The 229,120-nt window shown below is 56.0% G+C and carries 228 protein-coding genes (2 of these 228 only partly in view); 130 read left to right on the top strand and 98 right to left on the bottom strand.

Going from position 1 to position 229,120, the window contains the following annotated elements; translation table 11 throughout:
- The 6 genes from ACSC94_RS06075 to petA form a co-directional block, all read right to left on the bottom strand.
- Positions 1 to 1,323 carry the 5' portion of a Na/Pi cotransporter family protein gene (locus tag ACSC94_RS06075; RefSeq protein WP_435639956.1) on the bottom strand. 432 nt of this gene lie to the left of the window's left edge, so only the first 1,323 of its 1,755 coding nucleotides appear in the window; it begins with the start codon at positions 1,321 to 1,323; its stop codon lies off the left edge, out of view.
- A gap of 215 nt (positions 1,324 to 1,538) precedes the next feature.
- Positions 1,539 to 2,090: a DUF924 family protein gene (locus ACSC94_RS06080; protein WP_435639957.1), complete on the bottom strand. Its 552-nt coding sequence runs from the start codon at positions 2,088 to 2,090 to the stop codon at positions 1,539 to 1,541.
- Between the two features lie 42 nt (positions 2,091 to 2,132).
- Positions 2,133 to 2,312 (bottom strand): hypothetical protein, encoded by a 180-nt coding sequence (locus ACSC94_RS06085; protein ID WP_435639958.1) that lies wholly within the window; start codon positions 2,310 to 2,312, stop codon positions 2,133 to 2,135.
- A gap of 247 nt (positions 2,313 to 2,559) precedes the next feature.
- On the bottom strand, positions 2,560 to 3,420 hold the full coding sequence (locus ACSC94_RS06090; protein WP_435639959.1) for a cytochrome c1: 861 nt from the start codon (positions 3,418 to 3,420) through the stop codon (positions 2,560 to 2,562).
- Between the two features lie 18 nt (positions 3,421 to 3,438).
- Positions 3,439 to 4,710: a cytochrome b gene (locus ACSC94_RS06095; protein WP_435639960.1), complete on the bottom strand. Its 1,272-nt coding sequence runs from the start codon at positions 4,708 to 4,710 to the stop codon at positions 3,439 to 3,441.
- Positions 4,711 to 4,740: 30 nt separating this feature from the next.
- On the bottom strand, positions 4,741 to 5,298 hold the full coding sequence (gene petA / locus ACSC94_RS06100) for a ubiquinol-cytochrome c reductase iron-sulfur subunit (protein ID WP_435639961.1): 558 nt from the start codon (positions 5,296 to 5,298) through the stop codon (positions 4,741 to 4,743).
- Positions 5,299 to 5,452: 154 nt separating this feature from the next.
- Here petA and ACSC94_RS06105 point away from each other — a divergent pair, with 154 nt between their 5' ends.
- The 3 genes from ACSC94_RS06105 to ACSC94_RS06115 all read left to right on the top strand — a co-directional run bounded on the left by ACSC94_RS06105 (position 5,453) and on the right by ACSC94_RS06115 (position 7,762).
- Positions 5,453 to 5,908, top strand: coding sequence for a tRNA (cytidine(34)-2'-O)-methyltransferase (locus tag ACSC94_RS06105; RefSeq protein WP_435639962.1), 456 nt, complete (start codon positions 5,453 to 5,455; stop codon positions 5,906 to 5,908).
- 152 nt (positions 5,909 to 6,060) lie between these two features.
- On the top strand, positions 6,061 to 6,990 hold the full coding sequence (hemF, locus tag ACSC94_RS06110; RefSeq protein ID WP_435642156.1) for an oxygen-dependent coproporphyrinogen oxidase: 930 nt from the start codon (positions 6,061 to 6,063) through the stop codon (positions 6,988 to 6,990).
- A gap of 49 nt (positions 6,991 to 7,039) precedes the next feature.
- The gene (locus tag ACSC94_RS06115; RefSeq protein WP_435639963.1) at positions 7,040 to 7,762 is read left to right on the top strand and encodes an SIMPL domain-containing protein; all 723 of its coding nucleotides are present in this window, start codon (positions 7,040 to 7,042) and stop codon (positions 7,760 to 7,762) included.
- A 63-nt stretch (positions 7,763 to 7,825) separates the two neighbouring features.
- Here the strand turns inward: ACSC94_RS06115 and ACSC94_RS06120 are convergent, their stop codons facing one another.
- A complete protein-coding gene (locus ACSC94_RS06120; protein ID WP_435639964.1) occupies positions 7,826 to 9,058 on the bottom strand; it encodes a CCA tRNA nucleotidyltransferase in 1,233 nt (410 codons plus the stop codon).
- Positions 9,059 to 9,158: 100 nt separating this feature from the next.
- Entirely contained in the window at positions 9,159 to 9,641 is a 483-nt protein-coding gene (locus tag ACSC94_RS06125) for a DUF1285 domain-containing protein (RefSeq protein ID WP_435639965.1), read from the bottom strand.
- 140 nt (positions 9,642 to 9,781) lie between these two features.
- Between ACSC94_RS06125 and ACSC94_RS06130 the strand changes: the two genes are divergently transcribed.
- Genes ACSC94_RS06130 through ACSC94_RS06145 form a run of 4 tightly spaced genes read left to right on the top strand, consistent with a single transcriptional unit; the run spans position 9,782 to position 16,572 of the window.
- On the top strand, positions 9,782 to 10,777 hold the full coding sequence (locus ACSC94_RS06130; protein WP_435639966.1) for an AAA family ATPase: 996 nt from the start codon (positions 9,782 to 9,784) through the stop codon (positions 10,775 to 10,777).
- Positions 10,778 to 10,782: 5 nt separating this feature from the next.
- Positions 10,783 to 11,754, top strand: a complete 972-nt coding sequence (locus ACSC94_RS06135; protein WP_435639967.1) for a DUF58 domain-containing protein — start codon at positions 10,783 to 10,785, stop codon at positions 11,752 to 11,754.
- Positions 11,751 to 14,480: a DUF4159 domain-containing protein gene (locus ACSC94_RS06140; RefSeq protein WP_435639968.1), complete on the top strand. Its 2,730-nt coding sequence runs from the start codon at positions 11,751 to 11,753 to the stop codon at positions 14,478 to 14,480. Before ACSC94_RS06135 ends, ACSC94_RS06140 begins: the two co-directional genes overlap by 4 nt.
- Position 14,481: 1 nt before the next feature.
- Positions 14,482 to 16,572, top strand: coding sequence for a hypothetical protein (locus tag ACSC94_RS06145; RefSeq protein ID WP_435639969.1), 2,091 nt, complete (start codon positions 14,482 to 14,484; stop codon positions 16,570 to 16,572).
- Positions 16,573 to 16,771: 199 nt separating this feature from the next.
- Here ACSC94_RS06145 and ACSC94_RS06150 read toward each other — a convergent pair whose 3' ends face one another.
- A complete protein-coding gene (locus ACSC94_RS06150; protein WP_435639970.1) occupies positions 16,772 to 17,452 on the bottom strand; it encodes a LuxR C-terminal-related transcriptional regulator in 681 nt (226 codons plus the stop codon).
- A 140-nt stretch (positions 17,453 to 17,592) separates the two neighbouring features.
- Entirely contained in the window at positions 17,593 to 19,680 is a 2,088-nt protein-coding gene (locus ACSC94_RS06155; protein ID WP_435639971.1) for a lytic transglycosylase domain-containing protein, read from the bottom strand.
- A 60-nt stretch (positions 19,681 to 19,740) separates the two neighbouring features.
- Here ACSC94_RS06155 and dapA point away from each other — a divergent pair, with 60 nt between their 5' ends.
- Genes dapA through ACSC94_RS06170 form a run of 3 tightly spaced genes read left to right on the top strand, consistent with a single transcriptional unit; the run spans position 19,741 to position 21,931 of the window.
- Complete coding sequence (dapA, locus tag ACSC94_RS06160) at positions 19,741 to 20,661, top strand: 4-hydroxy-tetrahydrodipicolinate synthase (protein ID WP_435639972.1); 921 nt, start codon at positions 19,741 to 19,743, stop codon at positions 20,659 to 20,661.
- Positions 20,654 to 21,145 (top strand): SsrA-binding protein SmpB, encoded by a 492-nt coding sequence (smpB, locus tag ACSC94_RS06165; protein WP_435639973.1) that lies wholly within the window; start codon positions 20,654 to 20,656, stop codon positions 21,143 to 21,145. Before dapA ends, smpB begins: the two co-directional genes overlap by 8 nt.
- A 57-nt stretch (positions 21,146 to 21,202) precedes the next feature.
- Positions 21,203 to 21,931, top strand: a complete 729-nt coding sequence (locus tag ACSC94_RS06170) for a type VI secretion system-associated protein TagO (protein ID WP_435639974.1) — start codon at positions 21,203 to 21,205, stop codon at positions 21,929 to 21,931.
- A 100-nt stretch (positions 21,932 to 22,031) separates the two neighbouring features.
- Here the strand turns inward: ACSC94_RS06170 and recA are convergent, their stop codons facing one another.
- Positions 22,032 to 23,198, bottom strand: coding sequence for a recombinase RecA (gene recA, locus ACSC94_RS06175; RefSeq protein ID WP_435639975.1), 1,167 nt, complete (start codon positions 23,196 to 23,198; stop codon positions 22,032 to 22,034).
- 173 nt (positions 23,199 to 23,371) lie between these two features.
- Complete coding sequence (locus ACSC94_RS06180) at positions 23,372 to 23,836, bottom strand: hypothetical protein (protein WP_435639976.1); 465 nt, start codon at positions 23,834 to 23,836, stop codon at positions 23,372 to 23,374.
- Positions 23,837 to 24,035: 199 nt separating this feature from the next.
- Here ACSC94_RS06180 and ACSC94_RS06185 point away from each other — a divergent pair, with 199 nt between their 5' ends.
- Positions 24,036 to 24,689: a DUF882 domain-containing protein gene (locus ACSC94_RS06185; protein ID WP_435639977.1), complete on the top strand. Its 654-nt coding sequence runs from the start codon at positions 24,036 to 24,038 to the stop codon at positions 24,687 to 24,689.
- A 9-nt stretch (positions 24,690 to 24,698) separates the two neighbouring features.
- On the opposite strand, the gene ACSC94_RS06190 is transcribed toward ACSC94_RS06185, so the two are convergent.
- From ACSC94_RS06190 to fliQ, 5 genes are all read right to left on the bottom strand, one after another.
- Entirely contained in the window at positions 24,699 to 27,236 is a 2,538-nt protein-coding gene (locus ACSC94_RS06190; protein ID WP_435639978.1) for an ATP-binding protein, read from the bottom strand.
- 86 nt (positions 27,237 to 27,322) lie between these two features.
- Entirely contained in the window at positions 27,323 to 27,895 is a 573-nt protein-coding gene (locus ACSC94_RS06195) for a hypothetical protein (protein ID WP_435639979.1), read from the bottom strand.
- Positions 27,896 to 27,974: 79 nt separating this feature from the next.
- A complete protein-coding gene (flhB, locus tag ACSC94_RS06200; protein ID WP_435639980.1) occupies positions 27,975 to 29,045 on the bottom strand; it encodes a flagellar biosynthesis protein FlhB in 1,071 nt (356 codons plus the stop codon).
- Between the two features lie 6 nt (positions 29,046 to 29,051).
- Positions 29,052 to 29,828, bottom strand: a complete 777-nt coding sequence (gene fliR, locus ACSC94_RS06205; RefSeq protein WP_435639981.1) for a flagellar biosynthetic protein FliR — start codon at positions 29,826 to 29,828, stop codon at positions 29,052 to 29,054.
- A gap of 1 nt (position 29,829) precedes the next feature.
- Complete coding sequence (gene fliQ, locus ACSC94_RS06210) at positions 29,830 to 30,096, bottom strand: flagellar biosynthesis protein FliQ (protein ID WP_435639982.1); 267 nt, start codon at positions 30,094 to 30,096, stop codon at positions 29,830 to 29,832.
- 998 nt (positions 30,097 to 31,094) lie between these two features.
- On the opposite strand from fliQ, the gene ACSC94_RS06215 reads away from it, so the two are divergent.
- From ACSC94_RS06215 to ACSC94_RS06225, 3 genes are all read left to right on the top strand, one after another.
- Positions 31,095 to 31,478 carry a hypothetical protein gene (locus ACSC94_RS06215; RefSeq protein ID WP_435639983.1) on the top strand — a complete coding sequence of 128 codons (384 nt, stop codon included), beginning with the start codon at positions 31,095 to 31,097 and terminating at the stop codon, positions 31,476 to 31,478.
- Positions 31,479 to 31,509: 31 nt separating this feature from the next.
- Positions 31,510 to 31,770: a hypothetical protein gene (locus ACSC94_RS06220; protein ID WP_435639984.1), complete on the top strand. Its 261-nt coding sequence runs from the start codon at positions 31,510 to 31,512 to the stop codon at positions 31,768 to 31,770.
- A gap of 151 nt (positions 31,771 to 31,921) precedes the next feature.
- A complete protein-coding gene (locus tag ACSC94_RS06225) occupies positions 31,922 to 32,242 on the top strand; it encodes a hypothetical protein (RefSeq protein ID WP_435639985.1) in 321 nt (106 codons plus the stop codon).
- A 112-nt stretch (positions 32,243 to 32,354) separates the two neighbouring features.
- Here the strand turns inward: ACSC94_RS06225 and ACSC94_RS06230 are convergent, their stop codons facing one another.
- From ACSC94_RS06230 to flgB, 3 genes are all read right to left on the bottom strand, one after another.
- The gene (locus ACSC94_RS06230; RefSeq protein ID WP_435642157.1) at positions 32,355 to 32,642 is read right to left on the bottom strand and encodes a flagellar hook-basal body complex protein FliE; all 288 of its coding nucleotides are present in this window, start codon (positions 32,640 to 32,642) and stop codon (positions 32,355 to 32,357) included.
- 93 nt (positions 32,643 to 32,735) lie between these two features.
- Positions 32,736 to 33,155 (bottom strand): flagellar basal body rod protein FlgC, encoded by a 420-nt coding sequence (gene flgC, locus ACSC94_RS06235; protein WP_435639986.1) that lies wholly within the window; start codon positions 33,153 to 33,155, stop codon positions 32,736 to 32,738.
- A 40-nt stretch (positions 33,156 to 33,195) separates the two neighbouring features.
- On the bottom strand, positions 33,196 to 33,606 hold the full coding sequence (flgB, locus tag ACSC94_RS06240; RefSeq protein ID WP_435639987.1) for a flagellar basal body rod protein FlgB: 411 nt from the start codon (positions 33,604 to 33,606) through the stop codon (positions 33,196 to 33,198).
- 65 nt (positions 33,607 to 33,671) lie between these two features.
- Between flgB and ACSC94_RS06245 the strand changes: the two genes are divergently transcribed.
- The 4 genes from ACSC94_RS06245 (at position 33,672) to fliP (ending at position 36,446) form a co-directional block, all read left to right on the top strand.
- Positions 33,672 to 34,061, top strand: a complete 390-nt coding sequence (locus tag ACSC94_RS06245; RefSeq protein WP_435639988.1) for an EscU/YscU/HrcU family type III secretion system export apparatus switch protein — start codon at positions 33,672 to 33,674, stop codon at positions 34,059 to 34,061.
- 125 nt (positions 34,062 to 34,186) lie between these two features.
- Positions 34,187 to 35,191 carry a D-alanyl-D-alanine carboxypeptidase family protein gene (locus tag ACSC94_RS06250; RefSeq protein WP_435639989.1) on the top strand — a complete coding sequence of 335 codons (1,005 nt, stop codon included), beginning with the start codon at positions 34,187 to 34,189 and terminating at the stop codon, positions 35,189 to 35,191.
- A gap of 108 nt (positions 35,192 to 35,299) precedes the next feature.
- Positions 35,300 to 35,590: a hypothetical protein gene (locus tag ACSC94_RS06255; RefSeq protein ID WP_435639990.1), complete on the top strand. Its 291-nt coding sequence runs from the start codon at positions 35,300 to 35,302 to the stop codon at positions 35,588 to 35,590.
- A complete protein-coding gene (fliP, locus tag ACSC94_RS06260) occupies positions 35,568 to 36,446 on the top strand; it encodes a flagellar type III secretion system pore protein FliP (protein ID WP_435639991.1) in 879 nt (292 codons plus the stop codon). The genes ACSC94_RS06255 and fliP overlap by 23 nt, the downstream gene beginning before the upstream one ends.
- A gap of 90 nt (positions 36,447 to 36,536) precedes the next feature.
- Here fliP and ACSC94_RS06265 read toward each other — a convergent pair whose 3' ends face one another.
- The 7 genes from ACSC94_RS06265 to ACSC94_RS06295 form a co-directional block, all read right to left on the bottom strand.
- Complete coding sequence (locus ACSC94_RS06265; protein WP_435639992.1) at positions 36,537 to 39,569, bottom strand: hypothetical protein; 3,033 nt, start codon at positions 39,567 to 39,569, stop codon at positions 36,537 to 36,539.
- Positions 39,570 to 39,610: 41 nt separating this feature from the next.
- On the bottom strand, positions 39,611 to 40,444 hold the full coding sequence (locus ACSC94_RS06270) for a flagellar motor protein MotB (protein ID WP_435639993.1): 834 nt from the start codon (positions 40,442 to 40,444) through the stop codon (positions 39,611 to 39,613).
- Positions 40,428 to 41,201: a flagellar motor protein MotB gene (locus ACSC94_RS06275; RefSeq protein ID WP_435639994.1), complete on the bottom strand. Its 774-nt coding sequence runs from the start codon at positions 41,199 to 41,201 to the stop codon at positions 40,428 to 40,430. Before ACSC94_RS06275 ends, ACSC94_RS06270 begins: the two co-directional genes overlap by 17 nt.
- Before the next feature lie 12 nt (positions 41,202 to 41,213).
- The gene (locus tag ACSC94_RS06280) at positions 41,214 to 41,978 is read right to left on the bottom strand and encodes a MotE family protein (RefSeq protein ID WP_435639995.1); all 765 of its coding nucleotides are present in this window, start codon (positions 41,976 to 41,978) and stop codon (positions 41,214 to 41,216) included.
- A gap of 36 nt (positions 41,979 to 42,014) precedes the next feature.
- Positions 42,015 to 42,590 carry a DUF6468 domain-containing protein gene (locus ACSC94_RS06285; RefSeq protein ID WP_435639996.1) on the bottom strand — a complete coding sequence of 192 codons (576 nt, stop codon included), beginning with the start codon at positions 42,588 to 42,590 and terminating at the stop codon, positions 42,015 to 42,017.
- Between the two features lie 2 nt (positions 42,591 to 42,592).
- Positions 42,593 to 43,702, bottom strand: coding sequence for a flagellar motor switch protein FliM (gene fliM, locus ACSC94_RS06290; RefSeq protein WP_014103249.1), 1,110 nt, complete (start codon positions 43,700 to 43,702; stop codon positions 42,593 to 42,595).
- Positions 43,703 to 43,791: 89 nt separating this feature from the next.
- Positions 43,792 to 44,379, bottom strand: coding sequence for a flagellar basal body-associated FliL family protein (locus ACSC94_RS06295; protein ID WP_435639997.1), 588 nt, complete (start codon positions 44,377 to 44,379; stop codon positions 43,792 to 43,794).
- A 383-nt stretch (positions 44,380 to 44,762) separates the two neighbouring features.
- Between ACSC94_RS06295 and flgF the strand changes: the two genes are divergently transcribed.
- The 4 genes from flgF to flgH are packed head-to-tail and all read left to right on the top strand — an operon-like array spanning position 44,763 to position 48,110.
- The gene (gene flgF / locus ACSC94_RS06300) at positions 44,763 to 45,485 is read left to right on the top strand and encodes a flagellar basal-body rod protein FlgF (RefSeq protein WP_435639998.1); all 723 of its coding nucleotides are present in this window, start codon (positions 44,763 to 44,765) and stop codon (positions 45,483 to 45,485) included.
- Between the two features lie 39 nt (positions 45,486 to 45,524).
- Entirely contained in the window at positions 45,525 to 46,310 is a 786-nt protein-coding gene (gene flgG, locus ACSC94_RS06305) for a flagellar basal-body rod protein FlgG (protein WP_435642158.1), read from the top strand.
- 19 nt (positions 46,311 to 46,329) lie between these two features.
- Positions 46,330 to 47,301 (top strand): flagellar basal body P-ring formation chaperone FlgA, encoded by a 972-nt coding sequence (flgA, locus tag ACSC94_RS06310; protein ID WP_435639999.1) that lies wholly within the window; start codon positions 46,330 to 46,332, stop codon positions 47,299 to 47,301.
- 44 nt (positions 47,302 to 47,345) lie between these two features.
- The gene (gene flgH, locus ACSC94_RS06315; RefSeq protein ID WP_435640000.1) at positions 47,346 to 48,110 is read left to right on the top strand and encodes a flagellar basal body L-ring protein FlgH; all 765 of its coding nucleotides are present in this window, start codon (positions 47,346 to 47,348) and stop codon (positions 48,108 to 48,110) included.
- A 213-nt stretch (positions 48,111 to 48,323) separates the two neighbouring features.
- Here the strand turns inward: flgH and ACSC94_RS06320 are convergent, their stop codons facing one another.
- On the bottom strand, positions 48,324 to 48,689 hold the full coding sequence (locus ACSC94_RS06320; RefSeq protein WP_435640001.1) for a hypothetical protein: 366 nt from the start codon (positions 48,687 to 48,689) through the stop codon (positions 48,324 to 48,326).
- Here ACSC94_RS06320 and ACSC94_RS06325 point away from each other — a divergent pair.
- On the top strand, positions 48,676 to 48,849 hold the full coding sequence (locus ACSC94_RS06325; protein WP_435640002.1) for a hypothetical protein: 174 nt from the start codon (positions 48,676 to 48,678) through the stop codon (positions 48,847 to 48,849). The two genes, ACSC94_RS06320 and ACSC94_RS06325, sit on opposite strands and share 14 nt — an antisense overlap.
- 50 nt (positions 48,850 to 48,899) lie before the next feature.
- On the opposite strand, the gene dksA is transcribed toward ACSC94_RS06325, so the two are convergent.
- Both dksA and ACSC94_RS06335 read right to left on the bottom strand, forming a co-directional pair.
- Complete coding sequence (gene dksA / locus ACSC94_RS06330; RefSeq protein WP_435640003.1) at positions 48,900 to 49,358, bottom strand: RNA polymerase-binding protein DksA; 459 nt, start codon at positions 49,356 to 49,358, stop codon at positions 48,900 to 48,902.
- A gap of 123 nt (positions 49,359 to 49,481) precedes the next feature.
- Positions 49,482 to 49,934, bottom strand: coding sequence for a flagellar assembly protein FliX (locus tag ACSC94_RS06335; protein ID WP_435640004.1), 453 nt, complete (start codon positions 49,932 to 49,934; stop codon positions 49,482 to 49,484).
- A 270-nt stretch (positions 49,935 to 50,204) separates the two neighbouring features.
- Here ACSC94_RS06335 and ACSC94_RS06340 point away from each other — a divergent pair, with 270 nt between their 5' ends.
- The 10 genes from ACSC94_RS06340 (at position 50,205) to flaF (ending at position 62,361) form a co-directional block, all read left to right on the top strand.
- Positions 50,205 to 51,356, top strand: a complete 1,152-nt coding sequence (locus ACSC94_RS06340; protein ID WP_435640005.1) for a flagellar basal body P-ring protein FlgI — start codon at positions 50,205 to 50,207, stop codon at positions 51,354 to 51,356.
- Between the two features lie 13 nt (positions 51,357 to 51,369).
- Complete coding sequence (locus ACSC94_RS06345) at positions 51,370 to 51,720, top strand: rod-binding protein (protein ID WP_435640006.1); 351 nt, start codon at positions 51,370 to 51,372, stop codon at positions 51,718 to 51,720.
- Positions 51,720 to 52,196 carry a flagellar protein FlgN gene (locus ACSC94_RS06350; protein ID WP_435640007.1) on the top strand — a complete coding sequence of 159 codons (477 nt, stop codon included), beginning with the start codon at positions 51,720 to 51,722 and terminating at the stop codon, positions 52,194 to 52,196. Before ACSC94_RS06345 ends, ACSC94_RS06350 begins: the two co-directional genes overlap by 1 nt.
- Before the next feature lie 61 nt (positions 52,197 to 52,257).
- Positions 52,258 to 53,928: a flagellar hook-length control protein FliK gene (locus tag ACSC94_RS06355; protein WP_435640008.1), complete on the top strand. Its 1,671-nt coding sequence runs from the start codon at positions 52,258 to 52,260 to the stop codon at positions 53,926 to 53,928.
- Between the two features lie 13 nt (positions 53,929 to 53,941).
- The gene (locus tag ACSC94_RS06360) at positions 53,942 to 54,697 is read left to right on the top strand and encodes a flagellar hook assembly protein FlgD (protein WP_435640009.1); all 756 of its coding nucleotides are present in this window, start codon (positions 53,942 to 53,944) and stop codon (positions 54,695 to 54,697) included.
- Between the two features lie 90 nt (positions 54,698 to 54,787).
- A complete protein-coding gene (locus tag ACSC94_RS06365) occupies positions 54,788 to 56,830 on the top strand; it encodes a flagellar hook-basal body complex protein (RefSeq protein WP_435640010.1) in 2,043 nt (680 codons plus the stop codon).
- Between the two features lie 61 nt (positions 56,831 to 56,891).
- Positions 56,892 to 58,622: a flagellin gene (locus tag ACSC94_RS06370; RefSeq protein WP_435640011.1), complete on the top strand. Its 1,731-nt coding sequence runs from the start codon at positions 56,892 to 56,894 to the stop codon at positions 58,620 to 58,622.
- Between the two features lie 694 nt (positions 58,623 to 59,316).
- On the top strand, positions 59,317 to 61,026 hold the full coding sequence (locus ACSC94_RS06375; protein ID WP_435640012.1) for a flagellin hook IN motif-containing protein: 1,710 nt from the start codon (positions 59,317 to 59,319) through the stop codon (positions 61,024 to 61,026).
- A 497-nt stretch (positions 61,027 to 61,523) separates the two neighbouring features.
- A complete protein-coding gene (locus ACSC94_RS06380) occupies positions 61,524 to 61,907 on the top strand; it encodes a flagellar biosynthesis repressor FlbT (protein ID WP_435640013.1) in 384 nt (127 codons plus the stop codon).
- A complete protein-coding gene (flaF, locus tag ACSC94_RS06385; RefSeq protein WP_435640014.1) occupies positions 61,900 to 62,361 on the top strand; it encodes a flagellar biosynthesis regulator FlaF in 462 nt (153 codons plus the stop codon). Before ACSC94_RS06380 ends, flaF begins: the two co-directional genes overlap by 8 nt.
- A gap of 435 nt (positions 62,362 to 62,796) precedes the next feature.
- Here flaF and ACSC94_RS06390 read toward each other — a convergent pair whose 3' ends face one another.
- Positions 62,797 to 63,285, bottom strand: a complete 489-nt coding sequence (locus ACSC94_RS06390; protein ID WP_435640015.1) for a flagellar protein FlaG — start codon at positions 63,283 to 63,285, stop codon at positions 62,797 to 62,799.
- A gap of 699 nt (positions 63,286 to 63,984) precedes the next feature.
- Between ACSC94_RS06390 and fliF the strand changes: the two genes are divergently transcribed.
- The 7 genes from fliF (at position 63,985) to ACSC94_RS06425 (ending at position 70,558) form a co-directional block, all read left to right on the top strand.
- Complete coding sequence (gene fliF / locus ACSC94_RS06395) at positions 63,985 to 65,625, top strand: flagellar basal-body MS-ring/collar protein FliF (RefSeq protein WP_435640016.1); 1,641 nt, start codon at positions 63,985 to 63,987, stop codon at positions 65,623 to 65,625.
- A 23-nt stretch (positions 65,626 to 65,648) separates the two neighbouring features.
- Complete coding sequence (fliG, locus tag ACSC94_RS06400) at positions 65,649 to 66,665, top strand: flagellar motor switch protein FliG (RefSeq protein WP_015467055.1); 1,017 nt, start codon at positions 65,649 to 65,651, stop codon at positions 66,663 to 66,665.
- A gap of 19 nt (positions 66,666 to 66,684) precedes the next feature.
- Complete coding sequence (locus ACSC94_RS06405) at positions 66,685 to 67,422, top strand: flagellar protein FlbE (protein WP_435640017.1); 738 nt, start codon at positions 66,685 to 66,687, stop codon at positions 67,420 to 67,422.
- A gap of 126 nt (positions 67,423 to 67,548) precedes the next feature.
- Positions 67,549 to 67,797 carry a flagellar motor switch protein FliN gene (fliN, locus tag ACSC94_RS06410; RefSeq protein ID WP_407635804.1) on the top strand — a complete coding sequence of 83 codons (249 nt, stop codon included), beginning with the start codon at positions 67,549 to 67,551 and terminating at the stop codon, positions 67,795 to 67,797.
- Positions 67,798 to 67,831: 34 nt separating this feature from the next.
- The gene (locus ACSC94_RS06415; RefSeq protein WP_435640018.1) at positions 67,832 to 68,707 is read left to right on the top strand and encodes a motility protein A; all 876 of its coding nucleotides are present in this window, start codon (positions 67,832 to 67,834) and stop codon (positions 68,705 to 68,707) included.
- Positions 68,708 to 68,813: 106 nt separating this feature from the next.
- On the top strand, positions 68,814 to 70,223 hold the full coding sequence (locus ACSC94_RS06420) for a sigma-54-dependent transcriptional regulator (protein WP_435640019.1): 1,410 nt from the start codon (positions 68,814 to 68,816) through the stop codon (positions 70,221 to 70,223).
- Between the two features lie 44 nt (positions 70,224 to 70,267).
- On the top strand, positions 70,268 to 70,558 hold the full coding sequence (locus tag ACSC94_RS06425) for a hypothetical protein (RefSeq protein WP_435640020.1): 291 nt from the start codon (positions 70,268 to 70,270) through the stop codon (positions 70,556 to 70,558).
- 48 nt (positions 70,559 to 70,606) lie between these two features.
- Here ACSC94_RS06425 and ACSC94_RS06430 read toward each other — a convergent pair whose 3' ends face one another.
- Entirely contained in the window at positions 70,607 to 71,497 is an 891-nt protein-coding gene (locus ACSC94_RS06430; protein WP_435640021.1) for an OmpA family protein, read from the bottom strand.
- Between the two features lie 182 nt (positions 71,498 to 71,679).
- Here ACSC94_RS06430 and flhA point away from each other — a divergent pair, with 182 nt between their 5' ends.
- The 5 genes from flhA to ACSC94_RS06455 all read left to right on the top strand — a co-directional run bounded on the left by flhA (position 71,680) and on the right by ACSC94_RS06455 (position 77,863).
- Entirely contained in the window at positions 71,680 to 73,782 is a 2,103-nt protein-coding gene (gene flhA, locus ACSC94_RS06435; protein ID WP_435640022.1) for a flagellar biosynthesis protein FlhA, read from the top strand.
- On the top strand, positions 73,779 to 74,786 hold the full coding sequence (locus ACSC94_RS06440; RefSeq protein WP_435640023.1) for a DUF3137 domain-containing protein: 1,008 nt from the start codon (positions 73,779 to 73,781) through the stop codon (positions 74,784 to 74,786). Before flhA ends, ACSC94_RS06440 begins: the two co-directional genes overlap by 4 nt.
- Position 74,787: 1 nt before the next feature.
- Positions 74,788 to 75,708, top strand: a complete 921-nt coding sequence (locus tag ACSC94_RS06445) for a DUF3137 domain-containing protein (protein ID WP_435640024.1) — start codon at positions 74,788 to 74,790, stop codon at positions 75,706 to 75,708.
- 240 nt (positions 75,709 to 75,948) lie between these two features.
- Positions 75,949 to 77,022, top strand: a complete 1,074-nt coding sequence (locus tag ACSC94_RS06450; RefSeq protein ID WP_435640025.1) for a GTPase — start codon at positions 75,949 to 75,951, stop codon at positions 77,020 to 77,022.
- Between the two features lie 4 nt (positions 77,023 to 77,026).
- Entirely contained in the window at positions 77,027 to 77,863 is an 837-nt protein-coding gene (locus ACSC94_RS06455) for a MinD/ParA family protein (RefSeq protein WP_435640026.1), read from the top strand.
- A gap of 175 nt (positions 77,864 to 78,038) precedes the next feature.
- Here the strand turns inward: ACSC94_RS06455 and ACSC94_RS06460 are convergent, their stop codons facing one another.
- On the bottom strand, positions 78,039 to 78,731 hold the full coding sequence (locus ACSC94_RS06460; RefSeq protein WP_435640027.1) for an NMCC_0638 family (lipo)protein: 693 nt from the start codon (positions 78,729 to 78,731) through the stop codon (positions 78,039 to 78,041).
- Between the two features lie 98 nt (positions 78,732 to 78,829).
- On the opposite strand from ACSC94_RS06460, the gene ACSC94_RS06465 reads away from it, so the two are divergent.
- Positions 78,830 to 80,938 carry a hypothetical protein gene (locus ACSC94_RS06465; RefSeq protein WP_435640028.1) on the top strand — a complete coding sequence of 703 codons (2,109 nt, stop codon included), beginning with the start codon at positions 78,830 to 78,832 and terminating at the stop codon, positions 80,936 to 80,938.
- Positions 80,939 to 81,010: 72 nt separating this feature from the next.
- The gene (locus tag ACSC94_RS06470; protein WP_435640029.1) at positions 81,011 to 82,990 is read left to right on the top strand and encodes a GGDEF domain-containing protein; all 1,980 of its coding nucleotides are present in this window, start codon (positions 81,011 to 81,013) and stop codon (positions 82,988 to 82,990) included.
- Positions 82,991 to 83,101: 111 nt separating this feature from the next.
- On the opposite strand, the gene ACSC94_RS06475 is transcribed toward ACSC94_RS06470, so the two are convergent.
- Together ACSC94_RS06475 and fliI are read right to left on the bottom strand one after the other, a co-directional pair.
- The gene (locus ACSC94_RS06475; RefSeq protein WP_435640030.1) at positions 83,102 to 83,533 is read right to left on the bottom strand and encodes a flagellar FliJ family protein; all 432 of its coding nucleotides are present in this window, start codon (positions 83,531 to 83,533) and stop codon (positions 83,102 to 83,104) included.
- Between the two features lie 14 nt (positions 83,534 to 83,547).
- The gene (fliI, locus tag ACSC94_RS06480) at positions 83,548 to 84,903 is read right to left on the bottom strand and encodes a flagellar protein export ATPase FliI (RefSeq protein ID WP_435640031.1); all 1,356 of its coding nucleotides are present in this window, start codon (positions 84,901 to 84,903) and stop codon (positions 83,548 to 83,550) included.
- Positions 84,904 to 85,029: 126 nt separating this feature from the next.
- Between fliI and ACSC94_RS06485 the strand changes: the two genes are divergently transcribed.
- The 12 genes from ACSC94_RS06485 (at position 85,030) to ACSC94_RS06540 (ending at position 99,800) form a co-directional block, all read left to right on the top strand.
- Complete coding sequence (locus ACSC94_RS06485) at positions 85,030 to 86,274, top strand: ELM1/GtrOC1 family putative glycosyltransferase (protein WP_435640032.1); 1,245 nt, start codon at positions 85,030 to 85,032, stop codon at positions 86,272 to 86,274.
- A 5-nt stretch (positions 86,275 to 86,279) separates the two neighbouring features.
- Positions 86,280 to 87,407, top strand: coding sequence for an ELM1/GtrOC1 family putative glycosyltransferase (locus ACSC94_RS06490; RefSeq protein WP_435640033.1), 1,128 nt, complete (start codon positions 86,280 to 86,282; stop codon positions 87,405 to 87,407).
- The gene (locus ACSC94_RS06495; protein ID WP_435640034.1) at positions 87,404 to 88,438 is read left to right on the top strand and encodes an ELM1/GtrOC1 family putative glycosyltransferase; all 1,035 of its coding nucleotides are present in this window, start codon (positions 87,404 to 87,406) and stop codon (positions 88,436 to 88,438) included. Before ACSC94_RS06490 ends, ACSC94_RS06495 begins: the two co-directional genes overlap by 4 nt.
- Positions 88,439 to 88,761: 323 nt before the next feature.
- Positions 88,762 to 89,469: a response regulator transcription factor CtrA gene (gene ctrA, locus ACSC94_RS06500; protein WP_014102304.1), complete on the top strand. Its 708-nt coding sequence runs from the start codon at positions 88,762 to 88,764 to the stop codon at positions 89,467 to 89,469.
- An 85-nt stretch (positions 89,470 to 89,554) separates the two neighbouring features.
- The gene (pgsA, locus tag ACSC94_RS06505) at positions 89,555 to 90,109 is read left to right on the top strand and encodes a CDP-diacylglycerol--glycerol-3-phosphate 3-phosphatidyltransferase (RefSeq protein WP_435640035.1); all 555 of its coding nucleotides are present in this window, start codon (positions 89,555 to 89,557) and stop codon (positions 90,107 to 90,109) included.
- On the top strand, positions 90,110 to 91,183 hold the full coding sequence (locus tag ACSC94_RS06510; RefSeq protein ID WP_435640036.1) for a quinone-dependent dihydroorotate dehydrogenase: 1,074 nt from the start codon (positions 90,110 to 90,112) through the stop codon (positions 91,181 to 91,183).
- Positions 91,184 to 91,224: 41 nt separating this feature from the next.
- Positions 91,225 to 92,748 carry an EAL domain-containing protein gene (locus ACSC94_RS06515; RefSeq protein WP_435640037.1) on the top strand — a complete coding sequence of 508 codons (1,524 nt, stop codon included), beginning with the start codon at positions 91,225 to 91,227 and terminating at the stop codon, positions 92,746 to 92,748.
- A gap of 128 nt (positions 92,749 to 92,876) precedes the next feature.
- The gene (locus ACSC94_RS06520; protein WP_435640038.1) at positions 92,877 to 94,685 is read left to right on the top strand and encodes an extracellular solute-binding protein; all 1,809 of its coding nucleotides are present in this window, start codon (positions 92,877 to 92,879) and stop codon (positions 94,683 to 94,685) included.
- Positions 94,685 to 95,503, top strand: a complete 819-nt coding sequence (locus ACSC94_RS06525) for a 3-deoxy-manno-octulosonate cytidylyltransferase (protein WP_435640039.1) — start codon at positions 94,685 to 94,687, stop codon at positions 95,501 to 95,503. The genes ACSC94_RS06520 and ACSC94_RS06525 overlap by 1 nt, the downstream gene beginning before the upstream one ends.
- A 2-nt stretch (positions 95,504 to 95,505) precedes the next feature.
- Positions 95,506 to 97,323 (top strand): O-antigen ligase family protein, encoded by a 1,818-nt coding sequence (locus tag ACSC94_RS06530; protein ID WP_435640040.1) that lies wholly within the window; start codon positions 95,506 to 95,508, stop codon positions 97,321 to 97,323.
- The gene (locus tag ACSC94_RS06535; protein ID WP_435640041.1) at positions 97,320 to 97,943 is read left to right on the top strand and encodes a histidine phosphatase family protein; all 624 of its coding nucleotides are present in this window, start codon (positions 97,320 to 97,322) and stop codon (positions 97,941 to 97,943) included. Before ACSC94_RS06530 ends, ACSC94_RS06535 begins: the two co-directional genes overlap by 4 nt.
- Before the next feature lie 870 nt (positions 97,944 to 98,813).
- Complete coding sequence (locus ACSC94_RS06540; protein WP_435640042.1) at positions 98,814 to 99,800, top strand: hypothetical protein; 987 nt, start codon at positions 98,814 to 98,816, stop codon at positions 99,798 to 99,800.
- Here the strand turns inward: ACSC94_RS06540 and ACSC94_RS06545 are convergent, their stop codons facing one another.
- Positions 99,801 to 100,598 (bottom strand): endo alpha-1,4 polygalactosaminidase, encoded by a 798-nt coding sequence (locus ACSC94_RS06545; protein ID WP_435640043.1) that lies wholly within the window; start codon positions 100,596 to 100,598, stop codon positions 99,801 to 99,803.
- Between the two features lie 100 nt (positions 100,599 to 100,698).
- Between ACSC94_RS06545 and ACSC94_RS06550 the strand changes: the two genes are divergently transcribed.
- The 7 genes from ACSC94_RS06550 to ACSC94_RS06580 all read left to right on the top strand — a co-directional run bounded on the left by ACSC94_RS06550 (position 100,699) and on the right by ACSC94_RS06580 (position 108,530).
- Complete coding sequence (locus ACSC94_RS06550; protein ID WP_435640044.1) at positions 100,699 to 102,216, top strand: carboxypeptidase M32; 1,518 nt, start codon at positions 100,699 to 100,701, stop codon at positions 102,214 to 102,216.
- 199 nt (positions 102,217 to 102,415) lie between these two features.
- The gene (locus ACSC94_RS06555; protein ID WP_435640045.1) at positions 102,416 to 103,516 is read left to right on the top strand and encodes a microcin C ABC transporter permease YejB; all 1,101 of its coding nucleotides are present in this window, start codon (positions 102,416 to 102,418) and stop codon (positions 103,514 to 103,516) included.
- A complete protein-coding gene (locus ACSC94_RS06560) occupies positions 103,516 to 104,556 on the top strand; it encodes an ABC transporter permease (RefSeq protein ID WP_435640046.1) in 1,041 nt (346 codons plus the stop codon). Before ACSC94_RS06555 ends, ACSC94_RS06560 begins: the two co-directional genes overlap by 1 nt.
- A gap of 189 nt (positions 104,557 to 104,745) precedes the next feature.
- Positions 104,746 to 105,564 carry a hypothetical protein gene (locus ACSC94_RS06565; protein ID WP_435640047.1) on the top strand — a complete coding sequence of 273 codons (819 nt, stop codon included), beginning with the start codon at positions 104,746 to 104,748 and terminating at the stop codon, positions 105,562 to 105,564.
- A gap of 143 nt (positions 105,565 to 105,707) precedes the next feature.
- The gene (locus tag ACSC94_RS06570) at positions 105,708 to 106,445 is read left to right on the top strand and encodes a hypothetical protein (RefSeq protein ID WP_435640048.1); all 738 of its coding nucleotides are present in this window, start codon (positions 105,708 to 105,710) and stop codon (positions 106,443 to 106,445) included.
- 76 nt (positions 106,446 to 106,521) lie between these two features.
- Positions 106,522 to 107,715, top strand: coding sequence for a M20 aminoacylase family protein (locus ACSC94_RS06575; RefSeq protein WP_435640049.1), 1,194 nt, complete (start codon positions 106,522 to 106,524; stop codon positions 107,713 to 107,715).
- 197 nt (positions 107,716 to 107,912) lie between these two features.
- Positions 107,913 to 108,530 (top strand): GNAT family N-acetyltransferase, encoded by a 618-nt coding sequence (locus ACSC94_RS06580; RefSeq protein ID WP_435640050.1) that lies wholly within the window; start codon positions 107,913 to 107,915, stop codon positions 108,528 to 108,530.
- Positions 108,531 to 108,569: 39 nt separating this feature from the next.
- Here ACSC94_RS06580 and ACSC94_RS06585 read toward each other — a convergent pair whose 3' ends face one another.
- Complete coding sequence (locus ACSC94_RS06585) at positions 108,570 to 109,127, bottom strand: hypothetical protein (RefSeq protein ID WP_435640051.1); 558 nt, start codon at positions 109,125 to 109,127, stop codon at positions 108,570 to 108,572.
- 118 nt (positions 109,128 to 109,245) lie between these two features.
- Here ACSC94_RS06585 and ACSC94_RS06590 point away from each other — a divergent pair, with 118 nt between their 5' ends.
- Positions 109,246 to 110,868, top strand: coding sequence for an ABC transporter ATP-binding protein (locus ACSC94_RS06590; protein WP_435640052.1), 1,623 nt, complete (start codon positions 109,246 to 109,248; stop codon positions 110,866 to 110,868).
- Between the two features lie 4 nt (positions 110,869 to 110,872).
- Here the strand turns inward: ACSC94_RS06590 and ACSC94_RS06595 are convergent, their stop codons facing one another.
- Complete coding sequence (locus tag ACSC94_RS06595) at positions 110,873 to 111,700, bottom strand: esterase/lipase family protein (RefSeq protein WP_435640053.1); 828 nt, start codon at positions 111,698 to 111,700, stop codon at positions 110,873 to 110,875.
- A gap of 193 nt (positions 111,701 to 111,893) precedes the next feature.
- Here ACSC94_RS06595 and rpsU point away from each other — a divergent pair, with 193 nt between their 5' ends.
- The 3 genes from rpsU (at position 111,894) to ACSC94_RS06610 (ending at position 112,969) form a co-directional block, all read left to right on the top strand.
- Positions 111,894 to 112,103 (top strand): 30S ribosomal protein S21, encoded by a 210-nt coding sequence (gene rpsU, locus ACSC94_RS06600; protein ID WP_041794280.1) that lies wholly within the window; start codon positions 111,894 to 111,896, stop codon positions 112,101 to 112,103.
- 191 nt (positions 112,104 to 112,294) lie between these two features.
- Entirely contained in the window at positions 112,295 to 112,510 is a 216-nt protein-coding gene (locus ACSC94_RS06605) for a hypothetical protein (protein ID WP_435640054.1), read from the top strand.
- Positions 112,511 to 112,624: 114 nt separating this feature from the next.
- The gene (locus ACSC94_RS06610; RefSeq protein ID WP_435640055.1) at positions 112,625 to 112,969 is read left to right on the top strand and encodes a hypothetical protein; all 345 of its coding nucleotides are present in this window, start codon (positions 112,625 to 112,627) and stop codon (positions 112,967 to 112,969) included.
- A gap of 84 nt (positions 112,970 to 113,053) precedes the next feature.
- On the opposite strand, the gene ACSC94_RS06615 is transcribed toward ACSC94_RS06610, so the two are convergent.
- Complete coding sequence (locus tag ACSC94_RS06615) at positions 113,054 to 114,913, bottom strand: aminopeptidase P family protein (RefSeq protein WP_435640056.1); 1,860 nt, start codon at positions 114,911 to 114,913, stop codon at positions 113,054 to 113,056.
- Between the two features lie 96 nt (positions 114,914 to 115,009).
- Between ACSC94_RS06615 and ACSC94_RS06620 the strand changes: the two genes are divergently transcribed.
- On the top strand, positions 115,010 to 115,474 hold the full coding sequence (locus tag ACSC94_RS06620; protein WP_435640057.1) for a molecular chaperone DnaJ: 465 nt from the start codon (positions 115,010 to 115,012) through the stop codon (positions 115,472 to 115,474).
- Here ACSC94_RS06620 and ACSC94_RS06625 read toward each other — a convergent pair whose 3' ends face one another.
- Positions 115,475 to 116,071, bottom strand: coding sequence for a hypothetical protein (locus ACSC94_RS06625; protein WP_435640058.1), 597 nt, complete (start codon positions 116,069 to 116,071; stop codon positions 115,475 to 115,477).
- A 165-nt stretch (positions 116,072 to 116,236) separates the two neighbouring features.
- Here ACSC94_RS06625 and ACSC94_RS06630 point away from each other — a divergent pair, with 165 nt between their 5' ends.
- The 11 genes from ACSC94_RS06630 to ACSC94_RS06680 all read left to right on the top strand — a co-directional run bounded on the left by ACSC94_RS06630 (position 116,237) and on the right by ACSC94_RS06680 (position 124,887).
- A complete protein-coding gene (locus tag ACSC94_RS06630; protein ID WP_435640059.1) occupies positions 116,237 to 117,136 on the top strand; it encodes a UTP--glucose-1-phosphate uridylyltransferase in 900 nt (299 codons plus the stop codon).
- 12 nt (positions 117,137 to 117,148) lie between these two features.
- The gene (gene pgmG / locus ACSC94_RS06635; protein WP_435640060.1) at positions 117,149 to 118,585 is read left to right on the top strand and encodes a phosphoglucomutase/phosphomannomutase PgmG; all 1,437 of its coding nucleotides are present in this window, start codon (positions 117,149 to 117,151) and stop codon (positions 118,583 to 118,585) included.
- Between the two features lie 13 nt (positions 118,586 to 118,598).
- Positions 118,599 to 119,237, top strand: coding sequence for a histidine phosphotransferase family protein (locus ACSC94_RS06640; protein WP_435640061.1), 639 nt, complete (start codon positions 118,599 to 118,601; stop codon positions 119,235 to 119,237).
- Between the two features lie 232 nt (positions 119,238 to 119,469).
- Complete coding sequence (locus tag ACSC94_RS06645; protein ID WP_435640062.1) at positions 119,470 to 119,850, top strand: response regulator; 381 nt, start codon at positions 119,470 to 119,472, stop codon at positions 119,848 to 119,850.
- Positions 119,851 to 119,854: 4 nt separating this feature from the next.
- On the top strand, positions 119,855 to 120,721 hold the full coding sequence (locus ACSC94_RS06650; RefSeq protein ID WP_435640063.1) for a CheR family methyltransferase: 867 nt from the start codon (positions 119,855 to 119,857) through the stop codon (positions 120,719 to 120,721).
- A gap of 197 nt (positions 120,722 to 120,918) precedes the next feature.
- Positions 120,919 to 121,548 (top strand): hypothetical protein, encoded by a 630-nt coding sequence (locus ACSC94_RS06655; RefSeq protein WP_435640064.1) that lies wholly within the window; start codon positions 120,919 to 120,921, stop codon positions 121,546 to 121,548.
- Positions 121,549 to 121,572: 24 nt separating this feature from the next.
- Positions 121,573 to 122,898, top strand: a complete 1,326-nt coding sequence (locus ACSC94_RS06660) for a hypothetical protein (protein WP_435640065.1) — start codon at positions 121,573 to 121,575, stop codon at positions 122,896 to 122,898.
- 81 nt (positions 122,899 to 122,979) lie between these two features.
- Positions 122,980 to 123,408, top strand: a complete 429-nt coding sequence (locus tag ACSC94_RS06665) for a hypothetical protein (protein ID WP_435640066.1) — start codon at positions 122,980 to 122,982, stop codon at positions 123,406 to 123,408.
- Between the two features lie 64 nt (positions 123,409 to 123,472).
- Complete coding sequence (locus ACSC94_RS06670; protein WP_435640067.1) at positions 123,473 to 124,156, top strand: hypothetical protein; 684 nt, start codon at positions 123,473 to 123,475, stop codon at positions 124,154 to 124,156.
- Between the two features lie 170 nt (positions 124,157 to 124,326).
- Positions 124,327 to 124,677, top strand: a complete 351-nt coding sequence (locus ACSC94_RS06675) for a hypothetical protein (RefSeq protein WP_435640068.1) — start codon at positions 124,327 to 124,329, stop codon at positions 124,675 to 124,677.
- 30 nt (positions 124,678 to 124,707) lie between these two features.
- The gene (locus ACSC94_RS06680) at positions 124,708 to 124,887 is read left to right on the top strand and encodes a hypothetical protein (protein WP_435640069.1); all 180 of its coding nucleotides are present in this window, start codon (positions 124,708 to 124,710) and stop codon (positions 124,885 to 124,887) included.
- Between the two features lie 70 nt (positions 124,888 to 124,957).
- Here ACSC94_RS06680 and ACSC94_RS06685 read toward each other — a convergent pair whose 3' ends face one another.
- Positions 124,958 to 125,311 carry an I78 family peptidase inhibitor gene (locus ACSC94_RS06685; protein WP_435640070.1) on the bottom strand — a complete coding sequence of 118 codons (354 nt, stop codon included), beginning with the start codon at positions 125,309 to 125,311 and terminating at the stop codon, positions 124,958 to 124,960.
- 124 nt (positions 125,312 to 125,435) lie between these two features.
- Between ACSC94_RS06685 and ACSC94_RS06690 the strand changes: the two genes are divergently transcribed.
- The gene (locus ACSC94_RS06690; RefSeq protein ID WP_435640071.1) at positions 125,436 to 126,125 is read left to right on the top strand and encodes a hypothetical protein; all 690 of its coding nucleotides are present in this window, start codon (positions 125,436 to 125,438) and stop codon (positions 126,123 to 126,125) included.
- Positions 126,126 to 126,131: 6 nt separating this feature from the next.
- On the opposite strand, the gene ACSC94_RS06695 is transcribed toward ACSC94_RS06690, so the two are convergent.
- A complete protein-coding gene (locus tag ACSC94_RS06695; RefSeq protein ID WP_435640072.1) occupies positions 126,132 to 127,202 on the bottom strand; it encodes a DUF6782 family putative metallopeptidase in 1,071 nt (356 codons plus the stop codon).
- Positions 127,203 to 127,354: 152 nt separating this feature from the next.
- On the opposite strand from ACSC94_RS06695, the gene lepA reads away from it, so the two are divergent.
- The gene (gene lepA, locus ACSC94_RS06700; RefSeq protein ID WP_435640073.1) at positions 127,355 to 129,163 is read left to right on the top strand and encodes a translation elongation factor 4; all 1,809 of its coding nucleotides are present in this window, start codon (positions 127,355 to 127,357) and stop codon (positions 129,161 to 129,163) included.
- A 304-nt stretch (positions 129,164 to 129,467) separates the two neighbouring features.
- A complete protein-coding gene (locus tag ACSC94_RS06705; RefSeq protein WP_435640074.1) occupies positions 129,468 to 129,890 on the top strand; it encodes an organic hydroperoxide resistance protein in 423 nt (140 codons plus the stop codon).
- Between the two features lie 71 nt (positions 129,891 to 129,961).
- On the opposite strand, the gene ACSC94_RS06710 is transcribed toward ACSC94_RS06705, so the two are convergent.
- Positions 129,962 to 130,903, bottom strand: a complete 942-nt coding sequence (locus ACSC94_RS06710; RefSeq protein WP_435640075.1) for an N-acetylmuramic acid 6-phosphate etherase — start codon at positions 130,901 to 130,903, stop codon at positions 129,962 to 129,964.
- An 86-nt stretch (positions 130,904 to 130,989) separates the two neighbouring features.
- The gene (locus ACSC94_RS06715) at positions 130,990 to 131,619 is read right to left on the bottom strand and encodes a hypothetical protein (RefSeq protein WP_435640076.1); all 630 of its coding nucleotides are present in this window, start codon (positions 131,617 to 131,619) and stop codon (positions 130,990 to 130,992) included.
- Between the two features lie 167 nt (positions 131,620 to 131,786).
- Between ACSC94_RS06715 and ACSC94_RS06720 the strand changes: the two genes are divergently transcribed.
- Positions 131,787 to 132,530 (top strand): SIMPL domain-containing protein, encoded by a 744-nt coding sequence (locus tag ACSC94_RS06720; RefSeq protein WP_435640077.1) that lies wholly within the window; start codon positions 131,787 to 131,789, stop codon positions 132,528 to 132,530.
- Between the two features lie 106 nt (positions 132,531 to 132,636).
- Positions 132,637 to 133,293 carry a hypothetical protein gene (locus tag ACSC94_RS06725; protein WP_435640078.1) on the top strand — a complete coding sequence of 219 codons (657 nt, stop codon included), beginning with the start codon at positions 132,637 to 132,639 and terminating at the stop codon, positions 133,291 to 133,293.
- Here the strand turns inward: ACSC94_RS06725 and ACSC94_RS06730 are convergent.
- Genes ACSC94_RS06730 through ACSC94_RS06740 form a run of 3 tightly spaced genes read right to left on the bottom strand, consistent with a single transcriptional unit; the run spans position 133,290 to position 134,628 of the window.
- Positions 133,290 to 133,970: a hypothetical protein gene (locus ACSC94_RS06730; RefSeq protein ID WP_435640079.1), complete on the bottom strand. Its 681-nt coding sequence runs from the start codon at positions 133,968 to 133,970 to the stop codon at positions 133,290 to 133,292. The genes ACSC94_RS06725 and ACSC94_RS06730 overlap by 4 nt on opposite strands.
- Before the next feature lie 22 nt (positions 133,971 to 133,992).
- Positions 133,993 to 134,316: a hypothetical protein gene (locus ACSC94_RS06735; protein WP_435640080.1), complete on the bottom strand. Its 324-nt coding sequence runs from the start codon at positions 134,314 to 134,316 to the stop codon at positions 133,993 to 133,995.
- A gap of 54 nt (positions 134,317 to 134,370) precedes the next feature.
- Positions 134,371 to 134,628 carry a hypothetical protein gene (locus tag ACSC94_RS06740; RefSeq protein ID WP_435640081.1) on the bottom strand — a complete coding sequence of 86 codons (258 nt, stop codon included), beginning with the start codon at positions 134,626 to 134,628 and terminating at the stop codon, positions 134,371 to 134,373.
- Between the two features lie 225 nt (positions 134,629 to 134,853).
- On the opposite strand from ACSC94_RS06740, the gene ACSC94_RS06745 reads away from it, so the two are divergent.
- Both ACSC94_RS06745 and ACSC94_RS06750 read left to right on the top strand, forming a co-directional pair.
- Complete coding sequence (locus ACSC94_RS06745) at positions 134,854 to 135,411, top strand: hypothetical protein (protein WP_435640082.1); 558 nt, start codon at positions 134,854 to 134,856, stop codon at positions 135,409 to 135,411.
- Between the two features lie 151 nt (positions 135,412 to 135,562).
- Positions 135,563 to 136,534, top strand: a complete 972-nt coding sequence (locus tag ACSC94_RS06750; protein ID WP_435640083.1) for a hypothetical protein — start codon at positions 135,563 to 135,565, stop codon at positions 136,532 to 136,534.
- A 132-nt stretch (positions 136,535 to 136,666) separates the two neighbouring features.
- On the opposite strand, the gene ACSC94_RS06755 is transcribed toward ACSC94_RS06750, so the two are convergent.
- Positions 136,667 to 137,806, bottom strand: coding sequence for a 5'-nucleotidase (locus tag ACSC94_RS06755; protein ID WP_435640084.1), 1,140 nt, complete (start codon positions 137,804 to 137,806; stop codon positions 136,667 to 136,669).
- Between the two features lie 233 nt (positions 137,807 to 138,039).
- Here ACSC94_RS06755 and ACSC94_RS06760 point away from each other — a divergent pair, with 233 nt between their 5' ends.
- Positions 138,040 to 138,975 (top strand): hypothetical protein, encoded by a 936-nt coding sequence (locus ACSC94_RS06760; RefSeq protein WP_435640085.1) that lies wholly within the window; start codon positions 138,040 to 138,042, stop codon positions 138,973 to 138,975.
- On the top strand, positions 138,906 to 139,991 hold the full coding sequence (locus ACSC94_RS06765) for a thymidylate synthase (RefSeq protein WP_435640086.1): 1,086 nt from the start codon (positions 138,906 to 138,908) through the stop codon (positions 139,989 to 139,991). The genes ACSC94_RS06760 and ACSC94_RS06765 overlap by 70 nt, the downstream gene beginning before the upstream one ends.
- Here ACSC94_RS06765 and ACSC94_RS06770 read toward each other — a convergent pair.
- On the bottom strand, positions 139,986 to 140,789 hold the full coding sequence (locus ACSC94_RS06770) for a hypothetical protein (RefSeq protein ID WP_435640087.1): 804 nt from the start codon (positions 140,787 to 140,789) through the stop codon (positions 139,986 to 139,988). The two genes, ACSC94_RS06765 and ACSC94_RS06770, sit on opposite strands and share 6 nt — an antisense overlap.
- 78 nt (positions 140,790 to 140,867) lie before the next feature.
- Complete coding sequence (acnA, locus tag ACSC94_RS06775; protein ID WP_435640088.1) at positions 140,868 to 143,651, bottom strand: aconitate hydratase AcnA; 2,784 nt, start codon at positions 143,649 to 143,651, stop codon at positions 140,868 to 140,870.
- Positions 143,652 to 144,295: 644 nt separating this feature from the next.
- On the opposite strand from acnA, the gene ccmA reads away from it, so the two are divergent.
- From ccmA to ACSC94_RS06820, 9 genes are all read left to right on the top strand, one after another.
- Positions 144,296 to 144,931 (top strand): heme ABC exporter ATP-binding protein CcmA, encoded by a 636-nt coding sequence (gene ccmA / locus ACSC94_RS06780; protein ID WP_435640089.1) that lies wholly within the window; start codon positions 144,296 to 144,298, stop codon positions 144,929 to 144,931.
- Between the two features lie 5 nt (positions 144,932 to 144,936).
- A complete protein-coding gene (gene ccmB / locus ACSC94_RS06785; RefSeq protein WP_435640090.1) occupies positions 144,937 to 145,602 on the top strand; it encodes a heme exporter protein CcmB in 666 nt (221 codons plus the stop codon).
- A 127-nt stretch (positions 145,603 to 145,729) separates the two neighbouring features.
- Complete coding sequence (locus ACSC94_RS06790; RefSeq protein ID WP_435640091.1) at positions 145,730 to 146,461, top strand: heme ABC transporter permease; 732 nt, start codon at positions 145,730 to 145,732, stop codon at positions 146,459 to 146,461.
- Between the two features lie 15 nt (positions 146,462 to 146,476).
- Positions 146,477 to 146,626, top strand: coding sequence for a heme exporter protein CcmD (ccmD, locus tag ACSC94_RS06795; RefSeq protein WP_435640092.1), 150 nt, complete (start codon positions 146,477 to 146,479; stop codon positions 146,624 to 146,626).
- Positions 146,616 to 147,080 (top strand): cytochrome c maturation protein CcmE, encoded by a 465-nt coding sequence (gene ccmE / locus ACSC94_RS06800; protein WP_435640093.1) that lies wholly within the window; start codon positions 146,616 to 146,618, stop codon positions 147,078 to 147,080. Before ccmD ends, ccmE begins: the two co-directional genes overlap by 11 nt.
- A complete protein-coding gene (locus ACSC94_RS06805; protein WP_435640094.1) occupies positions 147,077 to 148,993 on the top strand; it encodes a heme lyase CcmF/NrfE family subunit in 1,917 nt (638 codons plus the stop codon). The genes ccmE and ACSC94_RS06805 overlap by 4 nt, the downstream gene beginning before the upstream one ends.
- 1 nt (position 148,994) lies before the next feature.
- Positions 148,995 to 149,543 carry a DsbE family thiol:disulfide interchange protein gene (locus ACSC94_RS06810; RefSeq protein WP_435640095.1) on the top strand — a complete coding sequence of 183 codons (549 nt, stop codon included), beginning with the start codon at positions 148,995 to 148,997 and terminating at the stop codon, positions 149,541 to 149,543.
- Positions 149,540 to 149,941: a cytochrome c-type biogenesis protein gene (locus tag ACSC94_RS06815; RefSeq protein ID WP_435640096.1), complete on the top strand. Its 402-nt coding sequence runs from the start codon at positions 149,540 to 149,542 to the stop codon at positions 149,939 to 149,941. The genes ACSC94_RS06810 and ACSC94_RS06815 overlap by 4 nt, the downstream gene beginning before the upstream one ends.
- Entirely contained in the window at positions 149,938 to 150,504 is a 567-nt protein-coding gene (locus ACSC94_RS06820; protein WP_435640097.1) for a tetratricopeptide repeat protein, read from the top strand. The genes ACSC94_RS06815 and ACSC94_RS06820 overlap by 4 nt, the downstream gene beginning before the upstream one ends.
- Here ACSC94_RS06820 and ACSC94_RS06825 read toward each other — a convergent pair.
- The gene (locus ACSC94_RS06825) at positions 150,468 to 151,187 is read right to left on the bottom strand and encodes a hypothetical protein (RefSeq protein ID WP_435640098.1); all 720 of its coding nucleotides are present in this window, start codon (positions 151,185 to 151,187) and stop codon (positions 150,468 to 150,470) included. The genes ACSC94_RS06820 and ACSC94_RS06825 overlap by 37 nt on opposite strands.
- Positions 151,188 to 151,235: 48 nt before the next feature.
- Positions 151,236 to 151,865: a hypothetical protein gene (locus tag ACSC94_RS06830; protein WP_435640099.1), complete on the bottom strand. Its 630-nt coding sequence runs from the start codon at positions 151,863 to 151,865 to the stop codon at positions 151,236 to 151,238.
- Between the two features lie 230 nt (positions 151,866 to 152,095).
- On the opposite strand from ACSC94_RS06830, the gene ACSC94_RS06835 reads away from it, so the two are divergent.
- The 5 genes from ACSC94_RS06835 to ACSC94_RS06855 all read left to right on the top strand — a co-directional run bounded on the left by ACSC94_RS06835 (position 152,096) and on the right by ACSC94_RS06855 (position 156,713).
- On the top strand, positions 152,096 to 152,404 hold the full coding sequence (locus ACSC94_RS06835; protein WP_435640100.1) for a YggT family protein: 309 nt from the start codon (positions 152,096 to 152,098) through the stop codon (positions 152,402 to 152,404).
- A gap of 10 nt (positions 152,405 to 152,414) precedes the next feature.
- Entirely contained in the window at positions 152,415 to 153,287 is an 873-nt protein-coding gene (gene folD, locus ACSC94_RS06840) for a bifunctional methylenetetrahydrofolate dehydrogenase/methenyltetrahydrofolate cyclohydrolase FolD (RefSeq protein ID WP_435640101.1), read from the top strand.
- 48 nt (positions 153,288 to 153,335) lie between these two features.
- Positions 153,336 to 154,352, top strand: a complete 1,017-nt coding sequence (locus tag ACSC94_RS06845) for a hypothetical protein (RefSeq protein ID WP_435640102.1) — start codon at positions 153,336 to 153,338, stop codon at positions 154,350 to 154,352.
- Positions 154,353 to 154,483: 131 nt separating this feature from the next.
- On the top strand, positions 154,484 to 155,548 hold the full coding sequence (locus ACSC94_RS06850) for a hypothetical protein (protein WP_435640103.1): 1,065 nt from the start codon (positions 154,484 to 154,486) through the stop codon (positions 155,546 to 155,548).
- 103 nt (positions 155,549 to 155,651) lie between these two features.
- The gene (locus ACSC94_RS06855; protein ID WP_435640104.1) at positions 155,652 to 156,713 is read left to right on the top strand and encodes a hypothetical protein; all 1,062 of its coding nucleotides are present in this window, start codon (positions 155,652 to 155,654) and stop codon (positions 156,711 to 156,713) included.
- Between the two features lie 21 nt (positions 156,714 to 156,734).
- Here the strand turns inward: ACSC94_RS06855 and ACSC94_RS06860 are convergent, their stop codons facing one another.
- Positions 156,735 to 158,210, bottom strand: a complete 1,476-nt coding sequence (locus ACSC94_RS06860; RefSeq protein ID WP_435640105.1) for an NADP-dependent isocitrate dehydrogenase — start codon at positions 158,208 to 158,210, stop codon at positions 156,735 to 156,737.
- The gene (gene nhaA / locus ACSC94_RS06865) at positions 158,204 to 159,544 is read right to left on the bottom strand and encodes a Na+/H+ antiporter NhaA (protein ID WP_435640106.1); all 1,341 of its coding nucleotides are present in this window, start codon (positions 159,542 to 159,544) and stop codon (positions 158,204 to 158,206) included. The genes ACSC94_RS06860 and nhaA overlap by 7 nt, the downstream gene beginning before the upstream one ends.
- A gap of 128 nt (positions 159,545 to 159,672) precedes the next feature.
- Here nhaA and deoA point away from each other — a divergent pair, with 128 nt between their 5' ends.
- From deoA to ACSC94_RS06880, 3 genes are all read left to right on the top strand, one after another.
- Positions 159,673 to 161,001, top strand: a complete 1,329-nt coding sequence (gene deoA / locus ACSC94_RS06870) for a thymidine phosphorylase (RefSeq protein WP_435640107.1) — start codon at positions 159,673 to 159,675, stop codon at positions 160,999 to 161,001.
- A 1-nt stretch (position 161,002) separates the two neighbouring features.
- A complete protein-coding gene (locus ACSC94_RS06875; protein ID WP_435640108.1) occupies positions 161,003 to 161,905 on the top strand; it encodes a DMT family transporter in 903 nt (300 codons plus the stop codon).
- Between the two features lie 265 nt (positions 161,906 to 162,170).
- Complete coding sequence (locus ACSC94_RS06880; RefSeq protein WP_435640109.1) at positions 162,171 to 162,398, top strand: hypothetical protein; 228 nt, start codon at positions 162,171 to 162,173, stop codon at positions 162,396 to 162,398.
- A 9-nt stretch (positions 162,399 to 162,407) separates the two neighbouring features.
- Here ACSC94_RS06880 and ACSC94_RS06885 read toward each other — a convergent pair whose 3' ends face one another.
- From ACSC94_RS06885 to ACSC94_RS06940, 12 genes are all read right to left on the bottom strand, one after another.
- Positions 162,408 to 162,983, bottom strand: a complete 576-nt coding sequence (locus ACSC94_RS06885; RefSeq protein WP_435640110.1) for a 3TM-type holin — start codon at positions 162,981 to 162,983, stop codon at positions 162,408 to 162,410.
- Between the two features lie 10 nt (positions 162,984 to 162,993).
- Positions 162,994 to 163,479, bottom strand: a complete 486-nt coding sequence (locus tag ACSC94_RS06890; RefSeq protein WP_435640111.1) for a cell wall hydrolase — start codon at positions 163,477 to 163,479, stop codon at positions 162,994 to 162,996.
- A 1-nt stretch (position 163,480) separates the two neighbouring features.
- Positions 163,481 to 163,804, bottom strand: a complete 324-nt coding sequence (locus ACSC94_RS06895) for a hypothetical protein (RefSeq protein ID WP_435640112.1) — start codon at positions 163,802 to 163,804, stop codon at positions 163,481 to 163,483.
- 5 nt (positions 163,805 to 163,809) lie between these two features.
- A complete protein-coding gene (terL, locus tag ACSC94_RS06900; RefSeq protein ID WP_435640113.1) occupies positions 163,810 to 165,291 on the bottom strand; it encodes a phage terminase large subunit in 1,482 nt (493 codons plus the stop codon).
- Positions 165,288 to 165,614, bottom strand: coding sequence for a hypothetical protein (locus tag ACSC94_RS06905; RefSeq protein ID WP_435640114.1), 327 nt, complete (start codon positions 165,612 to 165,614; stop codon positions 165,288 to 165,290). The genes terL and ACSC94_RS06905 overlap by 4 nt, the downstream gene beginning before the upstream one ends.
- A 24-nt stretch (positions 165,615 to 165,638) precedes the next feature.
- The gene (locus ACSC94_RS06910; RefSeq protein ID WP_435640115.1) at positions 165,639 to 167,666 is read right to left on the bottom strand and encodes a glycosyl hydrolase family 28-related protein; all 2,028 of its coding nucleotides are present in this window, start codon (positions 167,664 to 167,666) and stop codon (positions 165,639 to 165,641) included.
- Positions 167,667 to 167,745: 79 nt separating this feature from the next.
- Positions 167,746 to 168,252: a septal ring lytic transglycosylase RlpA family protein gene (locus ACSC94_RS06915; protein ID WP_435640116.1), complete on the bottom strand. Its 507-nt coding sequence runs from the start codon at positions 168,250 to 168,252 to the stop codon at positions 167,746 to 167,748.
- Positions 168,253 to 168,418: 166 nt separating this feature from the next.
- The gene (locus tag ACSC94_RS06920; RefSeq protein ID WP_435640117.1) at positions 168,419 to 168,940 is read right to left on the bottom strand and encodes a transporter; all 522 of its coding nucleotides are present in this window, start codon (positions 168,938 to 168,940) and stop codon (positions 168,419 to 168,421) included.
- A complete protein-coding gene (locus ACSC94_RS06925) occupies positions 168,940 to 170,841 on the bottom strand; it encodes a hypothetical protein (protein WP_435640118.1) in 1,902 nt (633 codons plus the stop codon). The genes ACSC94_RS06920 and ACSC94_RS06925 overlap by 1 nt, the downstream gene beginning before the upstream one ends.
- Positions 170,838 to 171,410 (bottom strand): hypothetical protein, encoded by a 573-nt coding sequence (locus ACSC94_RS06930; RefSeq protein ID WP_435640119.1) that lies wholly within the window; start codon positions 171,408 to 171,410, stop codon positions 170,838 to 170,840. Before ACSC94_RS06930 ends, ACSC94_RS06925 begins: the two co-directional genes overlap by 4 nt.
- Before the next feature lie 216 nt (positions 171,411 to 171,626).
- A complete protein-coding gene (locus tag ACSC94_RS06935) occupies positions 171,627 to 171,872 on the bottom strand; it encodes a hypothetical protein (protein ID WP_435640120.1) in 246 nt (81 codons plus the stop codon).
- Positions 171,873 to 171,908: 36 nt separating this feature from the next.
- On the bottom strand, positions 171,909 to 172,736 hold the full coding sequence (locus tag ACSC94_RS06940; RefSeq protein ID WP_435640121.1) for a phage capsid protein: 828 nt from the start codon (positions 172,734 to 172,736) through the stop codon (positions 171,909 to 171,911).
- A 488-nt stretch (positions 172,737 to 173,224) separates the two neighbouring features.
- Here ACSC94_RS06940 and ACSC94_RS06945 point away from each other — a divergent pair, with 488 nt between their 5' ends.
- Complete coding sequence (locus ACSC94_RS06945) at positions 173,225 to 173,608, top strand: PilZ domain-containing protein (protein WP_435640122.1); 384 nt, start codon at positions 173,225 to 173,227, stop codon at positions 173,606 to 173,608.
- Between the two features lie 100 nt (positions 173,609 to 173,708).
- On the opposite strand, the gene ACSC94_RS06950 is transcribed toward ACSC94_RS06945, so the two are convergent.
- The 6 genes from ACSC94_RS06950 to ACSC94_RS06975 are packed head-to-tail and all read right to left on the bottom strand — an operon-like array spanning position 173,709 to position 177,484.
- Positions 173,709 to 174,485 carry a capsid assembly protein gene (locus tag ACSC94_RS06950; protein ID WP_435640123.1) on the bottom strand — a complete coding sequence of 259 codons (777 nt, stop codon included), beginning with the start codon at positions 174,483 to 174,485 and terminating at the stop codon, positions 173,709 to 173,711.
- A gap of 33 nt (positions 174,486 to 174,518) precedes the next feature.
- Positions 174,519 to 174,785 (bottom strand): hypothetical protein, encoded by a 267-nt coding sequence (locus tag ACSC94_RS06955; protein ID WP_236619888.1) that lies wholly within the window; start codon positions 174,783 to 174,785, stop codon positions 174,519 to 174,521.
- Positions 174,745 to 176,349 carry a portal protein gene (locus tag ACSC94_RS06960; protein ID WP_435640124.1) on the bottom strand — a complete coding sequence of 535 codons (1,605 nt, stop codon included), beginning with the start codon at positions 176,347 to 176,349 and terminating at the stop codon, positions 174,745 to 174,747. The genes ACSC94_RS06955 and ACSC94_RS06960 overlap by 41 nt, the downstream gene beginning before the upstream one ends.
- Positions 176,349 to 176,612, bottom strand: coding sequence for a hypothetical protein (locus ACSC94_RS06965; RefSeq protein WP_015468094.1), 264 nt, complete (start codon positions 176,610 to 176,612; stop codon positions 176,349 to 176,351). The genes ACSC94_RS06960 and ACSC94_RS06965 overlap by 1 nt, the downstream gene beginning before the upstream one ends.
- 36 nt (positions 176,613 to 176,648) lie before the next feature.
- The gene (locus ACSC94_RS06970) at positions 176,649 to 177,047 is read right to left on the bottom strand and encodes a hypothetical protein (protein ID WP_014103381.1); all 399 of its coding nucleotides are present in this window, start codon (positions 177,045 to 177,047) and stop codon (positions 176,649 to 176,651) included.
- On the bottom strand, positions 177,044 to 177,484 hold the full coding sequence (locus ACSC94_RS06975; protein ID WP_435640125.1) for a hypothetical protein: 441 nt from the start codon (positions 177,482 to 177,484) through the stop codon (positions 177,044 to 177,046). Before ACSC94_RS06975 ends, ACSC94_RS06970 begins: the two co-directional genes overlap by 4 nt.
- Positions 177,485 to 177,660: 176 nt before the next feature.
- Between ACSC94_RS06975 and ACSC94_RS06980 the strand changes: the two genes are divergently transcribed.
- The 6 genes from ACSC94_RS06980 to ACSC94_RS07005 all read left to right on the top strand — a co-directional run bounded on the left by ACSC94_RS06980 (position 177,661) and on the right by ACSC94_RS07005 (position 181,766).
- The gene (locus ACSC94_RS06980; protein WP_435640126.1) at positions 177,661 to 178,305 is read left to right on the top strand and encodes a helix-turn-helix domain-containing protein; all 645 of its coding nucleotides are present in this window, start codon (positions 177,661 to 177,663) and stop codon (positions 178,303 to 178,305) included.
- A gap of 99 nt (positions 178,306 to 178,404) precedes the next feature.
- Positions 178,405 to 178,926, top strand: a complete 522-nt coding sequence (locus ACSC94_RS06985) for a PH domain-containing protein (protein WP_435640127.1) — start codon at positions 178,405 to 178,407, stop codon at positions 178,924 to 178,926.
- Between the two features lie 4 nt (positions 178,927 to 178,930).
- A complete protein-coding gene (locus ACSC94_RS06990; RefSeq protein WP_435640128.1) occupies positions 178,931 to 179,908 on the top strand; it encodes an adenosine kinase in 978 nt (325 codons plus the stop codon).
- Positions 179,909 to 180,061: 153 nt separating this feature from the next.
- Positions 180,062 to 180,307, top strand: coding sequence for a hypothetical protein (locus ACSC94_RS06995; RefSeq protein WP_435640129.1), 246 nt, complete (start codon positions 180,062 to 180,064; stop codon positions 180,305 to 180,307).
- A gap of 14 nt (positions 180,308 to 180,321) precedes the next feature.
- The gene (locus tag ACSC94_RS07000) at positions 180,322 to 181,008 is read left to right on the top strand and encodes an orotate phosphoribosyltransferase (protein WP_435640130.1); all 687 of its coding nucleotides are present in this window, start codon (positions 180,322 to 180,324) and stop codon (positions 181,006 to 181,008) included.
- Entirely contained in the window at positions 181,008 to 181,766 is a 759-nt protein-coding gene (locus tag ACSC94_RS07005; RefSeq protein WP_435640131.1) for an NAD kinase, read from the top strand. Before ACSC94_RS07000 ends, ACSC94_RS07005 begins: the two co-directional genes overlap by 1 nt.
- A 3-nt stretch (positions 181,767 to 181,769) precedes the next feature.
- Here the strand turns inward: ACSC94_RS07005 and ACSC94_RS07010 are convergent, their stop codons facing one another.
- Together ACSC94_RS07010 and purC are read right to left on the bottom strand one after the other, a co-directional pair.
- A complete protein-coding gene (locus ACSC94_RS07010) occupies positions 181,770 to 182,669 on the bottom strand; it encodes a hypothetical protein (RefSeq protein WP_435640132.1) in 900 nt (299 codons plus the stop codon).
- 19 nt (positions 182,670 to 182,688) lie between these two features.
- Positions 182,689 to 183,576: a phosphoribosylaminoimidazolesuccinocarboxamide synthase gene (gene purC, locus ACSC94_RS07015; protein WP_435640133.1), complete on the bottom strand. Its 888-nt coding sequence runs from the start codon at positions 183,574 to 183,576 to the stop codon at positions 182,689 to 182,691.
- Positions 183,577 to 183,698: 122 nt separating this feature from the next.
- On the opposite strand from purC, the gene ACSC94_RS07020 reads away from it, so the two are divergent.
- The 4 genes from ACSC94_RS07020 to grxD all read left to right on the top strand — a co-directional run bounded on the left by ACSC94_RS07020 (position 183,699) and on the right by grxD (position 185,698).
- Positions 183,699 to 184,019, top strand: a complete 321-nt coding sequence (locus ACSC94_RS07020; protein WP_435640134.1) for a DUF1476 domain-containing protein — start codon at positions 183,699 to 183,701, stop codon at positions 184,017 to 184,019.
- A 495-nt stretch (positions 184,020 to 184,514) separates the two neighbouring features.
- A complete protein-coding gene (locus ACSC94_RS07025; protein ID WP_435640135.1) occupies positions 184,515 to 185,003 on the top strand; it encodes a hypothetical protein in 489 nt (162 codons plus the stop codon).
- A gap of 81 nt (positions 185,004 to 185,084) precedes the next feature.
- Positions 185,085 to 185,324, top strand: a complete 240-nt coding sequence (locus tag ACSC94_RS07030; RefSeq protein WP_435640136.1) for a BolA family protein — start codon at positions 185,085 to 185,087, stop codon at positions 185,322 to 185,324.
- A 41-nt stretch (positions 185,325 to 185,365) separates the two neighbouring features.
- A complete protein-coding gene (gene grxD, locus ACSC94_RS07035) occupies positions 185,366 to 185,698 on the top strand; it encodes a Grx4 family monothiol glutaredoxin (RefSeq protein WP_435640137.1) in 333 nt (110 codons plus the stop codon).
- Between the two features lie 69 nt (positions 185,699 to 185,767).
- Here the strand turns inward: grxD and rodA are convergent, their stop codons facing one another.
- The 7 genes from rodA to ACSC94_RS07070 all read right to left on the bottom strand — a co-directional run bounded on the left by rodA (position 185,768) and on the right by ACSC94_RS07070 (position 192,640).
- A complete protein-coding gene (rodA, locus tag ACSC94_RS07040; protein WP_435640138.1) occupies positions 185,768 to 186,901 on the bottom strand; it encodes a rod shape-determining protein RodA in 1,134 nt (377 codons plus the stop codon).
- The gene (mrdA, locus tag ACSC94_RS07045) at positions 186,901 to 188,868 is read right to left on the bottom strand and encodes a penicillin-binding protein 2 (protein WP_435640139.1); all 1,968 of its coding nucleotides are present in this window, start codon (positions 188,866 to 188,868) and stop codon (positions 186,901 to 186,903) included. Before mrdA ends, rodA begins: the two co-directional genes overlap by 1 nt.
- A 26-nt stretch (positions 188,869 to 188,894) precedes the next feature.
- The gene (gene mreD, locus ACSC94_RS07050) at positions 188,895 to 189,419 is read right to left on the bottom strand and encodes a rod shape-determining protein MreD (protein ID WP_435640140.1); all 525 of its coding nucleotides are present in this window, start codon (positions 189,417 to 189,419) and stop codon (positions 188,895 to 188,897) included.
- Positions 189,420 to 189,425: 6 nt separating this feature from the next.
- Positions 189,426 to 190,301, bottom strand: a complete 876-nt coding sequence (gene mreC, locus ACSC94_RS07055; protein ID WP_435640141.1) for a rod shape-determining protein MreC — start codon at positions 190,299 to 190,301, stop codon at positions 189,426 to 189,428.
- Between the two features lie 450 nt (positions 190,302 to 190,751).
- The gene (locus ACSC94_RS07060) at positions 190,752 to 191,792 is read right to left on the bottom strand and encodes a rod shape-determining protein (RefSeq protein WP_435640142.1); all 1,041 of its coding nucleotides are present in this window, start codon (positions 191,790 to 191,792) and stop codon (positions 190,752 to 190,754) included.
- Between the two features lie 199 nt (positions 191,793 to 191,991).
- On the bottom strand, positions 191,992 to 192,117 hold the full coding sequence (gene ykgO / locus ACSC94_RS07065; RefSeq protein WP_014103402.1) for a type B 50S ribosomal protein L36: 126 nt from the start codon (positions 192,115 to 192,117) through the stop codon (positions 191,992 to 191,994).
- Positions 192,118 to 192,247: 130 nt separating this feature from the next.
- Entirely contained in the window at positions 192,248 to 192,640 is a 393-nt protein-coding gene (locus ACSC94_RS07070; protein ID WP_435640143.1) for a DUF3307 domain-containing protein, read from the bottom strand.
- 180 nt (positions 192,641 to 192,820) lie between these two features.
- Between ACSC94_RS07070 and ACSC94_RS07075 the strand changes: the two genes are divergently transcribed.
- The 3 genes from ACSC94_RS07075 (at position 192,821) to ACSC94_RS07085 (ending at position 197,896) form a co-directional block, all read left to right on the top strand.
- Positions 192,821 to 194,062, top strand: a complete 1,242-nt coding sequence (locus ACSC94_RS07075) for an EAL domain-containing protein (RefSeq protein WP_435640144.1) — start codon at positions 192,821 to 192,823, stop codon at positions 194,060 to 194,062.
- Between the two features lie 262 nt (positions 194,063 to 194,324).
- Complete coding sequence (locus ACSC94_RS07080; protein WP_435640145.1) at positions 194,325 to 197,483, top strand: FG-GAP-like repeat-containing protein; 3,159 nt, start codon at positions 194,325 to 194,327, stop codon at positions 197,481 to 197,483.
- The gene (locus ACSC94_RS07085; RefSeq protein WP_435640146.1) at positions 197,480 to 197,896 is read left to right on the top strand and encodes a hypothetical protein; all 417 of its coding nucleotides are present in this window, start codon (positions 197,480 to 197,482) and stop codon (positions 197,894 to 197,896) included. Before ACSC94_RS07080 ends, ACSC94_RS07085 begins: the two co-directional genes overlap by 4 nt.
- A 3-nt stretch (positions 197,897 to 197,899) precedes the next feature.
- Here ACSC94_RS07085 and ACSC94_RS07090 read toward each other — a convergent pair whose 3' ends face one another.
- Genes ACSC94_RS07090 through ACSC94_RS07105 form a run of 4 tightly spaced genes read right to left on the bottom strand, consistent with a single transcriptional unit; the run spans position 197,900 to position 205,036 of the window.
- The gene (locus ACSC94_RS07090; RefSeq protein WP_435640147.1) at positions 197,900 to 200,158 is read right to left on the bottom strand and encodes a CHASE2 domain-containing protein; all 2,259 of its coding nucleotides are present in this window, start codon (positions 200,156 to 200,158) and stop codon (positions 197,900 to 197,902) included.
- A 6-nt stretch (positions 200,159 to 200,164) separates the two neighbouring features.
- On the bottom strand, positions 200,165 to 201,478 hold the full coding sequence (locus ACSC94_RS07095; protein WP_435640148.1) for an HlyD family type I secretion periplasmic adaptor subunit: 1,314 nt from the start codon (positions 201,476 to 201,478) through the stop codon (positions 200,165 to 200,167).
- Positions 201,475 to 203,658, bottom strand: a complete 2,184-nt coding sequence (locus ACSC94_RS07100) for a type I secretion system permease/ATPase (protein WP_435640149.1) — start codon at positions 203,656 to 203,658, stop codon at positions 201,475 to 201,477. The genes ACSC94_RS07095 and ACSC94_RS07100 overlap by 4 nt, the downstream gene beginning before the upstream one ends.
- A complete protein-coding gene (locus tag ACSC94_RS07105) occupies positions 203,651 to 205,036 on the bottom strand; it encodes a TolC family protein (RefSeq protein ID WP_435640150.1) in 1,386 nt (461 codons plus the stop codon). The genes ACSC94_RS07100 and ACSC94_RS07105 overlap by 8 nt, the downstream gene beginning before the upstream one ends.
- A 378-nt stretch (positions 205,037 to 205,414) precedes the next feature.
- On the opposite strand from ACSC94_RS07105, the gene ACSC94_RS07110 reads away from it, so the two are divergent.
- The 8 genes from ACSC94_RS07110 (at position 205,415) to ACSC94_RS07145 (ending at position 212,198) form a co-directional block, all read left to right on the top strand.
- Entirely contained in the window at positions 205,415 to 206,590 is a 1,176-nt protein-coding gene (locus ACSC94_RS07110) for a Re/Si-specific NAD(P)(+) transhydrogenase subunit alpha (protein ID WP_435642159.1), read from the top strand.
- Positions 206,587 to 207,012, top strand: coding sequence for an NAD(P) transhydrogenase subunit alpha (locus ACSC94_RS07115; RefSeq protein WP_435640151.1), 426 nt, complete (start codon positions 206,587 to 206,589; stop codon positions 207,010 to 207,012). Before ACSC94_RS07110 ends, ACSC94_RS07115 begins: the two co-directional genes overlap by 4 nt.
- 5 nt (positions 207,013 to 207,017) lie before the next feature.
- Positions 207,018 to 207,287, top strand: coding sequence for a hypothetical protein (locus ACSC94_RS07120; RefSeq protein WP_435640152.1), 270 nt, complete (start codon positions 207,018 to 207,020; stop codon positions 207,285 to 207,287).
- A gap of 35 nt (positions 207,288 to 207,322) precedes the next feature.
- Positions 207,323 to 208,720: an NAD(P)(+) transhydrogenase (Re/Si-specific) subunit beta gene (locus ACSC94_RS07125; RefSeq protein WP_435640153.1), complete on the top strand. Its 1,398-nt coding sequence runs from the start codon at positions 207,323 to 207,325 to the stop codon at positions 208,718 to 208,720.
- Positions 208,721 to 208,857: 137 nt separating this feature from the next.
- Complete coding sequence (locus ACSC94_RS07130) at positions 208,858 to 209,241, top strand: hypothetical protein (RefSeq protein ID WP_435640154.1); 384 nt, start codon at positions 208,858 to 208,860, stop codon at positions 209,239 to 209,241.
- A gap of 437 nt (positions 209,242 to 209,678) precedes the next feature.
- The gene (locus ACSC94_RS07135) at positions 209,679 to 210,779 is read left to right on the top strand and encodes an alpha/beta fold hydrolase (RefSeq protein ID WP_435640155.1); all 1,101 of its coding nucleotides are present in this window, start codon (positions 209,679 to 209,681) and stop codon (positions 210,777 to 210,779) included.
- A 128-nt stretch (positions 210,780 to 210,907) separates the two neighbouring features.
- Positions 210,908 to 211,912, top strand: coding sequence for an alpha/beta fold hydrolase (locus ACSC94_RS07140; protein ID WP_435640156.1), 1,005 nt, complete (start codon positions 210,908 to 210,910; stop codon positions 211,910 to 211,912).
- A gap of 31 nt (positions 211,913 to 211,943) precedes the next feature.
- Entirely contained in the window at positions 211,944 to 212,198 is a 255-nt protein-coding gene (locus tag ACSC94_RS07145) for a hypothetical protein (protein ID WP_435640157.1), read from the top strand.
- Positions 212,199 to 212,201: 3 nt separating this feature from the next.
- On the opposite strand, the gene ligA is transcribed toward ACSC94_RS07145, so the two are convergent.
- From ligA to murG, 13 genes are all read right to left on the bottom strand, one after another.
- Complete coding sequence (gene ligA / locus ACSC94_RS07150) at positions 212,202 to 214,274, bottom strand: NAD-dependent DNA ligase LigA (protein WP_435640158.1); 2,073 nt, start codon at positions 214,272 to 214,274, stop codon at positions 212,202 to 212,204.
- Between the two features lie 94 nt (positions 214,275 to 214,368).
- The gene (gene recN / locus ACSC94_RS07155; protein WP_435640159.1) at positions 214,369 to 216,042 is read right to left on the bottom strand and encodes a DNA repair protein RecN; all 1,674 of its coding nucleotides are present in this window, start codon (positions 216,040 to 216,042) and stop codon (positions 214,369 to 214,371) included.
- 18 nt (positions 216,043 to 216,060) lie between these two features.
- Positions 216,061 to 216,897, bottom strand: coding sequence for an outer membrane protein assembly factor BamD (locus ACSC94_RS07160; protein ID WP_435640160.1), 837 nt, complete (start codon positions 216,895 to 216,897; stop codon positions 216,061 to 216,063).
- 109 nt (positions 216,898 to 217,006) lie between these two features.
- Positions 217,007 to 218,020 (bottom strand): queuosine salvage family protein, encoded by a 1,014-nt coding sequence (locus tag ACSC94_RS07165; protein ID WP_435640161.1) that lies wholly within the window; start codon positions 218,018 to 218,020, stop codon positions 217,007 to 217,009.
- 163 nt (positions 218,021 to 218,183) lie between these two features.
- The gene (lpxC, locus tag ACSC94_RS07170; protein WP_435640162.1) at positions 218,184 to 219,119 is read right to left on the bottom strand and encodes a UDP-3-O-acyl-N-acetylglucosamine deacetylase; all 936 of its coding nucleotides are present in this window, start codon (positions 219,117 to 219,119) and stop codon (positions 218,184 to 218,186) included.
- A 349-nt stretch (positions 219,120 to 219,468) separates the two neighbouring features.
- A complete protein-coding gene (ftsZ, locus tag ACSC94_RS07175) occupies positions 219,469 to 221,316 on the bottom strand; it encodes a cell division protein FtsZ (RefSeq protein ID WP_435640163.1) in 1,848 nt (615 codons plus the stop codon).
- Positions 221,317 to 221,687: 371 nt separating this feature from the next.
- Positions 221,688 to 222,476, bottom strand: coding sequence for a hypothetical protein (locus ACSC94_RS07180; protein ID WP_435640164.1), 789 nt, complete (start codon positions 222,474 to 222,476; stop codon positions 221,688 to 221,690).
- Positions 222,477 to 222,623: 147 nt separating this feature from the next.
- Positions 222,624 to 223,892 carry a cell division protein FtsA gene (ftsA, locus tag ACSC94_RS07185; protein WP_014103427.1) on the bottom strand — a complete coding sequence of 423 codons (1,269 nt, stop codon included), beginning with the start codon at positions 223,890 to 223,892 and terminating at the stop codon, positions 222,624 to 222,626.
- Positions 223,893 to 223,915: 23 nt separating this feature from the next.
- Positions 223,916 to 224,800 (bottom strand): cell division protein FtsQ/DivIB, encoded by an 885-nt coding sequence (locus tag ACSC94_RS07190; RefSeq protein WP_435640165.1) that lies wholly within the window; start codon positions 224,798 to 224,800, stop codon positions 223,916 to 223,918.
- On the bottom strand, positions 224,710 to 225,708 hold the full coding sequence (locus tag ACSC94_RS07195; protein ID WP_435640166.1) for a D-alanine--D-alanine ligase: 999 nt from the start codon (positions 225,706 to 225,708) through the stop codon (positions 224,710 to 224,712). The genes ACSC94_RS07190 and ACSC94_RS07195 overlap by 91 nt, the downstream gene beginning before the upstream one ends.
- A 34-nt stretch (positions 225,709 to 225,742) precedes the next feature.
- Positions 225,743 to 226,729 carry a UDP-N-acetylmuramate dehydrogenase gene (murB, locus tag ACSC94_RS07200; protein WP_435640167.1) on the bottom strand — a complete coding sequence of 329 codons (987 nt, stop codon included), beginning with the start codon at positions 226,727 to 226,729 and terminating at the stop codon, positions 225,743 to 225,745.
- An 8-nt stretch (positions 226,730 to 226,737) separates the two neighbouring features.
- On the bottom strand, positions 226,738 to 228,183 hold the full coding sequence (gene murC, locus ACSC94_RS07205) for a UDP-N-acetylmuramate--L-alanine ligase (RefSeq protein ID WP_435640168.1): 1,446 nt from the start codon (positions 228,181 to 228,183) through the stop codon (positions 226,738 to 226,740).
- 1 nt (position 228,184) lies between these two features.
- A protein-coding gene (gene murG / locus ACSC94_RS07210; RefSeq protein WP_435640169.1) for an undecaprenyldiphospho-muramoylpentapeptide beta-N-acetylglucosaminyltransferase crosses the window boundary here: on the bottom strand, positions 228,185 to 229,120 show its 3' portion. Its footprint extends 219 nt past the window's final position; only the last 936 of its 1,155 coding nucleotides appear in the window; its start codon lies beyond the right edge, outside the window; it ends in the stop codon at positions 228,185 to 228,187.

Here is a 229,120-nt window from a genome sequence, read left to right on the forward strand (position 1 = left end):
GAAACTTTTCTGCGCGCGGATTTTTTTCAGCGCCATCGGCATGATGTTTTTATCAATCACATCACCCGCATGTTCCAGGTTGGTAGAGAAGGTCAGCGTTTGCACATAACGGGACGCTTCATCCGGGTCCATCGCGCTCTGGCTCAGCCGCGCCATATAGGCCTTGATCGATTTGTAAATATCATCGACCACGTTGTCCTGTTCCTTGATCCGATTGACCAAGGCTTCGTTGTTCCCTTTCAGGCTGCGGAACGTATCTTCCATCATCTTTTCAAGGATGTCAGCCATACGCAGCGTTTCACGGGCGGCGGATGCCAGCGCAATCGTCGGCGTATCCATGGATTTTGTATCCAGATAACGCGGGCGGCCCGGATCATCTTCCACCGGGCGGTCCGGCATCAGTTTATACGCGGCCTTCGCCACCAATCCGGTAAACGGAATGAAAACGATCGCCAGCGCCACGTTAAACGCCATGTGGAAATTCACCACGGCACGGGATGGATCATCCCCCAGCAGCGCCACGTTTTTCATGACCAGCCCCATGAGCGGCATAAAAGCAATCACGCCCACCAGACGCATCAACAGGTTCCCAACCGGAACGCGCGCGGCCTCTGGCCCCTCGCGCATCGTGGCAACCAGCGGCGCAATGGTGCCGCCCAGGTTTACGCCCAGCACCATCATCAAGGCCAGTTCTTGCGGCAAAACACCGCTGGCCACGAACGACACCAGCAACAACACAATCGCCAATGACGAGTGCGCCATCCATGTCAGCAAGGCCGCAACGACGACCGACAAAATCGGATCGGTTTCCAACGCCGTCAGAACGACGCGCAATGTTTCCGAATGCTGCATCGGGCCCGATGCGACCTTGATCGCGCCCAGCGCGAACAGCATCATGCCCAGACCCAGCAGCAATTTGCCGATATGCTGGCCTTTGCCCGTATCTTCGAAAATGGTGTAAATGATGTAACCCGTCAGCATCAGCAACGGCGCAAACCATGACAGGTCGAACGACAGCAACTGGGCCACGACGGTCGTGCCCACATCCGCGCCCAGCATCACAGCCAGACCCGCCGCCACGGTAATCAAACCCCGGCTGGCGAAGGAGGCAATAATCATCGCCGTCGCGGTCGAGCTTTGCAGCAGCGCGGTTACGCCAATCCCGGACAGGAAGCTGAGGAAACGGTTGCCCGTGCTGGCCGAAACCACTTTGCGCAAATTCGCACCAAAGGCCCGGGTAATCCCCATCCGCACCATGCGCAGGCCCCACAGCAGGAGGCACACACCGCCAATAATATTAATAAGCACCAACGTCGGGGTCATAATCCGCCTTAATTCACGCAAGAGGGGTCAAAATATGCAAAGATTGCACAGGATGGACGATAATCCATCGCAAGAACGGCGATTTTATGGCTTTAAGGCTGCTTTTTATAAGCGCCGTTCCGAACCGGAGATATTAGGGCGGAATAACGCCCTGCGCAAGGAATGGACAAGATGCAGCACAGCAATCCGCACAAAATCGTTATGCAAAACCAATCTTAAAACCCCGCCCCCGGCTGGGACAGGTAGATCAGCTCTTCCGCCGTATTGTCTCGCCCTAAAACCGCATTGCGGTGGGGAAAGCGCCCGAAACGTTCGATCACATCACGGTGGCGCAATGCGTATTCATAGCCCAACGGGTCATCGTCCCGCATCGTCGCGAATAATTCCACGGCCCGGTTCTGATCATCCATGGCTTCGCTGTGTTCGAACGGCAGATAGACAAAGCGGCGTTTGATCACGGGCAGGATCTGGTCAAAACCGCGGATGATCCCCAGCCGCGCCGTCTTCAGCGCCTTCTCATCCGTGGCAAAGGCTTCGGCACTGTCGCGAAACATATTGCGGGGAAATTGATCCAGCACCAGACACAGCGCCAGACATCCGTCCGCATCACTGGCCCAATGATCACACACACCATCGCGCGCCATCGTATAGGTCAGGCGGAAACGCTCACGAATGGATTGATCAAAATCGGGATTTTTCTGGAACCATTGCACGGGCTCCGTCTCGGAAAACCAGAAATGCAGAATATCCTGTTTGGTATCGCGCATAAAAACCCCAAAAGCACCGGAGCATCATACCCCGGTAATCTATTATTTTTTGGGGGCCGGCTCACCCGCAGAAAGACTGGCAATCGCCTTCTTCTCCATCCGCGCCGCCACCCATGACAGAACGATGGCAGGCAGGAACGGGATAATCAACATCAAAACCACACTGGGCTGGGTCATGGTTGAGAAGAAGCTGCCTTCGAAGTTGCTCAGATACAGGCTCACGAAGATGAATACCCCCGTCAACGCAAAGATTAACGCGAACAACCTGTAAAGGCGTGCTTTGGCGAGGGTGACTTTTGCTTGCATAGGGCCGTTTCACTAGAGTTCAGAGATATTTCGTATTTTACTAATATACCAGATAAATATTAACATTTCATGCCACTTTTAACAATTGGATCAGCTACCTGAAGACAAAAAGGGCGGAAGCCTGCGCCCCCGCCCTTTAAAAATTTTCGTTGAGAATCAAGTCTTAGTGCAGAGAAGACCAGATTTTGCGTTTTACGGCATAAGCCACACCGGTAAAGACCAGCAGGAACAGGAAGGCTTTCAAGCCCGTTTGCTTGCGCACTTCCATTTTCGGCTCAGCCGCCCACTCCAGGAAGTGGGATACGTCCTTGGCATACTGATCAACAGTTTGCGGGGTGTTTGTATCTTCATACGCCACCTGCCCATCGATCAGCGGGGCCGGCATAGCAATGACGTTACCAGACATGTACTTGTTCCAGTGCTGACCCGGCAGCAATTCTTTACCCGCCGGAGCCTGCGTATAGCCCGTCAGAAGGGCGTGGATATAATCCGGGCCCCCTTTACGCGCTTTGGCGACCAAAGACAGGTCCGCCGGCAACGCGCCATTGTTCACGGATTTCGCCGCATTTTCGTTCGGGTACGGGTTTTTGAAACGATCGCTCGGGCGGCCCGCGCGTTCAAACATTTCGCCGTCTTCGTTCGGCCCGTCGGTGATCATGTAAGACGCGGCAATGGCCTTGATCTCACCTTCACTGTATCCCAGCGCGGCCAGATCGCGGTAAGACAGGCGATCCATCCCGTGGCACGCCGAGCAAACTTCGCGATACACTTGGAAACCGCGTTGCAGGGATGCCCGGTCATAGGTGCCAAAAATCCCGTTTGACGACCAATCCACTTTCGGCAGATCAACGTGACCATGGCCACCGCCCTCTTCCGCATGGTCTTCACCAGCGGGAGCAGCTGCATGCTCTTCCGTTGCGGCAGCGTCGGCGGCCGGAGCGGTTTCAGTTTCAGCCAAGGCCGGAACCGATACACTCATCATCAATGCCGCGAAACCGGCCAGAATAAAAGTTTTACGCATCATAATTCTCTCTCCAGCCTTTTAGTGGGACTGTTTCGCCAAGACGGCTTCGTTAATGCTGTTCGGCAGATCTTCCGCCACTTCCTTCCGTGACAACCACGGCAGAATGGCCAGGAAGAACGCGAAGTAATACGCCGTGCAGAGCTGACCCAGAATAACCCAGATGCCTTCCGGCGGCTTCGCGCCGACATAGCCCAGAACGATGAAGGACACGATCAGCAGGATCAGGAACTTCCGATACAGCGGACGGAAACGAGCGCTGCGCACCGGATGGGAATCCAGCCACGGCAGAACGAACAGAACCGCAATCGCCCCGAACATCGCAATCACACCACCCAGCTTCGCCTCGATAAAGACGATGTCGGTGAACGGAATGCCAATATCAAACGTGATCGCGCGCAGGATTGCGTAGAACGGCAGGAAGTACCATTCCGGAACAATGTGCGCCGGTGTTTGCATCGGGTTGAACGGAATGTAGTGATCCGGGTGCGCCAGCAGGTTCGGTGCAAAGAACGTCACACCAACATACAGCAACAGGAACACGCCCAGACCAAACGTATCTTTCGATGTGTAATACGGATGGAACGGAATGGTGTCCTGCGGACCTTTCACATCGATACCCAGCGGGTTGTTCGAACCCGTGATGTGCAAAGCCCAGACGTGAATACCAACAACCGCGAAAATCACGAACGGCAGCAGGTAGTGCAGAGCAAAGAAACGGTTCAGGGTCGGGTTATCAACCGTGAAACCACCCAGCAGCAGCGTGTGGATAGAGTCGCCAACCAGCGGAATGGCGGTGAACAGACCGGAAATAACGGTCGCGCCCCAACCACCCATCTGTGACCACGGCAGGGTGTAACCCATAAACGCCGTCGCCATCATCAGCAGGAAGATTATAACGCCAAGGATCCACAGCAGCTCGCGCGGCTTTTTATAGGACCCGTAATACATGCCACGGAAAATGTGAATGTAAACGGCGATGAAGAAGAAGGATGCACCATTCATGTGCAGGTAGCGCAACATCCAGCCCCAGTTCACGTCACGCATAATGCGCTCGACGCTGCTGAACGCCAGATCTTCGTGCGGGGTGTATTGCATGGCCAGGAAAATCCCGGTCAGGATCATGGTGACCAGCATCACCATGGCAATCGCGCCAAAGTTCCAGAAATAGTTGAAGTTCTTCGGTGTCGGGAAAACGCCGTATTCCTTGTTCATGATCGTGAAGATCGGAAGACGGGAATCAACCCACTCAATAACCGGATTTTTAAACGGGGCGCGGTGTCCGCTGGCCATGATGTTTACTCCATGCTCTCTTGTAAATTATTAACCGATGCGAACCAGGCTGTCGGACAGGAATGTATATTCCGGGACAACCATGTTCTTCGGTGCAGGACCCTTACGAATACGACCCGACTGGTCATAGTGCGAACCGTGGCACGGGCAGAACCATCCGCCGAAATCACCATGCGGGTCGGTTTTCTTCTGGCCCAGCGGCACGCAACCAAGGTGCGTGCAGATACCAACGATCACCAACCATTCCGGTTTCGTCGCGCGCTCTTCATCCGTTTGCGGATCGCGCAAGGATGACACGTCAACAGCGCGGGATGCTTCGATCTCTTCCGCCGTACGATGGCGAATAAAGACCGGCGTACCACGCCATGTCACGGTGATGGACTGGCCCACATCAACCGGGGACAAATCCACTTCCGTGCTGGCCATGGCCAGCGTATCGGCGGCGGGGTTCATCGAGTCGATAAACGGCCAGGCAAAAACCCCCGCCCCCACCGCGCCGAATGCTCCGGCGGTCAGGAACAGGAAGTCGCGGCGTGTGCCGCCTTTTGAATCTTTATCTGAAGGATGCGTCGCGCTGTGTGTACTCATGGCCTACGGGTCCGAAAATTGATGGGTCTAGACGTCTTTTCTTGAATAGTTTCAATCGTGAAACCACCCAGCGATTTACCTTTTATAACGGCCGGATGCAAGCCCCCTTACGCGCCCTCTGGACGGTTATACGAACTTCCCCTTATATAAGGTCATGATCCGGATCGCCCTGTACCAACCCGATATCCCCCAAAACACCGGGGCCATGATGCGCCTGGCCGCCTGTATGGGGGTTGGGCTGGATGTCATTGAACCCACCGCATTCCCTTGGGATGAGCGGAAAATCCGCCGTGGCGCGCTGGATTATATCGACCATATCGACCTGACCCGGCATGGGGACTGGACCGCCTTTTTAAAGCATTATGAAAACCAAAACCGCCGGATCGTACTGATGACCACCAAGGGCGCCATCCCCTACACCGCCCACGAATTTCGCGCCGATGACATCTTATTGGCCGGATCGGAAAGCTCTGGCGTGCCCGACCACGTCCACGATGCCGCCGATTCCCGAATCATCATCCCCATGCGCCCGGGATTGCGCTCCCTGAACGTGGTCAATGCGACATCGATGATCTTGGGCGAAGCGTTGCGGCAGACCGGGCAAATATAAAGCCCTCCTCTTCTATATTGTCATCCCGACAGAGCGAAGCGACGAGGGATCCCCTCTTCTTCGCACAAGAGGAGATCCCTCACATACGTTCGGGATGACAGATTGAGAGTCACCTTGAAATCCTTAGCGCGCGGGCGTAGGTTTTGGGCATGATGAAAACAGCCTCCGCCACACCAGAATCCGCCCCCCAGATCGAACAGCGCAAGGCCACCGCCGCCGCGTGGTTTGAAAATTTGCGCGACAATATTTGCGCCGCATTTGAATCGATCGAAGATGATTGCGCTTTCCCCGATGCCAACCGCGCACCGGGCCGGTTTGAACGCAAGCCATGGGACCGCATGAACGAAGACGGCACACCCGGCGGACGCGGTGAAATGTCGATCATGCGTGGCCGCGTGTTTGAAAAAGTCGGCGTGAATATTTCCACCGTGCATGGTCATTTCTCGGAACAATTCCGGGCCCAGATTCCGGGGGCCGCCGGGAATGATGGCGCGTTCTGGGCCAGCGGCATTTCGCTGGTCGCGCATATGCAGAACCCGCATGTGCCCGCCGTGCATATGAACACCCGCATGATCGTTACATCGAAAAGCTGGTTCGGCGGTGGCGCCGATTTGACACCGATGTTTTTTGAAAACCACGCCGCCGATGGCGCAGATTTTCATGCGGCGTTCAAAACCTGCTGTGACAAACACGATCCGGCGTACTACCCGAAATTCAAGGAATGGTGCGACGAATATTTCTTCCTGCCCCACCGCAATGAATCGCGGGGGTTGGGTGGCATCTTCTATGACTATCTGAACAGCGGCACGGTGGACGGCAACATCATTCGCGATTCATGGGAGGAAGATTTTTCCTTCACCCGCGATGTGGGGCAGACCTTCCTGTCCATTTACCCACAAATCGTCCGCCGCCACATGAACACCCCATGGACCGCCGCCGACCGCGAACACCAACGCATGCGCCGCGGCCGTTACGTGGAATTCAATTTGCTGTATGATCGCGGAACACAATTCGGGCTGAAAACCAATGGCAATACCGAGGCCATTTTGATGTCCCTGCCCCCGGAGGTAACTTGGCCATAATTGAGAGCCATACTCTGGAACTGTCATAAACCCGAAAGAGGACCGCCCCATGCGCACCGCCGTCATCACTTTGCTTTCCGCCAGCGTCTTTGCCGCCTCCGTCGGCTTTGCCGGCCATGCCGTGCAACAGGGCTTGAAACAATTCCGTCAGGCGGACCGTTATGTGACGGTCAAGGGCCTGTCCGAACGCGATGTGGTTGCGGACGTTGCCGTCTGGCCCCTGCCCATCCTGGCCACGGGTGACGATCTGGCCGCGGTGCAGGCCAGCATTGACGATGCGACAACCAAGGCCCGCGCCTTCTTGATCGCGCAAGGGTTCGAAGATGCGGAAATCAAAATCCAGAAAACCGAAGTGACCGACTTGCTGGCCCAAGCCTATCGCTCCGGCGACACGGGTCAGGCGCGTTACATCATCCGCCAGTCGCTGGCCGTTGAAACCCCGAAAATTGCCGCCGTGCTGGCCGCCCAAGGGAAAATTGGCGCGCTGTTCAAACAAGGTGTGGTGGTGGACGCCGCGCAGGCCAAATATGTCTATAAAGGCCTGAACAGCATCAAGCCAGAAATGATCGCCGAAGCCACCGAAAACGCCCGTCAGGGTGCCGAACAATTCGCCAAGGATTCTCAGGCCACACTGGGCGGCATCAAAACCGCATCCCAAGGCCAGTTCCAGATCATGCCCGCCGATTCCGAATTTCAATATGACGAAGGCCAAAGCCCGAACAAAAAAATCCGCGTCGTAACCACGGTGCAGTACGATTTGTTCCAGAAATAAGGGAAGCCCCTCGCCCCTTGGGAGAGGGGTTTGGGGAGAGGGCCTTTTCCGAAATTCCGAGTTTCAGAGATTCTGTAACTCTTCCCTCACCCGCGCGCGGCAAGCGGATTCATTCGGGCGGAAATCTTCGGCGATCCACCAGTCTTCAATGGTTTTCAGAATGCGGCCCACATCTGGTCCGCGCGCGATGCCCGCCTTCATCACATCATCACCCGTGATTGGCAAAATTGGGGCGCGCCAGTTTTTCAAAATATCCACGTCCGCCGCATTGGGCTCCGTCCCCGCCATGGCGTGGTGGACCAGATGGGCCTGTAACGCCGCGCGGTTGCCGAAGCGATAGATAACTTCGTGAGCCTTCATGCTCGCCGCAGCCGCCAAAATCTTTAGAATCAGAATCAAATCACCGCGCAAAGCATTTGAAAACACTATATATTTGTCGAATTGATCAACCCATTCAGGGCGCGCATTGGCCGCCACGGCCATCCGCGCCGCCAGATCCGAGGCCGCATACATATTCTGCAATCTTACCAAGGCATTAAGGCGCAAAGCCTGATATTCCGGATGCACGAAATCCCGCATCACGCCGTTTTCAAACATCAAGCCCAGAATGTCCGCCGGGCGGTCCACCATCAGGATGCGGACCATCTCTTGCGTGATGCGTTCGCGGGACAAAGTGCCAATTTTATCCGCCGCCGCCCGGCACGCCGCCAGCGCCGCCGCATCAGGCGCAGTCCCGGCGCCGTAAAGCGCATAAAACCTGAAGAAACGCAGGATGCGTAAGTGATCTTCGGCCACACGCTCGCTTGCGTCACCAACAAATACGATCCGGTTCGTTTCGAGATCAGAGAGCCCTTTTCCCGTCGGATCGTAGATATTTCCGTCCGCATCGGCCAGCAAGGTGTTGATGGTAAAATCACGCCGCGCGGCGTCTTCGCGCCAATCATCGGTGAAGGCCACCACCGCCCGCCGACCGTCCGTTTCAACATCCCGGCGCAACGTGGTGATTTCAAATGGCTTTCCATCGACCACCGCCGTAACCGTGCCATGATCGATGCCGGTTGGAATAACGCGCACGCCTTGCGCCTCCAGACGGCGGGTCACGCCCTCTGGCTTATGCAATGTAGCCAGATCCATGTCCCCCGGCGGCAGACCAAGCAACGTATTGCGCACGCACCCACCGACAAACAACACCTGCGGGTCCACCGCGCCCGTGTCGGTCAGCGCATGGAAAACAACCTGCACAGCCCGGTCTTTCATCCAGACGGTTGGGGGAATGGTGCGTTCAGGATTAAGCATAACAACACTCTCTCTTATCGTCATACCGGCGAAGGCCGGTATCCATACAATCTATTCCATGGACTCCGGCCTTCGCCGGAGTGACGAATGAATACAAAAATCAAACCGCGCCCAAAACATGATCGACCCCGCCGCTGCGGATGATCAAATGACCGTCCCGCTCCACCGCCAGATCAACGAAGGCATAATACACGGCCCGGTCCAGCCGCGCCATCAGCCCGTCGCGCACCATAATATAGGGCACCATCGCCCCCGCCAGCGGCTCGGGCCGCAGGGTGAGCGGATGATCCACCCCCATCACAACCGTATCCCCCATATTGGTGGTCAGGGTTATGACATCGCCCTGTATGTCATAACCAACAATAAGAAACGGCACATCCTCAACCTCGACCGGGTATTTTTCGAACGGGGTGCGCAGCCAGTACCGCCCCTTGTCATCCAGCTTCAGCGCCCGGTCGGAAAACAGCCGGGACAGCGCCGCGCGGCGGATTTCCGCCCCGTCATGGAACCACCGCCCGTCATAGGCGATGCGGAACAAAGGCCGCCCGTCATTATCGTAAAATGCTGATTTTTCTGTGTTCATTCCGGGATTTAGCGCGTGGCCGCCTTTTTTTTGCCCCGCCGGGGGATTACAATGGAATCAATCATTTGAAACAGAATTATAGCCTTAAGCCGCCCCGGATCAAAACCCGGGCCTTTTGACCCAAGCCATGGAGCCACGCCGTGAGTGAGATCGCAACCGCCCGCCCGAACATCGACAAAGATCTGGACGATGCCACACGCCGTTTGAAAGACGCCAAGCGCGAAATCGGGTCCGTGATTTACGGGCAGGAAAACGTCATCGATAAAATCCTGATCACGATTTTATCCGGCGGCCACGTCTTGCTGATCGGCGTGCCGGGTCTGGCCAAAACTTTGATGGTCGATACGGTCGCCCGCGTGCTGGGGCTGGATTCATCCCGTATCCAATGTACGCCGGATTTGATGCCCTCCGACATTCTCGGCTCCGAAGTGCTGGAAGAAGATGAAGACGGCAAACGCCATTTCCGCTTTATCGAAGGTCCGGTCTTTACCCAATTCCTGATGGCCGACGAAATCAACCGCGCGTCCCCGCGCACGCAATCGGCGTTGTTGCAGGCGATGCAGGAAAAATCGGTCACCGTTGCCGGTAAACCCCACGCTTTGCCCCACCCGTTCCACGTTCTGGCCACACAAAACCCGATTGAACAGGAAGGCACCTATCCCCTGCCGGAAGCACAGCTCGACCGCTTCCTGATGCAGATTGATGTTGATTACCCCGGCTTGGCCGCCGAGCGGGAAATGTTGCTGGCCACCACGTCGAACCGCCGCACCGAAGCCAAATCCGTGTTTGAGCCCGCCGATCTGGAAGATTTGCAAAAACTGGTGCGTGACATGCCCGTGGGCGAAAGCGTGGTTGAGGCCATTCTGACCCTCGTCCGCCGTGGCCGCCCCGGTGATGGTGCCCCGGATCTGGTCAATGAATATGTCGCATGGGCCCCGGGCCCGCGCGCGGCGCAATCGCTGATGCTCGCCTGCCGTGCCCGCGCATTGCTGGATGGGCGCAGCGCGCCGTCGGTTGATGATGTCATCGATCTGGCCGGGCCGATTTTGAAACACCGTATGGCCCTGAATTACCAAGCCCGCGCCAATGGCGTGACCTTGTGGAACGTCATCGATAAAATGACCGAAGGTCTGTAACATCCATGGCCAATCAAGCCAGCACAACCCCGCCCGATAAACAACGCACGGCCTCCACCGCCGTGCGTGGGCGTGATTTGCTGGCCTTGCTGCAAAAATTGCGGCAACGGGGCGAAGACGCCTCCGAAGCCCTGCCCGCGTTGATCGCCGCCGCCGAGCGTGCAACGGCCAGCCTGATCGGTGGTGAACACCGCCAGCGCCGCGCCGGGTCCGGTGAAAATTTCTGGCAATTCCGCGAATACCAGCCCACCGACCGCCCGCAGGATATTGACTGGCGGCAAACGGCGAAGGGCGAACGCGTGTTCGTCCGGCAAAAGGAATGGCAAACGGCGCAGACCGTTTTATTCTGGGCCCAGAATGATGCGGGCATGCATTTCCGTTCCTCCCTCAACCTGCCCAGCAAATTTGAATCCGCCGTGACGCTCTGCCTCGGCCTTGGCATGATGCTGACCAAATCGGGGGAACAGATTGGTCCGCTGGACGGGTCGGTCCGTGTGGGCCGCGGGGAACAGGGCGTGCAATCGCTCGGCCTCGCTTTGCTCGCGGAAAAAAGCCGCGTGTCCGAACATGCCTTGCCCCACCCGGACACGGTGACGGCGAATGCGTCGATTATCCTGTGCGGTGATTTCCTTGGTGATCCGGATGAACTGGACCGCAATTTGACCGCCATCGCCGGGCAACAACGCCACGGCGTTCTGGTGCAGGTTCTGGACAACGCCGAACGCACATTGCCCTGGACAGGCCGGGTGATTTTCACCGGCATGGGCGATGATGCGTTGGAAACCATCGAAAATGTCGACAGCATCCGCGAAGAATACCGCACCCGGCTGGACAACCATCTGGATGCCGTGCGCCGCGTGGCCCGCCGCCATGGGTTTGAATGGGTGATGCACGATACTTCGTTGCCCGCCTCCACCGCGCTGGCGCAAATCTGGGCGGCGCTATCCCCCCATGGTGATACGGAGCGGATGGTATGAGCGGATTCATCGCATCCCTTTCCGGCTTGACCTTTATCAACCCGTGGATTTTGGCGGGACTGGCGGCGTTGCCCGTTCTGTGGTTCCTGCTGCGCGTTATTCCGCCATCACCGAAAATCGTCCGCCTGCCCACCGTGCGGTTTATGGCGGGGCTGAACCCCAGTGATCGCGTATCGGCCCACACACCGTGGTGGATTTTGCTGCTGCGCCTGATCATTGCCGCTTTGGTTTTGCTGGCGCTGGCCCGCCCCGTTCTGAACCCGGCGGAAAGCCTGAACCAATCCGGTATCATCCGCATTGTCATGGATAATGGCTGGGCCGCGGCGCAGACATGGACGGCGCAACAATCCGCCGCCGAACAAATTCTCGACCGCGCCGCGCGTGACCGCTTGCCCGTCATCGTCATGACCACCGCGCCCGACCCGGGGAAATTGCAAATCGGTATGCTGGGCCCCATGCCCGCAGGTGAAGCCCGCAATATGGTGCGCGGCCTGCACACACGATCCTGGCCCGCCGACTATACGGCCGTGGCCACCGCCGTGCGCGATGGCACAAAAACCAAAGACGCCATCCATACATACTGGATCGGACACGGGTTGAATGACGGGACGCCCGCCCACGCCACCGCACTGGCCCGTGCACTTCAAAGCAATGGCAGCCTGACTTATCTGGAACCCGAACCCGCCGCCCGCCCTGTCCTTCTCGTCTCTCACCTGAAACCGGGACAGGATTTGGCCGTCTCCATCTCCACCGCCGCCGGAACGCCGGCAGGCTTGCCACTGGCCGTTGATGCACTGGGCAATGATGGCCGCGTGCTGGAACGGGTGGATACGCTGAGCGGTGACACGACGACAACGGATGTCACGATTAAGATTCCCGAATCCCTGCGTTCGCAAGTGGCCCGCATTCATTTGTCCGGCCGCAATGGCGCGGGTGGGTTGATCCTGCTGGACGATCAATTTGAACGCCGCATGGTTGGATTGGCCACGACGCAGGATGAAGGCACACGCGCCCCGCTGACCGATGCGCCATATTACCTGACCCGTGCGATTGAACCCTATGTCGAATTAAAAACCGGATCGATTGACGAGCTGATGAAATCCGGCCCATCCGTCATTATCCTGCCCGATGTCGGGGCCATTCCGCCGGAGACGCTGAACGCGCTGGAAGACTGGGTGAAGGCGGGCGGATTGCTCCTGCGCTTTGCCGGACCGAATATGACGCAAGGCGAATCCTTCCTCACCCCCGCACCGTTGATGCGGGGCGGACGGGCGATGGATGGCGGATTGACATGGGACAAACCGCAAACGCTGGCCCCGTTTGATGATGAAAGCCCGTTCTACGGCCTCGAACTGCCCGCCGATATCGAAGTGCGTCGCCAGATTTTGTCCGCACCGGGGACGAGCGATGCCGTGCGTGTCTGGGCCGCATTGACGGATGGCACACCGCTGGTGACGGCGTCGTCACTGGATAATGGATTGCTGGTGATGGTGCATACAACGGCCTCACCGGAATGGTCCAATCTGGCCCTGTCCGGTTTGTATGTGCAAATGCTGCGCCGGGTGATTGCGTTGGCCGGAACGCCGATTACCAACACCCATGCTGATGGCACGTTGGAGCCATTGCAAATTCTGGATGGCGATGGCCGTTTGCAAGCACCGGACAGTACGGCGGAACCCATTGACGCCCGTGCCTTTGATAAACAGATGCCCGATGCCCGCCACCCGCCGGGATATTACGGCCATGCCGGGGCCAAACGCGCCTTGAATGTTGGCGAACGGGTTGGTCGTGTCACGGCCATGCCGTCATTGCCCAATGGTGTCGTGCGTGGAAGCTTCACCGGGGGCACGGAAACCGACCTGATGCCCGCCTTGCTGGCCACGGCGTTGCTGCTGTTTCTGGCGGACTGGATCATCATGATGATTTTGCAATCACCGCTGATGATCGGATTCAGCCGTATGGCGCGCAGTGGCGGCACGGCGATGATCATTCTGGGATTATCCCTCTCCGCAGCACCTGCTCACGCGCAAACCGCGATGGACTTTGCCAATGGCACATGGCTGGCCCATGTGCGCAGTGGCGACCCCACCCTCGACGCGGTCGCGCGCAAGGGGCTGGAGAATATGGATTTCGTCTTGACCAATCGCACGTCGGTCGAACCCGCGGGCGTGGTGATGGTTGACCCGGAGAAAGACGACCTCGCCTTCTTCCCCCTGCTCTACTGGCCCATTGCCCCGTCCGCCCCGCCCGTATCGGACAAGGCGTTGAAGGCCATTCAATATTATCTGGATCACGGCGGCATCATCCTGTTCGACACACGGGATCAGGGGGCCACCATTGCCCTGCCCACGGGCGTGCCGGGCCGGAACCAGATTATCCTGCGCAATATGGTCGCGGGGTTGAACGTGCCGCCGCTTTCCATCGCGCCAGAGGATCACGTTCTGAAACGCTCTTTCTACCTTCTCGAATCCTTCCCCGGGCGGTATGACAGCAAGAATTTATGGGTTGAGGAACAAACCGCCATTGGCCGCGACGGCGTGTCATCGGTCATCGTCGGTGGCAATGATTGGGCCGCCATGTGGGCCGAGGGCGACCCCGACCGCCCAACCATGTCGCAAGAAATGTCATACCGCTTCGGCGTCAATCTGATGATGTATGCGCTGACCGGGAATTATAAGGCCGATCAGGTCCACCTGCCCCACATCCTCGAACGGTTGGGGCAATGATATGAACCAGAGCGCATTGACCCTGCATTTCGCCCCGTTGCTGCCCGAACCCATTGTCTGGACATTGGCCGGGTTGGTGGTGCTGTGCGTGCTGGCCTCCATCTTCGTCTTCCGCCGTGGGTTGATCTGGCGCGGGCTGTGTGCCGGGGCGTTTGTTCTGGCGCTGCTCAACCCCGCTATGCTGGAAGAACAACGCGAAGCCGTGCCCGACACGGTCGTCATCGTCGCCGATAAATCCGCCAGCCAGAATTTTAACAACCGCGCCGACGTCACCAATGACGTGCTGGCCGGGCTGGATCAGTTTTTCAAGAATTACAGCGACATTGATGTCCGCATCGTCTCCGCTGGCAACGAACGCGACCGCGATACGCGCCTGTTCTCCACGATTGATCAGGCCTTGTCCGATATTCCGGTGCAACGCCGTGCTGGGGTCATCATCCTCAGCGACGGGCAAGTTCACGATGCGCCGCGTGAAGATTCCCGCATCAAAGCCTTTGGCCCCGTTCACACATTGCTGACCGGATCACGTGGCGAGCGGGATCGGCAACTACAGATTATCGAAGCCCCGTCCTATGGCATCGTCGGCCAAACCGTGACTGTTAAATTCCGTGTGACCGACAGCGGTGCCACACCGTCCGACAATGAATATGCCACCCTGCTCGTCCGCGCGAATGATGAAAAACCGGATATGCAGATGGTGCCGGTGAATACGGACCAGACCGTGACCTTTAACGTCGCCCATGCGGGACAGAATATTCTGGATCTGGAAGTCTCCCCCCTACCCAGTGAAATCACGGCGGCGAATAACCGCATTCCGTTGATCGTGAATGGCGTGCGCGACCGGTTGCGGGTGTTGCTGGTGTCTGGTTACCCCTATGCCGGGGAACGGACATGGCGGGATTTCTTGACGTCCGACCCCGGCGTCGATCTGGTCCACTTCACCATTCTGCGCGAGCCGCAGAAGCTGGACATGACGCCGCAGCACGAAATGTCGTTGATCGCGTTTCCGTTCCGGGAATTGTTTGAACTGAAACTCTATAATTTCGACCTGATCATTTTTGACCAATACACGATGAACAAGGTCCTGCCGAATTTCTATTTCGCCAATATTGCGCGGTATGTGCAGGAAGGTGGCGCGGTGCTGGAGGCCAGCGGCCCATCCTTCGCTGGTGAAAATTCACTGTATCAAAGTGTTTTGAACACGATCCTGCCCGGTGAGCCGACGGGACGCGTGATCGAGAAGGAATTTACCCCCGGCCTGACCGATCTGGGCCTGCGCCACCCGGTCACGCAGCATCTGCTGGACAATAAGGATGCAAAGGAAACGCCGTGGGGTCCGTGGATGCGCCAGACGGAGCTGAAACCCAAAAGCGGTGATGTCCTGATGAACGGGGCAGATAACTCGCCCCTGCTGATCCTCGACCGCGTGGGCAAAGGGCGCGTAGCGCATCTGGCCAGCGAACAAATCTGGCTCTGGTCGCGCGGCTTTATGGGTGGCGGACCACATGCCGACCTGCTGCGCCGTCTGGCTCACTGGTTGATGAAGGAACCGGATCTGGAAGAAAACGCGCTGGTGATTACCGCCGATGGCGGCGATGTTGTGATTCAGCGTCGCAATCTGCACAACGCCCTGAACACCGTCACGTTGCGCCATCCGGATGGCAAGGCCGAAGACGTAACGTTGAAACAGGGTGAGGATGGATGGCTGTCCGCCCGCGTCACGGCCAGCCAGCCGGGCGTTTACAGCGCCGAAGATGAAACACAAAAACGCTTCGCCGTGATTGGTGAATTGAACCCGCCGGAAATGCGCGCCGTGGTCACCACGGATGACATCATGCGCCCCGTCGCCGAAACATCCGGCGGCACGGTGCAGTGGTTAAGCAGTGATGCCGGAAACATGCCCGATATCCGCTTCGTCGGGCCGGGCCGCAGTGCCGGGGGCAATGGGTGGATTGGATTGCGCGACAACAACGCCTTCACCATCACGGGCGCACGGGACGTGCCGTTCCTGCCCGGCTGGGCCTACGCGCTTGGCCTGCTCGCGCTGGCCATCGCCGCATGGTGGATGGAAGGACGCCGGTCCAAGAAGTAATCCCGAGAAGTAATCCCACCCCATCGTCATCCCCGCGGCCCCGCAATAGCGGGGCTGAAACGGCGGGGATCCGGTTCTGCGCGCGGCAAAGCCGCGCACATTATTTACGCCGGGCAAAGCCGCGCACATTACTACGCCGGATGCCCGCCTTCGCGGGCATGACAAGGTGTTGCTTTGAGGCTATAGATTTTGCCCCACCTTAATGGATTTGATTGTGCTCGGCGGCGGCGGCTTGCTGCGCCAGAATAACCGCTTGGGTGCGGTTGGTGGCACCCAGCTTGCGGCAAATACCGCGCACGTGCAATTTCACCGTCACGACCTGCAGATCCAGCGCTCGGGCAATATCCTTGTTCGTGGCCCCCTGCATCAGATAGCCCAGAACCTCGCGTTCGCGCGGCGTCAGGTTTTTATCCTCTGGAATGGCCGGCGCGTCGGATTTTGGTTGTTCCGATGCCGCGCCGTGATCGTGCGATGCCATGATCATATTGGTGTTGTGATCGACAGGAACGAATATTTCACCGCCGACAATTTTGCGGATCGCCTGCATCACCGCCGTTCCCGGCAATGTTTTGGGCAGGTAACCGCGGGCACCAATGGACAACGCTTCCTCTATGTCCGCCTGTTCGGCCAAACCGGATACGATTGCAACCGGAATTTTCGGACGCAGAGAAATGGTTTTTTCCAATCCCTTTAACCCCGACATGCCCGGCATTTTCAAATCGAGCAGGATCAGGTCGACATCGTTGTTTGTTTGTAAATGTTCCATGACCCCATGCAAATCATGTGCGGGCAAAACCTCCACCGAGGAATCGGCCTGCAATATATAATGGGTCAAGGCATCGCGAAAAAGCGTATGGTCATCAGCAAAAATGATCTTCATTCAATCGTTTCCCAACAAGGGCACAATATACTCTGTGCGGTCTATACTCAGGGATATGGGTCACTATGCATCCATTATCCCATACGAAAGATATAGAATGCGTTTAGATTTCCTCAAGACCATGAAAAAAACTTGCTGGTTTAGCGCGCGGCACGCCCGTTTTCCGCCCCGTTCAGTGGCTTTAAGTAGCTGATATGAATGGGCGCATTGGACGTTTTTTGCACTTTGGCAAATTTGTGGCGGTACACAAAAACGCCCTCCATCACCCGTTGTATATAGTTGCGGGTTTCGGCCACCGGAATGATTTCGATCCAGTCCAGCATGTCAATTTCGCCTTTGCGTGGGTCGCCAAATTCTTCCAGCCACTGGCTCACGCGGCCCGGCCCGGCGTTATACGCGGCAATTGCCAACGGGTAGTGCCCATCATATCGACGCAACATCTGGTCGATATAGAGCGCACCCAGCTTGACGTTATGATCCGGGCGCGTCGTCAACCAATCATTCTGGTGCGACATGCCCGCTTTCTTCGCCGTTTCCTTGGCTGTGGCGGGCATCAATTGCATTAAGCCGCGCGCGCCAGCGGGGCTTTGCGCTTTCGTATCAAACGCACTTTCCTGCTTGATAATGCCATGTACCAGCGCCCATTCCGTATCCACATTTTTCATGCGTGACAACATGGTCGGGAAGGCGAAATCGGCCAGAACATACCCCTTCTTCTGCGCTTCCTTGGCCACGGCCAGCGCCGTGTCCGGCTGGTTGAATTCGGTCGCCAGATCGGCGGCCAGATGAAAATCATCATGCGTTTTCGCCTGCACCGCAAAAGCGCGCAGGAACGATGATGAATAATCATTCAAGCCCGCCCGTTTAAACAAACGCGCCGCCTGCACCATATCGTGTTTTTCAAAGGCCGTGCGCGCCTGCATCGTCAAATCCGGCATGGCCGTGACCAGCGTGTCATCGCGCCCCAGCTTGCCCAGTGCCATCTGGCCATAGAAGGTGGTGGAATACACCGCCCCCGCTTCGTACCATTTGCGGGCAATGTCCTTGTGCCCCAAGGCCTCGCTGGCCATTCCGGCCCAGAACGCGGCCCGGCCGCGCGTGATCGGCATGGCCGAATTGTGATAAAGCCGTTCAAAATGTTCAAACGCTTCCCACGGGCGTTTCACAAAGCGCAAGGCCAGCCAACCCGATACAAATTCCGCATCGGCAAATGACGCGCCTTCTTTCGTGCCGTGTTTGGCGGCCAGCAGATAAGCGCTTTCATACTGTTTCCGCTCGATCAAACGGCGCACCATAATATGGCGCTCTTTCCACCACGCATCCGGGTCCGGTTGCGTGTAGGCGGGCGGCGCGTTATGCAGAATTTCAATCGCCTTGAAATCCATGTCTTTCTTCCGGCGCCAGCGCAAACGCTCCAGCATCAATCCGGGATCATTTTGCAGATTGGTGGGCACGCGGGCCACAACCCCGTCCACACCCGGCGACATCGCCGCCAGCGCAATCCGCGCCTCGGCCAATTGCGGATAACCACGGCCCAACACGTGCGCAATACCGCGCGCCGCCGATTGGTAATCGCGCGACAGCAACATATTCAAACGTTTGATATGCGCGTCACGCGTGATGGTTTTGCCCCATGTCCGCAAAAACTTGTCTTGCGCATCCGGGCCGAAGGCCGTTTCCGCCCACCATGTGTTCAGGATATTGGGGATGTCCTTGTTCGCCCCCGCCGCGCGCAAGGCGGACAGATACAACATCATCCCATCCGCTGTTTGTGGTTTGTAGGTGTTGAACCATTCCACCACATCTTGAATCGGTGTGTTGGCCGATGCGGATTTTTCGGCGCTCAGACGCAAAGCCCCCTGACGCGGCCAGCTTGGGATTTGCCCGACAAAGGTGGAGATGCGGCGGAAATTATGCGGCCCCGCTTTATCCGTATAATACATCCAGTAATAGATGCGCGCGGCCAGCGGGTCACGCGTCTGCGCGATGAGGCTTTCGGCATAGGACCAGCTCCCCTGTGCAGCCGCCTGCAATGCCTTGACGGTCAGGGCGGCATCATTGGCCGACATGCCCACAACCGGGGCCGATTTGGCCGCAAACGCCATGGACGGCCCCCAGCCGCCCCCCTGCGCCGCACCATAGGGCGATGGTTGCGGGACAAAAGCCGCCAAAATCAGGGCCAATACCCCCGCATACGCAGCTTTCTTGAACACGCGGCCCGTTGGCATTAGAGTGAGAACGTTTTTAGACCACAGGCTAAACGGCGCACGCGCCAAAAGGATATGACCATGCCGAACATTCGTTTCCGCGGCGCGATGACCGCCCTGATCACCCCCTTCGTCAACACCGCGGTTGACTGGAAGGCGTATGATGATTTGGTTGAATGGCAGGTTGAGCAGGGCATTCATGGTGTTGTCGCCTGTGGTACCACGGGTGAATCGCCGACGTTGACGAAAGATGAACATAAATCCATTGTCGAACGCACCGTTGCCGTGGTCAAGGGCCGCGTTCCGGTCATTGCCGGAACGGGCAGTTACTCCACAGATTTAAGTATCGAAACCACCCTGTTCGCCCAGAACGCCGGGGCGGATGCCGCCTTGGTCGTTACCCCCTATTATAACAAACCGACCCAGGACGGGTTGTTCGCCCATTTCAAGGCGATCCATGACGCCACCAATATCCCGATTCTGATTTACAACATCCCGGGCCGCAGCGTTGTGGACATGACCAACGACACCATGGTGCGTCTGGCCGAACTGCCGCGCATTGCCGGGGTGAAGGATGCCACCGGGCAACTGGACCGCCCGACCTTGATCAAGGCCCGGGTGAAGGATGATTTCTGCCTGATCTCTGGCGACGACGGCTCGGCCCCCGGCTATCTGGCCCAAGGTGGTCACGGCGTGATTTCGGTGATTTCCAACCTCGCCCCGCGCGACAGCGCCGCAATGCAGGATGCATGGGTTGCGGGCGATTTGAAAACCTTCGCCGCCCTGCGCGACAAACTCGCCCCGCTCTGCCGTGCCACGATGATTGAAACATCCCCGGCCCCGGTGAAATACGGCGCGGCCCGCATGGGCCTGTGCCGGGATGAGGTGCGCCTGCCCCTCGTACCCGCAACCGCCAACGCCCGCGCCGTGATGGACGAGGCGATGGAAAAGGCCGGCTTGATTTCCGCCGGAAGTGGCACCATAGTGCGGGCCCATGGCTAAGAAAGATAAGAAAACAGCTTTAATTTCTGTCAACCAGACGGTTACCGATAACCGCCGGGCGCGGTTTGATTACCATCTGGAAGAAAAATTCGATGCCGGGATTGAACTGACCGGGACCGAAGTCAAATCGCTGCGCCATGGACAATGCAGCCTGAACGAAGCCTTTGCCGGGGATCATAACGGTGAAATCTGGCTGTATAATTGCTATATCGCCGAATATCAGCAGGCGGGCACGCATTTACAGCACGCCCCGCGCCGCCCGCGCCGCCTTCTGCTGAAAAAGAAGGAAATTCACCGTTTGATGGGTGCTGTGACCCGTGATGGCTACACCATCGTGCCGGTAAAGCTCTATTTCAACGGAAAAGGCCTGGCCAAGGTCGAAATCGCGCTGGCCAAGGGCAAAAAGCAATACGACAAACGCGAAACCAGCAAGGAACGCGACTGGGGCCGCCAGAAACAGCGCCTGCTCAAGTCCCGGGAATAGCCCCCACCCCCAATCTTTGTTACACTATACGTTCGGAATATAGAACGGAGGATTGGTGTGACATTTTTTCGGACTCTGACATTGGCGCTGTGCGCCGGCTGCGCGTTTGGTTTTTCTGGCCCGTCTTATGCAAGCGGCACCGCCGCCGCAACGCCCCCGGCAGAGGTAGAGGCCGTTCCCGCAAAACCAGAAACGCCCATTGATGTTGCCAATGAAATGGCGCGGCGTTTGCGCGCGTGTAAGGACATTCAACTGTCGATGACGCGCCTGCGCTGCTATGACGACACGTTGGCTGATTATAATTTACAGAGCCTGACGCTGGCCGATCTGGGGCAGGAAATCGGCAAGTGGGATATTATCAACGAAAAATCCAGTATCTCTGGCCGCCACAATATTATGCTCAGCCTGAAAGCCAATGCGCCGATCATGACGCAGAAAGAAGGCAATGTCTGGCCAACGCTGGTCATGCGATGCCGCGACGGACAGACGGAATCCTATCTGGTGTTCCATATCGACCTTGCCGACAAAACCAAAACCACCCGCCCCCGCACCGCCATTACAACGCGGTTTGATGCCGGGCAACCCACCACTGTAAACTGGGATTTGTCGCTGGATAATCTGGGGGCCTTTGCCCCCGACGCGAACGCGATGATTGAAACCGCGTTGAAGAGCGAGCGTTTATACACGCAAGTCACCCCACCGACGAAAAGCATGATTGAATCTACATTTGATCTGCGCGGGCTGGACAAGGCGATTGTGCCGCTGAAAAAGGCGTGCGCGCAGTAACCCACACCGTGCCAGTAACGTGAATAAGAAAAAGCCCGCCGGGGGAGATCGGCGGGCTTCTTTTCCTTGGTGCTGAAACCAAACTTTTATTCAAACTGGATTAGCTTGCCTTACGGCCACGCTTCGGTGCGGCATCATCATCGGACGCATCAACGACATCGTTCACGGCATCCATGGTGGCATCGGAAGCCTCTTCCGCACTGTCCGGCCCGACCAGCATGGCATCAGCCACAACACCGGCCTTGGTACGGATTTCGTTTTCCAGCTTTGCGGCCACTTCCAGATTGTCACGCATGAATTGCTTGGCGTTTTCACGGCCCTGCCCGATGCGTTGCCCGTCATAGGAGAACCAGGCGCCGGATTTTTCGACCAGATTGCCCTGAACACCCAGATCAATCAGCTCGCCCATCTTGGAGATGCCTTCGCCGAACATGATGTCAAATTCCACCTGACGGAACGGTGGGGCCATTTTGTTTTTCACGACCTTCACGCGCGTCTGGTTTCCGACCGGGTTTTCCTTGTCCTTGATCGTGCCAATACGGCGAATATCCAGACGGACGGACGCATAGAATTTCAGCGCGTTCCCGCCCGTTGTTGTTTCCGGCGAACCAAACATCACACCGATTTTCATACGGATCTGGTTGATGAAAATGACGATGGTGCGGGACCGGGAAATGGAACCCGTGATTTTACGCAAGGCCTGTGACATCAGGCGGGCTTGCAAGCCAACGTGCGTGTCACCCATTTCACCTTCCAGTTCCGCACGCGGAACCAGCGCAGCCACCGAGTCAATCACCAGAACATCCAGCGCACCGGAGCGCACCAGCGTATCGGCAATTTCCAAAGCCTGTTCGCCCGTATCCGGTTGGGAGATCAAAAGATTGTCGATATCAACGCCCAGTTTCTTGGCGTAAGACGGGTCCAGCGCATGTTCGGCGTCAACGATGGCGCAGGTGCCGCCCGCTTTTTGTGCTTCGGCAATAACCTGCAGTGCCAATGTGGTTTTACCCGAGGATTCCGGACCGAACACTTCGATCACGCGGCCACGCGGCAAACCGCCAATACCCAGCGCGATATCCAGCCCCAGCGAACCGGTCGAAATCGTTTCCACCTGCATCGGGTTGTTGTCACCCGTCAGTTTCATAATCGAACCCTTGCCAAAAGCACGTTCGATTTGGGCCAGAGCGGCATCCAGTGCCTTCGTTTTTTCGGCGTTGCTGCGTTGTTCCATTGCGGTATCTGCCTTGTTCATAGAAGTGACGGTCATTTGATATCCCCTGATTTTGCATGGTCGGACTGGGTTTGCAACGCAAGTCCCGGTCGTTTTCGATTCTGTCCTCTGATTGCAACTGTACCGCATTTGTTCTCTTTGTAAAGCGCAAAAGAGAACAAAATAAAAACATTTGAGGATAAGGGGAATTTATATTCTAATTCAATGAATTAGATGGCACGCAGCGCCGCAAACGCCGTCCGGGTCGATTGCCACATGTCCGCAGCCCCACGGCACGTGACCCGCCAGCCCAGCGCCAGCGCCCGCACAGAATCGGCCCGCGACCGATCGGCGGAGGGGCGGATAAAATCCGCATAATTTTCGACCAGAACAGGCGGGCGCACAGCCGCGGCAAAACTGCTGCGCAATGCTTTAGACCCCGGCAAAATCGGAATAGCCGCATACAGCCCGGTCAACGCAACCAGCACCGTACTGCCCCCCGGAACGGGAAGCGGTGTTGTCAGACAAACCAGATAGGTCATAAAGAAAGGATACAGCCACGGGCGTTTTTTCGTGCCATCGCGCACCATGCCCGACAGGCTTTCGGCCAGCGCCGCGCTGCGCAGGCTGTTCCGCCCCCAGAAAGACAGCCGGTTAAAACGGGCTGTCAGGCTTTCATCATACGCAGATCCCATTCATTGCCCCTGCCCCCATACGCCATTGTTTTTCACGCCTTATTCTTTGTGTTTTCTGGCGTTTTGTTGCATCCAGTCTACACAAAAAAACAGGGTGTTAGAAGCGGGAGCAAGAGCCGCATCAAAAACTTGCATTATTTTCCATAGCTTTGTACGGTCAGGGCTATAATAAGCAGCCTGATATAAAGAGGGTTTGGCGATGACCGGTGCACAATCAAACATACACAAAAACATGGTCCGTGTGGCCAGCACCCTGACGCTCGGTTGCGCCCTGGCCTTTAACAGCGCCAGCGCCGCCCCGGCGGAACAATCCCTGCACCTGCACAATGTCCATACCAAGGAATCGATCAACGTCGTTTACAAACGCAACGGGCAATATGTTCCCGCGGCATTGACGCAGATCAATGTCTTGTTGCGCGATCACCGCGCCCATGGACCAGAGGCCGTCCACCCGATCAATCCGCGCACGCTGGACCGCCTGTATGACATCGGCCAGAAAGCAAAACGAAATTACCCGCACATCAAACTGGAATTCGTCATCAATTCGGGCCACCGCCTGTCCGCATCGAATGAAATGCTGCGCAAGGCCAGCCGTGAACGCGCCAAACATCTGAAGCCCGGGCAGGATGACGGCGGCCCGGCAAAAAGTTCGGCCCACACCCGCGGCAACGCCATTGATTTCAGCATCCCGGGCCTGCCCACCACAACCGCACGCGATCTGGCGTGGTGTACGGGGTCCGGCGGTGTCGGGTATTACAAGAATGATGGCATGGTGCATATTGACGCAGAACGCAAACGCTTCTGGCCTGCCAACTGGAACCCGGCGCATGTCAATTGCGAGAAGTTTAAATAAAGAGAAGGCCTATTCCTCTAACGCTTCCTTCACCTTCGCCGCCAGTTGTTTCAGCGTGAACGGTTTCGGCAGGAACCATATATTTTCGCCCATATGTTCCTTCAACTTCTCCTCCGTATAGCCGGAGACGAAGATGATTTTCAGGATTGGGTTTTCCTGACGCAGACGACGGGCCAAGGTTGGGCCATCCATATTCGGCATGATCACATCGGTCACCACCAGATCGACCGGCATGGTACCGCCATGCTTTTCCTTTAAGGATTCGATGACAGCCAATGCCGCCTCGCCGCTTTCGGCATCCAGAACCTCGTACCCCTTGTTGGTCAACGCGCGGGTGGAGAAGGTGCGCACGGCGTCTTCGTCTTCGACCAGCAGAATGCGCGCGGTCCCGGTCAGGTCGCGGGTGGTATCTTCCTCAATATCCTTGCTGTGGTCGTCATGTTCGATTTCCGTATCGGACAGGCGCGGCAGATAGATGGTGAAGGTCGTCCCCTCACCCACAACGCTGTCTATCCCTAAATACCCGCCCGTTTGCCGCACGATCCCGTAAACGGTGGCCAGCCCCAGACCGGTGCCCTGCCCCACTTCCTTCGTGGTGAAGAACGGCTCAAGAATACGCGCCATGTTTTCCAGCGGAATACCGCAACCCGTATCCGTCACCGCAATCGCCACCCAATCGCCCGCAGGCATTTCATCGGTGCCGCACGTCATCGGCGCATCGTTGCGGAAGGCGCGTGTTTCAACGGTCAACTGCCCGCCACCATCCATGGCATCGCGCGCGTTCACGGCCAAGTTGATCAGAACCTGTTCCATCTGGCCCACATCGACGCGCACCAGACCGAGGTCGGAACCATGCACGACATCCAGATCAATATTCGCGCCAATCAAGCGGCGCAGCAGATGTGAAATTTCCGTGAGAATATCGGTGATATCCTGCACCTTCGGGCGCAAGGTTTGCTGCCGCGAAAACGCCAGCAACTGGCGCACGAGGTTCGCGGCGCGGTTGGCGTTTTGCTTGATCTGCATGATGTCCGAGAAGGACGGATCGCCCGGCTTGTGTCGCAACAACAACAGGTCACAGAACCCGATCATCGCGGTCAGCAGGTTATTAAAATCGTGTGCGACGCCGCCGGCCAGTTGCCCGATGGCCTGCATCTTCTGCGATTGCACGAATTGCGCTTCCAGCGCTTTCTGGCGGCTGAGGTCAATAAAGTGCAAAACCACGCCGTCACTGCCCCGGAAACGGCGCGCGAACATTTGCGTGGTGACATTGCCCTCAAGCCCGAGAAGCGTAACCTCCATCGGTGCGGGCATGGCGGCCACACCCTTTTGCGGGGCATGGACGATTTTATCCAGCGCATCCATCACGGCGGCGCGATCATCTTCGTGGATCAGCCCTTCGAAATGGCGGCCTTCGAATGTTTCCACCTGACCATCCAGCATGGAGGCCAACGCATGGTTCACATCACCCAGAACGCCATCGGCATTCAACATGGCAATACCCAGCGGCGCTTCTTCGAAGAACCGCTGGAAGCGATCTTCGGAGGCCTTCAATGCCTGCTTCATCGCACGTTCTGCCGTCAGGTCGTGAACAACGCCCCGCGTCCGCACCGCGCCATCGGCTTCGTTCACCACGGCTTGGGAAATCGACGCGGTGAAGGTCTTGCCCGCCGGGCCCTTCATCAGCAATTCAACAACCTGCTTCGCCCCGCCCCCTTCGACGACATCATAGGGATGCGCATCACGCGGCGGTTGGTCCAGATAGGTATGCAAATGCCCATGCGCCAGCAGGTTTTCGATATCTTCACCCAACCAGCGGGCCAATGTCGCATTCACGAACACAAATTGCCCGGTTTCATCGACGGAGAAGAACCCCACCGGGGCATTGTCGGTAAAGTCGATCAGCTTTTCACGCTCTTCCCGCACGGCGCGGTCATTGGCGCGTTGTTCGCTGATGTCATCGATCCGCCAGTGGATATAGCCCGCCCACCCGGCAATCGGCTGCGCCGTGACGATAAACCAGTAATCGGAATCACCGCGCACGCTGTGCAGTTCGATGGAATCCGTCAGACCACGATGCGCCTGATCCGCCAGAAGACGGAAATGCATGGCCGCTTCGTCGTCATCGCTGAAAAATTGTGCCAGGGTTTGCAAATTCGGTGCGCCGATACCGTCGCACAATTCGCCGAAACGCTGGTTGAAATAAACGCTGTTATCCGCGCCATCGGTGATCAGGCGCGCGCCACGGCTGCCCTCTAGAACTTCACGCAGGAGCGCGCGTTCTTTTTCCTGTTTCGTGTGCAGCTTGAACCCGCGCTGCATCAAAAACGCCACGCCCGTGGCCAGCAGGAAGACCGCCCCGGCGACCGCAACACTTTCACGCGGCACATCCATAAACATGGCCACCCCCGTACACACGGCGGCATAGGCCACAACCGCGCCCGAGGCCATCAATAAACGGCGACGAGGGTTTGGTGCGGAGGTTTCCGCCACGCCTTGGGCGGAACGGTGATGACGGGCAATAAATTCAGAATGATCGGTGCGCATAGTTCAAAGAATATGCCATATCGAACAAGGCATTAACAGGGGGAAATGGGTTTATCCCCCTGTTCAAAAATCATACAAAGCCGTGATTATGGTGCTGGCGGCGTTTGGGGTGGCTTTTGCGATTGTACCGCCGAACGATGCTTGTGCTCCGCCGCTAGAATCACATTTATCGGTGAGCCCATATCGTATTTATCGTCCCGATCACAATATTCCGCGTGCAGACGCAGGCGACGATTTTCCCATTCTGTGGCCAGCGGGGATTGAACGCTCTTCAAAAACTCAACGACAAAGAACGCCCCACGCCCCAGATCGCTTTTATATGCGATGTCGTCTTGTTGCGGGTTTAATGCAAAGGAAACTTTTTCGCCAATGACGTTAGCATTGATAATGCTGGCCGCATTCCACTTCGCATAGACGGTCAGTTTTTCATCCAATGTCAGTTTGCTGGCTTTCTTTCCGCTGTCCGGCAACAGGTCCAAAAACTGGTCCAGCGCCTGCCCAAATTTTTCAATCGCACGGGCGATTGGCAGGCATTTCGCGTAAGACAACCACTCGGCCTCATCATTGCGGTCCGATAAACAATTCGGGATCGGCAAATCAAGGGCGGCAATATTATAAGTACGGTTCAAATGCGTTGCGCTTGGCGGAAAAATAGACATAGAAAATCTCCTTGTATCCCTCCTTGCTAAAGGAAAACCCCAAGGGGTGCAAACATTCCCCGCCCGGGCGGCCAAGTCCTTATTTCAACTTGCCCTTTTGACGGAAGACGAAGGAGATAATCTCGGCCACGGCCTTGTAATGTTCAGCCGGAATCACCTGATCCACCTCAACCGTATCGTACAGGCTGCGCGCCAATGGCGGATTTTCGTGGATGGTGATTTTGTGTTCCTTGGCCATTTCACGGATGCGCAAAGCGACCTGATCCATCCCCTTGGCCACGCACAACGGCGCCTCCATCGTGTCCGGGTCGTATTGCAAGGCCACGGCAAAGTGGGTCGGGTTGGTGATAACCACATCGGCCTTGGGCACGTTGGCCATCATGCGCTGGCGCGCTTTCTCCGCACGCAATTGGCGCAATTTCGCCTTGACCATCGGGTCCCCTTCGGTCTGGCGGTATTCGTCTTTCAATTCCTGCTTCGACATGCGCAGTTTTTTCATGTGGTCCTGCCGCTGGTACACCACATCAATGACGGTCAGAACGACCAGCGCCATCAGCACGCCCATCATCAGGCGGATAATCAAATCTTCGGTTTCGTGCATGATGCTGGACATGTCCAGCCCGACCGTATGTTCGACACTCTCATAAAACGGCATTAACAAAACCGTGCCAACCGCACCGACAATGCCGAATTTCAAAAGCCCTTTGAAAAACTCCATCAACGACCGCTTGGAAAACAGGCGCTGGAATCCCTTTTTGATGGAAATTTTACTGATGTCCGGCTTGATCACTTCCGGCGCGATCAGCGGCCCCACCTGAATAAACCCGCCAATAAAGGCCACAAACATAAAAGCCACCAGCGGCACGCCGATGACCCCCATCACCATCCAGAATGAATCACCCAGCAGCGATGAAATCATTCCCGGCCCGCTCAGCATCTGGCCGGACAATTCGATATAGGACCGCAAATCGATGGTCAGTTTTTCCATGATCGGCCCGGCGAAGGCCATAATCATAATGGTTCCGGCCAATAACATGACGAAGTTATTGACCTCGCGGCTCATCGGAACCTGACCGCGTCGCCTGGCATCCTCCAATTTTTTCTGGGAGGGGTCTTCCGTTTTAGAGGTATCGTCGTCTTCATCCGACATCGGGGTTTATCCTCCCGCGGCCGTGAGGAAGAACACCATGCCCTCCTCAAACTGATGCAGCCAGAACAACATGCCCGCCGACAGAACCAGCGCGAGCGTCATCAGGGAAATCAAAATCTGCACCGGAATGGCAATCATAAAAACCTGAATCTGCGGCATCAGGCGCGACAGAACACCCATGCCGATATAAATCATCAAACCCACGACGATGAACGGGGCCGAGACCTGCACACCGATGCGGAAGCTGGCCGACAACGCCTGCCCCACCATGTCGGCCATGCTGCCCACATCGGGCAAAGATCCGATCGGGAACATATTGTATGAATCCGCAACCCCCATGATCAGCAGATGATGCAGGTTGGTGCTGAAAATCAAAACCATGCCCATGACGGACAGGAACGCCCCAATAATCGACCCCTGCGTCGAAAATGCCGGGTTGAACAATTGCGCGTTGCCCAGACCGGATTGCATCGACATGATCATACCCGCCGTATCCAGCGCCGCCATCAGGATGCGTGATACCGTGCCAATAAACATGCCAATGATAAATTCCATGACGATCAAACTGAGCAGCATGGTCGTGCCCGGCATCGGGTCAGGCAGATGGGGCGCCACAACCGGGGCCATGACCAGCGACAAGGCCAGCGCCAGATGCAGGCGCACGTTCTGCGGTGTGAATGAATCCCCAAGGCCCGGCATAATCATCATCGCCGTCCCGACCCGTACGAAGATCAGGATAAAGGCAAACACGCCCGTCGTGATGAAATGCTGGAGTGTTTCCATCTTACTGAATCGCGATCATGCGATCCGCCAGAGTTTCCATGAAAGCCGCCAGCGCCGTCGCCATACCCGGCAGGAAAATAAACAGCGCAACGAAGATCGCCAGAATTTTTGGAACGAAGACCAACGTGATCTCCTGAATCTGGGTCAGGGCCTGAACCAGCGCGATCGAGACGCCGACAACCAACCCGACCATAAGCGTCGGGGTGCTGAGCTCGATGGTCAGCATGATGGCTTCACGGGCAACTTCGATGATTTCTTCTTCGTTCATGATTCAATTATACGGGATAGCCCCGCCCGCGCGATACCCGTTTTCGGGGTGAATACGATTATCCTCTGGAAAAACCAGCACTTTTTGGTTGACAAAGAGGGGATTTTATAGGAATATAGTCCTTAGTCACCACCCCCTTGCTACCACTCTCCAACACAGCCCGCAAGGAGGGAGGGGGCAAGATATTACCCACTAACTGGCCAAACGAATATTAAGAATTAAAAGCGAACCCGCACCCTCCCCGCTGGCTCGGTTTTTATTACCTACCAGACAGGGCCGAAATAGGCCTTCTTACTATGATAGATCGTGGACCAAGATATTGGGCCTTGGAAACAGAGGATCGATAGGTATATGGGGCCACTCGTGTCCTTCCGCACAGGTTCACTTTTAGCATTATCATTCCGATGGCCATACGCAACCAAAAGATTCTTTCATTGACCAAACAACTGTGAGTTACTAGAGTTCCTGTAGATTGACCCTTTGATGTCAATTTGGGGCTTTACAACCCCTTACATAGACGACTTAACGCAGTTGTATTGCGTTGCCTTCAGTACTTTCGGGGCTGGGTGGCAATGTCATGTCCAAGCGCAAGCTAAAAGCATTGCGCCGTTCTCTATGTAGCGGTTGTAAACACCCAGCCACCAGAAGGAATTCTGGTGGTTGTTTTCAATTTACGATTTGGGAATGACATATCCATGAAGAAAAACCTTAAAGTTTTTTCAGTAGCTTCTATCTCGATTCTTATTGCCTTTGCGTCTTCGGCGTTTGCAAAGGAAACGATTCTTTTAGAAACAGATTGAGGTACAACAAAAAATACTTTCACAATACACAGAAAGCAACGGGTGGTGCGATGATGAGCGAAAATATCCTAAAAAGGGACAAATCGTTGTTTTTTGGTCTCAGGACGAAGGTGGGCGCTGTAATGTTCTAAACTTTATGAGCATGGACGAGAGCGGAAAACTGATTATTATTGAGCACATTAAAGTGAAGGAGTGAACATGAGTGACTATAAGAAAAACGAACTCATTGCATACATCATTAAAGACCATTCTCTATGCAGAGCTTGTGCCAGAAGGATAACAAAAAAACTTAATGGGGACCGTGATCAATATGGAGTTCCCCTTAATGACAAAAGAATAAAAAGAATTTTATTCAATTCTGAATGTCCCAGCGAGATTGATTACAAAGACGGCGGAGATAACCTAGAATGCCAGTCCTGCCATGAAATAATCATGGAGCACAAATCAACCAGACCAAAGCCACCATCATTTTGGGGAAGCACCATCAAGATGGTGTTTTATATATTTGGTGGATTTATTCTTCTTATAGTATGGGCCTTATATAAAGAACTCAGAAGTTCTGATAAGAATCGTTATTATTAAGCTGTTTGAAAATAGAAAAAGGAAATTTTATATGGACTTCCAGCACTTCGTAGTAATTCATCAAAATTTTCTAGATGAGGCTAAAAACGTTTTGCATGATCATTATAAACACAACATATTAAAACAACCCATCCCCAATTTATGCGAAATAAAAACGGATTTAGACGCTAAAAAACTTCACGATGAAATCAGGGGGATTCTGAATCGTGAAAAAATAGAAACATTTTTTACAGTCATCAATGAATCTGATTATTTTGGGTCTTCAACGTCTGGGTTCAGCGCAACACTATAGTACTCGCCATCCTCAGAGAAATATCATTTTCCTCCGGGGTATTCCAGCAAATCAAATAACCAAAGGGGCAGATTAAATTGAACTTTTGTAACCGGCGCAGTAGCTTTTCAATTTAACCTAACCCCTTTGGTGTTAAATTGAGATATAAAAAATGACAATCCAGCCCTTTATAGACTCCAGAATCATTTGGCCCATTGGTCTATATTGGGCGGTTGTTCTCATTCATGAATTGAAATGGGTTTGCTTCCTGCCGGTTCCGAATATTTTTTTTCCGTGCTTTTACTACGCAAAGGGAATCACAGGCTTTCTTGCGCTGCTGCTTGTCGGCATCATCGCAATTATGATTGTGCGTGCATTTTTCAAAAGCAAAAAAGCCGCGGCCTATGCCTTGCTGGCTCATCTGGTCATTGCAACCCTTGCAACACCCTACACACTCGAATCCGTTGAGTTGTTTGTCTGGTCATGGCGATAAAAGGTGGAAAAATCACAAATGCAAAATTCCAATGGATGTTTTGATTGAAACCACCCCAACAAAAAACCCGGGCCAAATGGTCCCGGGTTTTTTGTTCGTTGTGGCAAACACCTTAAATCGGCATCCGCATAATTTCCTGATACGCGTTGATCATCCGGTCACGAACGGCCACGACGGATTGCAGGGTCAGTTCGGCGGCGGTGACGGCTTCGACCACGTCGGCCAGACCGGCTTTGCCCATAATGGCCTGGGCCTGCACCGTTTCGGCGTTTTTCATGGTGGCGATGGATTCGGTTGCGCCCTTTTCGATCAAGGAGCCAAAAGACACCGCGCCATCTTCGGCGGCCACACCGGCACCGGATGCGGTTTTCGCCATGTTGGCGTAGGCGTTGGCGGCCATTGCGGGACTTGCGACTGAATTAACCATGGACTTAAACCTTTTTGTTACACCCTGTCATTATACCACGTTTTGGGCCGTTTCCATCAATATGGATTAACGGCGCAGCAAATCAATCGTTTGCATCATCATGGACCGGGATTGTTCGATCATCCCCAGATTGGCCTCGTATGACCGTTGGGCTTCGCGCATATCCATCATTTCCACGATCGGGTCGATGTTCGGCATTTTCACATAGCCGGTATCGTCCGCCGCCGGGTGGTCCGGCTGGTATTTCATGATGAACGGCGTGCGGTCATCTTCGCCAATTTTGGACACTTCCACCATTTCGGCGCCATTGGCACGATCCAGTTCATTTTTGAACGTAATCGTTTGGCGGCGATAAGGGTCGGCCCCCGGCGTCAGCCCGGTGGAGTCAGAGTTGGCCATGTTTTCGGCCACCACGCGCACGCGCGTGCTTTGAGCCCGCATGCCTGCGGCGGAAACCGATAACGCTGTGAACATATCATCTGCCATTTTAAACCCCTTTTATTCCTTGTTCTGCTGCTCTTATTTCTTATCGGCCAACGCCCAGTGCGGTGCGGATCATGCCGACATTTTTCTGATACATGCTGGTCATCAAATTGTAATCGATCTGGTTTTTGTTCGCGTTGACCATCTGTTCTTCCAACACGACGGCATCGCCCGTCGGTGATACGTCATAGACTTTTTTCATTTCCGGGTTGCGCGGCTTGGCCACTTCGTTCGGGGCCGGCATGTGGCGCGGGTCGGTGGTGACCGGGCGCACCACGTTTTCCTTGCTCACGTTTTTCAAGACGGTGCCGAAATCAACCTTTTCCAGGTCGTGCGGGCGGTAACCCGGCGTGTCGGCGTTGGCCACGTTTTGGGACAAAATCTTCTGGCGCTGGTCCAGATAGTTCATTTTTGCGCCGAGGGCTTTGAATAAACCTATATTTTGTGTTGTCATGGCGTTTGGGCCTTTTGTTCGTTTAAACCGTACCAACCGCTAAAAGCTTTGCAGGATCTGTGCCAATGGCCGATTACACCGAAAATGGCGGGAAAAAGCCCGGGGGCGACCCACTCAAGCCACTGAATTTAAAAGAAAAAATAAATAAACGCGCGGCCGCCGTGGCGATTTCCGCCACGGGCGAACCCGGGGATATGCCGACCATTTCTGCCGCCGGACGGGGCAAAATTGCCGAGCAAATATTACAGCTCGCCTTCGCCAACGGCGTCCGCGTGCGTGAAGACAGCGCCCTGGCCGAAATGCTGGTGGCGCTGGAAGTCGACAGCCCCATCCCCACCGAAGCCATTATGGCCGTGGCGGAAGTGCTGTGTTATGTCTATCGCGCCAACGGGGAACCAAACCCCTTTGACACGATTCTGCAGGAGTCAGAGCAAGAACCGGGCCAAGACGATTAAGGCCCGCTTCCGCACCGCAATGCAGATTTTCTGTAAAATAATAAAATCCCCCTTGTCCATAATCCCGCTTTTCTGCTTATGTGTCCCCAATCATAAAAATACCAACACACGACAGGGACATGGCTATGAGTGACCTCACGAAATCACGTCGCAATTTTCTGAAAACCACCGCGATCGGTCTGGGCGCTTTATTCTTGAGCAGCCTGACGCCGCATTTTGCCGAAGCCGCAAAATCGGATGACATTCGCCCCGTCGCACGCGCACAAAGCAATATCGTCATCGACGTCAACACCGGCCGCATGTTGAGCGGCCACAATGTTGATGGCTTGCGCTACATCGCATCGCTGACGAAAATGATGACCGCCTTGCTGGTCTTCGATGCCCTGCGCGGTGGGGACATTACATTGCATGAACCCGTCACATTTTCCGCCCGCTCACAAGGCGTTGAGCATTGGCGCCTGAATGTCGGCACTGGCAATACATTGTCCGTGAATGATTGCCTGATCGCTCTGCTGACCCGCTCCAGCAACGATGTCGCCGTGGCGCTGGCCGAACATATCAGTGGCAGCGAAGCGAATTTCGTTGAAGCCATGAACCGCAAGGCCCGCCGTCTGGGCATGACCAACACGCGTTTTTATGATGCGTCCGGTTTGAACAACCGTTATCAACGCACAACAGCACGCGACATGGCCACGCTGGGGCGGCATATTGTGCTGACCTACCCGACACGGCTGGACTTTTTTGCCCATGCGGAATTTTCGTATCACACCGACCGCACGCTGGGCCGTCGTCCATATAACGTGAACCGTCTGGTCCGCGACACAACCATGCCGCAAGCGCAGGCGCGGGCCCAACTGGATCGCATCGGCCTGACCCCCATGGGGATGAAAACCGGATTTATCCGCAATTCGTGGCACAATCTGGTCGCACTGGCCGGGGATGCGAATGGCAATAAAGTTCTGGCCGTTGGTTTTGGCGGACAATCCCAGCCCGCGCTGGCCAATACGCTGGCCGGATTGATGGTCCAGGGGTACAACGCCCTGCGCCGGGAACATGGCATCCCGCTCAACCGCCCCCTGCCCGCCCGGGCTCCGGCTCAGTATCGCGATCCGCGGTTGAATTTGTTCTAAAACCGCCTTTCCTCTTAAAATCTGTGCATCCCCGGGCATCCGGGGGTGCGCGGAATTGACTCACGCCCCCCATACGGCCATGCTGGACCCGCTATGGAATTGTTATCTTTGACAGATTTTGCTCGCTTTGCCGCCGCCCTGATTTTCGTTCTGGCGTTGATGGGGGGATTGAGCCTGATTATGCGCCGGATCAATGCCGGGCGCTTGCCCGTGACTGGCGCCAACCGGCAAATGCGCGTGGTTGAGGTGTTGTCGCTGGATGCGCGCCGCCGCGCCATTCTGCTCCAACGCGGGCGCGGCAGTGACGCGCGCCAGCATCTGATCATTCTGGGCCCCAACGGGGAAACAATCGTTGAAACAGGAATAGTGGTAAGCGATGACACAGCCAAAAACGGATAATGTCCCCCGCCGGATTGTGAAGAACAAAGTCGCCCTGTGGGGATTGGCGTTGTCCGCCATTTCCATGGTCATCCTGATGATCCTGATCAACACGCCCGCCTTTGCACAGAGCGTGACACTGGATATGGGCGCAGGCGCAGAAGACGGCACGGTCAGTGGCCGCGTCGTTCAATTGGTTGCGTTGCTGACCATTCTGTCGCTGGCCCCGTCCATCCTGATCATGATGACGTCGTTTACGCGGATTATCGTGGTGCTGTCCTTCCTGCGGACCGCCATCGGGATTCAGCAGACACCGCCAAACACAGTGATGATTTCACTGGCCATCTTCCTGACCTTCTTCATCATGGCCCCGACATTCCAGAGCGCGTATCAAGCAGGCGTCGTGCCGTTGATCGAAGAACAGATTGACGAAGTCGAAGCATTCAAACGCACCGTCGAACCGTTCCGCGAATTTATGTTCAAGCATGTGCGTGAAACGGATCTGGCGCTGTTCGCGCAAATGAACCAGTCCGAACCCTTCTCTGGTCCGGAAGCCGTGCCGCTGCAGGTTTTGATTCCGGCCTTTATGATTTCGGAATTGCGCCGCGCATTTGAAATTGGCTTTATGCTGTTCCTGCCCTTCGTCATCATCGACATGGTGACGGCCTCTATCCTGATGTCCATGGGTATGATGATGTTGCCGCCGGTGATGATTTCACTGCCGTTCAAGATCGTGTTCTTTGTCATGGTCGATGGGTGGCACTTGCTGGCCGGGGCGCTGGTACAAAGCTTTGATGTGGGCGCCGTCCCGCTCAATATGCCCAGCCCGGCGTTGATTCCGGACGTGCCCGTGGAACCGACTGGCGCAATTCCGTAACTCCCATACGTCATACCGGCGAAGGCCGGTATCCATACAATCCGCCCCATGGACTCCGGCCTGCGCCGGAGTGACGGTCAAGAGATTGGCTTAATTCGATGGTTGGTCCGACGCGCGGTATGTGTCCAGAAAATCCTTGAACAGATCAACTTCCGACACCAAGGCCGCAATGCTTTCGCGGTCAGAGGATAATGTGGATGTCCGCGACCGCGTGACCACATCAAACAATTTTGACCGCGATGTTTTCAACATCTGGTCGCCAAACCGTTCGCGCATGTTGGCCAGCGCCACACGGTCCCCCGCCAGATTCAGGGCCACGGCGCGGTTCAGGATAATATCGGCCTGCGCCTGCGTCAGCGGACGTTCTGCCACAATCGCTTGATCGACGATCAAATCCTGCAAAGCAATCGCGGCATCCTGCCAGCGCCCGGCATTCCACGCGATATCGGCGCGCAGGCGATTGATGTCGGGTGACGGCGGATAGGTGTTTAAAATCGTCAGCGCCTCGTCCACACGCTTCAGATCGGACAAAGCGCGCGCGCGCAGCATGGCCGCTTCGCGCAGTTTCTGATTCACGCTGTCATCCTTGGGCAAATTGGCATAGGTCGTCGTCGCCTTGTCCAGAACGCGCAGAACCGGATTTGGATTATCACTGAGCAAGTAAATGGCCGCCAGACGCAGCGATGTATCCGCCGCCTCACGCCCCTGCAAACGATAATCGATCTGATATTGCAGCAAGTTCGCCGCGCGGCCCAGCAAATCCGCATCGACCAGACGTTCGGCCAGACGGCGGATCAGGCGGTTGCCATCATCCCCATCGGGTGTCAGTTCACGAAACTCTTCGTAGACGGTGATAGCGTCGACCGGGCTCATTTTTTCCAGCGCGTCGCTGAGGAACAGATTCTTGAATGAATCCGTCATCATATAGGCGACGTCATTGGAAATATCTGTGCCCGGGCTCATCGCCACGGCGTCGCGCAGGATGCTGAAACCCTTCATATAGCGCGCTTGATCCAGATAGAGTTTCCCCAAACGGGAATTGATTTGGGCTTCCAGCTCGTCCCCGCGCCACATATAGCGCAGACCTTCCAGACGATCGACAGCCTCTTCCAGCTTGATCGTCCCCTGCTCCAGTTGCAGCATGGTCAGGGCCAGCCCCGCCTTGGCGCGGTACAAATCATCTTTTCCGGTCAGCAGAGGCTTCCAATATTCTTCCGCCTTCGCATATTCCTTGTTCTGGCGATGCGCTTCACCGCGCAGGTAATCCATGCTGGCCACTGTCCATGGCTGCAGATGCTGCTGTTCTTTCTGCAACATGCCCAACATGGCTTCCGCCGCCTTCACTTCGCCCGAACGCAACGCAATTTCGGCCAAACGCAGCAACATGCGTTCTTGTAACCGGCGCGGATATTCCGCAACGACGGTCATATCGGTTGGCAATAATTTCTTGGCCTGTTGCCAATCTTCCAATCCGGCCGCGGCATAAGCGCGCCAGTAATCCAGTTCCGGATACGTCTTCAATGCGGGATTGTTCAAATCACGGAAGCCATCTTCGAACATGCTGGCCATGCTGAGCGCAACACCGCGCAGGGCCAGAAATTCCGGGCTTTCTTTGATATCCGGCATTTCGGTTTCGGCAAAACGCAACAGGCCGACAGCTTCTTGCCCACGGTCATTGGCCATGTTCATTTTCGCCATCATCAACAAATCCTGCACCCGGCCGGATTTATCTTTATCCGCCATACCGGCCAGCAGGATATGCTGGTTATCGTGCAAGGCGTTTAAGCCCCCCATCATCCAGCGGTTGAAATCAAACATGCGCGGCACCTTGGTGGGGTCCGTCGCCGCCGGATTTTCGATTTCACCCGCCGTTTTTTGTTCGATAATCCGTTGCGTCACATCGCGCATGCGCGACAACGCCAACCCGCCCGGCCGCGTCACCGCAATACCGCCCGCGCGTTTTTCGAATTTCACATCATCGGCCTTTGGCACAACGGCCAGACCGATGGATGAATTTAATTGTTCAAAATCGACAAAATTCCGTTCGCTGCCCGCGAATTGATCCGCCGCGTCCACCGTGGCGACCATAATGGTGTCACCCACGTCGGGGTCCGTGATCGTCAGGTTTTTTGTCACCAGCGGCATGGCCCACACCATGGACCCACCGCGCAGATCATCACCCGATTTAAATTCACGCGTCGGTGGCGTCGGTTCAACCGCCTTGTCCTTTGGCGATACAATCACGCGCCAGATCAGGCCACCGCCTTCACCCTCAATCGTCGCCGTTCCCGGCATGCGCGTGCGATAGGCGATGCCGCCCTCGGATGTCGTCACCTTTTCAAACGGCGTGAAGTCTTCTTTCTTCGGGCCGTTGATTTGCGGCAGAACGGATAAAGATGGGCGATCAATAACAATCCACAAATACCCGTTGCGTTCAAACGCGGCCAGCCCCATTTCCTCGGTCGAGGACACGGTGATGACATGCGGGTCGGCAATGCGGGCCGCTTCCTGTTCCAAAACGGACGGGCCTTGCTCCACCGGGGCCACAGGAACGGCGGGAACCGCCGCCACTTCGGCTGCACCCTGCTCCGACGGTGCAGGTGCGATGGGGGGCGCAATGGGTGTTGCTGTGGGCGCGGCTTCGGCCACGGGTGGTGTTACAATTGGTTTTTCTGCAGCGGGTTTTTCCGCTGGAACGGGCGCTTTCGCTATTTCAGCGGGTTTTTCCTGCGCTGGCGCGTCTGCGGCCTTCGCGCCTGTGGCGGAATTGTAAACATCCACCACAACGCGATCACCAATCAGGAAGTGACGATATTTGCTGTCCGTCGGAATGCGGATGCGGATTTTTAGATTTTCACCATCGGCGGATAATTTTTCAACCGATGACACGTTGGGCAATTTTTCAACCGCCGTTAAATCCGGCACCGCGTTTTTGCGGAAGGTCAGGTCGAGAACGCCCGGTTCGACTTGTTTTAAATCATACGGCGCGGACGTGCCCCAATCGAACACCACGCGCGAATAATCGCTGTGCGTTCCGGTGCGAACGGCAACGCGGTCCTGCGCCCATGCCATGGGCATGAGCGCCGTTAAACAAACGCCGGTGAGCAGGAAAAGACGCACCATTAAAAAATCCGGATTATTCCCCCAAGGACACAGAAGAAAATTTATGGAAAGGCCGAGTCGGGATACACACGCTCCGCCCGCCAATCGTGGTTCATTATAACAATATCCACGCGTCTGGACAGGTCCAGTCTGCGTTCTTCGGGCAGAGAAGTGCCAATATCATCATACCGGCCACTCGCCGCCCCCTGAATGGTCACGGGATAGGTGTAACCAACATTATCCAGTATGGCCGCAACGGCCGCCGCGCGGGCCATCGACAAATCCCAATTTGTCGTAAAACCGAAATTCTTCGCCACATCCATCGCCATGGGGTCGGCATGCCCAACCAACGCGATTTTGTTTTTGATCCGCGCCAAGGTGGCGGCCAGGCTGTACAGCGCCTTGCCCCCTTCATCTTTCACGCTGGCCTGTCCCGGCTCGAACAACAAATCTTCCGGCAGGGAAATGATCAGCGAATCATAACGCGGGATCATCACAACGCGCCCCGCCAGATCGGCATTACGGTCGATAACGGATTGGATCAAGGCCTGCAGATAGTTGATGTCCAGCGCCTGATCAAAATTGATTTTGGCGATGTTGATGGTTTCTTCCGGCCCGGCATTCATTTGCGCGCCATAAAAACGGTTAAATTCCTGCTGCAAAGCCGAGGTGATTTCGGAGAATGATTGCTTCTCTGGCTCCGACATCGCAAACAACAGGACGAAGAATGTCAGCATCAGCGCCATGACGTCCGTGAAGGTCGTCAGCCACAAAAACGGATTCCCATCAGCGGCAGCCGCATCACCCATGCGGCGATTGCCGCGGCGGGGCATTTTTTTCGGCGCGCCCGCGACATCAAAAGCATGTTTGGCCGTGCGTTTAGGGGGCGTTGCCATCACTGCCCCCATTTTCAACCGGGGCCGCCGCATCATCCCCCGGCATAATAATTTTCGACGCATCAATTTTTTCGTAGCGCAGGAAGAACAGATCGACCATCGCGGGATCGCCCTGTTGCACCGATGCTGTGATCTGCTTTACAGGCAATCCCGCCTTTTCAATCGTTTCCGCCATCGCATCAACGGCACGCACCGTTGTTTGCAATGATTGCGGTGCCAGACGTTGCATCCGCGCCGGGTTTTCCGTGACGTTATAGGTGATTTCCATGCGGAATGGCTGGCCGCGATCTTCGGACCGCAGCATCACCACCAGAGTCGGCAGGAAATAATTTTGAAAGGCAGAATCCTTGTTCGTTCCCGCCGGGGCCACACGTTGGCCAATCGCCGTTACGGCCCGTTCGAACGCATCACGCGGAACGCGCACATGCATCATGCCGCGTTCCTTGTTCATCACCACTTCATAGGATGGAATCTGCGCCTGAAACAACCCGCTGACGCGATCAATCGTATCACCATCATACAGCGATGTTTCAACGGATTTTGTAACCGACGGGCGCATATCACCGCGCTGGATAATTTTAGATGCGAAGGTAAATTCCAGACTTTCCATCACGTTGCGGGCCTTTAATTCCTCAAACGTGGAAATGGAATTCAGCACGATAAAGAACGCAAGCAGCATGATGAACAGCGACAGCCCCAGAAGCTGGGATGCTAGCCCCTGCCCCTGTGGTTCAATATTCTTGCGTCTGCGTTTCATGGATTCTGCCGATCAGTTTTGCGGCAACATTGGCATTTTTTTCTGTTCCGCCATCAAAATGGTCACCGTGCGGGCGCGTTCGGCATCCATCTCGGCCAGAATGGGGGCGGATTTCCGTTCCGACATGCGCGTCATCACCGCGATCAAAACATCCAGATCCAGCGTATTGAAAATGCGCGCGGCGTCCTTCGCCTTCATGCCTTCGTAAATTTTCACCAGACTGGCGATCCGGGCTTCTTCTTCCTCGGATCGTTTTTGCATCAGCCCTTCGATTTCCGTGCGCACCGTGTTCAATTCGCGCAATTTTTGGTCCAGCTCCCGCTCCGCCGCGCTCAGCAACGCCTCGCGCACGGCCATTTCCTTTTCTTTGATGTCAAGCTGGTCACGGCGTTTGGCCAGATCCTGATAAATCTCGGCCTTCACCGAAGAATAATCGATGTCGGTGTCCCCGGCATCTTTCCATTCAACGGATTCCGGGTCATCAAATTCCGGTTTCGGTTTAATTTCTTCGCCCGGCGCATCCAGATCCAGACGGCCCGGAATTTCATTTTCAACAGCTTCTTCCGCACCTTCCGCAACGACAGGGGCCGCAGCGGCGGCTTCCGTCGGCGATATAGCCGGGGGGGCGGCGTGTTCGCCCGCGTCCACTTCTTCCTGCGCCATGGCCGCACCCATATGGCCCAGACCATAGGCAAAATCCCCCACGCGCACGGCAAACGCCATGCTGGCCACAAGGACCAGCATAGGCATCATCCGGATTTTACTGCGCAGGTTCATAAAGACTTACCCCAAAGAAATCAGATGGTCGCCCGATTAACGGCGACCCTTATTGATGGCGGCGAACAATTCGCGTTCGGCCTTGCTGTGGAACATATCGGCATCATCGTCACCGCCGGACAAATCATCCACGGCTCCATCGGCCCCCGCATCGTCATCTTCAAATTCGCGATCGCGAATATTGAACCCGGCGATGGCGGGCTCCTTGCGTTTCACGCTGGCGGCCACGGCACCCAGACCCGGCGAGGCCGCACCCGTCGTATCGACACGCGCCGCCGCATCCCTGCCACGATCGGCCAGACGTTCCAGACGCGCGGCCAGATTGTCACCGGCTTCGGTCATGATGTTCAGTTCATCGGCCTGAATGCGGGCCTTGTTCATGCGTTCCTGCAATTCCGCACCGGATTCACGCGAAGCGGATTTCATACCTGCAATGGCGGCCTCGGCCCGGTCGATATTGCGGGACAAATCTTGGACCAGCTTGTCCAGTTCCTTGCGGCTGTTGCGGAACGCCGCCATGTTCGACGACAGGCGCACGGAAAAGAAAATCGTCACCGCCAGAAACAGCAGGACAATTCCATCCAGAATCATACCGATCAATGCGCCGTCCATGATTATTGATCATCCTTTTCCGGCGGGATGTAGCGTTCAACGCGCACGGCAATATTGCCCTGCTTCTGGCCCACGGGCCCGCGGAACATCGGAAAATGGCCGCAGCGCAATTCCAGATCATCATCCACACTCGTATTAAATACCACGCGCGTGCCAACTTTCCAGTTCAGCAGATCATGCAGCGATACGGTTTTTTCGGCCAGAACCGCCTGCAACTGCACTTCGGTTTTGTACAGTTCCTGGGTCAAGTGGTTTTCCCAGATCGAGTCACGACCGAATTTTTCACCCATGAACATCTGCAACAGCAATTCACGGATGGGTTCCAGCGTTGCATACGGGATCAGAATTTCAATACGCCCGCCGCGATCACCCATATCCACGCGCAGACGGGCCAGAACGCACGCGTTCCCGGATTGCGTGATGGTGGCAAAACGCGGGTTGGTTTCCATGCGGTCCAATTGGAAGCTGACCGGGGCCAACGGGTCAAACGCGGTGGACAGATCGCTGAGCGTCACGCCAACCATGCGTTCCACCAGTTTGGTTTCAATCGTGGTATAGGGGCGCCCCTCAACACGGATGGCGGGCGTGCCCTTGCGTCCGCCCAGCAACACATCCACGACCGAATAAATCAGTGCGGAATCCGTCACCAGCAGGCCGTTGTTATCCCACTCCTCCGCCTTGAACACCGACAACATGGCGGGCAGCGGGATGGAGTTCATATAATCGCCAAACCGCACCGTGGACACCTGGTCCAGCGAGACTTCGACGTTATCGGATGTCAAATTGCGCAGGGATGTGGACATCAAACGCACCAGACGGTCGAACACAATGTCCAACATCGGCAGGCGTTCATAGTTCACCATGGCGGAATTGATCAGGGCCATCACGCCCGACATTTCCTCACCACCCGAAATTTCATCATCGAAACCGAGCAGAGAGTCGATCTCGTCCTGGTTCAGAATGCGGGTGCCGCCATCTTCTTCTTCGTCAAACCCACCATCGAACGACGGCGTGGCGTCGGCCTTCGCCGCGCCAGAATCAGTACCGTCGCCCCATTCTTCCATCATGGCGCGTTCGGCATCGGTCATTTGTTCCAGTTCGGTATCGCTCATAATCTTTAAAATCTTGGCGCTGGCCGTTACTCTTTACTGTGTTACGCAGGAGGCTTTGCAAACTTCATGCCACAAAAGCCTCTATCCCATTATTGTATCAGGATTTCCTGAAACAGGACATCTTTGACCTCAACCGGATAGGCCGCCGCGTTCACGCGGGACAGCAATTCCATTTGCAGGCGGTAAATGCCCGCAGACCCGCGCAAATCCTTGACGCGCAGTTCGCGCAAATATGTCTGGAACTGGTCCACCACGCGCGGCATCACGGCCTGAACCGCGGCCATATCGGCCTGGTTTGCCACTTCCAACTGCACCTTCAAACGCAGATAACGCGGCTGTTCATCCGGGCCGGACAAATTGACCAGCATGTTTGGAATTTCAAGGAAAACCGGGCCGCCAATCACGCCACCATGGCCATCATCCTTGCCATGGTCGTCGGCCTTTTTGCCGTGACCATCATCGGCGGCGGCGTGTTCTTCGGTGGCTTCACCCTTCTTCAAAATTTTGTCGAGCGCGCCGGTGAAATACAGGCCACCACCCGCACCCAGCAACAAGAACAACGGCACGACGGCGAATAAAACAATCTTCTTCGCATTAAACTTTTTGCCACCACCCTCGGCGGCGCCGTCTTCGCCTGCGCCGTTTTCGGTATCGATGTCATCTGTCTGGTCGGCCATGGTCGTGAATCCTGTCTGGGTCGGGGCCGGAGGCCTTTCAGATAAAAAGGCCAGCCCCATGAAATATATAGCGAATCTATTATCAGGCTATCATACCTTAGCGCGCAATACCCCCCTTACATAAATCCGACGATCTGCCCCCGGCCCCGATCACATGGAAATCACATGGAAAAAATTGCCCTGTGCAGGCGCATTTTTGCCCGATCCGGGAAATAGCCGGTCTCTTATCGCCCTGCCCAACCCGGCAAAAACAACCCAAGCCATTGATAAACAACAAATTTATAAACTGGCACGCCGGGTGCATACACTTTTGGTGGAGGGTCAGGCCGACGAACAGCCAACCTTTCGGAAAATAAACCGGTCAACAAGGGACCAGACAGACAATGGAAAATTCGATCTACACCGGATTGTCACGTCAGATGGCGCTTCAAAGCGACATGAACACGATTGCGAACAACCTCGCCAACGTGAACACGCCGGGTTATCGCGGCCAATACATGCTGTTTACAGAATATGTGGAAAACCCGAAGGGCATCGAAGATCCCCTCTCCATGGTGGAAGATTACGGCCAGTTCATCAGCAACAAGCCCGGACCGATGACGCATACAGGCAATCCGCTGGATGTCGCCATGCAGGGCCCCGGCTTTATCGGCGTCACGCGCGGTGGTGAAACATTCTACACCCGCGCCGGGAATTTCATGCTGGGTGAAAATGGCGAACTGGTCACCCCCATCGGTGACCGCGTGGCCAGCGCGGGCGGATCCCCCATCACCATTCCAGAAGGTGCCAAGTCGGTCAGTATTGCCGAGGACGGCATGGTTTCGACGGAAAATGGTGCCGTCGGCCAGATCATGATGACCGAATTTGAAAATATCAACGACCTCGATGCGATCGGCGACAATTTATACCAAGCCAACGCACCGGGAAACGCCGCCACGGAAACCCGCATGATCAGCGGCATGGTGGAAGGATCGAACGTCAATCCGATCATGGAAATGACCCGCATGATTGATACGCAGCGCGCGTACCAGTCCGCGGCACGAATGTTGCAGAGTGAACATGACCGCCAGCGCACGATGATTCAGCGCTTGAGCCAGGCACAGTAATTTAACGGGATACACGGGTAAAGGGAGCCACACATTATGATGCGATCATTGGACATCGGCGCCACGGGGATGCAGGCACAACAGATGAATGTTGATGTCATCTCCCAGAACATCGCCAACATGACCACCACCGGCTATAAACGCCGCCGTGCGGATTTTAAGGATCTGATGTATCAAAACATCACCCGCCCGGGCACGACGTCATCCGATTCCGGCACGATTGTTCCCGCCGGTTTGCAGATGGGTCTGGGCGTGCGCGCCGCCGGTGTGTACCGCATCCACGAACAAGGCACATTGAAAGTGACGGAAAACCCGCTGGATCTGGCCATCAACGGCGATGGTTTCTTCCAGATTGAATTGCCAAGTGGCGAAACCGCCTACACCCGTGATGGTGTGTTTCAGGTGAACCAGGACGGCGAATTGGTGACCGGCATGGGCTATCTGCTGCAACCCGGTATCGTTATCCCGGAAGATGCCACCGACATTGAAATCAACGAAAGCGGCCAGGTTTTTGCGAAAATCCAGAACCAGGTCAACCAGCAGGAAGTCGGCCAAATTGAACTGAGCACCTTCATCAACCCGGCCGGTTTGGACGCCATTGGCGACAACCTGTTGCTGGAAACCGAAGCCTCTGGTTCACCGATCAACGGCAACCCGAACGAAGATAATTTTGGCAGCATTCGCCAAGGCATTCTCGAAAGCTCCAACGTCAACGTGGTTGAAGAAATCACCAACCTGATCAGCGCCCAACGTGCGTATGAAATGAACTCCAAGGTCATTTCCGCAAGCGATGAGATGCTGAGCACCGTGGTTCAATTGCGCTAATTGATAAGGGAATAAAACAATGAAACAGACCATTCTGACATCATTGGATATGGCGGCCCGCATTTCAGTGCTGGTTCTGGCCCTTGTTCTGGCGGCGTTTATCGCTGTCGCCGGGGCCCGCACGGCCCACGCCGCATCGTTGAAACCGGACGTCGTTCTGGATCAAGGGGCGTTGACCGTCGGTCATCTGTTCGACAATGCCGGTCGCAATGCCGCCTATATTCTGGGCCCCGGCCCAGATGCGGGTGAAACGTTGACGCTGAATGCATCATCCCTGCTCCGCATCGCCATGGCGCTGGATCTGGACTGGCGTCCGGACAGCCCGACCGACAAAATCACGGTCACGCGCGCCGCAACGATCATTCCGACCAGCGATGTTGAATCCGCACTGGAAGAAAAACTGGGCGAACAGGGCCTGACCGGGAATTTCTCGGCCTATATCAACGGCACGAACCAGGACATCGTTCTGCCCGCGGACCAAGCCGCCACGGTTGAAATTGATGAAATGCGTTATGACCCGCGCACATCCACCTTTACCGCGACCGTGTATGCACCGTCCCGTGACAAATCCACGGTGAAACTGCCGGTGTCCGGTCAAGTGCGCCAGATGATTTCCGTTCCGGTGCTGAAAGCCGCCCTGCGCAATGGTGATTTGATCGGCATGAATGATCTGGATTTCATTGAAATGTATGTGAAGGACATTGGTACCGATGTCATCACCGATGCCGAAAAACTGGTCAACATGACCCCGCGCCGTGTCGCGATTGCCGGTCAGCCGGTCCGTTCCATGGACATTCAGCGTCCGGAACTGGTCAGCCGTGGCAAGAACGTCACCATTATCTTCAAAACGGGTCCGATGATGCTGACCGCAACGGGTCGGGCATTGCAGAACGGCGCCAATGGCGATCTGGTCCGCGTCACCAATCTGGCCAGCAATATTCAGGTTGATGCGGTTGTAACCGGATCACATGAAGTGACCGTCACAGAATAAAAAACAATAAAAGCATACGACAAGGGAAAGTAAGGAGAAGTACAATGATTGCAACAACACACAAAAATCGCGCCAGCCGCCTTGCCCTGGTCTTGTTGATGGGCGTGTCTTTGAGTGCCTGTGGCGCCAGCGAGCGTCTGTCCAATGTGGGCCAGGCCCCCGGCATGAGCCCGATTGTAAACCCGCAAACGCAACCGGATTACAAGCCGATCAGCATGCCGATGCCCGCACCGGAAGTGGCGATGAAACAGCCGAATTCCCTGTGGCAATCCAACCGCAAGAGCTTCTTCAAGGATCAGCGCGCCAGCAATATTGGTGACATCCTGACCGTTGTTATCGACATTGATGACGAAGCCGATTTGGAAAACAAAACGGACCGGACCCGCAGCTCCAGCGAAAACGCAGGACTGGACAATTTGCTGGGATATGAAGCATCACTGGGCCAAATTCTGCCCGAGGCCGTAGATAACGCCAACCTGGTCGGTGCCGATGCAGATTCCAGCCATGCGGGCAGCGGCAAAATCGAACGTGAAGAAGAAATCACGATGAAGGTTGCCGCCATCATCACGCAAATCCTGCCCAACGGTAACATGGTTATCGCGGGCAATCAGGAAGTGCGCGTGAACTTTGAAAAACGCATTCTGAACGTCGCCGGCGTCATTCGTCCGGAAGACATTGCGATCGACAACTCGATCTCATACGAAAAAATTGCCGAAGCCCGTATCATCTACGGCGGTCAAGGACAGATTACCGATGTCCAGCAACCGCGTTACGGACAACAGGTTTACGATATTCTGTTCCCCTTCTAACCCCAGACCCGACCGTCGGCCTTTCTCGTACCCCCGAAAAGGCCATGGAAGGAGAACAGATAAGGCGCGTCCCCTTGCCACCCGACCCCTTCCCCCTTCCGCTCTGGGGGTAAGGGGGCCGCCGCCCCCTTTGACTGTAGGACCCCAACAGTCACCCCAACCCTTGTTACCTCCAACCGGCTCTTCCCCAAGAGCCGGTTTTTCTTTTCTCATTTAGCTGACCATCAAGCCTTTGAAACTCATCCACGCCAAGCCATTGCAATACATGAAGGCATTATCCCGGTAATCAATGGTTCCCGCCGTACCACAGAAAAGCCCGGTGGGCAGCCCCAGCATCGTGCGCCATTTCGTGCCATCGCACATGTAATACACATTCAGACCATGGTTATAATCCAGCGCGCCGGGATTTGAACAAGATGGCAACAACAAATAATCCACCAACCCGAGATCAATCAGATTGAAGCGGAACCAATTTGACCCATCATAAAATTCCAGATTATTGATCGTGCTGTTATAGCGCATCGTACCCGCACTCTGCGCATTCGCGGGATTCGCGGAAAAAACGATGCAAATTGTCATGATGATTGCGAAAAACCACCGTACCCGCATAATCATTTCCCCCGAAATCCGCCGTTTTTTAAAACCCTCAACGGAAGACGTGGCAATGGATGTGCCAGCACACTGGTGCATTGGCGGGGCAATGTGTTCGCAAAATGAGAACAGCGAAAAACCCAAATAAAAAACCCGGACCTTGCGGACCGGGTTTTTAAGAGATCTTAAAGCGTTCGCCTATTCGTCGCGGTGCGTGCGCTCCATGCGCTCGTGACGCTCTTGCGCCTCAAGGCTGAGTGTTGCAATCGCGCGGGCTTCCAGACGGGCCACGGAAATCGGCTCGCCCGTTTCTTCGCAATAGCCATACGAACCATCTTCGATGCGCAGCAGCGCTTCGTTGATTTTCGAAATCAGCTTGCGTTCACGGTCGCGTGTGCGTAGTTCCAGCGCGTGATCGGTTTCCGCCGATGCACGATCCGCCAGATCCGGCTTCTGCAATTCTGTGCTTTGCAGCGTGTTATGAATGGTCTCGGACGATTCACGCAGCAGCTCTTCCCGCCATGCGATCAATTTGCGGCGGAAATATTCCAGCATCAGGGGATTCATGAAATCGCCCTTGTCCTTCTTCGGATCATAATCCGGCGGCAGACTGGTCGAGGTGCTGTCAGTGTTCTTTGCTTTTGTTTTTGTGGCCATGGCCCCATTCCTATGCTGTGAGGGGGTGTACATTAAACAGACTCAAATATATGGATTTCCGCCCCCCTCAGGCAAGCGGTAAAAATCCTTTGAATTCAATGATAAACAGATCTTTGCCGCTTTTTACGCTCCCGGGTGGGGGTCTGACCCGCCCAACGCCATGCGCATCTTGGCAATTTCGATCTGCGCGCGCAGATCAATTTCATCCAGAATCGCGGTCAAACCCGGGTCCTTAATGCGTTCCCGGTGTTGCGCCACAACATCGGCAATGTTCAAAATATCCCCAACGGTCATGGTTCCGGTCAACAACCCGAGGCGAATGGCCTCCAACTGGTCCAAAACATTATCCGCCCGGCCCACCATACGGCGGCGTGCGGCACGGGCGGCGGGGTCTTCGACCTCCTGCGCGGCCAGCAGGGCATCAACTTGGGCAATGGCCCGCGCCGTTGCCGGAGCCGCGGTTTCAGCCGTTCCGCCCGTCATAAAGTCACCAAAGGACGCCCCCGCTGCGCCGGCCTTGTCTTTCGACCGGGTGGAGCTGGTTTGGGATGTCTTATTCGGGCCTTCAATCTTCATGGCGATACCAGTGACTTAAGGGGATAGTGAGGAAACGCGCGGGGGAAACACCCCCATTCCTTTCAGGATACCATTTTTATACGCGACGCGGCACAGGCAATTTTTGCCGCTCTGCACGATCCAAAGGCAGGCTTTGCCCCAAAACCGTGATTTCACGCGCCAAACCACAATTTAACACATTGTTTTTAAACAGTAATTTTTAAATCCTCCTGTGGCACGCCCCCTGCATCTGTATACCCGGAATAATGGCTTTCTCGGCTTATGGGAAGAATGATGCAAACAACGACATATAATATGAGAGCCTTCGTGCGCGGCCTGACCCTGATGGGCCTGACCGTCATTTTGGGTGCCGTCATGGCCACCCCCGCTTTCACCAAAACCACCCGGATCAAAGACATCATCAATATTGAAGGTGTCCGTGACAACCAACTGGTTGGCTACGGTCTGGTTGTTGGCTTGAACGGGACGGGCGATTCGCTGAACAACGCGCCGTTTACCCGCCAATCCCTGACCGCCATGCTGGAACGTCTGGGCGTCAATGTTAAGGATGAAAACCTGAACACCGGCAACGTCGCCGCCGTTATGGTCACCGCCACCCTGCCCCCCTTTACCAACCAAGGCGGCCGTATTGATGTGACCGTGTCCGCCATGGGCGATGCCGACAGCCTGCAAGGCGGGACCTTGCTGGTCACACCGTTGCTGGGCGCCGACAGCGAAGTGTACGCCGTGGCCCAAGGCCCGGTGAACATTGCAGGCTTTGCCGCAACGGGTGCCGCCGAAACCATCACACAAAACACCCCGACCGCCGGCCGCATTCCGGGCGGTGCCATTGTTGAACGCGAACTGGATTTCCAACTGGCCGATTACACGCAAGTGCGTCTGGCCCTGCGCAATCCGGATTTCACGACCGCCCGCCGCATCGCCAGCGCCATTAACGGCTTCACCGCCACCAATGTGGCCACGGCCGAAAACGCCGCCAGCGTCGTCCTGAAAAAACCGTCCGGCTATAAAGGCTCGATCGTTGACCTGATCACCGATGTCGAACAACTGCCCGTGCAGCCGGATCAAATTGCCCGCGTTGTGATTGACGAACGCAGCGGCGTGATCGTGATGGGCTCCGAAGTGCGCATCAACACCGTTGCGATTGCGCAAGGCAACCTGACCATCAAAATCACGGAATCACCGCAAGTATCCCAACCGAACCCGTTCGCGGAACAAGGCGAAACCGTCGTCGTGCCGCGTACCGATGTTGAAGTCAATAATGGCGCAGATGTTCGCCTGGGCGTTCTGGAGAGCGGCGTGACGCTGCAGGATCTGGTCACCGGATTGAACCGCCTGGGCGTGGCCCCCCGCGACATGATCACCATTTTACAAGCGATCAAGGCCGCCGGTGCCCTGCAAGCTGAAATCGACACGCTGTAAGGAGGGATGAACCATGAACAGCTTGATGACATCCCTGACCACAACAGACGCCCAGATCGCCATGGTTCGCAGCCAGGCCGAACAGGCCAAACAAATGGCCGCGGCAATGAAAGCCAAAGGCATCAACATCGAGAAGATTGACGCTGCTGCGCGTGATTTCGAAGCCGTCTTCCTCTCCTCGATGATGAAGCCGATGTTCGAAGGGATCGAGCCCGATCCGTTGTTCGGCGGCGGCAATGGCGAAGAAATTTTCCAGGATTTGATGCTGGATGAGTACGGCAAGAACATGGCCGCCAATGGTGGCGTGGGCATTGCCGACATGGTTCGCGCGGAAATGATCCGCCAGCAAGAAGGAGCTGTATAATGAGCACACAATCGAAAAATTTTGAACCCGCAATCACCCTGCCCGCCGATCCGGCCCGCGCCATGCAGGACATGATGGAAACCATCGACAGCCTGCGCGCTGTGTATGTTGAGGAAAACGAAGCCCTGAACGCCGCACGCACGCGCGATTTCATGGCGCTGCAACCGCGCAAGCTGGAAACCACCCGCGCCTATCACGACGGCATCAGCCAGATGATCGCGCGTAAGAACGATTTCCTGAACGTTCACCCGGATCTGAAAAGCCTGTTCCGTCAGAAACAGGAGGCTTTCACAATCGTGGCCGAAGAGAACATGGAAGCGCTGGACCGTATGCGCCGCAGCGTCAACCGCTTGAATGAACGCATCATGACAGCGGCCCGCAAATCAATGGAACGTGACGGCGTGAACTATGGCGCCCACGGCAAGATGAAGGGCTACCAAAGCACAGCCCCGATGACCCTGAACGAATCCGCGTAATCGTCACTACACCGACCCAACGGGCAGCCAAAGCGGGCAGAAAGCCAGAGAAGGACAGATTATGACGACAGAGATCAGTATGCAGATCACACCGCAAGCCAAGCAATCCGCCCTCGCCGGATCTGGCTTGACCGGGAATGGCATGACAAGTGGCCTGACCAACGGTCTTGGCGGCGCCCTGTCCTTTATCGACCTGATCTTTACCCGTATTGCTCCCGAAACGACCACGACCGCAACCACCACGCAAGATACTCAAGGTACGATCAACGCCGAAACCGCATTGCTGGACAAAGCCGCCACCACGATCATCAACACGCGCCCAACGCAAATCAGCGCCGATACGACCCTGAACACGGATCAGGCCGATGATGTTGTTGGCATGTTGGTCAATGATGCACCGCTGAGCGAAGAGGCCGCCGCGTTTTTGGAAACGCTGGCGCAAGCCCTGCGTCAAAGCAATCCGGATGCACTGCCATCCACCGAAACACCGAATATTACAGATTTGAGCCCAGAGGCCCGCAAAACGCTGATCGTCCGCTTGGAAACGCTTATCCAAGGCTTACCGCTGGATGACCAGACCATCACCCTGCCGAAAACATCTGGCGACGCTTTGGCCGTTGATGCCAACGCCATTGCCGACGCGCAACAAGCCTTGATCGCCACGGGTTTAACCCCGGAAGATATTACCAAGATCGTACAGGACATCCATGATGGCCGCGATCTGACCAATGACAGTGAGGGCCTGGCCCTGCTGTCCGTCATCATCAACATCCTGCCGCCGCAATCCGGGGCATCCGCCCGCAAGGCGCAGGACATTGTGATCATGCCACGGTCCGGCAACCCGGTGACCACCACCGCAACGCCGCCCAAGACCACCGGCACCAGCGAACCCACGGTGCAATCCTCGCTCAATGATCTTCTGGTCAATCCGGAAGAAACCGCCCTTGTCGAAGATGACGGCTTGAGCGCAGGCGGAAAAACCAAAGGGTTTGACGAAATATTGCGCCTGATGGAAGCCGCGCAAAGCAACGGCAACACGAAAATGGCCACAGGTCTGGAAAAGGCCCTGGCCGCCGTGCAATCCGGCACATCCCCGTCCGCCGCACTCAGCGCACAGGGCATGGATTTCATGAACGGTCTGGGCAGCCTGATCAATGATGGCTCTCTGGACGGCGTGTTCCCGGACGGATCCGAATGGGCCCGCAACCTGAATGGCTTCAGCGGCCTGAGCATTACGGGAACGGCAAGTTTGACCTCTCTGGTCACCAGCTCGGCAAATCCTGCCGCCCCGCACCCGGCAACACAGGCCGTGGCCGCCGCAATTACGAAAAGTGCCCAGAATGGCGGCGACAGCACCCTGTCCATGCGTCTGGACCCGCCAGACCTTGGAAAGCTTGAGGTTCACGTGCGTTTTTCGAAGGACAAGTCGATGCAAGCGCACATGGTTATCGAAAAACCGGAAACTTTTTTGATGCTGCAACGAGATTCCAGCGTTCTGGAACGATCCTTGCAAGAGGCAGGTATAGACACCGGGAATGGTGGGTTGAGCTTCGAACTGGCCGACCAATCCCATGACTGGAGCCGAGACGGAAATGGCCGCGGATACGAAGGCGGTTCAGGACGTAAAGGCGAAGGTGCCGAAGATGGCGAACAAGAGATCGTTATTGAAAGCACGATGAATTGGTACACCGACGCCGCGACCGGCATGCAGCGTTACGACATTCTGGCTTAATGGAGAGCCGCAGATGACAAGTGATGTAACATTAACAGGAGCGGCACAGGGCGTTGCGAACACGCAAACCCAGTCCATTAAACTGGCGGAAGATTTTTCCCAGTTCCTGACGCTGTTGACCACACAGCTCCAGAACCAGGATCCGATGAACCCGATGGACTCCACCGAGTTCACGAACCAGTTGGTTCAGTTCAGCCAAGTCGAACAGGCCATCAACACCAACCAGAAACTGGACGACCTGCTCTCCCTGCAACTGGGCAGCATTTCCAGCGTTGCGTTGGGTTATGTCGGCATGGACGTCACCTACACCAGTGCTGAAATGAACTGGGACGGCGCAAAACCGGTCGACATTTTCTACAATCTGGAATCCGGTGCGAAAGTCGCCAAGGCCAACATCTACAACGAAGCGGGCGACCTGATCCGCAGCATGGAAGCGCCAAAGGCCGCCGGCCCGCAGCAAACCACATGGGACGGTAAAGACGACGACGGCAATGTGGTTCCGGAAGGCACCTACACGCTGAAAATCGATGCCGTCGACAACGACGATAAACCAATCACCGAAATCGCCACCGCCGTATCCGGCAACGTGCGCGGTATCGAATCGCAAAACGGCGTCATCTTCCTGTTGATCGGACAACGCGCCGTGGCCCTGAACACTGTAATTCAGGCCAAAACGGCAACCGCCGCACCGGAAACACCACCGACAACACCGGATGATGGAACCGATACCGGCGAAACAGAAGAACCGGATGGGGAGGACAGCGCATGATCCACCTCATGGCTTAACCACACAGAATACGAATAAACAAAAAACAAACAAACAGAACAGCAACAGTTAGAGAGTAAAAGGAGACAGAATATGAGCTTGTTTGGATCCCTTTTCACCGGCGTATCTGGTCTTGGCGCACAATCGCAATCCACAGCCATGATCGCCAACAACATCGCCAACGTGAACACGGTCGGCTTTAAACGGTCCGAAGCCGCGTTCTACAGCTTGGTTACATCCGAAGGCCGTTCATCCCGTTATTCACCGGGTACGGTTGCGGTAAACCGCGTCCAACGCGTAAACCAACAAGGCCCAATTCAACAAACCGGTTCCACCACGGACGCCGCCATCTCCGGTAACGGGATGTTCACTGTAAAACGCGATACCACGGCTGGTCAGGAATTCCTGTACACCCGCTCCGGTTCGTTCAGTGAAGATGCCCAGGGGCTGCTGCGCAACACCGCCGGTTTCGTCATGTACGCATGGCCGCTGGATGCCAACGGCAACCTGCCCGCCAACCAAGGGGATTTGACCTCGCTGGTTCCGGCTGACGTTGCCTTCCTTGGTGGCTTGACCCGTCCGACCACGTCCGGGGAAATTTCCCTGACGCTGAACGCGAACGAAGTTGACGCATCGCTGGGCAACGTATCCACGACCCCGGCGGACTTCACCCGCGGTCTGACCGTGTATGACAGCCTTGGTTCCGCACAGGTTCTGACGTTCGAATACACCAAAACCTACGGCCCGCAGGGGACGTCGGCTGGTACTGTGTCCGATCTGTCCGCCACGGACAATCTGGTCACGGACCTCGGCATGACCGTCGGCAACAGCTTCTCGATCACAACAGATGCAGGTGGCCCGTCTACGTTTACGGTCACATCGACATCGACGGTGAACGACATCCTGAACTTCGTTAACACTGTTCCGGGGGCTGAGGCTTTCCTGGGCAACAACGGGGAACTGGTGTTCCAACGCACCGAATTCGAAGGTGGCGCCGCCCAAACCATCAACGTCACCAACGTATCCGGCACACCGCTGACCGCGTTGGGCATGGTGGCTGGGACCTACGCCTCCAACGATCTGACAACGGCGACAGCCATTGCCACGGGCACCGTTGGTGGTTTGGTCGATGGTACACCGGGTCCGGCGACCTTGTTGGCCGCCCTGGGCCTGAACCCCGGCGATACGCTGACCATTGACCTGGATGGTGCGGGTGCCCCCGCCACCTTCACGGTTGGTGCCGGTGATGATATCGACGACATCACGGCCTTTGTTGACGGTGTAACCGGTGTTCCGGGTTCGGCCATCATTAACGGATCGGGTCAACTGGAAATCACCCACTCCAACGCCTCTCCGAACGATGCCATCATTGGCTTCGGCGGCGTAAACGTTGCGGCCGCTCTGGGCCTGAGCACAACCCAAACCTACTTCGCTGCTGGTTTCGGTAACGGCTCTCCATCGGACTCCCCGCCGTACAGCTCGGGTGGCTACCCATCTCCGCAAAGCCTGCCGGGTGATACGAATTACAACAGCCGCGGCTGGTGGAATGTTCGCGTTGTTCACCCGAACGGCACGACCCTGTCCAATGGCCTGATGAACTTCGACGGTGACGGCTCGCTGAACGCCCTGCCGGACTCCGACGGGAACATCGACCTGAACCTGGACCAGATCGACTGGGGCAACGGTTCAAGCCCGCAGAACATCGACATTGACGTTGAACGTTTCAACAGCTTTGCCGGCCAGTACAACGTGATCTTCTCCGACCAGAACGGGGCCGAACTGGGCCTGCGGACTGGGGTGGAACTGACACGCGATGGCTTCGTCGTCGCCCGGTTCTCGAACGGTGCGTCGGCTCGCCTGTACAAGGTTCCGCTGGTGACGTTCTCCAACATCAACGGCCTGACCGAAGTATCGGGTACGGCCTACTCGGAAAGCGAATTGTCAGGTGAAGAAAACTTGCGTGAAGCCGGAACCGGCGGCGCGGGCTTCCTGGAACCCTCGACAATCGAATCCTCGAACGTCGACTTGGCCGATGAATTCGCGAAGCTGATCGTCAGCCAGCGGGCCTTCTCAGCCAACAGCAAAATCATCACCACGGTGGACCAGATGACAGAAGAGCTTCTGAGACTCCGATAATCCACCGTAACCAGACATAACCGTTTCAAGAGATAAAAGTACGTAAGAAAGGACTAAAATCATGACCAACGATGTCGTATTGACCGCAGCCTTGCGCACAAACCTGCTGTCGCTGCAGAACACGCAAAGCCTGATCGATATTACCCAGAACCGCTTGGCTACGGGGAAAAAGATCAACTCCGCTCTGGATGGCCCGCAAGCGTTCTTCGCCTCTCAGGCGCTGAACAACCGCGCTGGCGATCTGGGCCGCCTGCTGGACTCCATTGGCCAGTCCATTCAGGTGATCAAAGCCGCCGACACCGGCGTCACCGCTTTGACCACCATGGTCGAACAAGCCGACGCCCTGGTCACCAGCGCCCGCGAAGCGGTTGCGAATGCCCAGTCGGAAGCGAAAGTGACGGGTACGAAGGACCTGCGTAATGTTGACGATCTACGCGCCATCGTAGGCTGGCCTGCAGATGCATTAACCCGCATTTCCTTCACCTTGACGACGCAAGAAGGCGTTTCTCGTGCCACAGGTGAATTCGCCACACCACTAGTTACTGGCGCAACGACAAACATTGATGTCGCAGCGGGCACATCAACAGAAGATCTTCTGGCTCGCCTGAACAGCATTGTTGACGCTGATGGAACTCACGTTATCAAGGCAGAGCTGGATGCCAAAGGGCAGCTGTCGATCAAGACAACGAACGGTGATAGTTTGAACATGAACTTCACCACAACGACAGACAACGATGTAACCAACCTTGGCTTGGCAAACGCCCTTGGTTTTGGCGATCAGGTCCGCATTGTTGACGATGGAGCCGGCGCATCAAACGTCAGCATAACGGCCATTGCTGATACAGCACTGCGTTCGTTTTCCTTGTACGACAGCACAACAGCACCAGACACGATCGCAAATCGCAGCGACCTCTTGTCAAACCTCGTTAACGCTTCAGGAACATCACTGTTCGGTAACCTCGACAACGCCGCCGATGACTTCGTCATCTCTATCAACGGCGGAGCCGGGCAACGCATTGAACTTACATCCGGCGGCGCATCCATCAGCATTCAAGGATTCATTGATCAAATCAACAACAACGGATCACTGAACACGAAAATCAAGGCAGAGTTTGACGAAGAAACCGGTCAAATTTCCTTGCGCCCAATTGATGGATCTGTAAAAAGCATCACAACGACACTGGAAGCCGATGCTGGCGGAGCCACTGCAAACTTTGGCTTCGGCACAACGGCGCTGACCACCGCTGATGCGGACCCAATTGGTGAACACATCACCTTCGGTGACTCCGTCGCAGAACTGGCCAAGCTTGAATCCGACTATAACAAGCTGCGTGACCAGATTGATGCGTTGGTGTCCAACGGTGACACGGGCTATCGCGGCACGAACTTGCTGTTCGGTGATGACCTGCTGACCGTCTTCAACGAAGACCGCACCAGCACGATCACAACCGAAGGCGTAACGTTCACCGCCGATGGTTTGGGTCTGGACGTTGCCGACTTCTCCCGTATCGACACGGTTGAAGACAGCATTGAAAACGTTCGCGAAGCGCTGGAAACCGTGCGGAACTTCGGTTCCACACTGGCCAACGATTTGTCGGTCATCCAGGCGCGTCAAACATTCACCAGCTCGATGGTCACCACGTTGAAAGAGGGCTCCGCCCTGCTGGTCAACGCGGACCAAAACGAAGAAGGTGCGAAATTGCTGGCACTGCAAACACGTCAACAGCTGGGCGTTACCGCCCTGTCGCTGGCGTCGCAGTCCCAACAGGCTATCCTGCGTCTGTTCGGCTAATCGCCAACGACCCAGGGATAGGACTCTGGCCTTACGGCGGAGGATGGACACTAGCCCCCCACCTCCGCGGGCAGAACGCCCCAGTTCAGAACGGATAGTCGTAAGGACCCAGATCATAAGGGTACACCGGGAAACCGGTGTACCCTTAATCTTTTGCGGAATAAGGGCCGGAACCACGAATGGACACGCATTCATTCAAATAAAGCACCTCCAGCAACGCGTCATCACCCACCCCCACACTGCGTCATCACCCGGTTTATCCGGGTGATCCATACCGCCCCATGGATTGCCCGAATAAATCGGGCAATGACGCGTGCTTGTGACAACGCCTTATGCGCTTGAATGCGTGCCCATTCGTGGTTTCTACCTTCTATATACACGCCCACCACCGTCATCCCGGCGCAGGCCGGGATCTTCCAGCCATAAAGGACGAAGACTCCGGCTTTCGCCGGAGTGACGTATAGAGGAGGAAGACAATCAGCCCCAAATCCCGCAAAAATTTCTCAGAAAAACAAAACTTTTTTACATCAATTTTTTCATAATACAAAAAGACTCAATAATTTCAGTGACTTCCCAAAAAACGCATGCTAGCCTCTTTAAACCTTTGTTAAGGCCTCTTGGCTTAAGCTGGGTACTGTATCGAGAGGAATTCGATACTTACATAAAATAGGAAACCTAGGAAAGGAACCCTACTATGACATCCGATGTCGTACTCTCCGCCGCTATGCGGACCAACCTGCTTTCTCTGCAAAGCACCCAAAACTCCATCGATATTACGCAACGTAACCTGGGTACAGGTAAGAAGGTGAACTCGGCCCTTGATGGTCCGCAGGCATTCTTCGCATCCCGTGCCCTGACCAACCGTGCGGCCGACCTGACCAAACTGCTCGATTCTATCGGCCAGTCCGTTCAGGTGATTAAAGCCGCTGATACCGGTGTTACCGCCCTGACCTCCTTGGTTGAACAAGCCGACTCCATTGCATCCCAGGCTCAAGAAGCTCTGGCTGCTGGTACGGCTGAAGCCAAAGTGACGGGTAATAAAGACCTGCGCAACATTGATGACCTGACCGATGTTCCGGGTTTGACGGCTGGTGTGACGTTGACACTGACAGCCACGGACGCGGATGGTGATGTCATTGACCCGGATCCGGCTGGTGGTGTGCAAACAAGCATTACAGTTGCCGTTGCCGCAGGTACATCAACAAACGAGTTGATTACAGCAATCAACGAAATTCGCGATCAGGCCGATCAAAGTGCTGTTTTCGAAGCAAAACTCGATGATAAGGGACAGCTGTCTATCCGTTCCTTGGTCAGCGGCGGAAGCTTCACCGTTGACTTCAGCGGAGCCGCAGATGCAGATAAACTGGCTGCAGCTAACGCTCTTGGCTTTGGCGAAATCGCAAAAGTTACAGCCGATGGTATTGCAGCAGCTCCAAACAACGTAGGTTTCACAGCAACAGCTGATGTTGCTTTGAAGTCCCATAACTTTGTAAAGAACGACCAAGGTGACGTTGCAGACCGCAGTACGCTTTTGACTGCACTGCGCACAGCCGAGGCCCCGACTTCTGCAACGTTGTTCGACGGGATTAGCGGTGAAAACTACACTATCGCCGTAAACGGAGGGGCAGCACAAAACATCGCCCTAGCCGCAACAGCTACAGTTCAAGAGTTTGTTGATGCAGTCAACAATAACTCTACACTGAACTCGAAGTTGGAAGCTACGTTCGACGAAGAAACCGGGCAGATTTCTATCCGCGCGATTGACGCCTCAGTCGAGAGTGTGCAGATTGGTTTCGCCGGGTCCGCGATTGGTGACTCTGCAAACTTTGGCTTCGGTTTGACCGATCTGTCTGCAGTTGCCGCCGGTGTTGCAATCGAAGAAAACATCCAGCTGGGATCTTCCGCAGGCCAACTGGCTAAACTGGAGCAGGATTTCAACAAAATCCGCGACCAGATTGACGCCTTGGTCAGCAATGGTGACACGGGCTACCGTGGGACCAACCTGCTGAACGGCAACGACCTGCTGACGACCTTCAACGAAGACCGCACCAGCACGATCGAGACCAAAGGCGTGACCTTCACGTCCGCTGGTCTGGGTCTGGACGAAGCCAACTTCAGCAACGCGGCTTCCGTTGACGGTGTGATCAGTGCAGTGAGTGACGCTCTGAGCTCGGTCCGTGAATTTGGATCCAGCTTGGCCAACGACCTGTCTGTTATTCAGACCCGCCAAACCTTCACCAACAGCTTGATCAACACGCTGAAAGAAGGTTCGGACAAACTGGTTAACGCCGACCAGAACGAGGAAGGCGCAAAATTGCTGGCTCTGCAGACCCGTCAGTCCCTGGGTGTTACCGCCCTGTCACTGGCCTCTCAGTCCCAGCAGTCGATCCTGCGTCTGTTCTAATCGACACAGATTTAATCGCGAAAACCCCCGGCGGAAGAAATCCGCCGGGGGTTTTCACATTCTGAAACCAGAATGTGCCCCACACACCTTCCACCCCCTACTCCACAAGCTCCCCTCGTCACCCCGAACGCACATTCACATGAATAGAGGGCATCATCACTATGCGTCATACCGGCGAAGGCCGGTATCCAATGGATGGATCGTCTGGATACCGGCCTTCGCCGGTATGACGGTACGGTAAGAACGAGAAGTCCTATTCGTGTGAATTCGTGTCCATTCGTGGTTTACGTCCCCTCACCCCAGCCCTCTCCCGAAGGGAGAGGGGGCCCACCATCACTCTGTTTTTCTTTTGGAAAATGAAAGGCTTACTTTTTAACCTTCCGCTAATATGTTACTTTTAAGATGGTATTGGTCTTACTGCGGACGGTGAAAGCCATTCTGGCGCCATTCCGGCCCCCAATTTTGGGACGTTCGCTTTATCAGGGAAGAAATCCTTCATGGCTCTTATCATCGACCTGAAGCCAGGTGAAAAAATTCTGATCGGCGAAGCCGTCATTACGAATGACAGCCAGCGCACCCGCCTGCACATTGCGGGCAACGCCCCCATCCTGCGGGAGAAGGACGTTCTGCGCGAAGAAGATGTGAATTCTCCGGCGAAGAAAATCTATTTTCTGATCCAGTGCATGTACATTTCTTCCAAGCCGGATCAATACTTTGAGAAGTATTTCTCAACCATTCGCGAAATTCAGGAAGCGGCCCCGACCACCACCGTTTTCTTCGCCAGCATTAATGATAAAATTCTTTCCGGCCAGTATTATCAGGCCATGAAAGAAGCGCGTGAACTGATCAAGTACGAACAAGGTTTGATTGATAATGCCTAGTGATCAAAAACCACCACTGCCCCCGACCAACCCGCACGCCAGCGCTGCCGGGGCCTATGCCCAGCACGCCCGCACAACCACAACCGACCCGCGCGAGATCGAAGCGCGCGCGTTGTTAAAAGCCGTGCAGAAATTGCAGGATATTCAAAATCGATGGGACAGTTACACGCTGGAAGAGCTGGACGACGCCCTGCGCCATAACCGGCAGATCTGGCTGATGTTCGTGGATAATGCCACCGCTGGTGAAGAAGATGGTCGCCCCGACAGTTTGCGCGCCAATATTGCCAATTTGGGTGCCTATGTTTTTAAACGCACGCTGGATATTCTGGCCGATCCGAAGAAGGAAAAGCTGGATGTGCTAATCGACATCAACCGCGAAATTGCCGCCGGGTTGATGACGAAGCCAACGCCGGAGAGCGAAGCCACGGCGGAGAAAAAGGCCGGAGAGAAGTAACACCGCCCTGCCCCACAATTTTTAAAAATCCCCGGATGCGGAAGACGCGCCGGGGTTTTTTGTTTTTTGAGGCATGAATGAGAAGGCATCATTACTCCGCGTCATACCGGCGAAGGCCGGTATCCATACGATACATCCACTGGATACCGGCCTTCGCCGGTATGACGACGTCTGAAGAATCCCCCATTATCGTCATCACCCGGTTTATCCGGGTGATCCATACCAGCCGATGGATTGCCCGGATAAACCGGGCAATGACGGATGGCTGGGACGGGTGGCTGGGACGGAGGGTTGGGTTGAAAGATTTCTGCTTATTCGAGGCTTTTACCACCACAACATTCAATACGATCCGCCCCGTATCCACAAAAACACAAACAAAAAAGCGACCGGATCATCGGTCGCTTTGGTTTTAGTTTTTCCCACCTGCTCAAGATGTTACGCGAGGACGCTCACCGTCGTTGTTGACTGGCTGGTCGCTGCGAAATTGGCGGCGCTGGCAAAAGCAGCGAATTGTTGTTGTGTCGGGGTCTGGGCCTGCACTTGCGGCGCGGGTTGGGACACCTGCACCTGAACTTGCTGCTGCTGAACCGGTTGGGACACTTGCTGCACGCGGGTTTCGCGGGCGGATTGTTCGGCCTGGGCCATACGGCGGGCTTCCAGCGTTGCGTCCTGACGGCGCATCGCATCCAGCATCGGCTCGGACGGGATTTGACGAACGACATCGCCCGTATCCGGGTCGCGCAATTGCAACACGGCCTTGTCGTGATTCACATCAACATGAACATAGGGGCTGATATACGGGGCCTGTGCCACCACTTGAACCTTATCAGGATTGGCAGCATTCGTGCGCGACGTGCTCTGCTGTTCGGTGCTTCCCCGAATCAGCGGCGCGTTAGACAGCACTGAGTTTACTGCTTCAATCATTCTTTCCTGACCCGTATACCCTCTATCCAGTGTGCGCTCCGGGTCCCCACCCGAATGCGCCCTTTTTATTCAATGCGGGGCGCGGTCACACTTTTGGTATACTACCTAGATACCATGCTACCGCGATTCCACGCCAAGAGTCAAGAAAATGCGCACATTCACCCATGTATGCAGCCAATATTCGCCCCGAAAATAAGGAAAATTGCCGCACCTGCAAATATTCGAAAAAACTAAACTTCATGGCTTTACTAAGTAATGGCACACGTTACTGCGAATAAACTACGATCAAAAGGGTAAATTATACTACACTACTTCAAAACTATACTTGCGATAGGCCAGTTAACTTAAATGAAACATTCCAGTAACAATGAACAGATTCAACAAAGATTAAGCAGAGCGGGCGCATAATATTAGTTGAAATCAAGCCATTACTGGAAATTCAGCAGATTTGGCATGAGCAATGGCAAACAGGGCCAGAAAACTCAAAGGGATAGACCGGGCGGAACAGGCCCGCATACGTGGCAAAGAACCCCAAAACGCGCTATAATTTTTACGATGCGGTTCGCATTTGCGCGGACTCTCGTTCTCGGGTACCTTTGATATGAGAAACCCTCGTTTTCTGCGCCGCGCGTCCGTGCGGTTTGACCTAAAAACAACACCGCGCTCAAACGCTTTAACGCTACTGTCAGGATTGCAGACGTGAACAGCTTTATGGATACATTGCGACAGCTTGGCCCCGCTCGCCTCGGCATCATGGGCGGCGTGCTGGTGACGCTTTTGATCTTTTTCATTTTCGTGTCGATGCGCGTATCCACGCCGTCGCTGAAATTGTTGTACAGCGATTTGTCCACCACGGATTCCGCATCCGTTGCCGCAAAACTGGAAGAATCCCAAATTCGTTACGACGTGTCGCCCGACGGCACGCGCATCATGGTCCCCGAAAGCGAAGTGGGCCGCGCGCGCATGTTGCTGGCCGAAGCTGGCCTGCCCAACGGTGGGTCGATGGGTTACGAATTGTTTGATCAGCAATCGGGCTTTGGCACCACCAACTTCATCCAGAACATCAATCAGGTTCGCGCATTGGAAGGCGAACTGGCCCGCACCATTGGCGCGCTCGGCCCGATCAAGGCCGCCCGCGTTCATCTGGTTTTGCCGCAACGTGAATTGTTCAGCCGCGAAAACCGCCCAGCCAGCGCCAGCGTGTTCATTCAATTGAACCAAGGCGCTCGTTTGGAACGCGAACAAATTATGTCGATCCAGTCGCTTGTCTCCTCTGCCGTACCCAACATGAAAGCGGACAGCGTGTCCGTGATCGACAGTCAGGGCAACCTGCTGGCGCGTGGCGGCGAACAAGACACCAGTCTGATGGCGATGAAGGCCGAAGAAATGCGCCGTGCGTATGAAACACGCCTGACACAATCGGTTGAGGACATTATTGGCCGTACCGTTGGGTATGGCCGCGTGCGCGCCACGGTCACCGCCGAATTGAACTTCGACCGCATCACCACGAACGAAGAAGTGTTCGACCCGGAAAGCCAGGTTGCCCGTTCCGTTCAAACGGTTGAAGAACTAAATTCAGAAAAAGAATCTGCACCGCAGGACGTATCCGTTCAAAACAACCTGCCGGGTATTTCCGGTGATCTGCTGGGTGAACCGGGCAGCTCGGTCGAAGGATCCCGCGTCGAAGAAACCACCAACTTTGAAATCAGCAAAACCGTCCGCAACCGCGTCAGCGAAGTGGGCGAAGTCAAACGCCTGTCCGTGGCCGTTCTGGTTGATGGCACCTATGTCACCGATGCCGAAGGCAACAAAACGTACCAGCCACGCAGCGAACAGGAACTGGAACAAATCCGCCAACTGGTGCGCTCCTCGATCGGATACGATGAATCCCGTGGCGACACGGTTGAAATTGTAAACATGCAATTCGCCGATATGGATATCGTTTCCGACGATGTGTCCAACCTGTTGTTCGGCTTTGAACGCAGCGACATCCTGCGCGCCGCCGAAATTATCACCGTGGCGATCATGGTCATTCTGGTCGTTCTGCTGGTTCTGCAGCCGATGGTGGGCCGCTTGCTGGCGACCGAAGGGCTGACCGACGAAGATGATGGCGACCAACAAACCCTGCTCTCCGCGCGCGCGCCGACACCGGCGTTGACCGGTCCGGGCGGCGAACAATTCAGCCCGCCGGAAGCCGAGGAAGAAGACAGCCTGATCGACATGAAACAGGTCGAAGGCAAAGTTAAAGCATCCTCCGTCCGCAAGGTCGAAGATATTGTATCCACCTACCCTGCTGAAACCGTCTCCGTGATCCGGAGCTGGATGAGCCAGGAAAGCTAAGATAAAAAGGGAACGAGCGCACGATGCGTGTACGTGAGGATTATCGCACCCTGTCCGGTGCCGAAAAAGCCGCCATCTTCATGCTGGCCCTGGGCGAGGAACACACCGCCCGGATTTTCGAGCATATGGATGACGAGGAGATCATGGAAATCTCCCAAACCATGGCGAACCTGGGCAAGGTCAGCGCCAACGTGGTTGAACGCCTGTTTATCGATTTCGCGGAACAAATGAGTTCGACCAACAATCTGGTCGGCACGATGGATTCCACGGAACGCCTGCTGACCAAAGTTCTGGGCAAAGACAAAGTGACCCAGATCATGGAAGAAATCCGCGGTCCCGCGGGTCGTACCATGTGGGAAAAACTGGGCAACGTGAACGAGGAAATCCTCGCCAACTTCCTGCAAAAAGAATATCCGCAAACCGTGGCCGTCGTGTTGTCCAAGGTGACACCGGACCACGCCGCGCGCGTGATGGCCCTGCTCCCGGAAAACTTCGTGATGGAAGTCATCCACCGCATGCTGCGCATGGAAGCGGTGCAGAAGGAAGTTCTGGAAGACGTCGAGAAAACCCTGCGCACCGAATTCATGGCCAACCTGTCCCGCACCCAGCGCCGCGACAGCCACGAAGTCATGGCCGAGATTTTCAACAACCTCGACCGTTCGGTCGAAACCCGCTTCATGGAAGAGCTGGAACGCATCACACCGGAATCGGCCGAGAAGATCCGCAGCCTGATGTTCACGTTCGAGGATCTGGCCAAACTGGACCCGGCGGCGATCCAGACCATTATCCGTGCCGTGGACAAGGACAAACTGCCCCTCGCCCTCAAAGGCGCAACGGAATCTTTGCGCGACCTGTTCTTCTCCAATATGTCGGAACGTGCGGCCAAGATTATGAAGGAAGACATGGGCGCCATGGGCCCGGTCCGCCTGAAAGAAGTCGAGGAATCGCAACAATACGTGGTCAATGTGACCAAGGATCTGGAAGCCCGCGGCGAGATCGTGATTGCCAGCGGCAACGAGGAAGACGAGCTGATTTACTAAGGCTCGGAACGGCGTTTAAATGAGTGACAAGAATACAGCATCGCCGAAAGACGTCCGGAAATTCCTGTTCGACCGCAACAAATTCGATGCGGCGGAAGAGGAAGATATCCTTGCACCCGACGAACCGCCCCCGCCCCCGACATTCAGTGAAGAAGAACTGACCAAGGCGACCCGCGCCGCCATGGAACAAGGGCACAAGGACGGTGTCAACGAAACGCTGGGCAGCATTGAAAAAGACGTTTCAATGACGCTGAACAGCATTCGCGATCATTTCGACCTGCTCTTCCGCGCCGAAGCCATGCGCTACAACACGTTCGAGGAAGAAGCGGTTCAGCTGGCCCATGCCATTTTCAAACGCTGTTTCCCGTCGCTGAATGAACAGACGGGCCTGAACGATGTGAAGTTGATGATTGAAAACGTGCTGGAAACCGTGCGCGATATGCCGGAAATCGTCATCGAAGTGCCGGAATCTTACGTCGATACGATTCGCCAGCATATTGATTCGGTTTTGCGCGATACCGGTCAGGGCGCCCGCTGCACTGTGCGCAGCCACCCGTCACTGGCCGCCGGGCAATGCCGGATGGGGTGGGCCAACGGCACCGCCGTGCGCGATCCCCTGCATCTGGCCGAACAGATTAGCGCCCAGATTGAACAGATCCTTGCAGACCGGGCCAACCTGACGGATAATGGTGAACAGAACATTCACAATGCGGTGATTTCCGTAACGGAACCCCCCGCATCCGATCAAAGCCAATAAGCTGGAGAAGTCCCCATGACGGACGACAATCAGGATACAAAAGCCAAAGCAGGGATGAACCTGAACGAAATCGAATCCGTCGGCCTGCCCGAAAGCGACGAGAAAGATTACGAGTATGGCGAACCGATGGCCGGTGACGTCACCGCCATCTATGACATTCCGGTGCAAATCTCCGCCGTTCTGGGCCGCTCGACGATGCAGGTCAGCCAGTTGCTGAAACTGGGCCGCGGTGCCGTGGTTGAACTGGACCGCAAAGTCGGCGAAGCCATCGACATCTACGTCAACAACCGTCTGGTCGCCCGTGGCGAGGTTGTTGTGGTCGAAGACAAATTGGGCGTGACCATGACCGAGATTGTAAAATCGGATCGCAACTAATCCTCCACGTTCTGATTGATTTTGGTAAAACCGAATGACCAGTGATGCATCCCAACTGCGTGCCGCACAAAGCTCCGATGATTCATCCGGGGGCGCTGGTGGTCCGGATGTGGTCCTCAGCATCACCGCGCCCCGCCGCAAGCTGGATCTGGCCACCGTTGTTGGTGTGACAAGCGCGTTGGCGCTGATTGCCGGTGGTATCGCCATTGGTCAAAGCAACGCCAGCTTCTTTAACCTGCCATCCATCCTGATCGTTGTTCTGGGCACCGTTGCCGCGACCAGCATTGCCTTCACCGGCGAAGAACTGCGCAAATCCATTGGCGTCATGGGCAATTCCCTGTTCCGCCGCGTGTGGAAACCATCCGTGATGGCGAAACAATTGATGGATCTGGCCATGATTGCGCGCAAACGCGGTTTGCTGGCGCTAGCCGGGGCCGAAAGCGAATTGAAGAAAGACAAGTTCCTGCAAAGCGCCGTGCAACTGGTCACCGATGGTTATAACGCCGACGACATTGACCGTGTATTGAGCCAGGAAATCGACGCGCTGGTTGAACGCCACCGCCGGTCCGCCAATATTCTGCGCCGCGGGTCCGAAATTGCCCCGGCGATGGGGCTGATCGGGACGCTGATTGGTCTGGTGCAAATGCTGGCCGATCTGGATAACCCGGATGCGATTGGCCCGGCCATGGCTGTGGCCCTGCTCACCACCTTCTATGGCGCGGTGCTGGGCATGGTTTTGCTGGCCCCACTGGCAGCCAAGCTGGAACGCAATTCCAATGACGAAGCCACGATCAAAACCATGATCGCCCTGGCCATGACCTCGATTGCCCGGCAGGACAACCCCCGCCGTCTGGAAATGCTGTTGAACAGCGAATTGCCGCCAGCCGAGCGGATCAAATATTTCGATTGAGAATCAAGCCTTAAAGCTGTGAAAATTATGGCAAAGTATGCCATTCACCCTTTTCCTTCCCCCACTTTGGCCCTAATATCATTGACTCAAAAGGGGTTAAGTGAACATGCGTCTAATGATTGTCGGACAACTTGAAGGCTATATCAGCGCGGCGGGTAAAATCGCCCTGCAGCGCGGCGCCAAAGTCATCCATTGCGAAGATATCGAACAAGCCCTCGGCGCGTTGCGGAATGGCAAGGGCGCCGATCTGGTGATGATCGACGTGAAACAAAAAGTCGGCCAGTTTGTTGAAGCGCTGAAGGCCGAGCGCATCCATTTGCCCGTCGTCGCCTGTGGCATCAACACCGACGCCCGCGCCGCCGTGAAGGCGATTCAGGATGGCGCGAAAGAATACATTCCCCTGCCCCCGGATGCAGAATTGATCGCGGCGGTTCTGTCCGCCGTGACCGAAGAAAACAATACGATGATCGCGAATGACGCGGTCATGCAGGCCGTCGTCAAAATGGCCGACAAAATTGCCCCGTCCGAAGCCACCGTGTTGATCACGGGTGAATCCGGTACGGGTAAAGAAGTCATGTCGCGCTACATTCACAACAAATCCAAACGCAAGGACGGCGCGTTCATTGCCCTGAACTGCGCCGCCATTCCGGAATCATTGCTGGAATCTGAATTGTTCGGCCATGAAAAGGGTGCGTTTACCGGCGCAACATCCCGCCGCCTTGGCAAATTTGAAGAAGCGCATGGCGGCACCTTGCTGCTGGACGAAGTGACCGAAATGCACCCGTCCTTGCAGGCCAAATTGCTGCGCGCGATTCAGGAACGCGAAATCACCCGCATTGGTAACAACGACCCGGTGAAGGTGGATGTGCGCTTGATCGCAACATCGAACCGCAATCTGGAAGACAGCGTGAAGAAGGGCGAGTTCCGCGAAGATTTGTATTTCCGCCTGAACGTCGTCAATATCCGCCTGCCCGCCTTGCGCGAACGCCCGGGCGATATCGCACCGCTGGCGCAATTCTTCGCCGATAAATTTTCTGACCAGAATGGCGTTGATAAAAAACGCATTGCGGCGGATGCCCAGCGCGCCCTGCAAGCCTATAAATGGCGCGGCAATATTCGCGAGCTGGAAAACACCATGCACCGTGCCGTGCTGATGTCGATGGCCGATGAAATTGAAACCGAAGCCATCTTCCTGCCCGAAGGCGGCGGTCTGGGGTCCTCCCCGGCGGCCAGCCCGGGCAACGCCCCGTCTTTGTCCGGCGTATCCGGCGCGGGGGCCACGGCCTCCTCCTCCCCGTCTGAAATCCAGAATCCGGGGGCGGTTGAGACCCTGGTGGGCCGGACCATCGCCGATGTGGAACGCCATATGATATTGAATACATTGGGTCATTGCCTGGGCAACCGGACCCATGCGGCCAATATTCTGGGTATTTCCATACGGACCTTGCGGAACAAGCTGAACCAGTATAAAGACGAGGGGATCGATGTCCCGGCCGCCGCCGGCGGGGAACGATAAGCCCCTAAAAAACAACCAAAAACGACTGACAAGGATACATAATCATGATCAATTTCCGTACCCTGATGCTGAGCGCAATGATCCTGCCGGCTTTGGCTCTGGCCGCTTGCGACAACAAAAAAGAAGACGCGGCTCCGGCTGACGCTGCTGCAACCGAAGAAGCCGCTCCGGCTGCTGACGCTGCACCGAGCAACGCTGAAATGGGCATCGAAATGCCGCAACCGGAAGCCGTTGAAAACGCCGCTCCGGTTATGGAAGCCCCAGTGATGGAAGCCCCGGCAATGGAAGCGCCTGTGATGGAAGCTCCGGCTGCTGAAGAAGGCGCTGCACACTAATTCTGTGTCGCATTGAATACAAAAACGGGGCCCATCGGCCCCGTTTTTTTATCCCGTAAAACCAAACGATGGCGTGGCAACAATATCCACGCGGCGATTTTCGGCATGATCGCCGGTTTCGGTATCACTATCACCCAACACCGTGTCGGCATGCTCTTCGTTCTCGACCGCAATACGGTCCGGATCAATCCCCATTTGCGCCAGCGCATTGCGCACGGCAATGGCCCGGCGCATGGACAAAGACGGGTTTGGTTTATTGCGCCCGCTGGTGTCGGTTACGCCTGATAAATCAAGCGTCCAGTGCGGTCGATGGCGCATGGATACAGCCAGATCCATCAACACAATGCGCGACTGTTCATTGATCACAATGCTGTTGGTATCAAAATACACGGCGGTGCGTACCGCCGCCTGATCTACGTCGCCGGACAGGCTTTGCATCGCATTTCTAAACTGATCCCGGCAGGGCAGCGTGGCAATGACGGATAACACATCCTGCTGCATCGCCGATTGCGCAACCCAGCAATCAAAACTCACCTGCGCCACGGCCAGCGCATTGTCATTGCCGATGCCGCGCATGATGGAGAGCGCTTCATCCAACGCCATCGCCGCCCGGTCCAGATCGGGGGTCAGCGACACGGGAATAATATTCGGGTCCACAACATCCCGCGCAACCGGCTTGGCTTTCGCCGCGGCAAAGGCCTTGCGCGCAAAATGGGCGGACAAGTCACGGTCCCCGCCCTCCTGCTCCATCCCGGCCAGCGCCTGATACTCCCGCGCCAGATAGCTGTTGTAATCAGACCCGCTGACCTTCAGCGACCGGACATTGGTCGTAATGCAGGCGGACATCATCCCCCCGGCCACGCCCGCCAGCAAAACGAGGCGAACGGCACGGGCAAAGCCATGATACGGAAAAGAGTGTGAAGGCGGTGCGGAAATCATCCCCGAATCCTAATGGAAAACCGCAGAATGACAAGTGTTTAACACCGAAATCCACGGATCAGGGTTTGCATGTTCCCCCCGCCCCGCGTAAAATATTATGGACACCTGCCGACACCCGGAAACGGGATCAAGGCGGGGGTTCTTTTGTGTAATGCTCTTTCCCCGTCCGGGCTGTTTTTTTCATGGCTGATGCACCGTCGAATTTTTCGTTGAACATGGGTCGCGCCAAGGGTGCGGCTGGATCGGTGCTGCGCGGGGATGCCTTGCTGGCCCTGGGTATCGTCGTCATCCTGATGTTCATGATGGTGCCGCTGCCGCCCTTCGTTCTGGACATGGGCTTGTCGCTGTCTATCACCTTCTCCATTCTGGTCCTGATGACGGCCTTGTTCATCAAGACACCGCTGGAATTTTCAACGTTCCCGACCGTCTTGCTGATCACCACGGCGCTGCGTCTGGGTCTGAACATTGCCTCCACGCGCCTGATCCTTGAAAACGGGCACGAGGGGTCCAACGCCGCCGGGCATGTTATCGAAGCGTTCGGAACATTCATCATCCGCGAAAACTACGTCATTGGCGGTATCGTTTTCGCCATTCTGGTTATCGTCAACTTCGTCGTTATTACCAAGGGTTCGGGCCGTATTGCCGAAGTGGCCGCGCGTTTCACATTGGACGCCATGCCCGGTAAACAAATGGCGGTCGACGCCGATTTGTCATCCGGCCTGATCACCGAAGACGAAGCCAAACTGCGCCGGAAAAATCTAGAGCAGGAAAGCACATTCTTCGGGGCCATGGACGGTGCGGCGAAATTCGTGCGCGGTGACGCCATCGCCGGTTTGCTGATTACCTTCATCAACGTGGTCGCCGGTATCATCATCGGCACGGCCCAGCACGGGCTCAGCCTCGCTGAATCGGCGCAGAATTATACCCTGTTGACCATCGGTGACGGTCTGGTCAGCCAGATCCCGGCGCTGATCGTTTCCGTTGCCGCCGGTATGCTGGTGTCCAAGGCCGGCGTTGAAGGCGCGGCGGACAAAGCGTTGACGGTTCAGTTCTCGCGTTATCCGAAAGCCATGGGCCTGTCCGGTGGTTTGATCATCATGCTGGGTCTGGTTCCCGGCATTCCCACATTGCCCTTCCTGTTCCTCGGCGGCATCACGGCGGGTCTGGCGTGGTTGAGCATGCGGAAACAACAAACCGTCGAGGAAGAGAAAATCGCCCTCGCCGCCCCGCAGAAACAAGGCGCAGTGGCCGAAGAACCCATATCCAAAGCCTTGGCCATCGACACAATCAGGCTGGAGCTGGGCTATGGCTTGCTCCCGCTGGTTCAGGGCGAAGGCAGCAACAAGCTGACCGATCAGGTCAAGGGATTGCGCCGTCAGTTGGCCGAAGATATGGGCTACATCCTGCCCGCCGTACGGATTCAGGACAATCTGCAACTGCCCGCCAACACCTACACCGTGCGCATCAAGGAAATCGAAGCGGGCCGTGGCGAGGTTCGCCCCGGCATGCTGATGTGCATGGACCCGACGGGTGCCGCCATTACCCTGCCCGGTGAAAATACGGTGGAACCGACCTTCGGCCTGCCCGCTATGTGGATCGACGAACAATACCGCGAGGAAGCGCATTTCCGTGGTTACACCGTTGTGGATGCCCCAACGGTCGTCACCACGCATCTGACCGAAATCGTCAAGGACAACATGTCCGATCTGATGTCCTACACCGAAACGCAAAAATTGCTGGACGAACTGCCGGGCGATTACCAGAAACTGGTCGCCGATGTCGTTCCGGGCAAAATGTCGGTCAGCGGATTGCAGCGTGTGTTGCAGAATCTGGTGTCCGAACGCGTCTCGGTCCGCGACATGCCCGCCATTCTGGAGGGCATTGCCGAAGCCTCCATCTACACCAAGAACGTCACCATTATCACCGAACATGTGCGATCCCGTCTGGCGCGCCAGATTTGCGAACGCAACGTCAACGCCCATGGCGTTGTGCCGCTGGTCACGCTGTCCCCGGATTGGGAACAGGCCTTTGCCGAATCCCTGCTGGGTGATGGCGAAGAAAAACAACTGGCCATGGCCCCCAGCCAATTGCAGGATTTCATCACTGCGGTCCGCACCGTGTACGAAAAATTGGCCCAGACGGGTGAAGTTCCGGTCATGCTCACCTCCCCCGGCATTCGCCCCTATGTCCGGTCGATCGTCGAACGCTTCCGCCCGCAAACGGTGGTCATGTCACAAAACGAAATCCACCCGAAAGCCAAGATCAGGACGTTGGGACAGATTTGAGTCCATCATTCGACAGCATCGACCAGATCAAGGATATGGACTTGCATATCCAACGTCTGGACATTGCCAAAGACATTGAACGCACAATCCAGCATAAAATTGACAGCTTCGAAAGCGTCCGCCGCTTTCATCGCAATGGCTATATCGTGTTTTGGGGACTGTATGCCTGTATGGCGGCGGGGTTTGTTTGGTTCCTTTTTATGGGCCGCGCCGATCCTGACATTGAAATCATCGCAAAGACGACAGCTCTCTTTGCCGCGTTAAGCGCAGCGGCCTTTACCGGGGCACGCGAACAAAAGAAAAAATATTTAAGGCATGTCAAACGCGGCCTTATGTTCGCTCTGTCCCAGGAATTGAACATTAAATACAACCCCACCGGTTTTTTTCGTCTGGGCGATTTGTATGATCACCTGCTGTTACCCAGCTACGATATTCGGCTGGTGGAGGATGGATTTGAGGCCACGATCGGCGAGCGCCGTATACAATTTCAAGAAGCCCGCCTGATTGCCAAACATATCGACATTGAACGCGGCAAATGGTTAAGCGGCTACGTCATGTTTCAAGGGGTTGTCGCCACCATCCCCCTGAATAAATATCTGGACCACCACACGCTGATTTTCTCGCGTGATTATGTGACGCGCAAAACTGCCGCCAATATGGACCCGCGCTTCCTGCCCTTTAAACGCGTCAATATGGTCAGCCGAAAGTTTCAGGACCAATTCAAAATCTACTCAACATCAGAAACCGAAGGCCATTACATCTTCGACCCGTCCTTCATTGAACGTTTTTTAGAGGCCACGCAACCCGTCGGCGCAAAATCGGTCAGTGCTAGTTTTTACAAAGATACGCTGGCCATCGCGATTGCCTTTAATCGTGACCTCTTTGAATTTGGCAACCTTCACACCCCGACTGATACGCTGGCCATAAAGCAGGTCATTGACGACATTGCCATCGTCGCCGATATCGTTGAAACACTAAACATGAACCCTCATATCGGGTTATAAAATGCAGGCACAAACCCCGGACATCACCACCCTCTGCGCTACATTGGACGAACAACGCCAGCGTTATATGCAGGTGTTCGTCATGGGTTCCCCCATGGCCTTTGCAGCGTTGTGTGCCATTGGCGCGTTGATGATGTCGGAGGAAACGGGGTTTCCGTGGGTGTTCGTTTTATTCTGGACCGCGATTGTCACGCTGGTCCTGTTCCATGTCATGAACATGAAATACCGCAAGCGGACCAAGGCCGCGTTGATGCGCGATCTGGCCACCGGGATGGGATTGGAATTTAAGGCCGATGGCGTGATGGACTGGGACGATGTCGCCCCCCACGCCATTTTGCCGCCGCATGACCGATGCGGGATTGAAGATGGATTTACGGGCACCATCGCCAATGTCCCCGTCGCGTTTCAGGAAATGAATCTGGTCGATATCAGCCGGGACCGTGATGGCGACACCACCGAAACCACCGTATTCCACGGTGCGGTGATTCGCATCGGGATCGGCAAAACCCTGAACGCCCACACGGTGATTATGCCCGATGGGGCCGCCGGGCGGTTCTGGCGCACCGCGTTTTCAAAATTCGAACCCGTCCGCCTGTCCGCCCCGGATTTTGAAAACCGGTTCGACGTGATGGCCACGGACCAGCTTGAAGCGCATTACATCCTCGATCCCGGTTTTATGGAATCTTTCTTGGCTGTCGGGGACCATATCGGCACCAAAAATTTCGAAGCCAGCTTTCGCGGGTCCGAAATTCTGTTCGCCATTTCACGCCCCGGCGCATTATTTGAAATCGGCCATTTGTTCCATGCCCTGACGCCACAGGATCTGGCCACGGTGCAAAATGAAATTGCCGCGATCGAAGGGCTGGTTAACGCCTTGAAATTGAATCCCTATACCGGGCTGGGCGCAAAAATCCCGGATTGATGGAAAACTCCGCAAGGCCCTCTCCCCACCCCTCTCCCAGAGGGAGAGGGAGTCATCTCCGCACCCGTTCTCCCCTCTCCCTCTGGGAGAGGGGTTGGGGGAGAGGGCCGCACCCCAAAGAATTACGGCATTTTTCTTAAATCCAGGGATTCACTTAAACGTCCTTTACGTTTATTGTCTAGAATAGTGATTCTAGAAAACATATAATCGTTAAGTGAATCACAGTTCACGGTCCCGCCCATGCGCCTTAAATCGTTCTATGCCAAAACCATGACAGAGGCATTGCATATGATCCGCGAAACGCTCGGAGAAGATGCCATTATCGTCGCAACCCGCGAAGAAAACGGGGGTAAATCCGTGCGCGTCACCGCCGCCGTGGAGCAGGAAACGTTTGAGTCCCACAATGATGGATGGGGCGAACCCACCACATCCACCCCGCAAAGCCGGGCGCAGGATGGCGGATGGTTGCAATATGATGCCGAGCAGGACGAAAACGCGGTCGCGGAAGAGCTGACCGACATTATGCTCAAGCACGCCGTACCGGAAGAAATCACGGATCAAGTCGTATCCTGCGCCACCGTCGCCGGCATGGGCAACGCGCATGAGGCGCTGGTCGCCGCCCTTGAACATCTTTACGTATTCCGCCCCCTGCCCCACAAGGCGGTCGGCAAAAATTTCGTGCTGGTCGGCCCGCCGGGTGCAGGCAAAACGCTGGGCGTGGCAAAAATGGCCACACGCGCCGTTATGGCTGGGCAAAAAGTGGCCGTTATTACCACCGATACGCTGCGCGCCGGTGGCGTCGAACAATTGGCGGCATTTACCAAAATACTGAACGTCCCGCTGGAAAAAGCGCGTGATCCGCGCGATCTGGGCCGGGCGATGGACGCCGTGCGCGGTGCGGACCACATCGTGATTGATACCGGGGGCCTGAACCCCTTTAACCCGCAGGAAATGCGCGACCTGGCCCGCATGATGGCCGTGGCGAACATGGACCCCATTCTGGTCATGCCCGCGGGTGTTGATGCCGATGAATCCGGGGAAATGGCCCGTGTGTATGCCAGCCTTGGCGTCCGCACGATGATGTCGACCCGTTTGGATATTGCCCGCCGCATTGGCGGGCTTCTGGCCGCCGCCCATTATGGTGGCCTGGTTTTTGCAGACGCCAGCAATACATCTCAGGTGGCCGAAGGCCTGTTCGGGATGTCGCCGGATCGTCTGGCGCGTATCTTGATGCCCCGCAGCGCCCCGGCGGATCGTGGTTCCACGACATCCCCCGGTTCGGCGTCGCCCAAAAAGACAGTCAATGCAGGATAACACCATGACCGAGTCACCGTTAACGGCCGAAAAAGACCCAGCGACACCCGCTACGCCAACCTTCCGGCGCGGCAAGAACATTATCGCGGTTGCCAGTGGCAAGGGCGGCGTGGGCAAGACATGGTTTTCCATCACCCTGTCCCACGCGCTGGCGCGTCAGGGCAAAAAAGTCCTGCTGTTCGACGGGGATCTGGGGCTGGCCAACGTGGACGTGCAACTGGGTCTGATGCCGAAACGCGATTTGAACGACGTGATCCGTGGCCGTCTGGGTCTGGACAAGGTTGTACAGCGTTACGAAGAAGGCGGGTTCGATATTGTTGCTGGCCGTTCCGGTCAGGCCTCCCTCTCCGCTTTGCCGGGCCAGCGTTTGACCTTCCTGCGCGACCAATTGCTGGAAGTGGCCGATAAATACGATGTCGTCATCATCGACCTTGGCGCGGGCGTTGACCGCACCGTGCGCATGATGGCCGCCACATCCACCCGCACCTTGCTGGTGTCGACGGATGAGCCGACATCGCTGACCGATGCTTACGCCTTTATCAAACTGGGCAACGCCGCGGGCATGTCGAAAAATATCGGCATCGTGGTGAACCAAGCTCCCAGCACGATTGAGGGCGAGCGCACCTATAAAACATTGCTGAAGGCGTGTGAAAACTTCCTGCGCCTGTCCCCGCCGATGATGGGCATGATCCGGATTGATCCGCGCGTGAAGGAATGCATTCGCAATCAAACACCGTTGCTGATCCGCTCCCCCAACACGGAAGCGGCGGAAGACGTCGAAAAAATCGCCCGCGCCGTGATGCGCGACATGGCCGAAACCCGCGCAGCGGCGACGGCGTAACAGATAAAAGCAGACAAATAAAAAACCCCAGAGATGATCCGGGGGTTTTTATTTTTAAAATTCTTCTTCCCATTGTCATTCCCGCGAAAGCGGGAATCCAGAGCCATAGAGGCTAAAATCGTCCCGGTCCCCTGGATTCCCGCTTTCGCGGGAATGACAGGAAGGGGACAGAGGGTTACATCTTCGCACCACTCTCAATCGCGAAGATGCTGATAATCGCGGCCAGGCTCGGATGCGTGGTGCTGGTCGTGGCGACCATACCAATATCATTGCCCATGTCCTTACGGCGCACAGCGATCAAGGTGCGTTTCAGTTTTTGTTCCTTGTCGTTTTCTGTCCGCAGCTCATAGGTGATTTTTTGTTCACCCTTGTTCTTGTCCAGATTGTCTTTCATCCACTTCATCATCTCGTGGACTTTCTTTTCATCAGCCTTGCGGGAATAGATGGTGCACGCGCCATTTTCTTCGGACACCAGAACGAAACGTCCCTGCTTGCCGCTGGCCGACCATGCGAGGCCTTGACCGGACGGCGTGTTGCTCAAAAACGGTTTGGCATCTTCGCCGGTGACTTCCGGCAATTTGACCTCTTTCACCCATTTGCGCAGGCGGTCTTTATCACCGCCATTGGCCAGACACGCCTGCATAAACAGGTTCACCGCGAATTCAGCCTGTTCGACCGGGCTGGGTTCGGTGATTTTAACGGTCTTTTCTTTGGGGGCGTCTTTGGGTGCCTCCTTGGTTGCTTCTTTGGCTGCTTCCTGGGCAGGCGCGGCCTCCTTGGTCGCCTCCTCAGCCATGGATGGCAGGCTCAAAGCCAGCCCGGCCAACACCATGAAAACAAACCCGAATCTTTTGAAATTATTGTGCATTTTGCCTATCCCGGTTAACAGTCTTTGTCCCGATTTGGTGGTATAATAAAGGGAAATTAGCCTCTGGATTACGTCTTTTTTATGAAGTTTGCAATGGCATGACCGATACGGGTTCATCATCACTGCCGCCGGGCGCGCCGCCGCCCCGGAACCGCCCCAAAATCCCCACTGTTTTGGGGATTGTCACGGGGCGTGTGGCCGCCATTGCTCAGGCCCTGACCCAGCGTATTCAGACCACCACAGTCAACGGCGTCGTCGTTGGCAAGAACAAAGACGGCAGCACCAAAATCCGCACGGCGGAGGGGGACGTGGACGTGGTTTTGCGCGGGCGCGATTCCCCGCCCCCCGGCACGCAAGTAGAAGTCACCATCCCCCCCGCCCGCGCCGATGGCCAGCCCCCGCGTCAGGTCAGCGTGCTGGAAGTGGCCCCGCGCCCGGATCAACCCGCGCCAACACAAAAACCGGACACACCACAAACAACCATCACCAAACCCGGAACGGATTCCGCACCATCCAACGGCGATGATGCCCCCGTGGAGGACAAACCGCGCCCCGCACCCATCATCACCCGCCCGTCATTGCCGCCGGAATTGCAGGACACGCTGGCACAAACGCAACAACCGCGCCCGGTCGTAACGCCAACACCCGCACCGTTGCAGCCGGACGTGATTATCCGTCTGGTGCCGCTGCCCGCCGCGCAATTGCACGACATTGTTCTGCCCGTGGCCGAGGATGTCATCATCCCTGCCCCCCTTATTCGCGCGAGCGTAATGCCGCAGGAAATTGCGAAGGACATTGCACAAACGCTGGCCCCCGCATTTCCCGCGACAAAACCGGCCGCCATCACATCCGTTTCGCCCGCGCCCGTCACCACATTGCCGCCATTGATGGATGCCCCCGTGGTCATGCCCCGGCCCGCGCCCGTGACGATCTCATCCGGTTTTTACAGCGTACCAACAGCACCACCCGCCACCACGGCCCCCCTTATGCCCGACATGGCCATGACCGCGTTGCCGCAGGGGGCCACGTGGCCCGCGCCGTTGCCCGCCCCGCTGCAAAATGCCCTGATTCAAATTCCGGCGGCACCGACGCAAACCGCACCCGCGGCTCCATCTCTGCGCCCGCACACGATTGATGCGCGCATCACCGCCATTCATCCGGGCGAAGGCATTGTGCGTCTGGCCCCCATGCAATCAACACAAGCCGTCATCACACCGGATGTCACGGCCCCGATTTTGAACAACCCCAACCCAATCACGACGCAGGCCACGATTATCGGTCACATGCCGACGCAAAATAATCCCGTGGCTGTGTTGCACGCGCCCTTGATTGCGCCGAACCAATTGTTCGTCATCCAATGGGCGGGCGATGCCCCGATGACGGGCATGACGCTGGATTTATTACCGCGTTCGGTGCCTGTGCCCTTGCCCGGTGTGGTTCCGGATGGAACATCCATGCCCGCGCCCGGTGCGCCAATATCCACGGCCCCCGCTATGCCCGGTATGACGGGAATGACGCCGCCGTCCATGCTGTTCGCCAATTGGGATTGGCCCGCCATGGACGACATGATCCAGAGCTTGTCCATCACCGCGCCACAGGTCGCCGCCGCCACCGCGCGCATGATTCCAAACGCCGCGTCCCCATCACAGGCCGGGGCCGCGATGATGTTTCTGTTCGCCGCCATTCGCGCCAACGATGTGGCCGGGTGGCTGGGCGATGATGCCATCAGCGCCCTGCGCCGTGATTCCCGCGGGATGCAGGCCTTAACCCGCATGGGGCGCGATATTGCCGGGTTGCAAAAAGCCGATGCCGAACCCGTGACACAGGATTGGAAAGCCCTGACCCTGCCCATGATGTGGCAGAACGACATTCACAAAATCCACATGTTCTATCGCCGCCAGCACAGCGATCAGGATGACGACAGTTCCGATTCCAAAAAAGGCGACAGCACCCGTTTTATCTTCGACCTGAATCTCGACCGCATGGGGGATCTACAGATTGACGGGCTGATGAAAGACAAACGCCTCGATTTGATCCTGCGCACCCGGGAAAAATCTTTCAGCCCGCCGATGCAGGCCCATATGAAGGGCCTGTATGTCGCCGCCCTTGAAAATGCCGGAATGAAGGGCGTGTTGGGCTTTCAATCCCGGGCCGAAGATTGGGTGCGCGTCGATGTTCGCCGCGCGGAAGTACAGGAATCAGCCTGACCGCCCACGCCTTAACGGTTTTTAAGGCTTTTACGCATACGATACGCGTGAATCAGACGGAAGGCGCCGCATATGGCCACCGGACACGTTGTTATTGAATCACTGGCGTCCCTGCCCCACGCGCAGGAAGTACAGGATTATTTGCTCAATCTGGCCGCCGCCGCGACCGGGAAGAAAAAACCTTCGCCTGACCTGATCCCCGATTTGAACCGTAAGAGCAGCGTGTTCGTCAATGCCGCCGACATCAATATGGTTCTGGATCATATCCGCACATTATACATCGATAACGGTTATCGCGATCCGCAGGATCTTGAAAACGATCTGATCCGAAAATTGCAACCCGATATGCCGGACGCCGCAATTGCCGCCGCCGATCATTACGCCGCCGATGACATGATCCCCGATCAATTAACGGGGTATCAGCAAAAAACCAAAGTACCCTTGGTGATGGGTCTGGCCGCACTCTATGAACAAACCACGGGCCAGCCGGTCAGCGTGATGGAAATTGATTACAGCAACATGCGCGGCACGAACGAACATTTCGCTCTCCTGATTGGCGCCGCCGAAGGGCGCAGCCCCGAGAGCGTCATGCGCGATGCCATGAACATGACGGATTATATTTCCCTGATCGTTGCGAAAACCATAACGAACGCCGTACAAAACCGCATCGGCAACCGTGCGGATGTCGCCATGATCCCCCTGCGCACCGGTGGGGACGAGGTGCGTATTGTTCTGCCCGGATTACCGGCAAATGAAGCCCGTGCCTTGCTGAACGACGTGCATCATCAAATTGAGCAGGTCACCGCCCGCGCCGGGTTGCATGACCACATCCATTCCAAACGCCCCTTGGATGATCGGTCCAACGGATTCGGGGCCTGTGCCACCATTTTTGAATTGAAAGCCAACGGCCACAACGACTATAGCGAAGCCATTAAGGCCGCCGATCACGACATTCAGCGTACCAAGGCGGAACTGGGTCAGGCCCGCCTGAACAACCCGGCCTTCGACGCCCTGAAACCAGCGGGCAGCCTTGACCCCAACCGCTACACCGACCCCGACATTGCCGCCGACCATTACACCCATGTCATGGCCGCGATGGGTGATTTGTATCAAAAACATGTCGACATCACGATTGATACAAACGCCGTGCCGTCACTGGAATCATTGGCCACGCAATTACAGCCGGACCATTTCCTGACCTTGAAGCAAATCGAAAATTCGTTCTACGACCATTTGCTGGCCGATATGAAGGATAAAGGCCTGACCCTGACGCGGGAACAGGAACGGCTGTTAAGCGCCAAGGTGACAAAGTTTCCTTCTGCCGATTTCGCCAGCGGCACCTTGATCGCGCGCGATTTCCCCGCCATGGCGGGGGCGGCCCTGCGCGTGATTGATGATATCAACGCCCGCACCGGATACGACGAACCACCGATTACGCTGGGGGTCAGCTTTCACAATCTGGCGGGATTGAATGAAACGCTGGGCCATGAAGTCAGCAATTCGGTTTTGCATTATCAGGCGCACCAGATTATCGGCGCCGCCCTGCATAAAGAAGGAATCGCCGATGAAAACTTTGTTCTGGCCCATATGGGCGGCGGCGAATTTCGCGCCCTGATCCAACCCGTCATCCCGCGTGATGGTGAAACCCCGTATATCATCACCAATCAATCCATGATGAATGTGTACAAAAATATTCAAAACGGTGTTCAGGCCCTGAATATCATCAGGATTGATGATTTTGTCGCCATGCATGGTGGTCATATGGACACCAGCACCCTGCCCGCCCATTTCGCCGACATTCAAAACCCGCGCGCGGAATTGCGCGGAACGGAAAATGGCGTGGTTGCCACTATTTTTATTGCGCCGTTTAAACACGATGAAATGCCGGAACAAAACGCCGCCCGCCGGGGTGGCACCATAACCAACTTTATTGGTGAAGGGCTGTTTGATGCGGTTCAAAAACGGCGGGATTACACGCTATCCGCCCTGCCATCGCCCCATAACGGTATTGAACCAACGGGACCACAGGACAAAAATAGATCGTTGTTTTAATCGATCACGCCATATATCAGCATCCCCGCGAAAGCGGGGATCCATCAGGAGGTGCAAACATCGTATGGATTCCCGCTTTCGCGGGAATGCTACAGTGAGCGTAAAGCCCACCTACTCCTTCGTATCCTCATTCCGGCGAAATGTTTCCAACCCGATTTCATCCAGCATGATCGTTTCCTTGCGGTTTTGTTCCGCCTCTTCACGATCTTCACGGTTTTTCTGGGTAATTTCCACCTTCTTTAAATCGGCGAAGGCGACGCGGATTTCATCCTGCGCCCGCTCGATGCGGGTATTGATCTTGGCAATGGCCCCATCCATCTGGGCGATTTTCTTACGCTGGACTTCGGCATAACGCCCGTAATAGGTCGTGGCCTCGGTCACTTCGCTGTTGCTGGCCAATTCTTTTTCATGGGCCAGATCCGCTTCCATCTTGTCGCGCTTTTGTTGCAGGTTCTCCGCCTCGCGGTACAGGCTGGACAGGATTTTCTGTTTTTCATCGATGACATATTTGCGCCAGCGGATCAGGGGATTAAGGTCAGCCATGGCTTACCCCCCGCTTAAAACGCACGGCGGCCACGCGGCGCGGCGACGGAGTTCAACATCTCCTGCATCCGCGCGAACCCTTCGACGATGGTGGTATGATCGTCTTTGTTCTGCGCCAGAAATTCTTCCATCTTCGGATACAGATCGATGGCTTCATCCACCTTCGGATCGGTACCCTTGCGGTACGCGCCCAGACGGATCAGCTCGGCCATATCCTCGTAGCTGGTAATCACCTGCTTCGCGCGTTTCAGAATAGCGTTCTGTTCATCATTCAACGCCCGTGGCAACGCCCGCGATACGGACCGCAACACGTTAATCGCCGGATAACGTCCGCGATCGGCAATGGCGCGCTCCATAACTATGTGCCCGTCAATAATACCGCGCACGGCATCGGCAATCGGTTCGTTGGTATCATCCCCTTCGACCAGAACCGAGAACAACCCGGTAATCGATCCCTCACCCGGCCCACCCGGCCCCGCACGTTCCAGCAAGCGGGCCAGTTCGCCGAACGTGGTCGGCGGATAGCCTTTTGATGTTGGCGGCTCGCCCGCGCTCAGGCCGATTTCACGCTGCGCCATGGCAAAACGTGTGACGGAATCCATCAGGCACAAAACCTGTTTCCCCTGTCGGCGGAAATATTCGGCCACGGCCAACGTCGTGTACGCCGCCTGCCGCCGCATGAGTGCGGGTTCATCCCCGGTGGCGACAATCACAACGGATCGCGCCAGACCATCGGGGCCCAGATCATCTTCCAAAAATTCCTGAACCTCGCGGCCCCGTTCACCAATCAGGCCAATCACGGAAATGTCGGCTTCGGTATAGCGCGCCATCATCGACAGCAAGACGGATTTACCAACACCGGACCCGGCAAAGATCCCCATACGCTGCCCACGGCAGACAGGCGTGAACGTATTCACGGCGCGCACGCCCAGATCCAGTTTCTCGCCCATGCGTTGACGGCTGTGCGGTGGCGGCGGTGTATTGCGCAACGGCACCGGGTGCCCGCCCATCGGCAAATGTCCCTTGCCATCGATCGGGTGTGCCATGCCATTGATCACGCGGCCCAACCACCGATCATCCGGACAGATCACGGGCTTGCGCCCCTCAATCTCCGCCGGATTACCCAGCCCGATCCCATCCAGATTGCCAAAGGGCATCAGCAACGCCCGGCCATCCTTAAATCCCACCACTTCGCACGGCACGCTGGGCGCATGCGCCGGGTGCAGGCGGACCCGCGACCCGATGGTCAAATCCGACCCAAATCCGGCAATTTCAACCAAAAGCCCAAGAATCTTCGTCACCCGCCCACAGACTTGATAGTCGGGCAGGATCGAGATTGAAGCTTCGGCTTGTTCGGCGAGACGGTCCATCCCCTTATTATGGCACAGTTTTAAGGGCCGGACAGGGGCGATTTTCCGCCCTTTTCATCAAAAGTTGCGCGGCAGAAGCATTTCCTCTATAAATTTCCATAACTTATAATAGAGGAGCCCTGCCCCTTGAGCGATGTATGGGACGCCAACACCGCAAAATCCATCACTGGTCCCGCCCCCGGCGCGGCCAATGATAATGATTCTGCGCCCATCGGTGGGTTGAAAACGAAATTCTCCATCGCGCTGACGCGTTGTATGGCGCGGTTCAATCGCGACAATCGCGACGCCTATGCCGAATCCATCATGCGCCACGCCACCGTGCATCTGAACAATTCCGACGGAAAGCCGCGCGTCTGGATCTATATCGGCCCGGACCACATGGATCGCGGCGATACACACGGAACGATTGGTATTGGCCGTTGCATTGCCGATCATCTGGGCGCAGATCGTTTGCAAATCGACCAAGACATGCTCGACCGCACATTCCCCAATACAAAAGATTTAAAAAAGCGCCTGTCTGCCTTGGCCAAAATCCACGGCAACCCGGATATTATTCTGGGGACACGGTCCCGTGAAGCTGTCGCTTACCTGCCCAAAGCACCAACGATGCACGTGACCGCCATCAACGAAAACCATACAAAAAAACTTTCTGACCCGCTTTTGAGAGAGATCGCGCCCAACCATATAACGCCCGATCTTTTGCAAGAGGCCGAGCGCGATTTACGCCGCCGTCACAGAAAGCTGAATGCACCGATTATTGCGGTCTTTCTGGCCAGCGCATCAATTTTTGAACATAAACATGCTCTTCAAAAATTGTCAAAACTCTGCCGCCATAATGACAAAACGATTGTGTATTTTTGCGCCTCCCACCGCACATCGGAAAAACAGCAAAGATCGTTGGTTTCGGCGTTTAAAAAAGCTCTGGCGAACGACAATATTGGCGATCGCGTCCGCATCATTTCATCAAACCGCGAACAAAACGCGAGCAAGTTTAATCCGTACAAAGGACTTTTGAGCATTGCGGATCATGCCGTTCTTCTGGGGCAATCCGTGTCCATGCTGTCCGAGGCGATCGCAAACGGCCGCCCGCTCTATCTGAGTCAGGGCGATCATTACGCACGGATTATCTATCAAGAGTTACAAAAAGCCGGATACATAAAAATTATTGAAGATATGGACGACACACTTGCGCTGCGGAAAGAGCATTATCCGCCCTTAAACGCCACCAATGCCGTTGCGGACGATATTATCGCGTGTTTCCGCCTTGCCGCCCGCGCCCGCAGCATCAGCAGCCAGGCAAGAAAAAAGACTTTCGATTGTTGCGACCCTCAATTTACAGACAACATCATGCGCGCCGTTTTAAAACTGTGATGACCATGGATACACCGGAACTGAACGAGATACTCCAAAAGACCCCGCCCTATCGGTGCAATGCCGATGGAATTGTGCGGGTGTGGGCATATATCGGCGGTGACGACCCGATGCGCGGGGAAAGCCGCGGCGCCGCCGGACTGGCAAAGCGTGTTGCGGAAAAATTGAACGGGCAAATGCTGTATGTCGATCAGGATATGCTGAACAAAGCCTTTCCCAATACAAAATCGATGGCCAGGAAACTGAAAAAATTAATGGACCGCGACGGGAGACCCGATATCGTTATCGGCTACACCGCAGAGCAGTTGATACACAAAACGGAAGCCGACCCCACATTCCTGATCGATACCATTTTGCCCAACATGGTCAAACGCCTGCCCCAGAATGACACCGTGAACCCGCTGGTTCCCCATCATCTGACCGCCGACGATCTGACGCAACACGGGCGGGAATTTCTGGCACGCCACACCGATATAAAAAACCCCATCACCACCATCCTGCTGGCGAACATTCGTGCCGATGACAATGTGGCGACCATTATCGATACACACTGCCTGGGCGACAACACGGGCACAGTTTATTTCTGCCCCTCCACACGGACAGACCCGGACATCTACAAAAAAATCGTATCGAAACTGAAGACCCTCATTAAACAAAACGGACTGAGCCAAAAATTCAATATTATCGCACCGTCGCTGAGCAGCGTTCGGAACCAGTATAATCCTTATATCGGTTTGCTGGATCAATCCGATCACGTTGTTTTAATCGGCGAATCCCAATCTATGATATCTGAGTCTATTGCGAATGGCCGCCCTGTCCATATCCACATCCCTCCGCCCGCACCACCGGCGCAAGATGGCTACAGCCTGTGCATAGAGGACAGCGAATGGGACATAAAAAAGTATAGGGATCTGCAAAGAAGTGGGTATATCCGTTATCTGAAAGATCACGCGCCGGATACGCCGCTGAACAGCACACGCCTGCCCCCGATCAACATTACCGATAAAATCGCCGAGTACATCGCACGCGATTTTGATCGTGTATCGCGTATCCGCACGAATCGGCCAACAATGATGGCCATGCAAAATCCGTTTTGCCTGCAGATTGACAAACCCAAGGTGTCATACCCATGACAGATGATCAGGGATTTCGTTGCAACAAGGATGGCATCGCGCGAGTCTGGGCCTATATCGGCGATAACGACCCGACACGTGGCGAATGTCATGGTTCCATCGGACTGGCGCAACGTGTGGCCGAAAAACTGAATGGGCAGATGCTGTGCGTTGACCAAGCCATGCTCGATAGTTGCTTCGTTCACACAGATAGCATTGTCAGACAATTTCATATCCTTGGCGAACGCCACGGCCACCCGGACATTGTTATTGGGTGGATGACCCTGCCGGAATATTTCACACAATCCCCAAAGCCAACCATTCTCATCCCGGAATCTTTGGGCGCAATGCGCTTTAATCTTTTTTCCGGCGGTATCCTGCGCGATTTGCCGCCGCATCACCTCTCCGCGGATAGATTGGCGGCGGCTCAAACCGAATTTTTAGAGCGCCACCCCGGCATCGCCACACCGCTCACCGCTATATTCACGACAGATCTGTGGTTAAGCGCAGATGCCATAGAACACGTTTCAACCATGATTTGGAATGGGTCCATAAACGGCACGATCTATCTCTGCCCCAGCCGCCGGACGGACGATGCTGCCTATGATCACCTGCGCCAAATATTTGAGAGTGCGGCGGCAAAACCGAAATCGGGCATTCCGGCCACCATCATCGCGCCAACATGGAATGACATACAAAGCGGATATAATCCGTATAACGGCCTTGTCGCCGCGGCGGACAATGTCATCATGCTCGGGGAATCTGATTCCATTCTTTCCGAATGCATCACCAACGGACGCCCCGTTTATAACGATACCATCCGCTGTGCGGGTAATGCGCTGGTCGAACAGGGGTATGTCCGCGACATTATGCGCCACGATCCATCCACCGCACTGGACAGCCACCCCCTGCGCCCGGTGAACAGCACGCATATAATCGCCGATCATATCGTGGCGGAATTTGACCGCGTTTCCCGCCTGCGCATCACACAGCCGGGCATGGTCATGCACGAGCCCTGCCGCTTAAACGGGCCCAAACCGGTTCTGGCGTAACCCTCTCCATTAAGAATCCCGTTACCGCCCCTCAGCCCCGTCTTCAGGTTCGGGCCGGGTTATCCCTGAAAATTAAAAAATTTTCATCTGCGGACCTATTTTCCACTAACATTATGAAAAGATTTGGGAAAATCGCCCCAATTTCACCCCCAGATCATAAAAAAGGGTGAAAGATTTGCAGGGCGGTTCAGGATTTGTTAATATTAATATTAATAAAGTTTAATCGGAGCTGCACAGCAGGCTTGCGGATTAGAACGATCTCAAAGCCCACCACTGCACTGACCTCCATTTTTAAGAATACCAACCAACCGCGGGGAAAAAACATGCGCGTTCTGCTCGTAGAAGATGACAGCTCCACAGCGAAAAGCATCGAACTGATGCTGAAATCCGAAGGTTACATTGTCGATACGACCGATCTGGGGGAAGACGGTCTGGAAATCGGCAAGATTTACGATTACGACATTATCATTCTGGACCTGATGCTGCCCGACATGGACGGCTATGACGTTCTGAAAAACCTGCGCGCCGCAAAAATCACCACCCCGATCCTGATCCTGTCCGGTCTGTCCGAAATGGATAACAAGATTAAGGGTCTGGGCTTCGGTGCCGATGATTATTTGACCAAGCCGTTCGACAAACGCGAACTGATCGCCCGTATTCAGGCCATCGTCCGCCGGTCCCAAGGCCACAGCCAATCCGTCATTATGACCGGCAAGGTCAAAGTGAACCTGGACACCCGCACGGTTGAAGTGGACAGCAAACCGCTGCACCTGACCGGCAAGGAATACGGCATCCTGGAACTGCTCTCTTTGCGCAAGGGTTCGACCCTGACCAAGGAAATGTTCCTGAACCACCTCTATGGCGGGATGGACGAACCGGAAGTGAAAATCATCGACGTGTTCATCTGCAAACTGCGCAAAAAACTGGCCAACGCCGCCGGTGGCGATAACTACATCGAAACCGTCTGGGGCCGCGGCTACGTCCTGCGCGATCCGGAAGCGGAAAAGAAAAAAGCCGCCGCCAGAGCATAATATTGGCGTAATCCACCGAAAAGTTACAAAAGACCCGCTGTATGCGGGTCTTTTTCATTGTGGAACGATCTGCTATAACCCCCCCATGAAAACAATTCCAAAAAACACCGCCAATATCCTGACGGTTTTGCGCATTTTGTTGGTTCCGGTGATTGCCGGGCTGTTGCTGGTTCCGGCGGCGTGGGCGGTGTGGGCGGCGTTTGTCCTGTATGGGCTGTGCGCCTTTACCGACTGGCTGGATGGATGGGTCGCGCGGAAGTATGACCAGTATTCCGACTTTGGCCGCTTCCTCGACCCCATTGCCGATAAAATTCTGGTCGCGGCGTTGTTCATCATGCTGGCCGCGACGAAGGCCATTCCCGGTATCTGGCTGGCCTTGCCCATCATTATCATGACACGCGAATTTCTGGTCGCGGGCCTGCGCGAATATCTGGGGCCGAAGGGCGTTGTGGTGCATGTCACGCAACTGGCCAAATGGAAAACCGCCGTACAGATGATTGCGTTGGGCATCCTGATCCCCGGCATGCTGCACACGGGCATAGCGCAGGCCGGTTTAATGTTACTGCTGGTCGCGACGATCCTGACCGTTATCACCGGATGGGATTATATGAAGACCGCGCGCAGCCATTTTAAATCGTAAATGGCCGCCGATCTTTACACCCTGATCCGCCCTTTGCTCTTCGCGCTGCCGCCGGAAGACGCACACAATATCACGCTTAAGCTCCTGCCCTTTCGGCCACGCACGGCCAATCCGGCGGATGATCCGATTTTAAAAACAACATTGTGGAACCGCATCTTCCCCAACCCCATCGGGTTGGCTGCCGGGTTTGATAAAAATGCGGCGGTGATTGCACCGATGCTGAACTTTGGGTTCGGGTTTGTTGAGGTGGGCACGGTCACGCCCCGCCCGCAAATGGGCAACCCGAAGCCGCGTGTGTTTCGCAATCATCGGCACCACGCCATTATCAACCGCATGGGCTTTCCCAATGGCGGCGTGAATGTGTTCAAGGACAATCTGGAAAGATTTCTGGATCAACGCCCGCGCCCACCCGGATTGGTCGGCATCAATATCGGCATGAACAAGGGCCAGAGCGATCCGGCCAAGGATTACATGCTGCTGGTGCAGGCGCTTGGCCCCTTTGCCGATTATCTGACCGTCAATATTTCATCACCGAACACGCCCGGCCTGCGCGATTTGCAGGAGCCGGACACGTTCAAAGAGTTGATCGGCAAAATCCTGCATGAACGCGGGCGGTCCTGTGGCATGGCACCGCCGCCGCTGCTGGTGAAACTGGCCCCGGACTTATCGGATGACCAGATTCAAACCCTCGCCCGCGTGGCGACCGATTCGGGTGTGGATGGCTTGATTCTGACCAACACGACGCTGGATCGTCCGGATCATTTGCCCGAATCCTTCGCCCGCGAAAAAGGCGGCCTCAGCGGTCAAATTTTGCATAAGAAATCAACGCGCTCGATTGCCCTCGTCTATTCCGCAACAAACGGCACCTTACCCATCATTGGGGCCGGTGGCGTACACGACGCGGACAGCGCTTATGACAAAATAAAAGCGGGGGCCAGTCTGGTCCAACTCTATAGCGCGCTGGCCTTCAAAGGGCCCGGCGTGGTAAAAGAGATTAAATCCGGATTGATCGAACGATTACAGGCAGATGGCTATTCCCATGTGGGCGAAGCCGTGGGCGCCGATCACCGGTAAGGTACACAACGCATCTCTTTACCAATACGGGGCATGGCCACATGGCACAGGCAAAACAACGCGCTTGGTCTTTTTTAAATTCCATTTTTTCGCGCCATCGCGTTGCTCCGGTTGATGTTGATCTGGATCCGGTTGATGTTGATCTGGATATGTCCGACATCAATACACCGAAAAACACACGCCCCTTCTCGGTCGCGTTCCTGCCCCGCCCCATCATTGAATCGCTCAGCACGATGCAGATGCGCATTGCTGTTGGGGCCGTGGCCGTTGTTGGTGCGTTGATCGTGGCGTTTGTCATGATCCGCCCGGACAGTGAAATTGGTTCCGCCGCATTGCTGGGCGGCATGCTGGTCCTGTCGGGACTGGTCATGTACGACATTCTCAGCCGCCGCAATTGGGAACGCACCATCACAGAACAATTGGAATCCCTGACCCGCAATCATGACCGTCTGGTGCGTGAAGTTGCGCGCAACCGCACCGATCTGGCCGTGGTGAAAGAAGGTCTGGCCGATGCAGCCGACGAAGTGATGGCGATTGGCAAAAATTTCGGCCCCGGCCACACGATCGAGGCAAGAATGATTGAAACAATCATCACGCAACTCTCTGAACTGGGCCGCCGCCCCAGCACGCGCATCCTGTCGCCACAGGAACAAGCCGCCTTGAACGCGCAAGCCGAAGACCCGGCCATGGGCATTCTGGAACTGCTGGTCGCCCCGCCGCCGAAAATGATTACGCCGCCATCCGCATTGGAAGCGGCCCTGAACCCCGATTTCAATAAATTCAGCGACACCATCGTCATGGAACTGATCCGCCACGCGGTTCAGAACGATCATATCGACGTGTTCGTCCAACCTGTGGTCAGCCTGCCGCAGCGCAAAGCCCGTTTTCAGGAACTGTATGCCCGCCTGCGCGCCGCCGCCGGGTCGTACATTCCCGCCGCGCGTTACATGGAACTGGCGCACAAGGAATCGATGGTTCCGGCGATCGACAATCTGTTGCTGCTGCGCGCGCTGCAAATTCTGCGTGACCAGCGCGATGATGACGATGCCCTGCCCTCGATCATCAATATCTCATCCACCACGTTGCATGACACCAGCTTTATGAACGATCTGGTGACGTTCCTGGCCCAATATCGCGCGCTGGCGTCCCGCATCGTGTTTGAACTGCCGCTCGGCGATATCGACAACGCGCCAAAGAGCGTCAGCGAAATCCTGTCCGGTCTGTCGCAACTGGGATGCCGTTTCTCGGTGGACCAAGTGCGCCGCCGCCGGATCGACATCAACCGCCTGCGGTCCATGGGTATTCGGTTCATCAAACTGGATGCCGCATGGTTGATCCGTGAAGCACAACAAGATGGCGGCAATGCCCGCATCACCAAGCTGAAAGCCCAACTGGACCGCGCCGGAATCGATCTGATCGTTGAACGGGTTGAGAATGCTGGCCAACTGCGCGAGGTTTTGGATTTCGGCATTGATTACGGTCAGGGCTTCCTGTTCGCCAAACCGGATTTGTACGGATCCACCGGCCACAAAAGCGCGATCAACCCGAAACGCGCCGTGAGTTAGATAATAAAGACGTAAAAGGTACAGAGTTTTTAATTCCGTCATCCCCCGGCTGGTCCGGGGGATCCATACAGACCGATGGATTGCCCGGATAAACCGGGCAATGACGATCATTACGAAGGACGAAAAGAATGTTGAAAATTTTAAGCGGCGTGGCCGTTCTCGCCCTCCTGTCTTTCCCGGCGCTGGCGCAAGATGCTGCAGTGAAACCCGTTCATGCCATGGCCATGCACGGCGCGCCGAAATACGCGGCGGATTTTAAACATCTGGACTACGTCAACCCGAACGCGCCCAAGGGCGGCACGTTCCGCCAGCACGTGATCGGCACATTCGACAGCCTGAACCCGCATATCATCAAGGGCGCGCCCGGTGCGGGATCATCGCTGGTCAATGAAACATTGCTGGAACAATCGGCGGATGAGCCATTTTCCGAATATGGGCTGATCGCCGAAACCATCGAAGTGCCGGAAGATCGAAGCTGGGTCATCTTCAACCTGCGCCCACAGGCCAAATGGCATGATGGCAAACAAATCACCGCCGATGATGTCATCTGGTCCTTCAACACGCTGACGACCGAAGGCGCACCGTTCTACAAAGCGTATTATCACAACGTGAAAAATGTTGAAGCCCTGTCTCCCACGCGCGTGAAATTCACATTCGACATGGCCGGTAACCGTGAATTGCCATTGATCATCGGGCAATTGCCGATTTTGCCGAAACATTACTGGACCGCCGAGGGCCGCAAATTCGGCGAAAGCAGCCTGACCCCGCCACTGGGCAGCGGCCCGTATAAATACGGCACCGTCAAACCGGGCGAATTGATCGAACTGGTCCGCGTGCAGGATTGGTGGGCCAAGGACCTGCCCATCAATGTTGGCCGATACAATTTCGACAAGCTGACATACGAATATTACCGCGATGCCAACGTGGCGTTGGAGGCGTTTCTGGGTGGTCAGTATGATTTCCGTCAGGAAAACACCGCCAAGACATGGGCCACCGCGTATGAATCCCCGGTCGTGAAAAGCGGTCAGGTGAAGAAAGAAGAAATTCACCACACCCTGCCGCAAGGGGCACAAGGCTTTATCTTCAACCTGCGCCGCCCGATCTTCCAGGACGTCATCGTGCGTCAGGCCATTACCAAGGCGTTCGATTTTGAATGGTCGAACAAGCAATTCGCGCATGGGGCCTATACCCGCACACGCAGCTATTTCTCCAACTCGGACATGGAAGCCAAGGGCGCGCCGAGCGCCGCCGAACTGGCCATTCTGGAGCCGTTCAAGGACACATTGCTGCCCGGTGTTCTGGTCGAAGAATTTAACCCGCCCAAAACCGATGGATCGGGCAACAACCGTGGCCTGCTGGCCAGCGCCAATGAATTGCTGAACAAAGGCAGCTACCACATGGGTCCGGACGGCGTGCGCGTGAGTGCCATAACCGGCCAGCGTCTGGAATTTGAATTTGTCGACAACAACCCGGCCTTTGAACGCTGGATCGCACCGTTCATTCAGAACTTGAAAAAACTGGGGATCAAGGCCACCTACCGCACGGTGGACGATGCCCAATATCAAAACCGCATGAACAATTTCGATTTTGATATGACGGTCATGCTGTACCCACAATCCAGTTCACCGGGCAATGAACAACGCGAATTCTGGGGCTCGGATCGTGCCGACATGCCGGGGTCGCGCAACTATATCGGGATCAAAGACCCCGTTGTTGATGCGCTGGTCGAAAAAATTGTCAGCGCCGGCACACGCGAAGAGCTGGTCACACTGACTTCTTCGCTGGATCGTACATTGCAATGGGGGTACTACATGGTGCCCAACTGGTACCTTAGCGCGTGGCGCATTGCCTATTGGGACAAGTTTGATAAACCGGCGGTCGCCCCGACCTATGGCATGGGCGTCACCGATACGTGGTGGGCAAAGGACGCAAAATAATGTCATCCATCGCCATTATTATTCCGGCCCGGTATGGGTCGACGCGCTTTCCGGGTAAACCGCTGACCAAGATTGCGGGTATCACCATGCTGGACCGTGTGGTCCGGCTGGCCCGCAAGGCGTGCGAAGATATGCGCGGCGTCACCGTTGCCGTCGCGACGGAAGATCAACGCATTGCCGACCATGCCGCCACGCTGGATGTGCCTTGCTACCTGACATCCGATGATTGCCCGACGGGGTCGGACCGCGTTCTGGCCGCCATGCGCCAGATGGATCAACGCCCCGACTTTATCATCAATCTGCAGGGTGATGCGCCGTTCACGCCGCCCGCAATCGTTCATGCCGTCATCAAGACATGGGTGGGTAATCCATCCCATTCCGTCGTCACCCCAATCGTCCGCCTGAGCTGGGACGATCTGGACCGTTTGCGTGACAACAAGAAAACAACACCGTTCAGCGGCACCACCTGCGTCACCGATGCCAAGGGCCAGGCGCTGTGGTTTTCGAAAAACATCATCCCCGCCATCCGCAAGGAAGAAAAAATGCGCGGGACCGATGCCACGTCCCCGGTGCAACAACATATCGGCCTGTACGGGTTCCGCACCGATGTGCTGGAACGCTTCGTCACCCTGCCCACCGGGCGGTATGAAGAGCTGGAGGGGCTGGAACAGCTCCGCCTGCTAGAAAATAATATCCCGGTGCAGACCGTGGCGGTGGATTTACCATCCGGCATGATGCAAGCGGGCATTGATTCCCCCGAGGATGTCACGCGGGCCGAGGCCATGCTCAAAGAATTTGGCGATCCGCTGGCGGCATAATCATGATCCATGCGGCGGCCATCCTTCCTGTCCTTTGCCTGTTGGCCGCATCTGTCGTCGCCTTGCCGCTGACCGCGTTACAGGACCCGGGACTGGCCATTGTCACCGGGCTGATCCTGCTGGCCGGGGCCGCCACGGCGATACCCGCGTTTCGCGCGGGCCGCATGATGATCCCGGCATCAGTCACCGCTTTATCCCTGCTCGGGCTATGGGGGTGGATGGGTGTCTCGATGGCGTTCAGCCCGGTGCCGTTCCACAGCCTGATCGCCTTCTGCACGTTCAGCGCCCTGCCCCTGACATTCTTTATCATCGGCGCGCATCCAGACCGCGGTGACATGACCCGGTTTTTGATGACGGGCCTTCTGGCTTTGTTCACGCTGCTGGCTTTGCCCGCGCTGTGGCAATTTATCACTGGTGTCACGACACGCGCCCATTGGCCCATGCTGGATCCCAATATTCTCTGCACCCTGTTTGCGCTTGCTCTGCCCTTGGCTGTGGCGCGCAGCGTTACCGCGATCAACCGGATGCAATTGATCACCGGGCTGATCACCTGCGCGCTGCTCTGCGCCGCCATTATCGCCACGGGCAGCCGCGGGGGATTGGTGGCCGCCCTTGTTGCCGCTGTTACCTTTATCGCGTTGATGGACCGCACATTGATCAAACGGGCCATCGCCCCGGCGATGACGATAATTCTGGCCATGGGCGTGATGGTGTTCGTGCTGGGGCCACAAACAACAACCTTCGACCGCATGGCCACGCTGGCGCACAATGGGCCAGATGAAAACGGCCTGCTGCCCCGGCTGATTATGCATGACGGGTCCATCCGCATGATGATGGACAACCCCATCGTCGGCACCGGGCCGGGCACGTTCTTTCTGATTTATCCCGGTTATCGCGGGTCCATTTCCGATACGTCGCTGGGTGCGTGGGCGCATTGCGATCCTCTGCAATGGGGGGCGGAGGCCGGCATTCCCGCCCTGATCCTGTTTTACGTTATTCTGGGTGCCGTTCTGGTCCGCACCATCCGCGCCATGCGGGTCGCCACGCCGGATCGGCGGATGGATATTCTGGTGCCCTTTACCGCCTTGCTGGCCGTGGCGATCCAATCCCATGTGCAATTCCCGCTGCAAACACTGGCGGCGTTGATTCCCTGCGGCATTCTTCTGGCCGTCTGGCATCATGCCACAGCACAAGCCCTGCATGGCGGCGATGCGATCATCGCGCATGATCCCGGCCCGAAACGAACGGGATTCTTGATTGCGACACTGGCCGTTTTAACCCTGTTTATCGCCATGGTTGTTCCCATTGGCGGCGCGTTGTTTGAAATGCGTGCGGCCAGCCGGGCGTGGGCATCGGACGACCCCGCCGATGCGCGGAATGTTCTGATCCATCTGGCCCGCGCCGATCGCTGGGGACCAGACAGCTTCATCGACCCAGAGGTCACACTGGCCCGGATCAATATTTCGATGATCAACGCCAATGATGCCCCCACAAGCCGGACCCAGTTGATCAACGAAACAACCGACCTGCTGGATGCGGCCACATACTGGAACCCGTATTGGGCGGATATTGATGCCTTGCGCGGTGATCTGGCGCTGGCCCTTGGCCTGCGCGATGCTGCACGCGGCCATTACATCCACGCCTTGCAAAAAAACCCGCTGCATTTTAATGCCCGCATTGCCTTGGCACATACGATGCTGGATGATAAAAAAATGACCGATGCGGTGCGGTTGCTGGATATGGGATTACGCATGCCCCACCCGGGATGGTACCGCACGCAATCCGTCGCTTTGTTGAAATCCTATGGACTGGCCCAATGACCCGCACAACACTGATCATCGCCCGCCATGGCAACACGTTTGAAAGCGGCGAAGCGCCGCGTCGCGTGGGATGCCGCACCGATTTGCCATTGACCGTGAAAGGTGAAGATCAAGCGCGCGCCATCGGCCAATATATCGCCGCCCACGGCTACACACCCGATGCGCTGTTTACATCCACCCTGCAACGCACGATGCGAACGGGTGCGGTGGCATTGGAAACGGCGCGGATTGATGCACCATCTTCGACCCTGCCCTTCCTGAATGAAATTGATTACGGCCCCGACGAAAATCAAACCGAAGATCACGTCATCACGCGTCTGGGTGAAACCGCGTTACAGGATTGGGAAACCAACGGCATCATGCCGCCCGACTGGTCCCCGAGTCCCGACACCATCATCGATGGCTGGACCGCATTTGCCACCGACATTGTGCGCACCCGTCCGGGCCAATGCGTCATGGTCGTCACATCCAACGGCATTGCCCGCTTTGCCCAACACCTTTGCCCCGACCCGGCCTCGCTGGCCCGCGCCCATGGGTTGAAGATGGCCACCGGGGCCCTTTCGGTCTTTATCCATGATGGTGAGCAATGGATTCTTGAAGGCTGGAATATCCGCCCCTGAGTCACCCAAAACTTGAGATTATCCAAAGCAACAGTAATTTTATACCAGTTTTATTGATGTTATGAATAATCAACGGGTTGATCCAATACTCCGTTCAGTTATAGCATTCCGTCGGATGCAAAAATGTGTCGTCCGGGGCATCGAGAACCCCTTTTCTGGAATCAGCGGCCCGCATCGGCCGTCGTGAATATTGCACTCTGTAGCGATATCACTGAATGCGCTTCTCGGCTTTCTCTTATGACCGGGGAGTGGTGGTGTATGTCCAGCGGCTTCGGCCTAAAGACCATCACGCCGTTACTGATTCGACGGTTTTCGATCCCCGGTCGCCAGAGCTTCTCTGGCGACCTTTTTTTGCGATTGTTTCGGCAATTTTCTCCGCCCCTGAACACCGCACACGCCAAAACATTAACGATAACTTGAGAAAATACAAACTTAATCATAATTTTTTCTTCGTTTTGCGGCATTATGTCCAAAACACCTCTTGATCCCCAATATTTCCCTGCGCTAGCATTCACCCGGATGCTGAGTACGCCATCTAGGACTTCGAAACCCCTTAGAGTCAGCGACCCACATCGGTCGCAAAGGTCTCGGTTTTAAACTGCAGGCCAGTGGTGTGCCCGTCGTTTGCTCTACGACCGGGGAGTGGTGGTGTATGTCCAACGTCTTTGCCGCAAAGACCACCACACCGTCTCTGATTCTACGGTTTTCGATCCCCGGTCACCAGAGCATGTCAGTTCCTCTGAACATCCATGGCCGGGAATATCTTCGATGATTTTACGATTGTTTCTTCTAAGCCTGATGGTGCTTGCACCACTTGCAACGGCACGCGCACAAGAAACGCAGCCCCACGATCCCTGCACAGCCGGACAAATGCACCAGACACGCCAGGTCGGCGGTCCCGAAACCCCCGGCGAGGGACATGTTCTGGTTTGCAACGGCACACAATGGGAACCCGTATTGCAATGGGACACCGCGACAGGCCGTACATTGATGCGGATTGCCGAGGATAGCACCACATGTGACGCCGATTATATCGGAGCCATGCGATATGCCGATGATTGCATCGAGGTTTGCAGCGCAGATGGATGGGCGTCCCTCTGCGGCACCGGCGGTGGCGGCAGCGGCGACAACACACCCAATGCGTTTGATTTCACGGATGTAACCGGGGCCGCATTGGGCACGGCGATACCATCCAATATTGTCATGATTTACGGCATCAACACGCCATCCGATGTTCTGATCGGCGGGGATGGCAGCCCGGAATACCGTCTGTGTTCCGACAGCGGCTGTTCCACCGTGGCACAGAATTGGGGATCAACCCTGTCCACCATAACCAACGGGCAATATATTCAAATCCGCACAACCAGTTCTTCATATGGCTTAACCACACGCACCGTAAACCCGGTCGTGATTGGCACCGTATCCGCCAATTGGACGGTCACAACACTGGATGGCTACCGGTACGATTTCGAAAACAACTCCCTCTCCGGGTTCTCTGTTGCTGGTGGTGGATGGGGCGTTGTTCCGACTGGTGCCTTTGAAGGGACATACACGGCAATCTCATCAAACGCGGGACAGCAAAACTCAACATCGGACCTCAATCTGACCCTGACATTAAGCGCACCAATGACCATCACCTTTTATTCCAAGGTTTCATCGGAGGCCTGTTGCGACTTCCTGCGCTTTTATATTGATGGAACACAACGCGGAAGCTGGTCCGGGAACTCGGCCTGGGCTCCGCGCAGCTATACCGTGACCGCAGGCACACATACGTTCAAATGGAGCTATATCAAGGATGGGTCATCCAACAGTGGTTCCGACACGGCCTGGATTGACCTTGTGACACTGGCCCCATAATTACGGGCAGGTGTGAAGCACGGAGGTCAGTTGGCGATCTTTGAAAATAACGTTCACATTCTCTGGTTTTTGTTTGCACATCATGCCGATGGCCAACGTGATATTGTTTTCCGGATATTCAATATCAAACACCATTTTTCCGGCCTTTTGAAACGGTTCTGCTTGCGCGCACCATCCCTCAAGAACGCACCGTTCCATCAAGACCCAATCAAAATCCGCGACTAAATTCGCGGACAAAGATGTCGCGTTCTTTAAACCAATCCCCAGTCCCCGGCTGTGTGCGGCACGGGCCAGCCAGCGGTTAAAGTTCATCTGGTTGGTGTCATTGATGGAAAACCCGGTTGTATTTTCAAACCCGTTGATATTGTCCGGGTCAACGCCGTCAAACCCCTTGTCCCGGCACAGATCCAACCGCGCCTCGATCAACGGGCGCAAACCGCGATTGCGAATATCCAGCCATTTTTCCCCCTGCCAACCGCGATACCGCTTGCCGATCAGCTTGGTCGGAAAATCTTTGGCATCGGGGCGCCAGTTTTCCCATGCCCCAACATTGATATAACAAACAACCCACGTCCCCTGTTTTTGTAACGCCACCACCGTTTCAACGGGCGTATCAAACAGATCGAGGATCAGCATATCCCGCGCAGGCAGGGTATCAATGTGTGGCGGATCTTGCAGCAGGATGTCCCAATTGCGCACGCTCGCATTGGGTCGCCACCATGAAACCTTATCTTCCGCTTGGCCCGTTGCTGGAAAAGACAGAACAATCAAAAGAAAAAGGATTAAAAACCTGCCCATAATACGCTCCTCGCGTTCGGCCTGACTTTGACAGCCATGAACCGCCTGTGCCAATCTAGCCCTCATCCACAATAACGCAAGATAAACAGGGTTACCGTCCATGACGCTCAGCGCCTATGAAAAACTGAAAGATCGTTTCCGCACCATTGCCAATCTGGGCGGCGCGGGCGGCATTCTGTATATGGACGGCATGACGGTCATGAAACCGGGCAGCGATTCCGATCGGTCCGAACAGATGATGGCCTTGGCCAGCGCCGGGCATATGTTGCTGGTTGATCCGGCGGTGAAGGATTGGCTGGATGAAAGCGAATCCAACGCCGCATCCCTGTCCCCCGCCGATCAAAAAAACCTTTATCTGATGCGCCGCCAGTGGATTGCGGCCACCGCCCTGCCGGAATCATTGGTGCGCGAAGTTGCGCGTCTGGAAACAGAGGGCAATAATATGCACACCCAGCACCGCGCCAGCGGTAACTGGGCCGCGATGAAACCCGTTTATGAACAGGCCTTCAAAACATCGCGCGAAATCGGATTGATTTTAAAAGACGCCCTGGGGTTCAACAGCGCGTATGAAGCCCTGCTGGATAAATTCAGCCCTGGTTTGAAACTCTCCACCGTTGAAATGGAATTTGCCAAGCTGGAACGCGCGCTGCCCCCGATGATTGCGGAGGCTATGGCCCGCCAGAAGACGCAAAAGAAAATGAAACCGCTGGGCACCATTCCCGTGGAACATCATCACGCGATTGCCAAGGATCTTTTGCGCGTTCTGGGGTTCGACCATGATCGCGGCGTGTTCTACACCGGCGATATGCACCCGTTAAGCGGCGGCACGCCGGATGATTCCCGCCTGACCACACGCTATAACCCCGACCATATTCTGGACGGGCTGTACACCATTATGCACGAAACGGGCCACAGCCTGTATGAACAGGGATCGCCGCGCGCATGGCGGTACCAACCCGTGGGTCACACCATGGGCATGGATGTGCATGAAAGCCAGTCGATGATTCTGGAACATCAGGCCTGCAAAATTCCGGAATTTATCGGATACCTGTCCACGCTGGCGCATCAGCATTTACCCCGTAAATACCGCAAGGGTTTCACGCCAGACAATCTGGCCCGGCACATCTTCCATGTCGAACCCTCCTTCATTCGCGTTGCAGCGGATGAACTGACCTACCCCGGCCATATTATCCTGCGTTACAATATCGAACGCGCGATGATTGAAGGCGACATGACCATCAACGACCTGCCCGGCGCATGGAATGATGCGATGAAGAAAACATTCGGCCTGACCCCGCCGGATGCATCCAAGGGTCACATGCAGGACGTTCACTGGCCCAGCCTGTCCGCCGGATATTTCCCGGCCTATACGCTGGGGGCCATGGGGGCCGCGCAATTCTTTGCCGCCGCCGTAAAAGCCAACCCGTCTTTGCCCGGTGAAATCGGCACGGGCCAATTCCAGACCTTGAAAACATGGTTGAACACCAATGTGCATGGCCATGGGTCATTGCTGAGCCAAGACGAATTGTTCACCGCCGCCACGGGTGAAGCGCTGAACGCCACCTATTACCTGAACCATTTGTCGCGGCGCTATCTGGGCCGGGATTGGCAGCCATAGCCCTCTCTCCAACTCAGGCATTCCCGCGAAAGCGGGAATCCATACAATTCATCAACCACCCCGTGGATTCCCGCTTTCGCGGGAATGCCTGAAAATTGACATTATGGAATATTTTGATCTGGGGGCTATCCACTAAATTTTGCACCCCGCCCTTGGCGTAACGTCCGCAATTTCCTAATCTTTCGGCATGTCATCATCCATGCTGTCTTACATTCTGCGCCGCTTGCTTCTCATGATTCCGACCTTGTTCGGGATCTTGCTGATTTCATTCATCGTCATTCAATTCGTCCCCGGTGGCCCGGTGGAGCGGATGATTGCGGTGATGCAGGGGCATGGCGGCGGCGCGACCGATCGTTTCACGGGTGCGGGCGGGGCCGATATGGCCATGAACGCCATGCAGAATGTTGGTGAGGGCAGCAAGTATCGCGGTAGCCAAGGCCTCGACCCCGAATTTGTCGCTGAACTGGAAAAACTCTACGGGTTTGATAAACCCGCACCGGAGCGTTTCTGGATCATGCTGAAAAATTATCTGCGCTTTGATCTGGGTGAAAGTTACTACCGCAATATTTCCGTGATCGATCTGGTGCTGGAAAAAATGCCGGTGTCAATTTCACTCGGCATCTGGTCCACCTTGCTGATCTATCTCATCTCCATCCCGCTGGGTATTCGCAAGGCGGTGACGGATGGATCAAAATTCGACGTCTGGACATCGGCCGCGGTTTTCATCGGCTATGCCATTCCGTCCTTTATGTTCGCTATTTTGTTGATCATCGTCTTTGCGGGTGGGCGGTATTTCGACATCTTCCCGCTGCGCGGCCTGGTCTCCGAAGGCTGGGCGACCATGCCGCTGTGGAAACAGATCCTCGATTATTTCTGGCACATGGCCCTGCCCGTTACGGCATTGGTCATTGGTGGATTTGCGGGCCTGACCATGCTGACCAAAAACAGTTTTCTGGATGAAATTAACAAGCAATACGTGCTGACCGCACGGGCCAAGGGCCTGACCGAACACCGCGTCCTGTACGGCCATGTGTTCCGCAATGCCATGCTGATCGTCATTGCCGGGTTCCCGGCGGCGTTCCTTGGGCTGTTCTTTACCGGTGCGTTGCTGATCGAAGTGATTTTCAGCCTCGATGGCCTTGGCCTGCTCGGGTACGAATCCATCATCAACCGGGATTATCCGGTGGTGCTGGGCACGCTCTATGTCTTCTCGCTGATTGGTTTGCTGGTCGGGCTGATCCGCGACATTATCTATGTGAAAATCGATCCACGCATCGATTTCTCGGCGAGGTCTGTGTGATGAAACTCTCCCCTCGCCTCTCCCCTCTGGCCCATCGCCGTCTGCACCAATTCCGCGCCAACCGTCGCGGGTATGTCAGTTTCTGGATCTTCCTGACCCTGTTCATACTGGCCATGGCCGCGCCGATTTTAGCGAACGATAAACCGTTGCTGATCAAATATGATGGCGGGTTGTACACGCCCGTTTTGAAATCCTACCCCGAAACCACGTTCGGCGGTGATTTTGAAACCGAGGCCGATTACCGCGATGCCTTCGTCGCCGACCTGATCGCAAAGAAAGACGGCTGGATGATCTGGCCGCCCATTCGCTATCACTACGACACGATCAATTACAACCTGCCCGTTCCGGCCCCGTCATACCCGACGCGCGACAATCTGCTGGGCACGGATGACCAAGGGCGCGACGTTGCCGCCCGTGTCATTTACGGCTTCCGCATTTCCGTCCTGTTCGGCCTGATCCTGACGATTGCCAGCTCGATCATCGGCGTCTTCGCCGGCGCGATGCAGGGGTATTACGGCGGCTGGCTCGACCTGATCATGCAGCGGATCATTGAAATCTGGTCCAGCATGCCCAGCCTTTATATCCTCATCATCTTCTCGGCCATGTTTGTGCCGGGGTTCTGGACGCTGCTGCTGATCCTGCTCGCCTTTTCATGGGTGTCGCTGGTCGATGTGGTGCGGGCGGAATTTTTGCGCGCGCGGAATTTTGATTATGTGCGCGCGGCCAACGCGCTTGGCGTGTCCAACGGCACCATCATGCGCCGCCACGTCCTGCCCAACGCCATGGTCGCGACCATGACCATGATGCCGTTCATCCTGACCGGGTCGATCACGGCGCTGACCTCGCTCGACTTCCTCGGCCTCGGCCTGCCCCCCGGCTCGGCGTCGCTGGGCGAATTGCTGGCGCAGGGGAAAAACAACATCCAGGCTCCATGGCTGGGCCTGACCGCCTTTGTTACATTGGCGCTGATGCTATCGCTTTTGACTTTTATTGGTGAGGCCGTCCGCGATGCGTTCGACCCGCGAAAGACGACTCTGTAAAAACGCGATCATCCCATTGCGCGATCTATCCACAACGAGGCCGCAAAACAGCGCTAAAATACGCACCGTAAAACCCCGCCAAATCAGTCAGATGCAAGCGATCCCGCATCGCAGCACGTTTATCTGTTGTGATAAAAAAGAGCACTCTATAAATATCCCGGTCCGACAAGAAAACAACGGGGATCGATTATGGAAACAAAAGACTCTTTCAACAATAGCGCCCAGACACCGCCCGCGCCCCTGCGTCTGACCGCCCGCTTTTCCCGTCCCGGCGATGAACAGATCGTGCGCGATTTCTACCACACCTTCAAACACGAATTTGTTGAAGAACGCGACCACGCCGTTCTGGACAAATACACACAAGACAACCGCATCATCCTGTTTTTCGACAGAGACAATGCCAGCCTGTGCGCATCGTCTATCGCACTGAGCCACAATCTGAACGCACCCGCCAAAGGGCCTGTCAAAAAATCAACATGGACAGAAATCGGCGCGACACGCATTGCGCTGAAGGGCTTCAACCTGTCCCCGTTCATGGTCAGCGCCCAGATCATGCACGAAATGTTTAAACGTCCGCCCGCACAATTCTTCTTCGCCGATATTTACAAAAAGAACACAACGGCCAGCGGCATCCTGAGCCAAGTCATCGGCTGGCACTTCTTTGAACCTGAGGACGATCTGTGGGACGCCAGCGAGCTGCGGCACGAAGACGGCCTGCTCGATTGGCTGCGTTGCACCACCCAGACCTTGCCGCAACAAGCGCGCCTGCTGCTGAAAACAATCGACAAGCCGAGCATCACAAACCGCACCACGGGCCAAGTCGCAAATATCGACCTGAGCGAAATGACCTGGCTGCGCGGGAAACGGGCCGCTTTGGAAAACATTGCAAACGGTACGGTCTCCACCATCCTGCTTGACCCGGCAGCCAACCAGAATGTCGGCTGGGCTGCAACGCAGTTCCCAAAACGCGCTGCGCCCCAAAAAGCCGGCCCGGCACCGCAACCATAATATTCGCATAATCAATACCGAAAGCGGCCCTTCGCCCCTGTGTGCGACGGGCCGCTTTTTTACACCCCCGAATCCCCCTATACTGAGCGCCATAAAAGACGAAGCGCGGAATAACCGCCCGTCAAAACAGGGAGGCATCAGCCATGACACCATTACCGGGTAAACTGACACTCGAATTTTCGCGCGCGGCGGATCGTCCGCGGTTGATGCATATGTTCAACCCGGCGGTGAAGGGTGTATCGGACCCGAATGGGTTTGTGGCCCAACGCGAATCCTCCGTGATTGATCACGCCCTCGCCCGTGGCGGCGTGGTTTTCCTCAGTGATGAAAACGGCGAAGCCCAAACCGTCACCGCGACCTATCACCTGCATGACAAAAACCAGAAACCATCCCAACGCCACCGTTATACCGAAGTGGGCACAACGCTGGCCCGCCTGCCGGGTTTTAACAGCGCGCGTCTGGCCATCACCGCGATGACGTTGAAGGAATGGTGGACCGCCGCCCCGCGCGAACGTTTCATCGCCGAAATTGATGTCGCCAACAGCGGGTCCCTGCACACATTTTTCAACGGTCTGAAATGGAAACATGTGAAAGACAAGACGCGGGCGCAGGCCTTGCAAACGCTCTGCGATGAAGGGCTGGCCCCATCGGAACGCGGTATGCCCGTCGAATGGTTTACCACCACCCCCGCCGTGCTGAAAAATCAGGCGCGCATCCTGCTTGATTTCATGGATCAGGGTGGATTGATCAATAAAAAATCCGGCACGCTGATTCCGGTCGATTTTTCTGCGCTGGACCATGTCGGTCTGACTCGCAAGCGGCTGGAGGCCATGGCCGCCGGAACGTTAAAACGGCGCGATTTATTGGCCATACAGCCGTGAAACCCGCCCATTGGGGCTGGAAAACCGTTTCAAAAGGGCTATGATTGGTCCCATTCAATAGATATGGAGACCCCAAATGCCCGTTTTGAACCGCGCCGCCGATATGAAGGACGAAATCGCCGCCCTGCGCCGTGAATTGCACCAAAATCCGCAAACCGCGTATGAGGAAGAATTTGCGTCCAACATGATTGCGCAAAAATTGACCGAATGGGGCATTTCGTTCAAGCGCGGTTACGCCACCACGGGTATCGTCGCCACGATCGAAGGCCAATCCAGCACGTCGGGAAAAACCATCGGCCTGCGCGCGGATATTGACGCGCTGGACATCATCGAAAAATCCGGCCAGCCATGGGCGTCGAAAACACCGGGCAAAATGCACGGGTGCGGCCATGATGGTCACACCGCCATCCTGCTGGGCACCGCAAAATATCTGCAAGAAACCAAAAACTTTGACGGCAAGGTCCATCTGATCTTCCAACCGGCGGAAGAAGGTGGCCGTGGTGCGGATAAAATGATCGAAGACGGCCTGTTCAACGATTTCCAATGCGATTCCGTTTACGGCCTGCACAACTGGCCGGGATTGCCGCTGGGCCGTATGGAAACGCGCGTTGGCCCGTTGATGGCCAACGTCGATGAATTTGTCATTGAAATCACGGGCAAAGGCGGCCACGCCGCCATGCCGGAAAAAACGATTGATCCGGCCATCTGCGCCGCGCATCTGGTCACCGCCCTGCAAACCATCGTCAGCCGCAATGCCGCCGCCGTTGATCCGTTGGTGGTCAGCGTGACCAACATGAACGTTGGCACCGGCGCATTCAACGTGATCGGCGACAGTGCGAAACTGACCGGAACCGTTCGATCCTTCACCGAAGACATGCGCCAATTCGCCCGCAAGCGGATCGAAGAAATCTGCGCCGGGATTGGCGCAACATTCGGTGCGAAAGTGCAAATGACCGAATTTATTTTCGGCACCGATGCCACCATCAACACCGAAGCCGAAACCAATTTCGCCGCCTCCTGCGCCGCCAAAATTCTGGGCGCTGATAACGTCAGCACCAAAGCCGATCTGTGCATGGGCGGGGAAGATTTCGGATCGTTCCTGAAGGTCAAACCGGGGGCCTATGTCTTTATGGGTCAGGCCACGAAACAGGACAGCCCGCATAACCACGGCCTGCACAGCCCGTTCTATGACTTCAACGACGACTTGATCCCGATTGGGATGAGCTATTTCTCCGCTCTGGTCGAAGAGGCCATGCCCCTGAAGAAATAATGGCAAGAAATAATAACCTATTGGAAACAGAACCTTTTTAGGTTTGTCGCCAGAAACAGGGGCCGCCGGAGACCGGGCGGCCCCAATTTTTTCCGGATTTTTTTGCCGCGAGGCACAATTTATTTTGACGGCAAGCCCCTGTTTTGTATAGAGTTCCACATCGTTAATTTCGATAATAAAGGAGAAACACCCGACGCATGAAAACAGCATTGACGCGCGCCTTTGTACCTTTGGCTGCCCCTCCTGCTCCGCACATTGCGGATGCCCATGCTGTGATTGCGTCTGGCCTCCTGCCCAAAACGGGCGAAGCCTACACCATTCAATGGCTGAACACGTCCCACATCCCCGCGCTTCTGACCCTGCAGCATCTGGCCGCGGATCAGGAAATCATTCTGCGTGATACCATGTATTTCGGCGCCCTCTTTGCCACGGGCAATGCCGCGTTGGGTGTCTTCAATCAATTTGGCATGATGATTGGCGCGGCCACCATTCGTAACAAGACAGCCCCCATGGCCGCCTTCTGCGCCGCATTGGAAACGTCGGATCAAACCATCGGCACCCATTCCATTTTCGGCACCGTCATGACCCACCCGGATTATCGCGGCAATGGATTGATGGGCCGGATGATTGATCAATGGATGATCCATGCCCGCGAAAACGGCACAGAAAATTTGCACGCCCGCCTGCGCACCACCAATGAAAACAGTTTGAAAAATTTCCTGCGCAAGGATTTCAAAATCGTGGCTGAAGGGCCCAGCCCGGAAGACGCAACACGCACGGTGTATTTCGTTCACCGCACGCTCGGCCCCCAATAAGCCCCAAAACAAAACCCCCGTTTTATCGGGGGTTTTTTATCAGGCATATTTATCGAGAAGCTTTTTGGCTGCGTCACTCAGCTCGGTTTTGATTTCCTGCCCCGACGCCAATGTCTTGGATCGCTCCAGCATTTTCTCGACGCTCAACGGTGCGTTTGCTTTCTCGGCATTCAGCTTGTCCAGCTCGGCCTGCTTCGCGGCGGCTTCGTCCTGTGATTTTTTCAACTTGGCCTGCTGGCTTTCCACCAGACCGTAAATTTCATCTTCCAGCGATTGCATGATCGCGCCTGACGGGTCCAACCCCGGCAGCGTGGAATACATGTTCAACTGGCCCTGCAACTGCGAAACCTTGGCGTTGATGTACCATTCTTGTTCGGTGTATGGCGTGGATGTATCCGGCTTCGCGGCGGCTTCTTGGTTCAACAAGCGCGCAACAGGGCTCAGGTTGACCGTATCCGTGGTCCCCTTCTCCATCTCGGCAATCATCTTCTGGATTTTGCTCATACCAGCCGTGCTGCCGGATTCGGCAGCAGCCTTGGACCGCGAAAGCAGATCCTCAACTGAATAGAGTGTGGTGTTTCCGACTTCTGTCGTCATTGTCTTGATCCTGAAGAAACCAGTAAGTCTATATTCTAGCCGATTTTCCGGGGGAAAGGGTTAATTCCCGTTAAGATTTCGACTGTTTTTGGCGGGTTCCGTGTGCTTCAATGGGGGTATGAGCGACATCCTTTTACAGATTCAAGATCTTAGCATCGATTTCCGCACCCCGTCGGGTCTATCCCGCGCGGTGAAAAACGCGTCTTTTTCGGTCTCTGCCGGGGAAACGGTGGCGTTGGTTGGCGAAAGCGGATCGGGGAAATCGGTCACCGCGCTCTCCATCATGCAACTCCTGCCCTATCCGCTGGCCAGCCACGGCGAAGGGTCATCCATTCGCTTTCGCGGACAGGAATTGATCGGCGCAGGTGAGCCCGCGATGCGCGCATTGCGTGGATCAAAAATCGGCATGATTTTTCAGGAGCCGATGACATCGCTCAACCCGCTCCATTCCATCGAACGCCAGATTGGCGAAGTGCTGATCGTGCATCAGGGCATGAGCAAGGAACAAGCGCGCGCGCGCATTCTGGAACTGCTCGACCTTGTTGGCCTGCCGCAATTGAAAGACCGTTTGAATGCGTATCCGCACCAACTGTCCGGCGGGCAGCGTCAGCGTGTGATGATCGCCATGGCATTGGCCAACAACCCCGATCTGTTGATCGCGGATGAACCGACCACGGCGCTGGATGTGACCGTTCAGGCGCAAATTCTGGAATTGCTGCAGGATTTAAAAAATCGCTTGGGCATGGCGTTGCTGTTGATCACACACGATTTGTCCATCGTCGAGCGCATGGCCGATCGTGTCTGCGTGATGAAGGACGGCGTGATGGTTGAAAACGAACCCGCCGCCACCTTGTTCAACGCGCCGAAGCATGATTATACGCGCATGCTGCTCTCCGCCCGCCCGCGCTCCACACCGCCAGCGCAGAATGACAGCGCGAAAACCGTTCTGAAGGCCACAGACATCCGCGTGCATTTCCCGCGCAAGAAAAACTGGGCCGGGAAAACCACCGAATGGGTGCGCGCCGTGGACGGCGTTTCCCTGTCCGTCAAACAGGGCCAGACCATCGGCATCGTCGGTGAATCGGGCAGCGGGAAAAGCACGCTGGGCCTCGCCCTGCTCCGCCTGATCCAGTCCACCGGACAAATTGAATTTAACGGCACCGATATTTCAAAATTCGACCGCAAGGCCATGCGCCCGTTGCGCGAAGATATGCAGATCGTGTTTCAGGACCCGTTCGGTGCCCTGTCCCCCCGCATGAGCGTGGGACAGATCATTGGCGAAGGTCTGGAAATCCACCGCAGCGATTGCAGCCCGTCACAACGCGAAGATATGGTCGTGGCCGCCCTGCGCGATGTGCATTTGGACCCCGACACGCGCCACCGTTATCCGCACGAATTTTCCGGCGGCCAGCGCCAGCGCATCGCCATCGCCCGCGCCATGGTCCTGCAACCCAAATTCGTTATGCTGGATGAACCGACCTCGGCGTTGGATGTTTCGGTACAGGCACAAATTGTCGATCTGCTGCGCGAATTACAGGACCGCCATAACCTGGCCTATATGTTCGTCTCCCACGATCTGCGCGTGGTGCGCGCCATGGCGCATGATTTGATCGTGATGAAGGATGGCAAGGTGGTCGAACAAGGTCATGCCGGCGCTATCTTCGACAACCCGCAAGCCGACTACACCCGCACCCTGCTGGATGCGGCGCTGAATTTAAAAGCGCGGCGGGAAGCGGCTTAAGAAACTATCCAAACACTTTCGAATGCGGACCGTGCGGGCGTTTCGGGCGATACGGCATTTCGTATGTTTCATGCGCCTGGGCCTGCGGATACCCCAGATCGGCATATTTCGTGCGATCAAACGGGGCCCATGTTCCCGGTTTCTGGCTCAAACGATCCAGCAACACGGTGACGGATTGTTTGTTCATGCCCAAACCGATATGGCTGGATTGCACTTCAACATTCTCGGCATTCTCCGCCGGAGCGGTGATGCATTGGCGCCAGTTCACCACACCATCATCCTGCGAATACACGGCCGTGGTTGGCACGGGCAACGGTTCCATCAAATGATCGGTCAACGGCGCACGCCCGACAAAATCGCGGCGGCCACCATAAAACAAATGGAACGCCTTCAACAAAACGCGCACCGACAATTCGGAATGGTTGTCATCGGCCCCGAATGGTGAACCCAGCGTCACAACCTGATCCACTTGATCCGGAAACGCCCGGGCCAGTTCGCGCGCAAACACGCCGCCCAGCGAATGCCCGACCAGAGTCACTTTCTGCCCCGGAAATTTTTTCGACAGCATTTCCAATTGTTCACGGCATTGGCGCAACGCCCCTTCGCTCGGCCCGGCATTTAAACCGCCGCCCCAGCCATGGGCCTCGTACCCCTTGTCCCGTAAAAAATCGCGCAGGATTTTGGTGCTGATATCGCTGGCCCCGAAACCGGGCACGATCATCACAGGCCGCCCATCCCCCGGCGGGGTCCGCTCGATCAGTTCATCGCGCTTTCTGAAAAAATCATAGACTTCCGCCCCGGCCCGTACTTGTTCCGTGAACGTGTTCAACAATCTGGGAAGCCCCAATCGTTTGCCCATAAGTGTACCTATCCCTTGAATTTATTATGTTTTTTTATATTTGTCGGTATTTCAGCCCAGAATGCCCCATTCTGTCCAGCTTTATTCCCCCCTTTTCCGGATTTTCCCCTTGCCATCCGCCCCCAAAATGGTTAAAAACGCCCATCTTATTGATAGGAAAGAGGTGATTTCGTTGGTTAGCGTGCATGTCCGCGACAATAATGTCGAACAGGCTCTTCGTGCATTGAAGAAGAAAATGCAGCGCGAGGGTATCTTCCGTGAAATGAAGATGCGTCGTGATTTTGAAAAGCCGTCGGCAAAACGCAAGCGTGAAAAAGCTGAAGCCGTGCGTCGTTGGCGCAAGGTTGAACGCAAACGTCGCGACCGCGAGGGCTAGTCGCCCGCCTACGACCCTATCTGCCTTTTGCAGGTTTCAAAAACCCCGGCCAAACGCCGGGGTTTTTATTATCCAAAGCCAGGCTTGAGATTTTACGAAGTTTTACTTCGTTTTTTCTTGCGTCGCTTCCCCGCCGGTTGCTAGGTTCGCGAGCAATATCCTTGAAACCCCAAGAACGAAGGATTTTGCCGATGAAATACGTCAAAGAAACTCTGGTTGGTATTGCATTCTGTGTCGCCACCGCTGCCGCAATGTCCGGTCAGGACAAATACGATGCGGCCCCGGTGCGTTTCGTACCGCCCCCGTACCCGAACGTGACGGTCAAAGACCCGCTGTTCAAAGCAGGCCCGGTACCGGTTTCAACCCAGCCGGCGCAAGAGCCGCTGTTTAAACCGCGCACATTCTAATCCTTCAAAAAAACGGGCCGCATAACGGCCCGTTTTTTTATTTCTTTCCCCCCGCCCCGTATTTTTGTACCCTGCCCCCATAATCAAAAAATTATAAACAGCGGGGATTTCATTATGAAACAAAGCCACAAAACCGGATTCACATTTGCCCTTCTTGGCGGCACGCTCTGCGCCGCCTTTGCCTTCGCTTATCACGATTCCAAAACCGTCGATGCGGAAAAAATGGATATCACCTGCACGAAACAGGATGGCGCACTGGTCAGATACGAAGGATACCGCAGCGAACGTTACGGCATGGGCAACAGCGCGAAATTGGGACTGGGCGGGTACATCACTCTCGTCAGCGAAGGGCGCGATGTGGCCACGTTCGCCAAAGACAAATGCGACATTCAATACCATCCGGAAACGGAAATTCCATCCGGCCGGTTCCATCGCGGTGCATTAAAACTCACACCATAAACTGTCATCCCGACAGAGCGTAGCGACGAGGGACCTCATCTTCATCCAAGGTGAGATCCCTCACATACGTTCGGGATGACAATCTTAACCCACAGCCGGACCGGATGGCGCACCGCGAGCCAGTTGCGCGCGCGGTGCCTCAGGCTTTTTTACAGGAGCGCAGGCCTCCTTCAGCCACGCACGATCCGTTGCATCCAGATGCGGGCCGATCACCTGCTCCACCTTCGTATGATAATCGTTGAGCCATTTCAGCTCGTCCTTGTTCATCATATCGGCGCGGATTAAACGGCGGTCATACGGGGCCAACGTCACTGTTTCAAAGAACATGCGCCCACGGCTGTCCTTCTGCGTCAGAACCAGATTTTCAATGCGGATGCCATAGGCCCCGGCCTTGTAATATCCCGGCTCATTCGAAATCAACGTGCCCGGCATAAACGGTGTTTTGCGGGCCGATGAAATCCCAGCGCCATCTTCATGCACGGCCAGATAACATCCAACACCATGCCCGGTGCCGTGACCATAATTTAACCCGGCATCCTTCAACGGTTGACGCGCCAGCGCATCGACATCGGCGGACAATGTTTTCTTCGTCGGGCGCGCCATGGATACGGCGATGTGCCCCTGCAAGACACGGGTGTAATTTTCGCACACGTCCGGATCGGGCGTGCCCACGGTGATGGTCCGGGTGATATCCGTTGTGCCGTCCGGGTATTGCGCCCCGCTATCCAGCAGCAAAATTCCTGGCGGCGTGATCTGTTTGAATTTTTCCGGCGTGGCGCGGTAATGCACGATCGCGCCGTTATCCGCCCACCCGGCAATCGTATCAAACGATGAATCACGATATTCCGGAGCCATGCGGCGGAATTGTTCCAGACGGTCGGCCACATCCAGTTCGGAATACCCACCCTTGTGCAATTCCCGGTCCGCCCAGGCGAGGAAGCGCGTCACCGCAACGCCATCACGAATATGGGCGTTGATAATGGCTTGCTGTTCCGCTGGTGTCTTCTGCGCCTTCGGTATGATGATCGGGTCGGTGACATCCTTCACCGTTGCCCCAGCGCCTTCCAGAACCTGCTGTAACCAGACGGATGCGCGGGCAAAATCCAGCCCGATGGCTTTCTTCCCCGCCTTGGCCGCGCGGGCCAGTTTTTCCATCTCATGTTCCAGACCAATCGGATCGATGATCTGCACCTTGTTCCCCAGATGCGGGCGCAGCACCGGCGGTGTCAACTTCGCCGGATGGATATACCAATCCACGCGCCCATCGTCGTAAATCGTGGCATAGGACAGCGCCAGCGGCGTATGCGGCACATCGGTGCCGCGAATGTTCAGCAGCCACGCAATCGAATCCGGCTTGGTAATCACCATCGCGTGCAGTTTTTCTTTCTTCACCACGGCGGCAATATCATCGCGCTTTTGCGCGGCGGATTTTCCGGCGATCGCCTCAGGAAATTCTTCGACATTGTTCATCGGCATGCCCGGGCGGTCACGCCATGCAGCATCCAGCGGGTTGCGTGACACGGCCTTGAACGTCACGCCATGATCGGCCAGATCATCCTTGAACGCTTTGATCTGGGACGGTGTGTGCAGTTTCGGGTCATACCCAATCACCGCACCGGATTTGATGTTTTGTTCGATCCACTGCGCCACCGTCCAGCCCAGTGTCTTTGCATATGGCACGATGGATGTGTCAAACGAGGATTTATCCGTTTGCGCGACAACTTGTAAATCATACCGGGAATCCGTCACCACCACGGCCTTGTCCACGCCCACGGCGGCCATGCCCGCCGATCCGGTAAACCCGGTCAGCCACGACAAACGCTCGGCCCCGGCGGGAACATATTCCCCCTGAAATTCATCCGCGCGCGGGATCAGGAACAGGTCAATGCCCTCCTGAACCATATGGGTGCGGACATCGGACAGGCGGCTGGATGGTGCGGACATGACGTTGGCCTTTTTTTGATTGTGTGTCATAGGGTAGAATAGTAGCGGCACCGTGCGCGGTGTCCATGTTTTTTAACGCAACAGGGCGGAAAACCGATGCCTTACATTCTCGCGATTCTGGCGGCTTTGCTGGCGCTTTATGGCCTGTATCAATTCATGCTGAACGCCAATACGCATCAGGTCAAAAGCCTGTTTCTCTCCGCCTGCGTGCTGGGCGTGGCGATTGCGGTGGTGTTGCTGGCCCTGACCGGGCGGTTGCCGGCGGCCATTGGCGTGATCGCCGCCCTCGCACCAATCATTATGGGAATTTTACGCGCCCGCCGCCCGACCGCCCCACCCTCCGGCGAATCCCGCCCGCCGCGCAGCCGGGACCTGACCCGCGCCGAAGCGCTGGAGATTCTCGGCCTGTCGGGTGAACCGGAAGAAAACGATATTCAGGACGCCTATCGCCGCCTGATGAAATCGATGCACCCCGACCAGAAAGGCAGCCCATGGGTGGCCGAGCGCCTCAACGCCGCGCGGGATCGGTTGTTGAAAAAGGGAAAGAAGAAAAAAGACTGATTACGGTGCAAGGCTGAAACGCTTCAGCAAATCCTGCCCGACATCCTCGTTCTTGATGGTTTCCGCCCTAAACTCTGCGGCATCCATTTTGTAGAACGGGCGCGCGTTTTCCAACAGCGCCTTGTTAAAATCGTCCAAATGCCCTTGGTCAATCGGTTTCATGTTGCTGACCCGGACCAACGGGTCCATGAAGTTTGGATCACAGACCAAAATCTCTGCATCCTCCGGCTTCATCTGCGCATACAAAGACGGCTCGCCATACTGATTGACGCGTGGATTGTCTTTCATCGCCTCGCCCAGTTCTTCGTTCATCAAAAAACCTTCGGACGCTTGCTGAATCGCGCGGGACGTTTCAATCATCCGGTCGCGGATATCGTGAAATTCCGGTTGCTGCATTGTTTTGGCAACGGCCAGCACCAGCTTGTCGCTGGGCTGTGCGCTGGCCAAACCTTCCATGTTGGCGGAGACATTATTAAAGGCCCGCGCAACACGCCCCTGCGCCACGGGATCGTCCTGAACCCGGCGGCAGATGCTGTCCACAACGCGGGCATCCATCACGTCCCGTCCGGCCAGAAAATTTTCAATATCACGCAGCATAGCCCACTCACCAGTTACTCGACGCAGTTCTGTATGAGTGAAATCTTATATAACAAGGGTTACCCAAGCCTTAATACGGAAAAACAAACGCCCAACCCTTGAAAACCCCCCGCCCCTATGCCTTAATCCACCCACTTCATAATAACCTTTGGATTATGGCAACCGATGAGCGCATCGAAACAATGGAAGCCCATTCGCAAAGCCGTCCTGCCCGTTGCCGGGTTGGGCACGCGCTTCCTGCCCGCGACGAAAGTCATGCCAAAGGAAATGCTCCCCCTCGTTGACCGCCCTTTGGTGCAACACGCGATTGAAGAAGCGCGCGATGCGGGCATTGATGAATTCGTCTTCATCACGGGCCGGTTCAAAGAAATGCTGGAAGAGCATTTCGATTACCAGCCCGAACTGGCCGCCTTGCTGGAAGCGCGCGGCAAGCCGGATATGGCGGAGAAGGTCAAAGCCTCTGAAATTCCCGCCGGGCAATTGTTCCTGACGCGCCAGCCCAAACCGCTGGGTCTGGGCCATGCCATCTGGTGCGCGAAAAAACTGATCGGTGATGATCCGTTTGCGGTTTTGTTGCCCGATGATGTGGTGCTGAACCCCGGTGGTCCCGGTTGCCTGACGCAGATGATCCAGACATATAATGAAACCGGCGGCAATCTGGTCGCCGTGATGGATGTGCCGCGCGAAAAGACCGCAAGCTACGGCATTCTTGATATTAAATCCGATGATGGCAAACGCGTGGATATTAAGGGCCTGGTCGAAAAACCGAAGCCGGAAAACGCCCCATCCACCCTGTCCATCATTGGCCGCTATATCTTGCAACCGGAATTGTTCGCGTATCTCGACAAATTCGAAACGGGCGTTGGCGGGGAAATTCAATTGACCGATGCCATGGCCAATCTGATCGGCCAGCAACCGTTCCACGGCCTGCGCTATGACGGGCAGCGTTACGATTGCGGCAGCCGCGTGGGATTTATCGAGGCCAATATCGCCTTTGCCATGCATGATCCGGAAATCGGCGACACCGTCAAATCCATCATCAAAAAACATGCCCAGAACTTGTAAGGGAGATTATCAATGACAACCGCAAACACAGCGAAGAAAACAGAGATGACACAAGCTGCTTTCAATTTTGATCAGGAAATCTTGCGCGAATACGACATTCGCGGTCAGGTCGGAAAAAACCTGTCCGAAGATGTGGCCTATGCCGTTGGCCTGTCCTATGGCACCTATGTTCGCCGCAAGGGCGGCAAGACGGTTGCGCTCGGCTTTGATGGCCGCGCGTCCAGCCCGGTTTTGTCGGCAGCGGTTGTTCGCGGGTTGATGGCGGTGGGATTGGATGTCACCGATATCGGCCTCGGCCCCACACCGATGCTGTATTACGCAGTCAAACATTTGAAAACCGATGCCGGCATCATGATCACCGGGTCGCACAACCCGTCCGATTACAACGGCTTTAAAATGACCCTGCAAACCGGCCCGGTCTACGGCCCGGCGGTGCAAGAAATTGGCCGCATCGCCCGTGCGGGCGATTACGAAACTGGCGAAGGTTCAGTCAAGACATTCGATATTCAAGATATCTATGTCGATCGCCTGATGGCCGACCTGAAACAAACGGACACACCGTTGAACGTCGTCTGGGATTGCGGCAACGGCGCCGCCGGGGAAATCACCCGCCGTCTGACCAAGAAACTGCCGGGCAAGCATGTCCTGCTGTTCGATGAAATCGACGGCACCTTCCCCAACCACCACCCGGACCCAACGGTCGACCACAATCTGGAAGACCTTATCAAATGTGTGAAAGACAACGGCTTCGACCTGGGCATCGCGTTTGACGGCGACGCCGACCGCATTGGTGCGGTGGATGAGAAAGGCGGGATTTTACGTTGCGACTCCCTCATCACCATCTATGCCCGTGACGTGTTGAAACGTCATCCGGGCGCGACCATTGTCGGTGATGTGAAATGTTCCCAAGTCATGTACGACGAAATTGCCCGTTTGGGTGGCAAGCCGGTGATGTGGAAAACCGGTCACTCGCTGATCAAGGCGAAAATGGCCGAAGAAAAATCGCCACTGTCTGGTGAACTCTCCGGCCACATCTTCTTCGGTGATGGCTGGTACGGGTTCGATGACGGCCTGTATTGCGGCATTCGTTTGATGAACGCGGTGATCGACGCGGCGGCCCCGGCCTCCACCCTGACCGCGCATTTGCCGCAAATCTTCAACACCCCGGAAATCCGGTTTGAGGTGGACGAAGTGAAAAAATTTGATCTGGTCGCCTCGGTCGTGGCTTCGGTCAAGGCGCAGGCGCAAAAAGATCCGTCCATCACCGTGAATGATATTGACGGCGCCCGCGTAAACACGAAAGATGGCTGGTGGCTGCTGCGCGCATCCAACACGCAAAACGTGCTGGTCACTCGCGCCGAGGCCCAAAGTGCCGATGCACTGGAACGCCTGAAAGACATGGTTCGCACAGAAGTCGGGAAAATTGGTTATGACGTCAGCTTCGCTTAGGAAAGAGTCCCCCATGCATAACACGATGATCGATGCCACGGTTCTGGAACTGTTGGCCTCCCGCATCTGCCACGATTTGATCTCTCCGGTCGGGGCCGTGAATAACGGCGTCGAATTTCTGGAAGACATGGGTGCCGATGCCGGGGACGAAGCCATCGCCCTGATTTCCATGAGCGCCCAGGCCGCCGCCGCGCGGTTGCAGGTGTTCCGCCTCGCCTATGGCGCTGGTGGCCGCGACCCGAACATCAAACCGTGGGACATTCACAAGACGTTCGACAATTTGATCACCGCCGATGGAAAGGTCAAACAAACATGGGACGCCCGCGCGGTGTTCGCCGATGTCGAATTGCCGGAAGGGTTCTGCAAGATCCTGACCGCGACGCTGATGCTGGCCACCGAATGCATGCCCAAGGGCGGCGCGATTGGCGTCACCCACGAAAACGGCGAAACCCGCGTGATTGCCGCTGGCCCCGATGCCGCTCCGCGCACGCAGGTGAAGGAAGCGCTGGCCGTTGAACTGGACCCGGCCGATCTGGACCCGCGCCTGGTCCACCCGTTTGCCACGGGCATTCTGGGCCGCCAGTACGGATTGAGCATCACCATCGAAAAAGCGGGCGACAGCATGGTGACATTTTTGATCAAACGCGCCTGATTTTCACATCTCGCTCTGTTGTCATTCCCGCGAAAGCGGGAATCCAGAGCCATAAGTACAATTTATCCCGGTCCCCTGGATTCCCGCTTTCGCGGGAATGACAAGGTTTATGGACCAATTTTCTAAAATCCTGCCGCCGTCGTTAAATCCCCCTTAAGAAACAGATGCCTAGAATGGCCCACAAAGGGGAATTGCCCACTTTTCATACTTCTATTATTCGCACAGGCCTTCTATGGAATCCCACCAAGCTAAATCATGTCTGGTTATCGACGACAGTCAGGTCGTGCGCAAAGTCGCCCGTCGCATTGCTGAACAAGCCGGATTCCGGTGTTTCGAAGCCGATAACGGTGTCGAAGCGTTTGAGATGTGCGAGCGCGCCATGCCCGATGCCATCGTTCTGGATTGGAACATGCCGTCGATGAGCGGGCTGGAATTTCTGGAACGTTTGCGCGGCATGAAAAACGGCAAACATCCCAAAGTTATCCTCTGCTCCGCCGAAAACGATTCATTCCACGTTGAACGCGCCATCAAGGCCGGGGCCGACGAATACGTCATGAAACCCTTCGACAGCGAAATTCTGATGTCGAAATTTGTTCAGATCGGTATGGGGTAGTGATATGCGGTTAGCCGATTTCGAAATGTACCGCGAATTACTGCACCGGCACACGGGCGTTGATTTAACGCCCGATAAATCGTCTTTGCTGGATGCGCGATTGACCCCGATTGCCAAAAAATGGGGCTACCCGACATTTGAATCCATGACCATCGCCCTGCGCGGTGTGCCGGAAAATGCGCTGGTGATCGACGTCGTCGAAGCGATGATGGCGAATGAAACCATGTTCTTTCGTGATGCCCGCCCGTTCGAAGATTTGAAAAAAACCATCATCCCTTATTTGATCAAGGAGCGGATGAAATATAAATCCCTCCGCATCTGGTCCGCCGGATGCTCGACAGGCGAAGAACCCTACTCCATCGCCATGATGATCCGCGACAGCGCGCCGGGCATCAAGGGATGGGACATTGACATTATCGGCACCGATATTTCGCACAGCGTTTTATCCAAAGCGCGCGAAGGTCATTATTCGCAATTCGATGTCCAGCGCGGCCTGCCCAGCCCGATGCTGATCAAATATTTCCATCAGGCCGATGGCGGTGGCTGGCAACTGGACCCATCGATCATGAACATGGTCGATTTCCTGCACTCCAACCTGCTCGACCCCGTGCGTGATCTGGGGCCGTTCGATATTATTTTCTGCCGCAATGTTTTGTGCGCCATGGACGAAGCGGCCCAGACCCGTATCCTCGACAACCTCGCCCGCACGCTGGAACCGGATGGCTTCCTGATTCTGGGGGATGACGAAACCTTGCCCACCTCCTGTGTCTCCCTGCGCCCGCTGCCCGAATTGCCCGGCTTCTACGGCCCGGCGGACGGCACCCACCGCATGGACAAGCTGGAAAAATTAAAGAAAAGCGCCGGATCGTAAAGCCGCAGCCTTCTCTTTCCGCCCCCACGCCAGATTAAAAAATCATGCAAAAACAATGCACTATGCACACCCCTAAAATAAAATTATGTAAAATTTTAGATATTAAGACCTTGTTTACCTATTTTCCGTATGGTGAGGACACAACAAAAAGAAAAAAACAGCCTGTTTGTGTGACGGAAATTTGAGGGAGCGTAACGATGGGTGCATTATCAACAACATTCAAAGCGGCAGGCAAAGTCTTAGGTTTCGGCGTATCGAACCCGATCAAAACGGGTATTGGCGCGACCGCTGCTGCTGACGTCGTCTCTGGTCAGGGCATTGGCACCACGGCTGGATCCCTTATTCCGAAAGCCATTGATACGGGCCAGGTCGCCGCAACGAATTTCATCGCTGGCGCCACAGGGGCCGCGGGCACCGCCGGGGTACAAGACCCCACCGTGTCCAGCGATCCAAACACCCTGAACCTCGGCACCCAGTTTAATCAGAATGCAAACCCGATTGCAGGCCTCATGCAGAGCATGGGTGCAGCCTTTGGCAATAACCCGGGCGCCGCGATTGGTGCGGCTCTTGGCGCACTCAGTGGTGATGGCATTATGGGCCGCATCGTCGGCATGATCCTCGGTGCCGTACTGGGTGGCGTGATTGGAAAATTTGCAGGCCCGGCCCTGAACGGCCTGATGAACAATGACGGCCCGCAAAGCGGAACGTCCGCGCAATTCAACCCGGCGGCCTTTGGCCTGCCTGCGGGCCCTGCTCCGGCGGCATTACAGGCCGATATTGAGCAACAACCGAAACCGGCCCCGCTGGCCTTCACCCCTGCTGGTTAAGGTTGATACGAGGAGCACACCATTATGGCTGACATTCTCGCCTTGCCCCATCTCGCTGATGACGCCATCTTCGCTGGCGAACGCTTGGTCGACAACGTTGCCGTGGCCGCAAAAGGTGGTGCGGGCGTGTTGTCCAAACTTGGTCGCGTGGCGACGATTGGTGGCAAGGGCGTACCCTTGCTGGGTGCAGCCTTTAACGGCGGCTCCTCTTACTTCGCCAACGAACGCGCTGAACTGGCCGCCGACACGGGCCTGATTTCACAAGACGCCGTAAACCCCATTCGTGCAGCTTTGGCCGGCTATACCGCAACGGGATTGGGCGGCGTATTCGCCATGGCCGCAACCGAAACCGGTGGCGCATTGGCCTTTGACACCTTGCTGGATCAATTTGATGTCGACCCGGTGATGGGCCGCATGATCCGTCCGGAATTTGTCAGCGATATGGCCATGGACCCCAGCCTGAACGCCGAAGAATGGGCCGCGGTTGAGAAAAAATATGCGCCGGACCAAATGGCCAAAACCTATGCCGATATTCAAACACGTTTTGAACTGCCCGCGACCGTCAATCTGGGACAGGGCCGCATGATCAGCATGGCCGACGCCATCCGGAATGACGAGATCTTCGAAAAAATGGAAGATCATTATGATGATGCCGAAAATGAAAAAGCCCTGCGCGGTTTGGAAGCCATGCGCATGGCCGCCAGCGCCGAAGCCACGGCCCAGCACTGGCTGACCACCTTCCGCCCCGAACAAGACCCAAAGGGCGTAGAATTGTCCGCCGCCGCAACAACAGAAGCCGCCCGCGAAGCCGAAGCCGCACAAATTCTGGCCACGGAACGCGCCACACGCAATACGCAGGCCACGCAGCCTGCACCGCAAGCCACTGCGCCACAGAATACACAGCCAAATACGCCGCAAACATCCTTTGCACAGGCCGCGCAAACACCGGCACCGCAAACCGGGCAACACGCCACCACGCCCGGCACCGGGGCCAACATGGCCAATGGGTTTATGGACATGCTGGAGCGCAACGGCGCATGGGCGTTGATCCCCGCCGTTCTGGCGTTGGGCACGATGAGCAATTTTTCCCAAGGGCGCGGTATGGGCGGCATGATGCAGGTCGCCGTGACCACTTTGATCGTTGGGGCCATGATTTGGGGTGCGGAAAAAATGGGGCTGTCCGCCCCGGGCATCAGCACGGGGGGTTTGCGTGATACCTTTGGCCTGAGCGCCAGTGGCCAGAGTGCCACCCCGCAATCCGCTGTAACCGCACAAACACCGGACACGGAACAAGACGTTGCCCGCCGCACGGGCATCCATTTGGGTTACAATGCACCGGCGCCGGGTTAATCCATGCCAATTCAAAGGATTAGAGACGGCGGAAAAGTTGTAATTCCGCCGTTTTTTCGTTATGATACGGGCATCACGACAATGAATGGAAGTACGGGTTTAAGCATGGGCGCACAGGACGAAGAATTCGGCTTTAGCCTTGGCGAAGATGACGCCGTCAAATCCACGCCCGTCTATCCGCCGGCACTGGCGAATATGGAAGTTGATATTGTCGTGAACAAGAATTCAGAAGTCTGGATTCTGCACAACAAACCGTTCGAAGAAAGCATCGCGTGGATCGAATTTGATGCCGATGACGATACGCTGACATTCGTGTCCTATCGCGGAACGGTCAAGGGATTGGGCGCGAAGATTCAGGCCCCGGTGCGGAAATATTTATACAACGCCAAGCGTGTATTTCTGATCCAGACCGAAGGCGGAAAGATTTACGACTTTTTCAATGTGGCTCTGGTCGTGCGTGACGCCAGCACCAAAGACAAAGACTCAAAAAACAAAAAGCGGAGCGCGTAAAAATCCGGATCACGCAGAAAACATAAAAACGGTACAAAGTTTGAGGATGTGAAAGGAATACAAAATGTTGGGACTTCTTTTAGGCGCTGGAAAATTTGCTCTTCGTCACCCGTTCCTGACTGGAACCGTGGCGCACGTTGCCACCGACGGTAAATCCACCGAACTGGCCATGGACGCGGCAAAGCCCGTAATGGACAAGGGCATGGAGATCGCGGGCGACCAATTGAAAGGCCCTATTCTGGAACGCATGGGCATCCCGACCGATGCTTTTGATTTTCTGGGCGGCAGCATGGATGGCCTGCAGGACAAATTGCAGGGCATGTGGGGCGGCATGGGCGAAAAGATCGAAGCCCTGCTGAAAGTTCTCGTCTCCTTCCTGGTTGAAGCTCTGGGTGGACTGGTGGACACGCTGGTCCCGAATGCGCAGGCCGCCTATGCCCCGACGGGCGCAAAGGTCGAAGGCCCGCAGGCGATTATTCAGGGCACAGGCCGTCTGGCCGCCGATCTGGCCGCCAGCGCCGCTGGCCTGGACCCAACGACAGCCGAAGGCCGCAACGCCATGAACCGCGACGAAGTATTCCGCGTGCCGCATGACGGATCGACCGACATCGTGAAAACCCCGGTTGGCGAAATGACCAGCCCGGCCCGTGCCGAACGCGAAGCCGCCTTCCAGCAACAACAGCAAGCGAAGGCCCCGGATACGGCTTTGGGCAATCGCGGGCTGAACATGGATGATGTGACGTTCTAATCCACACGGATGAATGACAACGATATAACGGGGCCCTACAAGGCCCCGTTTTTCTTCGCCCAAAAACATCGGAAAATATTGGGCAAAACCACCCGTTTCTTCACCATGATTTAACTATTTTCGGGTCAAATGAGCGCAGAAGAAGGGCTTTTTGAAAAGAGATAAAACCCATGACGTTTTTTAACAATCCGGCGACCGAAACGATTATACCGCCCGCCTACAGCGAAATTGCCGATTCAAAATTCCATCTGGAACTGGCCGTGAATGATGCGGGCCGTTTGATCGTGTTCCATTCCCGTCCGTTTTCCAAACGCCTGTCATGGCTGGAATTCGATATGACGAACAGCAAATTGGATTTCATCATGAATGACGGCGATGTGCGTCAATTTGGCGTGCCCGTTCACGGTGATCTGGCCAAGCTGATGCAAAACACTTACCAGATCATGGTGGTGCAAGTGGACGAAGACACGATGGAACCGGAAGAAGCGGTCTGGATGCCGCTGATCCTACACAGCCACTAAGATACAAAAAAAGAATAGAGGGGATTTACAATGAGCAACCGTCTGAAAGACAACGTGATCGGCACGATCGTACAGGCCCAAAGCCTGCACCCGTTGATCGCCGAAGCAAAAATCAGCACGCATCTGGGCGCACAGGATTTGAACGCATCGGCGCAGGTTTCAAACGCCCCTGCCCCATCGGGACCGAAAAACGATACGCCGTCAATGTAAGACGCATCGCACAGGATCATAAAAAAGCCGCTGACATCATCAGCGGCTTTTTCGTTGTTCAATTCAGATCTTAACCACAGGTCACGCTGGTAATCACGCCGTTCTCATCGTGAATGACATTCACGCGGTCATGGCGGTAATCCATCGTCGCCGGCGTATCCTTGCCCAGAACGCGCACCGCACGGCCCAGCTTGCGCAGCTCAGCTTCCGCTGCGGCCACTTCCTTGCCGATCCATACATCGAAATCGCAAACCATTTCTTCGATCGCGACATCCGGGTTGGCGGCAACGGCTTCACCCGCCGACGCATGCACAGACCCGGTCCCACCGGCGGCCTGCAACACGGAATAAATAATTACGCATCCGGCCAAAATGGCGATGGCAACGGGGACGGTGATGGCAATACGGCGAATTTTACGGTCCATAAGGGGCCTCATTTTGTTGGGTTCGTCAGAAAAATACTGCCCCCATGTACCATCCGGGCAAAAACTTTGCAATTCCATATAGAAATATGTAAATAAATAGACTGGATAAACAGGAGCAGCCCGGATGAGCCGTATTTCCCACGCCGATGCCCCCGCCATGGATGATTGCGGCCAGCGCCTGTACGACGCCATCTGGGCCCAGCGCCCCCGCGCGGAAGTCTTGGGCATCCTGCTGCATGATTTTCAGGCCGCCGCCCGCGTCATCGACACCCCCGGCTATATCCAGCCCGGCGGGTTCTGGACCTTTAAACTGGCCGGGGTGCAGGGGGACAATCTGATCCGCCTGCATATCTGGCCCGCAGGCCGTCCCGACCGCACCAACACCGAAGGCATCCACGACCACGTGTTCGATTTCACCAGCCTTGTTCTGGCGGGTGGCGCGCCCATGGTCAACACGGTCTACACCCCCCTGCCGGACAAAGACGGCCCGGTGTCGATCTATAATGTGAATTATCTGGATACAAAAAACGTCGACGTTGAAAAACTGCGCGGACGGTTCATGCCCGTCGCCCAATATCAAGACCACACCAGCACGGGCGAATATTACACGCTGAAAGCGGGTGATTTCCACACCAGCGTTTTTGAAAACGAATCCTTTGGCGTGACATTACTCGCCACGCGCCTCGACCCCACCATCCGCTGCCCGCGTTTCTTCTTTGACGCGCACGCCACACCGCAGATGGACCAACCCCGCCGCCCGATCAGCGTAGAACGCCGCCAGATGGTGGCCCATCTTCTGCAATCATTGGGATAAAGGCCGTTACGCCGATGGGCGCGGCCAGGACGGGCACAGTTCTTTCGCCCCATTTTTCGTCTGGCCCAGTTTACGTTTTTGCAGACAATCCTGCGCCGCTTTCATGTCGCGCCAATCCTGATCCGTAAAACTGTCACGGATAAATTTTTTCAGGTCGCTGGTCATGTAATTGCCATACGTCCCCATATCGCCAACCGCCATCAGCACCTTATCACTCAACAAAACGTCACGCGCCTTTGCCGGATTATAAGGCGGCATAGCACCAATCACCCGCATGAATCGCGGGTCATACAGATTGGTCAGCTCCCGGCTCTGGCGATAGGCTTTAATCGCCGCCGCCATCACCGCAACATGATCACCGGGAAATTGTACTTCTGTTGAAATCATCGCCACAATCATCGGCTGATAGGCGCTATCCGAAAGCAATCGATCCATCGGTGCCTGATCCCCTGCGGCCCACGCTTCACGTGCGGCAATAATCGCCACCAGACGCGCATCGGCCTCCATCAACCACGCCGCGATCATGCGTTCGGCTTCCGGAACGTTTCCGACCTTCATATAATTCAGATCAATCAGGAATTGCTGTTTATGCCGGGCCTCATGCACCATGGTGGATGTCAGCGTTTCATCATCCCGGTCTGGGGCAAAATCAATCCGGTTAAAATAGGGCTCAAATGCCCCAAGCAGCCTGCTCCCCTCTTCCGAAGGGATCAGCAATTCCGGGTTAAAACAGGCGCGCACACCATCCCCCACAGCGCCCCCCAGAACACGACGCCCCATTTCAGTAGCCCGCGCCCGTTTTTCCAGCGCCTGCAGCGTGAGGATTTTAGGGTCCAGCGAATAAGCACGTTCCGCCTGACCTACGGTGATACAGCTTAAGTCAAACGGTTCGCTCAGCGGCCCGCCAGTCACGGGGGGAGGCACCACATCCCCCACCATCCCCCGAAACAGAAAACAGCCCAGCACAAACCCCGCCGCGCCAAAAAACGCGCGGTTCAGCATGGATTGCGTCGTATACGGCCCGCGGGGAAACGCCCCTTTCAGGGGTTTCAGCTCCTGCTTTTTCTGTGATTTCATGGGGGTCCCTGTTCCCGTTTTATTTTGCCCAGCATTACCATAAAAACAAAGACCCTGCCAGCCCCCATAAACCCCGCTTTCCCGCCATTCCGTCCGGGGATAAGCGTGGGAAATCGTTGCTTTTTCGGGGCCAGATCCCTATTGTCCCGGCCATGAGCAAGCCCCTGTCCCAAATTCGCAACTTTGCGATTATCGCCCACATCGACCACGGGAAATCCACCCTGGCCGATCGTCTGATTCAAACCTGTGGCGGCCTCGCCGAACGGGAGATGAAGGCGCAAGTCCTCGACAACATGGAGATTGAGCGCGAACGCGGCATCACCATCAAGGCGCAGACCGTGTGCCTGAACTGGACCGCGCTGGACGGCGTGACGTACCAGTTGAACCTGATGGACACGCCGGGCCACGTCGATTTCGCGTACGAAGTTTCGCGCTCGCTGGCCTCATGCGAAGGCTCCCTCCTCGTCGTGGACTCGACGCAAGGGGTTGAGGCGCAAACGCTGGCCAACGTGTATCAGGCCATCGACAACAATCACGAAATCATCACCGTCATTAACAAGATCGACCTGCCCGCCGCCGATGTTGAGCGCGTGCGCACCCAGATCGAAGATGTCATCGGCATTGATGCGTCCGACGCTGTCTGCGTGTCGGGTAAATCCGGTTTGAACATCACCGACCTGCTGGAAGCCATCTGCACGCGCCTGCCCGCGCCACAGGGCGACCCTGCGGCACCGACCAAGGCCTTGCTGGTCGATTCATGGTACGATCCCTATCTGGGCGTGGTCATTCTGGTCCGTGTTATTGACGGGTTCCTGCGCAAGGGCCAGAAAATCCGCTTCATGAACAACGGCGCCGTGCGCGATGTTGAACGCGTCGGTATCTTTACCCCGAAACACGTGATGGTCGATGAACTCGGCCCCGGCGAGATGGGCTTCATCACCGCCGCGATCAAAGACATCTCCGAAACCAATGTCGGCGATACCATTACGGACGACCGCAAACCAGCGGCAAAGGCCCTGGCCGGATTTAAACCGTCCGTGCCGATGGTGTTCTGCTCCCTGTTCCCGGTCGATTCATCGGAATTCGAAAAATTGCGGGAATCGATTGGCAAGCTGAAGCTGAACGATGCGTCGCTGCATTATGAACCGGAAAGCTCGCAAGCCTTGGGCATGGGGTTCCGTTGCGGCTTCCTCGGCCTGCTGCACATGGAAATTATTCAGGAACGTCTGGACCGCGAATTCGACCTCGACCTGATCCCGACTGCGCCGAGCGTTGTGTACAAAATCCACAAAACCGACAAAACGGTCATGGAATTGTACAACCCCGCCGACATGCCGGACGTTGTGCGCATTGATAAGATCGAAGAGCCGTGGATCCGCGCCACCATCCTGACCCCGGATGAATATCTGGGCAGCCTGCTGCAATTGTGTCAGGAACGCCGTGGATCACAGGTCGAACTGACCTATGTCGGCAACCGCGCCATGCTGGTCTACCGTCTGCCGCTGAACGAAGTCATTTTCGACTTCTACGACCGCCTGAAATCCATCTCCCGCGGCTACGCCAGCTTTGACTACCAGATGGACGGGTACGAAGAAGGCGATCTGGTGAAGATGGATGTTCTGGTGAACCAGGAACCCGTCGACGCGCTGGCCATGATCGTTCACCGGTCCCAAGCCGAACGCCGGGGCCGTCACCTCTGCGAACGGTTGAAAGACCTGATCCCCCGCCAGATGTTCAAAATCGCGATCCAAGCCGCCATCGGCGGCAAGATCATCGCCCGCGAAGACATCTCCGCCTTCCGCAAAGACGTCACCGCAAAATGCTACGGCGGCGACGCCACCCGGAAACGCAAACTGCTGGAAAAGCAGAAAAAGGGTAAACTGAAAATGCGTCAGTACGGGAATGTTGAAATCCCGCAGACGGCGTTTATTGCAGCCCTGAAAATGGGTGATGAGAAGTGACGGAAACATTAGCGACGTAGTCGCTTAGGTTTCCGTCATCCCCGCGAAGGCGGGGATCCATGGGTTTTTTCCAAAACCACGAATGGACACGAATAAACACCAATTTATCCGTCACCCCGGCGAAGGCCGGGGTCCATACGGTCCATCCACTGGATACCGGCCCCATTAATTCTTGGCGCCGGTATGACGAAAATATATTCGTGTGAATTGGTGTCCATTCGTGATTACCCCCTTCCCCCTTGACGCCCCCGCCCCCTCAGCCCATCATCATCCCCGGAATTTGAAACTCATACAGGAGAAAACCATGGCTATCGAAAAACTGCTTTATACCGCTGTCGCAACCGCAACCGGTGGCCGGGATGGCAAGGCGTCCACGCCGGATGGTGTGTTGAACGTTACATTGGCCAAGCCGGTGGAAATGGGTGGCAATGGTGCGGGCGTGAACCCGGAGCAAATGTTCGCCGCCGGATATTCCGCATGCTTTTTGGGTGCGATGAAATTTGTCGCGGGGCAGGACAAAATTGACGTGCCCGCCGATGCATCCATCACCGGCCATGTTGGCATTGGCACCATTCCGGGTGGTTTTGGGTTGCAGGTGGAATTGAAAATCTCCCTGCCCGGCATGGACCGTGCAGCGGCCGAAGCTCTGGTAGCCAAGGCGCACACTGTTTGCCCGTATTCCAATGCGACACGTGGCAACATTGATGTGACGCTGACCGTCGTTTAATCGACAACCGCATAAAAACAAAAAGCCGCGAACCATCATGGTATCGCGGCTTTTTTTATTTTACGTTCGCCTTACGGCTTCGGCGGCGATAAGTTCAGCGCGCGGATCGCCGCGCGCAGATTATCGTCATTATGTTCCAACGCCGCGTGGGCCGATGTGACCCCGGCGCCCAGCGCGACGAGGATCGCGGGCTTCACCCGACCCTGCACCGCATTCAACGCCATTTCGGCTTCTTTCGCGTTGCATCCGGTGACATGGCGCACCATGCGGGCGGCGCGTTTCATCAATTTGTCGTTGGTCGCGCGCATATCCACCATCAACCCGTCATAGACGTGGTTCAGGCCGATCATGACTTGCGTGGACAGCATGTTCAGGGTGATTTTCTGCGCCGTTCCGGCCTTCATCCGCGTGGACCCGGCAATCGCCTCGGCCCCGGTGTTCAGGCAGACCGAAAATTCCGCCGCGTCCAACAAGGGCGCCTCGGCACTGTTGGCAATGCCGATGGTGGTGGCCCCAAGAATGCGGGCGCGTTTCAGGGCGGCAATGGTGAACGGTGTCGTACCGCTGGCCGCCATACCGATGACGACATCGCCCGGTTTCACTTTCAACCGGATGATCGCCACTTCGGCGCGGCGCGCATTGTCTTCGGCGCGTTCGACCGCTTTCAACACGGCCTTCAATCCACCCGCCATCACATAGGCCACACGATCGGTCGGCCAGTTGAAGGTGGGGGTCAGTTCGCTGCCGTCCTGAATACCGATCCGGCCCGATGTGCCCGCCCCCACATAAATCAATCGCCCGCGCGGATTGGTGCGCAGGGCTTCGGTCGCGGCCTTCACGGCCTTATCAATATCGGGAATGGCGGCTTCCACCGCCTTGATCGCTTCGGCCTGCGCCATCAATTGCATCTGCAACGCATCCGTCACCGGCAAATGATCAATGCCCGCAAAACGCGGATCAAAGGCTTCGGTGGCGGGCAACGATGGGGTGTCTTCGTTTTTTTTCGACGTCATGGCGGGGAATCGCTTTGGCAACGGGTTCAGATGACCCTGTCATCATAAACAATTCAAACCCGATGGTGCAAGGCACCTAACCCGGTTTACGGTCCCAGAATGCCATCCGCCCCCATGCGTTTGACCAGTTCAGGCCCAAACCGCCCCGCCAGCGCATTAAAATCGGCCCCGGTGGACCCGCGAATGGTGAATTGCCCGGTCCAGAGCGTACGGTAATGCGGCAGGGAATAGAGTTTCGCGTCATAGGTCGCGACGGGTTCGCGAATGAAATATCCGCCATCGATCACGCCGGGAACATTGTAAAAATCACCATATCCGCTGTGATACCGGGAATAACGACGATGGCCGGGGTAATAGCTGGGCGGGATATATTCCTCCACCACCTTCTTCTGCTTCGGTGTAATCACCAAAACCGCATCGGTGCCGCTGTTCATGATTTTGCGTTTGCTGGCGGCATCACCAATGTCGCGCGTGGGCGGCAGCAAATCAATCGACCGTCCCGCCGATGTACCGGATGATGTCAGCGCCGCCACCGCCGATCCTTCCAGCGCCTGACGCTCGCCCAGATCATCGGTTTTCACCTGCACCACCATGCTGTGCACGCTGCCGGGGCGAAAACCGGGATCGGTAAAGCTGGACCCCACCGTGCGCGTGGTGGGCGTACAGGATACAAGAATCAGCGAAGCGAGAATTGCGGCGTAGAATGATCGGGTCATGGGCGGCTCCTGACCCCAATAAGAATGCGCTCTTTCCCTCTATATTCAAGAGGATAGGTGCTATCGTATTGAAAGTCTTAAAAAAGCCCTTTTCTCCCGCTGAAATGACCCTATCATTTCTATGCCTTTCAACGATAACCCCCAACAATAACCAAGGATGCTCCGCAATGCGCGCTTTAATTCTTCCCGCTCTGGCTCTGGCCACCTTCGCTTTCACGCCCGCCGCATTCGCGCAGGACACTACACGCCTGCCCGCCGCCGGTGAGACATTGCTGAACGTCAGCGCCAGCGAACGCCTTGAAGTGCAGCAGGATCTGCTGATCGCCAATCTGCGCGTGGAGATGGAGGGCACCGATCCCGCCATCCTGCAAAACGAAATCAACACGATCATGAAAAACGCCGTTGATAAGGCCAAGGCCGTGACGGATGTAAAAACATCCACCGACGGATATTACGTGTACCCGTATGACCCGAACCCGCAGCCGGTTGAAAAAGGCGTCACACCGAAGAAAGAACAAAAATGGCGCGGCAGCCAAGGCATCACGATCAGCGGTAAAAATCCGCAAGCCTTGCTGGAACTGGCTGGTGAATTGCAATCGATGGGTCTGGTGATGGGTGGGTTGAATTACACCCTGTCCCCCGAGGCCACCGAAACCGCTCGTGACTCTCTGATGGAGGCCGCTCTGGCCAAAGTGCAGGCCAAAGCCGAGCGCGCAGGCAAAGCATTGGGCAAAACCAAAGTTGAATTGGTTGAAGTCAGCGTCGATGCCGCCATGCCGTCCTATCCGCAACCGATGATGATGCGCGCCATGGCCTCTGATGGCGCCATGGAAAAGGGCGCCGCCCCCACCGCCGAACCGGGGATGAGCGAAATCACCCTGACCGTCACGGCCCGGGCCCTTTTGAAATAGGCTTATAAAACACCCTTTATGGATCAGGCCCGCCCTTAAAAGCGGGCCTTTTCTTTTGCCGCCATATCCTGCTATGGTAGGTCAATTAATTTATATGGATAATACAATGTCATTCCGCACCGCGATTCTCTGCGCGGGCCTGCTGGCCTGCTTTGCTTCACCCTCTGCGCACGCGGCGGATGCGCCCAATTGCGACATCGCCTATCAAAACGTGGCACAGGATTACTGGGTCATCGTGCATGACATGGTGCAATTCAAATCCATGTTCGATCATTATGACCGGATCTGTACCCAACACGCGCCGGACAAAATCGCCGCCCTGCAACCCACCGCCGATCAATTGCGCACGCAAGTCAAACGCGATATCGACGATGCCCGCGCGGTGATGACCTATCTGTTCGACAATAAATTCCCGGCCATGGTGCCCGCCGCATGCAAGGACAACGCAAAGTCCCGCGAAGGCACAAAGAAAAGCTTCCTGAAAAACATGGATGACAAAGCCGCCATCACGCAAAAGCGTCTGGATAAAGGCTACGTCGCCAACGGCAAGGTCGACCCCGCTCTTAACCTCTGCACCAATCTGGCGCCGATGAAGGCGAAGGTTGAAAAACATCTGGGCCCAACGCTGGACCACCCGCTGCTGGAAATGGCCACCCTGCACAGCAGCCTGATCCGCCACGCACCAAAACAACGCAAGAAAGCATTCGCGCTGTATCGTGCGGCGTTGGAGAATGTTCAGTCCGAAAAAAAATCGGCGCCTTAGCGTTCATACAAAACATGGTAATAGACATACGCTCCATCACCATTTTTGAAACAGCCAAGTGGCTTTTCACTTAAGGTTTCCGCGTCAACAATTCCATTGCTATGACTTGGGAACTTATACACCATTCCGGAATAGTCTATGATCTGGTCGTTATAGAGAGGTGATAAATTTTTACTGACGATTGGAATTCCGTCACCATTCTTTGATTTAATACCCCATAAACCTGCATTCAAATTTTCACAAACATCAGATTTCAAACCCGGCAGGAAAGCTATAATTTCTGAATTATCCGTCCCAACATTCAGAGCCGAAATATTTGCGCTATAAAACCAAACACCCGGCATCCCATTCTGCATGTTTTCTGCTGCAATGTTTGAATATTCCACATTTCCGCCATTGGGATGGAAAATTCCACGATCCTGATTTGAAAGCGCATCAAAAGTTTCGGGCGGATTAAACCGAATACTAGAAGGGTCCACACCGCTAATAATCATCTTTACAAGACTGACTCGCATCTTGGATGGATATTGAACGATGTCACCACCTTGGCCAAAGCATGCCGTTTCATCTTGGTCGAAGTATGATTGTGGGAATTGCGCCCATGCTGCACCCACATGATAAAACACGCCCGATCCCCAAACAGCAACGAACATCAAGCGCGATATAATCCGACGCATGAAAGCTTCCTATTATTGAGACTTAAACCAAAACCCGCAGGACAACATTCCCGCTATCCAGCTCCACCGCCTTCTGTGCGGATTTGGGCAGCGGAATGCGGTGACCGCGGCAGAACAGCATCAAGGCCGCCGCCAGAAAGTCGCGGGAGAATTCAATGTCCATTGCGGTTTGTCTGCGGTCGTCGCGGATCTGCACCAGCACCTTGGCTGGATCAACCGGATGCACGATCACCTTGCCCACCGTGCCCGCCGGCGGGGGTTTCAATTCTTTCTGCACGCACAGGGAATAGAGGGCCTTATAGACCTCTTCATGCTCAAAAATAATCCGGCGATCTTCGCGTGGCATATAAAATCTCAAATATAAATTTCAAATACCATTGTACGCGATTAAGCGCGCGGATCAATGATGGGCAGCATCGTCTTTGGCTGGCGCGGAGTCATGCGCAGGGGTCTCACCAGGGGCTTCACCATGCGCCGCCGGGGCATCATGCCCGCCCTTGGTCGATTGGATGAACATATAATGGCCCGCGTAGGTCAGCCCCCAGAACAACGCCAGCACGAAAACCACCCCGGGCAGAACCTTTTTCGGGTCAGCGGGCGCGTGATGATGTGAATTTTTTTCGTGCGCGTGGTCATCGTGATGGGCGGTATGGGCCATAAAATCCTCCAGAAACAGTCGTCAACGGGATCGTAAATCACGCCCAGCCTATTGAAAAGCCTCGATTTTTCGCCTTATGCAAAATTTGCCTAAAATTTTAGATAAACGCCACTAACGCACTGATTTAAAACATAAAATTTGATCCATTATTAAATGCCCTTTTACCCTTCCCCGCTATGGTGGGGGTAACGAAAAACGAAACAAACCTTTTGGGGCAGATAAGAAATGAAACACGGCTTTAACATGATCGCTTCGGGCAAACGGCAGCACGTAGAGGGTGTACTGACCGGCCTGCGTCGTGAATTTAACAAGCTGGCACCGAACCCGGATCAACCGGGCGCAAAAGGCCCCCAACTGGTGCGTGAAACGGGCCGCGGGATGGACAGCAACGACTCCATCATGGGCACCCTGATTGCCGAAAGCTTTCTGGGTGGCGTGTATGGCGAGGCCGTAATGGACGCATTGGGCGCGCCGGATTGGGCCGCGCATCTGGATTACGGCAAGATGGTGGATATGTACGACACTTATAACCGTGACCGCGCCTCCAGCCCGCAAAGCAACACCGCAACCGATCTGACCATGGTGGTGCAACGCGCCCCGATGACCATGGATGAGTTTATTGGCAAAGCCATGCGCAAAGCCTGGGCCGAAGATATGCCCGCCCGCATGAAGCTGGAAAGCAGTTTTGCCCATTTCAGCGCCATGCTGGACCGTCTGGAAGCCGCACAATTCGATATGCCGGCCCATAAGATGAAGGATTTTGGCTTCCATAAAGCCGCATAAAACGAATTCTCCGGGGGAAGTACGGAAAATAAGAATAATAAGAAGGTGTGGAATTGGGCGGATTGGCGACAATCCGCCCGCTTTTTTACCAATTTTCCACATCCTCCCTGTATGTTAGGATGCCGGCAACGCTTACTTTTTGGCCCCACCGATGAAAAATTTCAATACGACCCTATTACGCGAAAAATTTGTGATCCGGGATGCTTTTGCCAACAAGGGCAAGGATCTGACCGGGGAGAAAGCGCCCGTCGTTGCCATGTCCAACCGCATGGTGATTCCGCTGATCAATAGCGATGGATCGGTGCATGAAAAATTTGTCATCCGCGCCCAGAATATGCACACCTGCACCCGCATGGCGGCCAAGATCGTGCAGGAATTTCAAGACACCGGCCCCATCCTGAACCGTCAGGTTCCGTTCGATTGGGAATTTGCGTGGCTGTCCATCACCAAGGGGTATGAAACACAATTCAACCCCAACCGCTGGATCGCCGTGTATAACAAGGGCCGCATCGTGTACGAAGCGGGCGATGCCGAACGCCACCCCTTCCTCGACATCATCGAACAATGCGACGCGCGTAACCATGAGAGTTACGAGAAAGCCGTATCCGTCGCCGAAGATGCGTTTAAACAAGCCGGACGTCTGGTCACCATTGAACATGATTCCAACATTGCCTTGGTCATTACCGTTGAAAATGACGGCGAAATCCGCAATGGCGTGATCGTGCGCGGCCCCAACCGCACGACGACATTCAACTTTATCGCCCGCGCAAAACGCGGCACGCCCGCGAAAGTGTCGCAGTGCCTGAGCGCCGCCGCCGCGTTTTTAGAGGGCATTCAACTGGCGTTCCAAGCCGGGTTCCTGCGCCAGAAAGAATTGTATGAATTGATCAGCCCGTCATCGGAAGAAGCCGCGAAAGCGCGCGAAGCCGGACTGAAACTGGGCCGCCTGAACGGTGCCATCCAGCAATTCGAACAACTGGCCGAAGTATCCTATCGCCCCGAACGCCCGGATTTCAGCGAGATGATGGACGCCGCCAAGACTTTTGCGAAAACCGCATTGGCCGATGAAATTCAACGGCGCGTGGAATCGGGCGACATTGATAAGAATGAGTGGGTGACGTAATCGCCCTTCACCTTCCACGTCATGCCCGCGCAGGCGGGCATCCGGCCAAAACAAAGCGCGGCAAAGCCGCACATTTTCCGGATCCCCGCCGTTCATGCGCCGCTACGCGCCGCCGCGGGGATGACGACAGCCTTATGACGGTTTCGCGGATGGGTTGACTGATGGCTGGGCGGGTTTTTGCGCCGCCGCCGGGGTCGGCGCGGCCACCATATCCTGCGCGTTGGCTTGCGCCTCGGCCACTTTCGGATGAACGTTGGTGTTCGCGGCCAGTTCCTTGCGCTTCAAATACTCGTACATTGGGCCGTTGGTTTTATACGGCACGCGACCCGTCGGGCAGAAATGCGCGCCGGGGCCCAGATGCGCCTGCTGGTCATCAAAGAACACATGCGGGCGGTACGCGGCCAGCCAATCAGATTTGGCGGCACCGGACACATACGCACAATCACCATTGAAATCGATACCGTGATCCAAGGCCGTGGCGATGGCGCGGGCGCGTGCTTCCGTTCCGCGTGCGGTCAACAGGCTGAGCGAGAACGGGGCTTCCCCCTTCGGGAATTGCGCGTTCAGTTGTGTCAGCTTGGCAAGGATAGCGGTAAATGGTCCCTGCTCAACCGGCTGGCCCATATCGCGCTTTTCACCATCGACATAGATTTGCAAACCTTCTTCCGGGGTTTTCCCGGCATCCAGCGCTTCGCGGTAACGCACTTCGGCACTGTCGCCAAAGGCCACGGCATCGCCGTCAACAACGATATGAATCGGATGCAGGTCGTGGTCGAAATCATATGTGCCTTCCGGCGGAAAATTCATCACGGCGGCGGCAATGCCCAGATCAATCGCGGCCTGTGCATCGGAATCGCTGCGCGTCAGGAACAGATCGGTTTTGAACGCGCGGTGCGCTTTCTCTGATACCGGACCACCCGATGTGCTGGTGCTGTAGGTCATAGCTGCGGCCAGCGCGGTGGCATTCATATTTTTTTCGAGAACCAGACCGGTATCCACCGTGTCCTTGGCCGACATGCCCAACTCAACCAGCGGCTTGCCCGCTTTTTGATTCAAACGATTAAGAGCGAGCGCCATATCGAACAACGGCCCCTTGTTAAAACGGCGGCACCCCAGTTCCGGGTCGCGGTCTTTCTCATACGCGCCGGTGCAGAGCATATAGTCGCGATACCCATCGACGCCTTTTTCTTTGAAGACTTGATCGGCTTCCTCCAGATCCAGCAAGACGCGGGAGCTGAAAAGAATGCGGATATGACCCATCGGACGCGGCATGGCGAACCCCTTAAATCCTGTAAACCCTGTTTTTCTTGTTATAGGCCCGTACCCTAGAATAATTGCGATAAGGGGTACAAGGATTTCTTAAAACCAGCCCCGAATTCCCGGGTTATCCACGGATTTCCGCCCCACGGGCATTAACATAATCGAATAAACTTGCCCCACCACACGGCATTTGCTATGCCGGACACCCATATTCAAATAATAAAAGACACAGGGATTTTTGAGCCATGCGCAATTTCGACATCGAACAGGCACAAGCCATCTACGCCAACGCGATCAAGTATCCGCAAGGCGATGCCCGTGACGACAGCGTGAAAAGAATTCACGAATATCTGTCCGATGCCGGATATGACCTGAACGATGATGCCACCTATGCCCTGCTCGACAAAGGTCTGACCAAGGCTCAGTTTGAAGAACAAGCTTTCATCGCCACAACGCACATGATCACCAAGGCGTTTATGCACACGCAAACGGTCGATACCCGCAATTATGGCGGATGGCTGGTTCCCGGCCGTCGCTATTACGGGATGGAAAACTTATTGCGCCTGTTGGACGAACACGCCGATACAATCGAAAATCATTCCGACACCATTGGAACAGATCGCTACCACAACGCCCTGCTCGATTTTGTTATGACGGAATACAGAAATGGCGGATTGCAAGAATATCAAGCCACACTGAAAGTCGATTATGCTGTTCGCACGTTTCACGACCTGCAAGAATTGACCAAGGAGGCGTTGAACGCAAAGGACCGGGGCACGCTGGACCATTATTTACGCCAGGCGACGGACAGTGCAAAAAGACTGGATAATTTGATGGCTGATTTCAGCAAGGACCAGAAGGCCGAAGTCCTGCAACGCACGGAACAAACCGAAAAATCATTGAAAAATTCGCGTAAATCCCTGGCCCTGACCTTCGCCCGCTACGCGGTCACCCATGACATTGTTCCAAAATGGGAACCGATCTTTCTGGGATATCAACGTGCGCTCGAAGAACTCGATAATGCGGGCGTCAATCTGAACGCCAAATCGACCTTTAAGGCCATTGGCATGGATGCCAAAACCTTCTGGGACAATTACAGCAAGCAAATTGAATGGTTGAAAGAACCGGGCCGCGTTTATGGCGTACCGGAAAAAATCTACGCACCAACACCAAAGCTGTAACCGGGTATCATATGGCCGAATATTCGATCCACGACATCATCCGTGAAAACCCCAGCCGTAGCCCGTGGAAACGGGCGTTCGCGTTGGTGGCACGCGGGCATTTCGTTGTTGATCCGGAATTTCCCGATTTTTATGTCGAAGACAAAACCATTGATGATCTGACCAACCGCCGCGCCTATCAAACCCACGGCGACCGGGTGTTCAGCCACCGCTATATGAATCTGGCCGATGAAATCGTGCGCGACGGCATGGACCAGATCAATGCCCGCACCGAAAGCGTTGTGCGCACATTGATCCACCGCAATATCAATGCCGAAATCAAATTCGGCATTCCCCTGCCCGGTATGCGCCGCGTCAACCCGGCCATCGCCGCCGCTGAACTGGCGTGGGTGTTGATGGGGACCGAAGATATTACGTGGTTACAAAAACACACGAAGATCTGGGATAAATTCGCCGTCAACGGCAAAGTCGAAGGGGCCTATGGCCAGCGCTGGCGCAATGAATTTGGCCGCGACCAATTGGCCGGGGCCATTGACGTCCTGCGCCGCGAACCCTCCAGCCGCCAGATCATGGTGTCGGCATGGCATCCGGGGAAAGACGGACTGAATGCGCTGAGCAAGGCGCTCGTCCCCTGCCCGGTCGATTTCACGATGCAGGTTTTGAACAACCGCCTGAACGTCGCCGTGCATATGCGCAGTTCAGACGTGGCCGTCGGCCTGCCCTATGACACGATGTTCTATGCGTTGTTGCTGGATGCGCTGGCCCGCGAAACCGGGTTAAAACAGGGCAAGCTGACCATGAATTTGGATCACGCGCATATTTATGAAACGCATCTGCATGATATGAAGACCCTGCCGCGCACGACCGCCGCCACCATGGAATTGCCCGGCTATTCGATTTCACGCATCATGCAAAACCCCGATGCGTATGTGCGCCGCGTGAAGGCCTTGGCCGAACGCGCCCACCAACCGGGGTCATCGTTGAAATTTTCCGCTGTCGCCGCCCCTAAATTATAGGGCCAGCTTGCGCACATTGTGCGCCAGATCGGAATGCGGAGAAAGATGGTCGCGCATGGCGCGCAGATAATCCGGATCGGCCGCAAACCCCAGCCATTTCAACGGCAAATCATTCGCCGCATCGTTGTACTGGTACCGCAGATCGGGCTGGGTTTCGATATCGTATGTAATGTCATCACGGATCGGCGGGCCAACAAATTCACCCACATTGCGCGATGGGGTTGGCAAAACAACGCGCAATCCCGCCGTATCATTCGCAACGCTCAAATTGGCCGTACCAATTTCACCCGCACCGCCATAGGTCACAACCAATTTTGTGCCCGCTTGTTTCAAACGATCCTGCCACCCTTCATAAGAATGGTGCGGGCTCAAAGCCGGGCCGAAGAATTGATGGAAATTCTCTGCTCCCTCGGCCCGTTCGTGCAGATCGGGGGAATATGTCGTTGTCATGCGGTACATGGGCCGCGCGGGAATAAACGCCACGAACACCATGTCGGCCTGTTTATCTTCGGTCAGAAAATCGCGGCCATCGCGGAAATTGATGCGGTCCAATTCAAAATCCGGATCAATCATAAAACCACTGCACAGCAAATATTCCATGATCCGCGTCAGGCGGTCGCTGTCCACACCCTTGCCACCGACCTCCAGCTCATACGCGCCAACAACGGCGATGGTTTTCAAACGGGGAAGATCGGGATTGCGGGCGCACATTGCGGCACACATCCGCCGGGCCTGCGCCTCGTCGGTCAATGCAACAGTATTAAATTCATCGCGCCATTGGGTCATGGACAGGGACATTACATGATTCTGGAAAATAATCCAAGAAAAAACCCCGCCAGACATTCCCGGCGGGGTTTTTCATGTATTTATAATGGCTTACGCCACCTTTTCCTGCGCGCTTTTCGCGGCCAGATCGCGCAGGACGTAGTGCATGATGCCACCATTTTCGTAGTAGCCGATTTCGTCCTGCGTATCGATGCGGCACAACGCCTGGATTTCTTCTTTCGAACCATCCTTGCGGGTGATTGTCACGGTCACATCCATACGCGGCTTAACGCCTTTTTCCAGACCCAGAACGTCGAACGTTTCCGTGCCGTCCAGTTTCAGTGACTGGCGCGTCATGCCGTTTTTGAACATAAGCGGCAAAACGCCCATGCCCACCAGGTTGGAACGGTGAATACGTTCAAAGCTTTCGGCCAGAACACATTTCACGCCCAGCAGGAACGTGCCCTTTGCGGCCCAGTCACGGGATGACCCCGTGCCATATTCCTTGCCCGCAACAACGATCAACGGCGTGCCATCGGCAATGTATTTCATGCACGCATCATAGATCGGCATTTCCGCGCCGGTCGGCAGGTACTTGGTGTAACCACCTTCTTTACCGCCCAGCATTTCGTTTTTAATGCGGATGTTGGCGAACGTGCCGCGCATCATCACTTCATGGTGGCCACGGCGTGCGCCGTAGGAGTTGAAGTCACGCACCTCGACCCCATGATCCATCAAATATTTCCCAGCCGGGGAATCCTTCTTGATCGAACCGGCGGGTGAAATGTGGTCGGTCGTGATGGAATCACCGAACAAAGCCATGCATGCGGCCCCTTTAATATCCTTAATCCCCGGCGGGGTTTTGGACATGCCGGTGAAATATGGCGGGTTGGCGACATAGGTGGATTTTGCATCCCAACCGTATGTTTCGCCTTCGCCACCTTTGACGTCTTGCCATTCCTTCGGCCCGAGGAACACATCCTTGTACCGATTGGAGAACATGGCGGAGGTCAGGTTGCGGTTGACCGCATCGGCGATTTCTTCGTTGGTCGGCCAGATGTCTTTCAGGAAGACCGGCTTGCCGTCCTTGTCATTGCCCAGCGCGTCCGTCGCCAGATTGATTTTCATGTTACCAGCCAGCGCATAAGCGACAACCAGCGGCGGCGACGCCAGATAGTTGGCCTTCACGTGCGGGTTGATACGGCCTTCGAAGTTCCGGTTGCCGGACAGAACGCCCGCCACGGTCAGATCACCCGTTTCAACCGCCTTGGCAATCGCATCCGGCAGAGGGCCAGAGTTCCCAATGCACGTCGTGCAACCATACCCAACAAGGTTAAAGCCCATCGCATCCAGATGCGTGGTCAGGCCGGCCTTGTCCAGATAATCGGTCACAACCTGCGATCCCGGGGCAAGTGATGTTTTCACCCACGGCTTCACCTTCATGCCCTTTTCATGGGCCTTCTTCGCCACCAGACCAGCGGCCAGCATGACCGACGGGTTCGATGTGTTGGTGCAGGACGTAATGGCCGCAATCACCACATCGCCGTGTTTCAGGCTGTAATCCGTTCCATCAACCGGAATGGCGTGGGTCGTGTCGTGTTTTGCGGCGGCATCACATGATTCCGGCATTTCCGACACCATACGATCATCGCCATTGCCGTGGGTCAGAACACCCAGCGACTCGGCCAGATAGGTTTTGAACGCATCCGCGGCGTGCGACAACACAACGCGGTCCTGCGGGCGTTTCGGGCCAGCGATGGACGGTTCAATCGCACCCAGATCCAGCGACAGCGTATCGGTGAATACTGGCTCCGGTGACGATTCATCGCGCCACATGCCTTGCGCCTTCGCATATTCCTCGACCAGTTTCGCACGGTGCGGATCACGCCCCGTGAAGGTCAGGTACCGAATGGTTTCACGATCAATCGGGAAGAAGCCGCATGTCGCGCCATATTCCGGCGCCATGTTGCCAATCGTCGCACGGTCGGCCAGCGACATGTTGTCCAGACCCGGGCCGTAGAATTCAACGAACTTGTTCACCACGCCTTTTTTACGCAGCATCTCGGTCACGGTCAGGACCAGATCGGTCGCCGTCGTGCCCTCTTTCATCTTGCCGGTGATTTTGAAACCAATCACTTGCGGGATCAGCATGGACACCGGTTGGCCCAGCATCGCGGCTTCGGCCTCGATCCCGCCAACGCCCCAACCCAGAACGGCCAGACCGTTCACCATCGTGGTGTGCGAATCCGTGCCCACCAGCGTGTCCGGGTACGCCACATTGCTGCCGCGCTCCTCGTCCTTCTCCACCCACACGGTTTGGGCCAGATATTCCAAATTCACCTGGTGGCAAATGCCTGTGCCCGGCGGCACGACGCGGAAATTGCGGAAGGCTTGTTGACCCCAGCGCAGGAAGGCGTAGCGTTCGCCGTTGCGTTCAAATTCGCGGTCCACGTTGGTTTGGAACGCGGCGCCATTACCGAACGCATCCACCATCACCGAGTGGTCGATAACCAGATCAACGGCGGTCAGCGGGTTAATCTTCTGCGCATTGCCACCCAACGCTTTCATCGCTTCGCGCATCGCGGCCAAATCGACCACAGCCGGAACGCCAGTAAAATCCTGCATCAACACGCGGGCCGGACGATACGCCACTTCGTGTTCGGTCTTGCCCTTGTTCTCCAGCCACGCATGACAGGCCTTCACATCAGCAACGGTCACCGACACGCCATCTTCAAAACGCAGCAGATTTTCCAGCAGCACTTTCATCGAGAACGGCAGGCGCGACACATCACCGATCTGCTTCGCGGCATCTGGCAAACTGAAATAATCATATGATTTGCCATCGACGGTCAGGCTTTTGCGGGTTTTCAGGCTATCGTGTCCGGTGCGTGTCATGGATGAAATCCTTGGTCGTAGAGTGAGGTGGTTGAAAATTCGACAGATGAATTGTGCAGATAACTTAGCATGCTGGCGCAAAAATCAAAGTGTTCGACCCACATGTGGATGCAGTTGAGAACGCTTTGCAAACAATGCGCGCAAGGGAGTGTAGGACGGGATGTTTAATGGAGCGTTAAGCCGCTTTGATTTATGAAAACACCCTGTATCATCCCGGACGCATGTGGGGGATGACACAATCGCCCCACCCGCTTGGGCCACCACCAAAACCGTTAAAAATCAAAACCCTGTCCCAAACCGCTTAACAAAACCCTAACAAAAAACCGCAGAAATCCGCCAATTTTTGCCTTATTCTTTGGTCTATGGCCCTTAATTTGGCCATATTTGGCCGTCAAGCTTGAAGGGTGAGAGCGAAGTTTTCCAGCTTCCTCCTTCGCAAATGGTTCCAGCTTCTTAAAAAATCCGTCGCCTTCCCCGGGCGGCGGATTTTTCTTTTCCCGTATAATTTAATTATGGCCGTCACCCCGGCGAAGGCCGGGGTCTTCATCCCTTATGGCCGGAAGATCCCGGCCTTCGCCGGGATGACGAGGGAAAACAGGGTGCGCCCCCTTGTCCCCGGGGCACCCCCACGCTACAACCTCCCCATGATGATATCCGCTGAAAAACTGGCGTTGCACCGGGGGTTAACTCCGGTCCTGCACGGCCTGTCCTTTGCCGTTCCGGCGGGGCAGTTGGCCGCGCTGACGGGTGCGAATGGCAGCGGAAAAACCACCCTGCTCCAAACCATTGCCGGGCTGATCACACCGGATGCGGGCCGCATCCTGTTTGACGGCGTGGCATTGGATGCCGAAGACCGCGCCCCGCTGATCCATTGGATCGCGCCGGATAACCCGTTCAAACATGCGCTAACCGTTTCCGAAAATCTGGTTTTCTGGGCCGCCATGATGGGCGTGCGCGCCGATGCCGATATGATCGCCGCCGCCTTGCACCGGATGGAGGTTGTCCATCTGGCCCACCGCATCGTTGGCACATTGTCCACCGGGCAACGCCGCCGCGCGGCCTTGTGCCGTTTGTTTCTGGCCCCGCGTCCGGTCTGGTTGCTGGATGAACCGGCGCTGGCGTTGGATGATCATGCGGCGGATGAATTGATCGCGCTGACCCATGCGCATTGCGGTGATGGCGGATGCGCCATTGTCGCCACGCACCGCCCGCCGCGATGGGATGCGAATATGATTATCCCGCTGTCCCCCGAATATCATTTGATGTCGGAGGTCGCGTAAACGCCGTGCTGTCATTCACCGCGACCATCAACCGCGACATTACCCTCGCCCGCCGCAACCCGGCGCGCATGATCGCCGTGCCGACATTCTTTATCCTGTTGGTCACGATTTTCCCGCTGGCCCTCGGCCCCGATCCTGATTTGCTGGCACGTATTGCCCCCGGCGTGTTGATGGCCGCCGCCCTGATGGCCACGCTGATCCATCTCGACCGCCTGTTCCGCGATGATGCCGAGGATGGTACGCTGGATGCCGTCATCATTTCCCCCGCACCGCTGTCGCTCTACACCGCCGGGCGGATTGCCGCGCACTGGATTGTGACGGGCCTGCCTTTGCTCATCCTCTGCCCCGTCATGGCGATGATTTTAAATGCGCCGTTACCGTTTACCGCATCGGTATTCGGAATCATCCTGCCCGCGACGTTGCTGCTGACTTTGATCGGTGCGGCGGTTCAGGGGTTAAGCCTGGGATCCGGCATTGGCGGTGTGTTGCTGGCCGTGCTGGCCCTGCCACTATACATCCCGGTTTTGATTTTTTCCGGTGCGGCGCTGCATCTGCTGTCCACCGGAATGGGTGCCGCCATGCCGATGGCGATTTTATGGGCGTGCGTGGCATTGGCCGCGCCGCTGACACCGCTGGTCACGGCGGCCACTTTGCGTATGGCGAGGGGATGATGAAGAAAATGGATTTATTTTTTGTCATTCCCGCGAAAGCGGGAATCCAGAAGACCGGGATGCATCGCGCCCCATGGCTCTGCATCCCGGGTCAAGCCCGGGATGACAAAACGGAAGGTATGTCATCATGAAACTGGCCAACCCCACACGATTTAACCGCATCAGCCGCATCATCACACCGTTGATGACCCTGCTGTGCGTTGCCCTGCTGATCCCCGGCCTGTACACCGCGCTCTATTCCTCCCCGCCGGATTACCAGCAACATGAGTCCGTGCGGATCATGTATGTCCACGTGCCCGCCGCATGGGTGGCGTTGATGGCCTATGCCAGTTTGGGCGTAGCGGGCATTGTCATGCTGGTGTGGAAACATATGCTGGCGGGATTGTGGATCCGCGCCGTCGCCCCAATCGGCATGGCCTTCACCGCCATCTGTCTGGTATCGGGCAGTTTGTGGGGCATGCCCACATGGGGCACATGGTGGGTGTGGGATGCACGACTGACCTCCGTCCTTGTCCTGTTTTTCCTGTATGTCGGCATTCTCGCGCTCGATCTGGCCTATGACGACCGGGACAAGGGCTTGCACGCGTCCGCATGGCTGGCTGCCATTGGCCTGATCAACCTGCCGATCATTAAATTCTCGGTCGAATGGTGGAACACGCTGCACCAACCGGCCAGCATTACCAGCATCACGCGCATGGCCAACCCCGCCATCGACCCCAGCATGATGACGCCGCTGTTCCTGATGGCGGGTGCGTTTACGGCCCTGTTCTTTGCGCTGGCGCTGACCCGTTTGCAGATTGTAATGACGCACCGGAAGATGCGGATGAAAGCCCTGCGGATGCAGGCAGACTCGATATAATAAGGATTGCATGGAATGACCTTCGAAACCTTTTTCGCCATGAACGGTTACGGCCTCTATGTCTGGGGTTCCTATGGCTTTGCCGCGATTGTGTTGATCGTGCTGACGCTGGCCACATACGTCCGCGCCCACGAAATCAAGAAAGATAACGAGAATGACGCGTAAACACCGCCGTTTGGTGGCTCTGGTTCTTATTCTGTTGGGTGTGGCGGTGGCGACCGCGTTGCTGCTGTTCGCCCTGCGCCAGAATGTCACTTATTTCATGAGCCCGACTGATCTGGTCTCCACCAGCGCGCGTCCTTTAGCAGGCGGTCGCCCAATCCGCGTCGGCGGCATGGTTGTGTATGGCACCGTGAAACGTGAAGGCACCATCACCCGCTTCACCGTCACCGACAATGAAAACAATGTCGTGATTGAATATGACGGCATCGTCCCCGATTTGTTCCGCGAAGGTCAGGGCATTATCGCCACCGGGACGATCAATAACGATCACGTTTTTATCGCCACGCAATTGCTGGCCAAGCACGATGAAAATTATATGCCGCCCGAAGTGGCCAAAGCCATGAAACCGCATTTCGACGCGATGGAAGCCAAACAACAAGAGGCCCCACAGCAATGATTGCGGAACTCGGCCATTTTGCGTTGATCTTGTCCCTGTTCTGCGCCGCCCTGCAAATGGCCGCGGGGTGGAAATCGCGGAAAGACGGCATGGATGCTTGGCTGCTTGTGGCCCGCCGGGCTGCTGTGTTCCAGTGCGCGACCATCACCACCGCCTTTGCCGCGCTCATCTACGCCTTCGTCGTATCGGATTTCTCGCTCGCGCTGGTCGTGAACAACAGCCACACGCTGAAACCCCTGCTCTATAAAATCGCGGGCACATGGGGCAACCATGAGGGGTCGATGGTCCTGTGGGTGCTGATCCTCGCCTTGTTCGGCGCGTTATCCCTGCGCCAAGCCATGCCGAACACCATGCGCGCCATGCTGTTGACCGTGCAGGGGATGCAGGGTGTGGGCATTCTGGCCTTTATCCTGTTTACATCCAATCCGTTTGCCCGCCTGAACCCCGCACCCGCCGATGGGATGGATTTGAACCCGTTGTTGCAAGACCCCGGCCTCGCCTTCCATCCGCCGCTGCTTTATCTGGGCTATGTCGGGTTTTCGATTGTGTTTTCTTTTGCCTGTGCGGGTCTTCTGACCAACGCGATCAACCGCGACTGGGCCGCGCTGGTCCGCCCATGGGTTCTGGCCGCATGGTCGGGGTTGAGCGCGGGCATCGCGCTTGGATCATGGTGGGCGTATTACGAATTGGGCTGGGGCGGATTCTGGTTCTGGGACCCGGTGGAAAATGCTTCTTTGATGCCGTGGCTGTGCGGCACGGCGCTTTTGCATTCCATCATCATCACGCGCCATCGCGGGGCGTTGCCGCGCTGGAGCGTTTTGCTGGCCCTGCTCGCCTACACCTTCTCCCTGCTCGGCACATTCCTTGTGCGCTCCGGCGTTTTGACATCGGTGCATGCCTTTGCCACCGATCCATCGCGCGGATTGTTTATCCTCGGCCTGCTGGCCGTGTTCGCGGGTGGTGGGTTCCTGCTCTATGCCTTGCGCGCGCCGGATTTGAAAAGCGATGCCGGGTTCAAACCGGTCAGCCGCGAAAGCGCATTGGTCCTGAACAATCTGATTTTAACGGCCATGGCCGCGACCATTCTGGTCGGCACGTTATACCCGATGATTTTATCATCGCTGAACGCCGGGCAAATTTCGGTGGGGCCGCCGTTTTTTAATGCCACCATCCTGCCTTTGGCCGTGCCCTTGATCCTGCTGATGGGTGTGGGGCCCTTTCTGGCGTGGAAAAAGGCCGACCTCATGGCCATACGCGGGCAATTGATAACGGCCTCAGCCATCACGGCGGTGATTGTCGGGCTGATCATCGCTATTCAAACGGAAACATCCTTTATCGTTCTGGGCGGCTTTGCGCTTGGCCTCTGGGCGATTGTCACCACGCTGGCCGATACATGGGCGTACCGGGCAAAACTCACCCTCTCGGGCTGGGGCATGCGGCTGGCTCATATCGGATTGGGCGTGGCCGTCATTGGCATTGTCGGCACCACGCTGTGGAAAATTGAAACGGCGCAGATTTTAAAACCGGGTGAGCATTTAACCGCCGGGCGCTGGACCATCACGCTGGATTCCGTCGATGCCGGGTTTGGCCCGAATTATTCCACCATCATGGCGCATGTCACGGCACGTGCGGGCAACACATCCATCGCTCTGTCCCCCGAACGCCGTTATTACCCGGTCGGCGGCATGGCCACGACCGAAGCCGCCATTCGCACATCCCTGCGCGATGATATTTATGTCGTTCTGGGGCAACAAGATACGATTGATCAAAGCGGGGGCCAAGGAAATGGCTGGATTGTCCGCGCCACCACCCACCCGTTGGTCGCGTTGATCTGGGGCGGGTTTGCCATGATTGCTGCGGGCGGTCTGTGCGCTTTGTTCGGCCAACGCCGTAAGGATAAAGGAGGATCATAAAATGATTACACGCACACAACGTCTTTATTTTCTCCTGCCGCTGGCCTTCCTCGGCTTCCTGATCGCCTTGGCCATCGTGCCGTTGCTGAAAGGCACGGACCCGTCCAAGCTGGACAGCGCCCTGATCGGCCAGCAAGCTCCGGCCTACACCGCCGACGGGTTTGATCCTGCCATTGTGGACACCATCTTCCGTGGCCCCGGCCCGGTGCGCGTGGTGAATTTCTTCGCGAGCTGGTGCCCGCCATGCGAAGCCGAACACCCGATGCTGGAATCCATTGCGATGATCGACAATGTCATGGTCATCGGCATCAATGTCCGCGATCTGCCGCAAAAGCGCGAAGCCTTCCTCGCCCGCCTCGGCAACCCGTTCGATACCATCCTGAATGATCCCGATGGCGGATTATCCATCGCCTGGGGCACCAGCGGTACACCCGAAACATTTATCATCGACATGGGTGGCATCATCCGCCACCGCATCACCGGACCGATCCAGCAAGCGGATATTGACGGCCTGATCCTGCCACTGGTTCAAAAGGGCAACGCCCCATGATCCGCGTTTTTCTGGCTCTTCTTCTGCTCTCCACCCCCGCATGGGCGATGCAGGACCCGCGTGAAATTCTGGCCGACCCGGTGCAGGAAAGCCGGGCGCAGGACTTGTTCCACGATCTGCGCTGCGTCGTATGCCAGAACCAGAGCATTGCCGAATCCGATGCCGCCATTGCGCGTGATATGCGTAAGCTGGTCCGCGACCGGATTGAATCCGGGGCCAGCGATGCCGACATCATCAATGAACTGCACCGCAATTACGGCGACTTCGTTTTAATGACGCCCCCGGTTGACCCGCGCACATGGATTTTGTGGGGCATGCCGATCATTATTCTGGGGCTGGGCGGGTTCGTCGCCATGCGCTCCCTGCGCCGCGCGGCCAATATGGACGATCCATCATGATTTTATTCGTTATCACCGCTGTTCTGACCGCCATCATCATGGTCATTCTGTCCGATCCGCTGATGAAATCGGCGACCACATGGCAATCGGGCGTTAAAGTACTTATGACCGGCGCGCTTTGCGTTCTGGCGCTGTATCTGTTTCTGGGTTCGCCCGACACGCCATCGCGCGCCGCCGCGTTTGAAACAATCGACAATCCGCGCGCGCAAATCCGCTTGAAGCAACAGGAAGAACTGGTTTTGCTGCAAGCTTTGTCGGGGGAGCCGGATAATACGGGCCTGTTGCTGCGTCTGGGCACGATTCAGATTGAATCGGGCCGGGCGAATGACGCCATTCCGCACCTGACCCGCGCCAATACGCTGCGCCCGAACAATGCGGACATTCAAACCGCTCTGGCCGCAGCGTATTTCAGTAATGGTTTAAAAATCGCGGAAGAAAACAAACCGGGCGCGATGGATACCGCGCGCAAAGAAATGGAAACGGCCCTGAAATACGCGCCGAAAAATCACCTGATCCGGGCGGATATTCAACGCGCCATTTCCGCCACGGCATCCGGGCACTGACGCATCAATTCGGCGTAGGTTTGCGGGGAATCCAGCGCATTTTGCCGCGCCATGCGGTCGGCGTGCATATCGCGCAAAATCTGTTCCGTCTGGTTAATCACCGCCTGTTGCATCCGGCTGCGCATCACCGTCACCTCGTTATCGGCAATGGGCGGGGATTGGCGGTTGCCGTCCACTTCGAACACGAAATCAAACGCCCGGTCAATCTGCGCGGAATAGGCCTCAATCGCGGCGCGATCAATGGCGACGTGTTCCATTTCGTGGTCACGCACGGCGTTATACACGCACCCGCCCCGCGCAAAATCCCGCGCGATAAAAATGGTCGGCTCCAGCGTCAGGATAATATTCACCTCACTGAAATGCAGGCAGCTTAATCCGCCGTGCTCCGCCGGTCGCCAATCCATTTCAATGCTGTATTCAATCCCGATGGTGCCGCGCATGACGCCGCCCGTCTTCGCGTGTGACATATTGGTGGCGGATTTCGCCGTGTCGGTGTCCAGTTCAAACGTCTCAAGCACACTCATGGGCAGGGAATCGTCGATCTTTGTCGCGGCCGTGACGGCATACACGCTGACATTCGGAATGGGCGGAACGGGGCAGCCGGGAACGCTGCCCGCCGCCAACCACAACCCCGAGGCCATCAATCCGGCCTGTATTGATTCCAGCAACATCTCTGGACCCATTTAAAAATGCGCCTTTTGTGTATATCAGTAACCCGTAATATAGATAAGTTACCGTTGCAGGCTGACCAGTCCCTTACAAATGGAACCGATCCGGTCATATTCGGCGCGTGAATCGACCTGGGCCTGTAGATTATATTGGTCTTTTTCCAAGGCTTTATCCTGACTGTGCAAAGCCTGCTTTACCTGTTCCAATGTGGCGGATTTGTATTTTTCAACATCGTCCAAAGGGATAGGCCCAATCACACCGGTTTGATCAACCGCCTGTTTCATCAACCGCCCCACCACCTGAACATAGGCGTTCATTATATGCCGATCGACCTCAACATGTTTCAATTCATGCTTGATCACGGCGGCGCGGCACGGCTGGCGCGAAAATTCCTGCGCCACATAGACGACCGGGGACAGTGTGATATTCAGCGTCACGCTTTTAAACTGCATACAGGCTTGCCCCAGATCGGGGCTGTGAAAAATTGACCATTCCATGGCCATGGATGTTCTGACCCGGTCATGGCGCATGCCCCCCGTGGCCGTATCGCTCATCCCCGCATAGGGATTGTAGCTATCGTTATCGGCCATCGCGGCGCCCAATTCGGCGGAGCGTTTTGAAAAATCATATTGGATCGTGTTGCTGACCGGATTGATATTGATCACCGGGGCCACACCGGGCGGGCAGACCATTTTCCCGTTCCGCATTTTTAATGGATAGGATTCAGGCGGCCCCTTCCCCGCCCACAGGGCAGCCGGCCACACCACACCAAAACCGCATAACAATGCGATGAAAAAAAACGCCTTTATCCGCATAACCTCCTAATTTTATCAGAAAATCCGCCCCTTCGCCCTTTTATCTTTGGCCCCGCCATACTATGATGGGCGCACCTGAAACTGGCTGAATACGGGGATTTTTGATCATGCTGGCTGCCATCGGACAATTGCTGATTACGTTACTGAATATTTACCTTTTTATCATCATCGCTGGCGTTGTGATCAGCTGGCTGATCGCCTTTGATGTGATCAACACCCGCAACCCACAGGCCGGCAATCTGGTCCGCCTGATCGAACGCATCACGCAACCGGTTTATGCCCCGCTGCGCAAATTCATTCCGCCGATTGGTGGCATTGATATTACGCCGATCATCATCATCTTCGGCATCTATCTGTTGCAAAGCTTGATCGGCAGCATGTTCTTCAGCGCGCCGGCCATTACCATTACGGGTTAATCCGCACACGATGACGCACAACGCCGCCACCATCATCGACGGAAAGATGATTGCCGCCACATTGCGGCAATCCATCGCCGATGACGTGGCGGCGCTGCGTTTGCGTGGGGTTATGCCGGGGCTGGCCGTCATCCTGATCGGTGATAATCCAGCGTCCGACATTTACGTCCGCAATAAAATGCGCGCCTGTGAATCCGTTGGGATCCACAGTGCGGAATACCGCCTGCCCGCAACGGTGGCACAGGACGCGGTGGAAACCTTGATCGACACGTTAAATGCCGATCAATCCATTCACGGCATATTGCTGCAACTGCCCGCCCCCGCGCATATTGACGCGCACGCGCTGATCAACCGCATTACGCCTGCGAAGGATGTCGACGGTTTGCACCCGCTGAATATCGGGAAACTGGTATCCGGCGCGGCTGATGCCGTTGTTCCCTGCACACCGCAAGGCGCGTTGAAACTGATCCAGTCCGTCCGCACGGACTTAACCGGGCTGCACGCCATTGTGCTGGGCCGATCGATTTTGTTCGGCAAGCCGATGGCGCAATTATTGCTCGCACAAAATTGCACGGTCACCACCGCCCATTCCAAAAGCCGCGACTTGCCCGCCTTGTGCGCGCAGGCCGATATTCTGGTCGCCGCCGTCGGGCAAGCGAACATGGTCAAGGCCGATTGGGTGAAACCCGGCGCCATCGTGATCGATGTCGGCATCAACCGCCGCGATAACGGCACCATCACCGGGGATGTTGATTATGAATCCGCATCCACCCGCGCCGCCGCCATCACCCCGGTTCCGGGCGGTGTCGGCCCGATGACCATTGCCTGCCTGCTGGCCAACACGGTTGCCGCAGCGCAAAAAACCGCACAATCCTTGGGCTAAATACAATTTTCTTGTCATTTCCGGGCCAATTTGGCCATACTCCCCGCCATGCAGGGACCAACAAACAATAAGAATGATAAAGACGAAGCCTTACTGCCCGTTCCCATCAAAAAAGATGGCGACCGGGAAGGCATGATCGCGCACATGGATGCCGCCCTGATCCAAAGGCACGCCGAATTTCTGGATGAAGTGGACGACAGCCTCGACTCGTCCGATCTGGAAGCAAAGGCGGCCAGCCTGTATTACCTGCAACGCTACATCCACGCCGCCGAGCGCCAGTCATTGCGCGATAACAATCTGCCCATTCCCGCTGTCATTGAATACGCCATTGATGAACGAAAATTTGCGCGCGAAATTGACATCATGCGCCGCATTTTCAAAACGCTGGATTATTCCGAAGCGTATTTGAATGAACTGGACCAATCCGTCGATACGGTTCATGAAGCCTTACGACGCAGTGACTTTGTCCGGGAAACACAGGATGCATGGCCCCATCTGGGCCCCGTGTACCGCAAAATGGCCCTGCACCACATTCAGAAAATCCACGCCCAGACACAGAACATCGCCGGCGTGCAAACCCCGCCGACCTTAACGATGCAGTTTAACCAAAGCGCCATCACCCCGGCCGCAACACCGGATGCATTGCCGACGATCGTCTTTGCCTATCAAACCGACAATCTGGACGAAGCCGCGGGGATCAGCGCACTGGGTCAAGCCTGCATCCAAAAAAGCGGCACGGCACCACCATTGCGGCCAAAGATTTTTTACAACACACATGCCGATACAAATTTCGTGACGCGGGATTTTGCGACCGCCGCATCCACCGTGCATCACGAACAACACCACGTGATGCAATCGGCCCTGATGCTGGCCTATGCCCAGGGGCGCATTCCCAAATGCCACCCCATTGCCCGCGATGTTGAAATCATGTGGGTGCTTCACAAACAACGCGCGTATATCACGCATGCGTTGCAAAGCGTTTACCGCATCCAGCACAAGGAACAAGACACCTACTACATCGAGCACCGGATGCAGGAACGTCTGGCCTTACGCTTAAGCGCATAAACCATAATCCCGCAAAGCCCTGTTGCACTTGATCAAACGCGAAACCTCGCGTACAATTTTTTTGTGCATAACATCAACTGCACATCATAAAAATAATAATCAAGATTCTCGAACAGGGATCACGCCGCCACATGATGAATCAAAACGCCGCCTTGCCATCCCATGGGGATGGCGACAACACCCGGTTTTTGTCTTCAACCTTTCACAGCCACCTGCCCGCGTTGCGGGCCCGGTTTGACCGCTATAATCGCATCCACAAATCCGGCACACCGGATGAAAAACTGGATTTGATTCAAGAATTGCGCGATTACATTTTTGCCGAGGAAGAAAAAATCCTCTTCCCCAATGGCAATGCACCCGAGGGCGTGATGTGGCAAACCCCGGTGGACGAATCCCGCTACAGCGCTGAAATCCACCTGCTGCACAAACTCTGCGCCGATTTTGAATATACGGGTGAATACCGCCTGAAAATGCGGGAAATTGCCAATAATATCGCCGTCGCCATGGCCGCCGACAAGGATATGCAATTCGCCCAGCATAATTGGAACGCCATGGATATGGCGCAAAAGAAAGTCGTTCTGCGCAAGGCCCAGAAAATTCACGCTCAGGTTCAACAACTGGACAGTGTCAAAACCGGCCAGAATATCAGCGTGATTTTCAACAACGAGGCCCGTGCCCTGCCCGACGGGCAACATAACCCGCAATTCAGTTATGCCTCGCACAGCGACAGCCTGCACAGCATTTTCAACAGCAAGGCCCTCGGCTGGATGTTCGGCACACCGGACAGTCTGATCAATTACAACACCCATCCGGATAACAGCTTTATGCGCGGCGGCTTCGCCACGGCGCTCAGCGCCATGCACCATGAACAACAACACGCCTTCCAATCCGCTATGGCGCTGGCCTATTTCGAAAAACGCATCGATCCGGCCAGCCCGTATTACAAGGACGCGGAATTGCTCTATCGCCTGCGCGCCCATGACTGCTACGTCCCGCCCTCGATCTACAGCGTCTATCGCAAGCAAGCACTGGAACGCGACACGTTTGATTTCCAGTATTTGATGGAAACGCATTTGCGCCGTCCCTTTCCCGGCTCCGGCTGGGCCAAAGACCCCAGTCAGGCCCGCGCCCATGGCGATGCGCTGGATGGCTTCTTTGGCCGAATCCGCAAATGGTTCCGCGGCCCCGAAGCATAAAAACACATAATATTTCAATGAATTAAGGGGCGGTCACAGAATGTTTGACCGCCCCTTTTTATTGTCATAATATGCACCTGTACTTTAGCGCAGGGTCCGCCTTATGCACGCAAACGACAACGAGTCAGACGATCCCCTCTCCCGGCTGGTGACCCTGCTCGCCCGCCGCATGCGCACCATGTCGACCGCTGACATCCTCCTGTTCGAAGAACAGATCAATATCATCAAGAATGGCGATGACCGCAGCCGGATCGGGCTGGCGAGAATGCTGGTCCATAAAATCCTGCACGCCGAACGGGATCGGCTGGCCGCCAGAGATATTCCGTTTACGCCCAACACCTATGTCCGCGAAGACTATTACCCGCTGGAAATCACCCTGATCCGCGCGACGATGGATAAATTTCAGTTATCTGATGATTATAAACGCAAAATGACCATGGCCGCGAATGACGTCGCCGGTGCCATGGCCCGCAGCAAGACATTGCAATATGCCCAGCGCCACTGGCCCACAATGAAAGAGGACCAGAAAATCCGCGCCCTGAAAATCGTGCAGCATTTGCATCAAAAACACCAAACGCTGGATGATTTCCGTTGCGGTTCATTAACGGATTTGTTTTTCGCCCATGAACCCTGCATCAAACCGAACGGACAGGATAATCCGCATTTCTTTCTGGCCACGCATCGATCCGGGTTTAACCGTGTGTTTAACAACGCATCCGGGTCCCGTTTCGCAACGGCGATGGACCGTGTCGGTTCAAAAATTGATTACAACACACATAACGATAATTACTATTTTATGCGTAGCTTTGCCGCCGCTGCCGGGGCCATGCACCATGAACAACAGCATGTATTCCAAAACGCGCTGGCCATGGCCTTCCATGACAAGATGATCGATCAACACCACCCGCATTACAACGATGCCCGGGTTTTGCATCTTCTGACCAAGGAAGAATGCTATATGCCCGGCAATATCATCTCGCTCTATCGCACACAGGCGATTGAGGATGATGCCTTTGCCTTTCAAACCGCCATGACCCGCCGCCTGTACCGCCCGTTTAGCCAAGGGGTGTGGGCCGATGACCCGCAGCAATGCGACGCCTATAAAAACAGCGGCTGCGCCCTGTTCAAAAAATTAAAGGCGCGGATTTTTGGCCCGCGCCCCTAATTCATCTATCTTGCCAAAAATTTACTCACCTTGCGCGGCGGTGAAGCCCGGTTTCCCATCAAAATTATAAAGGTTTTCAACCTTGATAAAATCAATGTTGGCGGCATCGAATTTTGCCAGCAACGCCATAATGACATCGTGCTTGATTCCGCTGGTGCTCATAAACCGCAAACGCCAATGGTCGGAACAGAATGTTTCCGGTTGCCCGTCGGGCCACACTTTGGTCCCGCGGTTGGCAATGGATTCCATGGCCAAACCGTTATCATTCACGCCCAGCGCCAGAATACGATCGGCCAGACCGTTCGGATCGCATTGATCGATATTCACGAACACATCAACGCCGACCAGTTTTTTCTCCTGCGTCACGCGTGGCTTCAACGGCGGCAGAACCATGCCCCCGGCTGCCCCAATCACCGGCGCACCGTAATCAACCGGGCGTAACTTATCCGGTGTGGCTCCAATGCGTTCGATCACAGCCTTGGAGAACCCATCGGTGCCGACTTTCTCAATCGACTTGCCCAGACGGTAAATATCGCCCGTGTGAATGCCATCCTCGATGGTTTTCAGCCAGGCGTTATGCACGCGTGTGGCAATGTCCTTCTGGCCAATATGGACCAGCATCATCACCGCACCGAGCAACAGACCCGACGGGTTGGCAATGCCCTTGCCCGCAATATCCGGGGCGGACCCGTGAATGGCTTCGAACATCGCACATTGCGTGCCCACGTTGGATGACCCACCCAGGCCGACCGATCCCGTCACTTCCGCCGCGATATCGGAAATAATATCGCCGTACAGGTTTTCGGTCACGATCACGTCGAACATATGCGGCTGCACCGCCACCTTGGCGGAGCCGATATCGATGATCATGTGGCTTTGTTCAATATCCGGATATTCCGCGCCAATTTCATCGAAGGTGCGGTGGAACAATCCATCCGCCATCTTCATGATGTTGTCCTTGGACATACAGGTGACTTTCTTCCGGCCATTGGCGCGCGCATATTCAAACGCATAGCGAACGATCCGTTCCGAACCCGGGCGGCTGATGATTTTGACCGATTCAACCACGTCCTGCGTATGGCGGTATTCGATACCACCATACAAATCTTCCTCGTTCTCACGCACGATCACCAAATCCATCGTCGGATGGTTGGTTTCAACATACGGGGCATAGGATACGCACGGGCGCACGTTGGCGAACAGACCCAGCGATTTCCGTACCGTCACGTTCAGGCTTTTAAAGCCCCCGCCCTGCGGCGTCGTGATCGGGGATTTCAGGAAGACCTTGGTCCGACGCAGGGAATCCCACGCGGAATCTTCAATCCCGCTTTTGATGCCGCTTTTATAGACCGCTTCGCCGATTGCGATTTCTTCAATCGCCAGCGCCGCGCCCGCAGCATCCAGAATTTTCAACGTCGCATCCATGATCTCCGGGCCGATACCATCGCCCCGCGCCACTGTGATGGGAATCAGATTCGATTTACTTGTACTTACCATTTGGATTGGCCCTTTCGTTTGCCAAAGAGAAAATCAACCTGTTGCGTCATGCGATTGCGCAAGGACTCGTCCGGCTTATCACGCCAATCGGGGCGCATATTGGTCGGACCATAGCGCAGGATGCAATACCCCAGCGCCGCTGCCGCAATCGACCCCATCAAGACACCCAGACGGACCACCGCCTGCATATGCACATCGTGATAGGCCAGCCCGCCGATAAACAGCGACATGGTGAAACCAATCCCGCAAATGACCGACACGCCATAAAGCTGGGTCCAGTTGGCATTATGCGGTTTGGGTGATAAGCCGGTTTTGACCGCCAGAACGATCATGCCGAAAATACCAATCTGTTTACCGACCAACAGGCCCAACGCGATCCCCAGCGTCACCGGGTCAACCAGCGCGTCAACGCCCATCCCGGCAAACGGCACGCCCGCATTGGCAAAACCAAACAACGGCAACACCAAAAACGCGACCCACGGGTGCAAATTATGCTCCAGCATCTTGGCCGGGGATTTGCCGGGGTTTTTCTTGCCATGCAGGGGAATAAACATGGCCGCAATCACACCGGCCAACGTCGCATGAATGCCCGATTGCAAAACCGCAATCCACAAAACGAACGTGAGCAGGATATAAGGCGCGATGCGCAGAACATTGCGGCGGTTCAAAACAAACAACCCCACCAACGCCGCCGCCGCGAAATAAAGCGGTTCCGGGTTGAACCCGTGCGAATAGAAAATGGCGATAATGATAATCGCCCCCAAATCGTCAATCACCGCCACCGCGGTCAGCAGGATTTTCAACGAAATCGGAATGCGATTCCCCACCAGCGTCAGAATGCACAACGCAAAGGCAATATCGGTCGCCGACGGAATGGCCCATCCGGCCAGATTTTCGGGCGATCCTTGGTTGATGAACCAGAAAATGGCCGCCGGAACCGCCATCCCGCCAAAGGCGGCCAACGCCGGAAGCAAGGCCCGGTCCCGGCTGGATAACTCACCCTCCAGAAACTCGCGCTTAATCTCCAACCCGATCAGGAAGAAGAAAATCGCCATCAACCCATCATTGATCCACAGCAGGACGGATTTTTGCAGCGCAAGGTTATACCCCTCCGCCGTCGAAAACCCGATGGTGAATTTCACATTGTTTAATATGTGGTCATACAGACCGCTCAACGGCGAGTTGGCGATGATCAGCGCCAAAATGGACGCACAGATCAAAACGATCCCGCCCGCCGCTTCCAACCGGAAAAAATCCCGCATCATCACGACAATGGATTTGCCATTTTCGGTATCGAGGTCGTGATTCCCGTGATTGGAATGGTGTGATGCCATTGGCCTGCCTGAAACTCTTGGGTAAGATTATGGATATTGATGACAAAGCGGTGAAAACCCGCTAAATCTTGGAACCACAAGATACCGTATTTTTCGCCCATTGGGCAGAGCCAACAGGACATCATCGCATGCTGACTCAGGAAATCATCATCGCCCGCCGTCAGGCCCAACCGCTAGGCGAGGCCGAAATTGGCCAATTTGTCCGCGGCATCGTCGATGGGTCGGTGGGCGAAGGGCAAATTGCCGCCTTCTGCATGGCCACGTGCCTGAACCCGATGGATGTTGCGGAACGCGTCGCCCTGACCCGCGCCATGGCCACATCGGGCATTACGCTGGACTGGTCCGACCAATCGCTGGATGGCCCGGTGCTGGATAAACATTCCACTGGTGGCGTTGGCGATAAAGTTTCATTGATGCTGGCCCCGATCGTCGCGGCCTGTGGCGGGTTTGTACCGATGCTGTCGGGTCGCGGGCTGGGCCATACCGGCGGCACGCTGGATAAAATGGATTCCATTCCCGGCTATGTCAGCCAGCCGCCGCTGGATAAAATCCGCAAGGTGGTCAAAAACCAAGGCTGCGCCATCATCGGTGCGACGAAGGATCTGGCCCCCGCCGACCGCACCATGTATGCCGTACGTGATGTCACCGGCACGGTGGAAAGCCTCGACCTGATTACTGCCTCCATCCTGTCGAAAAAAATGGCTGCTGGGCTTGATGGTCTGGTGATGGATGTGAAATTCGGCTCCGGTGCATTTATGGAAGATTATAACGACGCCCACGCCCTGGCGGAATCTATCGTCGGTGTTGCCAATGGCGGCGGCCTGCCCTGCACCGCGTTGATGACCGATATGGATCAGGTTCTGGGCCGCACGGCGGGCAACGCGATTGAAGTGCGCGAGGCGATTGAATTTCTGCGCAATGAAAATATTGATCAACGCCTGTACGATGTCACCATCGAACTCTCGGCTGAATTGATCCTGCTGGGGAAACTGGCCGATACGATCGAAGAAGCGCGCGCGAAATGCATCGAGAATTTAAAGAATGGCCGCGCCGCGCATTTCTTTGAACGCATGGTCGACGCGCTTGGCGGACCGTCCGACATTATCGATCGGTTCGACAAACATATGAAACTGGCCCCGATTGAACATGCCGTGTACCCGGATCATGGCGGCGTGGTGCAATCCATCAATGTGCGCCAGATTGGCTACGCCGTGATTGAACTGGATGGGGGCCGCCGTCTGGTTACCGATAAAATCGACCACGGCACGGGTATGGCCGCCATGGCCGCCATCGGTGAACGTGTGGGCCGCGACGCCGCCCCGCTCTGCGTCATCGTCGGCCGGGACGAAGCCAAAATCAAACGCGCCGAAGAAATTATCAAACGCGCCTACACAATCGCGCCATCCGGTGAAGCCGTTTCATCCGGCCCGGCCATTCGTGAACGGATTACACTCTGATATGAACACCACACATGATCATTTCCGCACCAACCTGTCCGCGATTGGTGCGGGGGTTCTGGGCTGGGCGTTTTTCTCGCTGGTCGATACCACCGCCAAATGGCTGTCACAGGATTATGCGGCGGCGCAGATTGTGTTCGTCTCCTCCGCCATCGGGGCCATCATTTGCGGGCTTTGGATTATCGTGCAACATGGCTGGCGCGGGTTTGTGCCCGCGCAATGGAAACTCTACACCGCGCGCGGTGTGCTGATGGCCATTAACGCCTATTGCATCATTCTGGCGCTGAAACATATTTCACTGGCGGATTTTTATGGCGTCGTCTTCCTGTCCCCTTTGATCGTCACAATGCTGGCGATGGTGATTTTAAAGGAACGGGTGGGCATTCACCGCATCGCGGCGATTGTGATTGGGTTTGTCGGTGTCATCGTTCTGGCCGGACCGCAATTTTCCGACAATAATATCGGCCTGATCATGGCGTTCATCGCCACCTGCCTGACCAGCATGGGGGCGATTATTGTGCGCAAAATCGGCCCCGGCGCACGCGCCATCCACCATGCGTTCTTCCCGTTTATTGCGGGTGCCATTATTTATGCCCCCATGGTGATCTGGGGTGAACCGATGCAAATGCCAACCACGGCGCTGGACATCACCCTGTTCCTCGCGCTGGCGCCGCTCTCATTTCTGGGGTTCCTGTTTTATGCGTCGGCATTTTCACGCGTCTCTGAAACCGCCATCGTGGCACCGTTCCATTACACCCAAATGATCTGGGGTGTCCTTTTGGGGTATGCCCTGTTCAATCAATTGCCGACATCGTCCACAATCGTCGGATCGGTGATCATCGCATGCGCAGGGTTATATGTGATATGGCGCGAACATATCCATTATAAACAACACCTTACGTGAAACTTACAAGCATTTTGCAAAGCCGAATGCGTCATTATTCGCATTTTGCGCGCAAAATGCTATGCGCCACCTATCCTTTCGATCAGAGCAATAATGGGCTCATTTCAAAGGAATATCAGTATATTTGAATGTAAGAAGTTTCTTAATTCAAGCACATAGCCTTTGTATACATCTCACCCAAGGGATAGTTCCCACCCATCTAGCACAAGACTTGCAATACATCAGACAAGATAAGAGCCCCCTTACGCTTGATCTGGAGTACAACATGAGTAATGAGAAAAATAATACGCCGCAGAATGCGGATCTCTTCGCTGGTCTGCGTGTCTTGCGCGATATCGGATTGCGCCTGACGCCCGAACAACCCACAACGTTCATGTGCGATGCCGGCGTTGCCGTCAGCGATCTGGACCCCGATACAGTGCGTCGCGTTTACTACGCCATGCTGCAAGCAGCTGCCCGCGCACCGTTGTGCGGGGAAGCCAGCCTGCATTAAACGAACCTGCTATTCATTGACCTTATAACTCTGTCGCGTCTGTGCAGAAGGCACAAATGCGGCAGAGTTTTGAGCTTTTTGATCGGTGGAGCGCGGCGCAATCGTGCGCTTCTCCTCGCTGCGCTTGTACACGTAAATCCCCAGAACCGATAATCCCACCATCCAGATGGTGCCCAGCGATTCCATGGATTGCAGGACGATATCCGCCTGCGCCGTTTCAAACACGATGACATAGGCCAGCGCCAGCATCTGCGCCGCCCAGGTCAACGCCATCAAATACCCGAATGTGGGCCGCATGCGCCGCACATACGCGTCACTGGACGCCACCTCGGCCCGCAGGGATTCATTCACCTGCTGGTACGCCGCCACGTTTTCCTGCGCCGCCACTTCGGCCATTTTTTCGGCATGACGGTTGGCCTCGGCCATCTGTTCGGGCGTGATCTGGCCCATGCTGAGCGCATCACTCACCTGCCCCAGCGATTTCGACGCGACCTGCGCCGCTGGATGTTTGATGGTGCCGAGCGCCTCGGACACGATACTGGCCAGAACGGGCAGGCCCATTTGTAAAAGAACGGGTGAAACCATGGCTATGCTCCTACATCACGCGGTAAAAAATATGGCGGCCAATGACCGCCAGTGGTTTTTCGCCCCGCGTCCATGGTGGCGTAATGCCTGCCGCATGGTAATGGGTGGCTCCATGCGTTGGATCATCCAGAACCCCCGCCACCGCCCGCCGCGCAATGCGCACGGCCGTGGCGAAATGGATGTCGGTTTCCATCACCCCCATCACTTTGACCCGGTTGGGGTCATTATCGTTCCAGCAACTGAATTGATACGGTTTCTGGCACACGCCAATAATGGTATTGCCCCACCAGAATTTTCCGCCATGCGCCTCTGCCACTTTCACACGGTTGATAATCACGGCGGCCACGGCCTGCATCCCGACACTGCCCTCGCCGCGCGCTTCACCCCACAACGTGCGCGCCAGAATATCCACCGCCGCATCCTCATCAATACTGCCCAGAATGGTTTTGGTTGTTTTTGGCGTTTTGCTTTCCTGTGGTTTTAAAAATCGGACCATGTTATCGCTCCTTCCGCGCGTTCAGCGCCTCTGTTTTCAATGCGGTTGCATCCAGTTTCGATTCAATCCGCAATAAATGCCCCACCAGCCGGGATTCCAGCTCCCGCATCTCCGTCACCGACGCATAGGTTTTGGCGACTTCCAGCTTGAACGCCGCCAACCCTTCGCGCATCTGGCTGTGGCGTGTATCAATCAAATCGCGCAAATGCCGTTCGGCGTTTTCCGATTCATTGCGGATATGCCAGATCAGCCAGAACATCCCGCCCATAACGGGAATTTGAATGACGGTCACCCACCAATTCATATCAAATGCAAAATCATCCATGTCCTTTACACCTCAAATTCTGTGCGGGCTTCGTGTGTTATTCCGCCCCCGCGCCATGTCGGGCCGCCGGATACGGGCACCAGCCGCTGCAACCGCACGGGTTGCAACGACAACGCCCCCGCCACGGCATCCAGCCCGTCATCCGCCCCGTTATCGCGCGTGGGCGTCCAATCCTGCATCTCGGTCAGGAACGGTGTTTTCCACACATCGCCATGCACGCGCAGCAACCGCGCCGCCATCACGGTTTCAAACGATTCCAGAATACGGATATTTTTGGGCCGGGTGCTGGAATGTTCCACCACCGCGCACGGCACGCGCCCCTTGGCCAATTCCCGCCGCAAAATCGCGGGCAGGAAACGGCCAATGCCATTAATTTCAATCGTCACCGCCGGAACGTGAAACCGTTTCACGGCCTCGACCACGGCGCGGGATTGCGCGGTGGCTTCGTCCTCCGTTGCGCCATCACAATTCATGTACAGAACGTGGTGCAGGTATAAATTTCCATCCGTATCCGTAAACACGATGGCCAGAACGGATCGGTCCCCGCCACTGCGCCCGAACGCCGGGTCCCAATAGGCCGCGCACGACACCATGCGCGCCGCACCGATATGCAATTGCCGTAATTCCGGCGAAAAAACCGCATCATCCCCATAGCGAACCAACCGCGCCGGGTCCAATCGCCCTTCGGCAATATTGACGGGCTCCAGCATCATCTGGCTGCGGAAGCGGTTTTCACCTGTGGCGGCCCGCATGCGGGCAATATCATGCGCGCTGTAGCGCTCCGGCCATGCGCTGTGGCCATCGCGGTCCAGAACGGGAATTTTCAAGCGGCGGAACCCATCCAGAAACGGGCGCGCTTCGCCAATTTCGCTCCGCGCCTTGTCCGCATAGATCGTGAACCAGCTATGCGGTGTGCCGACATACAACATTGTACCGCCGGGCGTCAGGATAAAATCCATCTCCGCCAGACGGTCGCGCAAATCACGCCGCTTATCCGCCGTGTCGCATGTATTCGGAACCTCGACGTCATCACAGATAATCACATCGGCCCGGCTGCCCGTGGCGTTCGCGGTAATGCCCGCCGCCACCATGGATGGATCACGCAATTCCATCGCGCGGTTGACCGTGAATCGGTCCGCGCCCCATTGATCCGCGTTCTTGGGCTTCAAATTCTGCGTCAGCGGGTGGCGTTCAATAATCCGGCGGACATTGCGCACCATGCGCCGCGCCAGCGATGTTTCTGCCGCCACGACCAAAATACGCAAATCCGGATTGGTGTAGAGCAACCACGCCGCAAACAACCCCACCAACGTGCTTTTGCCACATGACCGAAAAGCCATTAATAACAATCGCTTATCACCCGCACGCCACGCCGATTCCAACCATGTGGCCATGAACAAATGCACCGACGGCGTGGCCAGTCCCTGACGCTGGTTCCACAAAACGACGAACAGGCGAAAGGCCATGGGGTTGGTTTTTTGAATCATTCTGCGTCCTCCCTCTCGCCTTCATCTTCGCCAAATTTTTCGTGATAATCGGCCAATTCGCTTTCCGCGTTTTTGACCATGGCGGCCAGATCGTCATGGCCATCATCCGCACTGGGCAAATCCGCCCATCGCGCCAGTTTGATCAACAGGTCGATATGCGCAATCGCGACCTTGCACGCATTGTGATACTCCTTAAACGCCTTGATATCCGTTGGCACATTTTCGCCGGAAAATGCGTGATAGGAATTGAGCGCCCGCGCCAGCGCATCAGGTAAAAAAATGGCGACGCGCCCACGCGCATCGCCTGTCATGTCACTCGTCATTCTTGTTACGCCTTCCCTAGGGTCTTAGGTGAATTTTGACACGATATACCATTGCGACCCGTTCGATGTGACCGTGATCGCGTCATATTGGCCTGATAATGGCTGGGTGTATTGATCCGGCCCCGATCCGCCTTGCTCACTGACCATCACGGCATTGGCGGAACTATCGACCTTTTTAATGGTCACGCTTCGCCCCACGGCCTGCGCCGCGTTGGCGGGCGGCAGGCGGGCGGTCAGCACCCCGCCATAGCTGGACAACAGATACACATCCACCGCCATATCAATGTCATACGTCCCCGACCCGTCATAATACCGGGTGTTCCCCGCCATGCGGTTCGATGAAATGATCGACCAGGCCGCGCCGTTGGAAATCATTTCCGCATAATCATACCGGCCACCCAATTGCAATGTCGTGCCATCCGGCCCCGCGCCGTCATCTTCGCCAATGGTGACGATGTTGGATGTGTCATCCAGTTTTTTGACCACCATCACCACCCCCGGCGCATCACCCGCATTGGGCAAATCCACCCGAATGGCCCCGCTGGTCGCATTGACCAGATGGACGGAATGCGACAGATCAAGCTGCGTCGTGCCCGGCGTATCAATAAATTCGGTATCATGGCGCAGCAACGTGGCCTTCAAATCCGTCACGCTGGTTTTGCGCAGACGGTTTTTATCCGGCCATCCGGCATTCACCGCGTCGTAATTCCCGCCGGACAGATCATAAATCGCCGCCCCGTCGCTCTGCGCCGATAAATTGATGATGGCGGTTTCTTCCGATCCCGCGTCAATCTGCACGTTTGGCACGCCGTTATTCGATTCCGTGAACAGATTGACCAGCAAGGTCTTGTTGCTGCCCGCGCCCATGCGCACGCACGCCGCCGCCGTGCCCTTCACATTGGCTTCGCAATCGACAAAACTGTTGTTGAACGATCCATGTTCGACATAAACCCCGGCCCCCGTAATATCCGTGCCCAACGAATACACGCGGCAGGATTGGAACCGGTTGGCATTCGGCGTATCCCCCGCCCCCGACAGCGCCAGATGAATGCCATGCGTGCCCGGTTGCGCCACCAGAACGCGGGTGAAATTGTTCCAGTAACACGGCTTGTTGGTATCGCTGCCGCCATCCAGTTGCAGACCGATATTGGACAGCCAGATGGTCACATCCGCCACAGCGTTTTGCACGCACGGCCCATCCACCCCGATCAGGCGCAGCCCCACACTGCCCCCTTCAATCCGCAGATGCTGGATATTCGTGTACCCGGCCGGGCACTCCACAGCGACAAAGCTATTATTGATCGCCTGAATGACCGATTTCTGCCCCGCCCCAATCAGGCTTTTGCGGTTTTTCACCTGCACGGTGTTGCTGATCAAATAGGTGCCGGACGGCACAAACACATAATCATGCGCGGCCAGCGCGTTTTGAAAGGCCAGCGTGTCATCCGCCAGACCATCGCCCACGGCCCCGAAATCTTTTACGGACACCAGATCGCCGAGCTTGTCCGCACTGCTGCGCGTTTCCGCCCCCGTGCCCGTCGCCGTGAAATCCGGCGCAGCCATGGACCCTTCCAGTGACACCGCAACCGGGTCACCATCTTCGTTAAAACCCAAAGCACGGTTGGCCCGCTGCGCGCGTGATGGCAATGTAATATCGCCCGGTGTTTCGTGGTCGCCATAGCGCAACATCTGCCCCTGCATCCGGTCCACCTGCTGCAGGCCCGCCATCAGCATATCCAGTTCCGTATTGATGGCGCGGGCGGAAAAATCGCCGCCTTCGATAAAATCGGTCAGACGTTCCAACGGTAAACGGCGCTCCAGCGTGACGATCACACCGCTGGCCGGGGCCGTATCAAACACCACCGTGCCGCCATCCGTATTCCCCGCACCATTGACGGTGAAACCATAGGCTTGCGCCGCCCCGTTCAGCGACACCACCATGTCTTCGGATGCAAACAGGGGGAAATCATAGGTGAATGTATCCTGCACCCCGTCGGCGGTGCTGCGGACAATCGGTTCAATGGCGGGAATTTTAATGTGGTCGGAGGGCATAGTTCGTCCTTTCTCAAATTTTTGGCACAAAAAAACCCGCCACAAAGGGCGGGTTTTTAAAAATCGTGTTTTAAATGGCTCAGGCGTTGGTCGTCGGCTTCTGCCCCGGAACAACAGGCTCACTCTGTTCACACATCACGGTAATGGCCACGTCGCCGACACCCTGATGATCCATATCCAGCGCCTTTGCGGCGGCCAGGGACAGATCGATAACGCGTTTGCCAATATACGGGCCACGGTCATTGATGCGAACGATAACGGTTTCACCATTATCCTTGTTGGTCACCTTTACCATTGTATCCATCGGCAAAGTGCGATGGGCGGCGGTCAACTCGTTCATGTTGTAAATTTCGCCGCTGGATGTTTTACGGCCATGGAACCCAGGACCATACCAAGATGCAACACCGTTCTGTGCGGTACCAACCTGAATTTCAGGACGGCAGAAGCCAGGGGCGTTTTCGGATTTCTGGGCCAGAACGTCACCGGCGGCCAGCATACCCAGCATCAGAAAACAAATCGGCAAAACGATTGCAAAACGTTTTTGTGTGCAGATTGTTTTCACAGTTTCTAACAGTCGATAAATCATTACTCCGTGCTCGCTGTTGTTAACGATGGCGGTGTTATAGATGATTTATCTCAAATGCCGCAAGTTAACCCGTCAAAAGCATGGTATTCCAAAGCGTTAGCATGCTTCGAAAAGTGTTAATTTCCGGGCCTTTTTGAATATTAACCCCCTATCCCCACCCAAAGGGTTACAACAACATTGTGTCCAGTTTTTGCCGTTCTTGCAGTTGTGTGCGCTGTAAAACGTTGATGCGATTGCGGTCGGCAATATCCAGATCAATCGCCTGATTGCGCAGCCCATCAAGCTTCTCACGCGTCTGTCGTTCCTGATCACTCTCTTCAAACATGCCGAGAAGAACCGCTTCGCCGGACCCATCCATCGCGGACAATCCCGATGCACCGTATTGCACTTTCTGTCGCGCCATCGCGCGTTTCAAGGCGGCGCGGCGCGCTGTTTCCGTGCTTTGCGCATCGGCAGAAATTTTCTGACGCTCCAACCCGGCTTGCTCTTCGGCTTTTTGCAGGCCGGCATTCTGCGCCTCGATCAATTGGCGCATGGCCAATTCCTGTTCCCGACGCAGCGCATCTTTCTGATCGGAATCGCCCAGCAATGTTTTGGCCGCGTTATAGCCCGAATAAATCGAGTTGATGCTGCCGGCCATGTTGCCAAACTGGCCCAGAACCTTAACGGCGGAGGAAAGCGTTCCCATTAGTCATTCACCTTCATTTCAGTTGTTACAGACAAAAGCGTAAACGGCAAAGCCGCCGATTGTTCAATCCGCCACAGCGGATTGGCCCCGGTTGTATTCCAGCCGATGGCCCGAACCGATACATCCCGGCTGACCAACGGCGGCGGCCCATCCGGCGGGTCAATATCCCCGACATGACGCAACGGAATATCACGCAAGCCTCGCCCCACATCCAGCCGCAGGGCCGATGTGTCCTGCAGACGGAAAATGGCCTCGATCAAACGCACCGCCCGCCCGGCCCCGGCCTCCGCAACGGCGGATGGGGGCAAGGGTTCGACAATATGTGTGTAGGGCAAACCGATGACGACGGAACTGGCCGGTTCATCCAACGTGATTTCCCCGTCGATCACCGTGCGCGGGTCATGCAAAATACCATCGGCGACAATAGACACTTCGCGCCCATCCAGATGCTCCAGCCCCGCCCATGTATCGGTCGGGGTTTCGGATTCACCGTTCAATGCGGCATCCAGAAACAATTCATCATCAAATTCTTCGATATGAATGGCCTCGCCCCGATTGACCAGCGCGTAAACATTTTCCCCCACCACCGCAACAGACAGGATTTGCCCGTCCGTTTCCAGCAAGGTCCACGCCGCCACGGCTTCGGCCCGATACACAGTCAACGTGGCGATTTTTCCATCCGCCCGCACCATAAACAGCAAACGGCGGTTGGCATCAAAATCCTGATCAATCGGATCGTTAATCAAATGCCGGGACAGCAAAGCCAGATCGGTCGCCTGATAGGCCTGTTCAATATCGGTGTAAATAAATTCCCGCACTTCTTTCTTGTTCCGGGCGATGAACAGCGTCGCGCCATCCACACTGACCGGCGGCACATGGCGGTTGGTCAAGGACCCGATGCGGGTCTGGCGCTTTAACTGCACATTTGTCGGCGTCAACGGATCGCCCGTGACCATCCATTCCGCACCAGATGTAAACACCTGCAAATGCCGCCCGGAAAACAGGCCACGAATGGCGTTCACCTGATCCGACAGGATGGCAAATTCAATCGCCTCGTCATCCAGCCCTGTACCCGTGTCGAAATTAAACAAATCCCCGGATTTTGAAAACCACAACCGGTTGGGCAGATCGCGGCTACCGCCCAGGACCAGACGATCCTGGTGGAAGGCCACATTGGCGGGATAGCCGCGCACGGCGCTGAACGCCTGTTCCATCCAATCAATGGTCGCGTTGGTGTTGGGCAATGTTTCAACCACGGTTGCCGTCACCACCGTGGGGGAGTTAAAGGCAGTTATATCCACCTCTTTCCCCGCCACGCGCAGGCGCGTGTTTTCATGGTCTTCGGTAAACACGCTGGCCGATGCGGTCAGGGTGATGGTTCCGGTGGTGGCCGATGGTGTCAACGTGACCGTGACATCGGCATATTTATAATAAGGCTGGAATTTCACCCCGTCATCGTCAACGAAGAACGCCCAGTCATTCAAACTGAACGTTCCCCCCACCCCGCGCACCAGTTTCATGGGCGTCAGGTCCGGGTGAACGATCAACAGCGTATCCGCACTCTGCGTCCATGCGACATTGGCAATCTGGTCCTCATCCCACGGCGCGGACAGGCTTTGTAAAAACCCGCCATCGGCATAAATATCCAGTTGCCCATCACTCAGGCACAGCAGATAAGTTTGTTCCGTGTTAAATTCAAACGCGATCAAACGCCCCGTCCCCGCCGCGACATCAATATGGCGCAAGCCCGCCCGGCGGGTCACACCGCCCGTGGGTTGAATAAAGACATTGGTCAAGGACAACGCCCCGTTATCATAGGCGCGCAAATCACCACGCCCCATCAGGCTGCGCGATACTTCACCGGCGGTGAAGGTGGTTTTTACGTTGCGAATACGGCTCATGAATTCCTCACATCGATCAGGCTGAAATCTTCAATGCGGTTGGGGGAGTCCTGCTGGGCGTCAATCTGGCGCGCGCGCTGGAATTCACCATCGGCCAGACGGAACATCGCCTCGGCCCGGGAGGTGTTTTCGGTGACCGGGATGCAAAATTCCGCACTCAATCGCGCGATCAGAGCCGCGTCGAAATACGGCGGAAATTCTTCTTCCTCTGGTCGGAAAATATAGGTCAGCAGAACCGAATCCGAATTGGCCTGCAACCGCCCGCGGGCAATGCGGTAATTCAAACCCCGCCCGCGCCCCGCCGTTCCGGCGGACAGTGCGCGCAGATAATCGGACGGCAAGTGGAACGCATGGGCATAATCCGCCACCGGGGCGGTCACATCGGGGTTCAGGACCACCTGCCCCGTGGCAAAGCTCCAGCCATAGGCGGACAGCAACGCATCCCGCACAGGCCCAAACAAGGCCCCGGCAATATCGGATTCGGCGGTGCCATCCAGAAACGATGTAATCGGTGCCGCGCCCAGGCGGATCAGCGCCCGGCTGCACAGGGCAATATCGGAAAGAGCCATTTGAAAGCCTGCCTTCAATCATAAAATGTGGAATGTAAAAAAATGGGGCCATGCCCCGCCGGATTGAATGAAAAACACACAATCCGGCGGGGGGACCCGATACCGATGAACATGGACGTCGCCCGTCATACGCATGAATCGACCAGAGGAACCAGAACAGTCGATTACCACGCGGATCCGCGCAAGCCCGCCATCACGGCAACCGGCTACACAGCCTTAGCTGTACAGCGCGATCGTCACGGCGCCGCCGCTGTTCCCGGTGACGATATAAAACTTCGTCGCCGGGGTTCCGTCGGTATCAAGATTGGCGATGATCAGATCATTCACACGCATCATATCCGACGCGTTGTTCAGATAGCCACCGCCTGTAACCACGCCGGATGCATCCACGGTGGTGTAGTGCCACAACGTGAAATTATTGGCATAGGCCAGAACGCTTAAGTCGCTTGCTTTGAAAGCCATTGTTTTTGTCCTTCTTCTTTAAGGTTGCACAGACGATTACGGGGTTTCGTCACATTCGATGACAACGACGCCGTTGCCATCAATCAGGGACGCGCCTTGGCTCATCATGTTGTTGACGAAATGCGCCGCACGGTCGCCGTGCCACGTAATATCCGTCTGAACATCCGAACCCGACGCATGACCGATGGCCGTTTTGTGGAACCAGAAGCAGGACCGCACGCCCGTGCCATCAATCGGCAAACCGGAATGCGGAATAAACAACGTCCCCAAGAAGCGTTTCGCCTGAATCCCACGGAACGGCAAATCCTCGGTACCGACATAATCGGCACTGGTGAATTCGTCGGTGGCCAGCAATTCGCTCCATTGCTTGTAACCAACAACGGCATAACGCTCGCCATCATCCGGAACATCGGCTTCGCCCAATTGTTCGAAAGCCTCCAGAATTTTGGCGATCGACATGCCGGCGCCTGCGTCCGGCACCACGTTGATGCTGGCCGTGGCCAAGGCGTTGATGATCAGCTCGTCCGTTTTACGGCCCAGCGCATAGGCACCGGCATTGGCAATCACCTGACGCTCGTCGATGTTGGTTTTCAGTTCGTCCAGACGGTCGACCCAGTCACCGGCATAATAATCCTGCAACGCGGTTTCCACCGTGGAATGGGACAGGTTCATGACCGGAACCATGCCGTGGGTGGATTTGGTCGACGCCACGCCCTTGCCGACTTTTTGGAAGACGGTGCTGGAGCCTTGGACATTGGAGATGGTGCGCACGGTGTTCCGCAGTTTGGAGCCCATACGCTGGTAGGATTCATGCACTTCGCGTTCGAATTGCTTGATAAAGGCTTGGTCAATGGATGTGGCCATGACATTTCCTCGTTCTGTATGTTGTTGATGAAAAACACATTGTGAAAACCGGGGGCGGTTGTCGTTCGTCACGGCCACAAAAGAAAACCCGGTGGGAACACCCAAAAAAACCATGGCGACGGGCGGCACGCATACCGCAACCGTTGTCCGTCACCACGAAGTTTCAAAGGGGGATCAAAACCGTCATGCCCCGCGGCCCAAGAGCAAGCCCTGACCGCGGACGCAATGAGGGCGTCGACAGGAGTTAATTTAGGATTAAATTCCTAAGTTGTCAATCTCTATTTTTAAAACTGGCAATTTATTTTTTGAAAATTATATAAGGGTGTGAAAGACTGGGACTGGGCATAAAAAAACAAACAATCCTTCCCGCCCGTCTTTTTCTTGCATGCGGCAATAGAGGTCTGATATCAACCACGTTACGGAAATAATTTCCGTACAAAAGGGTCGCGCTCCTGTGTGTTTTTGCGCGCCCGATGGAGAGTTAGAGCATGCTGAATATCCTTCTCGCTGGCCTGCGCGCCAATGGCAGCAATGATGCCGCCGAAACACGCCGCCGCTACCCCCGCCGTCACGCCGACCGTTGCGTCGCCAGCGTGAACGGGAAAATTTTCCCGGTTGAAAACTGGAGCTTCGGCGGATTGCAAATCATGGCCGATGAACGCCTGTTCGGGATTGATCAATCCGTCGCCATGGTTTTGAAATTCAAACTGCGCAACACGATCGTTGATATCGATGTGCATGGCACCGTCATCCGCAAAACCGCCGACCATGTCGGTATTGAATTCGAACCGCTGAGCCAGACCATCCGCCGCGCGTTCCAGCAAGTGATTGATGATCACGTTGCCGCCGAATTCGCCAATTCTCAAATCTGATTGGCCTGTAAAATAATCAAATCCCCTCCACCATACGGCGGAGGGGATTTTTTTATGGGCCAAGCCATACCCCATGCAAAGAGAGCGGCCCATATTCGATTTATTCAGTTCCGCCATAAATACGTTGGAACCCTTGGGTGACCTGCGCAATTGTGGACGGGTCACGGTCGCGCCAGTATTTCGGGTCGCGCATCATGGACCGCAGGGCGTTTTCATCGGTGCCCAGACCGGATGTGTCCTTGCCGCCCACCTGGTCAAACGCGGATTCACCGCCCTGCATCATGCGATACAGCGCCATGACGCCTTCGAAACTGGACGACAGATTGCTCAGCACATCCGGCGGCAGGTTTTTGCGGCCATAGGACAAAAGCTGGCGTGAAATTTCGGCCCAGCGTTCCGGCCCGCCAAAGGCAGAGATCAAACGGTCAACCTCGCGGTCGGCCTTGAACTCCTCGGCAATCTCCAAAATCATCGGCACCATTTTCTCGGCGGCCAGATCGTACACCATCTGCACCTGATCCGGCGTGAAGCCGCGTTCATGCATACGCTTGTTCAAATCCGCATCCGCCGTGAACAGGCCATGATCGCAACGCACATTATACGCATCCGGCGTATCCGGCACGCCCAGCGCACGGTGGATACGGCTGCGGTCTTCGCCCTCGCCCGGCATGGCGATCATGGTGGAGAGTTTTTTCTCCAGCGCCAGATAGGATTGCACCAACGCCTCAACCCGCACCGCGCGTTTTTCGGCGTCCCAGAATTTATCGGGCAGGCCCGCCGGACGCGCGGGGTCAGTGGCAGAGGCGTTCATCGCACCTGCACTCTCCGCATTCATTTTGGATTCGTCTTCGGGGGTCAGTAAATTATCAACACTCATTGTCTTTCTCCTTCTTTCATTAAAAATTTTCAATTAACGACTTGAACGGCCACGATCGACCATGCGCATGACCGAGGCGACCAGCGCCCTCTGCCCCTCGGCATAGCGCAGATGCGTGTCGCTGATATCCGGACCATGGGCGCGGGCGAAGGTCATCACCTGCAAATGGGCCAGAACTTTTTTCCCGTCATCGCTGGAAAAACAGCGCGCGAACAGGCGGTCGATATCCTGTTGCGTCATTGCCGGGGCCTCATCACCTCTAGAAAACAGATGCGGCGGCACGGGCAGATGCTTCGTCATTGGCAAGAAGTTCATCGTTCAAAATCTCCATATCAAGGGTGGGTTGGGCTGGCGACATCGGTTGGACGTCGTTCAGGATCAGGTCAGACGGCACGCCCAGCGCATCGCCCAGGAACCGCGCGGCCTGTGGCAGGTTGACGGCGGCCAAGGCCTCCGGCCCCATGGCTTGCACCGCCTGCAACCAGCTGAGCGTATTCTGGACGTTGCGCTGCCCCTGTGCCCGGGCGAGCGGTGAGCGGTAATCCAGCGTGACCAGACGGCCATCAATCGCAATATCCGGCACCTCACCCCGGCGGCGCAGGATGGCGAAGGCGCGCATAATCAGCGGCGTCATCAATTCCGTCTGCAACCGGCCATAGGTCGCCCCGAGCAGCAGGGCCATTTCGCCGGAGCGTTCCAAAACTTCCGTCGCGGTCATGCGGCGATCGGAAATTTGGCCCAGTCGGTCGGTCAGAAGGGCGTGGCGGATGCGGGCGCGCAGATCATCCAGAACCAGTTGCGAAATATCGAACCGCCCCGGCATTTCCAACGGCTTCAGCCCCTGTGACCCCACCGCCTTCGGAATAATCACGCCGGGTTTCAATTCGATGTTGGCGGGGTTGAGAACGCCATCATCATCCGCCTGCCAAATTCCGGTCACGGCGATGGTGGCATTTTTCAAGATCAGCTCGACCACCTTGTTCGCGGTTTTAATATCGGGCAACGATTTCATCACCGGCGACCGGCCATAAATTTCCCCCGGCGATTTCAACCAACGGAAAGCGATCATCGGCGTATCCGCCATGCGTGATTGTTTCAATATTGTCGCGTTACTGCCCGCAGATTGCAGCGTGGCCTGTAATGCATATCCGCCACGCCCATCGGGCAGGATGGATTCCAGAACCGGGAACCGGGCCTGGGCGTCGCGTTCACCACTGCGGATCACATCGGCGGGCAATTCCGCCAGCGGATAGCGTTCACGCAATTGCGCCAATGTCATGTTCACTTCGCGGTACAGGCCGTTCAGGTAGCCATCGGCCCCCTCCTCCAGCACCAATTGGTGCAAGGGCACCGCCGTAAAGCGGAAGGCGGAGAATGACCCCGGAGGCGCTTCCTCCACAAACAGGCACGCCGTTCCGCCGACGATCAAATCGAGGAAGCATTGATGAATTTCAACAATGAAGTTGGAGCGGTCCAGATGCGCCTGAATCGTCCGTGCCGCTTTTTCCAGCGCCGGGGCCAGACGTTCGGCATCACTCGCGCTAAGATCCGGGCCGGGTTTCAGGCCGAACCATTGCGTCCATGGCGGGGTCAGATTGCCCAGCAAGCTGGCCGCCAATTGTTCGACACAATCCAGCGCCGTGGCATCATAAAGACGATCCATGCGCGTATCACCGGGGCGAATGCCGCCGCCGAAACCCTGACGTTGCGGCAAAGCGTAATCATACGCATCCTGCCACAACGATTCCCATTGCGACCGGCGTGATTTCGCCGCGTTAAAACGTTGCAGCAACGCATCACGCGCCGTGGCATCCATCACCGTAGACGGTTTCGCGGCATCCAGAACAAAATTCGCAACCATCATTATTCTCCCAACAAGGTTTTGCGTTGCGGGGTGTCCCCTTGGGACAACAAGCCGCGGAAACCCGTCGTAATCGTGCTGAGCCGCCCGCGCCCGCGTTCCAGCAGGCTGGCCGCGCGTTGAGCGGACCGTGTTTCATCATCGGTCGGCGTGGTCGTTCCGGTATCCGTCCCCGTTCCCGTAGAGGGTGTGGTGGTCGGGGTCGGCGTATAGACCGGTACATATTGGACAGACGGCGTCTTCGGACGCGAAGCAAAGCTTCCCATCGTGTTCTCCTTCGATAACAATGTTGGTTTAAAAAATCAGGCGGTCGCGATATGGCGATAGAGTTGCCACGGCGTCATAATCCACCGGTCATGCAGGCCGAGAATGCGTTTCACCGCTTCGACACAGGTGAACGGCATCGGTGGCGCACAGCGACGCGGTGCTTGCCGCACCGTGGTCGGCACCACGCGTTGCCCCCGCCCCGCCAGCCATGCCGGCAAATCGAAATCCGCCGGAACATGATGCACGGTGATTTCCGTTTTATTGGCCAGCGGATCACACGACAGCCAATGCCGCCCGTCATTCAGCAAAACGAAGCAATGACGGAACCCCGGACGCAGGAAGCGCAGCCACGGTAAATCCGTTTCCCCGGTGAACACCACCCATGCGTTTTGGCGATTGGACGACGAATTGGAAAATTTGGACATCATGCTCATTCTGCGGCCTCCTGTAATACATGCATGGGAACGACAACGGACCCGCCCCAAAACCGCACCATGTCGGCGCGCGGGCTTAAAATTCCCTTGTCGATAAACGGTTGTTCCATCACCGCCATGGCCTCGGTCCACAGACGGTGGGCGCGTTGCTCCTGCGGGCGGCGCGGATCGGGCGGCAACATGCGCAGCCCGTAATGGCGCAGGACCAGCATGTGATCCATGCTCAAATCCCGGTTGCGGTGCAGACGGTCCAGAACGCGCAGCACGTCGATCGGCTCGCACGGGCGGGCCACCAGGCCGCCACCCTGCAACGATTTGGCGCCGTCGATGCGCGCCTGCTGCGCCTGCATGAACCAGAACCAGAGCGCGTCCATCGAATCGAAGGCCTGCGCCGCGGTGATCGTGACGGGGTTCGGGATATATCGGTCTCTCGCCATGCCTTTACTCCACACAAAGGTTCGTATAATGTTCTCAAACAATGCACGGCCCCACACCGTTTTGTTCTCATTTTGTTCTTTATGACGGAGAAACTTTGCCCTGTCAAGCCCAAAATAGGAAAATGTTCCTTTCTTTTTTGGTTTACGGGCGAAAAATATGATGGGATTATTCTCCTATGTTTACCCATGATCAAATCTGGACCGCAATCGACCGCCTGGCCAAAGACCGGGGCTATTCCGCATCAGGACTGGCTCGTCAGGCCGGGCTCGACCCGACATCCTTTAACCGCAGCAAGCGCGTCAGCCCCAGCGGCAAGCCGCGCTGGCCGTCGACCGAATCCATCGCCAAAATCCTGTCCGTCACGGCCTGCGCCGTCGGGGATTTCCTGTCGATGGGGGGGATTGAGGCCACGGGCAAGGCCGCCGCTGGCGTGCCCCTGCTGGATATGGCCACGCTGGCCGGCGGGCGCAACCCGACCGCAGCGCGCGAAAAAAGCAATAAAGACAAGGACAAAACCGCCCCGGCCCGCATCGCCGCATCCGCCGCCCACTATGGCCCGGCCTGTTTTGCGACCCATATTGATGACAAACGGTTTGAACCGTTGTTCCGCAAAGGGGCGGACCTGCTGATTGATGCCGATTGTGAAATGACCGCCGGGGACCGCGTTTTGCTGTTCTCCCGCCGCGATGGGCTGGTCTGTGGTGTGATCAAGACCGTTCAGAAAAGCGGATGGGACATCACCCTGCCCGGCGGTGAGCAAAAAACGATGACCACTGCCGACACGGCATGGATTGGCCGCATCGTGCTGGCCACCCAATAAGCGTAAGCCTCTCTCTATATATAAGAGTGCGCGCGGGCTTGCCCGCCGGAATAAAACCCTTTAAACCATGCGAAACCCGAGAGTGGAGAGAGCATCGCCATGACCGAAGTCCGGAAAAACACACACCCGGTGAACCAGGAAAGCCGCAGCGATCTGTACGTCCGCACCCTGTTGCGCGATGGTGAGACCCTGACCCTGATGGGCCAGATCCATTACGGCATTTACTGGAAGGCCGCCGCGTTGGGGGGCTTGAGCCTTCTGCTGCTGTTGACCGTGTTTAATCTGGGCGTTTTCATGCTGATCATCACGGCGCTGGCGTTTATCTTTGCCGCGCTGACCAAGCATTATCTGTTGCTGGCCCTGACCAACAAAAACGTCATTATCCGTTTCGGCATCATCAATCTGGACACCGTGCAGGTGCAGATGAACCGCATCGAAAGCGTCCAACTGGCCCGCACCATCATGGGCCGCCTGCTGGGTTATGCCAGCGTCGTCGTTACCGGAACGGGTAACCGCGTGATGATGATCCCCTTTATCGCCAACGCGGACCAGTTCCGCGCGGCGCTGGAACACCAATTGAATGCGCGCGATGACGCGCAAATGAAAAATCAGGACGCGTAAACCTATGTCGAATATCCCTGCGGCTCTTTGTATTGGCGTTTGCAATGTTGATGTCATCGCGCATGTCGATGATTCATTTCTGGAACGCCACAGCCTGGACAAGGGCACGACCACGGTTTTGAGCAGCGACGCCCTCCTCAATTTGATGGGCTATCTGAACCGTCCGTTCTACCTGCCCGGCGGGTGCGCGGCGAATACGGCGTGTGGTTTAGGTCTGGAAGACGTCGACACCACCTTCTGCGGCATGATTGGCACGGATTTTTACGGCGATATTTTCCGCAACGGTTTTAAATCATACAACGTCGCCTATCACCCCGTAACGGATGTGAAAAAACACACATCGTTGTGCATTACGTTGATCACGCCGGACAAGGAACGCAGCTTCGTTCTGGCCACCGATATGGCGAGCTGGTTCCTGCCTGAAAACACACTGCCGGACCGCGACACAACGCGCCCGTTGATCGTCTACATCGAAACCAACATGTTCCGCATGACCGCCGGAACGGACAAACAATCGATGGTTCATGCCGTTTTGGATAAATATGCGGCGAATGATACGCGCATTATCCTGAATCTGGTGGACACCGAAGTCACCGGCCACCACCGCGACCTGATCACCGCGTTGATGGGCGACCGTCTGGCCTTTATCGTCGGCAACCATGAAGAGATGAAGGTCCTGTTCAACGTCGACACGATCGAGGCGATGGAGAGTGCCGCTCTGGCCTCCGGCCAATCCTGCGTCATCACCATGGGCGATCGCGGTGTGACGTTGATTCATAAAGGGAGCATTTCGCGCATCCCGTCCGTCATCCACCTGAAACCCGCCGACATCGTTGATACGGTCGGCGCGGGCGACCAGTTTTCCGCCGGGTTTATCGCTGGCCTGGTCGAAGGCATGGATCTGGAGGCCTGTTGTGCCCAAGGCATGCAGCACGCCACCGAAATCCTGCGCCAACCGGGGGCCCGGCCGCTTGCGGCGTAAACGTTCCCCTTTTCAAATTGTCATCCCGAACGCATGTGAGAGATCTCACCTATAATGAAGGGGGATCCCTCGTCGCTTCGCTCTGTCGGGATGACAGACAGGCAATGACGGGATGATCTTGACTTTCGATAGCAGGAATATTATCCTATATTTATGCTCTCGCCCGAAACCAATGCCCGTTATGACGGGCCGATCCCCCACCCTTTACGCACCTGCGCGGCCCCGCCCGCGCTCTATGGCCCGCCGCCCGCCTTGGCCGCGGATTTATTCGACACCCTCACCCGGCTGCGGCAACTGCGCCGGACCAATCTATCCGATCAACCGTTGAAAACCCTGTATGCACGGATCGCCGCCTTGCACGCACGGCTGGTTCGGTTAAAGTCATGGGACGTTTTTTAAACACAGGCTGAGACATGAGCACAGACCGTAAAGAGATCGCAAAGATCGCCGCGCAAATCCTGCTGGATACCAAAAGCGTTTTGTTCAATGTCGAACACCCCTTCATCTTCACCTCGGGACGCGCCAGCCCGGTTTACACCGATTGCCGCCGTTTGATCGCCTTTCCGGCGGAGCGGACGCAATTGATGGATTTTGGCGCCGATATTATCCGCGCCGAATGCCCCGATGTTGAATATATCGCCGGCGGTGAAACAGCGGGCATTCCCTATGCCGCGTTTATTGCCGAACGGTTGAACAAACCGATGCTATATGTCCGCAAAAAGCCAAAAGGTTTTGGCCGCATGGCCCAGATCGAAGGCTGTATGGATCAGGAGGGCGCGGAAGCCATTCTGGTCGAAGACATGCAAAGCGATGGCGCCAGCAAGAAAGTCTTTATCGACGCGCTGCGCGCTGCTGGAGCCACCATCAATCACTCCTTCGTCATCTTCCATTACGGCATCTTCCCGTCCAGTGAAGCCAACATGAAAGCCATGGGCGTCACGCTGCATGCACTGACCACCTTCTGGGACGTGTTGGCCGTGGCGCGGAATCGCAATTATTTTGACACCGCCACGCTGGACGAAGTTGAAAAATTCCTGCACGCGCCGGAAGACTGGTCCAACGCCCATGGCGGCCATGTGAAAGAAGGAATTTCCCATTGATGCGCATTCATTTTACAGCCAACGACACCGATGAGGCGCAGGACGCCATCCGCACCCTAAGCGCCGCGCATGGCCAGACCGGCGTGGCGGATGCCGATGTCATCGTCGTTCTGGGCGGTGATGGCACGTTGCTGGAAACCGTGCATAAAACACTGAAACACAACAAGCCCGTATACGGCATGAACCGCGGGTCGGTTGGCTTCCTGCTCAACCCCTATCGCCCGGACAATCTGCTGGACCGGTTACAGGGCGCGCGCGCCATTACGCTGTACCCGTTGAAAATGATCGCCAAGGATAAAAACGGCCGCACGGTTGAAGCGCTGGCGTTTAACGAAGTCTCCCTGCTCCGGCAAAGCCGGCAGGCGGCGAAGATCGGCATTGCACTGGATGGCGTTGAACGCCTGCCGGAACTGGTCTGTGATGGTGTTCTGGTATCCACGCCCGCCGGATCAACCGCATATAACTTCTCCGCCCACGGGCCCATTATTCCGATGTCCGCCAACGTGCTGGCCCTGACGCCGATCAGCGCGTTTCGCCCCCGCCGCTGGCGCGGGGCCTTGTTGCCCAGCCATACCACAGTGCGTTTTGAAATTCTGGAAGCCGATAAACGCCCGGTCAGCGCCACCGCCGATTACACGGAAATGCGCGACGTGGTGCAGGTGGATATTGTTCAGGATAACAACACCCCGTTCACCATCCTGTATGATTCAGACCATATGCTGGACGAACGGATTTTACGCGAACAGTTTGAACCGTAAGATTTACGGTGCGGGGCTAGCCTTCGCCGCACGACCAGCGCGCAGCAGGAACAAACCCGTTTCCGATGGATGGTTCAGGATAATATCCGCCCCGCCTTGTGTCGCGGTGCGCTTGATATCCGGGGCGCGGCCATTGCGCACCTGAATCACCACACCTTGTGGGAATTTCTGCGCATCACTGACCAGCAACGCCGCCGCGCGGTCATTGCCGCCGGGGGACAGGCTGTCGCCCATAAAAATGGTCAGCGCGTTGTGATCCACATAATCGGCATGATCAATCGCATAGCCCTTGTTAAACACTTCGGACAACACCGTCACATCATGTTCTGTATCGCTGTGGATCAGGAAGATTTTTTCGCCGTTCACCACCGGATGATCCGGTGATTGCAGGATGATTTCGAAGGCGCGGCGCGCTTCAGCCAGAACACTGGCGCGTTTTTGCGCGTCCTGGTCCACCATATTGCGCGCATCCATATTCACGCATCCATGTTTGTAATGAACGATCAACCCCGGATTGATCGCGCCCAGCGCGCCAGCCGCGGCATTAAACTGCGCGATAATACCATCGGCCCCTGCGGGCAGGACCAGTTTCTCAATCACGCGCGCCCCGGCCCGCATCAATTCCGTTCCGTGGCTGCCCATGATGTGGAATGGCGGCTTCGTTTGTGAAACCGGCAATTTGGCCAGCATGTTCTCCGCCGTGCGCCCCGTGATCATCGTAAAGGACACGTTCTGATGTTTGATCAACGCGCGAATACCGATCAGCGCGTTCCGATCAATCGTCGCGCGCAACGGATCATTGCCGGAATGGCACAATGTGTCGTCAAAATCGCTGAAAATCTGCACACGCTCTCCCGCGCGGATGGCGGTGGAGACGCGATCAACCAGTGTTTTTATATCCATTGTCTTATACCCTGTTCAATTAACCCTTGCGCGGTTTTCCCGGCGTTGGCCCTTTGGGGATGGAGCGCAACTGGCGTTCCTGCCCCAGGTCATTTTCAATCGTGGCCAATGATGCCGCCAATTGTTCGTTGATGTTGCCGCCATCGATAATGCCCGTCTGCGGCACAAGGCCCAGACGTTTTGCAACATCCTGATACGCTTCAATCACGCCGCCCAGATCATGGCGGAAACGATCTTTGTCCAGCTTCTCACCCGTCTGCGCATCCCACAGGCGGCAATTATCCGGCGAAATTTCATCAGCCAGAAACAAATACAATTCCCCGAACTCGCCATGCATGCGGCCAAATTCCAATTTGAAATCGACCAGACGCAAGCCCACGCCCGTGAACAGACCGTTCAAATAATCATTGATCCGCCACGCCATGGCCAGCAGTTCGTCCAGCTCGTACGGGTCGAGCCAGTTGAACGCGATGATGTGGTCTTCGTTCACCAGCGCATCGCCGCTTTCGGCTTTCTTGTAATAAAACTCAACCACCGGACGCGGCAGGATGATGCCCTCTTTCACGCCCAGACGCTGGCACACCGGACCGGCGGCAATGTTGCGCACAACCACCGACAACGGGATCATATCCAACTGGCGCACCAGCTGTTCGCGCATATTGACGGATTTCAGGAAGTGGGTCGGAATGCCGATTGTTTCCAGCTTCGTCATCAAATGCGCGGAAATGCGGTTGTTCAACACGCCCTTGCCCGCGATCACGGCTTTTTTGGAATTGTTGAACGCACTGGCGTCATCTTTGAAATACTGGATCACCGTACCCGGCTCCGGTCCTTCATAGATGATCTTGGCCGCACCTTCATAAATCACGCGACGTCTAGACGTCCGCGGGTCTTTGTTCCACATCATGGGCACAACTTTACAGAATGGGTTCGATAAGGCCCCTATATAACCATGGATTCAGCGGCTTTCAAATGCTAGATTTGGGCCGAAATTCGCATTTTTAACCCCGACCAAGAGGACTGGACAGTATGTCGAACTTTAACGACCGCAAGGACGCTTTTGAAAACAAATTCGCCCATGACGAGGGCCTGCGCTTCAAGGTAGAGGCCCGCACCTGCAAGCTTTTCGGCCTGTGGGTTGCGGAACAGCTCGGCCTAAGCGGTGCCGATGCCACCACCTATGCCGGCGAAGTTGTCGCCGCCAATCTGGAAGAAGCCGGATTTGACGATGTGAAGCGCAAGGTCCGCCCGGATCTTGAAGGCAAGGGTCTTGAGATTTCCGACCATATGCTGGACACCATGCTGGACCAGTGCGGACAAACGGCCAAAGAACAGATCATGGCGGAATAAGCCCGCAACCGCAGAACGATTAAAAAAGCCCCGTAAAACGGGGCTTTTTTGTATTGTACTTTTAGCGTTGTATTCCCTAGTCCAACTCGCGGCTGGGTCTCTTAACCGGACCCATAACCTTCGAACGTGCGCCTGTGGGAAGTCTCTATCGCGGACTTTTGCACAGGGCGTGACCACCTCTTCAAATTTGGTATGGGAGAATTGTTAGCCAAGCGGGGCTTGGTATGCAAGTAATAATCCATCCTTTGATTGCGAAATCGCGTAATAAAGTTGCGAATATAAGCGTTTTTTCCGAAAATTCGGTCTTTTGCGGTGCATCACGCCACTTTTTCGCCTTTTTTCACCCCGATCCCCACCCCCATTTTTCGCGTTTTGCGACCCCCAATGGTAGGATGAAGGAAGACACGGATCTGGCTCACCCCGCTTCCGCTGTCCCGATTCCCTTGCTATGGCTTAAACACCGTTCAAAACAGGCTCGATAACAGGCGCACACGCATGGCAACGTTCTCTCTCCCCTCTTTGAAGTACACATTGAAGCTGGATATCCCGCTGTCCGTTGCGGCCCTGATGCTGGCCGGGGCGGCGCTGACCGATTATCCGCTCAACAATGTCTGCCTGATCGGGACCATCGTCGGTATCGTCTTCTTTATGGCGCGGGAGGCTGATCGCCTGTTCGCGGGGCGTGCCCGCACGGCGGTTCTGGTGTGGTGGATGGCGTCTTTATGCGTCTTGTTCATCCTCGGCACGCCGCTGGCCTTGATCATGGCCCTGCTGCCGGGCGTGATCTATGCCCGTCGCCACCGGGCCCAAGCCGCCTTATCCGATGATTTTCTGGAGGCGATGAAGGACCGGGGATACCGCCTGATTATTCTGGCCATGGTGTTTCTGGTCACCGCGGCGGCCCTGTATGGGTTCAAAGTCGTCCCGAAAATCATGGATAAACAGGCCATCGGGCTGGAAAGCTATTCCAAAGTGTCTATTTAAACCCCGGAAAAGACGCGAAAACTTGCGCATTTTTGGGCACATGAGTATGCTGAACCGATTGAAGGATACGAAAGTAACGCCATGGGCATGACCGCCGCCGCCATTGAAGACTTGATCCGCCAGGGCATCCCCGATGCGCAGGTTCAGATTTCCGATCTGCGCGGTGATGGCGACCATTATGCGGCCTATATCGTGTCGGAATCCTTCCGTGGGAAAAGCCGCGTGCAACAGCACCAGATGGTCTATGCCGCGCTTCAAGGGAAAATGGGCGCTGAATTGCACGCGCTGGCCATCCAGACCGCGATTCCGCCAGAAGAATAATTGAATCAGAAACACTGCGTAAAGAAAGAGAGTGACGAGGAATGGATAATATTGTTTTCGACCGCATCCGCAGCGAAATTAACGCCAATGATGTTGTTTTGTTTATGAAGGGCACCGCCGTGTTCCCGCAATGTGGTTTTTCCGCCGCGGCTGCGCAAATTCTGACCCAGTTGAATATCGCGTTCAAGGATATCAACGTGCTGGAAGATAGCGGCATTCGCCAAGGGATCAAGGATTTCGCCCAATGGCCCACCATTCCGCAATTGTACGTCAAGGGCGAGTTTATCGGCGGGTGCGACATCATCCGCGAAATGTTCGCCAGCGGTGAATTGCAGGATCTGCTGCGTGACAAGGGCGTGGCGTTTGCCGCCTAAGTCCTTCGCGCTATCCTGAAATAAAAAAGGCCGGTTCAACCCGGCCTTTTTTATTGCGTGTTGTGCGCGTCAATTCCGCGGAAGTTTGCTATCGCGGTGAATATTGGCCGATATAATCAAGCCGAACCCGATCATGGCCGCCAGCATTGATGTCCCACCATAGGACACGAGCGGCAGCGGGATCCCCACAACAGGGATCAACCCCATAACCATAGCAATATTGATAAACACATACAGTGAAAAGTTCACCATCAGGCCAAAGGCCAACAAGCGCCCATAAACATGGCGGCAGCGGAACGAAATCCAACCGCAGTAAATGAAAATCAACAGCAACAGGCCCAGCAGCACCAACCCGCCCGTCAGCCCCCATTCCTCGGCCCACAGCGTGAAAATAAAGTCGGTTTGCTTTTCCGGCAGGAAGTTCAAATGGCTCTGACTGCCATTCAGAAACCCTTTGCCCTCAATCCCGCCGGAACCCAGCGCGATTTTCGATTGCATGATGTGATAGCCAGACCCCAGCGGATCGGCCTCTGGATCGAGGAAGGTCAGAACGCGCTGTTTCTGGTAATCATGCATATAGAAATGCCAAACCAGCGGAATGGCCGCCAGTCCCGCCGCGATCCCGACGATAAACAGCCAGATCGGTGCCCCACCAAGGAAGAACAACGCCGCCCCGTCCACCACCAGCATCACCGCCGTACCCAGGTTTGGTTGCAGCAACACCAGCCCAACGGGCGCGAGGATCAACAAAGCCGGCGGGATCAGGAAGGTCAGGCGTCGCAAATCTTCGGACCGCGCGCCATTGAAATAGCGCGCCAGCGCCATGACCAACGCCAGCTTCATCAATTCCGATGGCTGAATTTGAATAAAGCCCAGATTGATCCAGCGCTGCGCGCCCATGCCCATCTGCCCAACAAATTCGACGAAGACCAGCATGACAAAGCCGGCCGCGTAAATCAGGTACGACATGTTGTACCAGAACCGCTGATCAATCAGCGCCACGATAATCATGGCCGCCAGACAGAAGACAAAACGGAACGTCTGGCGTGACGCCCACGGGTCCATGTTGCCGTTCCCGGCAGAATAAAGCGCCGCAATACCAATAAAAGCCACCAGCGAGACCAGAATAATCAGGCCCCAATTCATATTGGCCAGTTTCTGTGACAAGGTCGGGCCGGATTGCAGATCAAAGCTTCCTAGCATTATCCCGCTCCTTGCGCTGGCACAGTCTCAGTTTCCGGGGCGACAGATTCGGATTCTGGCGCGACCTCATCTTCAATCTCAGCGTCGGCGGGATCGGCGCTCAATGTGGTTGTATTGTGCACAGGCATGGGCGCAGGGGGCACACCATGTCCATCGGGCGATACAGCCCGCGCCGCCGGGTTGCGTTGTTGCGCCATCAAAATCAGATCCTTGGCAATCGGCGCGGCCACGGCCGAGCCGCCACCGCCATGTTCAACCACCACGGACACAACATAACGCGGATCATTATAGGGCGCATAACCAACGAACAGCGCATGGTGACGATGGTTCCATGGCAAATCTTCGTTCTTGATCCCCAGCGCCCGTTGTTCTTTGGTAATCCGGCGGACCTGTGATGTTCCGGTTTTCCCGGCCATCTCCATCCCCTCGACCGTGATACGAGAGCCATAGGCCGTACCGCGCGGGTACATAACGACATGCTCCATCCCATCACGCACAATCGCCAGATGCGCGGGGTTAAACCCCATGGACGGCCATTCTTTCTTTTCAATGGGAACATCCCCGATCATCGCCGTTAATTGCGGCATCACCGCGTGGCCCCCGTTGGCCAAACGCGCCGTCATGACGGCCAGTTGCAACGGCGTCGCCTGCACATAGCCCTGCCCGATCGAGGCCACAACCGTTTCCCCCCGGTGCCATGGCTGGCCCAGATGGGAACGTTTCCATGCTTGCGACGGGATCAACCCTTTGCGTTCCTCTGCCAGCCCGGTATCCAGCATGACGCCCAAACCAAAACGATTGGCCATTTCGCCAATCTTGTCGATGCCGATATCCAACGACACTTGATAAAAATACGTATCGCAGGATTGCGCCAGCGCGGTGACCAGATCGACACTGCCGTGCCCGCCTTGTTTCCAGCAATGGAAGCGTGTATCGCCCATATTGAAATGGCCGGGGCAAAATACACGACGACCCGGCGTTATGGCGCCGCTTTCCAGACCCGCCATGGCCGTCACCATTTTATAGGTCGATCCCGGTGGATATTGCCCGCCGATCGCTTTGTTGTTCAGCGGCACGCCCGGGTCGGCCAGCAAGCGGTTCCATGTTTCCGGGGTCAGGCCCCGGCTGAATTCATTCGGATCAAAAGATGGCACGGATGCCATGGCATAGACCGCACCGGTTTTCGCATCCATGATGACCGCGGATGCGGAACGCTGGGTCGACAAGCGCTCCCGCACATAATCCTGCAATTCCGAATCAATGGTCAAGGTGACATCACGGCCCGGCTCGCCCGGATTGCGGCTGAGTTCGCGCACCTCGCGCCCGACCACGTTCACTTCAACTTCGGCGGCACCGGCGCGGCCGCGCAATTCACTGTCCAGAACTTTTTCCAGACCCGTCTTGCCGATTTTGAAATCCGGCATTTTCAACAACGGATCATCCGTGGTCTGGTCCGCCTTGTCCACCGCACCGACATAGCCGATCATATGCGCAACGGCTTCACCCAACGGGTAATACCGCACTTCACCCACATCAATCGACACACCGGGCAGATCAGGCAGATTGACCTCGATCGTCGCGACCTCGTCCCATGACAAATTGTCGCGAATTTCCAGCGATGCGAAGCGTGGGGATCTTTTGGCCGTTTTCAAAATGGTTTGCACTGTTCCCTCTTTCAGAGGGATCAGCTTGGCCACATTGTTCAGAACCTGTTCCAGATTGGTGGTTTGTTCCGGCACGACCAGCACACGGAAATTCTGGCTGTTCTCGGCCAGCGCGACGCCATAGCGATCAAGAATCAAACCCCGCGACGGGGCCAGCAGCTTGACGTTAATCCGGTTATTTTCGGCCAGCGTTTTATAACGATGCCCCTCGACCACTTGTAACCAGGCCAGACGTCCGGCCAGAACAGCCATCAACCCGCCCTGCATCGCGCCAATCAGCAGCGCGCGGCGGGTAAACGACATACTCCGGTCTTTATCACGTCTGCGTTTCATGAGGGCAACAGGCGGTGGGTCAAAATCAAAAACAAACTAATCACGGGGAAGAGAAAGACCGTCATCGCCGCGGCCACCATAATCGGCATCAACGGCCCCCAAGCCATATCAACCAGACCATACAGCCCCCATTGCAACAACGCCACCCCGCCAACAACGAACGAAAACACCGCCCATGTGGTGATATAAGACTGCGCCATCAGGAAACGGCGCTGGTCCCGCACGACCATCTGGACCAGAACGAAGGAAATGGCATTCACGCCCAGCGCGGTGCCGGAAATCATATCCAGCAAAATACCGACGATGAAACACAGCACCGGCGGCATCAGGGTCGGACGATAAATGGCCCAGTAATAAACCGGCATCAAAACCAGAAACGGTTTGACCACCCCCATATAGGGCACGGGCAAAGCCGTGACGTTCAACAGGAACAGCACAGCCAGAAGGATGTACGGAACCGTCAACCGAAGGGCAGCATCAATGCTGGTAATTGAAATTTGTCGCGAACGGCGTCTTCGCATGATGGATCAAGGCGCAGGCGCGGCAACAGCGGGAATAACCGCAGGCGTTTCCGCAAGATTGTCCAGAACGGTGCGTTCCAGAACACGGTCAATGATCCGCACGAAGGACAAATTATCGGCCTGCGCCAGAAGTTGAACACTCACCTGACCATTCTCGCCCAGAACGACATAGCCAACCGGAACACCCGGCGGGAACAAACCACCATGGCCCGATGTGACGATGCGGGCCCCGGCCTGTAATTCATGATCACGCGGCAAATGAATGAGAACGGGCGTTGAGCTGTTTTCCCCGGCAACAATCGCCTTTATGTCAGATCCTTCAATAACCACAGGCACGCGCGAGTTCATGTCGGTCAGCAACAAGATGCGCGCAGCACGGCCGCCAGATTCAATCACGCGGCCAACCAGACCTTCGCCCGACAACACCGCCTGCCCCTTGACCACGCCATCATTTTGTCCGGCAAGGATCAGCAGACTGCGGGCAAATGTATTCCCCGCATCAGCAATCACGCGGGCGGTGATGTAGGTATAAGGTGGCGGCAATTTCAGATTCAAAAGTTGCTGAAGCGATTCATTTTCCGTCTTCAGGCTCAGCGCGGTTTGGTACCATTCGCGCAGGCGGGCATTTTCAGATTTCAGGCGTTCATTCTCCGCCTGCAATTCGGTCAGGCCCGTGACCGCCGTCACATAATCGGCCGCCATACGAAACGGTGTGTTCACCGCGGCCATTAACGGCGCGGCCACATCGGTCGCAGCCAGACGCACGCCTTGCAGCGTTGCCGGGTTCATTGCCGATGCCATAAACAGGATAATGCCAGTGACGAGAAAAATAAGCGACGGAGTCCGCGTTCCCCACAAACGAAGGGACAGTAAACGGGTCATTCCTCTGCTGCGCGTGCGTATTCTCAAAACCCTGACCTTTTAAGTGTCCCTTTCGGACGGACGAAACGATATTCCTGAAGAGAAAATTACACCGAAAGAGGTAAAACAAATATGAAAGCCGTTTCAAGACCTTCCAATGTTTAATCTACCGGAAATTTCAACATTCGTCCACGCACATCGATTCAAATACGGTGCGTATTGATTTCAAATGTATGTAAAATGCAAGCCGATAAATGCACCCCAAGCCGCCATCCACCCCCAATCGTCATCCCCGCCTTGTGCGGGGATCCGGAGTGGACCGGGATAATTATAGGGCTTGCGGCCCCAGATCCCCGCACAAGGCGGGGATGACAATGTTGGGCAAACGTCCCGAGCCCGCGCAAACATACCAACAAAAACCCCGGCCTCCTTACGGAACGCCGGGCTTTTTAAATCATTTGCAAAACGCGATCAGTAATTGCCGATCAGGACGTTTTTCAGGGCCTTTTCCTCTTCCAGCGCGTGGCCGGTGCCCAGCGCAACGCAGGACAGCGGGTCATCGGCGATGGTCACGGCCAGCCCGGTGGCATGGCGCAGAACATGGTCCAGATTGCCCAGAAGCGCCCCGCCCCCGGTCAACACGATGCCCTTGTCCACGATATCGGCGGCCAGTTCCGGCGGGGTGTGTTCCAGGGCGACCTTCACCGCCTCGACAATCGCACCCACCGGCTCGGCCAGAGCCTCGGCAATTTGGCGTTCGCTGATCATGATTTCTTTCGGCACGCCGTTCATCAGATCGCGGCCTTTAATTTCCACCTGGCGGCCTTCGCCATCGGCAGGCTGGCATGCGGAACCAATTTCTTTTTTGATGCGCTCCGCCGTGCTTTCACCGATCAGCAAATTATGCACGCGGCGTGTATAGGCGATGATGGCTTCGTCCATCTTGTCACCGCCAACGCGCGCGGATTTCGCATACACGATACCGCCCAGCGAAATAACGGCCACTTCCGTCGTACCGCCACCAATATCAACAACCATCGATCCCGACGGTTCCGTCACGGGCAATCCCGCACCGATCGCGGCGGCCATTGGCTCTTCAATCAAACCAACGCGGCTTGCGCCAGCGGATTCAGCAGACTCAATAATCGCGCGTTGTTCAACAGCCGTCGAACCCGACGGAACGCAGATCACCATTTTCGGTGAGACGAAGGAACGACGATTGTGAACTTTGCGAATGAAATGTTTGATCATGGCTTCGGTGACTTCGAAGTCAGCGATCACGCCATCACGCAGCGGACGAATGGCAACGATGTTGCCCGGTGTCCGGCCCAGCATTTGTTTGGCTTCGTTCCCGACGGCCAGAATATCTTTCTTCCCGCCATTGATGGAGATGGCCACAACAGAAGGTTCGTTCAGAACAATACCGCGCCCGCGCACATAAACCAGCGTATTGGCCGTGCCAAGGTCAATGGCCATATCATTCGACATAAAACCGAAAATCTTAGAGAACATGGATGATGGTCCGAAAAATCGAGGAAGGAGGGATGGTCTTGTAATATTCTGTATAGCAGAGAAAAAATGGCTTTTCACCTGCTATTCTTCATTTTTGTGGACATGAAAAAAGGCCGGCGGCGCAATCGTGCGTCCCAGCCTTTGATCCCGTATAACCCCGGCGGCACGAATGCCGCCAGCGATTCGGTCGTAAGGGCAATTAGCCCTGACGTACCTTCATACGCGGGTTTTTCTTGTTAATGATGTAAACGCGGCCGCGACGACGAACCATCTTGCAGTTACGGTCACGGGATTTCAACGTTTTGAGCGAGTTCACGACTTTCATGGCGCAATTCCATATATGCCTAAAATTCTTACAGAGGCCGCACAATAGCCATCGCCTGCGCCCCTGTCAAGCGTTCCTTCCCCCATTTCTTGAGAAAGAAAAAGCATATTTTTCAATGCGTTAGATTCACTCAGGTCGCCGACAGCAGCAAAACCAGCATGATATAAGTGAAATGGGTCAGGTTATGGGCCTCCTGATCCAGACCAAAGGACCACCAGAACCAGCGGTCCGTCGGTCCCCAGCCATAGCGCCGGCTGATAACGCCCTTGGTCCGGTCAATGGCCCCGTGGACCACACAATCCACCAACCCCAGCCACCACAGGCCCGGCGCGAAGACCAGCATTATCAAAAATGTCATGGCCCCATGAATCAGCGCATGCAGGGCCAGAGCCGTATATCCGGCCAATCCCGGCGCGCCCTTGTTCATGGCGATCCAGTCCGTTTGTAACAAGAAGTCCCCGGCAAATTGCTTGGCCCGGAAGGTGATATAGAGCAACGGTAAAAGGATCATCCACGACATCATACATACGTCCCCTTCTGATGATTATGGAAGCAATCTGCGATGCCGTCCAGCAAAGGATTGATTTCGTACGATTGCACCCGTTTTGTTAACCATCCATTCACCGACCTGCTCCATTATGGTGTGGGGAAATTCCCGAATACTCTGTTGCGATCATCATTTCAAAAACTGCGGACTTCGACTTTGACAAAATCCGATTCAAACGGCGCCAGCCACTCTAAACGCAGCTTTGACACCGGCGAAACCATCATGCGCCAGGGTGATGCGGGCGATTGCGCCTATATCATCGAAGACGGCACCGTCGAAATTCTGATCGAAAAACCCGATGGCCGCGTTCAGCACGTGGGCACACGCGGCCCCGGCGCATTGATCGGCGAAATGGCCATTGTTGACAGCGCCCCACGCACCGCCACGGTGCGCGCATTGAAACCATGCAAGATGCTGGAAATCACGATGGATGATTTCACCAGCCGCCTGACCGGCACCGACCCGGTCATGCAAATGATTATGCAGGTGATCCTGACCCGCTATCGCGACACGCTGACACGCGCAGATATTTTACACGACAGCGATTCATTCCCGCCACCGGAAATGCTGGAACAGGATCTGGCGGAAAAAGCCGATGTTGTTGAATCCATAAAAATCGCAAACGAATTTCAAACCGCGCTGGAAAACGGCGAACTGTCCCTGCACTATCAACCGATCATTGATCTGACGCGCGGGAATGTTGTCGGGTTCGAGGCCTTGATGCGTTGGGTCCATCCGGAAAAGGGATTTATCTCCCCCGGCGTGTTTATTCCCATCGCGGAAAAGAATGGATTGATCGTTGAGGCCAGCCGCTGGGCGCTGGGTGAATCATGCCGCGCCCTGCGCCGTATTGAGGCCCGCGTGGGTGCCGACCGTGAAATGTATATGAGCGTCAACTTTTCCTCGACCGATTTCGCGTCGGAGAATTTTATTGACCACCTCTACAATATCATCAGCGAAAGCGATGTTTTGCCGACGCAGGTCCGTTTGGAAATCACTGAGCGCCTGCTGATCCAGCAACCGGACAACGCCAAGGCGATGTTGCAGATGTGTAAGGATGCCGGCATGGGCATCGCCATCGACGATTTCGGCACGGGCTATTCCTCGCTCAGCTATCTCTACTACTTCCCGATTGATACGTTGAAAGTGGACCAAAGCTTCGTTCGCGCGATGCAGCGCGATGAAAAAAGTCTGGAACTGGTTAAATCCATCGTCGGGCTGGGCAAAAACATGAAAATGTCGATTATTGCCGAAGGCGTTGAAACAGTTGAAGAAGCCCGCCTGCTTCAGGATATGGGCTGTGACAAGGTGCAGGGGTATTATTTTGCGAAACCGATGCCGGAAAAAGACGTCATCGAATTCCTGCGCAATTATCAGCCTATGAAACTGCGCGCGTAAAACCCGCCCTACCCGCATGAATTTTCAGCAAAATCCGCAGGTTTTCTGCGGATTTTTTAATCCATAAAATTTTATCTATATCCGCCTCAAGCCCTTCAAAAATTTCAATAAAATGCCGGACAATAATTACACGAAATTAAACAATGTCCGGGATAATGGGAGAATGCGGCACAGGTGTATGCACCGGTCCGCATCGTGTGCATCGCGGATCACAATGGGGATTTCGCGGGTGAATTTGGGGAATATCAAAGGGGTTTAAAAGATGGCACGGAATGTTGATGGCAGTGTCGAGGGCGTTTCCAGTTCCGATCAGGGACCGGTGAAAACGATCGACGCCAACGGACAGACGAAAATCGATCTGCCGGATTCCAGTTTTATCACCGATGCCACCATGATACGCGATGGGCAAGACTTGGTCCTGCACAACGACAATGGCCAAACCATCACAATCGAAAATTATTTCATTGCCGACACCGCCCCAGTGTTGAGCAGCCCGAATGGTGCCATCCTCAGCCCCGCGATGGTTCAATCCTTTGTCCACAGTGAAAACGCCGGCCAGTACGCGCAAATGGGCTCCGTCGATGACGTCAGCCCGGTGGGTGAAATTACCGAATTAAATGGTGGCGCAACGGTCACGCGCGCCGATGGCACAACGGAAACCATCACGCTGGGCACGAAAGTGTTTCAGGGTGACGTGATTGAAACGCAGGGCAATGGTGCCGTCAATATCACCTTCGTCGATGAAACCAGTTTCGCCGTTTCCGAAAATGCCAAGCTGGCGATTGATGAATATGTGTTCGACCCGGCCAGTGGATCAGGCAAAACCGATTTCTCGGTTCTGAAGGGCGTGTTCGTGTTCACATCCGGCTTGATCGGTCGCGAAGACCCGGATGACGTGACGATTGATACACCCGTCGGCTCCATCGGTATTCGTGGCACGACCATCATGGGTGACATTGACCCAAGCGGCCAGAGCCAGATCACCGTGGTCGAGGGCGCCATCGTCGTTCGTACCGAAGCGGGCGAACGGACGCTGGCTGAACAATTTGAAACCGTCACATTGACGGGACAGGACAGCGAGCCGACCTATCAAGGCACATTGGACGCCAGCCGCGTGACCGATGATTACGGTTCCGTGAAATCCGTATCCGGCACGTTGTTCAGCGCCTTTGGTGCCGACGATGCACCGGCGGCGGACAGTGCGACCGATGAGGCTGCGCCGGACGCATCCGAAACGACAGTGCCCGAAGGCGAAGAGTCCGGTGCCGCACAGGAAAGTGCCCCGGCGGAAACCGCCCCGACCACAGACCCAGCAACACAACAGGATGGCGCACTGGATCTCGCACCCACAACGGATATGGCCTTGGTCGGTGATGACACCATGACCGGTGGGTTGGACAGCGGCTTCGACCGTGCCGCAGAGACGGGCACCACCCTTTCCAACGTTGTTGGATCAACGACCAACACGGCAAGTTCAACCCTCAGCACTGATGGCAGCACCTTGGGATCGACAACAGGGAATACAGCCCCTGCCCCCATCACAACACGCCCGACGGATACGAATACACCGACTGATCCGTCCGTTCTGCCCAGCACGGGAACAGACACCAGCACAGGCAGTGGCGGTGGAACCGTCACGCCGCCAACGCCACCCGTACTGGACCTGAACGTCAACCTGCTGAGCAATCTGAGCGACGTCAGCCTGTCCGGCCTTGTTGTTGGAACAGTCTCCACCACAGTGGCCTACACCGAAACACTGAGCTTCGTCCTGACATCGCCGATGAGTGGCGGGAATCCGTTATTCCAACTGGTGTCCACGGGACCGGATTCGGCCAATATCGTGCTGACCCCGGCCGGAGCGCTGGCCGTTCTGGCGAACCAGAGCCTGAGCCTGAGTGTGACAGTCACCGAACCCTCCACGGGACGGACCGCCACATCCGGAAACAATGCAACCGTTCTGGATGCCGCCGATATCAGCCTGAACGATATTCATGATGCCTCGACTGCGGATGGGCGCTTTATTCCGTCCATCGCCACCGGGTCGCACCACGCCAATGCCGTGGCCGCCGTTGGCGATACGGATGGCAATGGCACCGCGAATTACATTTTCGCCAGCGACAACACTTTGTTCCTGGATGATAACAGCGGAAACATCGCGCAATATAGTCTGGCCACGCTGGGCTTCGACAACACCGAAGGATTATCCATTAACGGTGTTGGCGACGTTGACGGCGATGGGAAAATGGACTTCGTCGTCGGTGGACGCAACACGGCCAGCGGTGAAGGCCGCGCCGTCTTGATCGGTGGCGATGGCACCATTTCCGGCATCGACGGATCATCCGGCGTCAGCCACTTTGGTCACGAAGCGATTGGCCTTGGTGATATTAACGGCGACGGTTTTGCCGATGTCATGATCACATCCCCCAGTTCATCCGTCTATGGCAAGGCCGGCATTTATCTGGGTGGCAGTGATTTCAGCAATATTTTAACGGCCACACCGGACTATGTCATCAACGGCCCATCCACCAACAGTAATTTGGGCCGCGAAGCCGCCAGCCTGGGTGATTTGAATCAGGATGGATTTGACGATTTTGCCATCACCGTACCGAAAACAGCCGGGGCGGTGAACGGCGAAGTATGGATTTATAACGGCGGCAATACAGTCAACACGGCCAGCCCGTTTAAAATCACCGGTCTGCAAACCGGTGCGGATGGCGGATTGGGCTTGCTCAATCTGGGCGACATGAATGGTGGGTACAAAAATGATTTCGCCATTTATGAAAGCGGAACCGACACAATTCACGTTGTGTTTGGCGAAGCGCATTCATTTGCGCCTGGCGGCACAGCAACGATCAGCGCTGTTTCAGACCTGAGAATCACCGCCAGCGACGCCAACTCAAAAATTGAAAGCGGTGGCAGCGTCGGCGATTATAACGGCGATGGCCGTGAAGATATGGCCGTTGCGGTACGCACCGATTCGACGATGGATATTTACGTGATCTATGGCCAATCCGGTATTGCCGGGTCCATCGACCTGGACAATCTGACGCTGGAAAAGCATAAATACGAACAAATTCGTATTGATCTGACCGATCCGGATTTGGGCCTTGCCAACCCCAACACTGATCCGTTCGAGGTTGAAATTTCCGCCCTCGGCGATTTGAACGGCGATGGGTATGACGATTTCGCCATTGGCACACCGAATGGAGATGGCGGCGATGGCGGCCTGTACCTGATGTACGGTCAATCCGACGGGGGCCTGACCTCCAGCGGCCAGACTCTGGTCACCGGCACAAGCGCCAGCGCCACGGCCGCGGGTCAAGCCGTCAAGCCGTTGTTGGGACATACGCCGCCGATACGCTGTCCGATGGCGGTGCCTTCTCGAACGTATCCATCAATGGCGGTGCGGGGAATGATGTGATTACCCTGTTCTCCACCAACACCCGTCATGTTGATGGTGGCGCCGGATACGATCAGGTTAAATTGAACGGTTCGGGCCTGATTGACCTCAGCGGTGCCGATGGATCAACCAGTTCAAACAGCCTGGTCAACGTTGAACAAATCACGATGATGCAGGCATCGACCACATTAAGAATGGATATGGCCGATATTTTCAAACTGCTGCAACAATCGGCCGACAACCAGCTTTATATCAACACTGAAGGCGCGTTGAGCGGAAACCTGCAACTGTATGAAGGCGGAACGGTTGAATCACTGACCAATGCCGGATTTACGCAAACAGGAACGTCAAATGTGAGCGGAACGGATTACAACGTGTTCGAAATGGGTGGGTATCAATTGTATGTTGATACAAACGTGGCGGTAACCGTTTAATCCTTATTTCGACGTCGCTTCAAAAACGCCGTCCCAACCATCGTTGGGGCGGTTGTTTTTTAAGGTGCGGATGCGGGACAGGAACATATCGTAATACCCATCCAACCGTGCCTTTGAAGCGGATTGCGCATGACCCAACGCCTGCTCCGCCCCGTCGAAGTCTCCGGCCCGGTACAAATCCAGCATGGTTTGATGTGCGGCCAGCCATGTCGCAAAGTCCGGCGTGGTGGCATAGGCCTCGTCGCCGACCAGCGTGAAAATGCGCACCGGTTCGTTTTTCCCCTTCACGCGCAGCAGGTCCAGCTCAACAAAAGCCAACGGACCCGCGGCCTTTTTCGTGCGTTCTGACACCAGAATTTGCACACCATAGGCCTTGGTCTGCCCTTCCAGCCGCGAGGCCAGATTGACCGAATCCCCAAGGGCGGAATACGCGAAACGTTGCTTCGACCCCATATTCCCCACGGACGTCATGCCCGTATTCACACCGATCCCGGCGCTCAAAACCAACGGTTTTTGCCCATTTTGCGCGGCCCGTTCCATCAGGGCGGCATTGATCGGGGCCAGCGCATCATTCATCTGCAACGCCGTCAGGCAGGCGCGGCGCGCATGGTCCGGATCATCCAGCGGCGCGTTCCAGAACGCCATCATCGCATCGCCCATATATTTGTCGATGGTCCCACGGTTTTCCATGACCAACGATGACATGGGCGTCAGGAAATCATTCATCAGCTGAATCAATTCTTCCGGGCTCAACCGTTCCGATATGCCCGTAAACCCGCGAATGTCGGTGAACATGATAGACAGTTCACGCACCTCACCCCCCAGACGCAACTTGTCCGGATCGCTGGTCAGTTCCTTCATATAATCAGGCGATATATACAAACCGAACGCCTGACGAATCTGGCGGCGGTCAGCCTCCATCCGGATATAGGCCAGCAAGGCCGACGCCATAAAAATCACGCCCAAGGCCAGCGACGGATAGAACACATCGATCAACTGACCATGGTTCAGGAAAGCATACCACCCACCATAAATGCCACCACCAATCAGCAGCGTCACAATCAACGCCTGACCAAACGCACCAACGAAGGGCGCCAGCCCGACGATCAAAAGACCAGCGATCAGAATGGAAACCGCCTCCAACCCCTCAACCTCAATCGAGCGGTGCAGGAATTTTTCCTGCAGGATCTGGTCGATAATATTCAGGTGAACCTCAACCCCCGGGCGGAACACATCCAGCGGCGTGGCCCGGATATCTTTCAACCCGATGGCGCTGGTCCCAATCAAAACGATCTTGCTGCGGATCAAAGACGGGTCGACGGTGCCGTCCAGAATGCTGGCCGCCGACACATACCAATCATCCCGCGACTTCGCGAAATACGCGAGGAAGTTGCCTTGCGCATCCGTCGGGATCAGCACTTTGTTTTTCAGGAAACGTAACCCTTCCACCCCGAAACGGCTGGAATCCAGTTCCGCAAACCGCTCATCCGCCAGCTCAATCGACAGCGCCTTTTCACCCAGCAGATACCGCACAACCTCAAGCGACAGAGATGGGTAGAAGAAGGAAATATCCCCGCCATCTTTTCCCTTGTCCTGCATCGCCACAACCATCGGCACGCGGCGGATAACGCCGTCTGTATCTGCCGTGACGAAGAAACTGCCTTCGCCATAGGCACCCTTGCTGATCACCGGCAGGTTGACCGTGGCATTGTTCATGATGCGTACATAACGCTGCGCATTCTTCTGGCTGAAAAACGCCTTTTGCATCGGGCGGTTGCCGGTTTCTTCGGTGACGAATGAAAATCCGGTAATAACATTCCCGGCCTTGGCAATCGCATCACCAAACACCGTGTCATTATCGGGCAATTTTTCAATCGCCGCCCGCAAATCAACCGCACCATCCTCCGCCGGGATGTAGGGCAGAAGACGCTGCGGGCTGACCCGGTCATGTTCGGGGAAGACGGTATCGAACGCGATGACCAGTGCGCCCTGTTCGTTCAGCTTTTCAACCAATTGCGCCAGCACATCGCGCGGCCACGGCCATTGCCCCAATTCGGGCCGCGCCATGGACGCTTCGTCAATATCGACAATAACAACGTTATTGCCGGGATCGCGCGGTTTCAGGATGTTGTAATAATCAAAGGTGAAATGGCGAATTTCCTGCCGCCAGCGGGCGTTGGAAAAGCTCATACCCACGGCCACCGCCACCAGAACCAGCAGCAGGCACAAATGGAACCAGCGATTGATGGCAAGACGCATCATCAGCGTTTAAATCTCTGTAAAGGCTTTATCCTTCGCCATTAAAAGCGGCTTGGCTAAATACTCAAGAATGGTGCGACGTCCCGTCACAACTTCGATCATCGCAACCATACCCGGCGTAATCGGCAACGGATTTTCGGCGGTTCCCAGATAATTTTTATCGGTCAAAACTTCTACTTCGAAAAACGTCTTGCCCTCTTCATCGGCGATGCTGTTGGCACCGATGCGAACCAGTTTACCCTGGAGGCTGCCATAACGCTGCGCGTTATAGGCGCTGATCTTGACCTTTACATCCTGACCAATGTCGAGGAAGGCGATATCGTTTGGAGATACGCGCGCGGTGATTTTCAATTCCGGTTCCGCCGGAACGATTTCCACCAATTGCTGGGCCGGTTGAATAACACCGCCAATGGTTTTAATGGCAATATTGTTCACCACCCCATCGACCGGCGATTTGATTTCCGCGCGCGATACACGATCGCCGAGAGATTTAAGGCTTTCCTGCAACTTTGAAATTTCGGTTTCAACGGCGTTCATTTCGCTTAAAGCTTGCGACCGGAAACGATCCTGCTGATCTTCGGCTTCTTTCTTTGCCGCGCTCAATTGCGCTTCCAGACCGGTTATTTTTTGACGGTTGGCATTTAACTGCCCCTGAACATCATTCAGTTCGCGCTCCAACCGGATTTGTTCCAATTTCGGAACGGCTTTTTGCTCGACCATCTTGCGCGTGATAACCAGTTCCTGATTCAACAATCCGGCGCTGGAACTTAAACGGTTAATCTGCGCTCTGGTTTCAGCGATTTCAGCGACGGCCTTTTCGATCTTGTCTTTGGTGATCGATGTCGCATTGGCCAGTTCGCGTTGGCGCGATTCATACAATGCCTTCTCGTTCATGGCGATCGGCATTGCATCTTTCGGGATATCGTCAGGAATAACCAGCGGCTTGCCCGTCGATTCCGCTTCCAATCGCGCGCGCTTGGCACGCAAGGTCAAGCTTTGCGCCCGGGCACCGCCCTGTTCGGATGAATAAAAAACGTCGGACAGGCGCATCAAAACCTGATCCTTGGTCACGCGGTCACCTTCGTGAACCAGCAATTCCTGCAAAATCCCGCCTTCCAGACTTTGGATAATCTGGATTTCACTGGTCGGGACCACCTGTCCCTGACCGCGCACCAGCATATCGACCTTGGAAAACCCGGCCCACAGGAAGAACAGGACGATCAAACCCACAACGCTGTACAGCATAATGGCCGAAGCGCGCGCCGGGCGCATGCGCGTCGCAGCTTCCAATTCGGACATGTAATCGGTTTCACGGATGGTCATGCCGCCCCTCCAGTTTTTGGTGCGGAAATCCCCTGGGCCAGCGCCTGAATCACTTTTTCGCGCGGACCGTCGATCAAAACGCGCCCCTGATCCATCACGATCAAACGGTCCACCAATCCCAGCAAATGTTGACGGTGCGTAATCAGGATCAATGTCTTGCCTTCGGACTGCCCGCGGATATGACGCACGAAAGCCTCTTCGGCCTGCATGTCCATCGCGTTGGTCGGCTCATCGCACACCATGATGGCGGGGCTAAGCAGCATGGCACGTGCCAGCGCAATCGCCTGACGTTGCCCACCGGACAGACCCGCTCCCTGTTCACCCACCGGCGCGTCATAGCCCATCGGGTGGCGCGATACGAATTCATGCACGCCCGACGCCATGGATGCGGCCAGAATTTCTTCCTCGGTCGCCTGCGGACGGGCGATGGAGATGTTTTCACGCACCGACCCACGGAACAGAACAATATCCTGCGCGATATAGGCAATGTTCCGGCGCAAATCCGCCGGATCAATCTGGCGGTAGTCGGTATCATCGGCGAATAATGTTCCGGCCTTCGGTTCATACAGCCCGGTAATCAACCGCGCCACGGTGCTTTTCCCCGAACCAACGCGCCCGACAATGCCGACCTTCTCCCCATGCTCAATGGTAAAGGTGACATCGCGCAGAATGTCGCGGTCGGTATGCGGATAGGCAAAGGTTACATTTTCAAACTTGATCTTGCCGTTCAGCACCGGGCGGTGCAGGAAATTTTTATGCGGCGGGCGTTCCACCGGATTGGCCATAAATTCGTTCAGCGATTTCAGGGCGCGCATCGTCTGGTGATACCGCGACATCAACCCGGCAATCTGCCCGATCGGGGCAATGGCCCGCCCGCTCAGCAACACGCAGGCAATCAACGCCCCCATGGTGATCGATTGATCGCGCACCAGATACATGCCCAACAACACCGCCGCCACGCTGGCCGCTTGTTGCAGGAAGGTGGCAATGTTCACGCCCATGGCGGAATAAAAACGCGATGTTTGCGCATGCGCCGCCGCATCGGCGGCCATTTCGCCATAACGGGCACGCAAACGACCATCGGCCCCAATCGCCTTGATGGTTTCCAGACCGTGAATGGTTTCCACCAGAAGACCGTGTTTGGCTTCCGCCGTGTACATGGTTTTGCGCACCGCCGCCTGCAACGGAATTTGCACCATCCAGCCCACAGCCGCCGCCACGGCAATCAACGACCCCAGCAGCAACGCAATCGGACCACCCAGCACCCAGATGACCGCCAGAAACAACAAGGTAAACGGCAGATCGACCAACGTGGTGACCGTGGCCGATGTCATAAATTCGCGCACGGAATCAAATTCGCGCAACATGTTGGCAAAGGCCCCGCCCGATGGCGGACGGGCCGAGAGTTTCATATCCAGCAATTGCCCATAGATGCGCCGCGCCGCCACCACATCAATTTTACGCCCGGCAAAATCAATGAAGTACCCGCGCAAGGTCCGCATCAGGAAATCAAAACCAAAAATGGTCAGTGCCCCGATCCCCAACACCCATCCGGTTTCCACCGCAGCATTGGGAATAACACGGTCATACACCGTCATGATAAAAATCGGGCTGGTCAGCGCGAACATATTGATCATAACAGCGGCCAGACCAACCTGCCCGTAAATCGCGCTGTTGTTCAGGAACGGACCCCAGAACCAATGACGGTCGGTGTCCTGTAAATGCGGGGCCTGCGGGTCCTGAAATTCGGCATTGGGGTGAATATAGATGACGTACCCGCCATAATTCTTATCCAGCGCATCAATCGCCACATCTTTTTCCGCCCCGGTTTCGGGCAGGAACACGCGCGCCGTATTTTGATCCAGATCCAGCGCCAGCAAAACACACGCCCCGCCCCCCTGCATCACCAAGACAACAGGCAAAGCATAGGACGAAACATGCGTAACGGTTTTGCGTTTAACGATGCTGGTTTTCAGGCCAATGCGACCCGCGGCCTCGCAAAATAAATTCGGGCCCATGCCGCGTTCATCATAGGGCATACCGGCATGCAAAGCTTCGGCCGAGCGGGCATGGCCAAAATGCCCGGTCAGAAAAACCAGACAATTCAGAAGCGGATCGACCGATTGCGCCGATGGAATAACAGGATGTTGTGTTGGCGAATCCACAGGTGCGTCATTCATGCGCCGCGCCCGTTTCCGCTTTTGCATCTTCGTGCGCTTCGTCCTGCGCGTCTTTCTGGTCATCTTTCTGGGCGGATACGATGCTCATCGCATCTTGTAAATCCCCCATATTGGCCAGCACGGCATATTGCGCGGCCAGATGACGGTAATCGGCATTCACAACACCCAAACGGGCATTGAAATTGTTGTTTTCCGCCTGCAACAGATTCAGCAACGTCACCCGTGCCGCTTCAAACTGCTTTTCATAGGTGGTCAGAAGGTCTTTGGTTACACCAACACGGTCGCGGCCATTCTCCAAACGATCCTTAGCGGCCTGCATTTCGGCATACGATGTACGGATCTGGCGTTCGATATTGCGGCTGATTTCATCGCGGCGCGCTTGGCTTTCGGCATAACGGCTGCTGGCCTTACGAATGCGGGCCAGTTCCGCCCCACCGGTGGAGAATGTCCAATCCATGCGCACGACGGCTTTGGCATCGACCACTTCGCCACCGATAATATCGGCTTGGTCTTTTTTCAGGTAAGACAGCTCACCACTGAAATCGGGGTAGAGCGCCCCCTTCTCGGCCTCCGCATCGCGGGCGAAGGCTTCCTTCGTTTCATCGGCCACGCGCAAGGCCGGATGTTCCTGCAACGCCATGGTCACGGCCGCATCCACATCCGCCAAAACGGCATCAGACGGCAAATCCGGACGGATCAGCGGATCGGCCGGTGCTTGCCCCACCACTTCGCGGTATTCGGCGACGGCCTTGGCAAATTCGCCTTCAATTTCGACTTGCGTGCTGTCCAGTTGGATTTGGATGTCATGCGCCTGCACCGCCATGGATTCATCGGCGGCGCCCTGCTCCACCATGGAATCAATGCGCGTGCGGTAATCGGCGATCAACTTGTTATGATCGGTAATCATCGTTACGGCCTCTTTGGTCCGCAACACATCGAGATAGGCCAGCACAACGCGCAGACCCAGATTTTCCCGCACATCAATGACATTGCTTCCAGCGGAACGCACGCGCGCATCGGCCGCATCAACACGATTGGACGTTTCCAATCCATCCCAGATCATCTGGCGTACGGCCACGCTGCCTTCATACAGCCATGAATACCCGGCACCCCGTTCAACGGTCAGGCCGCGGCTGGTGCTGTTGTCGCCATAGATGCGGCCCATCGCGCCATTGGCGTTCAGTTCAGGATAGAAACCGGATCGCTGTTCCTGTTTTTCCTCAGCATAATAATCCTGGCTCTTCATCGCGGCCCGCACCGTGGGGTGCGCGTTCAGCGCCGAGACCATTGCATCCTGCAACGTTTCCGCCTGCGCGCCCGCGGCAAAGCCAAAACCCGACACACCCGCAAGGACAGCAAACGCCGCCGTGCGCGCCAACAAAAAGGCCCGCGGGGGGATAGACGGGAAAAGTTTCAATGACATGGACATACAGGAGCGCGTTCGTTTTATAAGAACAAAGAATAGCCCCTTGAATCTAAACAAAAACGCAGCAACAGGCAAGGCCGCAGACCGAGATGCAGGCCAATTGCACCGCGTGCGTGCAGTGCGCCATCGATACGCGCCCCACAAATCCCGATTGTCAGGGGCGCAGGCTTCACAAAAAGCGCCATATCTGCCATGGTTTTACGGCGCGGCGATCGCGCGAGAATCAGATGAAAAAGCAAATACCATAATGATTTTTCAGAACATCGATTCTTTTCAAGCAGACCTCCGGCCTACGCGCCGGATTTATCAAGGGATCTTACGACCGTGAGTCTGACACTCTTTATTCCCAAAGAAACCGCCCCCGCCGAGCGCCGCGTCGCCGCCACACCCGACACCGTCAAAAAACTGATCGCGCAAGGATGCAGCATTCGCATTGAACGGGATGCAGGGACGCAATCGTCCATTCCCGACGCACTCTATAAAGACGCGGGCGCGACGATTATCGATAACGCGGCCGATGGCTTCGCGCAGGCCGATATCGTCCTGAAGGTTCAGGCCCCCACCACCGACGAAGCCGCCAAGATCAAAAAAGGTGCGTTGCTGGTGTGCATGATGGCCCCGTACCAGAACGCAGATTTGATTGGCGCATTGGCGAAACAAGGCATCGACGTGTTTTCGATGGAGCTGGTGCCCCGCATCACCCGGGCGCAGGCGATGGACGTTTTGTCATCGCAATCCAACCTGGCCGGATATAAGGCGGTTCTGGATGCCACCGAACAATTCAACCGCGCCTTCCCCATGATGATGACCGCCGCGGGCACCGTGCCCCCGGCCCGCGTCTTTATTATGGGTGTTGGCGTTGCCGGATTGCAGGCCATTGCCACCGCCAAACGTCTGGGCGCCATCGTATCCGCCACCGACGTGCGCGCGGCGACGAAGGAACAGGTTCAATCCCTCGGCGCGTCATTCGTGATGGTTGAAGATGAAGAATCCAAAGCCGCCGAAACCGCAGGCGGGTACGCCAAGGAAATGTCCGATGCGTACAAAGCGAAACAAGCGACCCTGATCGCCGAAACAATCGCGAAGCAGGACATTGTGATTACCACCGCATTGATCCCCGGACGCAAGGCCCCCACGCTGGTCACATCCGCCATGGTAAAAACCATGAAACCCGGATCGGTGATTGTCGATCTGGCGGTCGAGCAAGGCGGAAACTGCGAACTGTCAAAAGTTGGGGAAGTGGTTGATGTCGACGGCGTGAAAATTGTTGGCCACCGTAACGTGCCCAGCCGCCTGTCCGCCAACGCCTCGGCGCTGTATGCGAAAAACCTGCTGAACCTTCTGGGCCTTGTGTTGAACAAGGACGGCGCGAAGGACATTCCGTGGGATGACGATATTATCAAGGGCGTGGCCCTGACCCGTGACGGTGCGTTGATCCATCCGCAATTTGGCGGCCCCCAACCTGCACCGAAAGAACAACCGACAGAGAAGGCAGCCGCACAATGACCAGCGAATCCCAAACCGATTTGAGCAATAACGCCGTCGATCTGGCCAACGCCGCCCGGTCATTGGCTGATCAAGCCGCCACACTGGCCATGCAAGCCGGGCAAACCATATCGGATAGCGGCGCGGCCCATGGCGGCGATGCGTTTCTGATCACCGGATTGACCGTATTCGTTCTGGCCTGCTTCGTCGGCTATTACGTGGTGTGGAAGGTGACGCCCGCTCTGCACTCCCCGTTGATGGGTATTACCAACGCGATTTCATCGGTCATTATCGTCGGCGCATTGATCGCCGCCGGCCCGTCCGATTTTTCATTTTCAAAGGTTCTTGGTTTTCTGGCCGTCATGCTGGCCTCCGTCAATATCTTTGGCGGCTTCATCATCACGCGGCGCATGCTGCATATGTTTAAGAAAAAGGGAGCATAAAAAGAATGAACATGAAACCGCACCCATCCAAACCGATGGATATCACCATTGAATATACCGGCCCCATCAATGGCTATGCCTTGTGGGAGAAGAAAAGTTCTCTCAGCAATGCCTTCAACTCCATCTCTGGCATTCTGAACCGCCATGGCGCCACGCTTTATAAAGATAGCTGGACCATTTACGACCCGATTGCAGATGCATCGGTTCCGACCGCGAATGTACGGTCACTGTTATTTGAACTGCGCCCACTGGGCTTTATCGTCCGACGCGGCTGACATCGTCTAAACACCATCTTTAGGAATAGATAAACATGGCATCGCTTGCCCCCCTCTTCTACCTGATCGCGTCCGTCTGCTTCATCATGGCGCTGCGCGGATTATCCAGCCCGGAAAGCGCGCGCCGCGGTGTCGTTTACGGCATGGTGGGCATGGCGCTGGCCGTGGCGACCACGTTGATGATGCCCGGCGTTGTCTCTTACTTCTGGATTATCCCGGCCATCGTCATTGGCGGATCGATCGGGACGGGCATTGCCCTGAAAATCCAGATGACCGCGTTGCCGCAATTGATGGCGGCCTTCCACTCGCTGGTGGGTCTGGCGGCTGTGTTCGTGGCCTCTGCCGCATTTACAAACCCGGAGGCTTATAATATCGGCCAATCCGGCGCGATCCGCCTGAACAGCCTGATTGAAATGGCGCTGGGCACGGCGATTGGCGCGGTGACGTTCACCGGGTCCATCATCGCATGGGGAAAATTGCAGGGCACGATTTCCGGCAAGCCGCTGACCTTCCCCGGCCAGCACAAGCTGAACGCGTTGCTCGGCTGCCTGCTGCTCTTCTTCCTGATCATGCTGTGTGTGACGCAAAGCGGCATCTGGTTCATCGCCATCGTTGCCCTCGCGCTGGCGCTGGGCATTCTGATGATCGTTCCGATCGGCGGTGCGGATATGCCGGTGATTGTGTCGATGCTCAACTCTTACTCCGGCTGGGCGGCGGCGGGCATTGGCTTCACCCTGCACAACAATTTGCTGATCATCGTCGGCGCGTTGGTCGGGGCATCGGGTGCAATCCTGTCCTATATCATGTGCAAGGGGATGAACCGCTCCTTCCTGAACGTCCTGCTGGGTGGTTTTGGGAATGATGCGTCGGCCTCCGGTGGTCCGGCGGCGGATGCGGGCGATCGCCCGGTGAAAATCGGCTCCGCTGATGATGCGGCCTATATCATGAAAAACGCATCCAGCGTCATCGTGGTTCCGGGATACGGCATGGCCGTGGCCCAGGCCCAGCACGCCCTGCGCGAAATGGCCGACATTCTGAAGAAAGAAGGCGTCAGCGTAAAATACGCCATCCACCCCGTCGCGGGCCGCATGCCCGGCCACATGAACGTGCTTCTGGCCGAAGCCAACGTGCCGTATGACGAAGTGTTCGAACTGGAAGACATCAACCGCGACTTCGCCCAAACCGATGTTGTCTATGTCATTGGTGCCAACGACATCACCAACCCGGCGGCCAAAACCGACCCGACCTCCCCGATTTACGGCATGCCCATTCTGGACGTGGCAAAATCGAAAACGGTGCTGTTCGTCAAACGCTCACTCGGCTCCGGTTACGCCGGTGTGGACAACCCGATGTTCTATCAGGACAACACCATGATGCTGCTGGGCGATGCCAAGGCGATGACGGAAAGCATTGTCAAAGGGTTAGAACACTAACCCTTTCTAGAAAAACCACAAAAATACACCAAATGGGGCGCAAAAATCACATTTTGCGCCCCATTTTTGCCCCTTTCGACCGTGAGAATGGGAACATAAGGTTTTTAACCGTCGGATCTTTAATCGGAGTGGGATCAATGAAAAATATCAAATTATACGTTCTGGGTACTGTTCTGGTCAGCGCGTTGAGCGTGCCTGTTGCTGTGCGTGCCGAAGAGATTGCTGGCGATGCCGCGAATGATGCGATGAAACGCCCGCCTGCTGGCGAGCGTATGATGGAAGCGCTGGACACCGATAAATCCGGCGACGTATCGCTGGAAGAGTTTCAGGCCAAACACGCCGAACAATTCAAAACCATGGATGCCAACAGTGATGGCAAATTGACCAAGGATGAAATTGGCAAAGCCCACGATGCACGCAAAGCCAAAATGCAAGAGCGTATGCAGGAAAAACGCGAGCAAATGAAAGATAAAGCAGCGAAAGACGCGGCCCCTGCAGAAGAAGCCCCGAAAGCTGAATAACGCATAAACAATTCCCCGCACGGATTTGTTTTGGGCCTGTTCCTCCTCCCCCGTTGGTGGCCCACTTACAAACAATCCGTGAACCCGAACCCCGGATCAGTGTCCCCCCTGATCCGGGGGTTTTTTATTTGCGCGTTGCGGGTGCAACGCTTTTTTATGGACGCATTGCGAGTGCAACGCTTTTTTATGGACGCGTTGCGAGTGCAACGCTGGGGCCTGATCCGGGGGTTTTTTATCTGCGCGTTGCGGACGGGCCCCTAAATCCCGGCCCTTTCGCACCGCAAAACCCCAAAAAACTTGACAATCCCGTCAATTTTCATAACAATGAAACCAAGTTTTAAGGCCCGCCCTGCTACAAAAGGGGCATCACAAAAAAACAGGCCATAAACAGGGATTAAACCCGGACATATTCACCGGGTTCTGCGTGGGGAGAGCATATGCCGGCAGTCCGCAGTCTGACTGACAATTTCAATCGCGTCAGCAAGCCGCCCGAGGGTTGGCACGAATCCACGTTCCTGAACGCAGAGAACCAACACATCCGTTACGCCCACATCCCCGCGAATACAGCGCCCGGTGAATCACCGCGCGGCACCGTCGTGTTGACCCACGGCTACGGCGAATTTGTCGATTTGTATTACGAGGCGATCAAGGAATATCAAGCGCAGGGTTTCAATGTCTGGGCCATGGACTGGCAGGGCTTTGGCGGGTCTGATCGTGATAATCCCAAAAAACCGCATCTGGTCGACGCACAGGGCATGAACCAGCACGTTCGCGATCTGGATCAATTTGTACACAATGTTGTTCAGCACGATAAAAACACACCGCTGATCATGTCGACCCATTCGATGGGCGGACATCCCGGCATGTTGTATCTGCAACGCCATCCGGGCGTTTTTGACGCGGCGGTGATGAGCGCGCCAATGTTTGACATTCACCGTCTGGGCGCTGGGCCATGGGCACGCCCGCTGGTTCACACCCTTTTCAACACGGCATCACGCGTCGGATTACAAGACCGCCCCGTCCCCGCCTTGGAAGGGTTGCTGGCCAAGGTCGGCGGCTGGCAGGAAGAAGACGGACGCCGCACCGTCGGCATGCACAATTTGCGCGAAGTGTGGAGCAACGCCATCCGCGCCCGCGCGCCCGAACACAATATCGAACGCCCCAGTTTTGGATGGATCAATTCCGTTTACGACACCGTGGGTGAACTCAACGACCCCGCCAATCTGCGCAAGGTCACCATTCCCGTCCTGATCGGCAGTGCCGGGCACGAAACGCTGGTCGATAATGGCGCCCATACCCGCGCCTTGGCCGCCCTGCCCAATGCAAAACACATCACCCTGCCCACGGCGGGGCACAGCCTGTGGCTTCAGGATGAACCGAATTATACCCGTTGGGCATCCGGCGTGAATGGCTTCCTGGAATCGGCCATGAATGATTTTTACAGCCGCCGCAACGCATCCATCCCGTTGCCACCACCGGACCCGGCCCAGATCGTCACGCGCGGGCCGCACCCCATCCTGAACGCACCCGCCGCATAGCAGCAAAACACCCGCGAAACCGCGTTGAAAAATATAAAAAACGAGAGAAATCCGCCTTCTTCCTTGCATAAGGGGCATCGCCGTTTTACCCTTCTGGGAGTTTTAGTATAGGCATTCATAGTCAGACCATGGACCGTAAAACAGATCATCCCGATCTCAACCCCCGTTTCCTGCAACCCGATGGGTGGCGGTGGCATAATTTTACGAATCCGCAAGGCCGCACCCTGCGCTTCGGCACGGTCAGCCCGCGTGACAAAATTCCCGATGCCGTTGTCGTCTGCCTGCCGGGTCTGTCCGAATTTGGTGAAAAATATTTTGAACTGGCCCGCGATATGCTGGACCGCAATCTGGCCTTCTGGGTTCTGGATTGGCAGGGTCAGGGAAAATCTCACCGCCATTTGAACAACAAACACCGCCGTTATTCCACCGGGTTTGACGATGATGTCGCCGATTTGCATTTCTTCCTGAATGAATACGTGAAACACGCCGCGGTTCAACCGGATGTGGGCCGCATTCCGCTGGTCATGCTGGCCCATTCCATGGGTTGCAATATCGGGCTGCGCTATCTGTCGCATCATCAGGATATGTTCGCCTGTGCCGCGTTCTCTGCCCCCATGCTGGGCATTCAGGCGTTGAACATACTGCCGCCGCGTGCGCGCTTGCTGTTGACCGGCATGTTTAATGAAATTGCCGGAACACACTACGTCTTTGGCGGCAGCGATTGGTCCCCGGCGGATCGTGATGACCCGAAACGCAACATCTTTTCATCACACCCCGGCCGTGCCGCCATTCACAATGCGTGGAGCCGGTTTGACCCGACCCTGCAGGTTGGAAATGTCACGTTCCGCTGGTTACACGAGGCGGTCAAATCCTGCGCCCTGTTACAACAGAAAAACATTTTGGAAGATATTCATACGCCCTGCTTTATGGCGTATGCCCAGAATGAAAAACTGGTCGACAACGATGCCACGCGCACCGCGGCCGCCCGTATGCCACACACCAAGGTTCTGGAGCTGCAGGAATCATTGCACGAAATTTTGATGGAACGCGACCCGATCCGGAACGTGTTCCTCAACGGATTTGACGAATTGTTGCAGCATAATAAAATTCGCGATCAGCGCACGCCCTTTTAAAAAACAAGAAGAACAATAAATGGAGTCAACAATGACCACCCCGATTGATAACAAAGCCCTGCGCGAAGTGCGCCTCAGCGATCGCATCCTCTACGCGCTCGAACTGGCCCTGTCTCAGGAAGATGTACAGGTGGCCGAGATGCTGACCCGCGCATTGGAAATGTCGATGACCCGCAACACGGGCGGCGGTGAATTCGTTGAACGCCGCGATTACCCGGCGGAGATCGAGGAAGCGATGCGGAAACTGCACGCGCTGAAAGCCCGCAAGGGTGTTGCCGGGCACTAAGGCTTACAGCCCCGCAATCAATTCCGCCCATTCGGCTTCGGTTAAAACGGCCACGCCCAATTCGCGTGCTTTGGCCAGTTTTGACCCGGCATCTTCGCCCGCCACGACGTAATCCGTCTTTTTCGACACGGACCCCGCCACCTTGGCCCCCAGCGATTCCGCGCGGGCCTTGGCCTCACCCCTTGTCATTGTGACCAGCGTGCCCGTAAAGACAACCGTTTTTCCGGCCACGGGGCTGTCACCCACCTGTGGCGCGACATAGGGCGCGATGGTGAGTTGGGCCAGCAAATCATCAACAATCACGTGGTTTTTCTGATCATTGAAAAAGCGGATTAAATCCTCGGCCACACTGGGCCCAACATCTTCCACGCGCAGCAAATCCGCCACCGCATCCGATTCCGGGTCATACGCCGCGCGCATCGCGTCATACAGCGCATCAAACGTGCCGTAATGCGCCGCCAGACGTTTTGCGGTTGCCTGCCCGATCTGACGAATCCCAAGGGCATAGATAAAACGATCCAGCGGAATGGTGCGGCGCGCATCAATCGCATCGAACAATTTCTTGGCCGATTGATCCCCCCACCCCATACGGGCGCGAATGGGCGTTAAACTACCGCGATCGCGTTCCTGCAATGTGAAAATATCCGCCGGGCTGCGGACCAGACCATCATCCCAAAATTCACGAATGATTTTATCGCCCAGCCCTTCGATATCGAACGCATCGCGGGACACGAAGTGTTTCAATCGCTCCACCGCCTGCGCCGGACAGATCATGCCGCCCGTGCAACGGCGCGCCACTTCCCCTTCGGGCCGGACAGCGGGGGAACCGCAGGCCGGGCAGGTTTGCGGGAATGCGTATGGCGTCGCGTTTGCCTCGCGCTTATCCATCACCACGCTGACCACCTGCGGGATCACATCACCCGCGCGTTGAATCACCACATGGTCGCCAATACGCACATCCTTGCGCGCTATTTCATCTTCGTTGTGCAGGGTGGCGTTGGACACGACGACACCGCCGACCGTGACAGGTTCCAACCGCGCCACGGGCGTCAACGCCCCCGTCCGGCCCACCTGAATATCAATGCCATGCACAATGGTCACGGCCTGTTCCGCCGGGAATTTATGGGCGATGGCCCAACGCGGCGCACGCGACACGAACCCGAGACGGGATTGCAGATCAAGGCGGTCCACCTTGTACACCACACCGTCAATATCGTAATCCAGATCCGGGCGCAGATTCATAATCTTGGTATAATATTCAAGAATCTGGTCCGTCGTTTCGCACAATTGCGCGGGCTCGGCCTCGGCAAAGCCCATGTTCACGAGCGCCTTGCGAATACCCCATTGCGTATCAGAAATTGGCGCGGATACATCCCCCAGCGCATAGCCGAAAAAGCGTAAAGGGCGCGATTGCGTGATGGACGAATCCAGTTGCCGCACACTGCCCGCCGCCGCGTTGCGCGGGTTGGCGAAGATGGGCTTGCCCTGTTCTTCCTGCCGCGCATTCAGCGCCATAAATTCATCACGGCGCATGTAAATTTCACCGCGCACTTCCAGAATCTCGGGCACATTTCCCTTCAATGTTTGCGGCACATCGCGGGTGGTGCGGACATTGGCGGTAATATCCTCGCCCTCGGCCCCGTCGCCACGTGTTGCGGCCTGCACCAGAACACCGTTTTCATAGCGCAGGGAACAGGACAACCCGTCAATCTTCGGCTCGGCCACCACCGCGATTGTATCGCTGAAATTCAGGAAACGGCGCACCCGGTCGATAAAATCGGTCACGTCCTGATCTTCGAACGCATTGCCCAGCGATAACATGGGAACACTGTGGCGTATCTTTTTAAATCCGGCAGCGACCGGGGCGCCGACCTTGTCTAAATCTTTTTTGGATGCGATTTCCGGATATTGCGCGGCAATATCAAAAAACCGTTTTTTCATCCGGTCATATTCGGCATCGGAAATATCCGGCGCATCGTTCTGGTGATAGGCAATGTCGTGCCGTTCCAGCTCTTTCACCAGATTTTTATATTCGGCGATAATTTCGGGTGGGGTGTTGAAAAGGGAGTTATTCACAATACACCCCCGTCGTCATACCGGCGAAGGCCGGTATCCATACGATAGATTGAATGGACCCCGGCCTTCGCCGGGGTGACGGTTAGAGTTTTCATTACCCCGCCTTCGCTTCCAGCAATCGATCCGCCGCCGCCCTGGCTTCGGTGGTGATGGTGGCGCCGGACAGCATGCGAGCAATTTCTTCGCGGCGTTCGGCCAGTTCATCCAACGGAATGATTTTCGTGGTCAAATCTGCCCCGCCCGATTTCATCACGATCAAATGATGGTTGGCCCGTGCGGCCACCTGGGGCGAATGGGTAACGACCAGAATTTGTTTCTGCCCCGACAGGCGGGCCAGACGTTCACCCACGGCATCCGCGGTTGATCCGCCAATGCCCGTATCCACCTCGTCAAAAATCAGCGTGTGGGCGGCACCCGTATCGGCCATCACAACCTTCAGCGCCAGCATAAAGCGCGCCATTTCCCCGCCCGAGGCAATTTTATTCAGCGGGCCGGGGTCAGACCCCGGATTGGTGGCGACCAAAAACTGCACCCGGTCCATGCCCGTCGGGCCCCACAGCGTTTCATCATCCGCCGCATCGACACGGGTGAAGAACCGCGCCTTGTCCAGTTTCAATGGCGGCAATTCGGCGGCGACCAGCGTATCCATTTTCTTAGCGCATTTAATGCGAGCGGCAGAAATTTTCTGGGCTGCGGCTTTATAATCTGCGCGCGCGGCATCCACCGCCTTCATCAGGCCGGCCAGAATATCATCGGTGCGATCGGCCAGACGCAATTTTTCGGTCATCTCGCTATGCAGGCGTGGCAAATCATCCGGGCGGCAGCCAAATTTCCGCGCCGCGCCGCGCAGGGCATAAAGCCGATCTTCCGCCGCTTCCAACGACATATCGCCATCGCTCAACGACGATGTCATGGATTCAATATCACGCACGGCGTCCTGCAGCGCGCTGGCGGCATTATCCAAGGCGGCCAGAACCGGATCAATCGAGGCCGGAGCCTTGTCCCCGATGCGGGTCACAACACGGGCGGCGGCGGCGATGCGCATTTCCGCGCCTTCGTCTGAACTGATCGCCTGCCACGCTTCATCCAGCGCGCTGAGCACATGCGCCTTGTGCTTCATCGTTTCGCGGATGGTCAGGAGATGATCTTCCTCCCCCTCCTCCGGATTGAGCTTGTCCAGCTCAGCCACGGCATGGCGCAAATATTCTTCTTCGGCGCGGGCTTTTTCGGCCTCGATCTGTGCGGTTTTCAGGGCGTTGCGCGCATCGGACCATGTATTCCATTGCCGGTTCAGCGCCCGCACATCGTTATGCAGCCCGGCGTAATCATCCAGCAAATCACGGTGCGTTGTCGGGTCCAGCAGGCCGTGCGTATCAAACTGGCCATGGATTTCCACCAACTGGTCGCCCACCTGTTTCAACAGGCCAACGCCAACGGGCTGGTCATTGATAAAGGCCCGGCTGCGCCCATCGGCCCCCAGCACACGGCGCAGGATCAGCGTGTCATCGCCCGCAATGCCCTGTTCGTTCAACAGGGTCAGAACGGAATGTTTGGAATCAATGTGGAATTCGGCGGTGACGCTGGCTTGATCCTGTCCCTTGCGGACCAGACCGGAATCGCTGCGCGCGCCCAAGGCCAGACCGAGTGAGTCGAGAAGGATGGATTTGCCCGCGCCGGTTTCCCCGGTCAGCGCACAAAAGCCACGGTCAAACGCGACCGTCAACTGGTCGATCAAAACGATATTGCGGATGGTCAGCGTGACGAGCATTCACCAACCCCAGATGCATCAATTCGGTTTAAACAGGGAATCGACCGTACGATCGACAAACCCGCGTTCGTCCATAATCTTCTGGCGCATCGCGGGATCGAGCAATTCATACGTATCTTCGTACCACGGGCTGCCCGGATAGTTATAACCGAGAACAGCGGCCACGCGCGTGGCTTCATCCGTCAAGCCCAGCGTGATATAGGCCTCGACCAGACGGTGCAGCGCCTCGGGCACGTGGGTGGTGGTCTGGTAATCCCGCACAACAACGCGGAAACGATTAATAGATGCGTTGATTTCACCACGGGTCAGGTAATACCGCCCGATTTCCATTTCCTTGCCAGCCAAATGGTCCAGTGTCAGATCGCGTTTCAGGATGGCATCGCGGGTATAGCGACTATCCGGAAAACGGCGGATCAGCGTATCAAACGCCTTCAACGATTCATCCGTCATATATTGGTCGCGGGCCACATCGCTGATTTGTTCATAGAAGCACAGCGCCTTCAGGTACAACGCGTAATCAATATCCTTGTGCCCCGGGTGCAGTTCAACGAACCGGTCCAGCGACAAAATGGCTTCATCATAGCGCATGCTTGAATACTGGGCATAGGCCGCCATCAATTCCGCGCGCACCGCCCATTCGGAATACGGGTGCTGGCGCTCCACTTCCTGGAACAAGCGGGTGGCTTCGCGGTAATTCTGCGCATCCATCGCGGCGGCGGCATTGGTGTACAATGTTTCCACCGGCGTATCGACTTCGTTCTTTGTATCTTCCTTGTTGCCCGTGCTGGAGCATGCAGCCGTGGCCAGCAAAACCGGCACGCACAGGATGGGGAGAATTTTGGTAAAACGCTTCATGACACACCCGGTCAAAATCTACGGAAATCCATTGAAATTCATAGCCCGAAGCCCCCCGGATTGAAAGGGGGAACGGGGCAGAAAAGCCCCCTTGTCAACAGGCCGATTTTCAATAAAACCGGGTGCGGGTGCGGTGCGGCGGGGTCGCCATATAACGCGGGTCTTCGACCGAGCGGTGCCACAGCACATGGTCGATATCCATGACCCGCACGCCCTTGATGGCGCAAATCCGCTCCACCGCCTCAACGGCGCAGGCGCGCAGCTCAATCTCCTCATCACTGCCTGCGGGGATAAAGTCCCCGGCGGCAATCCGGGCGGCAAGATCGTCGGACAGGGTCAAAACCCCGTCAGTGACCAGAACATGGGGCACGGCATTATCGGCAAACAGGGTCAGGCGGTCCATATCCCCGAACAAGGGGCGGCCATGGCGGACGAAGGCCAGATGCAAATCCGCCGCCGCAATCTGGGCCCGCTTATAAAATGGAATGGCCCGGCCATGATAATTGTGAACATCCTGAAACCCCGGCAATTCGGCCAGGCGGCACACCAACCGCGCCGCATGCCCGTCGGCATCCTGCACCAGTTTCAGGAACGACCCATCAAAATGATTTTGGACAAAGGTGCCCAGCTCGTTCAGGGCCGCGGCAAACAACACCGCCACCTCGGTCCCCACGGTACGGTGCGGCAGGCCGAAAATGCGGTGACAATCCAGAACGCTGAGGCCCGCCATGGTGGACGCATCCATCGACCCCTGGCTTTCGAAATGATATTTCAACGCCGTGGACACGGTGTAGTAAATGGAATGGTCGCGCAGACGCCACCCCTCCTCCACCAACGCGGCTTCATACCCCGATCCGAAATTGATCGCCTCCAGCGCCATGATATAGGCGGCCAGAGATTCCAGGTCGTTGCTGTCGTAATGGTGATCAAGATCGAGAACATTATTCGGCGCGCGCGGCGATAAAGTTTGCGCGTAATCGCGCAGGACCCAGTCATTGATGGTGACATGTTGCGCATGATCGGCAACGAAACGGCACCCCTCACGCACGCGGCCAAAAACATCGCAAGGCACACCCGGATTATTCAATACGCTCTGGTTCGTTTTTTTGCGAAAGGGCCACATACAGGTTCTACTTCGTATCGTATTGACGAAAACGCGATAAAAAACACGCCCCAAGCTCACCGTCAAGAGAGTCTTGAAGCATGTCGCATAACATCTTGTTTTTCATGGAAATCAAAGCCCGGCGCGATTGCGAAACGATCCGCACCGGAACATGTTTTTAGGATCAGGCAATCGCCACGGAACCCACGCGCGCATCATCCGGAACGGCGGACAGCACACCATCGTTCATCGCATCATATTCGACGAACAAATCAACCGGAACCCAGGCGCCCGGCGTGGAAAACAGAACGTGCAGAATCTGATTGTTCAGGGCATGACCAGCCTTGAACCCGTCATATTCCCCGATGATCGGGCCACCGGCCAGATACAGATCACCGATCGCGTCCAACAATTTGTGGCGAATGAATTCATCCACGAACCGCAGGCCGCCATCATTCATAACGCCCGCATCGTTCAACACGATCGCGTTATCCAGCGAACCGCCGCGTGCCAAACCTGCTGCGCGCAGGGCCTCGACTTCCTGTACGAAGCCAAAGGTGCGGGCATCGGCAATGTCGTGACGGAAATTGCCGTTGACCAGACGCGTTTGATAGGTCTGGTGCCCGATGGACGGGTGGTTAAAATCAATGGCACCGCCGAACACGGCCCCGTTGGACGGGCGCAGACGCACGACCTTGTCGCCGTCACGCACTTCAACTTCTTTCAATACGCGGATGGCGCGGCGCGGGGATTCCTGCGCCTTCGTTCCGACGGAATCAATCAGCGCCACGAACGGTGCGGACGAACCATCCATCACCGGAATTTCCGGGCCGTTCAGTTCGATCAGCGCGTTGTCCACGCCGCAACCGCGCAACGCGGCCATCAAATGTTCGATTGTTCCAACACTGGCGCCATTTTTGTTGGCGACCACGGTGCACATGCGCGTATCAACCACATGATCCCAGCGGGCGGGAATGTGGTTATCGCCGTTCGTCACATCGGTACGGACAAACACAATGCCATGATCCGCCCCAGCCGGGTTGATCACCATGGTGACATCGGCCCCGGAATGAAGGCCCACACCAACGCATTGTACGGATGATTTCAAAGTCTGTTGCATACGCGTATTACACCACCGGAAGGCCCGGCCCAATTGGAAAGAGAGATCTCGTAGAGTGACTATATAAGACTCTGATTTTCCAAAACAAATCACGCTTTATTGCGGTTTGTTACAAAGGGTAATGCGTTGATTTTAAATGATAAATTCGGGCCACCGCGGCCGGAAACAAAACCACAAATAATCTGCCCCCGTCATACCGGCGCAGGCCGGTATCCAGACGATCCATCCCATGGATACCGGCCTGCGCCGGTATGACGGGTGTCTTCGTGCCTCAAAAACAAAAAAAGAGGGGGTTGGATAAACCAACCCCCTTGGAAGGAGAGGCCAACGCCCCTGATAAAATCAGGGATTAATTGGCCTGGCGACGTAAGAAAGCCGGAATATCCAGGTCTTCATCATTTTGCAGACCCGGCTTGGTGGCCACTGGCGCATCAATGGCCAGGGCTTGCTGAACCGGAGCATGGTGCCCGGCGCGCAGACCACCCGCATTGTTGTGGCTTTCGCCAGCATGCGGAGCAGCTTGTTCACGAACATCCAGCACGTCCTCTTCTTCGTGGCGGCGTGTGAACCGCTCGAAAATGGACGGCGTGCGTTTTTTCGGCTGGGCCGCCTGTTGCGTTGCGACGGATGGCGGGCGCAGAGTCAGGCCAGACGGTTGTACCGGAGCTTCGGTCGTGCGGTGCATCGGTGCAGGAGCGCCATAGGACACAACATCCGGCTGACGTTCCGGCTCAATCGCGCGCGGCGGAATAAAGGATTCACCGTAACGGCTGCCACGCATTGATTCCTGCGTCGGGCGGGTTACCGGTTGCGGTGCGGCCTGCGGCTCATACTGATGATAGTAGGATTGCTGGGCCTGAACCGTTTCCTGAACCTGCGCTTGAACCTGCACGTGGGCTTGTTCCTGCACATAGGTCTGAACCGGGGCCATTTCAACGGCCTGTTGTTCAAACATGTCCATTTCAACGGATTGATCCATCTTGCGGGCAGCGGAACCGATCATCGAACCGGAGACCGCCGACGTTGCCGCCGTGCGCACCGGAGCCGATACAGCCGCATGCGTTGTCGCCGGACGAACCGGCGCAGACGTTTGTGCCGGAGCGGTCAGTTTCGCAGCCGGTGCCGTTACGGCATCAGCCGGGCGGGCGGTGCGATCAACGCGACGTTCGGCCTGTTGCGCACTGGTCAGTGCGTTCAGAACCGTGTTGGGTACGTTTTTTGGGCCACGTGATTTGGCAACAGCCTCAACATCGATACCCGTTGCGAAAACGGATACGCGCATCACGCCATCCAATGTGCCATCGAACGTGGAACCGAAGATGATATTGGCATTCGGGTCAACTTCGTCACGGATGCGGTTACAGGCCTCGTCCACTTCGAACAGGGTCATGTCGTAACCGCCGGTCACGTTGATGATCACGCCATGGGCGCCCTTCATCGACACGTCGTCCAGCAACGGGTTGTTGATGGCGGCTTCGGCGGCTTCGACAGCACGGCGTTCGCCCGTGGCTTCGCCCGTGCCCATCATCGCCTTGCCCATTTCCATCATCGCGGTGCGGATGTCAGCAAAGTCCAGGTTGATCATACCCGGCATAACCATCAAATCGGTTACGCCACGCACACCGGATTGCAAAACACCGTCCGCCATTTTGAAGGCATCGGCAAAGGTGGTTTTTTCGTTCGCAACACGGAACAAATTCTGGTTCGGAATCACGATCAGCGTGTCGACATAATCCTGCATCTCGGCGATACCAGCCTCGGCCATCTTCATGCGCAGAGCGCCTTCGAAATGGAACGGCTTGGTCACAACACCGATGGTCAGGATGCCCTTGTCGCGGCAGGCTTTGGCGATAACGGGTGCAGCGCCCGTCCCCGTGCCACCGCCCATACCGGCAGTGATGAAGGCCATGTTCGCGCCATCCAGGAAGCGCAGAACGTCATCCAGAGATTCTTCAGCCGCAGCGCCGCCGACTTCCGGTCGCGCACCCGCGCCCAGACCGCCGGTAACCGCCATGCCCAACTGAACCTTGTTTTCACACAGGGAACCATCGAGCGCTTGCGCATCCGTATTGCAGACCACGAACTCCACACCCTCCAGGCCGGAGGTGATCATATTATTGACGGCATTACCGCCCGCGCCGCCGACACCGACGACTGTAATTTTCGGAGACAATTTCTTAACCTCTTTATGCTGCATTCTTACATTGATCATTTGGAAAGGACCTCCGTGGACGCGGTGGATTTGATACTCGTGATTCTATGGGGGATGATTCGCCATTAAAAGAGCCTTCGCGCCGCGAGAGCGCAGGAAAGCCCTGAAATACGTGCCATTTTACCCGTTTAATTCATTGTTTTTCAGATGAGGACGAACCGCTAAGTGATTCATCCGACTCAAGACTTCACCACTGTGACAAACCCACATTGATTCGGAAAGAGTCGCGCAGCGTTTTCCTGTGGATAAATATTGATTCTGTGCATGAATTCAATACGATTCGTCCACAGGCATCAGGGGATGAAGGACGGGATAACCATGGGGATGATCAGGAAACACCCGCGGGACAGGCGTTTTTACGGCGTTACACCGTAAAGCGCCACCAAATGACCCGCGCGCGGCGTGCGGTAATGGCGATCAAATTCACGGCGACGCTGCACCGCGTCCGCATCGATGAAAATTTCCGGGTCAAACGTCACAACCTGCCCCGTCGGTACAATGCCCACATTCTGCGGCTCGGCATCGTAATCGAACCAGTCACGTGGATAGGCCTTGTTCGTGCCCCACGACAGATCCAGAATGGCGTTGGTGTAGGCACGGCCGTCCTGCGACACCACACGTTCGGGCATGCGCGTCAGCGGAACCACCTCGGGCAGCATTTCAATGCGCACCTGATCAAAGTCAGCCAACATATTCTGGTTACTGGCAAAAGCCTGCAACACCGTCGGATGAACGGGGCGCAGTTGGCGGCAATTATGATCACCCTCAACCCGCACAACGCGCATTTCACCGCTGGCCATATGCCGGGCCCGAAACGCCACGGCGCGCCCACCATTCCCCAGATAGGATAAATCGGTATAGCCATGATCGGCGACAAATTCGGTCATGCGATCCTGTACAACAATCGCCATCGGGGCCCACGCCCGCACAGCCAGATTCCCGCTCAGATTACAGAAGGTCGGTGCCAATTGATTCAAGGCGTTAAACGCATCGCTTAACGTCGCATACCGGGTGGTGGGAACATCGTTTTTCGGCTGCCAGATCGCATCATGATTGACCATGCCATCCGCATGAAAACTGGCCCGCGCCTGCGCACGCAGCCATTCAATCCGCCCGTTCCATGTTCGTAAATTGGGTTTTGCCATAGGGGTGGTTATAGCGGAGGTTTCAAACCCGAACAAGCAGCCCCTCACCCATATACGTCATCCCGGCGCAGGCCGGGATCTTCTCACCATAATGGACGAAGACCCCGGCCTGCGCCGGGGTGACGGCTCAATAGCTTACCTAAGATTCTACCAGTTTTCCCGCAGCCACAACCGCACGCGGTCGAACAAATTGCCCGGTTCCGCCTGTGCCATAATGGCGGCGGGCATTTCGTCGGCATGTTCGGAGATAAAGGTCAGAAGACCAGCGGTCGTGGCAAAGGCCGGACCGCTCACCGCTTCGGGCAACGCCCCGACGCGCAGAGGACGCCCCAAACGCACTTGTTTATCCAGCACATGTTGCCCCAGATCGCGCAGGCCCGGCAACTGACTGGCCCCGCCGGTTAACACCACACGGCGACCAATGGCCGAACCCAGCCCGGAATCATCCAGACGGGCGCGCACCAATTCAAAAATTTCTTCCAGACGCGGTTGAATAATACCCACCAGCAGAGAGCGCGGCACATGGTTGGGTGCAACATCCGGGTCTTCGCCAATTTGCGGCACGTCGATCAATTCGCTTTCATCCGTGGACGATGCCATGGCCGAACCATAGAGCGTTTTCAACCGCTCCGCCGCCGCCATGGTGGTGGTCAGGCCGCGCGCCACGTCGCTGGTCACATGCTGGCCACCGACCGGAATAGAGTCGGCATAAATCATTGATCCGCCTTGGAAGACGGCCAGTGACGTCACGCCCCCGCCCATATCAATCACGGTACAGCCCAGATCCATTTCATCTTCGACCAGACTGGCCAGACCAGCGGCGTAGGACGACAGACACATCGCCGTAATATCAAGGTGTGAGCGTTCAATACACGTCGCAATATTGCGCAGCGCCCCGGTATCCCCCGTCACCAGATGGATATGGGCCTGCATTTTTTGTGTAAACAAACCACGCGGATCGCGCACGCCGCCATGACCATCCACAGTGAAGCCCGTGGCGATGGTGTGGACCAGTTCGTGATCGGTGCTGAGCGCTTGCGTCTGCGCGCGGGCCAAGGCCCGGCGAATATCGTGGTCGGTGACTTCATGCCCCAGAACGTCAATATCAACACCGAAGGAATGCGATTGCGCATGAATACCGGGGACGTTGATGACGACTTCGCGCAAGGGATAACCCTTGATCGTCTGCGCCGCCATATGTTCGGCCGCATTCACCGCCTGACGGATGGAGGCTTCGGCAGCTTCCAGATCAATGACGGTGCCGCCTTTGATTCCGTTGGACGCCTGATGGCCGATGCCCAAAACTTCGAACCCGCCTTCATCATCAATAATGCGCGCGATGAAGCAGGCGATCTTGCTGCTGCCAATATCCAGCGCGGCGAGGACGGAGCCCTTTGGTTTTGGTTTGTGTTTCATAAGTTTATACGCCGTTCATACCCTTAAATATCATTGTCGCCAGACAGGCTGAAACTGGCCTTATATTCCTGAACCCGCCCCGGCGCGGTGCGCACGGTGATGCGGTTGCCTTCGCGCAGATCAACGATCGTGATGTCTTTTTTCAACAAGCCATCTTCGGCCTCGGCCTTGGCCAGACGGGACAGCGCCAGCGCCACATCGCCTTCCGGCAGACGCACGACCACACCGTTTTTCATTTTCAAATCCCAACGGCGTTCGCCCACCCATGTGATGGCCTCGACCTGATCACGGATGGTTGGTTCACCGCCCAGCAACCCGATCAGCGGCGCGGCATGGAACGGGGCATCTTCGCCCACGATCAAGGGCAGATTGCGGAATTTTGCCAAATTGGTTTCAGCCAGAACCGTGCCCTTGCCATCCACCAGACGAATTTTCCCCTGATGCTGCCACAAAGCCAGCGGTGCGCGTTCGGTCAAACGCACGTAAATGGTATCGGGCAAACGGCGCTCAACGTGGGCGCTTTCCACCCATGAAATACGCTCCAGTTGCGCTTTGACCTCAACCGGATCAAACGCCATGATCGGGTCGCCCCGGCGCGCATTGATCAAGCCCAGCAAAACATCGGGATCGGCATTCACGCGGCCCTCGACCAGCACGTTCTGCACGGCATACCCTGCCTCAGCCGCGGAATCCTGAAACGCCAGTTCCGCATTGTCCATCGTGCGCGTCACCGTGCCGGACATCCACAGCCAAGCACCACCCCACGCGCTGGTCACGACCAGCGCGGTGATAAAACCAAAACGGCGTAACGCGTTAATTATGCGCGTTTTTTTTGCGTTGCGGCTGCGCCGTCCGAGGACGGAGCTGCGGCGTGCGCCGTTTGATTTCCCTGATCGAGAGCGTGGCATCGGGCATTCTCCACAAGGTGGGCACAAAGTTCGGCAAAGGTTTTGCCGTTGCGAATAACCTGGGACGGACCGATGGATTCAGCCGTGCATCCAGGTTGGGTGTTAATTTCGAGGAAGCACAATCCCGTTGCGCCCGCCTTTGAATCATCATAGCGGAAATCACAACGGGCCAGCCCTTCGCACCCGAGAACATCGTAGACACGCTTCGCATAGTCAAGCGCCGTGTTGTAAACATCATCCGGCACGGGGGCCGGCATGACGTAGGATGTACGGGTGTCGTGGTATTTGGCTTCGTAATCAAAGAAACGGGTTTGGGACACAATCTCGGTCACGGCCTGGGCCACGCCGTCCAGAACGGCCACGGTCAATTCGCGGCCCGGAATGTAGCGTTCGACCAGAACGGTTTCACCGTAAACCCAGCTATCGGCATCCAGCGGCGGATGATTGTCGTTTTCCAGCACGATGCGCACGCCCACGCTGGAGCCTTCGTTCGTCGGCTTCACAACATACGGCGCATCCATGACTTTGCCGGACAGCACTTCGTCCTTTGTCGCCACACGGCCATCGGCCACCGGCACGCCAACCGATGCGGCCAGACGGCGGGTAATCGGCTTGTCCATCCCGATGGCGGATGCCAGAACGCCGGAATGAGTGTAGGGAATTTCGAGCATTTCCAAAACGCCCTGAATCACGCCATCTTCACCGCCGCGGCCATGAAGATTATTGAAAACCGCATCCGGTTTCGGCGTCAGGGAGGCGATCAGCGCGGGAATATCTTTCTTCACGTCGATGACGGTCACGTCATAGCCCGCTTCGATCAGGGCCTTTTCAACGGATTTACCTTTGTCCAGAGACACTTGACGTTCAGCAGACCAACCGCCAACCAGCAATGCAACCTTCTTCGCCATGATGAGCCCCTTTCGTTTCCGTGACCTGTTACCATCATTGCAGATGTTGGGGGTCGGGGACAAGCGCCGGATCGGGCAAAACATCACCAATTCGGCGAATTTCCCACCGCAACGTCACGCCGGTTTGATCCAGCACCCGGCGACGGATTTCCTCGCCCAGATTTTCCAGATCAGCGGCCGTGGCCGTTCCGGTATTGATCATAAAATTACAATGCAAATCCGACATCATCGCCCCACCGATGGTCAGACCCCGCCCGCCCACGCGGTCGATCAATTGCCAGGTTTTCGTCCCCTCCGGCAACCCGGCGGCGGCCAGTTCATCGGCGGATGGGTTGGCGAAGGTCGACCCGCCGGTTTTTTCCCGGATCGGTTGCGTCGTCGCGCGTTTGGTTTTGATATCGGCGATATGGGCACGAATGGTTTCGGCATCCCCCGGCGTTCCACGGAACACGGCGTGCGTAAAAATCCAATCATCCGGCACATCGGTATGACGGTACGTCATGTGCATATCGGCGGGTGTCAATTGACGCACGCACCCCGCACGATCCACCGCCGTGGCGTGGACCAGAACATCTTTCGTTTCCGTTCCATACGCGCCCGCATTCATACGCAACGCCCCACCAATCGTGCCAGGCACACCGCTTAAAAATTCCAATCCCGCCAGCCCCGCATCGGCAGCGACATTGGCCACATTGCCATCCAGCGCGGCGGCCCCCGCAGAGACTTCCAACCCATCCACGCGAATATCGGCAAATTCACGCCCCAGACGGATCACAACACCGCGCAAACCGCCATCACGCACGATGGTGTTGGATAAAACGCCCAACGTGGTCACCGGAATATCCGCGGGGCACGCCGACAAGAATGCCACCAGATCATCCATATCGGCGGGCTTAAACAACACATCCGCCGTTCCCCCACAGCGGAACCACCCCACACTGCCCAACGGGGCATTGTCGGTATAGCGCCCGCGCACGGACGGCAATTGAGTGGATGCAATTTTAACGGCGGGTTTTGTCATGGCAGGGTTTACGCAGCGCTTCCCGATTTTTTCGTCAGGCCGCGTAAATTTTCAATCTGCCCCGGCAAGGCATACGCCCATTTAGTAATATCCCCGGCCCCAAGGCAAACAACGTAATCACCCGGTTTCGCCACAGCGTTGATCGCCACCGGCAACCCTTCGGGTCCGGCCAGAACGGCAACGCGGTGGTGGCCGGATTGTTCAACGCCCTCCGCCAAAATCTGGTGGTCAACACCATTGATCGGCGTTTCACCAGCGGCGTAGACGGGCGCGATAAACACATAATCCGCATCGGCAAAACAGGCGCAAAATTCACCGAACAACGACGACAGGCGCGAATAACGGTGCGGCTGCATCACGGCCAGAACACGCCCGCCCGTTTCCGACACGGCCATGCGCGCGGCCTTTAACACCGCCGTAATTTCAATCGGGTGATGGCCGTAATCATCAATCACGGTAATGCCATCAACTACACCCGTGCGGGTGAAACGGCGTTTAACCCCGGCAAAGTCAGCCAACGCTTCGCGCATCGCCGCTTCCGAAAAATCCAGTTGATGGCCAATGGCAAGCGCCGCCAAAGAATTCTGCACGTTATGCAGACCCAGCATCGGCAAGCGCATATCGGACAGAGCCAACCCATCATCGAAAATCACATCGAAAACGGACACGCCATTTTCAACGCGCACATTTTCGGCCCGCACATCGGCATCATCGGCAAAGCCGTAGGTAATGATTTTGCGATCGGTTACAGATTCCGCCAGATCGCGCACTTCCGGATGGTCGAGGCACAAAACGGCAAAGCCGTAGAACGGAATATTCTGCACATATTGGCGATAGGATTCGCGCACGGCATCGAAATCGCCGTAATGATCCATATGTTCCGGGTCGATATTCGTGACAACGACATGCGTTGCGGGCAGGCGCGTGAATGTGCCATCACTTTCATCCGCCTCCACCACCATCCAATCCCCCACGCCCATGCGCGTGTTGGTGCCATAGGCATTGACGATGCCGCCATTGATCACCGTCGGGTCAACCCCGCCGGATTCCAGCATCGCGCCAACCATCGACGTCGTGGTGGTTTTACCGTGCGTGCCGCCAATGGCGATGGCCCGGCGCAAACGCATCAATTCGGCCAGCATATCCGCCCGGCGCACAACGGGCAGACGTGCATCGCGTGCGGCAACCAGTTCCGGGTTCGTGGATTTCACGGCGGATGACACAACGACAACCGCCGCCATATCGCCCTGCGGCGTTTGTAAATTTTCTTCCGCGTGACCGATGGACACGTGAATGCCCTTGTCCCGCAAACGTTGCACGTTGGCGTTCTCGGATTGGTCCGATCCCTGCACGCTGTAGCCCATGCCGTGCAGAATTTCGGCAATGCCGCTCATGCCAATACCGCCGATACCGACGAAATGCAATGTTCCGGTGTCGCAGGGAATAATACGCATTCTATTTATCCTCGTTACTGGGCGTCGGACCTTGCGGGCGCATGGCTTCGCCATCCCAGCCAGAGGCCACGGCCATCACCAGATTGCCCAAACGCCGCGCCGCATCCGGGCGGCCAACACTGCGCGCCGCTTCCGCCGCGCGGAACAATGTTTGCGGGTTTTGCAGGAAGGTTTCAATGCGGGCCAGCAAGGCTTCCTCGGTAAATCCGTTCTGCGTCATCACCCATGCACCACCCGCATCGGCCACCATATCTGCGTTGGCTTTTTGCTGTTGGTCGGCATGGTGCGGATAGGGCACGAAAATCGCCGGGCGGCCCGCGGCGGTGACTTCGGCCACCGTGCTGGCACCGGAACGGCCAACCACCAAATGCGTGTGCGCCAAACGGTCCGGCACATCGCGGAAGAATGTTTCCAATTCCGCCTTGATTCCCGCCGCATCATAAATGCGACGCACATTTTCAATGTCGCTTTCACGGCATTGCTGAACCACTTCGATCCGCGCACGGTAATCCGGGGACAGACGCGACAAAGCCGCCGGAACCACATCGGAAAACACATGCGCCCCCAACGACCCGCCCATGACGAAAATGCGCAGAGCGCCATCCGGTTGAATAATCGGATAGGGTTTGTAGCTTAAGGACGAAATTTCTTCACGCACCGGATTGCCCGTCACAACGGCACGGGCATTATCCGCCGGTTCCAACCCATGCACATGCGGCATGGACAATGCGATCCGGCTGGCGCGTGCGGCCAGCATCACGTTGGCGCGGCCAACGATGGCGTTTTGTTCGTGGATGATGGTGTCCACCTTCATCCCCTGCGCCGCGAACACGGCGGGGAAGGATGGATACCCACCAAACCCGGCAACGACCGTCGGCTTTAATTTTTTCACCAGATTGCGGGCCTGCAAAATGCCAAAGGCCAACCCCGCCGCCCC

It is taken from the genome of Micavibrio aeruginosavorus, assembly GCF_051245535.1.
In the GTDB taxonomy this organism is placed as follows: Bacteria; Pseudomonadota; Alphaproteobacteria; order Micavibrionales; family Micavibrionaceae; genus Micavibrio; species Micavibrio aeruginosavorus_D.

Excerpts from the sequence above, each read along its gene's own strand:
- ACSC94_RS07165 (WP_435640161.1), bottom strand. The coding sequence starts at position 218,020 with ATGTGGCCCTTTCGCAAAAAAACGAACCAGAGCGTATTGAATAATCCG.
- ACSC94_RS06195 (WP_435639979.1), bottom strand. The coding sequence starts at position 27,895 with ATGTCTATTTTTCCGCCAAGCGCAACGCATTTGAACCGTACTTATAAT.
- flhB (WP_435639980.1), bottom strand. The coding sequence starts at position 29,045 with ATGTCGGATGAAGACGACGATACCTCTAAAACGGAAGACCCCTCCCAG.
- ACSC94_RS06365 (WP_435640010.1), top strand. The coding sequence starts at position 54,788 with ATGAGCTTGTTTGGATCCCTTTTCACCGGCGTATCTGGTCTTGGCGCA.
- ACSC94_RS06975 (WP_435640125.1), bottom strand. The coding sequence starts at position 177,484 with ATGGCGAGAGACCGATATATCCCGAACCCCGTCACGATCACCGCGGCG.
- murB (WP_435640167.1), bottom strand. The coding sequence starts at position 226,729 with ATGACAAAACCCGCCGTTAAAATTGCATCCACTCAATTGCCGTCCGTG.
- ACSC94_RS06755 (WP_435640084.1), bottom strand. The coding sequence starts at position 137,806 with ATGCCGCGTCCGATGGGTCATATCCGCATTCTTTTCAGCTCCCGCGTC.
- ACSC94_RS06915 (WP_435640116.1), bottom strand. The coding sequence starts at position 168,252 with ATGATTTATCGACTGTTAGAAACTGTGAAAACAATCTGCACACAAAAA.
- ACSC94_RS07140 (WP_435640156.1), top strand. The coding sequence starts at position 210,908 with ATGGACCGTAAAACAGATCATCCCGATCTCAACCCCCGTTTCCTGCAA.
- murC (WP_435640168.1), bottom strand. The coding sequence starts at position 228,183 with ATGCGTATTATTCCCTGCGACACCGGAACATTGCATTTCGTCGGTATC.
- ACSC94_RS06285 (WP_435639996.1), bottom strand. The coding sequence starts at position 42,590 with ATGGACGGCGCATTGATCGGTATGATTCTGGATGGAATTGTCCTGCTG.
- ACSC94_RS06745 (WP_435640082.1), top strand. The coding sequence starts at position 134,854 with ATGAAACACGGCTTTAACATGATCGCTTCGGGCAAACGGCAGCACGTA.
- fliG (WP_015467055.1), top strand. The coding sequence starts at position 65,649 with ATGCGTGTACGTGAGGATTATCGCACCCTGTCCGGTGCCGAAAAAGCC.
- ACSC94_RS06930 (WP_435640119.1), bottom strand. The coding sequence starts at position 171,410 with ATGGCTCTTTCCGATATTGCCCTGTGCAGCCGGGCGCTGATCCGCCTG.
- ctrA (WP_014102304.1), top strand. The coding sequence starts at position 88,762 with ATGCGCGTTCTGCTCGTAGAAGATGACAGCTCCACAGCGAAAAGCATC.
- ACSC94_RS06515 (WP_435640037.1), top strand. The coding sequence starts at position 91,225 with ATGGCACAGGCAAAACAACGCGCTTGGTCTTTTTTAAATTCCATTTTT.
- ACSC94_RS06095 (WP_435639960.1), bottom strand. The coding sequence starts at position 4,710 with ATGGCCAGCGGACACCGCGCCCCGTTTAAAAATCCGGTTATTGAGTGG.
- ACSC94_RS06475 (WP_435640030.1), bottom strand. The coding sequence starts at position 83,533 with ATGGCTGACCTTAATCCCCTGATCCGCTGGCGCAAATATGTCATCGAT.
- ACSC94_RS06230 (WP_435642157.1), bottom strand. The coding sequence starts at position 32,642 with ATGGCCGCCAACGCCTACGCCAACATGGCGAAAACCGCATCCGGTGCC.
- ACSC94_RS06575 (WP_435640049.1), top strand. The coding sequence starts at position 106,522 with ATGCCCGTTTTGAACCGCGCCGCCGATATGAAGGACGAAATCGCCGCC.
- ACSC94_RS06735 (WP_435640080.1), bottom strand. The coding sequence starts at position 134,316 with ATGCCACGCGAAGATCGCCGGATTATTTTTGAGCATGAAGAGGTCTAT.
- ACSC94_RS06345 (WP_435640006.1), top strand. The coding sequence starts at position 51,370 with ATGAACAGCTTGATGACATCCCTGACCACAACAGACGCCCAGATCGCC.
- ACSC94_RS06750 (WP_435640083.1), top strand. The coding sequence starts at position 135,563 with ATGAAAAATTTCAATACGACCCTATTACGCGAAAAATTTGTGATCCGG.
- ACSC94_RS06980 (WP_435640126.1), top strand. The coding sequence starts at position 177,661 with ATGTTTACCCATGATCAAATCTGGACCGCAATCGACCGCCTGGCCAAA.
- ACSC94_RS06470 (WP_435640029.1), top strand. The coding sequence starts at position 81,011 with ATGGCCACCGGACACGTTGTTATTGAATCACTGGCGTCCCTGCCCCAC.
- ACSC94_RS06510 (WP_435640036.1), top strand. The coding sequence starts at position 90,110 with ATGGCCGCCGATCTTTACACCCTGATCCGCCCTTTGCTCTTCGCGCTG.
- flgH (WP_435640000.1), top strand. The coding sequence starts at position 47,346 with ATGATTGCAACAACACACAAAAATCGCGCCAGCCGCCTTGCCCTGGTC.
- ACSC94_RS06415 (WP_435640018.1), top strand. The coding sequence starts at position 67,832 with ATGACCAGTGATGCATCCCAACTGCGTGCCGCACAAAGCTCCGATGAT.
- ACSC94_RS06520 (WP_435640038.1), top strand. The coding sequence starts at position 92,877 with ATGTTGAAAATTTTAAGCGGCGTGGCCGTTCTCGCCCTCCTGTCTTTC.
- ACSC94_RS06730 (WP_435640079.1), bottom strand. The coding sequence starts at position 133,970 with ATGCGTCGGATTATATCGCGCTTGATGTTCGTTGCTGTTTGGGGATCG.
- rodA (WP_435640138.1), bottom strand. The coding sequence starts at position 186,901 with ATGCTAGGAAGCTTTGATCTGCAATCCGGCCCGACCTTGTCACAGAAA.
- ACSC94_RS06320 (WP_435640001.1), bottom strand. The coding sequence starts at position 48,689 with ATGACAATTTGCATCGTTTTTTCCGCGAATCCCGCGAATGCGCAGAGT.
- ACSC94_RS06620 (WP_435640057.1), top strand. The coding sequence starts at position 115,010 with ATGCCTTACATTCTCGCGATTCTGGCGGCTTTGCTGGCGCTTTATGGC.
- ACSC94_RS06420 (WP_435640019.1), top strand. The coding sequence starts at position 68,814 with ATGCGTCTAATGATTGTCGGACAACTTGAAGGCTATATCAGCGCGGCG.
- ACSC94_RS06835 (WP_435640100.1), top strand. The coding sequence starts at position 152,096 with ATGCTGGCTGCCATCGGACAATTGCTGATTACGTTACTGAATATTTAC.
- ACSC94_RS06340 (WP_435640005.1), top strand. The coding sequence starts at position 50,205 with ATGATGCAAACAACGACATATAATATGAGAGCCTTCGTGCGCGGCCTG.
- ACSC94_RS07000 (WP_435640130.1), top strand. The coding sequence starts at position 180,322 with ATGAGCACAGACCGTAAAGAGATCGCAAAGATCGCCGCGCAAATCCTG.
- petA (WP_435639961.1), bottom strand. The coding sequence starts at position 5,298 with ATGAGTACACACAGCGCGACGCATCCTTCAGATAAAGATTCAAAAGGC.
- ACSC94_RS06640 (WP_435640061.1), top strand. The coding sequence starts at position 118,599 with ATGCATAACACGATGATCGATGCCACGGTTCTGGAACTGTTGGCCTCC.
- ACSC94_RS06815 (WP_435640096.1), top strand. The coding sequence starts at position 149,540 with ATGATCCGCGTTTTTCTGGCTCTTCTTCTGCTCTCCACCCCCGCATGG.
- ACSC94_RS06955 (WP_236619888.1), bottom strand. The coding sequence starts at position 174,785 with ATGACGAAGCATCTGCCCGTGCCGCCGCATCTGTTTTCTAGAGGTGAT.
- ACSC94_RS06855 (WP_435640104.1), top strand. The coding sequence starts at position 155,652 with ATGCACGCAAACGACAACGAGTCAGACGATCCCCTCTCCCGGCTGGTG.
- ACSC94_RS06490 (WP_435640033.1), top strand. The coding sequence starts at position 86,280 with ATGGATACACCGGAACTGAACGAGATACTCCAAAAGACCCCGCCCTAT.
- ACSC94_RS06280 (WP_435639995.1), bottom strand. The coding sequence starts at position 41,978 with ATGAACCTGCGCAGTAAAATCCGGATGATGCCTATGCTGGTCCTTGTG.
- ACSC94_RS06335 (WP_435640004.1), bottom strand. The coding sequence starts at position 49,934 with ATGAAGATTGAAGGCCCGAATAAGACATCCCAAACCAGCTCCACCCGG.
- ACSC94_RS06390 (WP_435640015.1), bottom strand. The coding sequence starts at position 63,285 with ATGATTGAAGCAGTAAACTCAGTGCTGTCTAACGCGCCGCTGATTCGG.
- folD (WP_435640101.1), top strand. The coding sequence starts at position 152,415 with ATGACGCACAACGCCGCCACCATCATCGACGGAAAGATGATTGCCGCC.
- ACSC94_RS07030 (WP_435640136.1), top strand. The coding sequence starts at position 185,085 with ATGGGCATGACCGCCGCCGCCATTGAAGACTTGATCCGCCAGGGCATC.
- ACSC94_RS06180 (WP_435639976.1), bottom strand. The coding sequence starts at position 23,836 with ATGGGATCTGCGTATGATGAAAGCCTGACAGCCCGTTTTAACCGGCTG.
- ACSC94_RS07025 (WP_435640135.1), top strand. The coding sequence starts at position 184,515 with ATGGCAACGTTCTCTCTCCCCTCTTTGAAGTACACATTGAAGCTGGAT.
- ACSC94_RS06850 (WP_435640103.1), top strand. The coding sequence starts at position 154,484 with ATGATGAATCAAAACGCCGCCTTGCCATCCCATGGGGATGGCGACAAC.
- ACSC94_RS07070 (WP_435640143.1), bottom strand. The coding sequence starts at position 192,640 with ATGATGTCGTGGATGATCCTTTTACCGTTGCTCTATATCACCTTCCGG.
- flhA (WP_435640022.1), top strand. The coding sequence starts at position 71,680 with ATGGCTGATGCACCGTCGAATTTTTCGTTGAACATGGGTCGCGCCAAG.
- ACSC94_RS06605 (WP_435640054.1), top strand. The coding sequence starts at position 112,295 with ATGAAATACGTCAAAGAAACTCTGGTTGGTATTGCATTCTGTGTCGCC.
- ACSC94_RS06950 (WP_435640123.1), bottom strand. The coding sequence starts at position 174,485 with ATGAGTGTTGATAATTTACTGACCCCCGAAGACGAATCCAAAATGAAT.
- ACSC94_RS06945 (WP_435640122.1), top strand. The coding sequence starts at position 173,225 with ATGCTGAATATCCTTCTCGCTGGCCTGCGCGCCAATGGCAGCAATGAT.
- ACSC94_RS06590 (WP_435640052.1), top strand. The coding sequence starts at position 109,246 with ATGAGCGACATCCTTTTACAGATTCAAGATCTTAGCATCGATTTCCGC.
- ACSC94_RS06430 (WP_435640021.1), bottom strand. The coding sequence starts at position 71,497 with ATGATTTCCGCACCGCCTTCACACTCTTTTCCGTATCATGGCTTTGCC.
- ACSC94_RS06790 (WP_435640091.1), top strand. The coding sequence starts at position 145,730 with ATGAAACTGGCCAACCCCACACGATTTAACCGCATCAGCCGCATCATC.
- ACSC94_RS07130 (WP_435640154.1), top strand. The coding sequence starts at position 208,858 with ATGAAAAATATCAAATTATACGTTCTGGGTACTGTTCTGGTCAGCGCG.
- fliQ (WP_435639982.1), bottom strand. The coding sequence starts at position 30,096 with ATGAACGAAGAAGAAATCATCGAAGTTGCCCGTGAAGCCATCATGCTG.
- pgmG (WP_435640060.1), top strand. The coding sequence starts at position 117,149 with ATGACAACCGCAAACACAGCGAAGAAAACAGAGATGACACAAGCTGCT.
- ACSC94_RS06880 (WP_435640109.1), top strand. The coding sequence starts at position 162,171 with ATGAGTAATGAGAAAAATAATACGCCGCAGAATGCGGATCTCTTCGCT.
- ACSC94_RS06675 (WP_435640068.1), top strand. The coding sequence starts at position 124,327 with ATGACGTTTTTTAACAATCCGGCGACCGAAACGATTATACCGCCCGCC.
- ACSC94_RS06265 (WP_435639992.1), bottom strand. The coding sequence starts at position 39,569 with ATGGTGCGTCTTTTCCTGCTCACCGGCGTTTGTTTAACGGCGCTCATG.
- ACSC94_RS06115 (WP_435639963.1), top strand. The coding sequence starts at position 7,040 with ATGCGCACCGCCGTCATCACTTTGCTTTCCGCCAGCGTCTTTGCCGCC.
- terL (WP_435640113.1), bottom strand. The coding sequence starts at position 165,291 with ATGATTCAAAAAACCAACCCCATGGCCTTTCGCCTGTTCGTCGTTTTG.
- ACSC94_RS06830 (WP_435640099.1), bottom strand. The coding sequence starts at position 151,865 with ATGGTCTGCCCGCCCGGTGTGGCCCCGGTGATCAATATCAATCCGGTC.
- fliI (WP_435640031.1), bottom strand. The coding sequence starts at position 84,903 with ATGGACCGTCTCGCCGAACAAGCCGAAGCTTCAATCTCGATCCTGCCC.
- ACSC94_RS06805 (WP_435640094.1), top strand. The coding sequence starts at position 147,077 with ATGATTGCGGAACTCGGCCATTTTGCGTTGATCTTGTCCCTGTTCTGC.
- ACSC94_RS06680 (WP_435640069.1), top strand. The coding sequence starts at position 124,708 with ATGAGCAACCGTCTGAAAGACAACGTGATCGGCACGATCGTACAGGCC.
- ACSC94_RS06860 (WP_435640105.1), bottom strand. The coding sequence starts at position 158,210 with ATGGTAAGTACAAGTAAATCGAATCTGATTCCCATCACAGTGGCGCGG.
- ACSC94_RS06080 (WP_435639957.1), bottom strand. The coding sequence starts at position 2,090 with ATGCGCGATACCAAACAGGATATTCTGCATTTCTGGTTTTCCGAGACG.
- ACSC94_RS06705 (WP_435640074.1), top strand. The coding sequence starts at position 129,468 with ATGGCTATCGAAAAACTGCTTTATACCGCTGTCGCAACCGCAACCGGT.
- ACSC94_RS06465 (WP_435640028.1), top strand. The coding sequence starts at position 78,830 with ATGACCGATACGGGTTCATCATCACTGCCGCCGGGCGCGCCGCCGCCC.
- ACSC94_RS06685 (WP_435640070.1), bottom strand. The coding sequence starts at position 125,311 with ATGGACCGTAAAATTCGCCGTATTGCCATCACCGTCCCCGTTGCCATC.
- lepA (WP_435640073.1), top strand. The coding sequence starts at position 127,355 with ATGAGCAAGCCCCTGTCCCAAATTCGCAACTTTGCGATTATCGCCCAC.
- ACSC94_RS06250 (WP_435639989.1), top strand. The coding sequence starts at position 34,187 with ATGAGTGACCTCACGAAATCACGTCGCAATTTTCTGAAAACCACCGCG.
- ACSC94_RS06965 (WP_015468094.1), bottom strand. The coding sequence starts at position 176,612 with ATGGGAAGCTTTGCTTCGCGTCCGAAGACGCCGTCTGTCCAATATGTA.
- ACSC94_RS06550 (WP_435640044.1), top strand. The coding sequence starts at position 100,699 with ATGACGCTCAGCGCCTATGAAAAACTGAAAGATCGTTTCCGCACCATT.
- ACSC94_RS06820 (WP_435640097.1), top strand. The coding sequence starts at position 149,938 with ATGATTTTATTCGTTATCACCGCTGTTCTGACCGCCATCATCATGGTC.
- fliN (WP_407635804.1), top strand. The coding sequence starts at position 67,549 with ATGGCCGGTGACGTCACCGCCATCTATGACATTCCGGTGCAAATCTCC.
- pgsA (WP_435640035.1), top strand. The coding sequence starts at position 89,555 with ATGAAAACAATTCCAAAAAACACCGCCAATATCCTGACGGTTTTGCGC.
- ACSC94_RS06150 (WP_435639970.1), bottom strand. The coding sequence starts at position 17,452 with ATGAAGATCATTTTTGCTGATGACCATACGCTTTTTCGCGATGCCTTG.
- ACSC94_RS06125 (WP_435639965.1), bottom strand. The coding sequence starts at position 9,641 with ATGAACACAGAAAAATCAGCATTTTACGATAATGACGGGCGGCCTTTG.
- smpB (WP_435639973.1), top strand. The coding sequence starts at position 20,654 with ATGGCTAAGAAAGATAAGAAAACAGCTTTAATTTCTGTCAACCAGACG.
- ACSC94_RS07195 (WP_435640166.1), bottom strand. The coding sequence starts at position 225,708 with ATGGCGAAGAAGGTTGCATTGCTGGTTGGCGGTTGGTCTGCTGAACGT.
- ACSC94_RS06215 (WP_435639983.1), top strand. The coding sequence starts at position 31,095 with ATGAGTGACTATAAGAAAAACGAACTCATTGCATACATCATTAAAGAC.
- ACSC94_RS06825 (WP_435640098.1), bottom strand. The coding sequence starts at position 151,187 with ATGGGTCCAGAGATGTTGCTGGAATCAATACAGGCCGGATTGATGGCC.
- ACSC94_RS06355 (WP_435640008.1), top strand. The coding sequence starts at position 52,258 with ATGACGACAGAGATCAGTATGCAGATCACACCGCAAGCCAAGCAATCC.
- ACSC94_RS06665 (WP_435640066.1), top strand. The coding sequence starts at position 122,980 with ATGAATGGAAGTACGGGTTTAAGCATGGGCGCACAGGACGAAGAATTC.
- recN (WP_435640159.1), bottom strand. The coding sequence starts at position 216,042 with ATGCTCGTCACGCTGACCATCCGCAATATCGTTTTGATCGACCAGTTG.
- ACSC94_RS06645 (WP_435640062.1), top strand. The coding sequence starts at position 119,470 with ATGGAATCCCACCAAGCTAAATCATGTCTGGTTATCGACGACAGTCAG.
- ACSC94_RS06630 (WP_435640059.1), top strand. The coding sequence starts at position 116,237 with ATGAGCGCATCGAAACAATGGAAGCCCATTCGCAAAGCCGTCCTGCCC.
- ACSC94_RS07180 (WP_435640164.1), bottom strand. The coding sequence starts at position 222,476 with ATGGCAAAACCCAATTTACGAACATGGAACGGGCGGATTGAATGGCTG.
- ACSC94_RS06120 (WP_435639964.1), bottom strand. The coding sequence starts at position 9,058 with ATGCTTAATCCTGAACGCACCATTCCCCCAACCGTCTGGATGAAAGAC.
- ACSC94_RS06460 (WP_435640027.1), bottom strand. The coding sequence starts at position 78,731 with ATGCACAATAATTTCAAAAGATTCGGGTTTGTTTTCATGGTGTTGGCC.
- ACSC94_RS06375 (WP_435640012.1), top strand. The coding sequence starts at position 59,317 with ATGACATCCGATGTCGTACTCTCCGCCGCTATGCGGACCAACCTGCTT.
- ACSC94_RS06970 (WP_014103381.1), bottom strand. The coding sequence starts at position 177,047 with ATGAGCATGATGTCCAAATTTTCCAATTCGTCGTCCAATCGCCAAAAC.
- ACSC94_RS06090 (WP_435639959.1), bottom strand. The coding sequence starts at position 3,420 with ATGATGCGTAAAACTTTTATTCTGGCCGGTTTCGCGGCATTGATGATG.
- ACSC94_RS06370 (WP_435640011.1), top strand. The coding sequence starts at position 56,892 with ATGACCAACGATGTCGTATTGACCGCAGCCTTGCGCACAAACCTGCTG.
- ACSC94_RS06495 (WP_435640034.1), top strand. The coding sequence starts at position 87,404 with ATGACAGATGATCAGGGATTTCGTTGCAACAAGGATGGCATCGCGCGA.
- ACSC94_RS06380 (WP_435640013.1), top strand. The coding sequence starts at position 61,524 with ATGGCTCTTATCATCGACCTGAAGCCAGGTGAAAAAATTCTGATCGGC.
- ACSC94_RS07060 (WP_435640142.1), bottom strand. The coding sequence starts at position 191,792 with ATGTTCTCTAAGATTTTCGGTTTTATGTCGAATGATATGGCCATTGAC.
- ftsZ (WP_435640163.1), bottom strand. The coding sequence starts at position 221,316 with ATGCAGCATAAAGAGGTTAAGAAATTGTCTCCGAAAATTACAGTCGTC.
- dapA (WP_435639972.1), top strand. The coding sequence starts at position 19,741 with ATGCCGAACATTCGTTTCCGCGGCGCGATGACCGCCCTGATCACCCCC.
- ACSC94_RS07080 (WP_435640145.1), top strand. The coding sequence starts at position 194,325 with ATGGCACGGAATGTTGATGGCAGTGTCGAGGGCGTTTCCAGTTCCGAT.
- ACSC94_RS06765 (WP_435640086.1), top strand. The coding sequence starts at position 138,906 with ATGGTTGAAAGAACCGGGCCGCGTTTATGGCGTACCGGAAAAAATCTA.
- ACSC94_RS06245 (WP_435639988.1), top strand. The coding sequence starts at position 33,672 with ATGGCCGATTACACCGAAAATGGCGGGAAAAAGCCCGGGGGCGACCCA.
- ACSC94_RS06655 (WP_435640064.1), top strand. The coding sequence starts at position 120,919 with ATGGGTGCATTATCAACAACATTCAAAGCGGCAGGCAAAGTCTTAGGT.
- ACSC94_RS06695 (WP_435640072.1), bottom strand. The coding sequence starts at position 127,202 with ATGAAATCACAGAAAAAGCAGGAGCTGAAACCCCTGAAAGGGGCGTTT.
- deoA (WP_435640107.1), top strand. The coding sequence starts at position 159,673 with ATGCTGACTCAGGAAATCATCATCGCCCGCCGTCAGGCCCAACCGCTA.
- ACSC94_RS06455 (WP_435640026.1), top strand. The coding sequence starts at position 77,027 with ATGACCGAGTCACCGTTAACGGCCGAAAAAGACCCAGCGACACCCGCT.
- ACSC94_RS06845 (WP_435640102.1), top strand. The coding sequence starts at position 153,336 with ATGCAGGGACCAACAAACAATAAGAATGATAAAGACGAAGCCTTACTG.
- ACSC94_RS06585 (WP_435640051.1), bottom strand. The coding sequence starts at position 109,127 with ATGACGACAGAAGTCGGAAACACCACACTCTATTCAGTTGAGGATCTG.
- ccmD (WP_435640092.1), top strand. The coding sequence starts at position 146,477 with ATGACCTTCGAAACCTTTTTCGCCATGAACGGTTACGGCCTCTATGTC.
- dksA (WP_435640003.1), bottom strand. The coding sequence starts at position 49,358 with ATGGCCACAAAAACAAAAGCAAAGAACACTGACAGCACCTCGACCAGT.
- ACSC94_RS07145 (WP_435640157.1), top strand. The coding sequence starts at position 211,944 with ATGACCACCCCGATTGATAACAAAGCCCTGCGCGAAGTGCGCCTCAGC.
- ACSC94_RS07010 (WP_435640132.1), bottom strand. The coding sequence starts at position 182,669 with ATGGATATAAAAACACTGGTTGATCGCGTCTCCACCGCCATCCGCGCG.
- ACSC94_RS06925 (WP_435640118.1), bottom strand. The coding sequence starts at position 170,841 with ATGAGCCGTATTCGCAACGTAAAAACCACCTTCACCGCCGGTGAAGTA.
- ACSC94_RS06770 (WP_435640087.1), bottom strand. The coding sequence starts at position 140,789 with ATGTCCCTGTCCATGACCCAATGGCGCGATGAATTTAATACTGTTGCA.
- ACSC94_RS07090 (WP_435640147.1), bottom strand. The coding sequence starts at position 200,158 with ATGATGCGTCTTGCCATCAATCGCTGGTTCCATTTGTGCCTGCTGCTG.
- grxD (WP_435640137.1), top strand. The coding sequence starts at position 185,366 with ATGGATAATATTGTTTTCGACCGCATCCGCAGCGAAATTAACGCCAAT.
- ACSC94_RS07120 (WP_435640152.1), top strand. The coding sequence starts at position 207,018 with ATGAACATGAAACCGCACCCATCCAAACCGATGGATATCACCATTGAA.
- ACSC94_RS06360 (WP_435640009.1), top strand. The coding sequence starts at position 53,942 with ATGACAAGTGATGTAACATTAACAGGAGCGGCACAGGGCGTTGCGAAC.
- ACSC94_RS06325 (WP_435640002.1), top strand. The coding sequence starts at position 48,676 with ATGCAAATTGTCATGATGATTGCGAAAAACCACCGTACCCGCATAATC.
- ACSC94_RS06985 (WP_435640127.1), top strand. The coding sequence starts at position 178,405 with ATGACCGAAGTCCGGAAAAACACACACCCGGTGAACCAGGAAAGCCGC.
- ACSC94_RS06350 (WP_435640007.1), top strand. The coding sequence starts at position 51,720 with ATGAGCACACAATCGAAAAATTTTGAACCCGCAATCACCCTGCCCGCC.
- ACSC94_RS06625 (WP_435640058.1), bottom strand. The coding sequence starts at position 116,071 with ATGCTGCGTGATATTGAAAATTTTCTGGCCGGACGGGACGTGATGGAT.
- nhaA (WP_435640106.1), bottom strand. The coding sequence starts at position 159,544 with ATGGCATCACACCATTCCAATCACGGGAATCACGACCTCGATACCGAA.
- flgF (WP_435639998.1), top strand. The coding sequence starts at position 44,763 with ATGGAAAATTCGATCTACACCGGATTGTCACGTCAGATGGCGCTTCAA.
- ACSC94_RS06940 (WP_435640121.1), bottom strand. The coding sequence starts at position 172,736 with ATGGCCACATCCATTGACCAAGCCTTTATCAAGCAATTCGAACGCGAA.
- flgA (WP_435639999.1), top strand. The coding sequence starts at position 46,330 with ATGAAACAGACCATTCTGACATCATTGGATATGGCGGCCCGCATTTCA.
- ACSC94_RS07190 (WP_435640165.1), bottom strand. The coding sequence starts at position 224,800 with ATGCCACGCTCTCGATCAGGGAAATCAAACGGCGCACGCCGCAGCTCC.
- lpxC (WP_435640162.1), bottom strand. The coding sequence starts at position 219,119 with ATGCAACAGACTTTGAAATCATCCGTACAATGCGTTGGTGTGGGCCTT.
- acnA (WP_435640088.1), bottom strand. The coding sequence starts at position 143,651 with ATGACACGCACCGGACACGATAGCCTGAAAACCCGCAAAAGCCTGACC.
- ACSC94_RS06545 (WP_435640043.1), bottom strand. The coding sequence starts at position 100,598 with ATGGGCAGGTTTTTAATCCTTTTTCTTTTGATTGTTCTGTCTTTTCCA.
- flaF (WP_435640014.1), top strand. The coding sequence starts at position 61,900 with ATGCCTAGTGATCAAAAACCACCACTGCCCCCGACCAACCCGCACGCC.
- ACSC94_RS06725 (WP_435640078.1), top strand. The coding sequence starts at position 132,637 with ATGTCATTCCGCACCGCGATTCTCTGCGCGGGCCTGCTGGCCTGCTTT.
- ACSC94_RS06565 (WP_435640047.1), top strand. The coding sequence starts at position 104,746 with ATGGAAACAAAAGACTCTTTCAACAATAGCGCCCAGACACCGCCCGCG.
- ACSC94_RS06810 (WP_435640095.1), top strand. The coding sequence starts at position 148,995 with ATGATTACACGCACACAACGTCTTTATTTTCTCCTGCCGCTGGCCTTC.
- ACSC94_RS06905 (WP_435640114.1), bottom strand. The coding sequence starts at position 165,614 with ATGACGAGTGACATGACAGGCGATGCGCGTGGGCGCGTCGCCATTTTT.
- hemF (WP_435642156.1), top strand. The coding sequence starts at position 6,061 with ATGAAAACAGCCTCCGCCACACCAGAATCCGCCCCCCAGATCGAACAG.
- ACSC94_RS06710 (WP_435640075.1), bottom strand. The coding sequence starts at position 130,903 with ATGACGTCGAAAAAAAACGAAGACACCCCATCGTTGCCCGCCACCGAA.
- ACSC94_RS07095 (WP_435640148.1), bottom strand. The coding sequence starts at position 201,478 with ATGACCATCCGTGAAACCGATTACATGTCCGAATTGGAAGCTGCGACG.
- ACSC94_RS06185 (WP_435639977.1), top strand. The coding sequence starts at position 24,036 with ATGACCGGTGCACAATCAAACATACACAAAAACATGGTCCGTGTGGCC.
- purC (WP_435640133.1), bottom strand. The coding sequence starts at position 183,576 with ATGATGTGGAACAAAGACCCGCGGACGTCTAGACGTCGCGTGATTTAT.
- ACSC94_RS06135 (WP_435639967.1), top strand. The coding sequence starts at position 10,783 with ATGGCCAATCAAGCCAGCACAACCCCGCCCGATAAACAACGCACGGCC.
- ACSC94_RS06405 (WP_435640017.1), top strand. The coding sequence starts at position 66,685 with ATGAGTGACAAGAATACAGCATCGCCGAAAGACGTCCGGAAATTCCTG.
- ACSC94_RS06580 (WP_435640050.1), top strand. The coding sequence starts at position 107,913 with ATGAAAACAGCATTGACGCGCGCCTTTGTACCTTTGGCTGCCCCTCCT.
- ACSC94_RS06740 (WP_435640081.1), bottom strand. The coding sequence starts at position 134,628 with ATGGCCCATACCGCCCATCACGATGACCACGCGCACGAAAAAAATTCA.
- ACSC94_RS07115 (WP_435640151.1), top strand. The coding sequence starts at position 206,587 with ATGACCAGCGAATCCCAAACCGATTTGAGCAATAACGCCGTCGATCTG.
- flgC (WP_435639986.1), bottom strand. The coding sequence starts at position 33,155 with ATGGCAGATGATATGTTCACAGCGTTATCGGTTTCCGCCGCAGGCATG.
- ccmA (WP_435640089.1), top strand. The coding sequence starts at position 144,296 with ATGATGATATCCGCTGAAAAACTGGCGTTGCACCGGGGGTTAACTCCG.
- ACSC94_RS06155 (WP_435639971.1), bottom strand. The coding sequence starts at position 19,680 with ATGCCAACGGGCCGCGTGTTCAAGAAAGCTGCGTATGCGGGGGTATTG.
- ACSC94_RS06560 (WP_435640046.1), top strand. The coding sequence starts at position 103,516 with ATGAAACTCTCCCCTCGCCTCTCCCCTCTGGCCCATCGCCGTCTGCAC.
- ACSC94_RS06570 (WP_435640048.1), top strand. The coding sequence starts at position 105,708 with ATGACACCATTACCGGGTAAACTGACACTCGAATTTTCGCGCGCGGCG.
- fliP (WP_435639991.1), top strand. The coding sequence starts at position 35,568 with ATGACACAGCCAAAAACGGATAATGTCCCCCGCCGGATTGTGAAGAAC.
- ykgO (WP_014103402.1), bottom strand. The coding sequence starts at position 192,117 with ATGAAAGTCGTGAACTCGCTCAAAACGTTGAAATCCCGTGACCGTAAC.
- ACSC94_RS07135 (WP_435640155.1), top strand. The coding sequence starts at position 209,679 with ATGCCGGCAGTCCGCAGTCTGACTGACAATTTCAATCGCGTCAGCAAG.
- ACSC94_RS06615 (WP_435640056.1), bottom strand. The coding sequence starts at position 114,913 with ATGTCCGCACCATCCAGCCGCCTGTCCGATGTCCGCACCCATATGGTT.
- ACSC94_RS07125 (WP_435640153.1), top strand. The coding sequence starts at position 207,323 with ATGGCATCGCTTGCCCCCCTCTTCTACCTGATCGCGTCCGTCTGCTTC.
- ACSC94_RS06445 (WP_435640024.1), top strand. The coding sequence starts at position 74,788 with ATGCAGGCACAAACCCCGGACATCACCACCCTCTGCGCTACATTGGAC.
- ACSC94_RS07020 (WP_435640134.1), top strand. The coding sequence starts at position 183,699 with ATGTCGAACTTTAACGACCGCAAGGACGCTTTTGAAAACAAATTCGCC.
- ACSC94_RS06540 (WP_435640042.1), top strand. The coding sequence starts at position 98,814 with ATGCACCAGACACGCCAGGTCGGCGGTCCCGAAACCCCCGGCGAGGGA.
- ACSC94_RS06610 (WP_435640055.1), top strand. The coding sequence starts at position 112,625 with ATGAAACAAAGCCACAAAACCGGATTCACATTTGCCCTTCTTGGCGGC.
- ACSC94_RS06295 (WP_435639997.1), bottom strand. The coding sequence starts at position 44,379 with ATGGCCGACCAGACAGATGACATCGATACCGAAAACGGCGCAGGCGAA.
- ACSC94_RS06895 (WP_435640112.1), bottom strand. The coding sequence starts at position 163,804 with ATGGATGATTTTGCATTTGATATGAATTGGTGGGTGACCGTCATTCAA.
- mrdA (WP_435640139.1), bottom strand. The coding sequence starts at position 188,868 with ATGTCGTTTACCCGCCGCGCGCTGCTGATTGGCGCGATGCAGGGCGGG.
- ACSC94_RS06660 (WP_435640065.1), top strand. The coding sequence starts at position 121,573 with ATGGCTGACATTCTCGCCTTGCCCCATCTCGCTGATGACGCCATCTTC.
- ACSC94_RS06995 (WP_435640129.1), top strand. The coding sequence starts at position 180,062 with ATGCTCTCGCCCGAAACCAATGCCCGTTATGACGGGCCGATCCCCCAC.
- ACSC94_RS06760 (WP_435640085.1), top strand. The coding sequence starts at position 138,040 with ATGCGCAATTTCGACATCGAACAGGCACAAGCCATCTACGCCAACGCG.
- ccmE (WP_435640093.1), top strand. The coding sequence starts at position 146,616 with ATGACGCGTAAACACCGCCGTTTGGTGGCTCTGGTTCTTATTCTGTTG.
- ACSC94_RS07005 (WP_435640131.1), top strand. The coding sequence starts at position 181,008 with ATGCGCATTCATTTTACAGCCAACGACACCGATGAGGCGCAGGACGCC.
- ftsA (WP_014103427.1), bottom strand. The coding sequence starts at position 223,892 with ATGAAACACAAACCAAAACCAAAGGGCTCCGTCCTCGCCGCGCTGGAT.
- ACSC94_RS06145 (WP_435639969.1), top strand. The coding sequence starts at position 14,482 with ATGAACCAGAGCGCATTGACCCTGCATTTCGCCCCGTTGCTGCCCGAA.
- ACSC94_RS06525 (WP_435640039.1), top strand. The coding sequence starts at position 94,685 with ATGTCATCCATCGCCATTATTATTCCGGCCCGGTATGGGTCGACGCGC.
- mreD (WP_435640140.1), bottom strand. The coding sequence starts at position 189,419 with ATGCGAAGACGCCGTTCGCGACAAATTTCAATTACCAGCATTGATGCT.
- ACSC94_RS06910 (WP_435640115.1), bottom strand. The coding sequence starts at position 167,666 with ATGCCCTCCGACCACATTAAAATTCCCGCCATTGAACCGATTGTCCGC.
- ACSC94_RS06220 (WP_435639984.1), top strand. The coding sequence starts at position 31,510 with ATGGACTTCCAGCACTTCGTAGTAATTCATCAAAATTTTCTAGATGAG.
- ACSC94_RS07160 (WP_435640160.1), bottom strand. The coding sequence starts at position 216,897 with ATGAAGCGTTTTACCAAAATTCTCCCCATCCTGTGCGTGCCGGTTTTG.
- ACSC94_RS06875 (WP_435640108.1), top strand. The coding sequence starts at position 161,003 with ATGAACACCACACATGATCATTTCCGCACCAACCTGTCCGCGATTGGT.
- ACSC94_RS06105 (WP_435639962.1), top strand. The coding sequence starts at position 5,453 with ATGATCCGGATCGCCCTGTACCAACCCGATATCCCCCAAAACACCGGG.
- ACSC94_RS06935 (WP_435640120.1), bottom strand. The coding sequence starts at position 171,872 with ATGGCTTTCAAAGCAAGCGACTTAAGCGTTCTGGCCTATGCCAATAAT.
- ACSC94_RS06530 (WP_435640040.1), top strand. The coding sequence starts at position 95,506 with ATGATCCATGCGGCGGCCATCCTTCCTGTCCTTTGCCTGTTGGCCGCA.
- ACSC94_RS06450 (WP_435640025.1), top strand. The coding sequence starts at position 75,949 with ATGCGCCTTAAATCGTTCTATGCCAAAACCATGACAGAGGCATTGCAT.
- fliM (WP_014103249.1), bottom strand. The coding sequence starts at position 43,702 with ATGAGCGATACCGAACTGGAACAAATGACCGATGCCGAACGCGCCATG.
- ACSC94_RS06690 (WP_435640071.1), top strand. The coding sequence starts at position 125,436 with ATGAGCCGTATTTCCCACGCCGATGCCCCCGCCATGGATGATTGCGGC.
- ACSC94_RS06140 (WP_435639968.1), top strand. The coding sequence starts at position 11,751 with ATGAGCGGATTCATCGCATCCCTTTCCGGCTTGACCTTTATCAACCCG.
- ACSC94_RS06650 (WP_435640063.1), top strand. The coding sequence starts at position 119,855 with ATGCGGTTAGCCGATTTCGAAATGTACCGCGAATTACTGCACCGGCAC.
- ACSC94_RS07100 (WP_435640149.1), bottom strand. The coding sequence starts at position 203,658 with ATGAATGACGCACCTGTGGATTCGCCAACACAACATCCTGTTATTCCA.
- ACSC94_RS06190 (WP_435639978.1), bottom strand. The coding sequence starts at position 27,236 with ATGCGCACCGATCATTCTGAATTTATTGCCCGTCATCACCGTTCCGCC.
- ACSC94_RS06275 (WP_435639994.1), bottom strand. The coding sequence starts at position 41,201 with ATGAAACGCAGACGCAAGAATATTGAACCACAGGGGCAGGGGCTAGCA.
- ACSC94_RS06225 (WP_435639985.1), top strand. The coding sequence starts at position 31,922 with ATGACAATCCAGCCCTTTATAGACTCCAGAATCATTTGGCCCATTGGT.
- ACSC94_RS06715 (WP_435640076.1), bottom strand. The coding sequence starts at position 131,619 with ATGACCCGATCATTCTACGCCGCAATTCTCGCTTCGCTGATTCTTGTA.
- flgG (WP_435642158.1), top strand. The coding sequence starts at position 45,525 with ATGCGATCATTGGACATCGGCGCCACGGGGATGCAGGCACAACAGATG.
- ACSC94_RS06885 (WP_435640110.1), bottom strand. The coding sequence starts at position 162,983 with ATGGTTTCACCCGTTCTTTTACAAATGGGCCTGCCCGTTCTGGCCAGT.
- mreC (WP_435640141.1), bottom strand. The coding sequence starts at position 190,301 with ATGACCCGTTTACTGTCCCTTCGTTTGTGGGGAACGCGGACTCCGTCG.
- ACSC94_RS06270 (WP_435639993.1), bottom strand. The coding sequence starts at position 40,444 with ATGGCAACGCCCCCTAAACGCACGGCCAAACATGCTTTTGATGTCGCG.
- fliR (WP_435639981.1), bottom strand. The coding sequence starts at position 29,828 with ATGGAAACACTCCAGCATTTCATCACGACGGGCGTGTTTGCCTTTATC.
- ACSC94_RS06535 (WP_435640041.1), top strand. The coding sequence starts at position 97,320 with ATGACCCGCACAACACTGATCATCGCCCGCCATGGCAACACGTTTGAA.
- ACSC94_RS06920 (WP_435640117.1), bottom strand. The coding sequence starts at position 168,940 with ATGGGAACGCTTTCCTCCGCCGTTAAGGTTCTGGGCCAGTTTGGCAAC.
- ACSC94_RS06555 (WP_435640045.1), top strand. The coding sequence starts at position 102,416 with ATGCTGTCTTACATTCTGCGCCGCTTGCTTCTCATGATTCCGACCTTG.
- ACSC94_RS06990 (WP_435640128.1), top strand. The coding sequence starts at position 178,931 with ATGTCGAATATCCCTGCGGCTCTTTGTATTGGCGTTTGCAATGTTGAT.
- ACSC94_RS06425 (WP_435640020.1), top strand. The coding sequence starts at position 70,268 with ATGATCAATTTCCGTACCCTGATGCTGAGCGCAATGATCCTGCCGGCT.
- ACSC94_RS06670 (WP_435640067.1), top strand. The coding sequence starts at position 123,473 with ATGTTGGGACTTCTTTTAGGCGCTGGAAAATTTGCTCTTCGTCACCCG.
- ACSC94_RS06960 (WP_435640124.1), bottom strand. The coding sequence starts at position 176,349 with ATGATGGTTGCGAATTTTGTTCTGGATGCCGCGAAACCGTCTACGGTG.
- flgB (WP_435639987.1), bottom strand. The coding sequence starts at position 33,606 with ATGACAACACAAAATATAGGTTTATTCAAAGCCCTCGGCGCAAAAATG.
- recA (WP_435639975.1), bottom strand. The coding sequence starts at position 23,198 with ATGACCGTCACTTCTATGAACAAGGCAGATACCGCAATGGAACAACGC.
- ACSC94_RS06890 (WP_435640111.1), bottom strand. The coding sequence starts at position 163,479 with ATGGTCCGATTTTTAAAACCACAGGAAAGCAAAACGCCAAAAACAACC.
- ACSC94_RS06720 (WP_435640077.1), top strand. The coding sequence starts at position 131,787 with ATGCGCGCTTTAATTCTTCCCGCTCTGGCTCTGGCCACCTTCGCTTTC.